This window comes from Micromonospora sp. CNZ286, from assembly GCF_014207755.1.
Map to the genome: position 1 here is coordinate 6,383,927 of NZ_JACHIZ010000001.1, position 219,920 is coordinate 6,603,846.

The 219,920-nt window shown below is 72.7% G+C and carries 226 protein-coding genes, 6 tRNA genes, 1 pseudogene and 1 riboswitch (2 of these 234 running past the window's edge); of the genes and pseudogenes, 110 read left to right on the forward strand and 123 right to left on the reverse strand.

Features of this window, described 5'->3' with window-relative positions:
- Window positions 1-681, reverse strand: the 5' portion of a protein-coding gene (locus FHX31_RS28565; protein WP_486481708.1) for an MFS transporter. Its footprint begins 588 nt before the window's first position; the window shows 681 of its 1,269 coding nt (coding positions 1-681); the start codon lies at window positions 679-681; its stop codon lies beyond the left edge, outside the window.
- 49 nt (window positions 682-730) lie between these two features.
- On the opposite strand from FHX31_RS28565, the gene FHX31_RS28570 reads away from it, so the two are divergent.
- The 5 genes from FHX31_RS28570 (at window position 731) to FHX31_RS28590 (ending at window position 3,450) form a co-directional block, all read left to right on the forward strand.
- A complete protein-coding gene (locus FHX31_RS28570) occupies window positions 731-1,414 on the forward strand; it encodes a FadR/GntR family transcriptional regulator (protein WP_013473501.1) in 684 nt (227 codons plus the stop codon).
- Window positions 1,415-1,454: 40 nt separating this feature from the next.
- Window positions 1,455-1,925 carry a large conductance mechanosensitive channel protein MscL gene (gene mscL / locus FHX31_RS28575; protein WP_047893438.1) on the forward strand — a complete coding sequence of 157 codons (471 nt, stop codon included), beginning with the start codon at window positions 1,455-1,457 and terminating at the stop codon, window positions 1,923-1,925.
- A gap of 77 nt (window positions 1,926-2,002) precedes the next feature.
- Window positions 2,003-2,251, forward strand: coding sequence for a hypothetical protein (locus tag FHX31_RS28580; protein ID WP_013283517.1), 249 nt, complete (start codon window positions 2,003-2,005; stop codon window positions 2,249-2,251).
- Window positions 2,252-2,280: 29 nt separating this feature from the next.
- Entirely contained in the window at window positions 2,281-2,646 is a 366-nt protein-coding gene (locus tag FHX31_RS28585) for a hypothetical protein (protein WP_013283516.1), read from the forward strand.
- A 78-nt stretch (window positions 2,647-2,724) separates the two neighbouring features.
- Window positions 2,725-3,450, forward strand: a complete 726-nt coding sequence (locus FHX31_RS28590; protein WP_030273506.1) for a DUF3800 domain-containing protein — start codon at window positions 2,725-2,727, stop codon at window positions 3,448-3,450.
- A 66-nt stretch (window positions 3,451-3,516) separates the two neighbouring features.
- On the opposite strand, the gene FHX31_RS28595 is transcribed toward FHX31_RS28590, so the two are convergent.
- Window positions 3,517-4,731 carry a benzoate/H(+) symporter BenE family transporter gene (locus FHX31_RS28595; RefSeq protein ID WP_123111670.1) on the reverse strand — a complete coding sequence of 405 codons (1,215 nt, stop codon included), beginning with the start codon at window positions 4,729-4,731 and terminating at the stop codon, window positions 3,517-3,519.
- 58 nt (window positions 4,732-4,789) lie between these two features.
- On the opposite strand from FHX31_RS28595, the gene FHX31_RS28600 reads away from it, so the two are divergent.
- The 5 genes from FHX31_RS28600 to FHX31_RS28620 all read left to right on the forward strand — a co-directional run bounded on the left by FHX31_RS28600 (window position 4,790) and on the right by FHX31_RS28620 (window position 9,576).
- Window positions 4,790-5,353, forward strand: coding sequence for an XRE family transcriptional regulator (locus FHX31_RS28600; RefSeq protein ID WP_184977492.1), 564 nt, complete (start codon window positions 4,790-4,792; stop codon window positions 5,351-5,353).
- Between the two features lie 93 nt (window positions 5,354-5,446).
- Window positions 5,447-6,166: a PP2C family protein-serine/threonine phosphatase gene (locus FHX31_RS28605; RefSeq protein WP_013283512.1), complete on the forward strand. Its 720-nt coding sequence runs from the start codon at window positions 5,447-5,449 to the stop codon at window positions 6,164-6,166.
- 52 nt (window positions 6,167-6,218) lie between these two features.
- Window positions 6,219-7,418 (forward strand): GNAT family N-acetyltransferase, encoded by a 1,200-nt coding sequence (locus tag FHX31_RS28610; protein ID WP_047893436.1) that lies wholly within the window; start codon window positions 6,219-6,221, stop codon window positions 7,416-7,418.
- 39 nt (window positions 7,419-7,457) lie between these two features.
- Entirely contained in the window at window positions 7,458-8,207 is a 750-nt protein-coding gene (locus FHX31_RS28615) for a ZIP family metal transporter (protein ID WP_047893435.1), read from the forward strand.
- A 223-nt stretch (window positions 8,208-8,430) separates the two neighbouring features.
- A complete protein-coding gene (locus tag FHX31_RS28620) occupies window positions 8,431-9,576 on the forward strand; it encodes a hypothetical protein (protein ID WP_184977868.1) in 1,146 nt (381 codons plus the stop codon).
- A 390-nt stretch (window positions 9,577-9,966) separates the two neighbouring features.
- On the opposite strand, the gene FHX31_RS28625 is transcribed toward FHX31_RS28620, so the two are convergent.
- Window positions 9,967-11,049 carry an NAD-dependent epimerase/dehydratase family protein gene (locus FHX31_RS28625; RefSeq protein ID WP_184977493.1) on the reverse strand — a complete coding sequence of 361 codons (1,083 nt, stop codon included), beginning with the start codon at window positions 11,047-11,049 and terminating at the stop codon, window positions 9,967-9,969.
- A gap of 37 nt (window positions 11,050-11,086) precedes the next feature.
- The gene (locus FHX31_RS28630; protein WP_114921176.1) at window positions 11,087-11,386 is read right to left on the reverse strand and encodes a hypothetical protein; all 300 of its coding nucleotides are present in this window, start codon (window positions 11,384-11,386) and stop codon (window positions 11,087-11,089) included.
- A 183-nt stretch (window positions 11,387-11,569) separates the two neighbouring features.
- Between FHX31_RS28630 and FHX31_RS28635 the strand changes: the two genes are divergently transcribed.
- On the forward strand, window positions 11,570-11,953 hold the full coding sequence (locus FHX31_RS28635) for a DUF6223 family protein (RefSeq protein WP_013283506.1): 384 nt from the start codon (window positions 11,570-11,572) through the stop codon (window positions 11,951-11,953).
- A 67-nt stretch (window positions 11,954-12,020) separates the two neighbouring features.
- On the opposite strand, the gene FHX31_RS28640 is transcribed toward FHX31_RS28635, so the two are convergent.
- Both FHX31_RS28640 and FHX31_RS28645 read right to left on the reverse strand, forming a co-directional pair.
- Window positions 12,021-12,683 carry a response regulator gene (locus FHX31_RS28640; protein ID WP_013283505.1) on the reverse strand — a complete coding sequence of 221 codons (663 nt, stop codon included), beginning with the start codon at window positions 12,681-12,683 and terminating at the stop codon, window positions 12,021-12,023.
- Window positions 12,680-13,846, reverse strand: a complete 1,167-nt coding sequence (locus tag FHX31_RS28645; RefSeq protein WP_123111674.1) for a sensor histidine kinase — start codon at window positions 13,844-13,846, stop codon at window positions 12,680-12,682. Before FHX31_RS28645 ends, FHX31_RS28640 begins: the two co-directional genes overlap by 4 nt.
- A gap of 131 nt (window positions 13,847-13,977) precedes the next feature.
- Between FHX31_RS28645 and FHX31_RS28650 the strand changes: the two genes are divergently transcribed.
- Together FHX31_RS28650 and FHX31_RS28655 are read left to right on the forward strand one after the other, a co-directional pair.
- A tRNA-Lys gene (locus tag FHX31_RS28650) sits at window positions 13,978-14,049 on the forward strand.
- Window positions 14,050-14,261: 212 nt separating this feature from the next.
- On the forward strand, window positions 14,262-14,561 hold the full coding sequence (locus FHX31_RS28655; RefSeq protein ID WP_170215176.1) for a hypothetical protein: 300 nt from the start codon (window positions 14,262-14,264) through the stop codon (window positions 14,559-14,561).
- Window positions 14,562-14,995: 434 nt separating this feature from the next.
- Here the strand turns inward: FHX31_RS28655 and FHX31_RS28660 are convergent, their stop codons facing one another.
- The gene (locus FHX31_RS28660; protein WP_030273482.1) at window positions 14,996-15,520 is read right to left on the reverse strand and encodes a pyridoxamine 5'-phosphate oxidase family protein; all 525 of its coding nucleotides are present in this window, start codon (window positions 15,518-15,520) and stop codon (window positions 14,996-14,998) included.
- The gene (locus FHX31_RS28665; RefSeq protein ID WP_013473487.1) at window positions 15,517-16,185 is read right to left on the reverse strand and encodes a DUF899 domain-containing protein; all 669 of its coding nucleotides are present in this window, start codon (window positions 16,183-16,185) and stop codon (window positions 15,517-15,519) included. The genes FHX31_RS28660 and FHX31_RS28665 overlap by 4 nt, the downstream gene beginning before the upstream one ends.
- A gap of 119 nt (window positions 16,186-16,304) precedes the next feature.
- Between FHX31_RS28665 and FHX31_RS28670 the strand changes: the two genes are divergently transcribed.
- Both FHX31_RS28670 and FHX31_RS28675 read left to right on the forward strand, forming a co-directional pair.
- Window positions 16,305-16,808 (forward strand): winged helix-turn-helix transcriptional regulator, encoded by a 504-nt coding sequence (locus tag FHX31_RS28670; RefSeq protein ID WP_184977494.1) that lies wholly within the window; start codon window positions 16,305-16,307, stop codon window positions 16,806-16,808.
- A gap of 135 nt (window positions 16,809-16,943) precedes the next feature.
- Window positions 16,944-17,681: a class I SAM-dependent methyltransferase gene (locus tag FHX31_RS28675; RefSeq protein ID WP_030273478.1), complete on the forward strand. Its 738-nt coding sequence runs from the start codon at window positions 16,944-16,946 to the stop codon at window positions 17,679-17,681.
- Window positions 17,682-17,806: 125 nt separating this feature from the next.
- Here the strand turns inward: FHX31_RS28675 and FHX31_RS28680 are convergent, their stop codons facing one another.
- The 3 genes from FHX31_RS28680 to FHX31_RS28690 form a co-directional block, all read right to left on the reverse strand.
- Window positions 17,807-18,106: a hypothetical protein gene (locus tag FHX31_RS28680; RefSeq protein ID WP_013473484.1), complete on the reverse strand. Its 300-nt coding sequence runs from the start codon at window positions 18,104-18,106 to the stop codon at window positions 17,807-17,809.
- Between the two features lie 163 nt (window positions 18,107-18,269).
- Complete coding sequence (locus FHX31_RS28685) at window positions 18,270-19,748, reverse strand: endo-1,4-beta-xylanase (protein ID WP_091330429.1); 1,479 nt, start codon at window positions 19,746-19,748, stop codon at window positions 18,270-18,272.
- Window positions 19,749-20,026: 278 nt separating this feature from the next.
- On the reverse strand, window positions 20,027-20,455 hold the full coding sequence (locus FHX31_RS28690; protein WP_013283488.1) for a winged helix-turn-helix transcriptional regulator: 429 nt from the start codon (window positions 20,453-20,455) through the stop codon (window positions 20,027-20,029).
- A gap of 118 nt (window positions 20,456-20,573) precedes the next feature.
- Here FHX31_RS28690 and FHX31_RS28695 point away from each other — a divergent pair, with 118 nt between their 5' ends.
- Window positions 20,574-21,488: an NADP-dependent oxidoreductase gene (locus FHX31_RS28695; RefSeq protein ID WP_091330431.1), complete on the forward strand. Its 915-nt coding sequence runs from the start codon at window positions 20,574-20,576 to the stop codon at window positions 21,486-21,488.
- Here the strand turns inward: FHX31_RS28695 and FHX31_RS28700 are convergent.
- From FHX31_RS28700 to FHX31_RS28735, 8 genes are all read right to left on the reverse strand, one after another.
- Window positions 21,470-24,631 (reverse strand): helicase HerA domain-containing protein, encoded by a 3,162-nt coding sequence (locus FHX31_RS28700; protein ID WP_091330432.1) that lies wholly within the window; start codon window positions 24,629-24,631, stop codon window positions 21,470-21,472. The genes FHX31_RS28695 and FHX31_RS28700 overlap by 19 nt on opposite strands.
- Window positions 24,631-25,284, reverse strand: coding sequence for a hypothetical protein (locus FHX31_RS28705; protein ID WP_013473480.1), 654 nt, complete (start codon window positions 25,282-25,284; stop codon window positions 24,631-24,633). Before FHX31_RS28705 ends, FHX31_RS28700 begins: the two co-directional genes overlap by 1 nt.
- The gene (locus FHX31_RS28710) at window positions 25,271-26,263 is read right to left on the reverse strand and encodes an endonuclease domain-containing protein (protein WP_091330433.1); all 993 of its coding nucleotides are present in this window, start codon (window positions 26,261-26,263) and stop codon (window positions 25,271-25,273) included. Before FHX31_RS28710 ends, FHX31_RS28705 begins: the two co-directional genes overlap by 14 nt.
- Window positions 26,264-26,374: 111 nt before the next feature.
- Entirely contained in the window at window positions 26,375-27,169 is a 795-nt protein-coding gene (locus FHX31_RS28715; protein ID WP_047892880.1) for an ABC transporter permease, read from the reverse strand.
- Window positions 27,166-28,071: an ABC transporter ATP-binding protein gene (locus FHX31_RS28720; RefSeq protein ID WP_184977495.1), complete on the reverse strand. Its 906-nt coding sequence runs from the start codon at window positions 28,069-28,071 to the stop codon at window positions 27,166-27,168. Before FHX31_RS28720 ends, FHX31_RS28715 begins: the two co-directional genes overlap by 4 nt.
- Complete coding sequence (locus tag FHX31_RS28725) at window positions 28,068-28,439, reverse strand: hypothetical protein (RefSeq protein WP_013473476.1); 372 nt, start codon at window positions 28,437-28,439, stop codon at window positions 28,068-28,070. Before FHX31_RS28725 ends, FHX31_RS28720 begins: the two co-directional genes overlap by 4 nt.
- A complete protein-coding gene (locus FHX31_RS28730) occupies window positions 28,439-29,035 on the reverse strand; it encodes a helix-turn-helix domain-containing protein (protein WP_047892886.1) in 597 nt (198 codons plus the stop codon). The genes FHX31_RS28725 and FHX31_RS28730 overlap by 1 nt, the downstream gene beginning before the upstream one ends.
- Before the next feature lie 77 nt (window positions 29,036-29,112).
- On the reverse strand, window positions 29,113-29,574 hold the full coding sequence (locus tag FHX31_RS28735; RefSeq protein ID WP_030273458.1) for a MarR family winged helix-turn-helix transcriptional regulator: 462 nt from the start codon (window positions 29,572-29,574) through the stop codon (window positions 29,113-29,115).
- Window positions 29,575-29,668: 94 nt separating this feature from the next.
- On the opposite strand from FHX31_RS28735, the gene FHX31_RS28740 reads away from it, so the two are divergent.
- Entirely contained in the window at window positions 29,669-30,760 is a 1,092-nt protein-coding gene (locus tag FHX31_RS28740; protein ID WP_184977496.1) for an epoxide hydrolase family protein, read from the forward strand.
- Between the two features lie 9 nt (window positions 30,761-30,769).
- On the opposite strand, the gene FHX31_RS28745 is transcribed toward FHX31_RS28740, so the two are convergent.
- Window positions 30,770-31,255: a carboxymuconolactone decarboxylase family protein gene (locus FHX31_RS28745; RefSeq protein ID WP_013283476.1), complete on the reverse strand. Its 486-nt coding sequence runs from the start codon at window positions 31,253-31,255 to the stop codon at window positions 30,770-30,772.
- A gap of 167 nt (window positions 31,256-31,422) precedes the next feature.
- Here FHX31_RS28745 and FHX31_RS28750 point away from each other — a divergent pair, with 167 nt between their 5' ends.
- Together FHX31_RS28750 and FHX31_RS28755 are read left to right on the forward strand one after the other, a co-directional pair.
- Window positions 31,423-32,304, forward strand: a complete 882-nt coding sequence (locus FHX31_RS28750) for an RNA polymerase sigma-70 factor (protein WP_013283475.1) — start codon at window positions 31,423-31,425, stop codon at window positions 32,302-32,304.
- A 56-nt stretch (window positions 32,305-32,360) separates the two neighbouring features.
- The gene (locus FHX31_RS28755) at window positions 32,361-32,654 is read left to right on the forward strand and encodes a hypothetical protein (protein ID WP_047892875.1); all 294 of its coding nucleotides are present in this window, start codon (window positions 32,361-32,363) and stop codon (window positions 32,652-32,654) included.
- 6 nt (window positions 32,655-32,660) lie between these two features.
- On the opposite strand, the gene FHX31_RS28760 is transcribed toward FHX31_RS28755, so the two are convergent.
- Window positions 32,661-33,434 (reverse strand): SAM-dependent methyltransferase, encoded by a 774-nt coding sequence (locus FHX31_RS28760; protein WP_013283473.1) that lies wholly within the window; start codon window positions 33,432-33,434, stop codon window positions 32,661-32,663.
- A gap of 115 nt (window positions 33,435-33,549) precedes the next feature.
- Here FHX31_RS28760 and FHX31_RS28765 point away from each other — a divergent pair, with 115 nt between their 5' ends.
- The gene (locus FHX31_RS28765; protein WP_013283472.1) at window positions 33,550-34,026 is read left to right on the forward strand and encodes a hypothetical protein; all 477 of its coding nucleotides are present in this window, start codon (window positions 33,550-33,552) and stop codon (window positions 34,024-34,026) included.
- Here the strand turns inward: FHX31_RS28765 and FHX31_RS28770 are convergent.
- A complete protein-coding gene (locus tag FHX31_RS28770) occupies window positions 34,005-36,374 on the reverse strand; it encodes a glycoside hydrolase family 65 protein (protein ID WP_091330439.1) in 2,370 nt (789 codons plus the stop codon). The genes FHX31_RS28765 and FHX31_RS28770 overlap by 22 nt on opposite strands.
- Window positions 36,375-36,482: 108 nt before the next feature.
- A complete protein-coding gene (locus FHX31_RS28775; protein ID WP_091330440.1) occupies window positions 36,483-37,259 on the reverse strand; it encodes a prepilin peptidase in 777 nt (258 codons plus the stop codon).
- Between the two features lie 559 nt (window positions 37,260-37,818).
- Between FHX31_RS28775 and FHX31_RS28780 the strand changes: the two genes are divergently transcribed.
- From FHX31_RS28780 to FHX31_RS28835, 12 genes are read left to right on the forward strand one after another with little or no spacing between them, the layout of a single operon-like run.
- A complete protein-coding gene (locus tag FHX31_RS28780; RefSeq protein WP_013283469.1) occupies window positions 37,819-38,385 on the forward strand; it encodes a hypothetical protein in 567 nt (188 codons plus the stop codon).
- A complete protein-coding gene (locus tag FHX31_RS28785; RefSeq protein WP_091330441.1) occupies window positions 38,379-39,332 on the forward strand; it encodes a hypothetical protein in 954 nt (317 codons plus the stop codon). Before FHX31_RS28780 ends, FHX31_RS28785 begins: the two co-directional genes overlap by 7 nt.
- The gene (locus FHX31_RS28790; protein WP_013473469.1) at window positions 39,329-39,997 is read left to right on the forward strand and encodes an SAF domain-containing protein; all 669 of its coding nucleotides are present in this window, start codon (window positions 39,329-39,331) and stop codon (window positions 39,995-39,997) included. The genes FHX31_RS28785 and FHX31_RS28790 overlap by 4 nt, the downstream gene beginning before the upstream one ends.
- Entirely contained in the window at window positions 39,997-40,830 is an 834-nt protein-coding gene (locus FHX31_RS28795) for a CpaE/TadZ family protein (protein ID WP_013283466.1), read from the forward strand. Before FHX31_RS28790 ends, FHX31_RS28795 begins: the two co-directional genes overlap by 1 nt.
- Window positions 40,820-42,361: a TadA family conjugal transfer-associated ATPase gene (locus tag FHX31_RS28800; protein WP_184977497.1), complete on the forward strand. Its 1,542-nt coding sequence runs from the start codon at window positions 40,820-40,822 to the stop codon at window positions 42,359-42,361. Before FHX31_RS28795 ends, FHX31_RS28800 begins: the two co-directional genes overlap by 11 nt.
- The gene (locus FHX31_RS28805; RefSeq protein ID WP_369752094.1) at window positions 42,304-43,257 is read left to right on the forward strand and encodes a type II secretion system F family protein; all 954 of its coding nucleotides are present in this window, start codon (window positions 42,304-42,306) and stop codon (window positions 43,255-43,257) included. The genes FHX31_RS28800 and FHX31_RS28805 overlap by 58 nt, the downstream gene beginning before the upstream one ends.
- A complete protein-coding gene (locus FHX31_RS28810) occupies window positions 43,254-44,117 on the forward strand; it encodes a type II secretion system F family protein (RefSeq protein ID WP_184977498.1) in 864 nt (287 codons plus the stop codon). Before FHX31_RS28805 ends, FHX31_RS28810 begins: the two co-directional genes overlap by 4 nt.
- Window positions 44,118-44,142: 25 nt before the next feature.
- A complete protein-coding gene (locus tag FHX31_RS28815) occupies window positions 44,143-44,352 on the forward strand; it encodes a hypothetical protein (RefSeq protein WP_013283462.1) in 210 nt (69 codons plus the stop codon).
- Window positions 44,352-44,834 (forward strand): TadE family protein, encoded by a 483-nt coding sequence (locus tag FHX31_RS28820; RefSeq protein ID WP_036311379.1) that lies wholly within the window; start codon window positions 44,352-44,354, stop codon window positions 44,832-44,834. The genes FHX31_RS28815 and FHX31_RS28820 overlap by 1 nt, the downstream gene beginning before the upstream one ends.
- Window positions 44,831-45,304, forward strand: coding sequence for a TadE/TadG family type IV pilus assembly protein (locus FHX31_RS28825; protein ID WP_047891867.1), 474 nt, complete (start codon window positions 44,831-44,833; stop codon window positions 45,302-45,304). The genes FHX31_RS28820 and FHX31_RS28825 overlap by 4 nt, the downstream gene beginning before the upstream one ends.
- Window positions 45,301-45,732, forward strand: coding sequence for a pilus assembly protein TadG-related protein (locus FHX31_RS28830; RefSeq protein ID WP_013473465.1), 432 nt, complete (start codon window positions 45,301-45,303; stop codon window positions 45,730-45,732). The genes FHX31_RS28825 and FHX31_RS28830 overlap by 4 nt, the downstream gene beginning before the upstream one ends.
- A gap of 15 nt (window positions 45,733-45,747) precedes the next feature.
- Window positions 45,748-46,764, forward strand: coding sequence for a LysM peptidoglycan-binding domain-containing protein (locus FHX31_RS28835; RefSeq protein ID WP_184977499.1), 1,017 nt, complete (start codon window positions 45,748-45,750; stop codon window positions 46,762-46,764).
- A 1-nt stretch (window position 46,765) separates the two neighbouring features.
- Here the strand turns inward: FHX31_RS28835 and FHX31_RS28840 are convergent, their stop codons facing one another.
- Window positions 46,766-47,617: a Rieske (2Fe-2S) protein gene (locus tag FHX31_RS28840; RefSeq protein WP_013283457.1), complete on the reverse strand. Its 852-nt coding sequence runs from the start codon at window positions 47,615-47,617 to the stop codon at window positions 46,766-46,768.
- Window positions 47,618-47,700: 83 nt separating this feature from the next.
- On the opposite strand from FHX31_RS28840, the gene FHX31_RS28845 reads away from it, so the two are divergent.
- A complete protein-coding gene (locus tag FHX31_RS28845; RefSeq protein ID WP_184977500.1) occupies window positions 47,701-48,465 on the forward strand; it encodes a crotonase/enoyl-CoA hydratase family protein in 765 nt (254 codons plus the stop codon).
- A 4-nt stretch (window positions 48,466-48,469) separates the two neighbouring features.
- On the opposite strand, the gene FHX31_RS28850 is transcribed toward FHX31_RS28845, so the two are convergent.
- Window positions 48,470-49,954, reverse strand: a complete 1,485-nt coding sequence (locus FHX31_RS28850; protein ID WP_184977501.1) for a dihydrolipoyl dehydrogenase family protein — start codon at window positions 49,952-49,954, stop codon at window positions 48,470-48,472.
- 92 nt (window positions 49,955-50,046) lie between these two features.
- Between FHX31_RS28850 and FHX31_RS28855 the strand changes: the two genes are divergently transcribed.
- Entirely contained in the window at window positions 50,047-51,147 is a 1,101-nt protein-coding gene (locus FHX31_RS28855; protein WP_184977502.1) for a serine hydrolase domain-containing protein, read from the forward strand.
- 370 nt (window positions 51,148-51,517) lie between these two features.
- Here the strand turns inward: FHX31_RS28855 and FHX31_RS28860 are convergent, their stop codons facing one another.
- Together FHX31_RS28860 and FHX31_RS28865 are read right to left on the reverse strand one after the other, a co-directional pair.
- Window positions 51,518-52,840, reverse strand: a complete 1,323-nt coding sequence (locus tag FHX31_RS28860; RefSeq protein WP_013473460.1) for a cryptochrome/photolyase family protein — start codon at window positions 52,838-52,840, stop codon at window positions 51,518-51,520.
- Entirely contained in the window at window positions 52,837-53,763 is a 927-nt protein-coding gene (locus FHX31_RS28865; protein ID WP_013283452.1) for a phytoene/squalene synthase family protein, read from the reverse strand. The genes FHX31_RS28860 and FHX31_RS28865 overlap by 4 nt, the downstream gene beginning before the upstream one ends.
- A gap of 64 nt (window positions 53,764-53,827) precedes the next feature.
- Between FHX31_RS28865 and FHX31_RS28870 the strand changes: the two genes are divergently transcribed.
- The 8 genes from FHX31_RS28870 (at window position 53,828) to FHX31_RS28905 (ending at window position 59,358) form a co-directional block, all read left to right on the forward strand.
- The gene (locus tag FHX31_RS28870; RefSeq protein WP_184977503.1) at window positions 53,828-54,982 is read left to right on the forward strand and encodes a polyprenyl synthetase family protein; all 1,155 of its coding nucleotides are present in this window, start codon (window positions 53,828-53,830) and stop codon (window positions 54,980-54,982) included.
- Window positions 54,983-55,011: 29 nt separating this feature from the next.
- Complete coding sequence (gene crtI / locus FHX31_RS28875) at window positions 55,012-56,493, forward strand: phytoene desaturase family protein (protein ID WP_063778306.1); 1,482 nt, start codon at window positions 55,012-55,014, stop codon at window positions 56,491-56,493.
- Window positions 56,490-57,083 (forward strand): isopentenyl-diphosphate Delta-isomerase, encoded by a 594-nt coding sequence (gene idi, locus FHX31_RS28880; RefSeq protein WP_047891876.1) that lies wholly within the window; start codon window positions 56,490-56,492, stop codon window positions 57,081-57,083. Before crtI ends, idi begins: the two co-directional genes overlap by 4 nt.
- A complete protein-coding gene (locus FHX31_RS28885) occupies window positions 57,073-58,020 on the forward strand; it encodes a MerR family transcriptional regulator (protein WP_013283448.1) in 948 nt (315 codons plus the stop codon). The genes idi and FHX31_RS28885 overlap by 11 nt, the downstream gene beginning before the upstream one ends.
- A gap of 76 nt (window positions 58,021-58,096) precedes the next feature.
- Entirely contained in the window at window positions 58,097-58,885 is a 789-nt protein-coding gene (locus tag FHX31_RS28890; protein WP_184977504.1) for a polysaccharide deacetylase family protein, read from the forward strand.
- Window positions 58,886-59,028: 143 nt separating this feature from the next.
- Window positions 59,029-59,101 (forward strand) — tRNA-Glu (locus FHX31_RS28895).
- A 33-nt stretch (window positions 59,102-59,134) separates the two neighbouring features.
- Window positions 59,135-59,208, forward strand: a tRNA-Asp gene (locus tag FHX31_RS28900).
- Window positions 59,209-59,284: 76 nt separating this feature from the next.
- Window positions 59,285-59,358, forward strand: a tRNA-Phe gene (locus FHX31_RS28905).
- Window positions 59,359-59,454: 96 nt separating this feature from the next.
- Here the strand turns inward: FHX31_RS28905 and FHX31_RS28910 are convergent.
- Window positions 59,455-59,988 carry a hypothetical protein gene (locus FHX31_RS28910; protein ID WP_184977505.1) on the reverse strand — a complete coding sequence of 178 codons (534 nt, stop codon included), beginning with the start codon at window positions 59,986-59,988 and terminating at the stop codon, window positions 59,455-59,457.
- Between the two features lie 157 nt (window positions 59,989-60,145).
- Here FHX31_RS28910 and FHX31_RS28915 point away from each other — a divergent pair, with 157 nt between their 5' ends.
- Window positions 60,146-61,111 carry a PD40 domain-containing protein gene (locus FHX31_RS28915; protein WP_184977506.1) on the forward strand — a complete coding sequence of 322 codons (966 nt, stop codon included), beginning with the start codon at window positions 60,146-60,148 and terminating at the stop codon, window positions 61,109-61,111.
- 64 nt (window positions 61,112-61,175) lie between these two features.
- On the opposite strand, the gene FHX31_RS28920 is transcribed toward FHX31_RS28915, so the two are convergent.
- Window positions 61,176-61,613 carry an ArsI/CadI family heavy metal resistance metalloenzyme gene (locus FHX31_RS28920; protein ID WP_013283444.1) on the reverse strand — a complete coding sequence of 146 codons (438 nt, stop codon included), beginning with the start codon at window positions 61,611-61,613 and terminating at the stop codon, window positions 61,176-61,178.
- 182 nt (window positions 61,614-61,795) lie between these two features.
- Here FHX31_RS28920 and FHX31_RS28925 point away from each other — a divergent pair, with 182 nt between their 5' ends.
- Together FHX31_RS28925 and FHX31_RS28930 are read left to right on the forward strand one after the other, a co-directional pair.
- Window positions 61,796-62,548, forward strand: a complete 753-nt coding sequence (locus FHX31_RS28925) for a hypothetical protein (RefSeq protein ID WP_091330451.1) — start codon at window positions 61,796-61,798, stop codon at window positions 62,546-62,548.
- Window positions 62,545-62,925 (forward strand): winged helix-turn-helix domain-containing protein, encoded by a 381-nt coding sequence (locus tag FHX31_RS28930; RefSeq protein ID WP_013283442.1) that lies wholly within the window; start codon window positions 62,545-62,547, stop codon window positions 62,923-62,925. Before FHX31_RS28925 ends, FHX31_RS28930 begins: the two co-directional genes overlap by 4 nt.
- Window positions 62,926-62,982: 57 nt before the next feature.
- Here FHX31_RS28930 and FHX31_RS28935 read toward each other — a convergent pair whose 3' ends face one another.
- The gene (locus FHX31_RS28935; RefSeq protein WP_184977507.1) at window positions 62,983-63,741 is read right to left on the reverse strand and encodes a hypothetical protein; all 759 of its coding nucleotides are present in this window, start codon (window positions 63,739-63,741) and stop codon (window positions 62,983-62,985) included.
- Between the two features lie 258 nt (window positions 63,742-63,999).
- Here FHX31_RS28935 and FHX31_RS28940 point away from each other — a divergent pair, with 258 nt between their 5' ends.
- A complete protein-coding gene (locus FHX31_RS28940; protein ID WP_030273417.1) occupies window positions 64,000-64,515 on the forward strand; it encodes an SRPBCC family protein in 516 nt (171 codons plus the stop codon).
- A 25-nt stretch (window positions 64,516-64,540) separates the two neighbouring features.
- Here FHX31_RS28940 and FHX31_RS28945 read toward each other — a convergent pair whose 3' ends face one another.
- Window positions 64,541-65,245 carry a DUF2786 domain-containing protein gene (locus FHX31_RS28945; RefSeq protein ID WP_013473449.1) on the reverse strand — a complete coding sequence of 235 codons (705 nt, stop codon included), beginning with the start codon at window positions 65,243-65,245 and terminating at the stop codon, window positions 64,541-64,543.
- A 45-nt stretch (window positions 65,246-65,290) separates the two neighbouring features.
- A complete protein-coding gene (locus FHX31_RS28950; protein ID WP_013283438.1) occupies window positions 65,291-65,680 on the reverse strand; it encodes a hypothetical protein in 390 nt (129 codons plus the stop codon).
- A gap of 166 nt (window positions 65,681-65,846) precedes the next feature.
- Here FHX31_RS28950 and FHX31_RS28955 point away from each other — a divergent pair, with 166 nt between their 5' ends.
- Window positions 65,847-67,184: an ABC transporter substrate-binding protein gene (locus FHX31_RS28955; protein ID WP_013283437.1), complete on the forward strand. Its 1,338-nt coding sequence runs from the start codon at window positions 65,847-65,849 to the stop codon at window positions 67,182-67,184.
- Between the two features lie 63 nt (window positions 67,185-67,247).
- Here FHX31_RS28955 and FHX31_RS28960 read toward each other — a convergent pair whose 3' ends face one another.
- Together FHX31_RS28960 and FHX31_RS28965 are read right to left on the reverse strand one after the other, a co-directional pair.
- Window positions 67,248-67,991: an enoyl-CoA hydratase/isomerase family protein gene (locus FHX31_RS28960; RefSeq protein WP_184977508.1), complete on the reverse strand. Its 744-nt coding sequence runs from the start codon at window positions 67,989-67,991 to the stop codon at window positions 67,248-67,250.
- Window positions 67,988-68,845, reverse strand: coding sequence for a 3-hydroxyacyl-CoA dehydrogenase family protein (locus FHX31_RS28965; RefSeq protein ID WP_013473447.1), 858 nt, complete (start codon window positions 68,843-68,845; stop codon window positions 67,988-67,990). Before FHX31_RS28965 ends, FHX31_RS28960 begins: the two co-directional genes overlap by 4 nt.
- Window positions 68,846-69,007: 162 nt before the next feature.
- Here FHX31_RS28965 and FHX31_RS28970 point away from each other — a divergent pair, with 162 nt between their 5' ends.
- Entirely contained in the window at window positions 69,008-69,295 is a 288-nt protein-coding gene (locus FHX31_RS28970) for a hypothetical protein (RefSeq protein WP_013283434.1), read from the forward strand.
- 53 nt (window positions 69,296-69,348) lie between these two features.
- Here the strand turns inward: FHX31_RS28970 and FHX31_RS28975 are convergent, their stop codons facing one another.
- Window positions 69,349-70,128 carry a class I SAM-dependent methyltransferase gene (locus FHX31_RS28975; protein WP_184977509.1) on the reverse strand — a complete coding sequence of 260 codons (780 nt, stop codon included), beginning with the start codon at window positions 70,126-70,128 and terminating at the stop codon, window positions 69,349-69,351.
- Between the two features lie 55 nt (window positions 70,129-70,183).
- Here FHX31_RS28975 and FHX31_RS28980 point away from each other — a divergent pair, with 55 nt between their 5' ends.
- A complete protein-coding gene (locus tag FHX31_RS28980) occupies window positions 70,184-70,576 on the forward strand; it encodes a PPOX class F420-dependent oxidoreductase (RefSeq protein ID WP_123110263.1) in 393 nt (130 codons plus the stop codon).
- 71 nt (window positions 70,577-70,647) lie between these two features.
- On the opposite strand, the gene FHX31_RS28985 is transcribed toward FHX31_RS28980, so the two are convergent.
- Window positions 70,648-70,857 carry a BldC family transcriptional regulator gene (locus FHX31_RS28985; protein ID WP_007073996.1) on the reverse strand — a complete coding sequence of 70 codons (210 nt, stop codon included), beginning with the start codon at window positions 70,855-70,857 and terminating at the stop codon, window positions 70,648-70,650.
- A gap of 256 nt (window positions 70,858-71,113) precedes the next feature.
- On the reverse strand, window positions 71,114-71,953 hold the full coding sequence (locus tag FHX31_RS28990; RefSeq protein WP_013283431.1) for a DUF8083 family protein: 840 nt from the start codon (window positions 71,951-71,953) through the stop codon (window positions 71,114-71,116).
- A gap of 175 nt (window positions 71,954-72,128) precedes the next feature.
- Between FHX31_RS28990 and FHX31_RS28995 the strand changes: the two genes are divergently transcribed.
- Window positions 72,129-73,211: a Glu/Leu/Phe/Val family dehydrogenase gene (locus tag FHX31_RS28995; protein ID WP_047891887.1), complete on the forward strand. Its 1,083-nt coding sequence runs from the start codon at window positions 72,129-72,131 to the stop codon at window positions 73,209-73,211.
- Window positions 73,212-73,502: 291 nt separating this feature from the next.
- Window positions 73,503-73,718 carry a DUF3073 domain-containing protein gene (locus FHX31_RS29000; protein ID WP_013283429.1) on the forward strand — a complete coding sequence of 72 codons (216 nt, stop codon included), beginning with the start codon at window positions 73,503-73,505 and terminating at the stop codon, window positions 73,716-73,718.
- A gap of 150 nt (window positions 73,719-73,868) precedes the next feature.
- Here the strand turns inward: FHX31_RS29000 and amcA are convergent, their stop codons facing one another.
- The 5 genes from amcA to FHX31_RS29025 all read right to left on the reverse strand — a co-directional run bounded on the left by amcA (window position 73,869) and on the right by FHX31_RS29025 (window position 78,532).
- Entirely contained in the window at window positions 73,869-74,081 is a 213-nt protein-coding gene (gene amcA, locus FHX31_RS29005; protein ID WP_013283428.1) for a multiple cyclophane-containing RiPP AmcA, read from the reverse strand.
- Window positions 74,062-75,153 carry a cyclophane-forming radical SAM peptide maturase AmcB gene (gene amcB, locus FHX31_RS29010; protein WP_174361756.1) on the reverse strand — a complete coding sequence of 364 codons (1,092 nt, stop codon included), beginning with the start codon at window positions 75,151-75,153 and terminating at the stop codon, window positions 74,062-74,064. Before amcB ends, amcA begins: the two co-directional genes overlap by 20 nt.
- A 127-nt stretch (window positions 75,154-75,280) precedes the next feature.
- On the reverse strand, window positions 75,281-76,435 hold the full coding sequence (purM, locus tag FHX31_RS29015) for a phosphoribosylformylglycinamidine cyclo-ligase (RefSeq protein WP_184977510.1): 1,155 nt from the start codon (window positions 76,433-76,435) through the stop codon (window positions 75,281-75,283).
- A gap of 57 nt (window positions 76,436-76,492) precedes the next feature.
- Window positions 76,493-78,010 carry an amidophosphoribosyltransferase gene (gene purF, locus FHX31_RS29020; protein WP_013283425.1) on the reverse strand — a complete coding sequence of 506 codons (1,518 nt, stop codon included), beginning with the start codon at window positions 78,008-78,010 and terminating at the stop codon, window positions 76,493-76,495.
- A gap of 168 nt (window positions 78,011-78,178) precedes the next feature.
- Window positions 78,179-78,532: a sterol carrier family protein gene (locus FHX31_RS29025; RefSeq protein ID WP_041798746.1), complete on the reverse strand. Its 354-nt coding sequence runs from the start codon at window positions 78,530-78,532 to the stop codon at window positions 78,179-78,181.
- 160 nt (window positions 78,533-78,692) lie between these two features.
- Here FHX31_RS29025 and FHX31_RS29030 point away from each other — a divergent pair, with 160 nt between their 5' ends.
- On the forward strand, window positions 78,693-80,987 hold the full coding sequence (locus FHX31_RS29030; RefSeq protein ID WP_184977511.1) for a carboxypeptidase-like regulatory domain-containing protein: 2,295 nt from the start codon (window positions 78,693-78,695) through the stop codon (window positions 80,985-80,987).
- 91 nt (window positions 80,988-81,078) lie between these two features.
- On the opposite strand, the gene FHX31_RS29035 is transcribed toward FHX31_RS29030, so the two are convergent.
- The 4 genes from FHX31_RS29035 to purS form a co-directional block, all read right to left on the reverse strand.
- On the reverse strand, window positions 81,079-81,828 hold the full coding sequence (locus tag FHX31_RS29035) for a 2-phosphosulfolactate phosphatase (RefSeq protein ID WP_114921173.1): 750 nt from the start codon (window positions 81,826-81,828) through the stop codon (window positions 81,079-81,081).
- Window positions 81,829-81,838: 10 nt separating this feature from the next.
- The gene (purL, locus tag FHX31_RS29040) at window positions 81,839-84,550 is read right to left on the reverse strand and encodes a phosphoribosylformylglycinamidine synthase subunit PurL (protein WP_030273405.1); all 2,712 of its coding nucleotides are present in this window, start codon (window positions 84,548-84,550) and stop codon (window positions 81,839-81,841) included.
- Between the two features lie 64 nt (window positions 84,551-84,614).
- A complete protein-coding gene (gene purQ, locus FHX31_RS29045) occupies window positions 84,615-85,298 on the reverse strand; it encodes a phosphoribosylformylglycinamidine synthase subunit PurQ (RefSeq protein WP_030273403.1) in 684 nt (227 codons plus the stop codon).
- Window positions 85,295-85,558: a phosphoribosylformylglycinamidine synthase subunit PurS gene (gene purS / locus FHX31_RS29050; protein WP_013473439.1), complete on the reverse strand. Its 264-nt coding sequence runs from the start codon at window positions 85,556-85,558 to the stop codon at window positions 85,295-85,297. Before purS ends, purQ begins: the two co-directional genes overlap by 4 nt.
- A 470-nt stretch (window positions 85,559-86,028) precedes the next feature.
- Here purS and FHX31_RS29055 point away from each other — a divergent pair, with 470 nt between their 5' ends.
- Window positions 86,029-86,712 carry a S1 family peptidase gene (locus FHX31_RS29055; RefSeq protein ID WP_013473438.1) on the forward strand — a complete coding sequence of 228 codons (684 nt, stop codon included), beginning with the start codon at window positions 86,029-86,031 and terminating at the stop codon, window positions 86,710-86,712.
- A gap of 12 nt (window positions 86,713-86,724) precedes the next feature.
- Window positions 86,725-87,300, forward strand: a complete 576-nt coding sequence (locus FHX31_RS29060; protein ID WP_174361687.1) for a YbjQ family protein — start codon at window positions 86,725-86,727, stop codon at window positions 87,298-87,300.
- 94 nt (window positions 87,301-87,394) lie between these two features.
- On the opposite strand, the gene purB is transcribed toward FHX31_RS29060, so the two are convergent.
- The 4 genes from purB to FHX31_RS29080 all read right to left on the reverse strand — a co-directional run bounded on the left by purB (window position 87,395) and on the right by FHX31_RS29080 (window position 91,553).
- Complete coding sequence (gene purB, locus FHX31_RS29065; protein WP_184977512.1) at window positions 87,395-88,819, reverse strand: adenylosuccinate lyase; 1,425 nt, start codon at window positions 88,817-88,819, stop codon at window positions 87,395-87,397.
- Between the two features lie 88 nt (window positions 88,820-88,907).
- A complete protein-coding gene (locus tag FHX31_RS29070) occupies window positions 88,908-89,654 on the reverse strand; it encodes a hypothetical protein (RefSeq protein WP_114919238.1) in 747 nt (248 codons plus the stop codon).
- Complete coding sequence (locus tag FHX31_RS29075) at window positions 89,651-90,166, reverse strand: SigE family RNA polymerase sigma factor (RefSeq protein WP_013283415.1); 516 nt, start codon at window positions 90,164-90,166, stop codon at window positions 89,651-89,653. Before FHX31_RS29075 ends, FHX31_RS29070 begins: the two co-directional genes overlap by 4 nt.
- A 94-nt stretch (window positions 90,167-90,260) precedes the next feature.
- The gene (locus FHX31_RS29080) at window positions 90,261-91,553 is read right to left on the reverse strand and encodes an acetyl-CoA C-acetyltransferase (RefSeq protein WP_184977514.1); all 1,293 of its coding nucleotides are present in this window, start codon (window positions 91,551-91,553) and stop codon (window positions 90,261-90,263) included.
- A gap of 55 nt (window positions 91,554-91,608) precedes the next feature.
- On the opposite strand from FHX31_RS29080, the gene FHX31_RS29085 reads away from it, so the two are divergent.
- From FHX31_RS29085 to FHX31_RS29115, 7 genes are all read left to right on the forward strand, one after another.
- Complete coding sequence (locus FHX31_RS29085; protein ID WP_013473434.1) at window positions 91,609-92,967, forward strand: 3-oxoacyl-ACP reductase; 1,359 nt, start codon at window positions 91,609-91,611, stop codon at window positions 92,965-92,967.
- Window positions 92,967-94,049: a MaoC/PaaZ C-terminal domain-containing protein gene (locus FHX31_RS29090; RefSeq protein ID WP_402882092.1), complete on the forward strand. Its 1,083-nt coding sequence runs from the start codon at window positions 92,967-92,969 to the stop codon at window positions 94,047-94,049. Before FHX31_RS29085 ends, FHX31_RS29090 begins: the two co-directional genes overlap by 1 nt.
- An 80-nt stretch (window positions 94,050-94,129) precedes the next feature.
- Window positions 94,130-94,888, forward strand: coding sequence for an NUDIX hydrolase (locus FHX31_RS29095; protein WP_013283411.1), 759 nt, complete (start codon window positions 94,130-94,132; stop codon window positions 94,886-94,888).
- A complete protein-coding gene (locus tag FHX31_RS29100) occupies window positions 94,885-95,868 on the forward strand; it encodes a BUD32 family EKC/KEOPS complex subunit (protein ID WP_184977516.1) in 984 nt (327 codons plus the stop codon). The genes FHX31_RS29095 and FHX31_RS29100 overlap by 4 nt, the downstream gene beginning before the upstream one ends.
- A 10-nt stretch (window positions 95,869-95,878) precedes the next feature.
- Window positions 95,879-96,838, forward strand: coding sequence for a hypothetical protein (locus FHX31_RS29105; protein WP_013283409.1), 960 nt, complete (start codon window positions 95,879-95,881; stop codon window positions 96,836-96,838).
- Window positions 96,835-98,094: an adenylosuccinate synthetase gene (locus FHX31_RS29110; protein WP_184977517.1), complete on the forward strand. Its 1,260-nt coding sequence runs from the start codon at window positions 96,835-96,837 to the stop codon at window positions 98,092-98,094. Before FHX31_RS29105 ends, FHX31_RS29110 begins: the two co-directional genes overlap by 4 nt.
- Window positions 98,095-98,118: 24 nt before the next feature.
- Window positions 98,119-98,742 carry a DedA family protein gene (locus FHX31_RS29115; RefSeq protein WP_030273382.1) on the forward strand — a complete coding sequence of 208 codons (624 nt, stop codon included), beginning with the start codon at window positions 98,119-98,121 and terminating at the stop codon, window positions 98,740-98,742.
- A 45-nt stretch (window positions 98,743-98,787) separates the two neighbouring features.
- Here FHX31_RS29115 and FHX31_RS29120 read toward each other — a convergent pair whose 3' ends face one another.
- The gene (locus tag FHX31_RS29120) at window positions 98,788-99,429 is read right to left on the reverse strand and encodes a TetR/AcrR family transcriptional regulator (RefSeq protein WP_030273380.1); all 642 of its coding nucleotides are present in this window, start codon (window positions 99,427-99,429) and stop codon (window positions 98,788-98,790) included.
- Between the two features lie 78 nt (window positions 99,430-99,507).
- Here FHX31_RS29120 and FHX31_RS29125 point away from each other — a divergent pair, with 78 nt between their 5' ends.
- The 4 genes from FHX31_RS29125 to FHX31_RS29140 all read left to right on the forward strand — a co-directional run bounded on the left by FHX31_RS29125 (window position 99,508) and on the right by FHX31_RS29140 (window position 104,489).
- Window positions 99,508-99,960: an SCP2 sterol-binding domain-containing protein gene (locus FHX31_RS29125; RefSeq protein WP_013283405.1), complete on the forward strand. Its 453-nt coding sequence runs from the start codon at window positions 99,508-99,510 to the stop codon at window positions 99,958-99,960.
- Between the two features lies 1 nt (window position 99,961).
- On the forward strand, window positions 99,962-101,176 hold the full coding sequence (locus FHX31_RS29130) for an acyl-CoA dehydrogenase family protein (protein ID WP_013283404.1): 1,215 nt from the start codon (window positions 99,962-99,964) through the stop codon (window positions 101,174-101,176).
- Between the two features lie 167 nt (window positions 101,177-101,343).
- Complete coding sequence (locus tag FHX31_RS29135; protein ID WP_091330459.1) at window positions 101,344-102,909, forward strand: AMP-binding protein; 1,566 nt, start codon at window positions 101,344-101,346, stop codon at window positions 102,907-102,909.
- Between the two features lie 77 nt (window positions 102,910-102,986).
- Window positions 102,987-104,489, forward strand: a complete 1,503-nt coding sequence (locus FHX31_RS29140; protein WP_184977518.1) for a N,N-dimethylformamidase beta subunit family domain-containing protein — start codon at window positions 102,987-102,989, stop codon at window positions 104,487-104,489.
- Here FHX31_RS29140 and purD read toward each other — a convergent pair.
- The 3 genes from purD to FHX31_RS29155 all read right to left on the reverse strand — a co-directional run bounded on the left by purD (window position 104,473) and on the right by FHX31_RS29155 (window position 108,261).
- The gene (gene purD, locus FHX31_RS29145) at window positions 104,473-105,720 is read right to left on the reverse strand and encodes a phosphoribosylamine--glycine ligase (protein WP_091332073.1); all 1,248 of its coding nucleotides are present in this window, start codon (window positions 105,718-105,720) and stop codon (window positions 104,473-104,475) included. The genes FHX31_RS29140 and purD overlap by 17 nt on opposite strands.
- 90 nt (window positions 105,721-105,810) lie before the next feature.
- Window positions 105,811-106,734 carry a type IV toxin-antitoxin system AbiEi family antitoxin domain-containing protein gene (locus tag FHX31_RS29150; protein WP_184977519.1) on the reverse strand — a complete coding sequence of 308 codons (924 nt, stop codon included), beginning with the start codon at window positions 106,732-106,734 and terminating at the stop codon, window positions 105,811-105,813.
- A gap of 237 nt (window positions 106,735-106,971) precedes the next feature.
- A complete protein-coding gene (locus FHX31_RS29155; protein WP_013473426.1) occupies window positions 106,972-108,261 on the reverse strand; it encodes an adenylosuccinate synthase in 1,290 nt (429 codons plus the stop codon).
- A 121-nt stretch (window positions 108,262-108,382) separates the two neighbouring features.
- On the opposite strand from FHX31_RS29155, the gene FHX31_RS29160 reads away from it, so the two are divergent.
- Together FHX31_RS29160 and FHX31_RS29165 are read left to right on the forward strand one after the other, a co-directional pair.
- The gene (locus FHX31_RS29160; RefSeq protein WP_091330462.1) at window positions 108,383-109,381 is read left to right on the forward strand and encodes a diacylglycerol kinase family protein; all 999 of its coding nucleotides are present in this window, start codon (window positions 108,383-108,385) and stop codon (window positions 109,379-109,381) included.
- 74 nt (window positions 109,382-109,455) lie between these two features.
- The gene (locus FHX31_RS29165; RefSeq protein ID WP_091330463.1) at window positions 109,456-111,423 is read left to right on the forward strand and encodes a MinD/ParA family ATP-binding protein; all 1,968 of its coding nucleotides are present in this window, start codon (window positions 109,456-109,458) and stop codon (window positions 111,421-111,423) included.
- A 51-nt stretch (window positions 111,424-111,474) separates the two neighbouring features.
- On the opposite strand, the gene FHX31_RS29170 is transcribed toward FHX31_RS29165, so the two are convergent.
- Complete coding sequence (locus tag FHX31_RS29170) at window positions 111,475-111,903, reverse strand: DUF3151 domain-containing protein (protein ID WP_013283396.1); 429 nt, start codon at window positions 111,901-111,903, stop codon at window positions 111,475-111,477.
- 262 nt (window positions 111,904-112,165) lie between these two features.
- Between FHX31_RS29170 and FHX31_RS29175 the strand changes: the two genes are divergently transcribed.
- Window positions 112,166-113,377 (forward strand): LOG family protein, encoded by a 1,212-nt coding sequence (locus tag FHX31_RS29175; RefSeq protein WP_176739750.1) that lies wholly within the window; start codon window positions 112,166-112,168, stop codon window positions 113,375-113,377.
- A gap of 92 nt (window positions 113,378-113,469) precedes the next feature.
- On the opposite strand, the gene fbaA is transcribed toward FHX31_RS29175, so the two are convergent.
- On the reverse strand, window positions 113,470-114,492 hold the full coding sequence (gene fbaA / locus FHX31_RS29180; RefSeq protein ID WP_013283394.1) for a class II fructose-bisphosphate aldolase: 1,023 nt from the start codon (window positions 114,490-114,492) through the stop codon (window positions 113,470-113,472).
- Window positions 114,493-114,687: 195 nt separating this feature from the next.
- Entirely contained in the window at window positions 114,688-115,071 is a 384-nt protein-coding gene (locus FHX31_RS29185) for a phage holin family protein (protein WP_013283393.1), read from the reverse strand.
- Window positions 115,072-115,209: 138 nt separating this feature from the next.
- On the opposite strand from FHX31_RS29185, the gene FHX31_RS29190 reads away from it, so the two are divergent.
- On the forward strand, window positions 115,210-115,419 hold the full coding sequence (locus FHX31_RS29190; RefSeq protein WP_013283392.1) for a hypothetical protein: 210 nt from the start codon (window positions 115,210-115,212) through the stop codon (window positions 115,417-115,419).
- A 12-nt stretch (window positions 115,420-115,431) separates the two neighbouring features.
- Here the strand turns inward: FHX31_RS29190 and FHX31_RS29195 are convergent, their stop codons facing one another.
- Window positions 115,432-116,484 carry an LCP family protein gene (locus FHX31_RS29195; RefSeq protein ID WP_013473422.1) on the reverse strand — a complete coding sequence of 351 codons (1,053 nt, stop codon included), beginning with the start codon at window positions 116,482-116,484 and terminating at the stop codon, window positions 115,432-115,434.
- Complete coding sequence (locus FHX31_RS29200; RefSeq protein WP_013473421.1) at window positions 116,484-116,966, reverse strand: SigE family RNA polymerase sigma factor; 483 nt, start codon at window positions 116,964-116,966, stop codon at window positions 116,484-116,486. Before FHX31_RS29200 ends, FHX31_RS29195 begins: the two co-directional genes overlap by 1 nt.
- A gap of 118 nt (window positions 116,967-117,084) precedes the next feature.
- Between FHX31_RS29200 and FHX31_RS29205 the strand changes: the two genes are divergently transcribed.
- Genes FHX31_RS29205 through FHX31_RS29215 form a run of 3 tightly spaced genes read left to right on the forward strand, consistent with a single transcriptional unit; the run spans window position 117,085 to window position 121,957 of the window.
- Window positions 117,085-118,575: a 3' terminal RNA ribose 2'-O-methyltransferase Hen1 gene (locus FHX31_RS29205; protein WP_030269740.1), complete on the forward strand. Its 1,491-nt coding sequence runs from the start codon at window positions 117,085-117,087 to the stop codon at window positions 118,573-118,575.
- Window positions 118,572-121,088: a polynucleotide kinase-phosphatase gene (locus FHX31_RS29210; RefSeq protein WP_184977520.1), complete on the forward strand. Its 2,517-nt coding sequence runs from the start codon at window positions 118,572-118,574 to the stop codon at window positions 121,086-121,088. Before FHX31_RS29205 ends, FHX31_RS29210 begins: the two co-directional genes overlap by 4 nt.
- Before the next feature lie 23 nt (window positions 121,089-121,111).
- The gene (locus FHX31_RS29215) at window positions 121,112-121,957 is read left to right on the forward strand and encodes a DedA family protein (protein WP_030269737.1); all 846 of its coding nucleotides are present in this window, start codon (window positions 121,112-121,114) and stop codon (window positions 121,955-121,957) included.
- A gap of 172 nt (window positions 121,958-122,129) precedes the next feature.
- Here FHX31_RS29215 and FHX31_RS29220 read toward each other — a convergent pair whose 3' ends face one another.
- From FHX31_RS29220 to FHX31_RS29290, 15 genes are all read right to left on the reverse strand, one after another.
- Entirely contained in the window at window positions 122,130-122,507 is a 378-nt protein-coding gene (locus tag FHX31_RS29220; protein WP_007454255.1) for an ArsR/SmtB family transcription factor, read from the reverse strand.
- A 57-nt stretch (window positions 122,508-122,564) separates the two neighbouring features.
- On the reverse strand, window positions 122,565-123,104 hold the full coding sequence (pyrE, locus tag FHX31_RS29225; protein WP_013283387.1) for an orotate phosphoribosyltransferase: 540 nt from the start codon (window positions 123,102-123,104) through the stop codon (window positions 122,565-122,567).
- Window positions 123,105-123,258: 154 nt separating this feature from the next.
- On the reverse strand, window positions 123,259-124,068 hold the full coding sequence (locus FHX31_RS29230; RefSeq protein WP_184977521.1) for an SDR family NAD(P)-dependent oxidoreductase: 810 nt from the start codon (window positions 124,066-124,068) through the stop codon (window positions 123,259-123,261).
- A complete protein-coding gene (locus FHX31_RS29235) occupies window positions 124,065-124,793 on the reverse strand; it encodes a hypothetical protein (protein ID WP_184977522.1) in 729 nt (242 codons plus the stop codon). The genes FHX31_RS29230 and FHX31_RS29235 overlap by 4 nt, the downstream gene beginning before the upstream one ends.
- Window positions 124,794-124,865: 72 nt before the next feature.
- A complete protein-coding gene (locus tag FHX31_RS29240) occupies window positions 124,866-125,645 on the reverse strand; it encodes a hypothetical protein (RefSeq protein WP_013283384.1) in 780 nt (259 codons plus the stop codon).
- A 69-nt stretch (window positions 125,646-125,714) separates the two neighbouring features.
- Entirely contained in the window at window positions 125,715-126,713 is a 999-nt protein-coding gene (locus FHX31_RS29245) for a hypothetical protein (protein WP_184977869.1), read from the reverse strand.
- Between the two features lie 67 nt (window positions 126,714-126,780).
- Window positions 126,781-128,349, reverse strand: coding sequence for a polyamine aminopropyltransferase (locus tag FHX31_RS29250; protein WP_123110248.1), 1,569 nt, complete (start codon window positions 128,347-128,349; stop codon window positions 126,781-126,783).
- Window positions 128,346-129,119 carry a hypothetical protein gene (locus FHX31_RS29255; protein ID WP_071097235.1) on the reverse strand — a complete coding sequence of 258 codons (774 nt, stop codon included), beginning with the start codon at window positions 129,117-129,119 and terminating at the stop codon, window positions 128,346-128,348. The genes FHX31_RS29250 and FHX31_RS29255 overlap by 4 nt, the downstream gene beginning before the upstream one ends.
- Window positions 129,119-129,541: a DUF350 domain-containing protein gene (locus FHX31_RS29260; RefSeq protein WP_030269725.1), complete on the reverse strand. Its 423-nt coding sequence runs from the start codon at window positions 129,539-129,541 to the stop codon at window positions 129,119-129,121. Before FHX31_RS29260 ends, FHX31_RS29255 begins: the two co-directional genes overlap by 1 nt.
- A 31-nt stretch (window positions 129,542-129,572) precedes the next feature.
- Window positions 129,573-129,998, reverse strand: coding sequence for a DUF4247 domain-containing protein (locus FHX31_RS29265; protein ID WP_145755012.1), 426 nt, complete (start codon window positions 129,996-129,998; stop codon window positions 129,573-129,575).
- Window positions 129,995-130,489: a DUF2617 family protein gene (locus FHX31_RS29270; RefSeq protein WP_013283378.1), complete on the reverse strand. Its 495-nt coding sequence runs from the start codon at window positions 130,487-130,489 to the stop codon at window positions 129,995-129,997. The genes FHX31_RS29265 and FHX31_RS29270 overlap by 4 nt, the downstream gene beginning before the upstream one ends.
- Window position 130,490: 1 nt before the next feature.
- On the reverse strand, window positions 130,491-131,129 hold the full coding sequence (locus FHX31_RS29275) for a DUF4178 domain-containing protein (RefSeq protein WP_047892089.1): 639 nt from the start codon (window positions 131,127-131,129) through the stop codon (window positions 130,491-130,493).
- An 81-nt stretch (window positions 131,130-131,210) separates the two neighbouring features.
- Window positions 131,211-131,591 (reverse strand): hypothetical protein, encoded by a 381-nt coding sequence (locus tag FHX31_RS29280; RefSeq protein WP_114919221.1) that lies wholly within the window; start codon window positions 131,589-131,591, stop codon window positions 131,211-131,213.
- Window positions 131,592-131,824: 233 nt separating this feature from the next.
- A complete protein-coding gene (gene clpB, locus FHX31_RS29285; protein ID WP_184977523.1) occupies window positions 131,825-134,416 on the reverse strand; it encodes an ATP-dependent chaperone ClpB in 2,592 nt (863 codons plus the stop codon).
- A 295-nt stretch (window positions 134,417-134,711) separates the two neighbouring features.
- The gene (locus FHX31_RS29290; protein ID WP_030269721.1) at window positions 134,712-135,029 is read right to left on the reverse strand and encodes a DivIVA domain-containing protein; all 318 of its coding nucleotides are present in this window, start codon (window positions 135,027-135,029) and stop codon (window positions 134,712-134,714) included.
- Between the two features lie 204 nt (window positions 135,030-135,233).
- Here FHX31_RS29290 and FHX31_RS29295 point away from each other — a divergent pair, with 204 nt between their 5' ends.
- The 4 genes from FHX31_RS29295 to FHX31_RS29310 all read left to right on the forward strand — a co-directional run bounded on the left by FHX31_RS29295 (window position 135,234) and on the right by FHX31_RS29310 (window position 137,850).
- Window positions 135,234-135,452, forward strand: a complete 219-nt coding sequence (locus FHX31_RS29295) for a winged helix-turn-helix domain-containing protein (RefSeq protein WP_013283372.1) — start codon at window positions 135,234-135,236, stop codon at window positions 135,450-135,452.
- A gap of 81 nt (window positions 135,453-135,533) precedes the next feature.
- Window positions 135,534-136,034 carry a cation:proton antiporter regulatory subunit gene (locus FHX31_RS29300; protein ID WP_013283371.1) on the forward strand — a complete coding sequence of 167 codons (501 nt, stop codon included), beginning with the start codon at window positions 135,534-135,536 and terminating at the stop codon, window positions 136,032-136,034.
- 5 nt (window positions 136,035-136,039) lie between these two features.
- Window positions 136,040-137,257 (forward strand): cation:proton antiporter, encoded by a 1,218-nt coding sequence (locus tag FHX31_RS29305; RefSeq protein WP_013283370.1) that lies wholly within the window; start codon window positions 136,040-136,042, stop codon window positions 137,255-137,257.
- Between the two features lie 164 nt (window positions 137,258-137,421).
- A complete protein-coding gene (locus FHX31_RS29310; protein ID WP_013473407.1) occupies window positions 137,422-137,850 on the forward strand; it encodes a hypothetical protein in 429 nt (142 codons plus the stop codon).
- A 230-nt stretch (window positions 137,851-138,080) separates the two neighbouring features.
- On the opposite strand, the gene FHX31_RS29315 is transcribed toward FHX31_RS29310, so the two are convergent.
- The 5 genes from FHX31_RS29315 to dnaK form a co-directional block, all read right to left on the reverse strand.
- Window positions 138,081-138,287 (reverse strand): hypothetical protein, encoded by a 207-nt coding sequence (locus FHX31_RS29315; RefSeq protein ID WP_013283368.1) that lies wholly within the window; start codon window positions 138,285-138,287, stop codon window positions 138,081-138,083.
- Between the two features lie 176 nt (window positions 138,288-138,463).
- A complete protein-coding gene (locus tag FHX31_RS29320) occupies window positions 138,464-138,904 on the reverse strand; it encodes a heat shock protein transcriptional repressor HspR (protein ID WP_013283367.1) in 441 nt (146 codons plus the stop codon).
- Window positions 138,905-138,928: 24 nt separating this feature from the next.
- Window positions 138,929-140,116, reverse strand: a complete 1,188-nt coding sequence (gene dnaJ / locus FHX31_RS29325) for a molecular chaperone DnaJ (RefSeq protein ID WP_184977524.1) — start codon at window positions 140,114-140,116, stop codon at window positions 138,929-138,931.
- Between the two features lie 79 nt (window positions 140,117-140,195).
- Window positions 140,196-140,933, reverse strand: coding sequence for a nucleotide exchange factor GrpE (gene grpE, locus FHX31_RS29330; RefSeq protein ID WP_184977525.1), 738 nt, complete (start codon window positions 140,931-140,933; stop codon window positions 140,196-140,198).
- A 48-nt stretch (window positions 140,934-140,981) separates the two neighbouring features.
- Window positions 140,982-142,844 carry a molecular chaperone DnaK gene (dnaK, locus tag FHX31_RS29335; protein ID WP_013473404.1) on the reverse strand — a complete coding sequence of 621 codons (1,863 nt, stop codon included), beginning with the start codon at window positions 142,842-142,844 and terminating at the stop codon, window positions 140,982-140,984.
- Window positions 142,845-143,054: 210 nt separating this feature from the next.
- On the opposite strand from dnaK, the gene FHX31_RS29340 reads away from it, so the two are divergent.
- The 3 genes from FHX31_RS29340 to FHX31_RS29350 are packed head-to-tail and all read left to right on the forward strand — an operon-like array spanning window position 143,055 to window position 147,851.
- Window positions 143,055-144,872, forward strand: coding sequence for an ABC transporter (locus tag FHX31_RS29340; protein ID WP_184977526.1), 1,818 nt, complete (start codon window positions 143,055-143,057; stop codon window positions 144,870-144,872).
- Window positions 144,869-146,572: a GTPase gene (locus FHX31_RS29345; RefSeq protein ID WP_071097243.1), complete on the forward strand. Its 1,704-nt coding sequence runs from the start codon at window positions 144,869-144,871 to the stop codon at window positions 146,570-146,572. The genes FHX31_RS29340 and FHX31_RS29345 overlap by 4 nt, the downstream gene beginning before the upstream one ends.
- A gap of 52 nt (window positions 146,573-146,624) precedes the next feature.
- Window positions 146,625-147,851 (forward strand): hypothetical protein, encoded by a 1,227-nt coding sequence (locus tag FHX31_RS29350; protein WP_013283361.1) that lies wholly within the window; start codon window positions 146,625-146,627, stop codon window positions 147,849-147,851.
- 19 nt (window positions 147,852-147,870) lie between these two features.
- Here the strand turns inward: FHX31_RS29350 and FHX31_RS29355 are convergent, their stop codons facing one another.
- Together FHX31_RS29355 and FHX31_RS32470 are read right to left on the reverse strand one after the other, a co-directional pair.
- Window positions 147,871-148,764, reverse strand: coding sequence for an IS5 family transposase (locus tag FHX31_RS29355; protein ID WP_123110244.1), 894 nt, complete (start codon window positions 148,762-148,764; stop codon window positions 147,871-147,873).
- Window positions 148,765-149,504: 740 nt separating this feature from the next.
- Window positions 149,505-150,308 (reverse strand): hypothetical protein, encoded by an 804-nt coding sequence (locus tag FHX31_RS32470; protein ID WP_221488168.1) that lies wholly within the window; start codon window positions 150,306-150,308, stop codon window positions 149,505-149,507.
- A 485-nt stretch (window positions 150,309-150,793) separates the two neighbouring features.
- On the opposite strand from FHX31_RS32470, the gene pdhA reads away from it, so the two are divergent.
- From pdhA to FHX31_RS29390, 6 genes are all read left to right on the forward strand, one after another.
- Window positions 150,794-151,972 (forward strand): pyruvate dehydrogenase (acetyl-transferring) E1 component subunit alpha, encoded by a 1,179-nt coding sequence (gene pdhA / locus FHX31_RS29365; RefSeq protein WP_184977528.1) that lies wholly within the window; start codon window positions 150,794-150,796, stop codon window positions 151,970-151,972.
- Window positions 151,972-152,961 (forward strand): alpha-ketoacid dehydrogenase subunit beta, encoded by a 990-nt coding sequence (locus tag FHX31_RS29370; protein ID WP_071097248.1) that lies wholly within the window; start codon window positions 151,972-151,974, stop codon window positions 152,959-152,961. Before pdhA ends, FHX31_RS29370 begins: the two co-directional genes overlap by 1 nt.
- A gap of 5 nt (window positions 152,962-152,966) precedes the next feature.
- Window positions 152,967-154,436, forward strand: coding sequence for a dihydrolipoamide acetyltransferase family protein (locus FHX31_RS29375; RefSeq protein ID WP_184977870.1), 1,470 nt, complete (start codon window positions 152,967-152,969; stop codon window positions 154,434-154,436).
- 224 nt (window positions 154,437-154,660) lie between these two features.
- Window positions 154,661-154,798 (forward strand): hypothetical protein, encoded by a 138-nt coding sequence (locus tag FHX31_RS29380; RefSeq protein ID WP_013283356.1) that lies wholly within the window; start codon window positions 154,661-154,663, stop codon window positions 154,796-154,798.
- A gap of 348 nt (window positions 154,799-155,146) precedes the next feature.
- The gene (locus FHX31_RS29385) at window positions 155,147-157,906 is read left to right on the forward strand and encodes an LppU/SCO3897 family protein (RefSeq protein WP_184977529.1); all 2,760 of its coding nucleotides are present in this window, start codon (window positions 155,147-155,149) and stop codon (window positions 157,904-157,906) included.
- Window positions 157,907-158,025: 119 nt separating this feature from the next.
- On the forward strand, window positions 158,026-159,858 hold the full coding sequence (locus FHX31_RS29390; protein ID WP_091330477.1) for an NHL domain-containing thioredoxin family protein: 1,833 nt from the start codon (window positions 158,026-158,028) through the stop codon (window positions 159,856-159,858).
- Between the two features lie 60 nt (window positions 159,859-159,918).
- Here FHX31_RS29390 and FHX31_RS29395 read toward each other — a convergent pair whose 3' ends face one another.
- From FHX31_RS29395 to FHX31_RS29405, 3 genes are read right to left on the reverse strand one after another with little or no spacing between them, the layout of a single operon-like run.
- Window positions 159,919-160,668, reverse strand: a complete 750-nt coding sequence (locus FHX31_RS29395) for a LamB/YcsF family protein (RefSeq protein WP_184977530.1) — start codon at window positions 160,666-160,668, stop codon at window positions 159,919-159,921.
- Window positions 160,652-161,521 carry a 5-oxoprolinase subunit C family protein gene (locus FHX31_RS29400; RefSeq protein WP_184977531.1) on the reverse strand — a complete coding sequence of 290 codons (870 nt, stop codon included), beginning with the start codon at window positions 161,519-161,521 and terminating at the stop codon, window positions 160,652-160,654. The genes FHX31_RS29395 and FHX31_RS29400 overlap by 17 nt, the downstream gene beginning before the upstream one ends.
- Window positions 161,518-162,132, reverse strand: a complete 615-nt coding sequence (locus tag FHX31_RS29405; RefSeq protein WP_047894296.1) for a 5-oxoprolinase subunit B family protein — start codon at window positions 162,130-162,132, stop codon at window positions 161,518-161,520. Before FHX31_RS29405 ends, FHX31_RS29400 begins: the two co-directional genes overlap by 4 nt.
- Window positions 162,133-162,207: 75 nt before the next feature.
- On the opposite strand from FHX31_RS29405, the gene trhA reads away from it, so the two are divergent.
- Window positions 162,208-162,885: a PAQR family membrane homeostasis protein TrhA gene (gene trhA, locus FHX31_RS29410; RefSeq protein WP_047894297.1), complete on the forward strand. Its 678-nt coding sequence runs from the start codon at window positions 162,208-162,210 to the stop codon at window positions 162,883-162,885.
- A gap of 64 nt (window positions 162,886-162,949) precedes the next feature.
- Here the strand turns inward: trhA and FHX31_RS29415 are convergent, their stop codons facing one another.
- Complete coding sequence (locus FHX31_RS29415) at window positions 162,950-163,240, reverse strand: DUF6458 family protein (protein ID WP_013283349.1); 291 nt, start codon at window positions 163,238-163,240, stop codon at window positions 162,950-162,952.
- Between the two features lie 117 nt (window positions 163,241-163,357).
- On the opposite strand from FHX31_RS29415, the gene FHX31_RS29420 reads away from it, so the two are divergent.
- Window positions 163,358-163,894 (forward strand): SixA phosphatase family protein, encoded by a 537-nt coding sequence (locus FHX31_RS29420; protein WP_013283348.1) that lies wholly within the window; start codon window positions 163,358-163,360, stop codon window positions 163,892-163,894.
- A 10-nt stretch (window positions 163,895-163,904) separates the two neighbouring features.
- Here FHX31_RS29420 and FHX31_RS29425 read toward each other — a convergent pair whose 3' ends face one another.
- Window positions 163,905-164,312 (reverse strand): winged helix-turn-helix transcriptional regulator, encoded by a 408-nt coding sequence (locus tag FHX31_RS29425; protein ID WP_013283347.1) that lies wholly within the window; start codon window positions 164,310-164,312, stop codon window positions 163,905-163,907.
- A gap of 150 nt (window positions 164,313-164,462) precedes the next feature.
- On the opposite strand from FHX31_RS29425, the gene FHX31_RS29430 reads away from it, so the two are divergent.
- Window positions 164,463-165,329: an aldo/keto reductase family oxidoreductase gene (locus tag FHX31_RS29430; RefSeq protein WP_184977532.1), complete on the forward strand. Its 867-nt coding sequence runs from the start codon at window positions 164,463-164,465 to the stop codon at window positions 165,327-165,329.
- 9 nt (window positions 165,330-165,338) lie between these two features.
- On the opposite strand, the gene FHX31_RS29435 is transcribed toward FHX31_RS29430, so the two are convergent.
- The 4 genes from FHX31_RS29435 to FHX31_RS29450 all read right to left on the reverse strand — a co-directional run bounded on the left by FHX31_RS29435 (window position 165,339) and on the right by FHX31_RS29450 (window position 169,595).
- Window positions 165,339-165,608, reverse strand: coding sequence for a DUF6458 family protein (locus FHX31_RS29435; RefSeq protein WP_013283345.1), 270 nt, complete (start codon window positions 165,606-165,608; stop codon window positions 165,339-165,341).
- Between the two features lie 184 nt (window positions 165,609-165,792).
- Window positions 165,793-167,649, reverse strand: coding sequence for an acyl-CoA dehydrogenase (locus FHX31_RS29440; protein WP_013473390.1), 1,857 nt, complete (start codon window positions 167,647-167,649; stop codon window positions 165,793-165,795).
- A 120-nt stretch (window positions 167,650-167,769) separates the two neighbouring features.
- Complete coding sequence (locus FHX31_RS29445; RefSeq protein WP_091330479.1) at window positions 167,770-168,894, reverse strand: PP2C family protein-serine/threonine phosphatase; 1,125 nt, start codon at window positions 168,892-168,894, stop codon at window positions 167,770-167,772.
- Between the two features lie 68 nt (window positions 168,895-168,962).
- Entirely contained in the window at window positions 168,963-169,595 is a 633-nt protein-coding gene (locus FHX31_RS29450) for a septal ring lytic transglycosylase RlpA family protein (RefSeq protein ID WP_184977533.1), read from the reverse strand.
- Window positions 169,596-169,755: 160 nt separating this feature from the next.
- Between FHX31_RS29450 and FHX31_RS29455 the strand changes: the two genes are divergently transcribed.
- Window positions 169,756-170,304, forward strand: a complete 549-nt coding sequence (locus FHX31_RS29455) for a phosphoribosyltransferase (protein ID WP_184977534.1) — start codon at window positions 169,756-169,758, stop codon at window positions 170,302-170,304.
- 40 nt (window positions 170,305-170,344) lie between these two features.
- Complete coding sequence (locus FHX31_RS29460; RefSeq protein WP_013473386.1) at window positions 170,345-170,758, forward strand: ASCH domain-containing protein; 414 nt, start codon at window positions 170,345-170,347, stop codon at window positions 170,756-170,758.
- Here the strand turns inward: FHX31_RS29460 and FHX31_RS29465 are convergent.
- The 4 genes and pseudogenes from FHX31_RS29465 to FHX31_RS29480 all read right to left on the reverse strand — a co-directional run bounded on the left by FHX31_RS29465 (window position 170,755) and on the right by FHX31_RS29480 (window position 174,241).
- A complete protein-coding gene (locus tag FHX31_RS29465) occupies window positions 170,755-171,666 on the reverse strand; it encodes an LLM class flavin-dependent oxidoreductase (protein ID WP_013473385.1) in 912 nt (303 codons plus the stop codon). The genes FHX31_RS29460 and FHX31_RS29465 overlap by 4 nt on opposite strands.
- A 21-nt stretch (window positions 171,667-171,687) precedes the next feature.
- Window positions 171,688-172,672, reverse strand: a pseudogene (locus tag FHX31_RS29470) (MerR family transcriptional regulator).
- Between the two features lie 76 nt (window positions 172,673-172,748).
- Complete coding sequence (locus tag FHX31_RS29475; protein WP_184977535.1) at window positions 172,749-173,315, reverse strand: NUDIX hydrolase; 567 nt, start codon at window positions 173,313-173,315, stop codon at window positions 172,749-172,751.
- 32 nt (window positions 173,316-173,347) lie between these two features.
- Window positions 173,348-174,241, reverse strand: coding sequence for a LysR family transcriptional regulator (locus tag FHX31_RS29480; RefSeq protein ID WP_184977536.1), 894 nt, complete (start codon window positions 174,239-174,241; stop codon window positions 173,348-173,350).
- Between the two features lie 88 nt (window positions 174,242-174,329).
- Here FHX31_RS29480 and FHX31_RS29485 point away from each other — a divergent pair, with 88 nt between their 5' ends.
- Both FHX31_RS29485 and FHX31_RS29490 read left to right on the forward strand, forming a co-directional pair.
- The gene (locus FHX31_RS29485) at window positions 174,330-174,725 is read left to right on the forward strand and encodes a VOC family protein (protein WP_030269673.1); all 396 of its coding nucleotides are present in this window, start codon (window positions 174,330-174,332) and stop codon (window positions 174,723-174,725) included.
- A 9-nt stretch (window positions 174,726-174,734) separates the two neighbouring features.
- Window positions 174,735-175,301, forward strand: a complete 567-nt coding sequence (locus FHX31_RS29490) for a GNAT family N-acetyltransferase (protein ID WP_184977537.1) — start codon at window positions 174,735-174,737, stop codon at window positions 175,299-175,301.
- Here FHX31_RS29490 and FHX31_RS29495 read toward each other — a convergent pair.
- On the reverse strand, window positions 175,280-175,891 hold the full coding sequence (locus tag FHX31_RS29495; protein ID WP_013283333.1) for a dihydrofolate reductase family protein: 612 nt from the start codon (window positions 175,889-175,891) through the stop codon (window positions 175,280-175,282). The genes FHX31_RS29490 and FHX31_RS29495 overlap by 22 nt on opposite strands.
- Window positions 175,892-175,968: 77 nt before the next feature.
- Here FHX31_RS29495 and FHX31_RS29500 point away from each other — a divergent pair, with 77 nt between their 5' ends.
- Window positions 175,969-176,271: a hypothetical protein gene (locus tag FHX31_RS29500; protein ID WP_013473379.1), complete on the forward strand. Its 303-nt coding sequence runs from the start codon at window positions 175,969-175,971 to the stop codon at window positions 176,269-176,271.
- Here the strand turns inward: FHX31_RS29500 and FHX31_RS29505 are convergent.
- The gene (locus FHX31_RS29505; protein WP_235437537.1) at window positions 176,249-176,770 is read right to left on the reverse strand and encodes an SMI1/KNR4 family protein; all 522 of its coding nucleotides are present in this window, start codon (window positions 176,768-176,770) and stop codon (window positions 176,249-176,251) included. The genes FHX31_RS29500 and FHX31_RS29505 overlap by 23 nt on opposite strands.
- 139 nt (window positions 176,771-176,909) lie before the next feature.
- Between FHX31_RS29505 and FHX31_RS29510 the strand changes: the two genes are divergently transcribed.
- Window positions 176,910-177,647, forward strand: a complete 738-nt coding sequence (locus tag FHX31_RS29510) for a hypothetical protein (RefSeq protein ID WP_047893231.1) — start codon at window positions 176,910-176,912, stop codon at window positions 177,645-177,647.
- A 12-nt stretch (window positions 177,648-177,659) separates the two neighbouring features.
- On the opposite strand, the gene FHX31_RS29515 is transcribed toward FHX31_RS29510, so the two are convergent.
- From FHX31_RS29515 to FHX31_RS29535, 5 genes are all read right to left on the reverse strand, one after another.
- The gene (locus FHX31_RS29515; protein WP_184977538.1) at window positions 177,660-177,962 is read right to left on the reverse strand and encodes an e9imm peptide; all 303 of its coding nucleotides are present in this window, start codon (window positions 177,960-177,962) and stop codon (window positions 177,660-177,662) included.
- A 183-nt stretch (window positions 177,963-178,145) separates the two neighbouring features.
- Window positions 178,146-178,613, reverse strand: a complete 468-nt coding sequence (locus FHX31_RS29520) for an SRPBCC family protein (protein WP_013473375.1) — start codon at window positions 178,611-178,613, stop codon at window positions 178,146-178,148.
- 87 nt (window positions 178,614-178,700) lie between these two features.
- On the reverse strand, window positions 178,701-179,135 hold the full coding sequence (locus tag FHX31_RS29525) for a hypothetical protein (RefSeq protein ID WP_236619342.1): 435 nt from the start codon (window positions 179,133-179,135) through the stop codon (window positions 178,701-178,703).
- A 187-nt stretch (window positions 179,136-179,322) separates the two neighbouring features.
- Window positions 179,323-179,742 (reverse strand): hypothetical protein, encoded by a 420-nt coding sequence (locus FHX31_RS29530; RefSeq protein ID WP_013473373.1) that lies wholly within the window; start codon window positions 179,740-179,742, stop codon window positions 179,323-179,325.
- A gap of 449 nt (window positions 179,743-180,191) precedes the next feature.
- Window positions 180,192-180,265, reverse strand: a tRNA-Gly gene (locus tag FHX31_RS29535).
- A 244-nt stretch (window positions 180,266-180,509) separates the two neighbouring features.
- Here FHX31_RS29535 and FHX31_RS29540 point away from each other — a divergent pair.
- On the forward strand, window positions 180,510-181,502 hold the full coding sequence (locus tag FHX31_RS29540) for a zinc metalloprotease (protein ID WP_013283326.1): 993 nt from the start codon (window positions 180,510-180,512) through the stop codon (window positions 181,500-181,502).
- A 69-nt stretch (window positions 181,503-181,571) separates the two neighbouring features.
- Here the strand turns inward: FHX31_RS29540 and FHX31_RS29545 are convergent, their stop codons facing one another.
- Window positions 181,572-182,117 (reverse strand): pyridoxamine 5'-phosphate oxidase family protein, encoded by a 546-nt coding sequence (locus tag FHX31_RS29545; RefSeq protein WP_013473371.1) that lies wholly within the window; start codon window positions 182,115-182,117, stop codon window positions 181,572-181,574.
- Window positions 182,118-182,195: 78 nt separating this feature from the next.
- Here FHX31_RS29545 and dcd point away from each other — a divergent pair, with 78 nt between their 5' ends.
- Window positions 182,196-182,774: a dCTP deaminase gene (gene dcd, locus FHX31_RS29550; RefSeq protein ID WP_013283324.1), complete on the forward strand. Its 579-nt coding sequence runs from the start codon at window positions 182,196-182,198 to the stop codon at window positions 182,772-182,774.
- A 64-nt stretch (window positions 182,775-182,838) separates the two neighbouring features.
- Here the strand turns inward: dcd and FHX31_RS29555 are convergent, their stop codons facing one another.
- Entirely contained in the window at window positions 182,839-183,870 is a 1,032-nt protein-coding gene (locus FHX31_RS29555) for a C40 family peptidase (RefSeq protein WP_013473370.1), read from the reverse strand.
- Window positions 183,871-183,883: 13 nt separating this feature from the next.
- A riboswitch (cyclic di-AMP (ydaO/yuaA leader) is annotated at window positions 183,884-184,018 on the reverse strand.
- 238 nt (window positions 184,019-184,256) lie between these two features.
- Here FHX31_RS29555 and FHX31_RS29560 point away from each other — a divergent pair.
- Window positions 184,257-186,290: an N-acetylmuramoyl-L-alanine amidase gene (locus FHX31_RS29560; protein WP_184977539.1), complete on the forward strand. Its 2,034-nt coding sequence runs from the start codon at window positions 184,257-184,259 to the stop codon at window positions 186,288-186,290.
- Between the two features lie 70 nt (window positions 186,291-186,360).
- Here the strand turns inward: FHX31_RS29560 and FHX31_RS29565 are convergent, their stop codons facing one another.
- From FHX31_RS29565 to FHX31_RS29575, 3 genes are all read right to left on the reverse strand, one after another.
- Window positions 186,361-187,371: a C40 family peptidase gene (locus tag FHX31_RS29565; RefSeq protein WP_013283321.1), complete on the reverse strand. Its 1,011-nt coding sequence runs from the start codon at window positions 187,369-187,371 to the stop codon at window positions 186,361-186,363.
- 170 nt (window positions 187,372-187,541) lie between these two features.
- Window positions 187,542-188,546: a hemolysin family protein gene (locus FHX31_RS29570; protein WP_184977540.1), complete on the reverse strand. Its 1,005-nt coding sequence runs from the start codon at window positions 188,544-188,546 to the stop codon at window positions 187,542-187,544.
- On the reverse strand, window positions 188,539-189,846 hold the full coding sequence (locus FHX31_RS29575) for a hemolysin family protein (RefSeq protein ID WP_036310374.1): 1,308 nt from the start codon (window positions 189,844-189,846) through the stop codon (window positions 188,539-188,541). The genes FHX31_RS29570 and FHX31_RS29575 overlap by 8 nt, the downstream gene beginning before the upstream one ends.
- A gap of 82 nt (window positions 189,847-189,928) precedes the next feature.
- Here FHX31_RS29575 and FHX31_RS29580 point away from each other — a divergent pair, with 82 nt between their 5' ends.
- Window positions 189,929-190,606 (forward strand): GOLPH3/VPS74 family protein, encoded by a 678-nt coding sequence (locus tag FHX31_RS29580; protein ID WP_235437536.1) that lies wholly within the window; start codon window positions 189,929-189,931, stop codon window positions 190,604-190,606.
- A 67-nt stretch (window positions 190,607-190,673) separates the two neighbouring features.
- Here the strand turns inward: FHX31_RS29580 and FHX31_RS29585 are convergent, their stop codons facing one another.
- Window positions 190,674-192,872, reverse strand: a complete 2,199-nt coding sequence (locus tag FHX31_RS29585) for a (Fe-S)-binding protein (protein WP_013283317.1) — start codon at window positions 192,870-192,872, stop codon at window positions 190,674-190,676.
- A 180-nt stretch (window positions 192,873-193,052) separates the two neighbouring features.
- Entirely contained in the window at window positions 193,053-193,316 is a 264-nt protein-coding gene (locus FHX31_RS29590; protein WP_013283316.1) for a cell division protein CrgA, read from the reverse strand.
- Window positions 193,317-193,546: 230 nt separating this feature from the next.
- Between FHX31_RS29590 and FHX31_RS29595 the strand changes: the two genes are divergently transcribed.
- From FHX31_RS29595 to FHX31_RS29610, 4 genes are read left to right on the forward strand one after another with little or no spacing between them, the layout of a single operon-like run.
- The gene (locus FHX31_RS29595; RefSeq protein ID WP_013283315.1) at window positions 193,547-194,353 is read left to right on the forward strand and encodes a DUF881 domain-containing protein; all 807 of its coding nucleotides are present in this window, start codon (window positions 193,547-193,549) and stop codon (window positions 194,351-194,353) included.
- Window positions 194,350-196,044: a class E sortase gene (locus FHX31_RS32900; RefSeq protein ID WP_486481709.1), complete on the forward strand. Its 1,695-nt coding sequence runs from the start codon at window positions 194,350-194,352 to the stop codon at window positions 196,042-196,044. The genes FHX31_RS29595 and FHX31_RS32900 overlap by 4 nt, the downstream gene beginning before the upstream one ends.
- Before the next feature lie 3 nt (window positions 196,045-196,047).
- Window positions 196,048-196,320 (forward strand): hypothetical protein, encoded by a 273-nt coding sequence (locus FHX31_RS29605; protein WP_013473364.1) that lies wholly within the window; start codon window positions 196,048-196,050, stop codon window positions 196,318-196,320.
- Between the two features lie 5 nt (window positions 196,321-196,325).
- Window positions 196,326-196,976: an aminodeoxychorismate/anthranilate synthase component II gene (locus FHX31_RS29610; RefSeq protein ID WP_114919202.1), complete on the forward strand. Its 651-nt coding sequence runs from the start codon at window positions 196,326-196,328 to the stop codon at window positions 196,974-196,976.
- A 178-nt stretch (window positions 196,977-197,154) separates the two neighbouring features.
- Here the strand turns inward: FHX31_RS29610 and pknB are convergent, their stop codons facing one another.
- Genes pknB through FHX31_RS29645 form a run of 7 tightly spaced genes read right to left on the reverse strand, consistent with a single transcriptional unit; the run spans window position 197,155 to window position 206,108 of the window.
- Entirely contained in the window at window positions 197,155-198,987 is a 1,833-nt protein-coding gene (gene pknB / locus FHX31_RS29615; RefSeq protein ID WP_013473362.1) for a Stk1 family PASTA domain-containing Ser/Thr kinase, read from the reverse strand.
- A complete protein-coding gene (locus tag FHX31_RS29620) occupies window positions 198,984-200,369 on the reverse strand; it encodes a serine/threonine-protein kinase (protein ID WP_013283309.1) in 1,386 nt (461 codons plus the stop codon). The genes pknB and FHX31_RS29620 overlap by 4 nt, the downstream gene beginning before the upstream one ends.
- Before the next feature lies 1 nt (window position 200,370).
- Window positions 200,371-201,879 (reverse strand): peptidoglycan D,D-transpeptidase FtsI family protein, encoded by a 1,509-nt coding sequence (locus tag FHX31_RS29625; protein ID WP_013283308.1) that lies wholly within the window; start codon window positions 201,877-201,879, stop codon window positions 200,371-200,373.
- Entirely contained in the window at window positions 201,876-203,366 is a 1,491-nt protein-coding gene (locus FHX31_RS29630; protein WP_013283307.1) for an FtsW/RodA/SpoVE family cell cycle protein, read from the reverse strand. Before FHX31_RS29630 ends, FHX31_RS29625 begins: the two co-directional genes overlap by 4 nt.
- 28 nt (window positions 203,367-203,394) lie before the next feature.
- On the reverse strand, window positions 203,395-204,831 hold the full coding sequence (locus FHX31_RS29635; protein ID WP_013283306.1) for a protein phosphatase 2C domain-containing protein: 1,437 nt from the start codon (window positions 204,829-204,831) through the stop codon (window positions 203,395-203,397).
- On the reverse strand, window positions 204,828-205,313 hold the full coding sequence (locus FHX31_RS29640) for an FHA domain-containing protein FhaB/FipA (RefSeq protein WP_013283305.1): 486 nt from the start codon (window positions 205,311-205,313) through the stop codon (window positions 204,828-204,830). The genes FHX31_RS29635 and FHX31_RS29640 overlap by 4 nt, the downstream gene beginning before the upstream one ends.
- 6 nt (window positions 205,314-205,319) lie before the next feature.
- Window positions 205,320-206,108: an FHA domain-containing protein gene (locus FHX31_RS29645; protein WP_026267912.1), complete on the reverse strand. Its 789-nt coding sequence runs from the start codon at window positions 206,106-206,108 to the stop codon at window positions 205,320-205,322.
- 209 nt (window positions 206,109-206,317) lie between these two features.
- On the opposite strand from FHX31_RS29645, the gene FHX31_RS29650 reads away from it, so the two are divergent.
- The 4 genes from FHX31_RS29650 (at window position 206,318) to FHX31_RS29665 (ending at window position 209,076) form a co-directional block, all read left to right on the forward strand.
- Window positions 206,318-206,403, forward strand: a tRNA-Leu gene (locus FHX31_RS29650).
- Window positions 206,404-206,474: 71 nt separating this feature from the next.
- On the forward strand, window positions 206,475-207,584 hold the full coding sequence (locus tag FHX31_RS29655) for an NAD-dependent epimerase/dehydratase family protein (protein ID WP_030269640.1): 1,110 nt from the start codon (window positions 206,475-206,477) through the stop codon (window positions 207,582-207,584).
- Window positions 207,581-208,387 carry a WecB/TagA/CpsF family glycosyltransferase gene (locus tag FHX31_RS29660; protein ID WP_013473360.1) on the forward strand — a complete coding sequence of 269 codons (807 nt, stop codon included), beginning with the start codon at window positions 207,581-207,583 and terminating at the stop codon, window positions 208,385-208,387. The genes FHX31_RS29655 and FHX31_RS29660 overlap by 4 nt, the downstream gene beginning before the upstream one ends.
- Before the next feature lie 86 nt (window positions 208,388-208,473).
- Entirely contained in the window at window positions 208,474-209,076 is a 603-nt protein-coding gene (locus FHX31_RS29665; RefSeq protein WP_013473359.1) for a hypothetical protein, read from the forward strand.
- Here the strand turns inward: FHX31_RS29665 and FHX31_RS29670 are convergent.
- The 3 genes from FHX31_RS29670 to FHX31_RS29680 all read right to left on the reverse strand — a co-directional run bounded on the left by FHX31_RS29670 (window position 209,044) and on the right by FHX31_RS29680 (window position 210,664).
- Window positions 209,044-209,442: a hypothetical protein gene (locus FHX31_RS29670; protein ID WP_013283300.1), complete on the reverse strand. Its 399-nt coding sequence runs from the start codon at window positions 209,440-209,442 to the stop codon at window positions 209,044-209,046. The two genes, FHX31_RS29665 and FHX31_RS29670, sit on opposite strands and share 33 nt — an antisense overlap.
- 149 nt (window positions 209,443-209,591) lie before the next feature.
- Window positions 209,592-209,813: a DUF397 domain-containing protein gene (locus FHX31_RS29675; RefSeq protein WP_013283299.1), complete on the reverse strand. Its 222-nt coding sequence runs from the start codon at window positions 209,811-209,813 to the stop codon at window positions 209,592-209,594.
- Window positions 209,783-210,664, reverse strand: a complete 882-nt coding sequence (locus FHX31_RS29680; RefSeq protein ID WP_013283298.1) for a helix-turn-helix domain-containing protein — start codon at window positions 210,662-210,664, stop codon at window positions 209,783-209,785. The genes FHX31_RS29675 and FHX31_RS29680 overlap by 31 nt, the downstream gene beginning before the upstream one ends.
- A 626-nt stretch (window positions 210,665-211,290) precedes the next feature.
- Between FHX31_RS29680 and FHX31_RS29685 the strand changes: the two genes are divergently transcribed.
- Both FHX31_RS29685 and FHX31_RS29690 read left to right on the forward strand, forming a co-directional pair.
- Complete coding sequence (locus FHX31_RS29685; protein ID WP_013283297.1) at window positions 211,291-211,578, forward strand: hypothetical protein; 288 nt, start codon at window positions 211,291-211,293, stop codon at window positions 211,576-211,578.
- A gap of 98 nt (window positions 211,579-211,676) precedes the next feature.
- A complete protein-coding gene (locus FHX31_RS29690) occupies window positions 211,677-212,144 on the forward strand; it encodes a hypothetical protein (RefSeq protein WP_184977871.1) in 468 nt (155 codons plus the stop codon).
- Between the two features lie 3 nt (window positions 212,145-212,147).
- On the opposite strand, the gene FHX31_RS29695 is transcribed toward FHX31_RS29690, so the two are convergent.
- Window positions 212,148-213,017, reverse strand: a complete 870-nt coding sequence (locus tag FHX31_RS29695) for a PASTA domain-containing protein (RefSeq protein WP_184977542.1) — start codon at window positions 213,015-213,017, stop codon at window positions 212,148-212,150.
- Between the two features lie 97 nt (window positions 213,018-213,114).
- Window positions 213,115-213,786: a PASTA domain-containing protein gene (locus FHX31_RS29700; RefSeq protein ID WP_256092885.1), complete on the reverse strand. Its 672-nt coding sequence runs from the start codon at window positions 213,784-213,786 to the stop codon at window positions 213,115-213,117.
- A 103-nt stretch (window positions 213,787-213,889) separates the two neighbouring features.
- Between FHX31_RS29700 and FHX31_RS29705 the strand changes: the two genes are divergently transcribed.
- Window positions 213,890-215,260, forward strand: a complete 1,371-nt coding sequence (locus FHX31_RS29705; RefSeq protein ID WP_184977543.1) for a hypothetical protein — start codon at window positions 213,890-213,892, stop codon at window positions 215,258-215,260.
- Between the two features lie 204 nt (window positions 215,261-215,464).
- Here the strand turns inward: FHX31_RS29705 and FHX31_RS29710 are convergent, their stop codons facing one another.
- Together FHX31_RS29710 and FHX31_RS29715 are read right to left on the reverse strand one after the other, a co-directional pair.
- A complete protein-coding gene (locus FHX31_RS29710) occupies window positions 215,465-216,943 on the reverse strand; it encodes a glutamate-cysteine ligase family protein (protein ID WP_013283292.1) in 1,479 nt (492 codons plus the stop codon).
- Window positions 216,944-217,196: 253 nt separating this feature from the next.
- A complete protein-coding gene (locus FHX31_RS29715; protein WP_184977544.1) occupies window positions 217,197-217,778 on the reverse strand; it encodes a YceI family protein in 582 nt (193 codons plus the stop codon).
- Window positions 217,779-217,879: 101 nt separating this feature from the next.
- Here FHX31_RS29715 and FHX31_RS29720 point away from each other — a divergent pair, with 101 nt between their 5' ends.
- Window positions 217,880-218,371, forward strand: coding sequence for a MarR family winged helix-turn-helix transcriptional regulator (locus FHX31_RS29720; RefSeq protein WP_013283290.1), 492 nt, complete (start codon window positions 217,880-217,882; stop codon window positions 218,369-218,371).
- 281 nt (window positions 218,372-218,652) lie between these two features.
- Here the strand turns inward: FHX31_RS29720 and FHX31_RS29725 are convergent, their stop codons facing one another.
- A protein-coding gene (locus tag FHX31_RS29725) for an ATP-binding protein (protein ID WP_184977545.1) crosses the window boundary here: on the reverse strand, window positions 218,653-219,920 show its end. It continues 1,270 nt past the right edge of the window; the window shows 1,268 of its 2,538 coding nt (coding positions 1,271-2,538); its start codon lies beyond the right edge, outside the window — the gene reads right to left on this strand; it ends in the stop codon at window positions 218,653-218,655.

Sequence of the window (219,920 nt, forward strand, 5' to 3'; positions counted from 1 at the left end):
GGCGGCGACCGCCACCGCCGGGGGCGCGGCCCGTCGCGCGGCGCGGGCGCGCAGCGCCAGCGGCACCCACGGGAGTACGGCCAGCGCGGCCAGCCCGGCCCAGATGCCGAGTCCGGCCCGCCAGGAGCCGAACGCGTGCGCGACCGGCACGGCGGAGGCGGCGGCCACCGTCGTGCCCACAGTCAGGGCCATCGTGTACGCCCCGGTGACCAGTCCGGTGCGGTGCGGGAAGTGCTGCTTGACGAGCATCGGCAGCAGGATGTTCGCCACCGCGATGCCGGCCAGCGCGAGCGCGCTGGTGAGCACGAAGACCGCCGCCGAGCCGGTGACCGCGCGCAGCACCTGCCCGACGGTGAGCGCCACCATGGCCACCACCAGCACCCGGGGCGCGGCCCAGCGGCGGACCAGCCACGGGGTGAACGCGCCGAGTCCGGCGAACGCGATGGTGGGCAGCGTGGTGACCAGGCCGGCCATCGCGCCGGAGAGCCCCAGACCGACCCGGATCTCGTCGAGCAGGGCGCCGAGGCTGGTCACCGCGGCCCGCAGGTTCAGCGCGACGAGCAGCATCCCGGCGAGCACGAGCAGACCGCCCCGGACCGGGCCGGCCGCCGGGGCGGGGCCCGCCGCGGGTGTGACGCCGGGGGCGGGCACTGTCGCGGCGGGCGCAGGTGGCGGAGTCATGACCTCGAACCTACAATCATGGGATGAATTTCGGCACGAGGTGTAACCGGTGACACCCGCCGTGGATTCCGTCGCCGTGCCTCCGCGCGGTCACCGGGTCCGGCAGACGATCGAGCAGCTCCGGGAGCGGATCCTCGGCGGCGAGTGGGCGGTGGGCGGGCGCATCCCCACCGAGCCGCAACTGGTCGCCGCGCTCGGCGTGGGGCGGAACACGGTCCGCGAGGCGGTCCGCGCGCTCGTGCACGCCGGGGTGCTGGAGTGCCGGCAGGGCTCCGGCACCTACGTGGTGTCGACCGACGAGCTGGCGCCGGTGGTGGCCCGCCGGCTCACCGACGACCGGATGACCGAGGTGATCGAGGTCCGGCGCGCGTTCGAGGTGGAGGCCGCCCGGCTCGCTGCGCTGAGGCGTACCCCCGAGGACCTGGCGGCGCTCGACGGCGCGCTCGCGGCCCGCGAGGCCGCGTGGCGCGGCGGCCGGGTGGACGAGTTCGTGGAGGCGGACGCCGCGCTGCACACGGTCGTGGTGGCGGCCGCGCACAACGCCATGCTCGCCGAGCTGTACGCCTCGGTCGGCGCCGCGCTGCGCAGCACGGTGGCCCAGGCGATGGGTGAGGCGCTCACTCCGGAGCGGTACGTGGACCACAGCCGGCTGGTCGAGGCGATCCGGGCCGGCGACCCGCAGCGGGCGGCGATCGAGGCCGGTGCTTTTCTCGAAGGGCCCGCCGGGGCATAGGTTGTCCCCGACGCAGACTCATCAGGGCACGGGAGTACGGATGCTCAAGGGTTTCAAAGACTTCATCATGCGCGGCAACGTCGTCGACCTGGCGGTCGGTGTTGTCATCGGCGCCGCGTTCACCGGCGTGGTCACCCAGCTCACCAATTCGTTCCTCAAACCGCTGATCGCGCTGGTCACGGTGCTGATCACCGGCAGCGACAAGGGCCTGGAAGGGACTCCCTGGACGGTCCGCAACATCGAGTTCGACTGGATCAGTTTCATCAACGCACTGATCACCTTCCTCCTGACCGCACTCGCGCTGTACTTCCTGGTCATCTACCCGATGAACAAGCTCGCCGAGCGGCGCAAGCGCGGCGAGGAGCCGCCGCCCTCGGCCCCCAGCGAGGAGGTCAAGCTGCTCACCGAGATCCGGGACGCGCTGCTCGCCGGCAACCACGGCACGCCCGGCCAGCGCAGCGCCCTGGACGACGTGCTCGGCCGCCGGCAGGAGCCGCCCGCGCCGCGCTGACGCCATAGCCGATCGGCCCCCGCGACGATCTCGCGGGGGCCGACGTGCATCGAACACATGTTCGATAGAGTCCGGGCATGGAGCAGCGTAGGCACTGGTGGAACGGGAAATGGGGACGCCTCGCCCGGCGTGACGTCTTCCTCCGGGTGGACGGCGACCGCTGGCACGTCGAGCAGCGGGCCGGCGGTGCCGAGGGGATCTCCCGCTTCTACGAGCACGCCAGCGTCGAGGAGGCCGAGGAGACGATCCGGGCGCTGCTGGACGGCACCGACACCTGGCGCGAGCTGTCCCCCCGCCCGCCGGGCGGCTGGGCCCCCTCCGTTTAGCTCCCGCGCGCCCCGGGAACCGCTTCTGCATGAGCCAGCAGCAGGACACCGTCTCCCGGGTCACCACCGGCATGCGGGTGGTCGACTCCGCAGGCGTCGAGGTGGGCACAGTCGATCTCGTGCAGCGCGGCGACCCGGCCGCGGTGACCGTGCAGGCGCCCGCCCCGGTCGACCCGGGCAGCAGTCTGGACGAACTGATCGAGTCGGCGGCGGCCGAGGAGCCGGACGTACCGGCCGACCTGGCCGCCCGGCTGCTCCGCGACGGCTACCTCAAGGTCTCCACCGAGCTGGTCCGCACCGGCGCGGTCTACGTGCTGGCCGACCGGATCGCCGCGGTGGGCGACGGCGCGGTACGCCTCACCGTCCCGGCCGCGGAGCTGCCCGCCGAGGAGTGACACCCGGGGTCGAATGCGCCGATTCGGCGGCCTGCGCGTCGAGGCGGCCACGCCCGGAAAGCGGCCTACGCTCGTCGGGTGCTCCTGACCTATGTGGACGAGTCGTACACCGATCGCTGGTACTGGATCGGCGCACTTCTGGTCCCGGAGGCCGTGGCCATCCCGCTCAGCACCGCACTCGACGAGGTGATGACGGACGCGGCCAAGGCGTACGGCATCGACCGAGCCGCCGAACTCCACGGGTACGACCTGTTCCAGGGGCGGACGGCCTGGGCGAGGGTGCCGCCACGCGCCCGGATCGCCGTCTACAACGCGGCGCTCAAGGCGATCGGCACGTACGACGTCACAGTCATCCTGCGCGGCGTCGACCGGCACGGCCTCACCCGGCGCTACGGGCTCACCCGCCCCGCTCACGAGGTGGTGCTGTCACACCTTCTGGAACGGGTGGACGGATACGCGGCGATGCGGGACGAACTGGCCCTGGTGATCGCGGACGAGGTCGACAACCCCGCAAGCCACCGCTCGGACCTGACCCGTTACCGGGTCGACGGAACCGGGGGCTACCGTTCCCGGCGGCTCAGCCGGATCGTGGACACCCTGCACTTCGCCCCGTCGCACGCCTCCCGGCTGGTGCAGGCCGTCGACCTGGTCACCTTCCTGTTCCGCAGGATGGCGAGCGGGGCGGGCGCGGATCCTCGGGAGGCGACGACGAACACGCGGCTGTGGTCCTGGGTCGAGCCGCGCCGATACCACTCGTGGTGCTGGCATCCGACCGGGCGGCCGACGCACGAAGGGCCCGCCTGAAAGCGGGCCCTAAGGCGGTTGCGGGAACCCTGACGGGCCTCCTGCGCACTCCAGGTTAACAGTTCGTCACCCGGTCCGACCGGAAAGCGACGGGGCGGATTCGGTCCGGGGCGGCTCGACCGGCGGGGATGCGACCGCCCGGCGGCGGAACAGCAGCAGCATCAGCCAGCCCGCGACCAGTCCCCAGAACGCGCCACCCACCCCGAGCAGGCTCACCCCGGAGGCGGTGACCACGAACGTCACCACTGCTGCCTCCCGCGCGTCCGGCTGGGCGACCGCCGCCGTGACGGCCCCGGCGAGCGCGCCGAGCAGGGCGAGCCCGGCGACGGCCTCGACCAGCACCGGCGGGGAGAGCAGCACCAGGGCGGTGGCCACGCCGGCGCCCAGGCCGAGCAGGGCCAGGCCGATCCCGGCGGTGACCGAGGCGATCCAGCGCCGCTCCGGGTCCGGGTGGGCGTCCGGGCCGGCGGCCAGGGCGGCGGTGATCGCGGCCAGGTTCACCGCGTGGCCGCCCGCCGGGGCGCCGAGGGCGGTGGCGAGCCCGGTCACCCGCAACGCCGAGCCCAGCGGGGCCCGGTAGCCGTACCCGGCGAGCACCGCGGTTCCGGGCACGTTCTGGGCGGCCATGGTGACCAGGAACAGCGGCAGCGCGAGCCCGACGACTGCGGGCAGCGTCCAGGACGGCGCGGTGAACGCGACGACCGGTGCGACGTCCAGCCGGGCCGGCCCGGAGGTGGTCAGGGCGATCGCGATCACCGCCACGGCGAGCGCGCCCGGTACCGCCCAGCGGCGGGCGAACCGGTGCAGCAGCAGCCAGACCAGCACCACCGGCCCGGCGAGCCGGGGCACCTCGACCAGGGCGCGTACCGGGGCCGTACACAGCGGCAGCAGCACCCCGGCGAGCATGGCGGAGGCGATCGGGGCGGGGATCGCGGCGACCGCACGGCCGAGCGCGGGGATCAGCCCGGCCGCGATGATCAGCAGCCCGGCGAGCAGGAAGGCGCCGACCGCTGCGGGCCAGCCGCCGGCGACCGGTCCGGTGGCCACGAGCAGCGCCGCACCCGGCGTGGACCAGGCGATCGACAGCGGCAGCCGGTGCCGCAGGCCGAGCCAGACCGCGCAGGCGCCGCTGGCGACGCAGAGCGCGAGCAGGCCGGAAGCGGCCTGGTCCGGATCGGCGCCGACCGCGCGCAGCCCGGCCAGGACGACTGTGAACGAGCTGGCGAAGCCGACCAGAGCGGTCACCACGCCGGCCAGGACGGGCTGGAGCCGACCGCCCATGCTCTCCTCCTCCGACCGTTCCGTTTACGGAACGGCACGGTGTAGCACGATAGCCCCCATGACAGCCGCCGCACCAGCCGATGACCGGGGCACCCGGGAGGTCGGCAGGCGCATCCGCTCGCTCCGCACCGAGCGGGGCATCTCCCTGTCCGAGCTGGCCCGCCTCGCGGGCGTCGGCAAGGCCACGCTCTCCGGCCTGGAGAACGGCGTGCGCAATCCCCGGCTGGAGACCCTGTACGCGATCACCGCGCAGCTCGGCGTACCGCTGACCGCCGTGCTCGCCACGCCCGACCAGGCGCCGACCCTGCGCGGGGCCGCGGTGGGAGGCACGCTGCTGGAGGTCTTCAGCGACCGGGAGGCGACCTACGAGCTGTACCGGATGTGGGTCACCCCGGGTCCGGCGCAGCTCTCCCCCGCCCACTCCAGCGGCGTGACCGAACACGTGACGGTCTTCTCCGGCGTGCTCCGCGCCGGCCCGGCCGACGCCCCGCTGACCGCCGGTCCCGGGGGCTACCTGCGGTGGACCTCCGACGTGCCGCACACCTACGCGGCGGTGGGCGAGGAGGAGGTTCATGCGAGCCTCCTGCTGCGCTATCCTCGTCCGTCCACACCGGACAGTTGACGCATACCCAGGATGCAAGCTGATGACATTTCTTTCAGCAGACCCGCCAGCGCGTGCAGACGCGGACCCGTTCTTCTTGGCAAGCTTGTCGTCATGACGCTCATCCTCCGCTCGGCCATCCTCAACGACGTCGGCCTCGTCCGGACCAACAACGAGGACTCCGCCCTCGCCGGTGACCGCCTCGTGGCGGTGGCCGACGGCATGGGCGGGCTCCCCGCCGGCGAGGTGGCCAGCGAGATCGTCATCCGGATCCTGGACGAGCTGACGCCGCCCACCGGCGCCGACGAGGCCGCCGACGCGCTGCGCGCCGTCGTCAGCACCGCGAACCAGCGCATCCGCGCGGCCATCACGGTGGACCCGGCCCGCGACGGCATGGGTACGACGCTCACCGCCGCCCTGCTCGCCGGGGACACCCTGGTCCTGGCCCAGGTCGGCGACTCCCGCTGCTACCTGCTGCGCGACCACGAGCTGACCCAGCTCACCCGCGACGACACGTTCGTCCAGGCGCTCGTCGACCAGGGCGCGCTCTCCCGCGACCAGGCCCGGCACCACCCGCAGCGCTCGCTCGTCACCCGCGCGGTGCAGGGCTCCGACGCGCCGCCCGCCGTCGGGGCGCTCACCGTCTTCCCCGGCGACCGGCTGCTGCTGTGCAGCGACGGCCTCTCCGACTACGTGGAGGACGCCGCCATCGCGGCGGCACTCGCCACCTACGGGGACCGCCAGCAGTGCGGCGAGCAACTGGTGAAACTGGCCCACCAGGCCGGCGCGCCGGACAACGTGACTGTGGTCATCTCGGACGTCACCGAGGCGTGAGCGGGCGCCCTTTCCGGTTGCGGACCACGACGGGTGCGGTTGGGATGAACGGATGCACATTCGCCGGCTGGCCGCCGATGAACGACTGACCACCAGCTTCCCGCTCCAGGCGTACGCGTTCGAGGCCTCGCCGATGGGCGCCACCCGGACCGACCAGTTCCGCGCGTACCTGCCGTACAACGCCGGGAACACGACGCTGGTGGCCGAGGAGGACGGGGTCACCGCGGCGGCCGTGTCGGCGATACCGATGCGGCAGAACCTTCGCGGCGCGGTGCTGCCGATGGCCGGTGTCGCGGGCGTGGCCACCCATCCGCTGGCCCGCCGGCGCGGGCACGTCCGCACGCTCATGCAGCAGCTCCTCGACGGCGTGCGCGACGAGGGTCACCAGCTCACCGCGCTGCACCCGTTCCGCGCCTCGTTCTACGAGCGCTTCGGCTACATCGGGCTGCCCCGGCGGCGTACCGCGGTCTTCAACCCGGCGGACCTGGCGCCGCTGCTGCGCGCCGACCTGCCGGACGAGCTGGTGTGGGAGCGGATCGGCGCGGGGTATGCGCGGTGGCGCGCGTACACCGAGCGGTGCCTGCGCGAACGCCACGGCTTCGCCGTCTTCCCGGACTTCCGGGCGGTCGGGCTGCGCGACCGCGACGACCGCTGGCTGGTCAGCGTGGTGCGCGGCGGCGAGACGGTCGGCGCTGTCACCTACCGCATCGACGACCACGCCGGCACGCTGTTCGCCGACGACCTGCTGGTCGACGACGCGTACGCCCGCGCGTCGGTGCTCCAGTTCTTCGCCCGGCACGTCGACCAGGTGGCCCGGATCAGCGTCCAGGTGACCCCCGACGAACTGCCCGAGCTGTGGCTCACCGACCTCGACGTGCAGGTGGAGGCGCGGGTGGCCCGGCCCGACCCGACCGCGCCGATGGCCCGCCTGCTCAGCCTGGACGCGCTCGCCGAGCAGCCGGTCGGGGTCGGCCGGGTACTGATCGAGGTGGTAGGCGACCGCTGGCTCGCCGGTCGCCACCTGCTCGACGGCACCACGGGCAAGCTCGCGGTGCTGCCCGCGCAGACCGCCGCCGAGGGCAGCGTGCCGGCCGCGCGGCTCACCGCCGCCGGGCTGTCAGCCCTGGCGTACGGGGTGCTCGACCCGGCCGAGGTGGTCGTACGCGGGCTGGGCGAGGTGCCGGTGGACGCGGCCGGTGAGCTGCGCCGCCTCTTCCCCCGGGAACTGCCGCACCTGTTCGCCGACTTCTGACCCGGTTGGGGGCGCACGCCCCGGGGTAGGGTCCAGCGCGTGCCGGAGTGGCTGGAAGCGGGATTCTGGGGCCTGCTCGCCGGGTCGGCCCTGCTGATCGGGGCGGCCGTCGGGTTCTTCGCGCGCGTACCGCGCCGGGTGACCGCATCGGTGATGGCGTTCGGGGCGGGCGTGCTGCTGTCCGCCGTCTCGTTCGAGTTGATCGACGAGGCGCACGAGCAAGGTGGGCTGCTGCCGGTGGCGATCGGCGCCGCGGCCGGTGCACTGCTGTACACCGCGGCGAACGTGCTGCTGGCCCGGCACGGCGCGCGGCACCGCAAGCGCTCCGGCGACGAGCAGCCCTCCGAGCGGGAACAGCCCGGCTCGGGTACGGCCATAGCGGTCGGCGCGCTGCTCGACGGCGTACCCGAATCGGTGGTGATCGGCGCGAGCCTGCTGGCCGGCGGCCCGGTCAGCCTGGTCACCGTCATCGCGGTGTTCCTCAGCAACGTGCCGGAAGGGCTGTCCAGCGCGGCGGGCATGCGGCAGGCCGGACGCACCCGGCGTTACGTGTTCGGGCTGTGGACGGCCATCGCGTTGATCTCCGGTGCGGCGGCGCTGGCCGGGTACACGCTGCTCGGCGGCGCGCCACCCGAGGTGCTGGCGACGATCACCGCGCTCGCCGCGGGCGCGATCCTCGCGATGATCACCGACACCATGGTCCCGGAGGCGTTCGCGGACGCGCACCTGCTGGTCGGGCTGATCACCGTGCTCGGTTTCCTGGTCGCGTTCGCACTCTCGCACGCCTGACCGTCCCGCTCGGTGCTGCCTGCTGCCGGCTGCCGCGCGGTCGCCGGCTCAGGTGCCGGCTGCGGCTCCGGCTTGGGCTGCGGCTCCCGGTGCCGGCTGCGGCTGCGGCTGCGGCGCTGGCTGCGGCTCCGGCGCTGGCTGCGGCTGCGGCTTAGCGGCGGGTTAAGGATCGGCTGTGGAGTCGTGCCGGGGCGGCCGGTCCTCCTAGCATCGGGCGGTGCGCGTGAAGTCGGCTGTCACTCTGCTCGCCCTCGCCCTGACGACGGCAACGCTGCCCGCCTGCGGCGACGATCCGGCCCCCGCGCCCGACGCCGGCGTCGGCTCGTCGGCCGGTCCGGCAGCCGCCCCGTCGGCCTCCCCGAGTGGGCGGGCCGGTCTCGGCAGCGCCCGGCCGAGCCCCAGCCCTGCCACCGTCACGTTCCGCGCCGGCAACCCGAACGGCCGGGCCGCCGTACCGGCCGAGGCGCGTCCGGTGGACACCTCGCGCCCGACCCGTACCGTCGGCAGCGGCACCCCGGCGAGCTGCACCTCGGAGGCGGTGGTGAAGGCCGTCGCGGCCGGTGGCGTCATCACGTTCGACTGCGGACCCGCGCCGGTGACCATCACCATGAAGGCCACAGCCAAGGTGGTGAACTCGCACGGCCCGCGCGTCGTGCTGGACGGCGGCGGCACTGTCACGCTGAGCGGCGGCGGCAAGCGCCGGATCCTCTACATGAACACGTGCGACGAGGCGCAGGGCTGGACCACCTCGCACTGCCAGAACCAGGACCACCCGCGGCTCACCGTGCAGAACCTGACGTTCGCCGACGGGGACGCCACCGGCGAGCGGACCGAGGGCGGTGGGGGCGGCGCGATCTTCGTGCGCGGCGGGCGGTTCACCGTGATCAACTCACGGTTCGTCGGCAACCGTTGCGACCGCACCGGCCCCGACCTCGGAGGCGCCGCGCTGCGGGTGCTGAGCCAGTTCGAGAACAAACCGGTGTACGTGGTGAGCAGCACCTTCACCGGCGGGGTGTGCGCCAACGGCGGGGCGCTGAGCAGTATCGGCGTCTCCTGGACGGTGTTGAACAGCGTCTTCCGCGACAACCGTGCGGTCGGTACGGGAGCGAACCCGGCCCGGGGCGGCACGCCGGGTGGCGGTAGCGGCGGCGCGATCTACTGCGACGGCAACGAGTTCGCGGTACGGATCGCCGGCACGGTGATCGAGGACAACAGCGCGAACGAGGGCGGCGGCGCGATCTTCTTCGTCAGCAACAACCGCACCGGCACCCTGAAGATCGACAGCAGCACCCTGCGGCGCAACCCCAGCCGAGGCTTCGAGACAAAGGGCCACCCCGGCATCTTCTTCCTGGGCGCCCAGATCTCCTGACCGTCCTGCCCGCTCCTGCCCGACCCCGACCCCATCCCGTTCCGCCCCGCCCCGCCCCGTCGATCATGAAGTTGACGGCCTCCCCCTCGGCGTGTCGCGCCGTCAACCTCATGATCGCCGCCTGACCGACTCGCGGACGCTGCTCTCGCCCCGCCCCGTCGATCATGAAGTTGACGGTTCCGTCATCGGCGTGTCGCCCCGCCAACTTCATGATCACCGGCCAACTCCCGGCCCGACGGCGCCCACCCCGCCCGCCTCACCTCGCGCCTACCCTCTCAGCTCGGTGATCAAGGAGTTTGCGTCCTAGTTGATCTCTGGGAGGGACACAAACTCCTTGATCAACAGGGCGAGGTGGGGCGGGGCGGGCGGGGTCAGGCGGAGACGGCGGGGTCAGTAGGGGTTGGGGTGGCCCGGGAGTTGGCCTCTGGTCAGGGCTGCGGGCCGCCCTGGGAGCGCCGGATCCGGGGACAGCGGCGGGGAGCCGGTCCCGGCACGAGTGGCCATGCCGGCGAACAGCTCCTTCAGCGCGGTCACCGTGTCGATGCTCGGGCTCCACCCGAGTTCGGTCTCGGCGCGGTGGCTGGACATCAGCGGCACGTTCAGCGCCAGGTCGACCCACCCGGTGTCGACGGGTTGCAGCCGCGCCCGCCAGGTCAGCGCCGCCGCGGCCCGCAGCACCGGCGTCGCCACCGGCAGCGTCCAGCCGTGGAAGTGCCGGGCCACCAGCTCCGGCGTCAGCACCGGGTCGGCCGCCACGTTGAAGGCGCCGCTCGCATCACCCACGACCGCCCGGGCGTACGCGTCCGCCACGTCGTCGGCGTGCACCGCCTGCATCCGGAGTCGCCGGTTCGACGGCACCAGCGGAATCCGGCCGTACCGCAGCAGGCGCACCGGCACCAGTGGGCCGAGGAAGTACCGGCTGATCTCCGTACCGGCCTCCCGCTGGAAGATCAGTCCCGGCCGCAGCCGTACGACGCGCAGCTTCGGGTGCTCCCGCTGCACGCCGTCGAGTAGTGCCTCGACCTCCGCCTTGTCCCGGCTGTACGACGACGTCTCCACCCCGGTTGCCGGCCAGTTCTCGCTGACCGGCTGGTTCTTCGGGCCGGGCGCGTAGGTGCCGACAGATGAGGCGTACACCAGGGCCGGAACGCCGACCCGGACGGCGGCCTCGATCACCGCGCGGCTGCCGCCGACGTTGGTCCGGTAGAGCGTGCGGCGGTCGTGGCTGGGCTGGATCTGCCAGGCCAGGTGCACGACCGCCCGCGCCCCGGCGAAGATCCGCACGAGCTGGTCGGCGGCACCCGGTGCGCCGATGTCGCAGGAGTGCCACTCCACGTCGCCGTACGGTTCACCGGCGTCCGGTCCAGGCAACCGGCGGGCCACGCCGACCAGCTCGGTGCCCACCTCCCGCCGCAGCCGGCGCAGCACTGCCGTCCCCACGTTGCCGGTCGCCCCCACGATCACGATGCGCATGACGGGTGCGGTACCCGCTGAACCGGGCAGCAACCGCTCACGGACGGGGGTTCGTCCGCACCCAGCCCCTCTCCCGATCGCGGCGACCCGCGGTGGCGGCCAGGCAGCGCGGGCAGAGCCAGCCCTCCGGGTCGGTCTCGGTGAGCACGTCGGTGCCGGAGTAGTCGAACGGCACGTGCGGGAAGCGGCGCAGCCGGGTCCGGCTCAGCGGCAGCCCGCAGAGCGTCTGGTTCCGGCCCGGCAGCCAGGCGTGCACCTCACCGCCGGGCCGGCGTACGCCGTCGTCGCCCGGCACCTCGCGGGACGCCGCCACGGCGGCGGTGCTCGTGACTCGCATGGTCGCCCAGGTTCCCCGGCCGCCGCCGTTCACGCCTGGCGGCGACAACCCCTGGGGTACGCGGGCGCAGCGCGTACTCCCGTGGTGGTAGCCCGATCGACGACTCCGGGGCGACGACCGGCGGCGATGCGCGTCCATACGCTGCCGCCGTCACCACTTGCCGCGACCCGAGGGAGTCCCAGAATGTCGATCCGTCACCTGCTCGCCACCACTGTCGTCGGAGAGTTCGCCCCGGCCGCGCACACCTCGCTCGCCGCCGGGGGCATCGGCGGCTCCGGGCGGGCCGGCGCCACTGTCATCGCCCTGGTGGGCCTGACCAGCGTGGTCGTCGGCGGGCTGGCACTCAGCCGCTCTCGCCGGGGGCCGGGCGAGGGGCGGGTTCAGGCCCTGGTGGCTGCTGCGTCCGGGCTGGTCAGCATGGTCCTCAGCGCGTGGCATCTGGCGCTGACCACCGAAGGACTCGGCAGCGGTCAGGGGCGTGCCGGTGCGGTCGCCGGTGTGGCGTTGGGCCTGATCGGGGCGGTGCTGGGCGGGCTGGCGCTGGCCCGTTCCCGTCGCACCGCCTGACCGGGTCGCTCGTTCCGTCCCGGCGGCTCGCGTCGGCCCGGTTGCCCGCGTCGGCCCGGCGGCTCGCTCAGGAGGCGGTGAGCCAGCCGGGGACGGTGAGCCCCGACTCGTATGCGAGCACCACCAGCTGGGCCCGGTCCCGTACCCGCGTCTTGGTCATGATCCGGCTGACGTGCGTCTTCGCGGTGGCCGGGCTCAGCACCAGCCGGGCCGCGATCTCGTCGTTGGACAGGCCGGCGGCGACCAGGGCGAGCACCTCCCGCTCCCGCTCGGTGAGCGCGTTCAGCCGGGGGCCCGGGTCCGGATGCCGGGTCCGGGCGGCGAACTCGGCGATCAGCCGGCGCGTGACGGCCGGGGCGATCAACGCGTCGCCCCGCGCCACCACCCGTACGCCGTGGATCAGCTCCGCCGGCTCGGTGTCCTTGACCAGGAAGCCGCTCGCGCCGGCCCGCAACGCGCCGTAGACGTAGTCGTCCAGGTCGAACGTGGTCAGGATGATCACGCGGGCGTCGGTGCCGGCGACGATCTCCCGGGTAGCGGCCAGCCCGTCCAGCAGCGGCATCCGGATGTCCATGAGGACGACGTCCGGCCGTAGTTCCCGCGTCAGCCGTACCGCAGTGGTGCCGTCGGCGGCCTCGCCGACCACCTCGATGCCGTCCTCGCCGTCGAGGATGGAGCGGAAGCCCGCGCGTACCAGAGTCTGGTCGTCGGCCAGCAGCAACCGGATCATGTCGTCTCCCCCTGTGCCGTGCGTGGCGCCGGGACCGGCAGTGGGGCGGGCCGCAGCGGTAGGCGGGCCCGCACCAGGAAGCCGCCGTCCGGGCCTGGCCCGGTGGTGAGCGAGCCGCCCAGCGCCCGGGCCCGCTCGCCCATGCCGAGGATCCCGTTCCCGGGCGGGCCGGCGGGACCGGCGCCGTCGTCCGCCACCTCCACCAGCACCTCGTCGCCGTCCGGCACGACCCGGACCACCGCCGTGGTCGCGCCCGCGTGACGGCTCACGTTGGTGAGCGCCTCCTGGACGATCCGGTACGCGGACAGATCCACCTCCGGCGGGAGCGGCCCGGCCTCCGTCACCTCGGTACGCACAGTCAGCCCGCGCCGCCCGGCCGCCGTGACCAGCTCGTCGAGGCGGTCGAGACCGGGCGCGGGCCGGTTCGGCGTCGTACCCTCCTGCCGGAGCACGCCCAGCGCCGCCCGCAGCTCGCGCAACGTCTCCCGGCTCGTCTGCTTGATCACGGTGAGTGCCTCCGCCGACCGTTCCGGGTCGGGCCGGTGCAACGCGGCGCTCGCCTGCACACTGATCAGCGACAGGTGATGGCCGAGCAGGTCGTGCAGCTCGCGGGCGATCCGTAGCCGCTCCTCGGTGGCCCGGTGGCGGGCCTCCTCCTCCTTGCGCTGCTCCGCGGCGAGCACCCGGGCCTGCACCTCGGCGAGATAGGCCCGCCGGTTACGGGTGACGCCGGCGATGACCGCGACGAGCCACCCGGCGTGCAGCAGCGTCGCGCCGTTCCCGCTGACGCCGGTCCGGGTGTAGCTGTCGGCGACGGCGAAGGAGACGACCGAGGCCAGGCCGAGCCCCACCGCGACGGCGAGGTACCCCTCGTCGACGACCGTGTACAGCGCCACGACGAACACCAGCATGATCGGCCCGGGCCGGTGCAGCAGAGCCCCGTACGCGGCGACTGCGGCCAGCGCCACCAGCCCCACGGCCACCGGGTGTCGCCGGCGCAGGTAGAGCGCTGCGGACGAGGCCAGGACGACAATCAGCGCCAGCAGCTCGGCGGTGGTGTCGATGCCCTCCGACTGCACCACCAGGCCGAGCAGGGCCACCAGGGCGACGGCAGGCACCACTGCGGCTTCCGCTTTGAGGCCGTGCCGGCGCCAGCTCGACATTGCCGAAGCGTAACGGTCCGCAGACACAGCGGAGGGCCCCGAAGCGGCGTCGTGCCGGTGTCGGGGCGTGGTCGGAGGGTCGATGCGCGACGCACGCCGGGCTGATCGGCTTCGGGTAACCTGTGCCGTGCGGGCCGCTAGCTCAATGGCAGAGCTGTGGACTTTTAATCCATAGGTTCAGGGTTCGAGTCCCTGGCGGCCCACCTTGTTGATCTTCCATGCGAACCGGCCGGCCGCGACGCTTCGCGACGGCCTGCGTGGCTGCTCGTTGCGGGCTGCGGCTGGCCACGGATCCGCCTCGGTGTGTACTAGCGTCAGGGGGGTGAGGAACCGCGCTGCGAGGTACGAGCCACTGACGGTGGCGCGCCTGGGTGCTCTGCTCGTTGGATCCGACGAAACGCGACGGTGGCGGCTGGTGGCGGAGTTCCTTGAGGAGCACCGCTGGGAACCGGCCGAGGTGCGCGCCGGTCTGTTGGACCAGGAACCAGCTTCTACCGGTGACGAGCGCTGGGATGTGTTCCTCGCGGCATTGACGGAGCACCTGGCCGCCAAGGACGGGCGTGGTGCGCCGCCGTGGGTCGAGACGCGGTCGCTCCGGCGGTTCTGGTTTCCCTTCAACACCCGTGCCGCCCGGGTCGACGCGGTGGTACACGCGCCAGCAGCATTCCGTCGTCGGGGCGTGTACGTGTCGGCGCAGGAGTTGAACGTCGCGTGAGCCTCGATGATCCACTGTTGGACCGCCCCGCGATCGAAGACGCCTTCCGCCGGCTCGGGGACCGGCTGGCGAGGCGAGGTGTGGTCGCGGACCTCTACATCTTCGGCGGGGCGGCCATGGCTCTGGCCTACGACGCGCGACTCGGGACATCGACGCGGTGTTCCAACCCCATGGCGTCGTGCTCGACGAGGCTCGTGCGGTAGCGGATGAACTCGGGCGTCCTCGCCCGAGCGTGGATCCGCGTGATCTGGCGCTGCTGGCAAGACCGTGTCGCCTACGACCCGGCCCGGCACGGCAACGCAGTACGTCTCAATCAACCCGGACAAAACGATTTGCTCGCTGCCTGAGGTTGACACAGGGGGTGTCATCGGTCGAGCGCGTTGCCGAGCCGCTTGAGAGCGTCAACGCCAAGTGACCGGTCGCGGGTTGGCCCGTCAGTGGTGGAACCGCCAGCGGGTCGCGGTCAGTCCGTCCGAGCCGTAGCCGAAGGCCCGGACCAGAGAGATCTCGTAGAAGGCGTACCGGGGTGATCCGGGCAGACTCTCGTCGTGGGCTCGACCGTCGCGGATGTCGAATGCCCAGCCGTACTTCGTGGCGAAGGCGGCGGCCACCCCGCGCAGCGCGGCATCGCCTGCGACCTGGTGGGCCTTGCCCTCCACCACCAGGTCGAGGTCTTCGCCGCCGACGGTGAGGACGGTGTGCGGGTTGCGGGCCAGGTTCCGGCCCTTGCGGGAGGCCGGGCGGCTCGCGACGCACGGCGCGCCGTCCACCAGTACCAGCATCACCGGGGCGGCATGCGGGCGACCGTCCGGCCGCACCGTCGACAGCCAGCCCCGGTGCGCCGATCGGAGGCATGACAACGCCTGGCTCCAGGGCTTGATGGTTGCCACGTCGGTGTCGAACGGTGTCGCGTCCTTCGGCTGGAAGAGCAGCTCGGCGATCGGCGTACTGACGGTCATGACGGATCCGTGGAGTCGTCGTACTCGTCGTGCAGCCGCCACCACTGGTAGGGCTGGGTCTGCGGCCAGCCCTCGGGTGAGTCTTCCCAGGTCTCCTGCCGGCCGTACGGCGTCAGGTCGAGGAAGGTCCAGTTGCTGCCGAGCCGTTCCACGCCGCGGGCGGTGGTGGAGTAGGTACGAAAGATCCGGTCGTCGGCGCGGAGGAAGACGTTCAGCGCGAACCCGTCGCCGGCTCCCATGTCGGCGTTGAAGCTGTTGTGCAGCGACGAGTACCAGGGCAGGGTCCAGCCCATCCGGTGCCGTAGCGCCATGAGGTCGGCAAGTGGGCCACCGGAGATCAGCGCGAGGGTGACGTCGCGGGCGTTGAGGTGGGCCGGGTGGCCGACGTTGTCGGTGAACATCGAGCAGCCCGAGCAGATGTCATCGGCCCCGTGCCACATGAAGGTGTACACGATGAGCTGGCGGCGGCCCTGGAACAGGTCGGCCAGACCGACCGGCCCGTCCGGGCCCTCGAACACGTACTCCTGCTCGACCAGCGTCATCGGCAGCCGGCGACGCGCCGCGGCAAGCGCGTCGAGCTGGCGGGTGAGCATCTTCTCGCGGCTGCGCAGGGTGTCCAGCGCGGTCTGCCAGTCCTCGGTCGGCACGATCGGTGGATGGTTCATGCGGCCTCTTCCCCGTCTCGTCAGCGGCATCAGGTCAGACCGTTCCCTTAAGGAACGGTGCCAATGTGACGTTAACAGAGTCCGTTCCCTGAAGGAACCATCATGAGTATCGTGGGGCCATGCAGCGAACGCAGTTCGGCGCGATGGCGTGCTCGATCGCCCGCACCCTCGACGTCATCGGTGAACCGTGGTCGCCGCTGATCCTGCGCGACGTCTACGCCGGCACACACCGCTTCGAGCAACTCCAGCAGGGCCTCGGCGTGTCCCGCAAGGTGCTCGCCGAGCGCCTGAACTGGCTGGTCACCCAGGGCGTGCTGACCCGGCGTGAGTACTCCACCCGGCCGGTCCGCCACGAATACCTGCTCACCGACAAGGGCATGGAACTGTGCGATCTGCTCCTGGTCATGGTGCGGTGGGGCGACCGGTGGACGGCGGGCGAAGCCGGCCCGCCGGTGCTCTACCGCCACCACGCCTGCGGCCGGACCAGCCAGGTGGAACTGCGGTGCTCGGCGTGCGGACAACCCATGCACGCCACGGACATCGACCTACTACCCGGCCCCGGCGCAGACTCGCGCGACGAAGATGGACTACCCGACCGAGACGAACGCCGGCAGCCCGGATGAGCGCCTGTCTCCGCGAGGCCACGCCGGAAGCCGGCCGAGCTTCGTCACCCGGTCGACCATCGACCGCCCTCAGCGGTCGTCGCATCGAAAACGGTGCCCCCACATAAACGCTCGTTAGGCCTAAGGTCAGCGGCTATGGCGAATACGAGTCGCAACCTGGGACTGGGGCACGGCAGCGCGTTCGGCGAGCGTGGGGTGGCGAAGAGGCTGGGCACATTGAGCCGGCACACATCGCTGACCGGCCGGCGATTACTGGAGATCGGCTGCGGGGACGGCACGTACACGATGCGGCTGGTCGGCGCGTTCGAGCAGATCGAGGCCGTGGACATCCAGCAGGATCGGCTGGAGCTGTTCCGGGAGCGGCTGGCCGGCGATCCGGCGGCGGCCCAGAAGATCAACGTGCGGGAGTTGTCGGCTACCGAGCTGGACTACCCGGACGAGAGCTTCGACCTGGTCACCGCCATCGAGGTGGTGGAGCACATCGACGACCTCGATGCCGCCCTGCGGCAGGTCCGTCGCGTGCTCGTGCCCGGCGGCTGCTTCGCGCTGACGACGCCCAACCGGTGGTTTCCGTTCGAGACGCACGGGTTCCTGATCCGCGGTAAGCGTTACCGGCCAGCGCGGGGTCCGTTCCTGCCGTGGATCGTGCCGCTGCACCGGCGGCTGGCCGATGCCCGTTGCTTCACCGCCCGTGGCTTGTCCGCGCAGCTCCGGCGGGCCGGGCTGGAGCGGGTAGCGGTGGACTACATCATGCCGCCGTTCGACCGGTCCCACTTCGGGCGTCGTATCCGGCCGGTGACCGACGCGGTCGAGCGATCGCCGTTGAGGTTCTTCGGCATGGCCCTGGCGGTGGTCGCCCGCCGACCGGCATGACGGTCCCACCGAAACCCCAGGGGTACGGCCGGACGCCGCGCACCTGCCCCATCCGTGACGAAGGGCCTCGCGCGCGCTGGCGGCCGAGTACCGCACCGAGTTGCTCGTCCCCTGACAGGTACGGATCAGCCGTGCCGAGCGGCGACATCCAGCAGACCTTCGTAGAACTCGACGAGCTCGGTGTCGCTCGGGTCGATCGTCCGTAGGCAGCGAGCCACACCCTCGGTGAGCGCGGCGGCAATTCGCTCGGCTCGGTCCGGTTCCAGGCGCGGCAGCCTCAGCAGGCTCATCGACCGGGCGGGCCACAGATACATGTCCAGGTCGTCGTCCTGAAGCATCCCGGCGGGCACCGCCCTGACGATGTCCGCGTAGACGCGGCCCTGGATGTACCACTCCCGGTCGGCGTCGAAGATCACGATCATCATTGCCGTCTCCGCTCCCCCCGCGCGCCGGCTGTCCCACACAATTCGATCCAGCCTAGTTCTCATCCTGCGTGGACTCGGGTCGCGATCGCAGAGACGCGACGGACGGGCCCGGTGTTCGCGTCCACACCGGGCCCGCCCGTCGCGCGCCTTCCGTACGAGGAGGTCAGCTCGTCGCGACGAGCTGGAACCGCTGGTTGGCCTGGCCGTTGCAGTCGTAGATCTGCACCTGCTGGCCGTTGCCGGTGCCCCACACGTCGAGGCAGCGGCCGGACTGGACTCCGGTGATGGTGCCGTTGGAGTTGACGTTCCACTGCTGGTTCGTCTGCCCGTTGCAGCTGTAGATCTGGACGGCGGAGCCGTTGCCGGAACCGGCGGCGTCCAGGCACATCGAGCCGTACACGGTCAGCTGCCGGCTGGAGGTGTACGTCCACCGCTGGTTGGTCAGGCCGTGGCAGTCGTAGAGCTGCACCCGAGTGCCGTTGCTCTGCGAGGAGTTGGGTACGTCGATGCACCGGCCGGACTGGTTGCCGACGATCCGGCTCGCGCCGTTGGTCGGCGGCGGCGTGGTCGGCCCGGCGGTCGGGGTCGGTCCGGCGGTCGGCGACGCGGTCCCGGTCGGCGTGGGGTTGGGCGTCGCGGCGTTGAGGGCGTTGAGGACCGAGGTGTACGCGGCCTTCTTGTTGCCTCCGCCGTCGAACAGCAGCGGGTTCTCGCCTGAGCGCCACGAGTCGCTGTCGCGCACGCCCCACACCGTGATGCCGATGCAGCGCGGCACGTTCAGACACGCCTGCGTCAGACCCGCGTACTGGCTGGTCGACGAGTTGGTGACGTCGACCTCGGTCAGCGCCACGTCGACACCGAGCGCGGCGAAGCTCGACAGCGTGGTCTGGAAGTTGCCCGGCAGCGAGCTGCCGCCGGTGAAGTGCGTCTGCAACCCGACGCAGTCGATCGGCACACCGCGGGACTTGAAGTCCCGGATCATGTTGTAGACGCCCTGCGTCTTGCCGTACGACCAGTTCTCGATGTTGTAGTCGTTGTAGCAGAGCTTCACCGACGGATCCGCCGCCCGAGCGGTACGGAACGCCACCTCGATCCAGTCGTTGCCGGTGCCCTGCAGGTTGCTCTGGCGGCGGCTGCCGTCCTCGTTGAACGCCTCGTTCACCACGTCCCACGCGGCGAGCTTGCCCCGGTAGTGGGCCATCACGCCGTTGATGTGGTTGATCATGGCGGTGCGCAGCGAGCTGCCGCTCAGGCGCTGCATCCAGGCCGGCTGCTGGGCGTGCCACGCCAGCGTGTGGCCGCGGACCTGGAGGCCACGCTGAGTCGCCCAGTTGTAGATCTGGTCGCCGGAGGAGAAGTTGAACTGGCCCTGGTTGGGCTGGGTCGCGTCCGGCTTCATCTCGTTCTCGGCCGTGATCATGTTGAACTCACGGGCCGCGATGGTGCTGTAGGTGGAGTCGCCGAGCCGGCTCGCCGCGATGGCGGTGCCGAAGTACCGGCCCGACTGTGCCGCGGCGGCGCCGAGCGTGCTCGCCGCCGCCTGGGCCAGGCTGGGCACCACGAGCGCGGCACCGGCCAGTGCCACCGCGCTGGTGACGGCGGCCAGCACCACCCGGTGACTGCGCCTCGGTAGATGTTTCATGACACTCCTCTGCATATCGGACGATGATGCGCAGGCGATGCCCGGCTGGACGCGGATGAGAGCCGGCGGTGCGCTCACTCCCCGCGTCACTGCCCTGAAACTTTTCGAAGATGTACCGGTAACTTCCCTGGGAAGATATCCGCGACGGCACGATCGGTCAATGTCGATGTCAACGCGAACATGGACTCAACCGGCTGATCAGCGCGGGAGTCCATGCATGGCTATGAGAGCGAAGCGCAACGAGAACCGAAAGTTTCGGAGAATCCCGGCCCGGCCGCTCAGCGATCGGCGGCGTCGTACCGCTCGCGGTTGGCGTGCACCTCGTCCATGTGCGCCTCGGCCCACAGCTTCATGCCGTACATCAGCCGGTGCAGCGACTGACCGAGGTCGGTCAGCTCGTAGGTGACTGTGACCGGCACGCTCGGCGTCACGGTGCGGGTGACCAGGCCGTCGCGTTCCAGGGACCGCAACGTCTGGGTGAGCATCTTCTGGCTGACCCCGGCCAGCCGACGGGACAGCTCGGAGTAGCGCATGACCTGCGGCTCCGCGTTGCGGTCCGGGCCGTCGCGGCCGAGCGCGGCCAGGATCAGCGCCACCCACTTGTCGGAGATCCGGTCCAGGAGTTGCCGGCTCGGGCAGCCGGCGAGGAACGCGTCGTACTCCTCACGCGCCTGCGCCCGCTTCTCCGCCGCCGTCTGCGTCGGCATCGTCCGCACCTCCTCCTACCCGGGGGTACCCAACGCACTCCGAAGTGCGTACTTCCCGAAAGAAAGTTACCCCTCCATCGTGGAGCAGGGCATTCCTCAAGAACAAGGAGACACCATCATGGGTACGCGTACCTTCCGCGCCGCCGTCGTCCGCACTCCGGGCGGACCGGACACGATCGAGATCATCGACGTTCCGGAGCGCGAGCCGGGGCCCGGCGAGGTCCGGGTGGACGTCGCGGCGGCACCGGTCAACCCGGCCGACCTCGGGGTCGTCGGCGGCTTCTTCCACTCGCTGGGGCTCATCCACCAGCCGCACCACACCGGCCTGGGCTGGGACTTCGCCGGTGTCGTCGCCGCGGCCGGGCCGGGCGTCGACCTCGCCGTGGGCACCCGGGTCGCCGGGCTGGTCGGCGGGTTCGACCGCGACTTCGGCACGTACGCCGAGCAGCTCGTCGTAGCCGCGGCCGACGTCGCCGTCGTACCCGATGATCTGGATTTGGTGGCGGCGGCGACGGTGCCGCTCAACGGCCAGACCGGGGCGCAGATCGTCGACCTGCTCGGCGACCCTCCCGCCGACGGTCGGCTGCTCGTCACCGGCGCGGCCGGCGCGGTGGGCGGCTACGTCGTGCCGCTCGCCCGGGACCGGGGATGGCGGGTGACCGGCCTGGCGCGGGCCGGGGACGAGAAGTTCGTCCGCGGACTCGGGGCCGACTTCATCACGGCGGCCGAGCCGGGCTGGGACGCGGTCGCCGACGCCGCCGGATGGCAGGACCAGGGGCTCGCGCTGGTAGGCGACGGCGGCGTGTTCGTCGGCGTACGGCCGAACGCCCACCCGGCCGCCGAACGCGGTGTCACGGTGCGCGCGGTCGACGTGCGCCCCGACGGGGTACGCCTCGCCGACCTGCTCGCCCGCACCGCAGCCGGTGAGCTGCCGGCCCGGGTGCACGCGGTCCTGCCGCTGGACCGGGTGGCGGACGCGCACCGGGCGGTGGCCGAGGGCGGGGTACGCGGACGCTACGTGCTGCGTCCCTGACCGCCGCGCGCCCGGTCCAGCACCTCCTCGACGGTGAGCGGGCTGCGCGGATGGTGGGTGAGCGACAGCGGGGTGCGGATCTTGCGGGGTGCGGCGCCCTCGGCGGCGAGGTAGAACTCGCCCACGGTGAGGCGGGAGATGTCCGGCACGTCGCCGCCCTTGGCCCGGGCCATCTCCCGGGCCGCCTCGATCTGGATCGGGCTGTTCATCAGGCCGTAGAGCTGGGTCGCCGCATTGCCCGGGATGCGGTTGTGCAGGCCCTTCGGCGCCTGGGTGGCGAAGATCAGACCCAGGCCGTACTTGCGGGCCTGAGCGGCCAGCGCCAGTGTGCTCTGGGTACACGCGGTCATCGCGCCGGACGGGGCGAACGTCTGCGCCTCGTCCATGATGAGCAGCCCGAGCAGCGGCCGGTCTCCGGCCGGGTTCTTCTTGATCCAGGCGAACAGGGCCATCTGGAGCTGGTTGACGAAACTCTGCCGTACGTCGTCGGACGGCAGACCCACCAGGCTGACCACCGAGACGCGGGCCCGTTTGCCGGGGGCGGGGGTGAGGAGCACGCCGGGGTCCATCGGTGTGCCCTCGCCGCCGAACAGCGGGTCGTTCACCATGGCTGCGGTCAGGGTCTGCGCCAGGCTGAGGCCGATCTTGTCGGCGTCGTCCAGGTCGATGATTCCGTCCGGCAGGTCGGCGAGCGTGTCGATGAGGCCCTGCAGGCGGGAGCCGCCGCGCCGTCCGTAGTGCTCGACCGCCTTGCGCAGCACGGCCAGCCCCAGATGAGCCCGGGTGGCCCGGCCGGTGAGCATGGCGCGTGGCGCGAGGGACGCGACGGCGGCCTCGACGGCCTCGCCGAACTCGTCCGGGTCGTCGCGTACGCCGGTGAAGTCGGGCAGCGGCTGGAAGCTCAGCGGGCGACCCGAGTTGCGGCGGGGCGTCCAGACGACGACGTCGGTGTGGGTGAGGTAGTCGCGGGCCCGGTCCGCGTCGCCGGGGCGCCACTGTGCGGGCGGCTCGGGCCATCCCTCGCCGAGCCGTGCGAGGTCGTTGTTCGGGTCGAGCACGATGGCGGAGATGCCCGCCAGCGCGCACTCCTCGACGATGCGGCGGATGAGGACGGTCTTACCGGAGCCGGACCCGGCGAAGATCGTGGTGTGCTTGCGCAACGCCTCCAACGCCAGCGGCACGGGCGTCCCGTCGTCGTACCCGTGCCCGACGACGAAGGAGGGATCGGCCGGGCCGGTGACGGCAGCGGCTGGCGGCGGCTCGGCGGGTTCCGGCAACGGCCCGGCGTCGGGGCCCCACCGGTCCACGTCGGCCAGGGCATGCTGGAGGAACTTCAGCTCCCGGGTCGGCCGGCGCTCGGCCAGCCAGCCCTGCAGGTCCATGGTGGCCTCGGCGAGCATGACCCGCAGCGCGGAGAGGACTCGCAGGTCCTCCTCGTCGACGCCGAGCGTCTGGCCGCCCGCCGCGGTGAACGCCCCCACCGCCTTGCTGGTGGCCGCGCTGGTCGACCAGGCGCGGTTGCGCAGCAGGAACAGCTTGCGCCTGCCGGAGCCTGTGTCGAGGGCGGCGGCCACTGACGCCTTGCGGAGCCGGGCCAGCGCGGCGTTGCCGTGGTGGTCGTCGCCGATCGCCCGGAAACACCAGTGCACCTGGTCCTCGGTGCGCTCGTCGAGCGTGAGCCGCAGCCGGGCGTGCAGCGGCGGGTCGGTGCTCGGGGGCGGGTCGACGCTGAACGCCTCGCCCGCGTCGCCCCGCTCCAGGATCCAGGCGGTGAGCCCGGCGGCGAGCAGCGGCGGCATCGCCGCGTCCTCGGATGTGCGGCGCAGCGGGCCGGTGACGTCGGCGGCCTCCCGCAGCTCGGCGAACCGGGCGTCGTAGCGGTCCATCTCCTCGCCGGTGGCGGTCATCGGGGCGGGCCGGGGAGCCCGGGGTTCCGCGATGGGCGGCTCGCCGAGGCTCGTCATCTCCCGGACCTCGTCGTCGGCGAGGCATTCGCGGATGTGCTTGTCGATCTCGATGAGCAGCTGACGCGGGGTGAACGCACCGGCCCCGGCGAAGGCGCGCGGTGATACCGGCCACGACGGGTACGGCGGGACGAACCCCGCCTCCTGGTAGCGGAGGGTGAACCGCTTCTCGATGATCGCCCGGGCCACGTCGGCGTCGTCGATGCGGCGCAGCGGCGGCGTCTCCCGGAACCGGTCTGCGACGGTGTCGGCGGCGGTGGACTTGATGATGGTCCACGAGTTCGGAATGCAGGCCAGGACGGTGAGCGTGCGCCGAGTCGTCTGCCGTAACGCCATCAGGCCGTCCGCCATCCGGGCCAGCATCAGCGCCTGCTCCGGGCTCATCGCAGCGGCACCGGCCAGGGCGGGATCACTCTGGATCGCCAACTGGGCGATGAGCGTGTCGATCTGGTCGATCGCCACCACCGACGGGCCGGTGAGGGCGAGAAGCCAGGACAGGTCCTGCACGATCTGCTGGGCAGGGCGCGGAACGCGGCGCATGCCCCAGGCCGCGCGTTCCCCGGCGGCCACCTCCTCGCCTGAGAGGAAGTAGTTCTCCGCGATGTCGCGGTGGGAGATGTCCTCGGAGGCGCTGAGCGCTAGCGCGCGTGCCGTCTCCTGGCAGGTGCGGGCGGCATGCCTGTCGAAGGCGCCCAGCCCTTCCAGGAATGCATCGAGCGCCGCTCGGGTCAGCTCGGTGTCGCCCATGACGGCCCGGCGCGCCGTCCGGGGTGCCCCGACCAGGGCGGACAGGCGCCGCAGCAGCAGTTTGAGCTGCGTCTCGCGCCTGCCGGGCACCGGCCGGGACAAGCCGTCGAGCATCGCGGCGAGCACGCCGTCCCAGAAGCTACCGGCGTCGAGCAGACCGACCAGGAAGAAGTAGCCGTCACGCTCCTGCACCTGCTGGCGGATCACACCCAGCAGGTGGGTCTTGCCGGAGCCGCGCTGGCCCTGGACGACCAGGCCGAGCGGGCTGCCGTGCGGGTTCGACGCGGCCTCGTCCACCCCGGCGAGCACGTCCCGGAGGACCGGGACGTGCAGTCCCTCGACGTGGAAGGGCAACGGCCGCCACACGTCGTCGGGCACCGGCGCCCAGTCGAACCGCAGGGCGGCCAACGCGTTCCGTTCCGCCTCGTTCATCACACGCCGATCGCCAGCAGATGGTTCTCCTGCCCGCCGAGGCGGAGCGCGGCAGCGGTGTCCGCCTCGGTGAGCGTCTTCTGGTTCGACTCCGGCGCGATAGTGACGCCCTCGGACCGGCTGAGCTGCCGCAGCGCCGCGTCCAGGTCGTCGCGGGGCAGATCGGCGAAGAACGGTCGCAGGCGCCGCAGGCTCACCCAGGCGCCGGGCTCGTCGGCGAGCGCCCGGTACGCGGCGACGACACGTGCCTCCAGCGCCCCGGACGCTTCGGGAGCCGGTGCCGGGGCCGGGCCGCGCACGTCGGTGAGCGCGAAGAGTTCGGCGAGCGTCGCACAGCCGCTGCGGGCCAGGACACGATCGCGCAGGTGCGCCTGCATCGCGGTGAGCGCGGCGCCGAGCGCGCTCGCTCCCCGCAGCGTGAAGTCGAGGTCGCTCTGCATCCGTACCCAGCCCTTGTCGTCCAGTTGCAGGGCGTACGTCGAGCCGCTCTTGCGGCTGGCGACGTAATGCAGGCGGGTGAGCTTGTCGCGCTGCGGCTTGCGTACGTCCAGCCCGTAACGGTCGCGGAGTTCGGTGTTCAGCACCTCCCGCGCCTCGGCCATGAGCACGACGAGGATCGCGCTCTCGGATGCGGTCAGGTCATCGCCGGCCATGATGCCGTCCTTCCGCCAGGTCTCGGCGACGTGCCCGCAGATAAGTGCCGATCTGCTGGACCACGGTGCCGACGTCGTGGATTACTCGGGCGTTCGTGAAGCGCAGGACGGCGTAGCCGTCCAGTTGCAGTTGGACGTCGCGTTGCCGGTCGGCCTCGAAGCGAACCGGGCGGCAGTGCTCCGGACCGTCGATCTCCACCACGCACCGCTCGTCCGGCCACAGTAGATCCAGCCGCACCGGCGCGGCCAGGCGGTGCGACTGGTAGCTCTGGTTCCATCTCCGTCCGGCCGCCCAACTCTGGGCCGCGAGCGCCGCCTCCAGCCTCTTCTCGGCGTCGCTGCCCGGGTGCGGCCGGCCCGCCACCGGCGCCTGGCCGACGGGCGCTGCCGGCGGTGCGACGCGGAAAGCCGGAAGTCCGTCCAGCCCGACCGCACCGGCTCCGGCCAGCCAGACCGCCGGGCCACCGTGCTGCACGAGCCACGCGGCCCCGGCCGCCATCACCGTGCCGTCACCGTGGGCCGGCTCGGCGAGCAGCACCACTTTCCGTCTGCCGAATGCGCCGGCGACGAGACGCGCCAACGCGGCGGCCTGGGCGCGCAGCGGGAGCCTCGTGGCGCCGGACCGTCGCCCGGTCACCGCGAAGACGGCCAGGTCGGACAGGAACGAACCGGGGTAGCGGTCACGGCGCGAGCGTGCGGCGGCCGCGGCTCGCACGGCGGCGAGTCCGGAGGTGTCCGGGCGGACATCGTGCGCGGCCTCGGGCAGCCAGGCCGGCAGCAGCTCGACGGCGACCCGTTCGAGCCGGTCCAGCACGGCGTGCACGAAGTCCACGGGCATGGTGCACGCCGAGACCGGGCGGTGCACGACGGCGGCCAGCTCCGCGTGGTCGCGGGCGATCATCATGGCGACCGCGTCGGCGTCCGCGCCTAGCAGAGCGACGACGCGGTCGGTAGGCAGACCGGCGAGGACCGGGTCCATGCAGCGTCGACCCTCCCCCACCGTCGACCCCGGACGTCGGATGACCAGAGTACGAATCGTCTTCGGCCGGCGCCAGCCCTGATACGCCGGACGGCGACGAATCGGCGACGCTCAGGTGATGTCGCGGCGCATCGGGACGACAACGGCGATCGCGGCGGCGGCGATCGCGTACCCGGTCAGCAGCAGCGCGCCGGCCGCCGGTGGCAGGAGTGCGACGGCGTCGCTGCCGAGCTGCGCGGACATCGCGTCGGCGACGTACGTGAAGTCGGTGAGTGCGGCGGTGGCGCCGCCGGGCAGGAGCGGGTAGAGCGCGTTGACGCCGGGGATCATCATCAGTACGGGCTCGGCCAGGTACAGGTAGCCGACCACGACGCACACGGCCGCGACCTGGTTGCGGAGCAGCGCGCCCACGCCGGTGCCGACGAGCAGGTACACCGCCATCGCGACGCCGATGCGGGCGAGCAGCGCCAGCACTGTGGGAGCGGGCAGGCCCAGCGACACGCCACGCGCGGCGGCGACTGTGAACAGGGCCGCCGCAGCGGAGCCGGCCAGGGCGATCCCGTAGCCGAGGCCGACGATCGCGTGGGTGGCGAGTTTGGCGGCGAGCACCCGCCCTCGGCGCGGCGCGAACATGAACGTGACGGCGGCGGTGCCGTGCCGGTACTCGGACGTGGCCGCGAGGGCCCCGGCGGCGGCCGGCACGAAGGCGGTGAAACCGAGGATGCCGAGGATCGACCGCAGGCCCTCCTCGGTGTGCAGGCCGGGCATCGGCGGGTCGAAGTTCTCCGGTCCGACGAGCGCCATGAGCCCGACCAGGCCGCCGCCGAGCGCGAGGGCGGCGAGCAGCAGCCCGGTACACATGCGGGTGGCCAGCACCCGGCGTAGTTCCGCTCTGACCAGGTTCATCGTGCCTCCGCCGTGTCGGTGGTCAGGTCGAGGAAGAGCTGTTCGAGGCTCGTGGTCTCGGTGACCAGCTCGTGGATCCGCAGCCGGTGGTCCGCGGCCAGGTCGGCGACGCGCGGCGCGTCCAGTCCGCGTACCCGCAGTCGGCCGGGCCCGGCCGGTTCGACGGACCCGGCGTCCGCCGTCAGGGCGGCGGCCAGGTCGGTGGCGTCCGGCGAGGTGACGAGCACCGTGGGTGGGCCGGTGAGCCGGGACCACGGCCCGGCGGCGACGAGTTCACCGCGCCGGATCACCACCACGTCGTCCACCACCTGCTGGACCTCGTGCAGGACGTGGCTGGAGACGAGCACGGTGCGGCCCTCGTCGGCGAGCCGGCGCAGCAGGCCGCGCAGCCACGACATGCCTTCCGGGTCCAGGCCGTTCGACGGTTCGTCGAGCAGCAGGACGCGGGGGTCGCCGAGCAGCGCCGTGGCGAGGCTGAGCCGCTGCCGCATGCCGGTGGAGAACCCCCGGGTACGACGGTCGGCGGCCTGCGCGAGGCCCAGCAGATCCAGCAGTTCCGCGACGCGACTGTCCGGGCAGCCGGCCATCGCGGCGTAGACGCCCAGGTGGTCACGGGCGGTGTGGCCGGGGTGGAACGCGTTGCCGTCGAACACCGCGCCGACGGTCCGCGACGGCTGGGCCAGCCGGCCGTACGGCTGCCCGCCGATCGTGGCGGCGCCGCTGGTCGGCGTCACCAGTCCGGTCAGCATGCGCATCGTGGTGGTCTTGCCGGCGCCGTTCGGGCCGAGAAAGCCGGTGACCGCGCCGGGTCGTACGGTGAACGTCAGGTCGCGGACGGCGGTGACGTCGCCGTAGCGCTTGGTCAGGCCCGACGCCTCGATCGCCAGCCGGTCGCCGGTCATGGCCGGCTCCTCGTCGCACGCCCGATCGTTTCGGCGAGGCGCGACGCGGCCGGGTCGGAGACGACGACCTCGTCGAACTCCCCGCCGGCCGCCGCGCGGTCCAGCACCAGGTGCAGACCGGGCTTACCGCGCCGGGCCGCCACGAGCTGCCGGGGACCGCCGAAGATGCCCCAGACGCCGACCTTGGCGAAGCCGGACACCGCGTACCCGCGCCGGGCGCCACGGGCCAGCCGGATCGGCTCGTCCACCGGGGCGGCGTGCCGCACGGCGGCCAGGCGCAGCGTGAACCGCTCCCGGCCGACCCACATTCGTTCCCATCCGGTGAACCGGATGTCGATCACGTCGCGGTCAAGCGTTACCGATGCCATCAGTCGTCGCCCTTCGTCGTGTCGGAGTCGTGCGCTGACGTGTGCGTGTCGCCGGGGGTCGCCGGGCGGTCGGCGGGCATGAGGACGGTCGCCAGCAGCCGGGGGGTCCGTCCGCCGCCGGGCCCTCTGGCGAGCAACGGGCCGACCAGCGCGTTGAGCCCGGCCGCGAACTCGTGCAGCTCAGCGTCGGTCAGGTGCAGGACGAGCTGCTGGTATCCGACGCCGTCGGCGACGAAGTCGACGGACTCCCGGGCGAGGTAGCGGGAGAACTCCGACAGCAGACTCGACACGAACGCGGTGAAGTAGCGCGCGTGGTCCTCCGGCGTCGCCGTCGCCAGTGCTGCGGGGTCCAGCGCCGCGCCGTGCGCGGGCAGTGCGTACACCCGCTCGACGGCCCCGCGGACCTTGCGCTCCTGCACCACGTCGAGCATCCCGGTCTTCACGAGCGTCGCCAGGTGCCGGTAGAGGGTGGCCTGCGGGACGTCGGGCAGCAGCTCGACCAGGTCGTGCGTGGTCACCCGGGCACCGGCGACCGCGCGCAGGATGCGGATCCGCACCGGGTGCAGCGCGATCTCCGCCCACCGCTCCATCGACATCGTCACGCCGCAGACGTTATCACTATCGAGAACGATAATGGTAGGCGGTGAATGAGGAAGGTGCCCGAGGGCAGCCGTCAGGCGGGCGGGCGGTTGTGGTGGGCGAGCACCCGTGACAGCAGCCGGGTCAGGTCCGCGCGCTCGTCCGGTGACAGCGGCGCGAGCAGCTCGTCCTGCACGGCGGCGAGTCGCTTCTCCAGCCGCCGCAACTGCCGCCGCCCGGCTGCGGTGATGGTGACGACGTTGCGCCGCCGGTCGGCCGGGTCCGGGCTGCGGGTGACGAACTCCCGCTCGGCGAGTTCGTTGAGTGCGGCCACCACGTCACTGACGTGGATGCCGCTGCGCCGGCCGAGCGCCGCCTGGCTGGCCGGCCCGAACTCGTCGAGCGTGGCGAGCAGCCGGAAGTGGTAGCCCCGGGCGTCGACAGCCGCGAGCCCGTCGCTCACCAGCCGTCCGGCGCGTACGGCGGTCCGGGTGATGAGCCAGCTCGGCAGGCCGGCCAGGCGGGTCGGTACGAGATCCGGCTCCGGGTTGTCCACGAACCCAGCCTAACCGAAACCGTTGGCGTCCCCAACGATCTGCGATACCGTTGGTCACACCAACGTTAGTGTGACCAACGATCGGAGAGCGACAGTGATCGAGCCGTTCCGCGTCCACGTCCCCCAGGCCGACCTCGACGACCTGGCCGACCGCCTGGCCCGCACCCGCTGGCCCGACGAGCTACCGGACGCCGGGTGGGACTACGGCATCCCGCTGAGCCGGGTACGCGAGCTGGCCGAGCACTGGCGCACCGCGTACGACTGGCGGGAGGCCGAGGCCGAGCTGAACCGGTATCCGCAGTTCACCACCACAATCGACGGGCAGAACATCCACTTCCTGCACGCACGCTCCGCCGACCCGGACGCGCTGCCGCTGATCCTCACCCACGGCTGGCCCGGCTCGGTCGTGGAGTTCCTCGACGTGATCGGCCCGCTGTCCGAACAGTTCCACCTGGTCGTACCGTCGATCCCCGGGTTCGGCTTCTCCGGCCCGACCCGGGAGCGCGGCTGGAACGTCGACCGCGTCGCCCGCGCCTGGGCCGAGCTGATGCGCCGGCTCGGCTACCGGCGATACGGCGCACAGGGCGGCGACTGGGGCTCGGTCATCTCCACCCGGCTCGGCGGCATCGACCCGGAGCACGTCGTCGGCGTACACCTCAACTACCTGCCCACGCCCCCGCCACCCGGCTGGACCGGGGAAGCCGGACTATCAGGCGAGGACCGGGACCGGCTCGACCGGATCAGGCGGCTCAAGACGCAACGGCACCCTCATCAGGTGCTCTATGCCAGCCGGCCGCAGACCGTGTCGTACGCGCTCAACGACTCACCCGTCGGGCAGCTCGCGTGGATCGCGGAGAAGTTCACCGAGTGGACCGACCCGGGATCGGCCGTCAGCGTGGACCGCGTCCTCACCGACGTCTCGGTCTACTGGTTCACCGGCACTGCCGCCTCGTCCGCGCGGCTGGTGCGGGAGAGCGCGTTCGGTGGCCCGCCCGCGCCCTGCCCGCCCCCGCTCGGGGTCGCCGTGTTCGCGCACGACATCACCCGGTCCGTGCGGCCGATCGCCGAACTGACGTACACGATCCGGCAGTGGAGCGAGTTCGACCGGGGTGGTCACTTCGCCGCGCTGGAGGTGCCGGAGCTGTTCGTCGACGACGTCCGGTCCTTCTTCTGGAACCTGCGGTGACGGCGACGCTCAGCCCATGGCCGCCGCGAACATCCCGGGCTCGTACGAGCCGCCGCGCTGGTGCACGAGCACCGCGAACCGGTTCGCCGCGTTGATCAGCCCGAGCAGGCAGACCAGCGCGGCGATCTGGTCGTCGTCGTAGTGCTTGCGCACCTGCTCCCACGTCTCGTCGGACACGCCCTGGTGGGCGTCGGCGAGCCGGGTGCCCTCCTCGGCGAACGCCAGCGCCGCGCACTCGGCCTCGGTGAACACAGTCGACTCGCGCCAGGCGGCGACCAGGTTCAGCCGGACCGCGCTCTCGCCCCCGGCCACCGCCTCCTTGGTGTGCATGTCGATGCACCAGCCGCAGCCGTTGATCTGGCTGGCCCGCAGCGACACCAGCTCCTGGACGGTGCGGGGCAACGACGACTGGTGGATCATCAGGCCCGCACCGGCGAAGCGCTTCATGAACGTCGCCGAGACCGGGTTCTCGAACAGGTTGAATCGGGTCTGCATGGTTGCGCCCTCTCTGCTGGGGTGGACGTCGGACGAACACGAGATGCCGGGGACCGCCCCGGCGTGACGGCGGCGCCGGGTGAGGACCACCACAGCGACCGGCTGTCACACGACGACAGCGGCCGGCGTCTGGTGGGGAACGCAACCGAGCAGCGAAGGAGCCAGTCATGGCGGACCGCGCCACCGAGGACTTCCTCGCGCACCGGAACCTGCTCTTCACCGTCGCGTACGAGATGCTCGGCTCGGCGGCCGACGCGGAGGACGTGGTGCAGGAGACCTGGCTGCGCTGGGCCGGCGTCGACCTGGAGGCGGTCCGGGACCGGCGCGCCTACCTGGTCCGGATCGCCACCCGGCAGGCGTTGTCCCGGCTGCGCACGCTGGGGCGGCGCAAGGAGTCGTACGTCGGCTCGTGGCTGCCCGAACCGCTGCTCACCGCGCCCGACGTCGCAGACGACGTGACGCTTGCGGAGAGCGTGTCGATGGCGATGCTGCTGGTGCTGGAGACGCTCACGCCGACCGAGCGGGCCGTGTTCGTGCTGCGGGAGGTGTTCGACGTCGGCTACGACGAGATCGCCGAGACGGTCGAGCGGACCCCGGTCGCCGTGCGGCAGATCGCGCACCGGGCGCGGGCCCACGTCGCGGCGCGCCGCCCCCGGCGTACCGTCCCGGCGGCCGAGGCCCGCGACGCGCTCGACGCGTTCCGGCGGGCGGTCGAGACCGGCGACCTGGACGGGCTGCTCCGCGTCCTGGCCGCGGACGCGGTGCTGGTCGGCGACGGCGGCGGGATCAAGCAGGCGATCGCCCGCCCGGTCACCGGCGGCGACAAGGTGGCCCGCCTGCTCGCGGGCGGCTGGCGCCGGATCGCCGCCGTGGCGTCGATGGAACCGGTGCAGGTCAACGGCTACCCGGCGCTGCTGGTACGCCTCGACGGCGAGCTGGACACGGTCGTCGCGGTACGACTCGACGACGGCCGGATCAGCGGCCTCTACGCGGTGCGCAACCCGGAGAAGCTGTCCCACATGACCCGCGAGACGACGCTGCGCCGGTGACCGGCGGAAAGGCACGGCGGGAGGGCACAGCGGGCGGAGCGTGCGACGATCGCCGGATGAGCAGCGCCGCCTCCCCCGACGTCAGCGCCCTCGCCATCAACGTCACGGTGCCGGAGGAGTTGCGCTGGACCGACACCCGGCGCGGCGAGGAGTTCACGCTGACCACGCTCAACATCCGGCTGCTGCCGGACGGGCGCCTCGCCGCGAAGGCGTACGGCCGGCCCACTGCCGGTGGACGCGGCGCGTACGTGTCGTTCCGGGTGCCCGACCGGCCGGAGCTGGCCGCGCTCGTGGCGGCGGCGGCCGACCGCGCCGCCGCGCTCTGGGCCGCGCACGGCGGCCTGGACTGACCGCGCTCAGCGGCGGACGCCCACCCCGCCGTAGCCGTGCGACACCGCCGCCTGCGGCTCGCCGTCGGGCCGCCAGTCCGCCACCTTGACCAGGCCCGGCTCGACCAGTTCGTACCCGTCGAGGAACCGGGCCACCTCGTCGCGGGTGCGGGGCACGAGCGGGGAACTGCTGCGGCGGTAGATCGCTGTGCCCTGCTCGGTGGGCAGCGTCGGCAGGCCGTCCAGGGTGAGGTGGGACAGCGCGAGCACGCTGCCCGGGACTGTCGCGTCGCGCAGCGTCGCCACCGCCGCGTACGGGTCGTCGGCGTCCGGCACGAAGTGCAGCACCGCGAGCAGCAGCACCGCGACCGGCTCGCTCAGGTCGATGGTGTCCCGCAGCGTCGGGTCGGCCAGCAGGTCGCCGGGACGCCGCAGGTCGCCCTGGAGCACGACGGTGCGGCCGTCGGTGGGGAGCAACCGCCGGGCGTACGCGACGGCGACCTCGTCGTGGTCGACGTAGACCACCCGGGCGTCGGGGCGTACCGCGCGGACCACCTCGTGCACGTTGCCCTGGGTGGGCAGGCCGGCGCCGATGTCGAGGAACTGGCGTACGCCCTGCCCGGCCGCCCAGCGCACGACCCGGCGCAGGAACGCGCGGTTGCTCTGCGCGGCGACGCCGGTGTCCGGGAAGATCTTCAGGACCTCCTCGGCGGCGGCGCGGTCGGCCGCGAAGTTGTGGCAGCCGCCGAGGTAGTAGTCGTACATCCGGGCGACATTGGGTCGGTTCTCAGCCTCCGTCACGCCTCGATGTGTAGCACTCTGGGCGACACACCGCTGACCCGTCGTGTCGGTGGTCCGGCCGATCCCGCCGTCCACCTGGTACGACGGTGGGACACGCCGGCGCGAGGAGGTACCGATGACAGGTGGACGGGAGACAGTGGAGGTCGAGCCGGTGGTGTTCCGCGCCGTCTACGACTCGCCCGCGTCGCTGCCCGGGCGGCACCGGTGGACCACCCCGGAGGCGGACGTGCGACGGCTGGAGAAGCTGCTGAACATGCCGGCGCGCAGCATCGGCGCGCCGCTGTGGGTCAGCGGCGACGAGCCGGACTGCCCGAAGTGCGGGCGGCGAGTCACCTGGTACGACATCGTCGCGTCCGCGCTGCACGGCGTACACGACCACACGATGATCGCGCGGGTGATCCTCGGCGAGCGCAAGTACGTGAACACGGAGGTGCCGGACGCGATCCCGGGTGTCCACTGTGCCGACTGCCGCACCCCGATCACCGGGCTGCGCAGCTTCAAGTGCCACAACTGGGCGTACGCGTTCGAGGCGCTGGAGGAGGTCGTCGCCCGGATGTCCGGCCTGCCGGCTCAGTCGCCGCCCGCCTCCTGAGCGCGCCGTTCGGGACGGCGGCCGGGCGGGGCCTGCGGCTCGGGACCGGGGTCGGGCACCGGCGGCATCGGCCGGGTGACCGGCCCGTCGCCGGTGACGCGGAGCTGTTCGCCGTGGTGCCACAGCTCCACCGCGTCACCAGGTCCGGCGTCCGGCAGCTCGTAGCGGGCCTCCCGCCCGGTGAGCGTGACCCGCAGCCGGTGCCCGTGCCGGCGCAGGTGGAACGCGAGCCGGGTGATCGGCCGGGGTAGCCGCGGCTCGAACGCGAGCACGCCCCGGTCGTCGCGCAGCCCGCCGAAGCCCTGCGCCACCACCAGCCAGGCGCCGGCCAGGGACGCCAGGTGCAGCCCGTCGGCGGTCTTGTCGCCCAGGTCGGCGAGGTCCTGGAACGCCGTCTCGGCGAACAGGTCGTACGCCAGGTCGAGGTGCCCGACCTCGGCGGCGAGGATCGCCTGCGCGGACGCCGACAGCGACGAGTCCCGGACGGTCCGCGCCTCGTAGTAGGCGACGTTGCGCGTCTTCTCCTCGGCGGTGAACTCCCCCGGGCAGCGCAGCATGGCCAGCACCAGGTCGGCCTGCTTGACCACCTGCTTGCGGTACAGCTCCTGGTAGGGGAAGTGCAGCAGCAGCGGGTAGTCGTCCTCGCCGGTGCCGGCGAAGTCCCACTCCGGCTGCGCGGTGAATCCGGCCGACTGCTCGTGCACACCGCGCTTGCCGTCGTACGGGACGAACATGGCGTCGGCGGCGGCCCGCCAGCCGGCCACCTCGGCGGCGTCGACGCCGAGCCGCGCGGCCACCTCCGGGCAGTCCTCGGCGGCGTCGGCGGCACCGCGCAGGTTGCGCCGCGCCATCAGGTTGGTGAAGACGTTGTCGTCGACCAGCGCGGAGTACTCGTCCGGGCCGGTGACGCCGGTCAGGTGGAACGCGCCGCCGTCGTCGAAGTGGCCGTAGCCGTGCCACAGCCGGGCGGTCTCGATCAGCACCTCGGCGCCGCACTCGGCGAGGAACGCGGTGTCGCCGGTGGCCGCCACGTACCGCAGCACCGCGTCGGCGATGTCGGCGTTGACGTGCAGGCCCGCGCTGCCGGCCGGCCAGTAGCCGGAGCACTCCCGGCCGCTGAGCGTCCGCCACGGGTAGGTGGCGCCGGTCAGGCGCAGCTCGGCCGCCCGGTCGCGGGCCTCGGGCAGGTGGGCGTGCCGCCAGCGCAGCGCCGAGCGGGCCAGCTCCGGCGCCAGGTACGTCAGCACCGGCAGCACGTAGCCCTCGGTGTCCCAGAGCACGTGCCCGTCGTAGCCGTTGCCGGTCAGCCCCTTGGCCGGGATGGTCCGGTCGCCGTCGGCGCGGCCGGACTGGAGCAGGTGGAACACCGAGAACCGCACCGCGAGCTGCAGCTCCGGGTCGCCCTCCAGCTCGACGTCGGCGGTGTCCCACGCCGCGTCGAGCGCGGCGCGCTGCTCGGTGAGCAGGGCGTCGAACCCGTCGTCCCGGGCCGCGGCCGCCTCCGCGACGACCAGGTCGGCCAGCTCACCGGCCGGGGTGCCGTCGACGTCGGCGCACTCGTACGCGGCGAACCGGGTGACCCGGATGCGCTCGCCGGGGCGTACCGGACCGGACAGCGCCAGCCGGAACCGGTCGGCGGTCAGCTCGGTGTCGGTGGCGATCTCGTCGGGCGCCTCGACCCGGTGCGCGACGGCGACGGCGACCCGCTGGCCGCTGCGCCCGGTCCGGTGCACGAGCACCCCGTCGAGGCCGTCTTCGCGGCGGATCTCGCCGGTGAGCGGGTCGTGGATCACCGAGGCGGCCCGGGGGTCGTCGGCGCGTTCCGGCACCCGCTGGTTGGCGAGCAGGTCGGCGCCGACCCGCAGCCGGACCGGCTCGTCCAGCGGCTCGACCGCCCAGTCGACGGCGGCGACCGGACGGCGGGTCAGCGAGACCAGGCGGGTGCTGCGGATCCGGACACCCCGGCCGCCAGGCGAGACCCACTCGGTCTCCCGGCGGACCACCCCCGCGCGCAGGTCCAGTTCCTGGTGGTGCCGCCGGATCGTGCCGGTGCTCAGGTCCAGCGGCTCGTCGTCGACCCAGAGCCGGATCAGGGCGGCGTTCGGCGCGCTGATCACGGTGTCGCTGCGTTCCGGGAACGCGTACCCGCTCTCCGGGTAGGTCAGCTCGTGCTGCTCGTGGAACCCGTTGAGGTAGCTGCCGGGCATGCCGCAGGGCTCGCCCTCGTCGAGCGTCCCGCGCCAGCCCACCCAGCCGTTGGCGAGCGCGAAGACGGACTCGGTCTCGCCCAGCCGGTCCAGGTCCGCGCTCGTGCGCCGGATCCGCCAACCGTCGTCGCCGTGCGGCACGTGCCCTCCCGAGTCCGAAGCCTGGACCGCCACCGAACCAGACCCGGCTGGGAGGTGGCTGGGACTCCGATACCCGTGGCGAACCCGCCCGCACCTGCGGGTGGCCGATCACACGGTGACGAGCACCAGCGTGGCGGCGGTGCCGAGCACCAGGAACGGACCGAACGGCAGGTGCCCGGACCAGCGGACCCGCCGGGCGGCGAGCAGCGCCACCCCGGCCGACCCGGCGAGGAGGAGCGCGAGCACCAGCCCGGCCACCAGCACCGGCCAGCCGTACCAGCCGAGCAGCGCGCCCGCGCCGAGCGCCAGCTTGGCGTCGCCGAGACCGAAGCCGCGCCGCCCGAACAGCAGCGTGGTCGCGGCGAAGCCGCCGCCGAGCGCCAGGGCGGCCAGGACGGCGCGTACCAGCGGGTCGACGCCCGGACCGGTCAGCGCGGCCACCCCGAGCAACGCCCACACGCCGGCGGCGGCCGGCCAGGTGAGCCGGTCGGGCAGTCGGTGCGCCATCGCGTCCACGATCGTCATCGGCACCGCCCAGACCAGCCACCACGCCAGCGCCAGCCGCGCGGCGGGCGCGCCGCCGGCGAACACCGGCACGGCCACCGCGAGCAGCAACGCCACCTCCACCACCGCGGGCGGCGCGCCGACCCGGGCCCGGCAGGCCGGGCACCGGGCCACGGGGCCGAGCGCCGGCAGCGGCCGGTCCAGCCCGATCGGGGCGCCGCAGGCGTCGCACGCCGTCCGGTCCGGGCACCCCGGCGGTACGGCGTAGCGCGTCACCGCCAGCCGGAGCAGGGGTACGACCGTCAGGGCTGCGGTCAGCCGGGTGCTCGGACGGCGGGCATCGGCCACCGGTCTGGTACGCCGCACCCGTTCAGCCGTCATGCCGGATCCCCCGTCCGGTCGCCGTGCGTTCCATCGTGGAGCACGCAGAGTGATTTATCGCTCGCGCGGATGTGACGGAGGAAGCCCGCAGCGGCGTGCGGCGCGACGCGCGACCGGCCGGGACTAGCCAGGGCGTGAGCCCCGCCGGACCGGTGGGACGGATCGGACGAGCGGCATGCTCCCCACCCATACCGGCGGCCCGTCGCCACCGCCGCGGCGCGTACGGGTGAGCACACACCAGCCGGCCCGGAGCCCTGCCGAAGCCCGCTCGTCATCGTGGTGACACACACCGGCCACCACCTCCCGTCTTCACTCACCGTGTTCACGTGAATTGCCTCTGTTGCATCGGCGGACGTGAGCCTATGCTCGCCCCTTGGGTACGACGCAACCCCCGATCAATTGGCGTCGGAGGCACCAGGGCACAGAATCCGCAGCGATCAGTACAGGTCAATACAAGTGGCGGCGACGGGGGCCCGGAGTGACAGTTCCGGGCGCGCTTCCGCATGCCCGGAGCGGGTCGGCGTGATCGCCCCGGGCCGGCACCGAGGAGGGATCGGCGTTGCGCACACGGCAATCCCGCCGATGGGAAATCTTCCTGCTCAGCATCGTTCTGGTGGTCGGCTCGGCCGGCTGCGGCACCGAGCCGGAGGCGGTCACCCGTCCGCTGACCGGCCGTGCCGCCGCACCCGCCGCCCATTCCAGCGCCGAGGAGAACGCGGCCGGAAAGGCGGCTCTGGCCGCCTATTCCGGCTATCTCGACGCGTCCCGGGCAGCCAGTGCGCGCAGCGATCCGTCCCATCCCGCTCTGACCCGTTTTCTGGCTGATCCGCTGCTGACCCGGGTACGAATGGCGATTCTCGACGCGAAGGAGCACGGCGCGATGCGTACCGGGAAACTGGTCTCCGACCCCGAGGTCGTGTCGGTCGACCTGGCCGCCCGCCCGCCCACAGTCGAGATCCAGGACTGCCTGGACGCGAGCGGCTACCGGCTCGTCTACGCCAAGGACCGCAAGGCCGTGCCCGGCACGCGCGGCGGGCGCTACCTGGCCACCGCCACGGCGGTCCGGTACCCGGACGGCCGGTGGCTGATCAACGGCGGCGCCGCGCACCAGGACCAGCCGTGCTGACCTGGGGAGGAAGGGGTGTCCCGGCCCGGCCGGCCCGGGCCGGGACGCTCCGCCGGCTGCTGCTCGCCGCCGGCCTGGCCGCGCTGCTGACGCTCACCGGCGCACCCGCCCGCGCCGCCGACCCCGGCGGCTCGTGCCCGCCGGAACAGACCGACTGCGACGTCTGGGACGACGACCCCGGCACCCCGGGCGGACCGGGTGGGCCGGGTGGGCCGGGTGGCGGCGGGGACAACGGCGGCGGGGGCGGCAGCACCCCGAAGTGCCAGTGGAACGGCCGGGCCATCCCCTGCTACCACCCGATTCTCGGCTGGTTCAACAACGCCGACGGCTGCTACTACAAGCTCGAAGAGCCGCAGGACGAGGCCTCTCCCGGCAAGCAGTGGTACCAGCTCACCTGCAACGGTGGCGACCTCGGCAGCCTGCGCCGGGCGCTTCTCGACGCGCCGCCGCCCGGCTACGGCGCGCCGCCGGACCCGGAGGAACTGGCCCGCCGCGCGCTGGCCTCGATCTCGCTGCTCCCGCCCCGCGCCGCCGTGGCGCCCCGGCGCAGCCAGGGCCCCGGCCTGGTCGGGCTGCCCGTCTGGATGTGGGCCAGCCCGGGCGCGGCGTACTTCGGGCCGCTGTCCGCGTCCGCCTCCGACCGGGGACTGACCGTGGAGATCACCGCGAAGGTGGACCGGATCGTCTGGCACATGTCCGACGACATCGACGTCACCTGCGACGGGCCGGGCACGCCCTACCGGGCCGACGGGCCGAGGGCCGGCTCCACCTCACCCGACTGCGGCCTCGACCAGGGCTATCCGAAGGCCGGCACCTACCAGGTGAGCGCCACGACGTTCTGGACCGTCGAGTGGTCCGGCGGCGGCGAGAGCGGCGTCATCGCCCAGAGCCGGTCCAGCGGCGTCGTCCTGGTACAGATCAACGAGCTTCAGGTGGTGACCCGATGAGTGTCGTGGCAGCCCGCAACGGAACCCCGGTGGAGGCGCCGGTCGCGCCGCCGAAGGTGGTCCGGCAACGACGCGTCCGCCCCGGCCTGCTCGGTCTGGCGGTCCTGCTGATCGCCCTCGGCGGCCTGGGCGCCGCGTTCGCGGTCACCTCGGTCCGCTCCACCGGCACGTACCTCGCAGTGGCCCGGCCGGTCGACGTGGGACACCAACTGACCGCCGACGACCTGGTGCCGGTACGCGTCTCCGGCGGGCGGGAACTCCAGCCGGTGCCCGCCGACCGGATGGACGAGGTGCTGGGGTTGCGGGCGGCCGTCCGGCTCACCCCGGGCACGCTGCTCACCCCGGCGCAGCTCACCGAGGCCCCGCTGCTCGGCCCCGGTCAGCAGCAGATCGCGCTGGGGCTGGAACCCGAGCAGGTGCCGGCGCGCAAGCTGCACCCCGGCGACAAGGTGCTGCTGGTCAGCACGCCGTCGAACGCCACCGGTGGCGGCTCGGAGGCGTCCCGCGGCGGCGGCACCCGGTTCGAGGGCACCGTGATCGACACCGCCGCGCCGCAGAACGGCGACGTGGTGGTCTACCTGGCGCTGGCCGTACGGGACGTACCAGCTGTCGTGGCGCTCGCCGCCGACGACCGGATCGCGCTCGTGCTCACCGAGGCGGCCTGATGGCGATCATCGCCCTGGTCTCGGCGAAGGGTTCGCCGGGCGTCACCACCGCCGCGCTCGCCGCCGCGCTGAGCTGGCACCGGCGGCTCGTGCTGGCCGAGTGCGACCCGGCGGGCGGCTCGATCCTCGCCGGTTACCTCGGCGGGGCGCTGGACGGCCCGCGCGGCATCGGTGAGCTGGCGGTGGGTGAGCTGCGGGACGGCAGCCTGGAGCACGCGTTCTGGTCCCAGCTGGTCGACCTGGACGCGCCCCGCCGCGAGCGGCTGCTGCTGCCCGGCGTCGTGGACCCGGCCCAGGCCGGCAGCGTGATCCCGCTCTGGCAGCGCTTCGCCGACTACTTCACCGGGCTGGAGCGGGGCGAACCGCCGTACGACGTGCTCGTCGACTGTGGCCGGCTGGCAGTGGGCGGTCCACCGTGGCCGCTGCTGCGGGCCGCCGCGGTGGTACTGCTGGTGACCCGGGCGCACCTGCCCGACCTCTCCGCCACCCGGGCCACCGCCCGCGCGATCGAGCGGGACCTCACCGAGCACCGCGTACCGCCCGGCACGCTGCGCCTCCTCGTCGTCGGGGACGGGCACGGCACCAGCGAGATCAGCAAGGCGCTACGGCTGCCGGTGATCGCCCGCCTGCCGCACGACCCGCGTACCGCCGAGGTGCTCGCCCACGGCGGCACCGTACGGGCCAACCGGCCGCTGATGCGCGCGGCCGGCGCCCTGGAGGTGCCGGTACGGGCGCTGCTGGACCGGCGGCGCGCCCGGCTGGCCTGGCCCGGGGCGACCACACCGCGCGCGGTGACCGCGCCGAGCGTGCCGGGGGTGTCCGGTGCGGTTTGAGCCGGTCTCCCACGACCCACGCGCGCAGCAGCCGGGCGTCGTCTCCACTGTGCCGCCGCTCGCCCCGCCGAACGGGCGGCACCACGTCCCCGGCCCGGCGCCCGCCGCGCCCCCGGCGTCACCGCCACGCCCCCGGGTCGACTTCGCCGTGGTCCGCGAGCTGCGCCGTGAACTGAGCGAACGACTCACCCACTGGCAGCGCGGACGCGAGTTCGACGCCGACGCCGAGGAGGTCGAGCGCGCCCGGCTGGCGGTAGCCGTGGTGTCCGCGTACGCCGACTCGGTACGCCGGGCCGGCACGCCGATGGCCGCGGACTCGGAACGCCTGCTGCTCGACCAGGTCACAGCCGAACTCGTCGGGCTGGGCCGGCTCCAGACGCTGCTCGTCGACGACAGCATCGAGGAGGTGCACATCCTCGGCTGCGACCAGGTACGCATCACCCGGCACGGCGGCGGCGTCGACTGGGCCGAGCCGATCGCCGAGACCGACGACGAGCTGGTGGAGATCCTCCAGGCGGCGGCCCGCCGGGCCGGTGCCACCGAGCGGTCACTGTCCACCTCGAAGCCCACGCTCGACCTGCAACTACCGGACGGCAGCCGGCTCGCCGCCGTGTTCCTGGTCAGCCACCGCCCGTACGCGGTGATCCGCAAGCACAACACGCTCGAAGTGAGCCTGGAGGACATCGCGGGCGGCCGGCCCGACCTGGACGAGATGATCGACCCGCTGCTGCGCGACTTCCTCCGCGCGTCCATGCGGGCCGGGCTGAACATCATGGTCGCCGGGCTCGCCGGTGCCGGGAAGACCACTGTCATCCGCGCGCTGATGGACGAGATCCCGGCCGACGAGCCGTACGTGCTGCTGGAGGAGAGCCGGGAACTGCTGCCGGCCCGGCGCGGGCACAAGCACCGGGCGGTGATGAGCTTCGAGTCCCGGGAGGGCCACGGCGAGCGCGGCGCGGACGGGCGGCCGGCGGGTGAGGTCAGCATCGCCGACCTGATCCCGGTGTCACTGCGCATGGGCGTGCTGCGGATCATCGTCGGCGAGGTGCGGTCCCGGGAGATCGTGCCGATGCTCCAGGCGATGACCACCAGCCGCGGGTCGATGTGCACCATCCACGCGCGTACCCCCTCGGGGGTGAGCGAACGCATCATCGAGCTGGCGCTGTCGCACGGCCGGGAGATGACAGTCGACCAGGCCCGCCGGATGGCCGGCAACGCGCTCGACCTGATCGTCTACGTGACGGTCGAGGACGAGACAGCGATCGGCGGGCGCAAGCACCGGTTCGTGTCGCACGTCGAGGAGGTCATCGGCGTCGGCGAGGGCAACCGGATCACCACCACGACCGTCTTCGGCCCCGGACCGGACGGCCGTGCGGTCCCCCGCCACCTGCCCGAACGCATCCGCGACCAACTGCTGCGCGTCGGCTACGACGCCCGCCTGCTCACCCGGTTCGTCGAGGCCGGCGTGGGCGCGTGGCGGCGGCCCCGGCACACCCGCCTCGGGGCGCGGCCGAGCGGAGGCCCGGCGTGACGCAGATCGAACTGATCGCCCTGGTCTCCGGCGCGGCCTGCGTGGCCGGGCTGGTGCTGACAGTGGTCGCGCTCGTCGGCACCCGCCGCCCGCCGGGTCCGGCGCCCGGTGCCGGGCCGGGCCTGAGCCGGCTCTGGACCGGTTCCGGCGCGAGCCGCGCCGACCAGCGCCGCTACCAGCTCCTGCTCGGCGCCGCTGTGGTCGCCGGGGCGGCGGCGTTCCTGCTCACCGGGCTGCCGGTGGTCGGCCTGCTGGTGGCGCTCGCGGTACCGGGCGTGCCGTGGCTGTTCGCGGTCGGCCGGGCCGAGCAGCGGGCCATCGCCCGGGTCGAAGCCGTAGGCGAGTGGACCCGCCGGCTCAAGGACATCTCGGCCACCGGCCAGGGACTCCAGCAGGCGATCATCGGCACCATCGCCACCGCGCCGGAGGAGATCCAGGAGGAGGTACGCACGCTCGCCGCCCGCCTCCAGGCCGGCTGGCTGGCCCGCTCCGCGCTGCTCGCCTTCGCCGACGAGATCGCCGACCCGGTCGCCGACCAGGTGGTGGCCGCGCTGATCCTGCACCTCACCGACCGGGGCGAGCGCCTCGGCGACGTGCTCGGGTCGATCGCCACCGCCGCCTCGGCCGAGGTGGCGACCCGGCGCGAGGTCGAGGCGAAACGCACGCAGCCCCGGTTCGCGGTCCGCTTCCTCACCGGCATGACGCTGGCGACGCTCGCGTACGGGCTGGTGAACAGCGACTACATCCGCCCCTACGGGACGCTGACCGGTCAGCTCGTGATGGCGGTGCTCGGCGCGGCGTTCGTCGGCCTGCTGGTCTGGGTGCGCTCGATGAGCCAGCCGCCCCGGCCGGCGCGGTTCCTGCCCGCGCCCGACCTGGATGAGGCGATCGCATGATCCTCAACTGGCAGATGGCGATCGCGGTGCTCGGCGGGTGCGCGGTCGGGCTCGGGCTGTTCCTGGTCGTACGCGAGGCGCTGCCGGCCACCCCGGCGCTCGGCCCGGCGCTGCGCCGGCTGCACCAGCCGCCCGGCCAGGCCCCGGCCGCCGGTGCCGGGCCGGACTGGCTCGGCGGGTTCGCCCGCTGGCTGCGCCCGCCGCACCGGCAACTCGCCCTGCTCGACCGCACCCCGGAGCAGTACGCGCTGTCGGTGCTGCTGTCCGCGCTCGTCGGCTTCGCCACCCCGGCGGTCGCCTCGGCGGTGCTCTTCGTCGGCGGGGTGGCGCTGCCGGTGGCCGTACCGGTGGTGGCCAGCCTGGGCCTGGCGCTCGGCGCCGGACTGCTCGCGCACCGCACGGTCCTGGCCAAGGCGGACGCCGCCCGGGACGAGTTCCGGCAGGCGGTCTGCACCTACCTCGACCTGGTGGCGTTGCAGCTGTCCGCCGCGCACGGCCCGGTGCAGTCGCTGGAGCGCGCGGCGGCGGTCTGCGACGGCTGGGTCTTCGACCGGATCCGGGAGGCGCTGCGGCTCGCGCAGCTCCAGATGCACTCGCCCTGGGACGAGTTGCAGGAGCTGGCCGAGCGCATCGGCATCCCGGAGCTGGGTGATGTGGGCGCCATCATGCGCTCCTCCGGCAGTGAGGGCGCCCAGGTGCACGAGACGTTGCGGTCCCGCGCCGACTCGCTGCGCGACCAGATCCGTACCGACAACCTGGCCCGGGCCGAGGGGGTCACCAGCAAGTTGGACATCCCCGGCTCGCTGCTGGTGTTCGTCCTGCTCGGCTTCGCCGTCTATCCGTTCCTCGCCCGTCTGTGAACCCACCTTCGAGAAGGAGACGACCATGCACCTCTACGCCTACCTGTACGTGGCGGTGAGCACCCGCCTCGCCGAGCTGCGCCGGGACTCCGAGCGCGGCGACAGCCCGGTGCCGACCGCGGTGATCATCTTCGGCCTGGTCGCGGTGGCCATGGCGGTCACCGGGCTCGCCCTGGCCAAGGCGAACAACTGGATGAACGCCATCCCGAACAACACGGCGCCGCAGGCCCCGTGATGCCCCGCCCCGCCCGTACGGTCCGGAGCCGGCCGGCGTCTGCCGGCCGGCTCGCCGGCCCGCCCGGTCCGGGGCGGTTCACCGCCGCCCTGCGCGCCCGCCTGGCCGAGGGCGAGCGGGGCGCCAACCCGGTCGAGCTGGCCGTGGTGATGCCGGTGATCCTGGTGATGCTGTTCGGCTCGATCCAGGTCGCCGTCTGGTTCGTGGCCCGTTCCACAGCGCTGAACGCCGCGCAGACCGCTGTGAACGCCCAGCGCACGATCGACGCCGGGCCGGACGCCGGACGGCAGCGGGCGATCAGCTTCCTGCAACAGTCCGGGGACTGGCTGGTCGGCTGGGAGCAGACCGGCCCGACCTGCGTCGAGACAGCCACAGCTGTCACCTGCACGGTGCAGGGACGCTCCCTGTCGGTCATCCCGGGCGTCTCGTTCGAGGTCACGCAGACCGCGCACGGCCCGGCCGAACACTGGACCACCGGATGAGCGCCGGGCCACGGCGGGACCGGGGTTCCGTCTCGATCGAGGTGGCGGTGCTCGCGCCCGCCTTCATCGGGCTGATGGTGCTGGCCGGGGTCGCCGGGCGGACCGCGATCGCGGACGAGGCGGTGGAGTCGGCCGCCCACGACGCCGCCCGGGCCGCCTCGCTCGCCCGCACCGCCGACGACGGCGCGGAGGCCGCCGAGGTGGCGGCCCAGGACCAGCTCGGCTGGGCAGGGCTGAACTGCACCGGCCCACCCCGGATCGATCTCGCGGGCTCGGTGGCCGGGACGACGACGAGCTTCGCCGCCGCGTACCAGAGCGCCGCAGGCGTGCCGGCGACAGTGACCGTCACGGTGACCTGCACCGTCTCCTTCGACGACCTGAGCGCGCCCGGCCTGCCCGGCGTCCCGGGCGGCAAGACCGTCTCGGCGAGCTTCACCTCGCCGCTGGACACCTACCGGAGTCGCGGATGACCGGGCGGCGCGAGGCGGAGAACGGCCGGGTGAGCCTGTTCCTGGCCGTGGCGATGACGGGCGTACTCGCGATCATCGGCCTCGCCTACGACGGCGCCGGTCAACTGCGCACGCTCCAGCGCGCGGACAACCTGGCCGCCGAGGCGGCCCGCGCCGGCGGCCAGATGATCGACCGCGCGCGGGCCATCGAGGGCGGCCCGAAGCGGATCGACCAGGTCGCCGCCCGCGCCGCTGTCGCCGCCTACCTCGACGCCGCGGGCGGCGTCCAGGACCACGACGTCGACTTCCCCGTGGTCGGCACCGAGACCCAGATCCGGGTACGCGTGCAGATCACCTACAGCCGGGACCTGCTGAGTCTGTTCGGCGTGCAAGAGAACGCCACCGTCACCGGTGAGGCCACCGCTCGGGCGCTCACCGGACCACCGTAGGAAGGGAAGGCCGCCATGGGCGCACCCCGACGCTCCCCCGTCCGCCGCGCCGGCCAGGTTCTCACCGGCCTCGGCGCCCTCGTCGTGCTCGTCGGCGTGCTGGCCGGCGGGCCGGTCGCGTTGCTGGCGTTCGCCGGCAACCCGCTGCCGGATCACCTGCCCACGCTGGCCGAGGTCGGTACGGCGTTGACCAGCCGCGACGACGGCCGGCTGTTCCTGCGCGCGCTGGCGGTGGTGGGCTGGTTCGGCTGGGCCACGTTCGCGTTCTCCGTCCTGGTGGAGCTGCTCGCGGCGGCGGTACGCCGGCCGGCGCCGAAGCTGCCCTGCATGCACCGCCAGCAGAAGGCCGCAGCCGCACTCGTCGGTTCGGTCGCGCTGATCCTGGTCGCGAGCCCGGCCGCGGCGAGCGCCGCCGCGCTGACCGCCCCGCAACCGGCGGTCGCCGCCGTCACCTCACCGGCCGTGGCCGCGAGCCAGGTCACCCCGTCGACCCCGGTCGCGTCGAAGGCGGACGACCCGGCCGTGTACCGGGTGGCGAAGGGCGACTACCTGGGCGAGGTGGCGGATCGCTACCTGGACGACTTCGACAGGTACAAGGAGCTGGCTCGGCTGAACCGGCTCGCCGACCCGGACCGGATCCGCCCGGGTCAGCTCATCACGCTGCCGGAGGGCGCGACGGATTCGGGTGCCCGGCGGCACGCCACCGGACGGATCGTGGTCACCAAGCCGGCCGAGACGGCGCCGGTCAAGCCGGGTGGCGGCGGCGCCTCGTCGACCACCCCGAAGGCGAAGCCCAAGCCCACGCCGCGGGACGCGACGCCCACCGTGGAGGCGCCTGTCGGTCAGCCGCCGGCCATGTCGGCGGGCGCGTCCCGCGCCACCGCCGAGGAGGGCATCAACCGTCCGCTCGCCATCTCGGCGGTGCTGGCCGTGGCGAGCATCGTGGGTGCGCAGATCGGCGCGCTGCTCGGGTTGCGCAAGCGGCCGGTACCCGCCCGCGCGTTGTCCAGCGGACGGCACCGGCGGGACTGAGTCAGGGCAGCCGGGCCTCGACCCGGCCGGACACGACGCGGCTGGGCAGCACGACCTGGTCGTTCGCGGCCGGGCCGTGCACCACCTCGCCGCCGTCGAGCCGGAATGCGCTGCCGTGCCAGGGGCAGACCACGCAGGCGTGGCCGTCGATCTGCTCCACCGTGCCCTCGCCGAGCGGGCCGCTCTGGTGCGGGCAGCGCTCCAGCATCACGCTGACGTCGTCGCCGTCCCGGTAGAGGATCACCGGGACGTCGTCGATCTTCTTGGTGACCAGCTCGTGCCGGGGCAGGCTGCTCAGGTCACCGACCCGGTGCCAGCCGTCGCTGATCAGGTGCAGCTCGGACACGCTCTGGCTGGCCTGGGCGCCCTGCTTGTACGCGAGGTGCCCACCCAGGTACGCCCCACCGCTCGCGGCGGACAGCCCCAGATAGGACAGCGTCCGGCCGAGTCCGTGCCGCCCGTTGAGCCGCGCCGCCAGCGAGCCGGCGAACAACGCCAGGCCGACGGTGTTGGCGGCGGCGTGCACCAGCCCGACCCGGCGCTGGTCGCGGGTGAGCGTGGCCCAGTCGTTGAGCCCGGCGACCGCCGCGGGCACCGCGCTGACCGTACCGAGACCCACCAGGGCGGTGGCGGCGCGGCGCTGGCCGGGCAGCAGGTCCACCACGGCGGCGGAGATCCATGCGCCGACCGGCACCTGCACCATCGCGGGGTGCAGCGGATGGCCGAGCCACACGCCGTGCAGCGCGTCGCGTACCCGCTGGGAACGCAGAGTGCCCTGGACGGCGCGCTGCAGCCGGTCACCCACCCGGTCGAGACCGGTGGCCTGTTCGAGTTTCGTCAGTAGTTCGCGCACCCGTTCCGACTTCCCGGCAGGAGAGCCCCCAAACCGGACGCCCCGGAATTCCCTCCCAGGTGCGTCGCGGGCATGCTGAGCCCATGGGGGTACGCGTCGAGCACGCCGGTGCCGTGACCACTGTGATCCTGGACCGGCCCGAGGCTCGTAACGCCGTGGACGGGCCCACCGCACGAGCGCTGGCCGACGCGTTCCGCGCGTTCGACGCCGACCCGGACGCGGCGGTCGCCGTGCTCTGGGGCGCGGGCGGCACGTTCTGCTCCGGCGCCGACCTCAAGGCCGTCGGCACGCCGCGCGGCAACCGCGTCGAGCCCGGCGGCGACGGGCCGATGGGCCCCACCCGGATGCGGCTGTCCAAGCCGGTGATCGCCGCGATCTCCGGGTACGCGGTGGCCGGCGGCCTGGAGCTGGCGCTCTGGTGCGACCTGCGGGTCGCCGAGGCGGACGCCACGCTCGGCGTGTTCTGCCGCCGGTGGGGCGTACCGCTGATCGACGGCGGGACGGTCCGGCTGCCCCGGCTGATCGGGGAGAGCCGCGCGATGGACCTGATCCTCACCGGCCGTGCGGTGGGCGCCGACGAGGCGTACGCGATGGGTCTGGTCAACCGGCTGGTCGCGCCGGGTGAGGCCCGCACGGCGGCGGAGGAGCTGGCCGCCGCTATCGCCCGGTCGCCGCAGACGTGCCTGCGCAACGACCGGGCGGCGGTGCTGGACGGCGCGGGGCAGCCGGAGCCGGAGGCGATGGCGACCGAGCTGGCCTACGGCCTGGAGTCGCTGGCTGTGGACGGGGTACGCGGCGCCGGCCGGTTCGCCGACGGGGCCGGCCGGCACGGTGCGCCGGCCGGCTGAGGCGTCACTTCAGCGCGCGTAGCGCGTCCTCGATGGCCCTGTGGAACGTCGGGTACGCGTAGATCATGTGCCGGAGCTGGCTGATCGGCACCGCCGCGTGCACCGCCACGACGAGCGCGGAGAGCACCTCGCCGCCGGCCGGTCCGGCCGAGGTGGCGCCGACGAGGACGCCCTGGTCGGCGTCGGCGATCAGCTTGATGAACCCGGCGTTGCCGGTCTTGTGGATCCAGCCCCGGGCCGACGAGGTGAGGTCGGCGTACCCGACCTGGACGTTGACGCCGCGCTCGCGGGCCTGCTGCTCGGTGAGGCCGACCGCGCCGACCTCGGGATCGGTGAACGTGACCCGGGACAGCGCCCGGTAGTCGGCCACCGGGACGCTGCCGGGCGCTGCTGTCGAGCCGCCCGCGCTCATCGCGCCGCCGACCGCGCTGACCACCCCGGCCGCGCCGCCGACGACACTAGCGGTGCCGCTGGCGTCCGGGCCGCCCTTGGTACGCCGCATGTGGTCGAGCACGTCGGCCACCACGATGCCGGCCTGGTACATGGCGATGTGGGTGAACGCGCCCTCGCCGGTGAGGTCGCCGACCGCCCAGATCCCGTCGGTGACGTGCATCCGGTCGTTCACCGGCAGGTACCGCTGCCCGGCGTCCACCCCGACCGTGTCCAGCCCGAGCTCCTCCAGGTGCGCCTTGCGGCCGGTCACCACGAGCAGCTTCTCGCCGGTGAACTCGGCGCCGTCGGCGTGCACGGTGAACGTGGTGCCGTCGTGGCTCACCCGGCCGGCCTTGACCCCGGTGTGGATCTCCACCCCGTCGGCGCGCAGCGCGTCGGCGGCGAGCGCCGACGCCTCCGGCTCCTCGACCGCGAGCACCCGGTCGGCCGCCTCGATGACAGTCACCCGCACGCCGAACCGGGCGAAGACCTGGGCGAGTTCCAGCCCGATCGCGCCGCCGCCGAGCACCAGCAGCGACGCGGGCAGTTCCTCGACCTCGATGGCCTGGTGATTCGTCCAGTACGGCGTGTCGGCCAGCCCGTCGATCGGCGGGACCGAGGGCCGGGTACCGGTGCCGAGGACCACGCCGTAGCGGGCCTGGAAAACCTGGTCGCCGACGCGTACCCGGTTCGGGCCGTCGAGCCGCCCACTGCCCCGGACGAACCGGCCGCCCTTGCCGGTGAACCGGTCCACCGCCACCTTGTCGTCCCAGGTGTCGGTGGCCTCGGCGCGGATGCGCTTCGCCACCGGCGCCCAGTCGGGCCGCACCTGGGCGGACCCGGCCAGCTCGTTGACCCGGTGCGCCTCGGCCAGCGCGTTCGCCGCCCGGATCATCATCTTGCTCGGCACGCACCCCCAGTAGGGGCACTCGCCACCGACCAGGTCCCGTTCGATGCCGACCACGGTGAGGCCGGCCTCGGCGAGCCGCCCGGCCACCTCCTCGCCGCCGACGCCGAGCCCGACCACTACTACGTCCACCAGTTCCGGCTCCGCCATTCCGCAAGCATTCCGCACCTTCGGGACACCGACCACCGCACCGGGCCGGAATTCCCGCGCCGGTAACGAACGCGACCGCCTACCGTGGCCGCATGCACGCGCGCTTCACCCCGGTCCGGGACTGCTTCCACGACCTGTTCACGACCGGCCGGGAGACCGGTGCATCGCTGTCGGTGTGGCACGACGGCGTACCGGTGGTGAAGTTGGTGGGCGGCACCACCGCGGCGGTCCCGCCCGGCACTGTCGTACCGGCCGCCGGGGCGGACCGGCCGTGGCGACCGGACACGCTCGTCGACGTCTACTCGGCCGGCAAGCCGGTGGTCGCGCTGTGCCTGCTGCTGCTCGTCGACCGGGGCCGGGTCGACCTGGACGCGCCGGTGTCCGCGTACTGGCCGGGTTTCCGCGCCGCGGCCACCGTGCGGCAGGTGCTCACCCACACCGCCGGGCTGCCCGCCTTCCCGGTGCCCCGGCCCGCCGCCGCCATCGCCGACTGGGACCTGCTCTGCGCCGATCTGGCGGCGGCCGAGCCCGAGTGGGCGCCGGGCGCCGTCGCGGCCGAGCACGCCTGGACGTACGGGCACCTGGTGGGCGAGCTGGTCCGCCGGGTGGACGGACGCCCGGTGGGCCGGTTCCTGGCCGAGGAGATCGCCGGACCGTGGCGCCTGGATCTGGCCTTCGGGCTCGGTGAGGCCGACCGGCGGCGGTGCGCCGATCTGTCGTACGCCGATCCGGCCTGGCCGGACGCGATGCGCGGCGAGCCGGGCTCGTTGCGGGCGCGGGCGCTGGACAACCCGCCGGGCGGGCGCGACGTCGCGATGGTGAACAGCGACCTGTGGCGGGCCGCCGAGATCCCGGCGGTGAACCTGCACGCCACCGCCGCCGGGCTCGCCCGGCTCTACGCGGGCCTCCTCGCCGGCGGCACCCTGGACGGGGTACGCCTGTTCAGCCCGGAACTGGTCACCGAGGCGACGCGGGTGCAGTACAGCGGACCGGACCTGCTGCTGGACCGTCCGGTGGACTGGACGCTCGGCATGCAGTGGGAGCCGGACGGCAGCTGGGGCATGGGCGGGATCGGCGGCAGCAGCGCCTGGGCCGACCCGGAGCGCGGCTACACCTTCGCGTACGCGACAGCCCGGCTGGCCGACCACGACCGGGTGGAGGAGCTGGTCGAGGCGTTGCACTCCTGCCTCTGACAGTCGGTCACCCTCGGTGATCCCGAGCCATCGTCACGCAGCGCATTCGACCGGCCGGGCGGCCCCGTGTTCCCTTTTTCGACTTTGCTCTGCAGCCATCGGCGCAGCACCGCGCTGAACAGGGATTTCCTCGCAGGTCCGAAAACCGCGCGAGGCCCAGGTGGTGACGTTCCGCAACCGATGCGGATATGGCTGCAGAGCAAAGGGGACGAGAGGCACACGGTCCCGGCGGGCGAGAGGTCACTTGGAGTGACCGATTCTGCCGAGCCCACACTGCCACGGGAGCGGTGCGCCGGCGTGTCCGGACACGTTCGTGCGCCGGTGATGCGCGGTGCCGGCGGGACGCACGAGCCGACGTCAGCGGGCGGCGTCAGCGCAGCCAGACCGGGTCGGCGCCGGGCACCTCCAGCGGCGGCGGGTAGTCGAGTGTGTGGCGTACCTCGTCGGGCAGCCGCCACGGCTGGTGCACCGCCTTGCCCGCCACCGACGCCAGCTCGGGCACCCAGCGCCGCACGTACGCGCCGTCGGGGTCGTAGCGTTCGGCCTGCCGTACCGGATTGAAGCCGCGGTACGGCCGGGTGTCGTTGCCGGTGCCGGCCACCCACTGCCAGTTGCCCGAGTTGTTGACCCGGTCGCCGTCGAGCAGCCACCGGAAGAAGATTTCCAGGCCGGGCCGCCAGTCCAGCCCGAGGTGCTTGGTCAGGTAGCCGGCGGTGATCAGCCGGGCCCGGTTGTGCATCCAGCCCTCGGCGCGCAACTGACGCATGCCCGCGTCCACGATCGGCATGCCGGTCCGCCCCTCGGCCCAGGCGTCGAACGCGTGCGGGTCGTCGCGCCAGTCCTCCCGCGCGCCGCGCCGGTAGGCAACAGTGGACAGGTCGGGGAAACCGGCCACCACCTGGTGGTAGAAGTCGCGCCAGCAGAGCTGCCTGACGAACGGCCCGTCCCAGCCGCCGGCCCGGGTCGCCACCGCCAGCGGCGAGACACAACCGAACCGCAGGTACGGGCTGAGCCGCGAGGTCTCGTCGCCGGCCATGTCGTCGTGGATGTCGTCGTACCGGTCGAGGGTGGGCAGCCAGGCGGTGAGCCGGCGCCTGGCGACGGCCTCGCCACCGACGGCGGCATCCGGGCTGTCGCCCTTCGGCGGGTCCGGCAGCCGGCCCGGGTCGACGCCGTCGGGCAGCCGGACCCGCTTCGGCGCGGCCAACTCGTCCCGCCACCGCACGCCCTGCCAGGCCCGGAAGTAGGGGCTGAAGACCCGGTAGTGGTCGCCGCCGCCCGGACGCAGCGCGCCCGGCTCGACGATCGTCAGGCCGGGGAACAGGCGCAGGAACATCCGGTGCCTGTCGCACTCGGCGCGCAGCCGGCGTTCCCGGCGGTGGGCGTAGCGGCTCACGTCGGCGGAGAGCCCGACGCCCTCGGCGCCCACCTTCCGGGCCAGTTTCACCGTCTCGGCCACCGGGTCGCCACGCCTGATCACCAGGTCGCCGCCGCGCTTGCGCAGCGCCTCACGCAGGTCGGCCAGGCTCTGGTGCAGGAAGCGGGTGCGGTTCGGCGAGAGCTTCTGCAGCGCCGGGTCGAGCACGTAGAGCGGCACCACCCGGTCGAACGCGGAGCAGGCGGCGGCGAGCGCCGGGTGATCGTGCACCCGCAGGTCACGGGTGAACAGCACGACCGCCGTACGGCCGGTCATCCGGCCAGGGCCGGTTCCAGTGCCGGGCCGGGCACCCGCACCGGCGTACCGGGCGGGGTGAGCAGCGCCCGCGCGGCCACCGCCATCCGGCGCCGCTGCGGCACCAGGGCACGGCGCACGAAGACGTCGTAGTCCTGCGCGGCCACCTCGTCGAGGATGCCGCCGTAGAGCGCGTACGCGGTGCGCATGCACGCCTGCGAGGCCGGGTCGAGCAGCGGGATGCCCGGTGCGGCCGCGACGTAGTGGGCCTGGGCGCGGGTCACCTCGTACTCGATCAGCTCGCGGATGCGCGGCGTGGTGCGGCCGGCGGCCTTCGCCGCGAGCAGGTCGTCGCGGGTGAGGTCGAACTTGGCCATGTCCTCGTCGGGCAGGTAGGTCCGGCCCCGGTCGAGGTCCTCGGCGACGTCCCGGATGAAGTTGGTGAGCTGGAACGCGAAGCCGAGCTGACGGGCGGGCTCGCGGGCGGCGGCCGGGTCGGAACTGCCCAGGATCGGCAGCATCATGGTGCCGATGACAGCGGCCGAGCCCTCCATGTAGTCGAGCAGGTCGTCGTAGGTCGGGTACGACATGACAGTCAGATCCATCGCCATGCTGCGCAGGAACGACGCGAAGTCGTCGCGGTCCAGGTCGAACACGGCGATGGTGTGCAGCACCGCGGGGAGCAGCGGGTCGTCGACCGACGCACCGTGCAGCCCGGCGACGAATCGATCCGACCACTCGCGCAGCCGCGCGGCGCGCTCGGCCGGCGGCAGGTCCTCGGTGCGGTCGACGATCTCGTCCGCGTACCGGGTGAAGCCGTACAAGGCGTGCACATGTCGCCGTTTCCAGGCGGGAAGCAGCCGGGTGGCGAGATAGTAGGTACGGCCGTGACGGCGGTGCAGCTCGCGGCAACGGTCATAGGCAGCGGTCAGATCCGTGTCCATCGGCCCTCCTCAGTTTCGACGCAGCAATCGACGCAACTCGTAACCCTAGGGTACGCTCGCCCGCATGGCCAACGACGCAGTTGCGGGTAATGCGCTCCGCGTCGCGCCGGCTCAGCCCGGGGCGACGGACGATCCGGTCCGCGGCGTACTGGCCGCGTTCACGAAAGACCTGATCAAAGGGGTCGATGAGACGCTCGCGGCGTTCCTGGCCGCGGAAGTCGAATCGCTCACCGAGATCGACGCAGCGATGGGTGGTTTCGCGGCCACGGCACGCGACAGCGTGCTGGCCGGCGGCAAGCGGGTCCGCCCCACGTTCGCGTACTGGGGATGGCGGGGTGTGGTCGGCGGGGAGGAACCGCTGTGCTCGGTGCTCCCGGCCCTGTCCGCGCTGGAGTTGCTGCACACGTTCGCGCTGGTGCACGACGACGTGATGGACGCGTCCGACACCAGGCGAGGGCTGCCCACCGCGCACCGGGCCGCCGCCGCCCGGCACCGGGCCGCCGGACACACCGGCGACCCCGACCGGTACGGCGAAGCCGTCGCCGTCCTCATCGGTGACCTCTGCATGGTCTGGGCCGACCGGCTGATGGCGCACGCGGCGGTCCCGGCGGAGCGGCTGCTCGACGTGCGCCGCTGCTACGACCAGATGCGGGTGGAGACGGTCGCCGGGCAGTTCCTGGACGTGCTCGGCGAGAACGACTCGGCGAGCTGGACCGTCGACCGGGCGCTGCGGGTGGCCCGGTACAAGACCGCCAGCTACACCGTCCAGCGTCCGCTGCTGTTCGGCGCCTGCCTGGCGGGCGCCGACGCGGACGACCCGCTCATCGCCGCGTACACCCGGTACGGGCTGGCCGTCGGCGAGGCGTTCCAGCTCCGCGACGACCTGCTGGGCGTCTACGGCGACCCGGAGACCACCGGCAAGCCGGCCGGGGACGACCTGCGTACCGGCAAGCCGACCGCCCTGCTGATGCTGGCCCGGCAGCTCGCCGACCCGGCGCAGCGCCGGGTCCTGGAGCGGGCCGGCTCGGTCACCTCGGCAACTGAGGTGGACCGGCTGGCCGACGTGGTCCGGGACACCGGGGCCACGGCCCGGGTGGAGCGGATGATCTCCGACCGGGTGACCGAGGCGCTCGTCGCGCTGGGCACCGCACCGATCGACGAGACCGCGCGCACCGCGCTGACCGGCCTCGCCACCGCCGCCACGGCGCGGCGGGCATGATGAGCAACTTCGTGAGCAAGGGGGCCGGAATGCGTACCGTCAAGGGACGGACCGACCGGGTGGTCGTGGTCGGCGCCGGGCTGGGTGGGCTGGCCTGCGCGCTGCACCTGGCCGGCAGCGGCCGGCAGGTGACAGTGCTGGAACGCGAGCCGGTGCCGGGCGGGCGCGCCGGGCGGCTCAGCGTCGACGGGTACGAGTTCGACACCGGCCCGACAGTCCTCACCATGCCCGACCTGATCGCCGAGGCGCTCGGCGCGGTGGGCGAGGAGCTGACCGACTGGCTCGACCTGACCCCGCTCGACCCGGCGTACCGCGCCTACTACCCGGACGGGTCGACGCTCGACGTCATCACCGACACCACCCGGATGGCCGCCGAGATCGCCCGCGTCTGCGGCCCCCGGGAGGCCGACGGCTACCTGCGTTTCGTCGAGTACGCCCGCAACCTGTGGCAGTGGGAACGGGCCGACTTCATCGAGCGCAACCTGGACGCGCCGACGGACCTGCTCACCGGCAACCTGCTGAAGCTGTTCGCCGGCGGCGCCTTCCGGCGGCTCCAGACGAAGATCAACCAGTTCTTCCGCGACCCGCGTACCCAGCGGATCTTCTCCTTCCAGGCCATGTACGCGGGCCTGTCGCCGCACGACGCGCTGGCGATCTACGCGGTCATCGCGTACCTCGACTCGGTGGCCGGCGTGTGCTTCCCCCGCGGCGGCATCCACGCGGTCTCGCGTGGGATGGCCGGCGCGGCCGAGAAGCACGGCGTGCAGATCCGCTACGGCACCACGGTGACCCGGGTGGAGACCGCCAACGGCCGCGCCACCGGCGTCGTCACCGCCGACGGCGACTTCATCCCCGCCGACACGGTCGTGCTCAACCCCGACCTGCCGGTCGCCTACCAGGACCTGCTGCCGCCCAGCCGGCAGCGCAAGCTCACCTACTCGCCGTCCTGCGTGGTGCTGCACATCGGTTCGACGCAGGGCTATGGCAAGATCGCCCACCACAACATCCACTTCGGGCGGTCCTGGAAGGGCACGTTCGACGAGGTGATCCGCCGAGGCGAGCTGATGACCGACCCGTCGCTGCTGGTGACGAACCCGAGCCGCACCGACCCGTCGGTGGCGCCGGCCGGCAGGCACACCTACTACGTGCTGGCCCCGGTGCCGAACCTGGAACGGGCGCCGTTCGACTGGACGGGCGACCTCACGCAGCGGTACGCCGACCAGCTCGTCACCACTCTTGAGGAGCGCGGCTACGTCGGCTTCGGCGACGGCATCGAGGTGATGCGGGCCGTCACCCCGGCCGACTGGGCGGCGCAGGGCATGGCCGCCGGCACCCCGTTCGCCGCCTCGCACAGCCTCTTCCAGACCGGCCCGTTCCGCCCCTCCAACCTGCACCGGACGCTGGAGAACGTGGTGTTCGTCGGCTCCGGCACGCAGCCCGGTGTCGGCGTGCCGATGGTGCTGATCAGCGGCAAGATCGCCGCGGCCCGGATCACCGGGGCGATGTCGTGAGCGAGCGGGAGACCCACCTGGTCGAGCTGGTCGACGACGACGGGCTGGTGATCGGCGAGACCACGGTGGCGACCGCCCACCAGCCACCCGGGCGGCTGCACCGCGCCTTCTCGGTGCTCCTCGTCGATCCCGACGGGCGGGTGCTGTTGCAGCAGCGGGCCGCGGTCAAGACGCGGTTCCCGCTGCGCTGGGCGAACTCCTGCTGCGGGCACCCGCTGCCCGGTCAGTCGCTGACCGAGGCCGCCAACCGGCGGCTCGCCGAGGAACTCGGCGTCGACCCGGTCGACCTCACCGAGGTGGGCGTCTACCTCTACTACGCCGAGGACCCGGCGACCGGACGGGTCGAGTTCGAGTACGACCACGTGCTGCGCGCCGACGTACCCGCCGACCTGGTCACGCGGCCCGACCCGGACGAGGTGGCCGACCTGCGCTGGGTCGACCCCGGCGCGGTGGTGGCCGACCTGGACGCCCACCCCCGCGAGTACGCGCCGTGGCTCGGCGGCGTGGTCAACCGGCTGCTGCACCCCACCGACGCGTCCCGGCCGGGCGTACCGGCCACCGAGGCACCGGAGCGGTCGGGTGGCCGATGAGGCGCTGAGCGCGGGGGCCGTCGCACGCCGACTGGGCGTGGCGGTCACCACGCTGCGTACCTGGCACCAGCGCTACGGTCTCGGCCCCAGCGAGCACGTACCGGGCCACCACCGGCGGTACACGCCGGCCGACCTCGCCCGCCTGGAGATCATGCGCCGGCTGACCACCGAGGGGGTCGCGCCCGCCGAGGCCGCCCGCTGGGCCCGGCAGGCGCCGGCCGTGCTGCCTCCGGAGCGGCTCGGCCTCAAGGCACGGGCCTCGACGGTACGCGACGGCGGCGGCACCACCATCCCGGTCGGCCGGGCCGGGCCGGCCGCGCGCGGGCTGGCCCGTGCCGCAATGCGACTGGACTCGGTGACCATCGGCCGGACCATCGCCGACGCACTGGCCGCCGACGGGGTGGTGGCGACCTGGGAGGGGCTGCTGCGGCCGGTGCTCGCCGGCATCGGGGAGCGGCACGCCGCCACCTCCGCGCTGATCGAGGTGGAACACCTCATGTCCCGGTGCGTCTCCGAGGCGTTCGCCACAGTGGCGCGGACGTACCCGATGACCGGTCCGCCCCGGATCCTGCTCTCCTGCGCCGACGAGGAGCAGCACTCGCTGCCGCTGGAGGCACTCGCCGCCGCGCTGGCCGAGGTCGGTGTGAGTTACCGCATGCTCGGTGCCCGCGTACCGGTGCCGGCCCTGGTCGAGGCCGTCAACCGGACCGGTCCGGCGGCCGTGGTGCTCTGGTCGCACATCCGCGCCACAGCCGACCCGTGCCAGCTCACCGCGCTGCTGGCGGTGCCACGCCGGCCGCTGCTGGTGCTCGCCGCCGGGCCCGGCTGGCGGGCCGACTCGCTGCCGGCCGGGGTGGTCCGGCCGGTGGACCTGGCCGAGGCGTTGTCGCTGGCCGTGGCGGTACGGGACTCGCTGGACCAGTCCACGACAAGCTGAGCCCCTCTCCCGTTCCGGGTCGGCGTCCACTACGGTCGGAAAGTCCGTCTGACCCCGACCCCTCCGGGAGCGACGAATGCGTCCACGCGCCCTGTCGGCGCTCGCCCTGGGCCTGGTGCTGCTCGTCACCGGCTGCGGCGAAGCCGGCAAGTCACCCGAGAAGGCCGCCGCGCCGCCGTCGGCCTCGGCGTCCCCGTCACCGACGCCGGTGACGAAGCCCTCACCGACCCCCACCACCCCCGCGAAGCCCAAGCTGCGCCCGCTGCCGAAGAAACTGCCGGCGGGCCTGCACCGGGCCAGCGGGAGCAACGGGGTGGCGCTCACCTTCGACGACGGGCCGGATCCCCGCTACACCCCGCAGATCCTGGCCCAGCTCCGGGCGGCCCACGTGAAGGCCACCTTCTGCGTCGTCGGCAAGCAGGCCAAGCGCTACCCCGAACTGGTGGCCCGGATCGTCCGGGAGGGGCACCAGCTCTGCAATCACAGCTGGCACCACGACGTGAACCTGGGCCGGCGCTCCGTCGCCGAGATCCGATCCGACCTGGAACGGACGAACGAGGCCATCCACGCCGCCGCGCCCAAGGCGCCGATCACCTGGTTCCGCCAGCCCGGTGGCCGCTGGACGGCCGAGGAGGTCACGATCGCCAAACAGATGGGCCTGCGCCCGCTGCACTGGAGCGTGGACCCGCAGGACTGGGACCACCCACCGGCGAAGACGATCATCAAGCGGGTGAAGGGCGCCACCCGGCACGGCTCGGTCGTGCTGATGCACGACGCGGGCGGCGACCGGGCCCAGACGATGGCCGCCTGCCGGCACCTGATCCCGGACCTGAAGCGGCGGTACGGCATCGCCCTGCCGCGCTGACCTGCGTTTTTGCCCGGCTCCACGACCATGCCCATACCGGTTTTGTCGTCCGCGCAGGCATGACATATGCTTCTCCTGCCTCCGGCGGGGCCGGATGGGAGCAAGTCCGCTTGAAGTTGCGAGTGTGCAATGATGGCGGGGCCGCCCTCATCGTCTAGCGGCCCAGGACGCCGCCCTTTCAAGGCGGTAGCACGGGTTCGAATCCCGTTGGGGGCACGGTCCGGCTCGCGCCGGATGCAACACCAGCCAGGTCCTGTGGAGCAGTTGGAGTGCTCGCCGCCCTGTCAAGGCGGAGGTCGCGGGTTCAAGTCCCGTCAGGACCGCAAGCGCTGACGCCGCGCAGCTCGATGCGCGGCGTTCTGCGTATCGGCCCGTGCGGTAGCATGTGCCGAGCACCACGGCCAGGTAGCTCAGTTGGTACGAGCGTCCGACTGAAAATCGGAAGGTCGGCGGTTCGACCCCGCCCCTGGCCACATAGCCTTTCGCCGGGCTACAGGAGCGCCGACCAGCGGGAACGCAGGTCGGCGTTCTGCTTTGTGCGCTAGAAGCCTGCCTGTCCGGTCTGCCCGTTACCTTTTCGCTTCGATCCGGCGCCGTCGCATGGACACAGCGACCAGTCCGGCGGCGAGAACTGTCAGCACGGCACCGCCCACGAGCCACAGACGGCCCGGCACCTGCGCAGGTGCCGGTAAGGCCGTGACGAGCGTCGGGGCGGCTGCGGGCGCGGACGGTGTGGTCGGCACCTGCGCAGGTGCAGGTGCGGCGGTGATTCCCGCGCACAGCCCGGTGACGCCGTCGCGGGAGTTCACGCGGTACCGGGTGCCGGTGCGGAAGTCGTAGCCGCAGCTCTCCTCCTGGCGGCCCACCCTCAGCCGGAGCGTGGCCCCTGCCCGGAGGCTGCCCTTCTCGACCGACTCCACCGCGAGCTGGACCCCGGTGTCGGTCACCTCGGTGATCGTCCCGACGACGATGAGGTCGGCACGCTCGTCCGCGCCGGTGCGCGCGCAACTGCACGCCCAGGCCGGCTCCGCCGGTGAGGCGACCACGACGAGGCCGAGGCTGAGGGCGGTCAGGGCGAGCAGAATCGCGGCGCGCAGCTTCACACCGATACCGACGCTCGGACGGCCCCGGTGGTTCCATCTGCCGGGTGCGTCGCGACGGAGGCACCGCGGCGTGGAGCGGGTACTCGCGCGACGCGTCCCGCGTCTACGGTGAGCGGGCCCGCCGAGTGGCGGACAGGATGCCACCGGAAGGCCACGTGTGCGTGCGCTGCGTACGGCTCTGACGCCGGTCCTCGTACTGGCCGTGATCCTGCTCGGCGGGTGTGGCCGGGTCTCGGGGCTCCTGGACCGAGTCTCCCTGTTCCATCCGGTCTGGGCCGCCGACGGCTGGGTCTACTACCTGCGGGAGGTGACCTCGACCTCGGGCTCGGGAGTAGCCGAGGTGTGGCGGCAGCGACCCGATGGGAGCGCCGAGAAACCCGTTCTCAGGCGCGCGCCAGCGGTATCCACCTGCGAAGCGGGCTTGTTCAGCTTCCTCTTCGCCGGCCCCGGCGGCGACCTCGGGGTGGCCCTCGAATGCGGCTGGGACGAAACCGAGCTGCTCAGCTACTCGCCCGCCGACAAGACGTTCGAGCCTCTGGCGTCGACGCGTTTCCTCACCGAAGCCGCACTCGTGAACCGTGGCGGCGGGGGATATGTGGAGGCGCCCCGGGAGTGCGGTCCGGGGGGAGTCCAGTTGCTCGCCGACGGGAAGGCGTACGAGTTCGGCTCTCCGGTGACGGTGGGCGGAGTGACCTTCAACCTGAGCGGCGGTGACACGGATTGCGAGTCGACGGTGCTGGCGCGGTCGCCTGCGGCGCTGGGTGAACGGCTGTTCTTCATCACCGCACCCGACTCCCTCGGCAGGTTGCCGCTGCCGCCCGAGGTGAGTCCGGACGATCTCACCTGGCACCTGACGGAGTGGGCCGTCGGATCGGCCACAGCCAGGTTCATCACGGAGCTTCCCGGCCTCGCCGACCTGGCGGTGTCGCCGGACGGCCGGTCGGTGATCGCCGCCGTCGCGTCGGACCACGTGGGCGGGGTCTGGTCGGTCGACGTCCGCACCGGGAAGAAGACGAGGATCGCCGGCGGCGCCCGCGCCTACCACCCGAGCTTCTCGCCGGACGGGAAGCGGTTCGTCTACGTCGAAAAGCTCGAACGGCTGAAATTCGCCGAGGCACGGTAGCCGCCGGCGCACGAAAGAGGTCCCCACCGGCGTGCAGGCCGGTGGGGACCTCGTGGCATCCGGCTCAGACAGCGGCGGGCTGCTCCGCCGCGTCCGAGGCGCAACAGGCGCTCTCGGTCGCCTTCGCCAGCTGCGGCGAGTCGGCCTTGACCGTGTAGACCTCCCACGGCTCGTCGCCGGGGCCGCGTACCCAGACCTTGTCCTGGAGCGCGTAGCAGCACTCGGTGTCGTTCTCCTCCAGGGTGATCAGGCCGGACTCGGTGAGGCGGTTGGTCGCGGCGTTGACCTCCTCGGTGGTGGACACCTCGACCCCGAGGTGGTCCATCACCGTCGGCAGGCCGGGCTCACCTTCGAGGAGTACGAGCTTCAGCGGCGGGTTCTCCACCGCGAAGTTGGCGTAGCCGGGGCGGCGCTTGGCCGGCTCGACGCCGAACAACTTGCTGTAGAAGGCCACGGAGCCTTCGAGGTCGGACACGCGCAGGGCGAGCTGGACGCGGGACATGGAAACCCCCTGTCTAGATGTTCATCAAAGCAGTCTCCACCCTGCCTCTTGATTTGAAGTCTGTCAACCTAGAGGAATGTCGAAACAGGCGTCGATTGTTCGCGACCCCTCGACCTCTTGCGCGAAAAGGTTTGCGATGCAAACCTGTTTGGGTCACAGCGCTACGGCTGCCGGGAGGAACCATGCCGTCCGAGTCACCCCGCGAGGACGATGCCCAGGAACTGCTCGCCTCGATGACCACCCTCCGCCGGCAGGCGCGGGCGGCCCGTCAGGCGTACTGGCTTCCGCTCCTGCTCTTCGGGGTGCTCATCGCGGCGGCCGCGCCGCTGTATGTGGAGTCGGCGGAGCCACCCGCGCTGCGCGCCGGGTCCGACGGTCCTGTCCTGACCGGTCTCGGCGGCGGCTTCCTGGAGAAGTCGACCGCTCTGGGCTGGTACTGGCTGGCCGCGCTCGTCGGCGGCTACCTGGCCGGCCTGGCCTGGTACCGCTGGCACGGCCGGCGAGCGGGCGTTCAGACCCCGACCCGTGCGTACGTCATCGCCGGCATCGCGGGCACACTCGTCGGCCTCGCCCTTCCGGTCGTCCTGGAGTTCCTGCTGTTCAACACCAGCGCACCCGTGTCGGGCGGCACCAGTTGGCTGACCGGTCCGCTGCTCGGCCTCGCCAACCGGGGCATGCTGCCGCACCTCGTGATCGCCGTGGGCCTGGCGGTCCTCGCCCACCTCGAACGCAGCCGTAGCCTGTGGGTCGTGGTCGGGCTCTACACCGTCGTGCTCGTCGCCGTGAACGCCTGGTTCCAGGTCTCCGACCTGCAACCGGGTGATCTGACCCGGTTCAGCTTCATGCTTGCGGCAATGCTCCCGGCACCGGTCCTGCTGATCGGCGGGGGTCTGACGCTCGCCGCCGCGAAGAAGCAGCACAATGGGTACGCGTGAGCACCGTGGACGACCCTCGCGCGGGCGGGCCATTCCCGACGAACGGTCTCGACGACACGGTCCACCAGCGGCACCGGCTCGGCATCCTGACCATCGCCGCCGAAGGCGAGCGGGTGGAGGTGGCCTATCTCCGGGAGGCCCTCGAACTCACCGCGGGCAACCTGTCCCGGCACCTCACCGTGCTGGAGGAGGCACGCCTGATCCAGGTGGAGAAGGGCTACCACGGCCGTCGTCCGCGGACGTGGATCCGGATCACCAGGGAGGGACGTCAGGCCCTGCAGTCCGAGATCGCCGCCCTCCAGGAACTCCTCCGCCGCCACCAGCAGGCCGCACAGCCCTCCACCTCGGCCGGTCCGGACGACTTCCCACCCGCGTGACGCCCTCCCCGGTCACCCGATCCCGGACGGACGGGCGGCGGGACCGGCGGCGGGCGGTCAGGTCTCTGGGGGGCGGCGGTTCTGGGTGGGGCTGCCCTGGATCGCCTCCCAGACGCTCCGGCCGGCCTGCCGGAGTGCCTGTCCGGCCTGTCCCGCCAACTGTGCCGCCTCGGCGGCGGCGCTCGCCGGCTGGCCGGTCCCGCCCGGGCGCTCCGAACCGCGCTTCTTCTCGGTGGGACGTTCCGCCGACGGGCCCGCACCGGCGCCCTGCCCCGATCCGGCGGCACGCTCGGACTCCGTCCGCGCCGGGCGCCGGGGCGGCTCGGGTGCCTCGATCGGGCCGGGCACCGCCGGAGCGGTGCGCTCGACCACCTCGCCGGCCGCGGCCACCGTACGACCGGTCTGGTCCACCACCGGAGCGGCGAGCCGGTGCACGTCGTCCAGGGTGACACCGGCCGAGCGGGCCAGCGCGTCGATCAGCTGCGGGTTCCGGTCGATCGTGGTCAGCGCCCGGTCCAGGATCTGCACCAGCTTCTCCAGCCGTACCTTGAGCAGCGCCTCGGCGCTCACTCCGGTGATGTCCAGTTCGACGCCCTCCAGGTGCACCCGGACTCCGGCGTCGAGCTGGAGCAGGTTGGCCAGCCGGGCGCGCAGCGACAGGTCGGCGTCGAGCCCGTCCACCGCGAGCCGGATCTCGTCGACTGTCAGCTCAGGCACGTCGAGCAGGACGTCCGGCTCCGACTCGGGACCGGCCGGCGAGCCGGTCAGTTCGTCACCGGGGTCCGGCACTGGTTCGGTGGCTCGGCTGTCGGTCATGCTTCCCGCTCTCCCATCGGTCCGATCGGCCGCGGTTACCCGCTTTCCGGTACGGCATCCGTCGCCCACCCCCACCTCGCGGACGCCCGCCCTGACCTCCCGGAAGCCCCGCCGGGGCACCTCCCGGAAGCGCCGCCGCGCCTTGCGCAGAGCGCCTGTCCCACCACGCAGCGCTGTCGGGAACCGGTGTTCCCGGTGTCCGGAAGCGGGCGGAACGGAAGCTGCACACCGAGACATGAGCCGGTATGGTCCGGACCTATGGGACAGGAGATGGCCGATCCGGATGAGGTCCGGCAGGAATCCGACCGCTTCTCCCTCCGCAGCAGCCTGCTCGTTCCGGCGTCCGCCGAGCGGGCGTACGCCGTCTTCACCGGCGCGCTCGCCGACTGGTGGGTGCGCGAATACACCTGGTCCGGCCCGGAGGCGCTCGCCGCGATCGGCATCGAGCCGCGGGCCGGCGGCATGCTCTACGAGATCGGCCCGTACGGCTTCCGCAACGACTGGGGCCGCGTGCTGACCTGGGATCCGCCCCGGCGCCTGGTGTTCACCTGGCAGATCGGCCCGGACCGGGTGCCGGTGCCGGATCCGGCGCGGGCCAGCGAGGTGGAGGTCCTGTTCCACGCCGACGGTCCGGAGCGGACCCGGGTGGACGTCGAGCACCGCTACTTCGACAGGCACGGCACGGCGGCCGAGGGCTACCGCGAGGCGCTCACCGCGGGCTGGCACGAACTGCTCTGCCGCTACCTGGCGACCGTCGCCCGCACCAGCGCCTGACCCGCACCGACCGGACAGCAGCCCGTCAGCCGGCGATACCGGGCGCCGCGCCGGTCCCGGCCACGCCGGTGCCACCGAGGTCGGCCCGGCGGCCGGCGTCCGCGCCGGAACCGAAGCCACCGCCCGCCAGCCGCCGTCGCGGGGCGGTGCGCAACCGGGGGTACGCCTCGGCGACCCGGCGCTGGACCCGATCGGAGCGGTCGGCGAGCACCAGAGCCGTGGAGGTTCCACCCGACTCCGCCACTGCCTTGCTCTCGGCCGCGCGCAGTCGTTCCGCGACGACGTACGCGAACCCGGCCAGCCAGGTACGCCGGAACGCCGCCGGGTGCTCCCCGGCCGGTACGGCAGCACCGGCGAGCCCGTGCGCGGCCTGCACCAGCAGCGAGGTGAACAGCAGCTCGACCCGTTCCAGGTCGCTGGCGAAGCCGAACAGGTGCATGACGAAGCCGTTGCCCTGCCGGCGGCGTACGCATCGGCACCGCAGCGGTTCGGCGACCGCCGCGAGCAGGCCGGCCTTGTCCCGGGCGTACGGCGCGATCACGTCGACGGTCCGGTCACCGACCGGGTCGGCGGCCGGGTCGCGGGCGGCGAGCAGCGCCCGGTCGACGCCGTAGCGGGCGATCAGCTCGGTGGCCTTGGCCATGAAGGCGGCCGACTCGGCGGGCGTGCAGGCCGGGTCCTCGGCCTGGGCGAGCAGCTTGCGCACCTTGCTGAGCATCGCCTCGGACATGCACCCAGAGCTACCACAGCCGGGGGGCCGGGCCGCGCGCCGGGCTCAGTCCGACCGGCTGCGCAGCGTGGCGATGGTCGACCCGGCGAGCGTGAGCAGGCAGTCGGGCAGCAGCCCGTCGGCGGCCGCCGCCCCGAACAGCGCCTCGCCGGTGTCCGCGTCGTCGTTGGCGCACGCGCTGACGAAGCGGGCCACCCAGCGGGTGTCGTAGTCGGCCTGGTCGATGCCGGGGAAGTCGAGGGCGGCGCCGCCGCCCGGGGTGTCGTCGCCGAGCATGGTGGCGGCGAGGCACCACGCCACTCCGTACGCCCCGGCGAGGCCGGAGCGGTCCACCACCGCGTCGAACGTGCCCACCACGCCGGCGCCGTCACCGGCGAGGGCGGAACGGAGCACGGCGGTCGCGTCGTCGAGCGTCTGCTGTGCTTCGTCGTTCACCCGCGGAACAGTATCGCCGGGGGTCAAGCCGTGACCCGGAAACGGCTCGTCGACCACGCAGAGTGATACCCGCAGTCGGGGTGCCGACGGAGCCGACTCCACAGTCCCGCATGCCGCGCGAGCACGCTAAGGTGCGCAGCGGACCTTCGCCGGAGGAAGGACGACCATGCTGAGAACACGCACGTCGCGCGCGGCCCTGTCCATGGCCTGCGCGGCGCTTCTGCTCGCCACGAGCGCCTGCGGGAGCGACGAGCCGGAGGAAACGCCTGCCACCCAGGTACGCCTCTACGGCACCGACGGCAACATGCTCAATTCGTACGCCGCGGAACTCAAGGACCGCGCGGACCTGGTGAACGGGATGAAGGGCACCACGCCCCTCACTCCGCTTGCCGAGAGCTTCAAGGAGCGACTACTCGCCGTAGACCCGAAGCTGGGTGACTTCCTCTACTCCGCCGAGTCGTACGACGCGGTGGTGATCAGCGCGCTGGCCGCCCAGCTCGCCGGCACCACCGCTCCGGCCGAGATCGCCAAGCAGATCGTCGGGGTGACCACCGGCGGTGAACGCTGCGACGACGTGACGGCCTGCCTCCAGCTCGCCCGCGCGGGCCGGGACATCGAGTACCGGGGCGTGTCGCTGACCCGCGCCGGGTTCACCGACACCGGCGAGCCGGCCACCGCGAGCTACGGCACCATGCACTTCGACAACCAGAAGATCGACGACAGCAAGACCGAGTTCGTCGGCGCCGGTGAGGAGTCGGGGGCGAGCACGAAGGCCCCGCCGCGCGGGCGCAAGCCGCGCGACGGCAAGGCGAAGGACGCCCCGCTGGTCCTCGGCGGGCTGCTGCCGAAGACCGGTGACCTGGCGCTGGCGAACCCGCCGCTGGCGGCCGGCGCGGCGCTCGCGATCCGTGAGGTCAACGCCGCAGGTGGTGTGCTCGGCGAGCCGGTGAAGTGGATCGAGGGCGACGACGGCACCAACCCGGAGGTCGCCAAGGCCACCGTCGCCTCGCACGTCAGCAAGGGCGTCCAGGTCATCATCGGCGCGGGCGGCTCCGGCATCTCCCGGGCCGTACTGCCGGACGTGGTGGCCGCCGGCCGGATCCTGTTCTCCCCGTCGAACACCGACGCGGGGCTGAGCGCTGTGGACGACAAGGGCCTCTACTTCCGTACCGCGCCGCCGGACAGCCTCCAGGGCCGCGCGCTGGCCGACGTGATGCTCCGGGACGGGCCGCGCAAGATCGCGATCCTGGCCCGTAAGGACTCGTACGGCGAGGGCCTCCAGGAGAACGTCCGCTCGGAGCTGGAGAAGGCCGGGATCGGCGCGGACCGGATCAAGCTGCTGACCTACGAGCCGCCGGCCGACCCGAAGACGCCTGTCGACTTCAGCGGCACCGCCAAGGAGATCAAGGCGTTCGGCCCGGAGGCGCTGCTGCTCATCGGCTTCGCCGAGTCCGCGCCGGCGATCACCGCGCTGGACGACGCGGGAGTCGACATCAAGCACTGACGCGTACCGACGCGAAGGGCCGCACCGGGGACACCGGTGCGGCCCTCGTCGTCTCTCCCGGGCTCAGCGGGGCCGGCACCGGTCCAGGAACTCCGTCATCCGCCGGTGCTTCTCCTCGTCCTCGAAGAGCACCGCCTGGCTCAGCAGGTCCAGCTGCGGGTGCGCGGCCGCCGGGGCGTCCACCGCCATCTTGGTCAGCCGCAGCGCCAGCGCGGAGCCCTTCGCCATCTCGTCGAGCAGGCCGTGCGCGGTGGGCAGCAGCTCCGCCGGGTCGGCCACCACCCGGTTCACCAGCCCGATCCGCAGCGCCTCCTCGGCGTCCACCCGCCTGCCGGTGAACAGCAGTTCCTTGGCCCGGGCCTCACCGATCAACGCCGGCAGCCGGTAGGTCGCGCCCGCGCCGGCCAGGATGCCCAGCCGCACCTCGGGCTGGCCGAACACCGCTCGGTCCGTGCACACCCGGAGATCGCAGGCGTACGCCAGCTCGGCGCCGCCGCCCAGCGCCGGCCCGTCGACTGCGGCCACGGTGGGCATCGGCAGCGCCCGGATGCGGGCGAAGACGCCCTGGTTGATGGCGGCCAGCGCGTCCAGCCGGCCACGCTCCCGGAGCTGGGCGATGTCGGCGCCCCCGGCGAAGATGCCCGCCGTCCCGCCGGTGAGCAGCAGCAGCCGGGGACGCGCCTCCAGGTCGGCGCAGACCGCGTGCAGCTCACCCACCAGGTCGGCGTCGATGGCGTTGCGCTTCTCCGGCCGGTCCAGCGTGACCACGAGCCGGTCCGGCAGCTCCTCGATCCGCAGCCCGCTCATTGCTTCACGCCGTCCTTCCACGTGTAGAAGCCCTGCCCCGACTTCTTGCCCAGCTTCCCGGCGGCCACCATCTCGACGAGCAGCGGCGGCGGCGCGAAGCGGTCCCCGTACGCGGCCTGGAGCGTGCGCGCGATGTCGAGCCGCACGTCCAGGCCGACCAGGTCGGTCAGCTCCAGCGGGCCGATCGGGTGCCGGTAGCCGAGCACCATCGCCTTGTCGATGTCGGCCGGGCTCGCCACCTCGTCGGCCACCATCCGGATCGCCTCCAGGCCGAGCGTGACGCCCAGCCGGGAGGTGGCGAAGCCGGGCATGTCGCGTACGACGACGGGGTCCTTGCCGAGCCGGGCGGCGAGCGCGACGGCCGCCTCGGTCGTCTCCGGCGCGGTGGCCGGGCCGACCACGACCTCGAGCAGCGCCATCGCCCACACCGGATTGAAGAAGTGCAACCCGACGAAGTCGGCGGGGCGGTCCAGCCCGGCGGCCAGTTCGGCGATCGGGATGCTGGAGGTGTTGCTGCCCAGCAGCGCCGGCCGGCGGCTCTCCGCCTCGCGCAGGACGGCACGCTTGAGGTCGAGCCGCTCGGGCACCGCCTCCACGATCACGTCGGCGCCCTCGGCCACCTCGGCGAGCCCGGCCCGGAGCGTGACGCGCTCACGGTTGGCGGTGGCGGCCTCCTCGGTCAGCTTGCCGCGCTGCACGCCCCGGTCCCACAGCTCGCCGAGCCGGCGCAGGGCCTCGGCGCCCCGGGCGGGGTCGACCTCGACCAGTTCGACCGCGTACCCGGCGCCGGCCGCCACGTACGCGATGCCGAGGCCCATGGTGCCGGCCCCGACGACCACAAAACGACCACTCATCGACGTCCCCTCGCCGCGGCGGGGGCGCGCGGGGTCTCCGCCGCCGGGCCCGTCCGCTCGCTCGTTCCTGCATGCGACCCTATGCATGGCCGGGCCGCCGGGATGCGTGGGGGCGGAGCGGACGGGGTAAGGACGGCCCTCAACGCCGAAGGAAGGAACGAGATGAGCCAGGCACCGGAGAGCGCGGAGAGCACCGAGACGGTCGAGACCCGCGGCGACGAGCGGGTGGACCTGCTCCGTGCGGACACCAACAACGACGGCAAGACCGACGTCTGGGTGGTGGACACCGACGGCGACGGCAAGGCCGACCTGTTCCAGTTCGACACCGACGGTGACGGCAAGGTGGACATCACCATGGTGGACATCGACGAGGACGGCACGCCGGACGAGGTGGTCGACGGCGACGGCGGGCTGCCCCCGGAGCAGACCACCCCCACCGTCCAGGTCTGAGCACGTAAGGAAGGGCCCCTTCTTAACGCCTAGGCGCTTGAAAGGGGCCCTTCCTAACGCCGCAGCTCCAAGGTGGCGAGGTAGTAGGGGTGGTCGGTGTCGTCCACGTCGGTCAGTCGCCACTGTGAGCCGTGGACCAGCTCGGCGAACTCCTCGGGCGAGCAGACCAGGTAGTCGAACCAGTCGGTGCCGAGCAGCCGGTAGCGCAGCCGCAGCCGTAGTTGCCCGCCGATCCGGCCCCGCCGGCGGTTGCGCTCGTGGTAGGCGGTGTGCACCGGGTCGGTGGTCCCGTACGGGTCGGTGCCGTGGGCGATCACCCGGGCGCCGGGACGGGCCAGCGCGGCGAGCGCCGCGAGCATCGCCGGGGCGCGTTCCCGCCCCTCGAACAGTCCCAGGTTGTTGCCGAGCAGCAGGAACGTGTCGTACCGGCGGCCGTCGGCGGCGTGCTCGTCGACTGTGCCGTGCACCAGGTCGCGTACGCCCCGGTGGCGGCTGACCCGCAGCGCCCCGAGCGAGGTGTCCAGTCCGGTGACCGGTACGCCCCGGTCCTGGAGGTGCAGCGCGATCCGGCCGGCGCCGACGCCGACGTCGAGCACGTGCCCGCGTACCCGGTCCACGGCCCGATGGTCGTGCGGCTGCCACCGCTGCGGCGGGTTCAGGTAGTGCTCGGCGGGCGCGCCGTTGACCAGCCCGTCGTCGCGCTCGATGATCTCGATGACCGGGCGGGGCAGGCGACCGCCGGCCATCGGGCGCGGTCCGATCCCGGTGGCGACCGCGTACGCGTCGCGGATCATCTCGCCGAACACGTCGCCGATCTCGGGTTCCCCGGTCATGCCCGCAACGCTATCCGGGGGTCGGCGGCTCCGTCGCCGCCGTATCCTTGGCGGCGTGACCGACCTGGACCGCCTGGCGGCGGAGAAGTACGTCCTGCTCACCACGTTCCGCAAGGACGGCCGGGCGGTGCCGACTCCGGTGTGGGCGGTACGCGACGGCGACGGGCTGGCGGTGTGGACGGTGGCCGACTCCGGCAAGGTGAAGCGCATCAGGCGCGACGGCCGGGTGACGGTGGCCCCGTGCGACGTGCGCGGCCGGCCGCACGGCGAGGCGGTGCCGGGTCACGCGACGATCGCCGACCCGGAGAGCACGAACCGGGTCCGAGGGCTGCTCAAGCAGAAGTACCGGCTGATCGGGCGGCTGAGCCTGCTGGGCAGCCGACTGCGCCGGGGTGAGCGCGGCACTGTGGGGCTGCGGATCGTGCTGGACGGTCCGGGGCGCGACTGAGCCCGGACACGATCAAGGGCGGCGCCGCGACGGCACCGCCCTTGATCGGAACGCCGGAGAACGCCGGTTCGTCAGTCTCCCTGGCGCTGCTGGGGGATCTGCCCCTGCAGCAGGGCCCGAACCTCCGACTCGCGGTAGCGGCGATGGCCGCCCAGGGTCCGGATGGCACTGAGCTTGCCAGCCTTGGCCCACCGGGTCACCGTCTTCGGGTCGACACGGAACATCGACGCCACCTCGGCCGGTGTGAGTAGCGGCTCAGGTTCGTGCGTTCGCGATGCCATCGGGGTCACTCCTCCACATGTATAGACATCGGCCGGGGTCCCGCCGGCCGACGCGTCTCCCATGGTCCGGCTAGTCCCCGATGTCCGACATGGGCCGAACGGCTGAAGGTCCCTAGACGGACGGATGAAGCATGCCCGATTTTTACGACTTTTATGCCGCAGAAACTACCTTATTCGGACTCATGATCACGGTTCGTGACGCATCAACTACGAGACACTCTCGTGTCCAAGGCCACTTAGCAGGGCAAACCGGGCGTCAGTTGCACCGTTCGAGCAGCTGCACCGCGCGCCAGCGGGCGACCAGCTTGTCGTACGCGGCGGACGCCTCCTCGGCCTCGCCCCGACCCAGTCCGGACAGTCCGGTGGCCACCAGCTCGGTCGAGTCGTCGGCTTCGAGCGTCTCGTCCGGCAGCAGTTGCACCAGGCCGCCGTAGTCCAGCTCGACCACCGAGCGCGGGTGGAACTCCTCCAGCCACCGGGCCGCCTCCTCGACCGCCTCGGTGATGGGCGCCTCGCCGATCGACTTGCGCAGCACCGACAGCGCCCGGGACGCCCGGCGGCGCGCCTTGGAGATCTCGGTGCGGTAGCGCAGCGCCCGCCGCTCCGGCTCGGTGACCAGGTGCCGCTCGCCGGCCTCGAACAGCACGAACCAGCGCAGGGGCACGCCCCAGGTGGCGATCTGCTCGTGCACCCGGGGCACCCCGTGCTCCAGCACCCGGGCGCCGCTGCGCCAGTCCTCCACCACGGCCTTGGCCTGCCCGGCGAGCACCGGCGGCACGAACGCGTCGGCCAGCACCGAGGGCACGCCGTCGCGGGCGCTCAGCGCCGCCTCGGCGACCCGGATACGCAGGTTCCAGGGGCAGACCAGCAGCGCGTCGTCGGACTCCAGGACGTACGCCTCGTCGGGCAGGTCGGGCAGCCGGGTCCAGCCGGCGCCGAGCGCCTCGATCACCGCCGTCCGCTGCCGTACCGGTCCCTCCAGCGGGGCGATCGCGCGGCCCTCGCTGACGTACCGGCGCCAGTACGACTGCCGGTCCCGGTCGAAGGCGGTCAGCGGCTCGTACACGCGCAGGTATGAAGCGAAGAGCGACGGCACGGCGCGATCCTCCCACGAGACGGGACCGCCCGTCGCCGCCCTCGGGCCCGTGGCGTGACATGCGCGACAGTACGGTTCGGGCCGATATTAGGCTCAACGACACCGGCAGCATCCCGCCGGCGTGCCACCCGGGTTCCGCGCCCCACAAGGGCGCACACCGACACAGGAGTCAGCCATGGGCGTATTCGCCAGTACCGACGACCCCGTCTCCACGGGGCATGAGCAGGTCGTGTTCTGCCAGGACAAGCAGTCCGGCCTGAAGGCGATCATCGGGATCTACTCGACCGCGCTGGGCCCCGCGCTCGGCGGCACCCGGTTCTACCCGTACGCCAGCGAGGCCGAGGCCCTCGCCGACGTGCTCGACCTCTCCCGCGGCATGGCCTACAAGAACGCCCTGGCGAACCTCGACCTCGGTGGCGGCAAGGCGGTCATCTGGGGTGACCCCGAGCAGATCAAGAGCGAGGCGCTGCTGCGCGCGTACGGCCGCTTCGTCGAGTCGCTGAACGGCCGCTACTACACCGCCTGCGACGTGGGCACCTACGTGGCGGACATGGACGTGATCGCCCGGGAGACCCGCTACGTGACCGGCCGCAGCGTGGAGCACGGCGGCGCGGGCGACTCCTCGATCCTCACCGCCTGGGGCGTGTTCCAGGGCATGCGGGCCGCCGCCGAGCACGTCTGGGGCAGCCCGACGCTGGCCGGGCGCCGGGTCGGCGTGGCCGGGCTGGGCAAGGTCGGCAAGTACCTGACCGCCCACCTGCTCGACGACGGCGCCGAGGTCGTGGCGACCGACGTCAGCCCGCGCGCCCTGGAGTGGGCACGCACCACCCACCCGCAGGTCACCCTGGTCGACGACACCGAGGCGCTGGTCACCTCCGACATCGACGTGTACGCCCCGTGCGCGCTCGGCGGCGCGCTGAACGACGACACCGTGCCGGTGCTGCGGGCGAAGGTGGTCACCGGGGCGGCGAACAACCAGCTCGCCCACCCGGGCATCGAGAAGGTGCTCGCGGATCGGGGCATCCTCTACACGCCGGACTACGTGGTGAACGCCGGTGGCGTGATCCAGGTGGCCGACGAGATCGAGGGCTTCAACTTCGACCGGGCCAAGCTGCGCGCGACCCGGATCTTCGACACCACCCGGCAGATCCTCCAGCTCGCCGACGACGAGGGCGTGCCGCCGGCGGTCGCCGCGGACCGGCTCGCCGAGCGGCGGATGGCCGAGGTCGGCCGGCTGCGCACGATCCATCTGCGGTGAAGCTCACCTCCGGGGGCGGGGCGGCGCTCCACCCCCGGAGGCGGCGCGCGTTAAGCTGATTCTCGGGCTCGTTAGTACCGGTATGTCCGGTGTCATGGCCAGCCCCGGGGCTTACCCCTTACCCGGTACACTTTGTGACGGCTGGACCACTGCGACGCGCAGGTCCGGTCGACGGTGACCCGAGGTGCCGAACGATGGCATCCCCATGTACCGTAAGAGCCACGAGAGATGCCTGACGTCATCGGGGCCCGCCTTCGGGCTGCCCCGCATTCTGTGCGAGGGGGTCGAGCCATGGGGCGCGGCCGTGCTAAGGCCAAGCAGACGAAGGTGGCCCGGGAGTTGAAGTACCACTCCCCGAACACCGACCTAACCGCCTTGCAGCGCGAACTGGCGGGTAGTGGAAAGTCTGAGCACAACTTCGACGACGACTACAAAGAGTATGTCGACGACGATGACGAGGACCACGCGGACGACGACCCGGACACCTGGGCTCGTCCGACCCGCTGACCTCCGGTCACATCTGAGCACGCGGTAACCCCCGCGTGCTCACGCATGTGCTCTGCTGAGCCGGCGTACGACCGACGATCAGGGACCTGCCGGCGCTCCGGGGCGCCCGCTCCGACGCGCCGGCAGGTCCTTGATCGCGGAACCGTTCCCTCAGCGTGGCCGGTTGTTCCAGTTGTAGAACGTCGGGATGTTCTCGAAATGGTTCCACGCGCACACCGCGTCGGCGCCGTCGCCGCCCGACACCTCCGCCCGCAGCAGCCGCGCCGCCTCCGCCTCCCGAAGCAGAGCGGTAAGCCCCGCAGCGGCGTCCCGCACCCGGTCGGCGACCGCCTCCCGGTCGGTGTCACTGATGGTCTCGGGCATGCTCCAACACTCCCTCCAGTAGGCGGATCTTGCTGTTACGGCAGTGCTCGGTCTCCGTACCGTCGAAACGCCCCAGCTCGAAGTAGCGGTTGGCGGCGTGCCCGCCGCCACAGAACCCGAAGTACGCGCAGGACGCCCGGCACGCCTCCACGCCGGTGAGGAACTCGCCCACCCACGGCGTACCGGCCGCGCCCGCGAGGATGTCGCCCAGCGGCGTGGTCAGCACGTTCCCGCTGGCGAAGTCGCCGTACCGGGGGTCGGTGAAGCCGGCCAGCTCCGGCGAGAGCACCACCACCGAGCCGTCGTGCCCGACCGTCGGGATCGGGTCGAGGCTCCGGGGTAGCAGGTCGTCGGCGGTGCCGGCCAGGACCGCGCCCGCGTACCGCAGCGACCACTCCACCTCACGCAGGTGGATCCGGGGATCCCGGCGCCAGGCCGCCACCAGTTCGGCCCAGAACCCGGTGACCGCGCCCTCGTCGCGCGCGTTCGTCCGGGTGTTGACGCCCTCGGTCTCCTCGATGTTGACGCCGAGCACGTCGCAGCCCAGGTCGAGGAAGTAGTCGTACAGCTCGGTCGCCAGGCCCGGTTCCGGCCGCGAGACCACCGCGAGCGCCGAGAACGGCAGGCCGTGGCGGCGCAGCGCCGCCACACCCGCCACGATCCGGTCGTACGCGGGCCGCCCGCCCCGGGTGACCCGCTCGCCGTTGCGCGCCCGCGGCCCGTCCACGCTGATGCTGACCCGCACCCGGTGCTCGGCGAAGAACGCGCACCAGGCGTCGTCGATCAGGGTGGCGTTCGTCTGCACGTGGTGCTCGACGTCGGGCCCGAACGGCGCCAGCAGCGCGGCCAGGTGCTCCCGGCCCGCAGCGAGCGGCTCCCCGCCGTGCCAGACCACGGAGAATCGACCGCCCGCCGCCCACGGGTTCACCGACGCCGCCACCGCCTCGGCGACGGCCACCGGCATCCGCCTGTCGACCGCCCGGAAGGGGAGGTAGCAGTAGGCGCAGTCGAGGTTGCACAGCGTCGTCGGCTGCATCACCACGTACGACGGGACGGCAGAGATGCCCCGCATCCCTCCGGGCGTGCGCGCAGCCATCAGCACCTCCCCCGCCTGCCTGAAAACCGAACCTCCAGGCTAGGCCGCGGCGACCGCTCGGGTGAACCCCCGATCACGTGCCCGGCCGATCGGCGCAGGGTGATCAGCCTCGGGTGTGCTGCCCGACCATCTGCACGTTGCCGGACCCCTCGATGATCTCGCCGGCCTGCCAGGCGTCCACACCCCGGCCGGTCAGGGTGGCCAGCGCGCGGTCGGCGTCCTCGGCGGAGACGATCGCGAACATGCCGACGCCCATGTTGAAGGTCGCCTCCATCTCCGGGTCCTCGATCCGGCCCTTGGACTGGATCAGGTCGAAGATCGGCTGCGGCTTCCAGGTGGAGCGGTTCACCACGGCGTCGACGTGCTCGGGCAGCACCCGGACCAGATTGCCGGGGATGCCGCCGCCGGTGACGTGGGCCAGCGCCCGCACCTCGGCCTCGGCGATCAGCTTGAGGCAGTCCTGTGCGTAGACCTTGGTCGGGGTGAGCAGCTCCTCGCCGAGCGTCCGCTGACGGCCGAAGTCGTCGATCACCACGTCCAGCCGCATCCGGCCGGCGCCGAGCAGCACGTGCCGGACCAGGGAGTAGCCGTTCGAGTGCAGGCCGGACGAGCGCATGGCGATCACCACGTCGCCCACCTCGACCCGCTCCGGGCTGAGGATCTCGCTCTCCTCCACCACGCCGACGCCGGTGGCCGAGATGTCGTACTCGTCGGGGCGCAGCACGCCCGGGTGCTCGGCGGTCTCGCCACCCAGCAGCGCGCAGCCGGCGTACCGGCAGCCGTCCGCGATGCCCGCGCCGATCTCGGCGACCTTGTCCGGCACGACCTCGCCGGTGGCGATGTAGTCGAGCAGGAACAGCGGCTCGGCGCCGCAGGCCACCAGGTCGTCGACGACCATGGCGACCAGGTCGATGCCGACCGTGTCGTGGATGTCGAGCTGCTGGGCGATCACCAGCTTGGTGCCCACGCCGTCGGTCGAGGAGGCCAGGATCGGGTTCTTGTACTTCTTCGTGTCCAGCCGGAACAGGCCGGCGAAGCCGCCCAGGTCACCCATGACCTCGGGGCGCCGGGTCTCCTTGACCTTCGACTTGAGCAGCTCGACCGCGCGGTCGCCCGCCTCGATCGACACCCCGGCGTCGGCGTACGAGACCGAGCGTTTGCGCTGCGTCCGGCCGGAACCCGCCGACCAGGGCTGGCGGTCGCCGCCGGCGCCCGTCGGGCTGGATCCTGCGCCGCTGCGCTCGGACACGTGCGTCACGGTTCTCCCCTTTGTGGTTCCCGCGGGCCCGGAGCGGCCGGACCCGCGTCGGTGGTGCTACGGGTGGTGGGTCGGTGTGGCGACGAGCGGACCGGTCGGCCCGGCCGCCTCGGCGGCGACCCGGCGTCCCACTCCTTCGAGCACGTGCTTGCCGATCAGGTTCCCGGCCGGCAGTTCGATCGGGTACTCCCCATCGAAGCACGCCCGGCAGAGCCGGCTCTTCGGCTGCTCGGTCGCGGCGATGAGACCGGGCAGCGATACGTAACCGAGCGAGTCGGCGCCGATGGACCGCCGGATGCCGTCGTTGTCGAGCCCGTTCGCGAGCAGCTCGGCGCGGGTGGCGAAGTCGATGCCGTAGAAGCAGGGCCAGCTCACCGGCGGCGAGGAGATCCGGACGTGGACCTCCAGCGCGCCCGCCTCGCGCAGCAGCCGGACGATCGCCCGCTGGGTGGTGCCCCGCACGATCGAGTCGTCCACCACCACCAGGCGCTTGCCGCGTACGTTCTGCCGCAGCGGGTTCAGCTTCAGCCGGACGCCGAGCGCGCGCAGCGTCTGCGAGGGCTGGATGAACGTGCGACCGACGTACGGGTTCTTCATCAGGCCCTGGCCGTACGTGATGCCTGATTCCTCGGCGTAGCCGATCGCGGCCGGCGTGCCGGACTCCGGCACCGGGATCACCAGGTCGGCCTCGACCGGATGCTCCTTGGCGAGCTGGCGGCCGATCTGCACCCGCGCGGCGTGCACGTTGCGGCCGGCGATGGTGGCGTCCGGCCGGGCGATGTACACGTACTCGAAGAGACAGCCCTTGGGCTCGGGCGAGGCGAACCGGCTGGAACGCAGCCCGTTCTCGTCGATGGCGATCAGCTCGCCCGGCTCGACCTCGCGCACCACGCTCGCGCCGACGATGTCCAGCGCGGCGGTCTCGCTCGCCACCACCCAGCCGCGTTCGAGCCGGCCGAGCACCAGCGGGCGTACGCCGTGCGCGTCGCGCGCCGCGTAGAGCGTCGACTCGTCCATGAAGACGAAGCTGAACGCGCCGCGCAGCTGCGGCAGCACCTCCAGCGCGGCCGCCTCGACCGACAGGTCGGGCCGGCTCGCCAGCAGCATGGTGACCAGCGAGGTGTCGTTCGTCGAGCCGTCCGAGTCGAGCCCTCGCACGGCGGCCTCGCGCTGCAACTCGGCGGTGTTGACCAGGTTGCCGTTGTGCGCCAGCGCGATCGTGGTGCCGGCGGTCGTGGCACGGATGGTCGGCTGGGCGTTCTCCCAGGTCGAGCCGCCGGTGGTGGAGTAGCGCGCGTGCCCGATCGCGACGTGCCCGCGCAGGCTCGCCAGCGTCGGCTCGTCGAACACCTGGGCGACCAGGCCGAGATCCTTGTAGACCACGACACCGGAGCCGTCACTCACCGCGATGCCCGCGGCCTCCTGACCGCGGTGCTGGAGGGCGTAGAGCCCGAAGTAGGTGAGGTTGGCGACCTCTTCACCCGGCGCCCAGACGCCGAAGACGCCGCACGCGTCCTGTGGGCCGGGTCGCTGGGGGTCAAGGTCGTGGCTCAGCCGGCCATCGCCTCGGGGCACCTGCCGCTCCCTCGCAGTGGGGTCTGGACTGGCCTGGCGGAGTCAGGGGGGCAGCTCCGCACGCATGGGCCGGGACCGTCGTCGGCTCTCAGTGTACGCGACCAGCAGTCGACACCGACAGTCACGAAGCGTCTGCTCAGCGTGAGCAGAGTTTGCCCTGCTCGACGCCTAAATCGGGAGGTACGGGGAGAGGTCAGCCCGGTTCCCGGAAACCCGGATGCGACCCTCGGTGACCGTTTCCGCCCATCCCTGGCGCCCGGTGGCGACCGCCAGCCAGGTCGGCGGGTCCATCTCCACCACGTTCGGCGGCGTACCACGGGTGTGTCGTGGACCACTCACGCACTGGACCGCACCGTAGGGTGGGACGCGCACCTCCACCGATCGGCCGGGGGCGCGATCCGCGAGGGCAGCCAAGAGCGTCCGGACCGCCTCCCGGAGCACCGGCCGTTCGGGCGTACGCCCCTCGTCCAGCGCCACCAGTGCGGCGCGTACCGCTTCGGAATAAGCGTGCGGAGAGGACACGACGGGACGATACGACCCGGCAGAAGGCCGCCCGACGGCGGCCCTGGGTAGAGATGATCCGGTCAGACAAGGCATAGTTGCCGACGGCGTTATTCGTACCGTGAGTGATCAACCTCGGCCGAGCGGCCGACGGGGGGATCAGACCCGGAAGGCGGTGGACGTGTCAACACACCGACGTGCCTGGAAGCAGCGGGCCGGTGTGGTCGTAGCGCTGGTCTTCGGCGCCCTGCTCACCGTCCCCGCAGCTCCCGCCTTCGCAGCACAGATCGTCACCGCCACCAACTCCGTGACGGTGAATGCCGGTCAAGGCAGTCCGGTCACGGTCAAGGTGCGTTTGGGCAACGGTGAGACGTCTGCCGACATTGACGTAGTCAACCTTCCCGACGGCGTCAATTGCGGCGGCTGCGGTCCAATCGCCTTCAATGGCGAGCAGGAAAAGGATGTCCAGCTCACTCTGTCGGCAACCCCTGACGCACCTGCGGGTAACGGGCAGGCGACGATCAAGGTGGGCGGCAGCGAGCGTCCGCTCCGGGTAACCGTGAGGGCTGCCGCCCCGCCCACGCCGCAGCAGCCGCAGACCGTCAAGACGGTCTCGGGCAAGGTGGTCAACGCCGACGGCGATCCGATCGAGGGCGCCCTCGTCATGCTCCGCGACAGCGCGGGCAAGGAACGCCGCACCAACACCAGTGGTAACGGCAACTTCAGCTTCAGCGGCTCCGAGTCCAACCCGATCGCGCCCGGCCGGATCGACCTCGGCGCCTCCACCGACGGCGCCTCGCCGGTCGCCCGGTCGATCAACGCGAACGCCGGCCAGTCGGTCACCGGCGTCCGGCTCAGCATCCAGGTGAAGGCGTCGGCGAGCCCGAGCGCCACCCCGTCGGCGAGTGAGTCCGCCCCGCCGTCCGAGGAGCCGCTCGACGAGGAGGCGACCGACACCCCGTCGGCCGAGGCGCCCGCCGCGCAGCAGCCGGCCGCGAACGAGGACTCCGGCGGCTTCGGCTCCTGGCTGCTCATCCTGCTCGGCGGCCTGTTCGTCGCCGTCGGCGTGGGCACCATCGTGCTGCTCTACATGCGCCGCAAGAACGAGGGCGACGACGGTGACGGCGACGGTCCGGGTGGGCCGGCCGGTCCGGGTGGTCCCGGCGCGGCCGGTGCGATCCCGGCGGCCCGGGGCGCGTACCACGGCACCGACGACCAGACCCGCGTGGTGAACGGCATGGGCGCCCCGGCCGCGACGATGGTCGGCGGCCCCTCGATCAGCGACGCCCCCACCATGCTCCAGCGGCCGGTCGTGGACGACGTCCCGCCGGACCCGTACGGCGCGCCGCCCGGCCCGGCGTACGGCGCGGGCGGCGGCCAGGGCGGCTACGGCTACGGCGACGACGCAGCGGGCCAGGGCGGTTACGGCGGCGCGGGCGGCTACGGCAACGCGCCCTCCTCGGGCGGCGGCTACGGCAACGGACCCTCCTCCGGTGCCGGCTACGGCAACCCGGACTACGCCGCAGGTGCCGCTGCTGGGGCGGCCGGCTACGCGGCCCAGGGCGGCGGCTACGGCAACGAGCGCTTCGACGAGCCCACCGGCCGCTACACCGGTGACAGCACGCAGTACGCGCCGGCGGCCGACCCGTACCCGACCAGCACCTACCAGCCGGAGCAGGACCGCGGCGGCTACGACCAGGCCGGCTCGGCCCCGTACGGCCGTGGCCCGGAGCAGGGCGACGGTTACGGCGCGGCCGGTGGCTACGGCGCCGCGTCGGGCGGCTACGACAACGGCGCGACCGGCGGCTACGACAGCACCCGCCAGCAGGGCGGATACGGCGAGCCCACCGGCGCCTACGGCAACGCCGCGGGCGGTGGCTACGGCGACAACCCGACCGGCGGGTACGGCGACGCCCCGGCCTACGGCGGCGGTCGCGCGGCGGGCGGCGGCTACGGCGACGCACCGGCCGGTGGGTACGACAACGCCCCCGCCGGTGGCTACGGCGACGCCCCGGCCGGCGGCTACGACAGCACCCGCCAGCAGGGCGGATACGGCGACGCGCCCGCGGGCGGCTACGACAACCCCGCCGGCGGCTACGACAGCCGGTCCCAGGGTGGCTACGACAAGGGCGCCGGGGGTTACGACAGCGGCGCGACAGGTGGCTACGACAGCACTCGTCAGCAGGGCGGATACGGCGACGCGCCGGCCGGCGGCTACGGCAACGCCGGTGGCGGCTACGACGGCGGTCACCAGGCGGGCGGCTACGGCCAGCAGGGCGGCGGATACGGCGAGGGCTACGGTCAGAACCCGCAGGGCGGTTACGGCCAGCAGGGCGGTTACGGCCAGGAGCCGCCGCAGCAGCGCGGGGGCGGCTACGACAACGGCTACTCCAACGACCCGGCGCAGGCGGGTCGCGCCCGCCCGGATGGGCAGGCGGACCGGAGCGGACGACGCCTCGACTGGCTGGACGACTGACAGACACCAGACGTGAGAACTGTGGCCGCCCGCCAACAGCGGGCGGCCACAGTCGTCAGCGGGCCCCGCAGGACGGGAGCAGAAGCGGTGCTCAGGCGGGGGCGAAGTAGCCCTGGCGGAGCACCGGCACCACGTCGGAGACGCCCACCTCGGTCGCGACCGTGACGTCCTCGGCGAAGCCGCCCTCGGCGAGTTCCCGCCCGGAGACGCATCCCCGGACCGCTGCCGGCACGTCCGGCGTGCTCGCCAGCGCGGCGAGCGCCATCGCGGCCTCCACCGAGAGCCCGCCTGGCACATCGGCGAGCGCGTCGAGCACGCAGGCCGCACCGAGCTGGTCCTCCACGCACGGCCGGAGCGACCCGTCGGGCCAGCGCTCCCCGGCCGCCACCACGCCCACGGGTGCGTCCTTCGAGCCGTACCCCTCGGCGCGCAGCCAGCGCCCGACGGCGGGTGCGTTACGCAGGCACGCCGCGACCACCGGCACTCCGGTGGCGCTCGCAGCGGCGCTGATCGCCGAACCGTTGGGTGACGGCAGCACCAGGTCGGCGACGACCGGCGCGGCCCGCAGCGCCGCCGGGGACAGCGACCACTGGTGCTCCGCAGTCGTCTTCCGGCGGCCCACAGCGGCCACGGCCCCCACCCGGCGGGCGTAGTCGGCGGCCTGCTCGCCCCACGGGAACGGGTGCACCCGCATGCCGCGGCTCACCGCCACCTCCACGGCGGTGGTGAACGACAGCACGTCCACCACCACCAGGGCGGCACAGACCCGGCCGAGTTCCGCCGCCCCGGTCAGTCCCCAGTCGAACCGGACACCGGCGCCGGGTTGGGCGAAGACGGCCAAGGCCAGCGCCTCAGCGCTGACCCGGCGCCGGCTCACCGGGAGCCGGACCGTCGGACCCGTCGGCGGGCGCCGACTCGTCCTGGGCCGGGGTTCCGTCGACTGCCGGCGTCGCCGTACCCTCGGCCGGCTCGGCCTCGTCGGACGCCGCAGCGGACGCCTCGGGCTCCGCCGCGGCGGCGGGTGCGGACGCCTCGGCGTCGGCCGCCGGAGTGTCCCGGCCGGCCTTGGCGATCGGCTCGGCGTCGACAGCGGCCGGGTCCACGCCGACCGGCTGCTCCGCGGTGGCCGGAAGCACAGTGGTCGTGCCGGTACGGGTCGCCTCCACCTCCACCCGGGCCGCCTCGGCGGCACCGAACAGGCGCGGGAGCGTACCGGTGTGCGCCTCGCGCAGCTCGTCCAGGCCGATCCGGAACTGGCCGTGCACCTCCAGCCCGCCGGAGGCCGGGTCGGTGACGCCGATGAACTCCCACGGCACGCCGCGCTCGGCGCAGAGGGCGGTGAACGCCTTCTCGTGGCCGCGCGGCACCGACACCAGCACGCGGCCGGCGGACTCGCTGAACAGGAACACGAACGGCATCGAGCCACCGGCGAAGTGCTCCGGCACCACGACCCGGGCGCCCACGCCGCGGCGCAGAGCCGACTCGACCAGGCTCTGCGCCAGGCCGCCGTCGGACAGGTCGTGCGCGGAGCTGAGGTGCCCGACCCGGGCCGCCTCGGCCAGCAGTTCGGCGAGCTGCCGCTCGCGGGCCAGGTCGACCTGCGGCGGGATGCCGCCCAGGTGCTCGTGCGTCACCCAGGCCCACTCCGAACCGGACAGCTCGACGTGCGTCTCGCCCAGCAGGAAGAGCTGGTCGTGGTCGCCGGCCGGGCGCGGCACGAAGCCCATCGGCACCCGGTCGGCGACGTCGTCGAGCACGCCGAGCACGCCGACCACCGGGGTCGGGTGGATGGCGGCGGCGCCGGTCTGGTTGTAGAAGCTGACGTTGCCGCCGGTCACCGGGATGCCCAGCTCCAGGCAGCCGTCCGCCAGGCCGCGCACGGCCTCGGCGAACTGCCACATCACGCCCGGGTCCTCCGGCGAGCCGAAGTTCAGGCAGTTGGTCACAGCGATCGGCTTCGCGCCGGTCACCGCCACGTTCCGGTACGCCTCGGCCAGCGCCAGCTTCGTCCCGTGGTACGGGTCGAGGCGGGCGTACCGGCCGTTGCCGTCGACGGAGAGCGCGACACCCAGGCCGCTGCGCTCGTCGATCCGGATCACGCCGGAGTCCTCCGGCTGGGCGAGCACGGTGTTGCCGAGCACGTACCTGTCGTACTGCTCGGTCACCCAGGTCTTGTCGGCCAGGTTCGGCGACGCGATCATGCGCAGCACGGTCTCCCGGAGCGCCTCCGGGGTGCTCGGCCGGGGCAGCGTCTCGGCGCGGTCGGCCTGGAGCAGGATCAGGTCGGCCGGCTCGCGCATCGGCCGGGCGTACACCGGGCCGTCGTCGACGAGCGAGCCCGGCGGCACGTCCACCACGAGCTGGTCGCGCCAGGTGACGACCAGGCGGCCCGGCTGGCCGTCCGCCGACGGCGCGGTGACCTCGCCGATGGCGGTGGCCCAGACGCCCCACTTCTCGGCGGTCTTCAGCACGGCGTCGAGCTTGTCCGGCGAGACGACGAGCAGCATCCGCTCCTGGGACTCGCTGGCCAGGATCTCGTGCGGCTCCATCGACGGCTCGCGCAGCGGCACGCGCTCCAGCCAGACCCGCATGCCGGTGCCGGCGGAGGCGGCGGTCTCGGTGAGGGCGCAGGTCAGGCCGGCGCCGCCGAGGTCCTGGATGCCGACGACCAGTTCGGCGTCGTACAGCTCCAGGCACGCCTCGATGAGCAGCTTCTCCATGAAGGGGTCGCCCACCTGCACGGACGGGCGGCGCTGCTCGCTGCCCTCGTCGAAGGTGGCGCTGGCGAGCACGGACACTCCGCCGATGCCGTCGCGGCCGGTCTTGGCGCCCATCAGCACCACGATGTTGCCGGGGCCGGTTGCGTCCTTCTTCTGCAGCCGGTCGACCGGCAGCACGCCCAGGCAGAGCGCGTTGACCAGCGGGTTGCCCTGGTAGCAGGGGTCGAAGACGACCTCGCCGCCGATGTTGGGCAGGCCCAGGCAGTTGCCGTAGCCGCCGACGCCGGCGACCACGCCGGGCAGTACCCGGGCGGTGTCCGGGTGGTCGGCCGCGCCGAAGCGCAGCGGGTCCATCACGGCGACCGGGCGGGCGCCCATGGCGAGGATGTCGCGGACGATGCCGCCGACGCCGGTCGCCGCGCCCTGGTACGGCTCGACGAAGCTCGGGTGGTTGTGCGACTCGACCTTGAAGGTCACCGCCAGCTCGTCGGAGACCCGGACCACGCCGGCGTTCTCCCCGATGCCGGCGAGCAGCCGGTCACTCGGCGGCGCCTTCTCGCCGAACTGGCGCAGGTGCACCTTGCTCGACTTGTAGGAGCAGTGCTCGCTCCACATGATCGAGTACATGGCCAGCTCGGCCTGGGTGGGCCGGCGGCCGAGGATGTGCCGGATCCGGTCGTACTCGTCGTCGCGGAGGCCCAGCTCGGCGTACGGCTGAAGCTCCTCCGGCGAGTCGGCGGCCCGGGGAACGGTGTCCACGCCCAGCGCCCAGTCGTCGGTCGGGCCGGCCTGCGGCACCACGCCCTGCGGCTCGCGCAGGGCCGGGTCCGGATGGGTGGTCATGACGTCTCCTTGCTGCGCTCGCCGCCGGTGCGGCGGGTGGGCCGACCGATGTTCCCGGCCACCATCACGCCGGCGCTCCCACCAGATGCTTGAGCACCGAGGTGAAGAAGCCGAGGCCGTCCAGGGAGGGGCCGGTGAGCGCCTCCACCGCGTGCTCGGGGTGCGGCATGATGCCGACGACGTTGCCGGCCTCGTTGGTGATCGCGGCGATGTCGCGCTGCGATCCGTTGGGGTTGCCGCCGACGTAGCGGGCGACGACGCGGCCCTCGCCCTCCAGCCGATCGAGCGTCGCGGGGTCGGCGACGTAGCAGCCCTCGCCGTTCTTGACCGGGACGAGCACCTCCTGGCCCGGCTGGAACGTGTTCGTCCAGGCGGTGCCGGTGCTCTCGATCCGCAGGACCTGGTCCCGGTTGCGGAAGTGCAGGTGCTGGTTGCGGGTGAGCGCCCCGGGCAGCAGATGGGCCTCGCAGAGGATCTGGAAGCCGTTGCAGATGCCGAGCACCGGCAGGCCACCGCGCGCGGCCTGGACGATCGTCTCCATCACCGGTGCGAACCGGGCGATGGCGCCGCAGCGCAGGTAGTCGCCGTAGGAGAAGCCGCCGGGCAGGACGACAGCGTCCACCCCGTGCAGGTCCGGGTCGCCGTGCCAGAGCCGGACCGCCTCGGCGCCGGCGATCCGTACGGCCCGGGCCGCGTCCCCGTCGTCGAGCGAGCCGGGGAAGGTGACCACACCGACCCGGGCGGTCACGACTGCGCGCCCGCGGTCTCGTCGGCGGTGACCACGCGGACTGTGAAGTCCTCGATGACCGGGTTGGCCAGCAGCTTGTCGGCGATCTCCCGGGCCCGGTCCAGGTCCGGTTCGCCGGTGAACTCGATCTCGATCCGCCTGCCGATCCGAACCGAGGCGACGTCACTGACGCCGAGGCGGGGCAGCGCGTTTGCGACGGCCTGGCCCTGCGGATCGAGGATCTCGGGCTTGAGCATGACGTCGACTACGACGCGAGGCACTGGGCACTCCTGACTGTGTACGCAGTTGGGTGCCGGCCCAACAATCGGGCGAGCGGAGCCAGCCTACCTGGCAGATACCGCCCGGCCCGCACCGGCCGGGGGCAGTTCCGGCACTGATCGGCCCCACCGGCGGCACCGGACGGGCACCGTTGCCCGTTCGTTGCGGCGCCGATGCGAATTCGTTGCGCTCCGTGCTTGTGGACGCCCCCTGGCACCACCTCCTACCAGGCATTCTGCCGCGAAACACCCCACCTTCGACCGGTATCCGACAGCGCGCCCGCGCGGCACGCGGCGCGCGTCACGCCATCGGCGCGATTCGATCCGCACCTTGTGACAGAGGGTGTCACGGCCGTAGCATGCATCGTCAGATGTCGATGAGTTAGATCGACGTCCCTCGCCGGCCCACCCCATCCGGCGGGTGTCACCCCCTGCCCGGCAACCCCGGGCGTCCGCGCAGAAGGAGCCCCGACATGCGCCTCCGTCCCCTGCTCGCCGTGCTGACCACCGCGCTGGCCGGCGTCCTGGCCACCGCCTCCGGCGCCACCGCCGCGCCGGCCGGCCCCCAGCCGATCATCGGCGGCGGCACCGTCTCGTCGGCGCCGTGGGCCGCCGCCGTCTTCAGCAACGGCTCGTTCACCTGCTCCGGCAGCGTCATCGCGCCCCAGTGGGTGCTCACCGCCCGGCACTGCGTCAGCGGCACCATGTCCGTCCGGGTTGGCAGCGTCTACTACGCCTCGGGCGGCGTCACCCGCACCGTGAGCGCCTCCTACACCCGCTACGACCTGGCCCTGCTGCGCCTGTCCAGCACGGTCAGCACCTCCGCCGTCTCGCTGGCCAGCAGCAACCCGCCGGTCGGCTCGACCAACACCATCTACGGCTGGGGCATGACCTGCTACAGCGGCTGCGGCGCGTCGCCCCAGCTCAAGACCGCCAGCGTCCGGGTGACCAGCACCAGCGTCACCGACGCGTACGGCGGCCAGGCGATCCGGAGCACCCGGGTCAACGGCAACGCGTGGCGGGGCGACTCGGGCGGCCCGCAGTTCTACAACGGCCGACAGGTCGGCGTCGCCTCCACCGCCGACGGCCAGAGCATCCAGAACTACGGCAGTGTTGCGTACAACCGGGCCTGGATCACCTCGACGGCCGGTGTCTGACGGTTGATGCCGATGCGGCGCGGATCGGTCGGGTGCGGCCCGGCCGTCCGCGCCGCGCCGTTTTTCAGCATCCGATCAGCTGAACACGGCTCGCGAACCACCCGGCCGGGGACTGACAGCATCGGAAGCGTGCTGGTCGTGACGACGGATCAACTGCCCGGCTACGAGATCCGCCAGATCCTCGGCGAAGTGGTCTCCTCGATGGCGAGGACCCGCAACCCGTATCGCGAGGGGGTCAAGAACCTGCGCGGTGGCGCCTACGACCCGATGGCGCCGGACAACCTGACCCGGTGGCGTACCGACTCGGTGGCCCGCCTCGGCGAGGAGGCGCGCCGCCTGGGCGCGAACGCGGTGATCGGCATGCGCTTCGACAGCCGCGACTGCGGCGAGATGTGGATGGAGATCTGCGCGTACGGCACGGCGGTGATCGTCGCGCCGAAGATGCCGGACGTCATGCCGCCGGACCAGCCGGCGATCGCGGCCGAGACCGCTCACGAGCCGGAGATCGCCTCCGCGCCCGGCGGCATCGCCGAGCCCGCGAGCGCCCCCAACCTGAGTTCCGCGGCCGAAACCCCCACCGGCCCCTGACCGCCTGGTCCTGCCGCGTCGATCATGAAGTTGACGGCAGGAATGATCTCCTTGAGTGCCGCCAACTTCATGATCGACCAGAAGAACAGGGCCGTCAGAGGATGGGGGGCGGGGAGTAGGCCGCCGCCTGGGGGTGGGACTCCACGACCCTGGTGATTCTTGCGGTCACGCGGGCGACCTGGTCGGTGGCGGCGCCTACGAAGGCGTTGCGGTCGGCCACCAGCGTGTCGATCTCGGCCCGGGTCAGGCCCAGCCGGCCGTCGGCGGCCAGGCGGTCGAACAGGTCGTTCTCGGCCGCGCCCTTCTCCCGCATCGCCAGCGCCACGGCGACCGCGTGCTCCTTGATCACCTCGTGCGCGACCTCCCGGCCCACACCCCGGCGCACGGCCGCCACCAGGATCTTCGTGGTGGCGAGGAACGGCAGGAAGCGCTCCAACTCCCGGTTGATCACCGCCGGGTACGGGCCGAACTCGTCCAGCACGGTGAGGAACGTCTGGAACAGCCCGTCGGCGGCGAAGAACGCATCAGGCAGCGCTACCCGGCGCACCACCGAGCAGGAGACGTCACCCTCGTTCCACTGGTCACCGGCCAGCTCGCCGACCATCGACAGGTAGCCCCGGATGATCACCGCGAAGCCGTTCACCCGCTCCGACGAGCGCGTGTTCATCTTGTGCGGCATCGCGCTGGAGCCGACCTGGCCCGGCTTGAAGCCCTCAGTGACCAGCTCCTGCCCGACCATCAGCCGGATCGTGGTCGCCAGCGACGACGGCGCGGCGGCCACCTGGGCCAGCGCGGCGACGACCGCCATGTCGATCGAACGCGGGTAGACCTGGCCGACGCTGTCCAGCACCCGGCTGAACCCCAGGTGCTCGGCCACCCGGCGCTCCAGCTCGGCCACCTTGCCGGCGTCGCCGTCGAACAGGTCGAGCTGGTCGGCGGCGGTGCCCACCGGCCCCTTGATCCCCCGCAGCGGGAACCAGCCGATCAGATCCTCCAGCCGCTCGTACGCGATCAGCAGCTCCTCGGCGGCCGACGCGAAGCGCTTGCCGAGCGTGGTGGCCTGCGCGGCGACGTTGTGCGACCGGCCGGTCATCACCAGGGCCGAGTACTCCCCCGCGTGCCAGCCCAGCCGGGCCAGCGTGGCGACCACCCGGTCCCGGATCAGCTCCAGCGAGGCGCGGATCTGGAGCTGCTCGACGTTCTCGGTGAGGTCGCGGGAGGTCATCCCCTTGTGCACGTGCTCGTGCCCGGCGAGCGCGCTGAACTCCTCGATCCGGGCCTTCACGTCGTGCCGGGTGACCCGCTCCCGCGCCGCGATCGAGGCCAGGTCGACCTGGTCGACCACCCGCTCGTACGCCTCGACCACCCCGTCCGGCACCGGCACGCCGAGATCACGCTGGGCCTTGAGCACCGCCAGCCAGAGCCGGCGCTCCATCCGGACCTTCTCCTCCGGTGACCAGAGGGCGACCAGTTCGGGCGAGGCGTACCGGTTGGCGAGCACGTTCGGGATCGTCGTCACGTACCTCAGTCTTTCATGAGGCCCGGGCCGGTCCCGGCGACGCCGGTACCCGGTCCGGCCTGTGGGCGGGCCGGACCGGGACACACCGTCAGCCCAGCCGGATCTCCGGGTCCAGCGCGACCGCTGCCATCTCCTCGACTGTCATCAGGTGCCGGTCGGTGGACGAGACCGTCTGCACCGACACGAACGCGCCGTCGGCCCGCTTGACGGTCACGGTACGCAGGACCGTGCGCTTGGTCACCGGCCCCGCCACGTTCCTGCCCTCCGCGTCGTGCGCCACCACCAGCTCGCCCCCGGGGCCGGTGAAGGACCGGCACGTGACCTCGCCGGGGCGGCACCGGTCCGGGCCCGACGTGTGGCCGGGGCGTACCCGGCCCACGTTGATGTTCAGGTACGACCGGACCTCGCCCCGAGCGGCGACACCCACAGCCAACCAGCCGGTCGCGGACTCCCACTGCAACCGCTGCACCGACCACGGCGGCTCGTCGGTGACCGGGCCGTCCCAGGTCTCGCGGTCCCCGGTCGACGCGCCCTGCACCCACCGCAGGTCCGGCGCCTCCCGGTGGAACGCGGCGAGCATCGCCGCGCGCAGGCGCTCCGGCTCGGTCCGTGCGGCGGCGGACGCGGCCGAGTGGGTGGGCGCCGGACCACCGGACGCCCCCGGCTGCACGACCACGCCGACGCCGAGCGCCAGTGCCAGCACCGCGGTCGCCGAGGCGTACGCCCCCACCGTTCGCCGCCGACGCCGGCCCTCCCGCGCCACCAGGGCGTCCACGTCCACCGTCGTCGGCGGCGCATCGCCGATCGCCTCGTCGAAGATCTGCCGGTACGTCATCTCTGCCTCCCGCTCTCCGCTGCCGAATGGTGCGAGGCGAGCAGCCGCAGCGTCTCCAGCGCACGGGCGGCCTGACTCTTCACGGTTCCGGTGCTGACACCCAGGATCTGCGCGGTCTCCTCGACCGACAGGTCGCAGTAGAAGCGGAGCACCACCACCGCCCGTCGGCGCGGCGCGAGCCGGCCCAGCAGCTCCAGCAGCATCTCCCGCTCACCGACCGACGGCTCCCCGGCTGCCAGGTCGGCCCGGTCCGGCACCTCGTCGGTGCTGCGCTCCCGCCGCCACGGCCGGCGCCGCTCGTCCAGCCACGCGTTGGTGAGCATCCCTCGGACGTACGCGTCGAGGTTGTCCGCGCCGAGCGCCCGCCGCCAGTTGCGGTAGAGCTTGCTCAACGTGATCGACACCAGGTCGTCCGCCGTGTGCCAGTCCCGGCAGAGCAGGTACGCCGTCCGGCGCAGCGGCTCCAGCCGGGCGGTCACGTAGTCGCGGAACTCCTCGTCGCGCCCGGTCACGAAGTGCCACCCCTCGCTCGCCCTCATGCCCAGGGGACGGAACGAGCCGGCACGCGGGTTGCCCGCCCGGCGCAGAACCGGGCGGGCGTCCTCGTCAGCGCTCCAGGATCGCTGTCACGCCCTGCCCGCCGGCCGCGCAGATGGAGATCAGGCCGCGCCCGCTCCCCTTCTGATTCAGCAGCTTGGCCAGCGTGGCGACGATCCGGCCGCCGGTGGCGGCGAACGGGTGCCCGGCCGCCAGCGACGAGCCGTTGACGTTGAGCTTGTCCCGATCGATCGAGCCGAGCGGGGCGTCCAGGCCGAGGCGCTCCTTGCAGAACTCCGGCGACTCCCAGGCGGCGAGGGTGGCCAGCACCTGGGAGGCGAACGCCTCGTGGATCTCGTAGAAGTCGAAGTCCTGGAGGCTCAGCCCGGCGCGGGCCAGCATCCGGGGCACCGCGTACGCGGGGGCCATCAGCAGGCCCTCGTCGCCGTGCACGAAGTCGACGGCGGCGGCCTCCGACCAGGAGGACCAGGCGAGCACCGGCAGGTTGTGCGCCTTGGCCCACTCCTCGGAGGCGAGCAGCACAGTGGACGCGCCGTCGGTGAGCGGCGAGGAGTTGCCGGCGGTCATGGTGGCCCGCTCGGCGTCCGCGCCGGAGGCGCCGAAGACCGGCTTGAGCGAGCCGAGCTTCTCCAGGCTGGTGTCCGGGCGCAGGCTCTGGTCGCGGGTCAGCCCGAGGTAGGGGGTCATCAGGTCGTCGAAGAACCCCTTGTCGTACGCGGCCGCGAGCCGCTGGTGCGAGCGCAGCGCGAGTTCGTCCTGCGCGGTCCGGTCGACGTTCCAGCGCAGCGCGGTCCGGGCCGCGTGCTCACCCATTGACAGCCCGGTACGCGGCTCGGCGTTGCGCGGGATCTCCGGCTTGAACGGCTGGTGCGGGCGCAGCTTCGCCGCGATCTTGAGCCGTTCGCCGAGCGTACGGGCCGAGTTGAGCTGGATCAGGGTGCGCCGCATGTCCTCGTTGACGGCGAGCGGCGCGTCCGAGGTGGTGTCGACGCCGCCGGCGATGCCGACCTCGATCTGCCCGAGGGCGATCTTGTTGGCGACCAGGATGGCCGCTTCCAGCCCGGTGCCGCAGGCCTGCTGGATGTCGTACGCGGGGGTGTGCGGGTCGAGCCGGGAGCCGAGCACCACCTCACGGGTGAGGTTGAAGTCGCGGGAGTGCTTGAGCACCGCGCCGGCCACCATCTCGCCGACCCGCTCGCCGGCCAGCCCGAACCGGGCGATCAGCCCGTCGAGCGCCGCACCGAGCATGTCCGCGTTCGACGCGTGCGCGTAGCGCGAGTTGGACCGGGCGAAGGGGATGCGGTTGCCCCCGATGACCGCGACCCGCCGGACACTCTGCACGATCGGCCTCCCTCGAAACTGTTGCCCGAACCCTACTCGCCAGTAGGCTACGCCTATGACCGACAGGTACGCGAGCTTCGTCCAGACGGGGGCCGGTCGCGCGCTGGTCAAGCGCCTCGGGCTGCCCGACCCGCCCCGACTGCGCCGGCACACGCCGGGCGACCCGCTCGTTCCCGGGCCGGTCCTGCTCGGCTCCTCGGCCGGCGGCCGGATCGCCGAGCCGGCCGGCAAGATCCTGACCGCCGCCGGGGTCGAGCTGGCCGACCCGGTCGCCGCCCACGACGCCGACCGCCGCTTCGCGGCCCTGGTGTACGACGCCAGCGGCATCACCGACTCCGCCGGGCTGCGCCAGCTCTACGACTTCTTCCACCCGCAGGCCCGCTCGCTGCTGCCCAGCGGCCGAGTGATCGTGCTGGGCACCCCGCCGGCCGAGTGCGGCTCCCCCCGGGAGGCTACCGCCCAGCGTGCGCTGGAGGGCCTGACCCGCAGCATCGGCAAGGAGTTCGGCCGGGGCGTGACCGCCCAGCTCGTCTACGTGACACGCGAGGGTGACGCCGGCACCCCGGTGAGCCTGGAGTCCACGCTCCGGTTCCTGCTCTCCGGCCGGTCCGCGTACGTCTCGGGCCAGGTCGTCCGCGTCGGCACCGGCACCGCCGTCGCGCCGGCCGACTGGGACCGGCCGCTTTCCGGGCAGGTGGTGCTGGTGACCGGCGCGGCCCGGGGCATCGGCGCGGCGCTGGCGAAGGTGCTGGCCCGCGACGGCGCCCAGGTGGTGGCGCTCGACATCCCGGCGGCCGGGGACGAGCTGGCCGCTGTCGCGAACGACATCGGCGGCAGCGCGGTGCAGCTCGACCTGACCGCGCCTGATGCGCCGACGCGGCTGGCGGAGCATCTGGCGTCCCGGCACGGCCGGGTCGACGTGGTGGTGCACAACGCGGGCATCACCCGGGACAAGACGCTGGGCCGGATGGACGCCGACCGGTGGGACTCGGTGATCGACGTGAACCTGTCCAGCCAGGAGCGGATCAACGACGTACTGCTGGAACGCGACCTGATGCCGGCCGGCGGCCGGATCGTGTCGGTCTCGTCGATCGCCGGGATCGCCGGCAACCGGGGGCAGACCAACTACGCGACGAGCAAGGCCGGCGTGATCGGCCTGGTCGACTCGCTGTCGCCGGTGCTGCGCGGGCGCGGGATCAGCCTGAACGCCGTGGCGCCGGGCTTCATCGAGACCCGGCTGACCGCGCGCATCCCGCTGACGATCCGCGAGGCGGGACGGCGGATGAACAGCATGGCCCAGGGCGGCCTGCCGGTGGACGTGGCCGAGACGATCGGCTGGCTCTCCTGGCCGGCGACCGGCGCGGTGAGCGGCAACGTGGTCCGGGTCTGCGGCCAGAGCCTGCTGGGGGCGTGATGGCGAAGGACCACGAGGACGACCTGAGCCTGCACGACCTGATCGAGGGCCCCACCCGGGACCTGACCGCAGCCCGAGCCGCCGCCCAGGCCCAGTCCCACCCCACCCAGGCCCACCCCTCCTCCGACGATCATGAAGTTGACGGCACTTCTGGAGATCCACAAGGCAGCCAACCTCATGATCGACGGGGTGAAGGGGAGAGGGAAGAGGCGGGGTCGGAGGGGCGGCGACGCGTGGCACTGTCGCGGCTGCCTGCGAGTGGGGCACTCTACCGGCGGGCGCTGCTGGGAGTGGTGCCGGGGGTCGGGGGGCGTCGCGGGGCGGACGTGCCGGGACTTGAACTGGGCGTCTCGGGGGTCGCTGTGGATCAGCGGCACCTGGCGGACTACGACCGGGTGTGCGGGTTCCGGCTGACCGACCGGCTGCCGGCGACGTATCTGCACGTGCTCGGATTCCCGCTGTCGCTGCGGCTGATGACGGGTCCGGGCTTCCCCATCCCGCTCACCGGCGTGGTGCACGTGGCCAACCGGATCACCGTGCACCGCCCGGTCGAGGTCGGCGAGAGCGTCGACTTCCACACGTACGCGGAGAACCTGCGCCCGCACGAGCGGGGCCGCCAGCTCGACGTGGTGCTGGTCGGCTCGATCGGCGGCGAGGAGGTGTGGCGCGGCGTGTCCACGTACCTCGGGAAGGAGCGCGCCGCAGGCGGCGGCCCGCGGCGCGACCGGGGTGACCGCCCGGCGCCGCCGGCCGCCTCGGCGCGGTGGCGGGTGACGCCCCGGGTGGGTACGGACTACGCGCGCGTCTCCGGCGACCACAACCCGATCCACACCTCGAAGCTGGGCGCGCGGCTGTTCGGCTTCCCGCGCCCGATCGCGCACGGCATGTGGAGCAAGGCCCGCTGCCTGGCCGCGCTGGAACCCCGGCTGCCCGAGGCGTACACGGTGGACGTGTCGTTCAAGCTGCCGGCGCCGTTGCCGTCCACTGTCGCGTTCAGTGCCTCGGCGACCGGCGAGGGCTGGGACTTCGCGCTGCACAGCGCCCGGGACGGAAGGCCGCATCTGGTCGGTTCGGTGCGCTGAGCGAAAGAGGGGACTTGCCGTCCCCTCTTTTCGGCGCTAAGTTGTTCTCAGATTGAGTTGTTCTCAACCTGAGAGAGTGAGTGGCCGTGAACGAGCAGGAGTTCCTCGCCGGGTACGACCCCCGGGACTACCCGGCGGTCGCGGTCACCGTCGACGTGGTCGCCCTGACCATCCGCGAGGGCGCGCTGCACCTGCTGCTGATCCGCCGCGGCGCGCCGCCCTACGAGGGGCACTGGGCGCTGCCCGGCGGCTTCGTCCAGCCGGACGAGGACCTCGCCGCGGGCGCCCGGCGCGAGCTGGCCGAGGAGACCGGCCTGGGCGGTGAGCGGCTGCGCCGGGTGCACCTGGAACAGCTCGGCAGCTACGGCGCCCCGGACCGCGACCCCCGCATGCGCGTGGTCTCGGTCGCGCACCTGGCGTTCGCCCCCGACCTGCCCGACCCGGTCGCCGACACCGACGCCGACGAGGCGATCTGGCTGCCGGTCACCGCGCTGACCAGCCGGCAGCTCGCCTTCGACCACGGCCGGATCATCGACGACGGTCTGGAGCGCGCCCGCTCCAAGCTGGAGTACACGCCGCTCGCCACCCGGTTCCTCGCCCCCGAGTTCACAGTCACCGAGCTGCGGGAGGTCTACGAGACGGTCTGGGGCCACCCGCTGCACGCCGGCAACTTCCACCGCAAGGTGCTCTCGGTGCCCGGCTTCGTGGAGAGCACCGGCGCCAGCACCGAACGCGGCGGCGCACGCGGCGGCCCCCGGGCCAAGCTCTACCGCGCCGGAGACGCCCGGCTGCTGCACCCGGCGCTGCTGCGCCCCGCCCGGGAGGAGACGGTTCGGTGAGGACCGAGGAGGCGATCCGGCTGGTCACGGCCGCGCGCACCGACGCCGACCTGTTCGGTACGCAGGAGCCGGCCCGCCGCTACCGCGAGCTGGTCGGCGCGCTGCACCCCGACCGGCTGGGCGCGGCCGACCCGGGGGTACGCGCCGCCGCGGCCGACGCGCTCGTCACAGTCACCACCCGGTGGCGTACTCCCGCCCCCACGTACACCGGCGACGTCGCCACCCTGCACGAACGGAAGGAAGGGCCCCCTGTTAACGCCTCCGGTAGAGGAGGGGCCCCTTCTTATCACCTGGCCAAGGTGTGCCGGCACCCCGGCGACAACGACCTGATGGCCCGCGAGGCACGCGCGTTGCGGCGGATCGCCGAGCGCGGCGACGCCAAGCACCTCGCGTACGTGCCCCGGCTCGTCGACTCCTACCCGGCGCGTGACCCGTCGACCGGCGTGCAACGGCAGGTCAACGAGCTGGTGACAGTACCCGGGCTGCGAAGCCTGGACGACGTGCGCCGCGCGTACCCGGACGGGCTGGACCCGCGCGACGCGGCCTGGATGTGGCGGCGGCTGCTCGTGGCGCTCGGCCTGGCCCACCGGGCCGGCGTCGTGCACGGCGCGGTGCTGCCCCGGCACGTGCTGATCGAGCCGGACGCACACGGCCTGGTCCTCGTCGACTGGTGCTTCTCGGCCGAGCCGGGCGGGCTCGTGCCGGCGCTCGTGCCCGGCCACGAGGACTGGTATCCGCCGGAGGTCGCCGCGAAGCGGCAGTGCGGGCCGGGCACCGACATCGCGCTCGCCGCCCGCTGCATGACCTGGCTGATGGGCGACCGCGCGCCGCGCGAGCTGCGCGCCTTCGCCGACGGCTGCCAGGGCACCGCGCTCGCCACCCGGCCGGACGACGCCTGGCGGCTGCTGCGCGAACTGGACGAGGTGCTGCACCGGCTGTACGGGCCGCGCACCTTCCGACCCTTCACCCTCAACCCGTAGGGAGGCTGCCATGGGCAGTGGAATCTGGTCCACCGACGTGTACGACGCCGCCGACCGTTACCGGCGCCGCACCGGCAAGAGCGCGTTCTCCTACAGCGACAGCGGCGCCCGCAAGGTGCACCCGGCGCTCGACCCGCGCGACGCGCTGCGGGAGAGCCGCGACTCCGCCGAGCACCCCCAGTCGACGCCGATCGCCGTGCTGTTCGACGTCACCGGCTCGATGGGCCACGTGCCCCGGGTGCTGCAGAGCAAGCTGCCGCAGCTGCTCGGCCTGCTGCTGCGCCAGGGGTACGCGAAGGACCCACAGGTCATGTTCGGCGCGATCGGCGACGCCACCTGCGACCGGGTGCCGTTGCAGGTCGGGCAGTTCGAGTCCGACAACCGGATGGACGACGACCTCGGCCGGATCGTGCTGGAGGGCGGCGGAGGCGGCCAGATGATGGAGTCGTACGAGCTGGCGCTCTACTTCATGGCCCGGCACACGGCCACCGACAGCTGGGACAAGCGTGGCCGGCGCGGCTACCTGTTCATCATCGGCGACGAGCTGGCGTACCCGGCGGTGAAGACCGCTGAGGTGAGCCGGCTGATCGGGGACGGGCTGGGCGAGGACATGCCGGTCCGGCAGATGGTGGACGAGGTGACCGCGCGCTGGGACACCTACTACCTGCTGCCCGCCGGCAGCCACTACGCAGGCAACCGCAAGGTGCTGGACTTCTGGCGCGGCCTGCTCGGGCAGAACGCGGTCGAGCTGGACGACCTGGACGCGGTCTGCGAGACGATCGCGCTCACCGTCGGCCTCGGCGAGCAGGCCATCGACCTCGACGCCGGGCTGCGCGACCTGGACCGGGCCGGCTCGACGGCCACCCGGACCGTCTCGAAGGCCCTCGCCCAGGTCGGCTCGGGCCGGCGCGCGGTGGCGACGCTGCCGTTCAGCCCGGCCGACGGCGGAAGCGGGGTCACCCGGCTGTGAACCACGTGATGGTGGTCGACCTCGGCTACGGCGACGCCGGCAAGGGCACAGTGGTGGACCTGCTCTGCGCCACCCGGCAGGTCCACACGGTGGTCCGGTTCAACGGGGGCGCGCAGGCGGCGCACAACGTCGTCCTGCGCGACGGGAGGCACCACACGTTCGCGCAGTTCGGCGCCGGGACGTTCCGTCCCGGGGTACGCACGCACCTGGCGCGGCACGTGGTGGTGGACCCGCTGGCGCTGGCCGCCGAGGCCGACCACCTCGCGTCGGTCGGCGTGCCCGACGCGCTCGACCGTCTGACTGTGGACGGGGAGGCGCTGCTCGCCACCCCGTACCACCGGGCCGCGAATCGCGCCCGGGAGATCGCCCGGGGAGCCGACCGGCACGGCTCCTGCGGGCTCGGGGTGGGCGAGGCGGTCGCGTACGGCCTCGCCCACCCCGACGAGGCACCCCGGGTGGCTGACTGCCGCCGCCCGGCGGTGCTGCGCCGGCGGCTGACCGCGCTGCGGGACCGGCTCACCGCCGAGCTGGGCCCGCTCGACGCGCCACCGGTGGACGACTGCCTGCCCGCGTACGCGGCCTTCGCGCGCCGGGCGGCAATCGTCGACCGGACCTGGCTGGCAGGTGCCCTGCGCGAGGGCACCTGCGTGTTCGAGGGCGCGCAGGGGGTGCTGCTGGACGAGTGGCACGGCTTCCACCCGTACACGACGTGGAGCACCACGACGTTCGCCAACGCCGAGACGCTGCTCGCCGAGGCGGGCATGGCCGGGACCGCGCAGCGGCTCGGCGTGCTGCGCACGACCACCACCCGGCACGGTCCCGGGCCGCTGGTCACCGAGGACGCGGCGCTGCCGTTCACCGACCGGCACAACGGGACGAACCCCTGGCAGGGGCGGTTCCGGTTCGGGCACTTCGACGCGGTCGCCCACAGGTACGCGCTGGAGGTGGCAGGTGGCGTGGACGGGCTGGCGCTCACCCACCTCGACCTGGCCCGGCCCGAGCTGCGGATCTGCCGCCGGTACGAGGGCCTGGACCGGCTCGTCCCCGGCCCGGCCGGTGACCTGGACCGGCAGGCGGCGCTCACCGAGCGGCTGATGCGGGCTCGGCCGGTGCTGGACGAGTCGCCTGCCGACTGGCCGGCTGCGGTCTCGGAGGCGCTGGGCGCGCCGGTGGTGCTCACGTCGCGCGGGCCGACGGCCGAGGAGAAGGAAGGGCCCCTTGTTAACGCCTTTTGTATGGGAAGGGCCCCTGCTTAACACCGCACCCCCGAGCATGGGTGCATGGGGGACGTGCTCGACCTGCTGCACCACACGGTGACGTCGCCGTGGGTGTACCTGGTGATCATCGCGGTCACCGCCGTCGACGCGTTCTTCCCGGCGGTACCGGGCGAGACAGTGGTGATCACCGCCGGGGTCTTCGCGGCCGGCGGCGAACCGAACCTGGTGCTGGTGATCGTGACCGCCGCGTTCGGCGCGCTCGCCGGCGACCACATCTCGTACGCGATCGGGCGCGGCGGCGGCGCGCACCGGCTGGCCCGCTTCCCAGCGGACAGCAGGCGGCGGGCCAGCTCGGAGTGGGCCCGCCGGGCGGTCGACAGGCGCGGCGGGATGATCCTGACCACCGCCCGGTACGTCCCCGGCGGCCGGACCGCCGTCACGCTGACCATGGGCGCGGTCCGCTATCCCGCGCGCACGTTCCTGCTGTACGACGGCCTGGCGTGCACCACCTGGGGGATCTACTGCGGGCTGCTCGGCTACTTCGGCGGCCTGGCGTTCGAGCACAACCCGCTGTCCGGGCTGCTCGCCGGCGTGGCCATCTCGCTGGCCGTCACCGGCCTGTTCGAGGCCGTCCGCTGGGGCCGGCGGCGGGCGCACCGGCGGGCTGCCGCCCGGCGCGACTGTTAACAAGGGGCCCTTGTACTACCGCAGGCGTTAAGAAGGGGCCCTTCCTTACCCCGCGGCGGGCGGGTGCCAGGTGACGCCGCGCAGGAGCTGGTCGGCGCCGAGCCAGGCCACGTTCATCATCCGGGTCGCTGTCTTCCCGGCGTCGGCCTCAGGGTGGTCGGCCAGCCAGTCGGCGAGCGACTCGCTGGCGCCGACCAGCCCGTACGCGACCACCTCCAGGTCGGTGGCGCCGACCTCGCGGCCGGAGGCGCGCAACGCGTGGTCGAGCATGCCGGCGACCACCTCGACCAGCCGGCCGCGCATGGCGGCGAGTTCGGCGGCGAACGGCTGGGAGCCGCGGGCCTGCCGGTAGAGGACCGCCCAGCCGTCCCGGTGCGCGCCGACGAAGCCGAAGAACGCGCGCAGTCCGCGCCAGAGCCGCTCGTCGGCGGGCAGGTCGGGGGCGGCGGCACCGGCGATCGCCTCCATCATCCGGGTGCTCTCCCGGTGCAGGCAGGCGATGAAGAGTTCCTCCTTGGTGCCGAGGTAGGCGTACACCATCGGCTTGGAGATGCCGGCGTCGTCGGCGATCTCGTCCATGCTGGCGGCGTGGAAGCCGCGGCGGGAGAACACCTTCACCGCCGCGTCGAGCATCTGCTGCTCGCGTACGGCGCGGGGGAGGCGCTTGAAGGTCGGCGTGCTGGACACCCTTGCGAGCATACCTACCCGTGCGTAAGGTTACGCCAGAGTAACCAAAGTGGCCCCGCCCGAGAGGTGCAATCCCCCATGACTGACTTCGACCCGGCCAACTTCGCGAACGTCGGCCCGAAGGAGTTCGCGCAGCTGGTCAAGTCCACGCCGGACGCCAAGATCAACGAGATCATGTCCGGCGAGGCGCGCGGCAAGATCCTCAGCGAGGTCTTCAACCGGATGCCCACGCTGTTCCGCGCGGACCGCGCCGGTGCCACCAACGCGGTCATCCACTGGAACATCACCGGCCGTCCGGACGGTGGCACCGACACCTACGAGATCGTCATCGAGAACGGCACCTGCACCGTCTCGGAGACCGCGACCCGCGACCCGAAGCTGAGCCTCACCATGGGCCCGGTCGAGTTCCTGAAGATCGTCTCCGGTGGCGCCAACCCGGTGATGATGTTCATGACCGGCAAGCTGAAGGCCAAGGGCGACCTGGGCCTGGCCGCCAACATCGCCAACCTGTTCGACATCCCCAAGGCCTGACATGGCCGAGTTCTCGCTCGACCTGAACGAGGAACAGCGGGACCTTCGCGACTGGGTGCACGGCTTCGCCGCCGAGGTCGTGCGCCCGGCCGCGGCCGAGTGGGACGCCCGGGAGGAGACTCCCTGGCCGATCATCCAGGAGGCCGCGAAGGTCGGCCTGTACGGGTTCGAGTTCCTCGCCACCTGCTGGGCCGACCCCACCGGCCTCTCCCTGCCGATCGCCAGCGAGGAACTCTTCTGGGGTGACGCCGGCATCGGCCTGAGCATCTTCGGCACCTCCCTCGCGGTCGCCGCGATCTACGGCGCCGGCACCCCCGAGCAGCTCGTCGAATGGGTGCCGCAGTGCTTCGGCGACGTCGACTCCCCGGCCGTCGCCGCGTTCTGCACGAGCGAGCCGGAGGCCGGATCCGACGTGGGCTCGATGCGTACCCGCGCCGTCTACGACGAGGCCACCGACGAGTGGGTGCTCAACGGGCAGAAGGCGTACGCCACCAACGGCGGCATCGCCGGGGTGCACGTGGTCACCGCCTCGATCGAGCCCGAGCTGGGCTCGCGCGGCCAGGCCGCGTTCGTCGTACCCCCCGGCACTCCCGGTCTGACCGCCACCCGCAAGCTGCGCAAGCTCGGGCTGCGCGCCTCGCACACCGCGGACGTCTTCCTCGACGACGTCCGGGTGCCAGGCCGCTGCCTGCTCGGCGGCAAGGACGCGCTCGACGAGCGTCTGGCCCGCGCCCGGTCCGGGCAGCGCGCCTCCGGCCAGGCGGCGATGCGGACGTTCGAGCTGTCCCGCCCGACAGTCGGCGCGCAGGCGCTCGGCGTGGCCCGCGCCGCCTACGAGTACGCCCTGGACTACGCCAAGGAGCGGGTCCAGTTCGGACGGCCGATCATCTCCAACCAGGCGGTCGCGTTCGCGCTCGCCGACATGAAGATGGAGATCGACGCGGCCCGGCTGCTGGTCTGGCGCGCCTCCTGGATGGGCCGCAACAACCGGCCGTTCACCGCGGGCGAGGGCTCGATGTCCAAGCTCAAGGCCGGTGAGGTGGCCGTCTCGGTGACCGACAAGGCGGTCCAGCTCCTCGGCGGCGCCGGCTTCCTGCGCGACCACCCGGTCGAGCGGTGGTACCGCGACGCCAAGATCTACACCATCTTCGAGGGCACCTCCGAGATCCAGCGGCTGGTCATCTCCCGGGCCATCTCCGGGATGCAGATCCGCTGACCGCCGGCGGGCCGCGGCCCGGCCCGTGACGACGTCTCACGCCGTCGCGGGCCGGGTCGCCGCTCCCGGGCCGACCCGAACCGCGATCGGGCGCAGGATCATGCCGAACCGGACGGCCGACCGTCCGGAGCCTGGTCGACGAACCACGAACGCGAAGGAGTTGCGCCGTGGACCTGCCGTTCATCGCCGCCACGCTGACCCGACGTGGACTGCTCGCCCCGGGCGGACCGATCCGCGTGGTCTCCCAGCTCAACGCGCTGCGCCGGTGGGGCTGGAGCCTCGCCGGGGAGCTGCGCCAGGCCGCCGCCCGCGACCCCGGCCGTGTCGCCGTGGTCGACGAGCAGGGCGCCACCATGACGTACCAGGAACTGCTCGACCGCTCCGAGCGGCTGGCCCGGTCGCTGCGCTCCCACCTCGGCGTGCAGACCGGCGACCGGGTCGGTGTGCTCTGCCGCAACCACCACGGCCTGATCGAGGCGATAGTGGCAGCGATGCTGCTCGGCGCGGACGCCGTCCTGGTCAACACCGGGCTGTCCGCCGCTCAACTGGTGACTGTGGCCGAGGAACAGGGCCTGCGCGTCCTTGTGCACGACGGCGAGTTCACCGAGCGCGTCCTCGGCCTCCCGGCCGAGCTGCACCGGGTCGACGAGCGGCGGCAGGAGGAGCTGATCGCCGCCGCCGTACCCGGCGAGAAGCTCCAGCCGCCGGAGCGCGACGGCCGCACCATCGTGCTGACCTCCGGCACCACCGGCGCGCCCAAGGGCGCCCGCCGGCCCACCCCGCACGGCTTCGGCCCGCTGGTGTCCATCATCGACCGCATACCGCTGCACGCGCGGGACACGGTGATGATCGCCGCGCCGATCTTCCACACCTGGGGGTACGCCGCACTTCAGGTGTCGTTCGCGCTGCGCGCCACAGTCGTACTGCACCGCCGCTTCGACCCGACCGCCACGCTCGCCGCGCTCGCCGCTCAACCGTGCGACGCGATGTTCGCCGTACCGGTGATGCTGCAACGGCTGATGGAGATCGCGCCGCCGCAGCCCCGGCCGCCGCTCAAGGTGGTCGCGGTCAGCGGATCCGCGCTGCCCGGCAACCTGGCCACCGCATTCATGGACCGGTACGGTGACGTGCTCTACAACCTCTACGGCTCGACCGAGGTCTCCTGGGCCTCCATTGCCGGCCCGGCCGAACTGCGCGCCGCGCCCACCACCGCGGGCCGGCCGCCGCACGGCACCCGGCTGGCCATCCTGGACCAGACCGGCCGGCCGGTCCGCGACGGCGAGGTCGGGCGGATCTTCGTGGGCAACGAGATGCTGTTCGAGGGCTACACCTCGGGCGCCGGCCGGGAGAGCCGCGACGGCCTGCTCGACACCGGCGACCTGGGCCGGCTGAACGCCGACGGTCTGCTCTTCGTCGACGGCCGGGCCGACGACATGATCGTCTCGGGCGGCGAGAACGTCTTCCCGTCCGAGGTGGAGGATCTGATCGCCCGGTTGCCGCAGGTCCGCGAGGTCGCCGTGATCGGCGTACCGGACCCCGACTACGGCCAGCGACTGGCCGCGTTCCTGGCGCTGCGCACCGGCGAGACGCTCGACCCGGAGGCGGTCCGCGAGTACGTCCGGCGCTACCTGGCCCGCTTCTCCGTGCCCCGCGACGTGGTGTTCGTCAAGTACCTGCCGCGCAACGCCACCGGCAAGGTGCTCACCCGGGAGCTGCGCCGCTACTTCGACTGATCCACATCGGTCACACGGCTGCCGTCTTCCGGTGCTACGGTCTCCCCCGATCGAACGGGGAAACGGGGAGCACCACAATGGACAGGCTTCGGCGGCGTACCGCACTCGGCCTCCTCGTCGGCGGCGCGTCCGCCGCCGCGCTCGGCCCGTTCGACCCGGTCCTCGGCGGCCGGCCCGACGACTCACCCACCCGGTGGCCGGTCCCGCCCGTCGAGCGGGAGAACCGCGCCGCCGGTGAGCCGTGGTGGCCCGAGCACGGCGGCCGGGCCGCCGACGACCGGCGGCGCCAGATCCAGGGGTACGCCTCGACGACGAGCGTCGCCCCCGGCGAGGAGATCGACTTCCACGTCGCGGTCAACCCGGGCGGCCGGTTCCGGATCAGCGTGCACCGCCTCGGCTGGTACGACGGCGCGGGCGCCCGCACGATGCTGACCAGCCCCGAACTGCGCGGCGTACCGCAGCCGGTGCCGGTGGCCGACCCGGACACCGGTGTGCTCGACTGCCGGTGGCCGGTGTCCTGGCGCCTGTCCGTCCCGCACGGCTGGACCTCCGGCCTCTACCAGGCGGTCTTCACCTCGGCCGACGGCTGGCGGGCCTGCACGCCGTTCGTGGTACGCGACGACCGGCGCCCGGCCGCGCTCTGCGTGGTGCTGCCGGCGACCACCTGGCAGGCGTACAACCAGTGGCCGCGCGACCGGCGGAGCGGCAAGAGCCTCTACAACGGCTACCGGGCCGACGGGCGGCGCGACCCGGCGCTGCGGGCACGCGCTGTCACGTTCGACCGCCCGTACTCCGGCGCCGGCCTGCCCACCCACTTCGACCGCGACGAGGCCGCGATCCGGTGGCTGGAACGCAACCTCTACGACGTCAGCTACGCCACCAGCTTCGACCTGCACTCCGGGCGCCTCGACCCGGCCCGGTACCGGGGTCTGGTGTTCTGCGGGCACGACGAGTACTGGTCGGCCGAGATGCGCCGCGCCACCGAGGTCGGCCTGGACGGGGGCACCAGCCTCGCGTTCCTCGGCGCGAACAGCGTCTACTGGCACGCCCGCGTACGCGCCGCCGCCGACGGCCGCCCCGAACGGCTTGTCGAGTGCGCCAAGACGCTTCCCGACCCGGGCGCGGGCACCGGCGACCCGACCGTGACCTGGCGCAACCTCGACCGGCCGGAACAGGCGCTGCTCGGCGTGCAGTACAACGGCATCGTGCTGACCCCGCAGCCGCTCGTGGTGCGCGCCGCAGACAACTGGGTGTGGGCCGGCACCGGCGTGGCCGACGGCGACCGCATCCCGGGCGTGGTCGCGGGCGAGGCGGACGGGCTGCACGCGGCCCTCCCGCGGCCCGCCGGGACCACGCTCAGCTCCTCGCCGTACCCGGCCCAGCAGGGCGGCCGACGGCTCCAGAGCAGCTACGTCCACGAGACGGCACGCGGAGCTGTCGTCTTCGCCAGCGGCACGCTCGGCTGGACCCTGGCACTGGACCGGCAGGGGCACCGCGACCCGCGCATCGAGCGGGCCACGGCGAACGTGCTCAACCGGATGGCCGGCCGGCGCCCCGGGCCGGTCAGCCCGGAATCGTGACCCGGCCGTCCACGGCTGCCGCCGCGATGTCGGTGCGGTGGTGGGAGCCGGCCAGCTCGACGTCGCGTACCAGGGCGTAGGCGGCGTCGCGCGCGGCGGCCAGGTCCGGCCCGGTCGCCGTACCGCAGAGGACCCGGCCCCCCGCGGAGCGCAACGTGCCGTCGGCGTCCCGGCGGGTGCCGGCGTGGATGATTCCGGCGCGGTCCGCGCCGGTGATCACGTCACCGGTACGCGGGCCCGCCGGATAGCCGTCGGCCGCCACCACGACCGTCACGGCCGCGCCGTCGCGCCAGCGCAGCGGCGGGTGCGCGCCGAGCGTGCCGGTGGCGGCGGCGTGCAGCAGCCCGGCCAGCGGCGTCTCCAGCAGGGCGAGTACGACCTGCGTCTCCGGGTCGCCGAAGCGCGCGTTGAACTCGATCACCCGCGGGCCGGACGGGGTGATCGCCAGGCCCACGTAGAGCAGGCCGGCGAACGGGGTGCCCCGGCGGCGCAGCTCCGCCAGCGTCGGGTGCACCACGTCGCGCATCACGTCGTCGACCAGATTCGGCGGGGCCCACGGCAGCGGCGCGTACGCGCCCATGCCGCCCGTGTTCGGCCCGGTGTCGCCGTCGCCGACCCGCTTGAAGTCCTGCGCCGGCAGCAGCGGCACCGCCGCCTCGCCGTCGGTGACCACGAACAGGGAGACCTCGGGACCGGACAGGTACTCCTCGATCACCACCCGGCCGCACTCCGCGGCGTGCCGCTCGGCGACCGCCCGGTCGTCGGTGACCACCACACCCTTGCCGGCGGCGAGTCCGTCGTCCTTCACCACGTACGGCGCGCCGAACTCGTCCAGCGCGCGCCCCACCGCCGCCGCGTCCTCGCAGGTGTACGCACGGGCGGTCGGCACCGCCGCGGCGGTCATCACGTCCTTCGCGAACGTCTTCGAGCCCTCCAGCCGGGCCGCCTCCGCGCTCGGGCCGAACACCGCGATGCCCTTGGCGCGTACCGCGTCGGCGACGCCCGCCACCAGCGGCGCCTCCGGCCCGATGACCACCAGGTCGGCAGCGACCTCGACGGCGAGGGCCGCCACTGCTGCCGGGTCGGTGGGTGTCACCTCCCGAAGTTCGGCCACCGCAGCGATCCCCGGATTCCCCGGAGCCGCGACGAGCGCCTCGACAGCCGGGTCACCGGCGAGTCCGAGCGCGAGAGCGTGCTCCCGCCCACCACCACCCACAAGAAGTACGCGCACGACCGGCATCCTACTGACCACCCCACCGCTTCCCGTCGATCAAGGAGTTTGCGTCTCAGATTGAGCGGTGCGGGTCCGCAAACTCCTTGATCACCGGCGCTTCAGGGCGTGCTTGACCGTCTGGGGGATGTAGTCGGGGCGCAGGGTGTCGGACCAGGTGAAGCGGAGGATCCGCCAGCCGGCGTTGACCAGGCGGTTCTGCCGGAACCGGTCCGCGTAGACGGCCTGCGGCGTCAGGTGCGGGCCTCGGCCGTCCGCCTCCGCGATCAGACGCGCCCCGCGCCATGCCAGGTCCCCGACGCCGAGCAGGTAACCGTCCTCGTCCCGCACCGGCAGTTGCAGGACGTCCGGCGGCACGCCACCGTCGACGCACCGGAGCCTGGCGCGGGTCTCCAGCGGTGACTGTGCCCGGCCGTCCGCCTCGGCCAGGTATCCCCGAGCGGCGGCCGCGCCACGGCGTCCGGTGAGGTGCGTGAGCACCAGGGACAGGTCGTTCTCGGCCAGGATCCGCTGATTGAGCGCGGAGTCGAGGACGCACACCGCCGGATAGCGCCGCGCCCGCAGCAACACGTCGGCGACGGTGCGCGCCGGTGTGGTGACCGGTACGCCGCCGGCCCGGCACACGTCCGCTTCGGCGAGCGTCAACTGGTGCACCGTCAGGCCCGGCTCCGCCCGGCGCTGCACGTGCGGCCGATCCGGCGGCACCGAGACGTGGATCGCCGCCGTCGGCGGGAGACCGGCGATGCCGTGCAGCTCGGCGGCGGTACCCAACACGGCGACCGCGCCCCGCCCGAGGCTGGCGACCGTGGCGCGAATCATGGCACGTCGTAGTGCCACAGGCGTCAGCACGGCGGGAGACGGCAGGTAGCAGCCGCGCGAGACCCGGGTCCATCGCCCGGACCGGACGAGGTACCGGATCTGCTCCCGGCCGAGGCCCAGGCGCAACGCCTGCCCCGCCGTCACGAACCCGCCCTGCGTCGCGGCCAGCCGCGTCAGTTCGCCGAATTCACCCACACGCGCAGGCTCCCCCGCGCCACCCCACAGCCGACACCCCTGTGGACAACCCTGTGGAAAACCGCCCTCCACAGCCCGCCCCGCCTCCACCCCGTGCCCGCCTTCACCCGCCCCGGCGCCCGCCCCGGTGATCAAGGAGTTTGTGTCCGGATCCGACGCCGAACTGGACACAAACTCCTTGATCACCGGAGTGCGAGCCGGAGGGCGGGGGCCGGGGGGTCCGGCGCGGGGGCGGGGTTAGGGGAGGAGGGGGTGGCGGAGGACGTTTTCCTCTCGGCCTGGGCCCACGCCCACCACGCTCACCCGGGTGCCGGTCAGCTCCTCGATACGGGCGATGTAGCGGCGGGCGTTCTCCGGGAGCTCGTCCTCGGTCCGCGCCTTCGTGATGTCCTCCCACCAGCCGTCGAGCTCTTCGTAGATCGGCGTGGCGTGGTGGAAGTCGGTCTGCGTCATCGGCATGTCGTCGAAGCGCTCGCCGTTGATCTCGTACCCGACGCAGATCGGCACCTTGGCCAGGCCGGTCAGCACGTCCAGCTTGGTGACCACCAGGTCGGTGACGCCGTTGAGGCGGCACGCGTACCGGGCCACCACGGCGTCGAACCAGCCGCAGCGGCGCTCCCGGCCGGTGGTGGTGCCGTACTCGTGGCCGACCTTGCGCAGGTGCTGCCCGTTGTCGTCGAACAGCTCGGTCGGGAACGGGCCCGAGCCCACCCGCGTCGTGTACGCCTTGCTCACCGCGATGACCTTGGTGATCGCGGTCGGCGGGATGCCCGCGCCCACGCACGCCCCGCCGGCCGTCGGGTTCGACGAGGTGACGAACGGGTAGGTGCCGTGGTCCATGTCGAGCATGGTGGCCTGGGCGCCCTCCAGCAGCACGGTCTCGCCGCGGTCGAGCGCGTCCCAGAGCATGACCCGGGTCTCGGCGATGTACGGGCGCAGCCGCTCGGCGTACTGGAGGTACTCCTCGACGGTCTCCTCGACGTCGATCGCCTTGCGGTTGTAGACCTTGAACAGCAGCTGGTTCTTCTCGCGGAGCGCCAGCTCCAGCTTCTTGCGCAGGATGCCCGGGTCGAGCAGGTCCTGGAGCCGGATGCCCATCCGGGCGACCTTGTCGCCGTACGCGGGACCGATGCCCCGGCCGGTGGTGCCGATACGGGAGCTGCCCAGGTAGCGCTCGACCACCCGGTCCAGCGCGCGGTGGTGCGGCATGATCAGGTGCGCGTCGCCGGAGATACGCAGGCGGGACACGTCCACGCCGCGCTCGGCGAGCCCGTCGATCTCCTGGAGCAGCACCTTCGGGTCGACCACCACGCCGTTGCCGATCACGATCATCGCGCTCGGTGACAGCGCCCCGGACGGCATGAGGTGCAGCGCATACTTCTGGCCATCCGGCGTGATCACCGTGTGACCTGCGTTGTTGCCGCCGGAGTAGCGCACGACGTAGTCGACCCGCTCACCCAGCAGGTCGGTAACCTTGCCCTTGCCCTCGTCGCCCCACTGGGCGCCGAGCAGCACGATCGCTGGCATCTTCTCGCCTCCAGAAGGCTCGGGTGCCAGGTGGCGACCGGTCAGCGAGCCCGGGGTGTCAGGCTAACAAGTAGTGACGGCGGGACCAGCAGGGGTTGGTCGAGAAGCAGGAGGCTCCTTCGTGTACGACGTGGTGCTGCTCACCCTCGGCTCGGAGCGGGACGCTCCCGGTGGTGGCTGCGGCAGCGGCGGCGCCTGCTGCGGCGGCGCGGACGACACCGCCGCGGAGAGCGGCGAGGAGCGCTGCGAGACGCCGCGCGTACCGGTGCTGGCCTGTGCGGACGAGCTGACCGCCCGGGGTGCCCGGGTGACCACCGTGACCGCCCGGTCGGACTCCGAGATCGACGAGGTGCTGGCCCGCCTCGACGGCCCGCCGCGCGCCGACGGCCTCACCTGGCCGGACTCCGACGGCAAGACCCGGCTCATCGTCGCCACGGCCAGTGACGGTCAGTTGCGCGCCGTCCTGCGCCGGCTGGTCCGGCGGTACGCTCCGCCGCCGAGTCGCCGCCCCACGGACCTGGCCGCCAACCGTACGGTGCCCGACCTGCCGCCTGTGGGCGTACTCCCGCTCGATCCGGCCCGGTCCGGGACGGCGCGGGACCTGGCCGCGCAGCTCGGGCTGCCCCGGGATCCGGCGGGTGTGGCCGCCGCGGTGCTGGACGGCACAGCCCGGCGGCTTGACCTGCTGCGCAACGACGGCGGCTCGGTGACGCTGGACGGGGCGCTGCTCGGCGCCGCCGACGACGCGGGCCGTCCGCTGCACTGGCGGGCCCGGGTCGAGGTCGACGGCACGGTGCTGAGCGACGGTTCGGAGCCGATCACCGCGTGCGCGATCGGCAACGCGGGCGGGTACGCGCGCCTGGGCGAGGTGGACCTGCTGGGCGGCCCGGATCCGGCCGACGGGCGGGTGACGGTGGGCGTCGCCGTACCAGTGGTGACCCGGTCGGCGTTGGGCCGGAAGAAGGTCCGGCTGGAGGTACGCCGGGCGCGGGGACGTGCGGTGGCGGTGGTGCCCCGCGACGAGAAGGTGCCCTTCCTCGACGACGGCGTCGAGGGCGAGCTGAGCCGCAAGCGCTCCTGGTGGACCGAGCCGGGCGCCTGGGCGGTCTGGACTGGCTGACCTCGGTCGATCCCCACCCGGCTCGCGGCGCTGGCCGGACCGCCTATCCTCGGCGGAAGGAATGGGGAGGAACCGTGGTGCACGAGAACGACGACCGGGCCCACGTACCGGGCCGACCGCAGGTGCCGCAGCGGGACGTCGAGCCGCTGTGGCCGCCGGAGGAGACCGACGCGGCGGCGGCCACGATTCCGCCGTGGGCGTCGGTGCCCTGGCCGCTCCCGCCCGCCGACGCTCCCACGCCGGTGGCCGCGGACGTTCCGGCGCCCCAGGCACCGGTGGCGGCGGACGTTCCGGCGCCCCAGGCACCGGTGGCGGCGGACGTTCCGGCGCCCCCGGCACCCGCTGTCGACCTGGACCTGCCGTTCACGCTCGACCGGGCGACCTCCGCCCCGTCACCGGCCCAGCCGGAACCGGCGGCATCCGGCTCACCGGCGGCGCCCGGTACGCCGACGGCACCCGTCCCGGCGACCACGCCCGCCACCGGGACGACCGGCCCGGGTACCACCGGCGAGGGCGCCGGGAACGGACGGCCCGGCTCGCCGTGGGCACAGCCGCCACAGCGGGCCGGGTCGGACTCCGCCACCACGCCGGACCCCGCCGACGCCACGGCGCCGCCGTCCGAGGCGGCGGAGGCCGACGGCACCGCGTCCGGCCGCGCCACCGTGGCACCGCCCCCGCCCGAGGCACTCTCCACCGACGGCACCGCCTCCGGCCGGGCCACCGTGGCACCGCCCCCGCCGCCTGACGCCCTCCCCGGGGACGGCACGGTGTCCGGCCGCGCCACCGTCGCCGGGACGCAGCCGTCGCCGGAATCCGGTACGGGACCGGCAGGGACGGGCGCGCCCGAGCAGGCGCCCCGCCTCGGGCCGTTCCCGCCGTCGCCGGGCGTACCGGCACAGCCGTCCCCGTACGGCAACGGCTACCCGTCGCCCGGGTATCAGCCACAACCGGGTCAGCCCGGCTGGTACCCGCCGCCCGGCTGGACGCCCCAGACCGGTGTGCCGCAGCCGGGCGGCCCGCTGCCTCCGCAGGCGCCGGTGTCCGGCCCGGTGGTGCCGCCACCACCTCAGCCCGGAGCGCCCCACCCGGAGCAGGGCTGGACGCCGCAGCAGGCGGTGCCCCCGACCGCCGAGGACTTCGCCCGCCGCCGCCAGGCCCGGCCGGTCGACCCGGTGGCCACCATGGGCGTACGCGCGGTGGTCAACAAGATCGGGCTGGTCCGGCTCGCGCCCGGGCGGCACGAGCAGGAGATGAAGCGCGACATCGAGATGGTCCGCCGCAACTTCGGCGGCCTGCGCCAGGTGACGGTGGTCAACCCGAAGGGCGGCGCCGGCAAGACGGTGGCGATCCTGCTGCTCGCCATGACGTTCGGCCAGAAGCGCGGCGGATACGTGCTGGCCTGGGACAACAACGAGACCCAGGGCACCCTCGGCATGCGGGCGCAGCAGGACTTCCACGCCCGTACGGTGCGGGACATGCTGCGGGACCTGGCCCAGTTCCAGGGACCGCACGGCCGGGTGGGCGACCTGTCGCAGTACGTCCGCTCGCAGGGCGAGGGCATGTTCGACGTGCTGGCCTCGGACGAGTCCGCGACCGGCGGCGAGATGCTCACCGCCGCCGCGTTCGCGGAGATCCGTGAGGTGGTCAGCCGGTTCTACAAGCTGATCTTCGTGGACACCGGGAACAACGTCCGGGCGCAGAACTGGCAGGCCGCGATGGACGCCACTGACCAGCTCGTGGTGACCATGTCGGCCCGTAACGACTCGGCCGAGACCGCCGCGCGGATGCTCGACCACCTGGAGCAGAGCGGCCGGCAGCGGCTGGTCCGGCAGGCGGTCACAGTGGTCTCGATGCCGCCGTCGCGCAAGGAGATCGACCTGCCCGCGATCCAGGCCCACTTCGCGGCACGGACCCGGGCGGTGCTGCTGGCGCCGTACGAGCGGCTCATCGACACCGGCGAGCCGCTGCGGTACGGGCAGCTCTCCTCCGCCACCCGGGACGCCTGGCTGAAGATCGCCGCGTCGGTGGCGGAAGGGCTGTAGGACGGGCGCGACGGCCGGCGCCCGGGTCGGGACCGGCCGTCGCGGCAGTGGTCAGTCGCCGGAGAGCGCGTCTCCGGCGGCCGGGTCGCAGTCGCGGAGGAACTGGGCGCACCGGGCCGCCTCGTCCGCCTCGCCGATCTCCCCCGCTGCGCGGGACAGCACGTAGAGGCAGCGGAGGAAGCCGCGGTTGGGCTTGTGCGACCAGGGCACCGGACCGTGGCCCTTCCAGCCGCTGCGGCGCAGCTGGTCGAGGCCCCGGTGGTAGCCGGTGCGGGCGTACGCGTACGCCGTGACGACCTGACCCGCGGTGAGCGCGCGGCCGGCCAGCGCGGCCCAGGCCGCACTGTAGGTCGGGAATCGGGCCGCGACCTCGGCGTACGCCTCGTCGGTGCCCTGCTCGGCCGCCGCCGCCAGCGCGGCGTCGGCCTCCTCGTGGACCGGGAGCAGGGTGGCCGGTGGCTCAGGCAACAGGTTCTGCATCGCCCCATTCAACCCGCTTCGCCCTCGGGTACGCGAGGGGCCTCGCCCGTACGGTTGGCTGAACGGCTGAGGGTTTCGTCACGCCTGCGGCGGGAGCACACGTACCCGCGGCCCATGCCGCCGCCGTGGTTCTTGCACTACAAATACAGATCCGGAGCCTCCCCAGGACCCGGTTACGCAGGAGCCCGGCGGCGTGCCCGCCGGGCTCCTGTCGTTCTCGCCCCCGGTTTCGGCACTTGCCGCGCGGGGGCAGGATGGCCTGGTGCCGACCCCACCACCCGCGGACGTCATCGAGCCGCACGCGCCCCACGTCAACGAGATCGAGACCCGCACCGCGTTCGAGCAGCGGCTGGCCGGGGGAACCCTGGCCGGTCTGACCGTGCAGGGCCTGCGCCTCGACCTCGACCCGGTTCCCGACCTGCGCGACGTCGACGTCACCGGCACGCTCTTCGTGGGCTGCCGCTTCGCCGGCCGCGAGGTGGGCGCGGACCTGGTCCGCCGGGGCGCCAACGTGGTCCCTCCGTTCTCCGGGCTGCCCTACCCGACCCAGCCGTCGCACCTCTACACCGCCGACGAGCTGGCCGCCGGGTTCGCCGAGGGCGGGTTCGCCGGGATGTACGACACCCGGGTGTACGCGCACTTCCGGGCGCACGGCGGCGCGCTGCCGGACGTACGCGAGGCGCTCGGTCAGCGACTGCACGACCACGGCGTGGACAACGCGCTGGCCGACGCCACCCGGTCGTGGCTGGCCGCGCACGGGCCGCAGTCGGTGGTGGGTGTGATGGGCGGGCACGCGGTGCCACGCGGCAGCGTCGCGTACCGGATGGCCGCCGTGCTGGGCTGGGAGCTGGCGCGGGCCGACCGCCTGGTGGTCACAGGCGGCGGTCCGGGTGTGATGGAGGCGGCGAACCTCGGCGCGTTCCTCGCGGCCTGGCCGGCCGAGGAGCTGTCCGCCGCGATCGACGTGCTCGCCGTCGCGCCGGACTTCACCGACCACGACCGGTACACGGCGGCGGCGCTGGCGGTGCGCAAGCGGTACGCGGACGGCCCGTCGCTGCCCTCGCCCCGACCGTCGGCGCCAGGAACCGGGTGGGCCCGTTCCGGCGGGCTGGCCATCCCCACCTGGCTGTACGGCCACGAGCCGGCGAACCTGTTCGCGGGCCGGATCGCCAAGTACTTCTCCAACGCCATCCGGGAGGACACGATCCTGCGGCTGGCCCGGGGCGGGATCGTGTTCGCGCCCGGCAAGGCCGGCACCGTGCAGGAGGTGTTCCAGGCGGCCACCAAGACGTTCTACGGCACCGACGGGGCGAGCGGGGCGTACGTCTTCCTGGACCGCACGTACTGGACCACCGAGCTGCCGGTGGAGTCGCTGCTGCGGCCGCTGTTCGCCGCGTCCCCGTTCGGCGACCTGTCGCACACGATCCACCTGACCGACGACGTGCGCGACGCCGTCCGGGTGCTGGTGCAGTGAAAGGAAGGGCCCCCTTTTAACGCCTCCGGTAGAGGAAGGGCCCCTTGTTAACGCCGAGCGTTAACAAGGGGCCCTTCCTTACACGCGGGGTGTCACTTCATGGTGGTGCCGGTGGAGCGCAGGTGCTCGCAGGCCTCGACCACGCGGGCGGCCATGCCGGCCTCGGCGGCCTTGCCCCAGACACGCGGGTCGTACATCTTCTTGTTGCCGACCTCGCCGTCGACCTTGAGCACGCCGTCGTAGTTGCGGAACATGTGGTCCGCGACCGGGCGGGTGAAGGTGTACTGGGTGTCGGTGTCGATGTTCATCTTCACCACGCCGTAGTCCAGCGCCTCCCGGATCTCCGACAGCAGCGAGCCGGAGCCGCCGTGGAAGACCAGGCTGAGCGGCTTGTCCTTGCCGTACTTGGCGCCGACCGCGTCCTGGATCTGCTTGAGCACCTCGGGACGGAGCTTGACGTTGCCCGGCTTGTAGACGCCGTGCACGTTGCCGAAGGTCAGCGCCGCCATGTAGCGGCCCTTCTCGCCCAGGCCGAGCGCGTCGACCATGGCCAGGCCGTCGTCGACGGTGGTGTAGAGCTTGTCGTTGATGGCGTTCTCGACGCCGTCCTCCTCGCCGCCGACGACGCCCACCTCGATCTCCAGGACGATCTTGCCCTTGGCGGCCTCGGCGAGGAGCTGCTCGGCGATCTCCAGGTTCTCCGCCACCGGCACGGCCGAGCCGTCCCACATGTGCGACTGGAACAGCGGCTCCTGGCCGCCCTTGACGCGCTCCTGCGAGATGGCCATCAGCGGCCGGACGAACTTGTCCAGCTTGTCCTTCGGGCAGTGGTCGGTGTGCAGCGCGATGTTCACCGGGTACTTCTTGGCGACCTCGTGCGCGTACGCGGCGAACGCCACAGCGCCGGTCACCATGTCCTTCACGGACGGGCCGGACAGGTATTCCGCGCCGCCGGTGGAGACCTGGATGATGCCGTCGCTCTCCGCATCGGCGAAGCCCTTGAGCGCCGCGTTCAGCGTCTGCGAGGAGGTCACGTTGATCGCGGGGTACGCGTACCGGCCGGCCTTGGCCCGGTCCAGCATCTCCGCGTAAGCCTCGGGGGAAGCGATGGGCATGTCGAACGCTCCTTACTTACCGCTCTCGGCCGTGCAGGCCGCTGTCTTCCATGGAGGGCGGCCGTTCCGGCCCCGGGTCTTCCCCGGAGCCGGCCGTTCCGGTCGCTGACGTCCACGGCTGCGCCGGACCGCGCTGTCCACCGCGGGCAGTATCCCGTAGGAGCGTGAGCGGGGCACAACCGGCCCGGACGCCGCTCACCGATTCTCCAGCCGGTCCGGCACGATGACGCTGATCAGCCAGCTCACCACCGCGACCACGATGGCGCCCCAGAAGGCGGCCCAGAAGCCGTCCACGTGGAACGGGAGCTTCAGCACCCCGGCGATCCAGTCGGTGAGCAGGAACAGCAGCGCGTTCACCACGAGCGCGAACAGGCCGAGCGTGAGCAGATAGAACACGCAGCCGAACACCTTGATGAGCGGCTTGAGCACCGCGTTGACCACACCGAAGACCAGTGCCACCACGATCAGGGTGAGCACGTTGCTGCCGGTGTTACGGCCGCTCACCTCCACTCCGGGCACGATCAGCGTCGCGATCCACAACGCGACCGCGGTGATCGCCAGTCGGATCAGGAAGCCCATGCCTCCCATCCTGGCACCGGCCGCGCGCCGGGAGCGGGACAATCGCCGACTCCGCCGTTCCGCCCGCCACCCAGCGGCGGCCCGGAGCAGCCCGTACGGTGGTGGGGACGATGCCCGCACGGAGAACAGGGAGGGACGATGGGTCAGCCCGACGAGGACTTCGCCCCCAGTGACCACCTCGCCCCGGAGGAGCGGGATCTGGAGGCCGAGCCGGCCGACGCGGTGGAGCAGGCCACCACTGTGACCGACGAGACAGACGGCGAGCCGCACCGGGGCATGGAGGTCGACGACTGGGACGCCATGGAGCAGGCCCGCGTCGTCGCCGCCGACGAGGACGACTACCGCTGACCCGGCGCCCGGTCACCGCAGGGCGGTGACCTGACCCGGGTGTTCTGCGGCCCACTGCGCCAGCCGGTCCGCGCGCAACGCCTCCAGGAACCCGGGGGCGAGTTCCGGGTCCGGCTCGTACCCGCGACCGTTCCACTCGTCGCGTACCGGGAAGGCGAGCGCGACCGGCTCGGCCGCGGAGGTTCGGCCGGCCGCGGCCACCAGCGCCGGCAGCGACAGGTCGCCGGTGTCGGCCGTGACGGCCGGTCCGATCCGCAGGAGCAGCCGGCCGAGTTGCGCCGGATCGGTCGCCGTGCCCTGCTCCCGAAGCTGGCGGAGCAGACCGGCGGCGTAGCGGGCAGCGTTGCGGTCCCGGTCCAGCCCGCCGTCGCGCAGGCCGTACCGCTGCCGCAGCAGATCCACCGCCGCCGCGCCGTCGAGCCGCTGACATCCGGCCGGGAAACGCCGCTCGGTGTGCACCGAACGCACCGGCGCCGGCAGGCAGACCGGCACGCCGCCGACCGCGTCGGTCAGCTCACGCGCCCCCGGGTACGTGAGCACCGCGCCGGCGTCGACGCGTACCCCGGTCAGCCGGGCGACCGCCTGGCGGGTCGCCCGGTAGCCGGCGGCCAGGTCGGTGCCCGAACCGGCGGCGCGGGAGAACGTCGCATTGAGCTTCTCCGTCCCGCCCTGCGGCGGTACCGGCACCAGCAGGTCACGCGGGAACGACACGAGGTGGAGCCGGCTCCGGTCGGCCGGCAGGTGCACCAGCAGCACCGAGTCGGCGCGCCGGCTGCCGACCGACTGGTCGACGCCGAGCAGCAGCAGGTTCAGCGCTCCGCCGGGCTCCGGCACCGGCGTGGGGGGCGCGGGCGCCGCCGTCGGCGCCGGCGGCCGGGGCGCCATAGCTGTGAAACCGACAAGCGCGACGGCGGCGACCGCCAGGGCCGTCCCGGCCAGGCGTACGCGCCGACGGCGCCGACGGCGACTGATCACCGCCCGGTCGACGGCGGCCCGGACCGGGCCGACGGGCGGGGTCGACTCCTCGAGGCGGGCGAACGCGGCCCGCAGCTCGTCCTCGATCATCAGCAGACCTCCACGAGTTCGGCTCGGAGGGTGGCCAGCGCGCGCGAGATGCTGGACCGGACCGTGCCGACGGCGCAGCCGAGGATCTCGGCGATCTCCCCGTCCGGCAGGTCCTCGTAGTAGCGCAGCACCAGCGCGGCCCGCTGCCGCCGGGGCAACCGGGACAGCCAGGACCGGACCTGGTCCCGGTCCACGGCGGACTGGGCGTGGTCGGTCGGCGCGGGCACCGACTCGTCCGCCTCGCCGCGCAGCAGCACCCGCCGCGCCCACGATCCGCGCCGCCAGTCGATGAACTGGTTGGTGAGCATCCGGCGCACGTACCGCTCCGGGGCGTCGGTGCGGGCCACCCGCCGCCAGTTGAGCTGGACCCGGACCATGGTCTCCTGCACGAGGTCCTGGGCCTGGTGCGGATCCCCGGTCAGCATGACCGCGTACCGCAGCAGGGCGCCCAACCGCGCGTCGGCGAACTCCTCGTACGTCACTGCACCTCCCGGTGTCCCGTTTCATGGACGGTCCCGGGCAGCCGGAACATTGCGGCGGGATTCGGCCTCCCCGGAAACCCCCACGACAGGAACCGGGCGATCACGAGATCATCGATGGGTGCTGCTGACCCTGACCACGACCCACCGCCCGGCGACCGACCTCGGACACCTCCTGGTGAAGCATCCGGACCGCGTGCAGAGCTTCGACCTGCCCGCCGGTGCCGCGCATGTGTTCTACCCGGAGGCGGACGAGGCGCGCTGCACCGCGGCGCTGCTGGTCGAGGTCGATCCGCTCAAGCTGGGCGGCGGCCGCCGGAACCGGGCGCCGGAGGGCTTCGCGCTCGGGCAGTACGTCAACGACCGTCCGTACGCCGCCTCCAGCCTGCTCTCGTCGGCGCTGTCGAAGGTGTTCCGCTCCGCCCTGCGGGGCGAGTCGCGCGACCGTCCCGAGCTGGCGGCGAGCGCGATCCCGCTGACCGTACGGGTGCCGGTGCTGCGCTGCCGTGGCGGTGCCGAGCTGGCGGTACGGATCTTCGCCCCGCTGGGCTGGACCGTGACTGCCACCCCGATCCCGCTCGACGAGACGTACCCGGAGTGGGGTGACAGCCGCTACGTCGACCTGACGCTGACCGGCACGCTGCGGCTCGCGGACGCCCTCAACCACCTGTACGTGCTGCTGCCGGTGCTCGACGACGCCAAGCACTACTGGGTGGCGCCGGACGAGGTGGACAAGCTGCTGCGGGCCGGCGCCGGCTGGCTGGCCGGTCATCCGGAGCGGGGCCTGATCACGCGCCGCTATCTGGCGCACCGCCGGGCGCTCGCGGGTGAGGCGATGGCCCGGCTGACCGAGCTGCGGCTCGCCGACGAGCCGCCCGCCGACGACAGCATCGAGCCGTCGACCGGAGAGCCGGCCGGGTCGTCGGGCGGCGGGGCCGGGACGGCGGAGGACGTCCGCCGGGCCTCCCTGGCGGTACGGCGACGGGAGGCGGTGCTCGCCGCGCTGCGGGACAGCGGCGCGAGCCGGGTGCTGGACCTGGGCTGTGGTGGCGGCGCGCTGCTCACCGCGCTCGTCGCCGACCGGCGGTTCACCGAGGTGGTGGGCGTCGACGTGTCGGACCGGTCGCTCGGCATGGCGGCCCGGCGGCTGCGCCTGGACCGGCTTCCGGAGCGGCAGCGGGACCGGATCCGGCTGTGGCAGTCCGCGCTCACCTACCGGGACGACCGGCTCCGGGGGTACGACGCGGCGGTGCTGATGGAGGTGGTCGAGCACCTCGACCCGCCGCGCCTGCCGGCGCTGGAGGACGCGGTGTTCGGTCACGCCCGGCCGGGCACGGTGGTGGTGACCACCCCGAACGTCGAGTACAACGTGCGCTACGAGGGGCTCGCGCCGGGCCGGTTCCGGCACGCGGACCACAGGTTCGAGTGGACCCGGGCCGAGTTCGCCGCCTGGGTGGACCGGGTGGCGGCGGCGCACGGCTACACGGCGGTGCTCGGCGGCGTCGGCGACGAGGACCCGGAGGTGGGCACGCCGACCCAGATCGCGGTGCTGACGCGGGATGACCGCAATGAGAACACCAGCAACGACCGGAAGGAGGCGACGAACCGATGACCGTCCTGGACATCCCCGAGCTGGCACTGGTGGCGCTCGTCGGCGTCTCCGGCTCCGGCAAGTCGACGTTCGCCCGGCGGCACTTCGCGCCCAGCCAGGTGCTCTCCTCGGACACGTTCCGCGGCCTGGTGGCCGACGACGAGAACGACCAGTCCGCGTCCGCCGACGCGTTCGACGCGCTGCACCACGTCGCCGCCATCCGGCTGCGGCGGGGACTGCTGACTGTGGTCGACGCGACGAACCTCCAGCCGCACGCCCGCGCCGGGCTGATCCGGGTGGCCCGGGAGCACGACGTGCTGCCGGTGGCGATCGTGCTGGACGTGCCGGAGGCGGTGGCCTGGGAGCGTACGGAGGCGCGCGCCGACCGGACGCACGGCCGCCAGGTGCTCAACCGGATGCGCCGCGACCTGCGGCAGTCGTACGGGCGGCTGGCCCGCGAGGGCTTCCGCAAGGTGCACGTGCTGCGCGGGGTGGAGGAGATCGACGCCGCGGAGGTCCGCTACGAGAAGCTGTTCAACGACCGGCGGGAGCTGACCGGCCCGTTCGACGTGGTCGGGGACGTGCATGGCTGCCGGACCGAGCTGGAGGCGCTGCTGTCCCGGCTCGGCTACGTGCTGCGGCACGACGACGCGGGCCGCCCGGTGGACGCGGCGCACCCGTCGGGGCGTACCGCGGTGTTCGTGGGTGACCTGGTGGACCGCGGCCCGGACTCGCCCGGCGTGCTCCGCCTGGTGATGGGCATGGTGGCGGCCGGGCACGCGATCTGCGTGCCGGGCAACCACGAGCAGAAGCTGCTGCGCAAGCTGCGCGGCCGGGACGTCCGGCTGACCCACGGCCTGGCCGAGACGATGGAGCAGCTCGCCGCCGAGCCGCCGGAGTTCGTCGCCGGGGTGGAGACGTTCATCGACGGCCTGGTCAGCCACTACGTGCTCGACGGCGGCCGGCTCGTGGTGGCGCACGCCGGGCTGAAGGAGGCGTACCACGGGCGGGCGTCCGGCCGGGTGCGGTCGTTCGCGCTCTACGGCGAGACCACAGGCGAGACCGACGAGTACGGCCTGCCGGTGCGCTACCCGTGGGCGCGGGACTACCGGGGTTCGGCGATGGTCGTGTACGGGCACACGCCGACGCCCGAGCCGGAGTGGGTGAACAACACCATCTGCCTGGACACCGGTTGCGTGTTCGGCGGGCAGCTCACCGCGCTGCGCTACCCGGAGAAGGAGCTGGTGGCGGTCCCGGCGGTGAAGGAGTGGTACGCCCCGGCACGTCCGCTGGTCCCGGTCACGCCGTCGCGGCCGGACACCGTGCTGGACCTGGCCGACGTGACCGGGCGACGGCACCTCACCCACGCGTACGGGTCGCTGACCGTGCCGGCCGAGAACGCCGCCGCCGCGTTGGAGGTGATGAGCCGGTTCGCGGTCGACCCGGGCCGGCTGGTGTGGCTGCCGCCGACGATGGCGCCCTGCTCCACGTCGGCAGTGGACGGGTTCCTGGAGCACCCGGCCGAGGCGTTCGCCGACTATCGCGCGGCGGGCGTCGAGCGGGTGGTCTGCGAGGAGAAGCACATGGGCTCGCGAGCGGTGGTGCTCGTGGAGCGGGAGCCGGGCCGTTTCGGCGGCGGGGTGGTGCACACCCGTACCGGCAGGCCGTTCTTCGATCCGCCGCTCGACGGTGAGCTGCTGACCCGGGTGCGCGCCGCGGTCACCAGCGCCGGTCTCTGGGCCGAGCTGGACACCGACTGGCTGCTGCTCGACGCCGAGCTGCTGCCCTGGTCGGCGAAGGCGAGCGGGCTGATCCGCGAGCAGTACGCCGGGGTCGGCGCGGCCGGGCGGGCCGCGTTGCCGGCGGTGCTCGCCGCGCTGGACACCGCCGCCGGGCGCGGGATGCCGGTGGCGGGGCTGCGCGACCGGATGGCCGGGCGGGCCGCCGAGATCACCGCCTACTCGGCTGCCTACCGGGCGTACGTCCGGCCGACCGACGGGCTGCGCGGGGTGACGCTGGCGCCGTTCGCGGTGCTGGCCGGGGCCGGGGTGAGCTACGCCGACCGCGACCACGGCTGGCACCTGGCGCTGGCCGACCGGCTCTGCGCCGCCGACCCGGAGTTCTTCACGCCGACCCGGCGGCGGGTGGTGGACCTGGCCGACGAGTCGGCGGTGGCCGACGCCACCGAGTGGTGGCTGGCGCTCACCGCGGCCGGTGGCGAGGGCATGGTGGTCAAGCCGTACGCGGGCCTGGCCGCCCGTTCGCCGAAGGGCTCGTTGCTCCAGCCGGGGATCAAGTGCCGGGGGCGGGAGTACCTGCGGATCATCTACGGTCCCGGGTACACCGAGGCAGGGCAGCTCGCCGCGTTGCGCCGCCGTTCGCTGGGTCGCAAGCGCGGGCTCGCCCTGCGCGAGCACGGACTGGGCCTGGCCGCCCTGGACGCGCTGGCCGAGGACGCCCCGCTCTGGCGCCGCCACGAGCTGGTGTTCGCGATCCTCGCCTGCGAGTCCGAGCCGGTCGACCCCCGCCTCTGACGAGGACGCCCGGTCCGGCCGAAATGCCGGACCGGGCCGGGGTACCCTGTGTGGCCGTGGACACAGCAGAGAAGACCCGGATGTTCTCCGAGAGCGTGGCGCTGAACCCGCTCGATCCGAAGGACCTCATCCACACCTTCGGCATGATCGGCGTCTGGGTGATCCTCTTCGCCGAGACCGGGCTGCTCGTCGGCTTCTTCTTCCCGGGCGACTCGCTGCTGTTCCTGGCCGGGGTGGCCGCCTCTCCGGTGGCCGACGCCATCTTCGGCGACGGCACCCGCCTGTCCCTGGCCGGGCTGATGATCGGCGGTCCGCTCTGCGCCATCGTCGGCGCCCAGCTCGGGCACTGGCTCGGCGCCCGGTACGGCCGGCGCATGTTCGAGAAGCCCAACTCCCGTCTGTTCAAGCGGGAGTACGTGGAGAAGGCGGAGTACTACTTCCAGAAGTTCGGCCCGGCGAAGGCCGTGGTGCTGGCCCGGTTCATCCCGATCGTGCGGACGTTCCTCAACCCGGTGGCCGGGGTGCTCGGCATGCCGGCCCGCCAGTTCTTCGTGTGGAACGTGGTGGGCGCGGTCCTCTGGGTGGACGGCATCCTGCTGATCGGCTACCTGCTGGCCCGGCAGATCTACGACGCCATCGGCGACAAGATCGACAGGTACATCCTGCCGGTGGTCGCGCTGATCATCGTGATCTCGGTGCTGCCGATCTTCTTCGAGTTCCTCCGCGACCGGCGGGCACGCAAGCGCGGCGAGGCGGTCGCCGTCATCACCGCGGCGACTGTGGCCGGCACTGTGGAGGCGGCCCGGGAGGGCATCGAGGAGCACCGTCCCGGGCACGGCGACGGGCACGGCGGTCAGCACCGCCGCTGAGCACGTACGGACGCCGAAGGCCGGCCCTCGGACGAGGACCGGCCTTCGACAGCACTGCTCCAGCCGGGTCACACGGACGACGACAGCCGTCACCGTGCGCTGATGGCGCCACCCCTCGCACGCCACCGGTCACCCGGTCGGGACGACCCTCGGTCGGGTCGGCCCGAAGGTTTCAGCGAGCCTTCTTGGTGGCCCGCTTCCGCGGCGGGGTGAGCAGATCCGCGATCGTGGCGATCGCGGACGGCACCAGCCGGTAGTACGCCCAGACCCCGCGCTTCTCCCGCTCCAGCAAGCCGGCCTCGGTGAGGATTCGCAGGTGGTGGCTGACCGTCGGCTGCGAGAGGCCGAGCGGCGCGGTGAGGTCACACACGCACGCCTCCCCCTCGGGAGCCGACTGGATCAGGCTGAGCAGCCGCAGCCGGGCGGGGTCAGCGAGGGCCTTGAGGACCCCCGCAAGCCGCTCGGCGTCGGCGCGTTCGATCGGCTCGCCGGCAAGCGGCGAGATCTGAGGCATGGTCATTTCAGCCAACGCAGTTCCCACGTATTCCATCCTTCCACCAGCAGCATCGATCCGCCTGCATATCAGCAGATCCGAATCGGCAAACTTTTACGCCACAAGGCCGAGGTCAGCCAACGTATAGGCCGCCCGATAGGGCAATCCGGCGGCTCGCACCGTGTCGCCGGCACCTCGATCAACAATAACCGCCACACCCACCACCTCGGCCCCTGCCTCACGCAATGCGTCGACAGCCGTCAACACACTTCCACCGGTGGTGGAGGTGTCCTCGACCGCGAGCACCCGTCGCCCGGAGACGTCCGGCCCCTCGATCCGGCGCTGGAGACCGTGGGCCTTGCCCTCCTTGCGGACCACGAAGGCGTCGACCGCGTGGCCGGTGCCCGCCGAGGCGTGCAGCATGGCGGCGGCCACCGGATCGGCGCCCAGGGTCAGCCCACCGACCGCGTCGTAGGCCCAGTCGGCGGTGAGGTCACGCATGACCCGGCCGATCAACGGAGCCGCCTCGTGATGGAGCGTGACGCGACGCAGATCCACGTACCAGTCCGCCTCGCGGCCCGACGAGAGCACCACCCGGCCGTGCACCACAGCGAGGTCAGTGATGAATTTGCGCAGGTCGTCGTGGTCGCCCATGGCCCAAGAGCGTACTTCGCAAGTCTGAGCGCCATGTTTCGGGCCTGCCCTGGTCAACCCTGCGGGCGACCGACGGGTGGCGATGAGCGGCTACGCTGTGCGACCGTCCATCCCGGTCGGCCGCCGGGCCGGTGCGCGTACGGGCTGCCGCCGGTCAGCCGCGCTGCCGGCCGACCGCACCCCGGGTGTCCCGCCGGAAGCCGCGCAGCAGCCGCTTCGGCGCGTGCCGCAGCCCGGCCACCGCCACCTTGTACTTCCAGTCCGGCACGCTCACCGACTTGCCTTTGCGCAGGTCATGGAGCCCTTCGGCGACCACATCGTCGGCTCGCAGCCAGGCCCAGGCGGGCAGGCGCGACATGTCGATGCCCGCGCGTTCGTGAACTCCGGTTCGCGTGTAGCCGGGACAGAGCGCCATCACGCGCACACCCAGCGGTGCGACGGACTGGCCGATCGATTCACTGAAATTCGTCACCCACGCCTTGCTGGCCGAGTACGTGGATCCCGGCATGGGGACACCGAAGCCGGCAACGGAAGAGACATTTATCACTGCCCCGTGGCCCCTCTCGATCATCGGACCGAGGGCGGCGTGGGTCAGACGCAGCACGGCGAGCACGTTGAGCCGGACCAGCCGCGCCTCGTCCGCCACCGACGAGCGGACGAACGACGTGCTCAGACTGATGCCGGCGTTGTTGACGAGCAGCTCGATCGGCGTACCGGCGGTCAGCCGCTGCTCGACCGCCGCGCAGCCGTCCTCGGTGGACAGATCGGCCGCGATCGTCTCGGCGTCACCGCCGTGCCGGCCGGTCAGCTCGGCCGCCAGCGCGTCGAGCCGGGCGGCGTCCCGGGCCACCAGGACGAGGTCCCAGCCGTCCGCGGCCAGCCGGCGGGCGAACGCCTCGCCGATGCCGAGGCTGGCGCCGGTCACCAGGGCGCGGCGCCGGGAGGGGTGGGTGTCACCGGTCATCGGCTGTCCTCGGGAGGTGGCGGGAACCCACCCGGCGGCGTCGCGGGCGGGACGGACGGGGGCGGGTTCAGGCCGGGTGGCGGCCCCCAGGGCGTCGGCCCAGGGGCGGCCGCGCCGGACACTGTCGAGCCGTAGCCGGACAGCCGCAGCGGTGCGGTACGGCGGCGCAGGAACGCGCCGGACGACGGCAGCGTGAGCAGCGCGGCGACCACCAGATAGCCGAGGATCTGCGCCACCGACAGCGTCGCGTTCACCGGGATCCACCACGACGGGTACGCGTCGCCGACGAGCCCCAGCAGGTCGGCGGTGATCCGGTCGTCCGCGCCGAGCCGCAGCGGGGCGGCCCGTTGGCCGACCAGCACCGCCAGCCCGCAGCAACCGCAGAGCAGGCCCGTGCCGGCGACCACCCAGGTCGCCGTGCGGGCACCGGACCGGCCGGCGAGCAGACCGAGCGCGAGCCCGACGAGCAGCAGCGCGGCGAGCACGCCGAGCACGGCGGCCAGCACTGTGGAGCCGCGCAGCAGACCGGCCACCTGGTCGACGTCGCCGCCGCTGGCGCCGGTCCGCTCGGCTGCCGCGTCCCGGAACCGGTCCACCGTGCCGCCGCCGACGGCCAGGTTGACCACCGCGTACGCCACGGCGCCCACCGCCATCACCAGCAGCAGCGCCGCCGCGGCGAGGACCGTGCCCGGCCGGCGGGGTGCGGCCCGATCGGGGTACGACACGACTGATCCCTCCGGTAGGCGTCGGCTTGCAACCTACTCGGAGGGATCGTCGGCGTCGCTGCAATCCGGACGTCAACTTCCGGATGGCGGCTCCGGGTCGCGGCGCTCACCCGGCTGACCACCGGGCGCGGACGGCGGCTGACCACCCGGCGCGGACGGCGGCTGACCGCCGGGCGTCGACGGCGGGGTGCCGGGAGCCGGCGGGTACGACGGGTATGCCGGATCCCCGGACTGGCCCGGGTGCGACGGGTACGCCGGGTAGGCGCCACCGGGCACCGGCGGCTCCCAGCCGGCCTTGGGCTTGCGGAAGAACTCGTTCGCCTTCGGCAGCGCCAGCAGGATCAGCGCGGCCAGCAGGGCGAGCAGCGCGACCAGACCCAGCAGCAGGTTGACCGGGGTGTACCAGGACGGCAGCGCGTCCTCCAGCCGGCGCTGGATCTCCTCCGAGCTGGGCACGTCACCGGTGGTGTTGCCGCCGCCCGTCATGCCGCCGGTGAGACCGGTCAGCAGCCCGCCGCCGGTGCAGCAGAACAGGATGCCGCCCAGCACCCAGGTGGTGATCCGGGAGCCGTTCTTGCCCCGGTTGTTCAGCAGCGCGAGGACGACGAGCCCGGCCGCGATCAGCAGCGACACGACCGCCGTGATGATGCTGAACGCGTACGCGATGTCGCCGGCCCCTTCGGCCGAGGTGCCCGCGTACGCGTCGGTGAGAACGTCGCGGATCTTGCCGACGACGGTCAGCGCCACGATCAGGTTCAGCACCTGGATCGCGGCGACGAGGATGAGCAGCCAACTGGAGAGCGTCACCACGCCGGGACGCGTGCGGGGCGGGGTGCCCGGAGCATCGACCATGATTCTCCCTTCCTGGATCAGATGCCCACCGTAGCGATCTTCCACCAGCTCAGCACGCCGGAAACGGCTCTACCTCTCGGCGGCGCGCCGCAACCGGCGGTGCTCGGCGGTGACCACGCCGAGCAACGCGAGATCGAGCGCGACGGCGGAGACCGCGCCGAACTGGTTCACAGTGAAGTTGAAGACCTGCCCGAACAGCAGGTCGACGAGCAGCGCCAGCTTGAACAGGCGGAACGCCTCGGCCCGGTTGCGGCGCAGCAGCCAGGCGGCCCACAGACCGAGCACGGCGGTGATCAACGCGGTGGCGCTGACGCCGAGCACCGCGCCCCACTCCCGTTCCTGGTCCAGTTTCCCGGTCACCCCGTCGAGGAACACCGCCACCACCGTGAGCACCGGCTCCACCACCAGGTAGACCACCACCGGCCAGACCAGCCAGCGGCGTCCGGCCGCCCAGACGGCGAGGCGCCGGGCCCGGTCCGCCGCCCGCTGCCAGAGCGGCACCGGCGGCGGTTCCCGGTGGGGCACCGCTTCGAGCAGGTGCGCCACCGCCGTCTCGGTGGCCGGTCCGGTGCCCTGGACGAGCCGCAGCACGGCGATCCGGCGGCGGTCGGTCAGCCCGCCCGGCAGGCCGCTGAGCACCATGTCCAGTGCGTTCGCGGTGCGCTCGGCCGGGGTCAGCCGGGACCGGCCGGTGCGCCCGCGTACCGCCTGGATGAGCAGGACCAGCAGCGCGAACGCGACATAGATGATGGCGGCGGCGGGGGCGTAGAAGTAGTCGGTGCCGGTGGTGACGAACTTGCCCACCTCGTCGATGAACAACCCGAACCCGACGCCGCCGATCACCGCCCCGCCGCTGCGGGCGCCACCGCCGAGGAAGACGAGCGGGATGCCCAGGCCGACGGCGAGCAGCAGGCCGCCCCAGAGGACGTGCGCGATGTGCAGCCCGCCGCCGCCGAGCTGTGGATAGTCGGTGGCCTTCAGGTACGCCCGCACGGCCAGCACGGTGACCACGCCGGAGAGCACGAACGCCTGGAGGTAGGACGCCGCCTCGACCGCCCGGGTCGGCAGCCGGCGGACCAGCCAGCCGATCCCCGGTCGGTGACGCGACGACGATTCGGGTGGCATGTCCCGAAACCTAGTAGCCGCGCCACTCCTCGCGGGCGTAGTCCAGCACCCTCGGGCGCAACAGGGTGGAGGCCGGTACGTCGATCCGGGCCCGGTCGGCGGGGAACGTGCCGGCGGCGGCCAGCACCGCCGGGGTGAGGAAACGCAGCGGCGGCGGATCGTCCGGCAGCGCCAGTTCCGGCGCGACGTCACCCGGCGCGGCGAGCACGAACCCCCAGTCGCCGAAGCTCGGCACGTCGACGTGGTACGGCACTGTGGCGAAGCCCGCCTCGCGCACCGACCGCTCGATCGACCAGTACGACCGGGGTGCGAAGTAGGGCGACCCGGACTGCACGACGAGCCGCCCGCCGGGGGCCAGCACCGGCCGGATCAGCGTGTAGAACTCGATCGTGTAGAGCTTCGCGGTGGCCGTCTCGTCGGGATCGGGCAGGTCGGCGATCACCACGTCGAAGCGGTCCGTGGCGGTACGCAGCCAGGCGAACGCGTCCAGGTTGAGCACCCGTACCCGGGGGTCGGTGAGCGACTCCCGGTTCAGCTCGCGCAGCTGCGGCTCCCGGCGGGCCAGCTCGACCACTGCCGGGTCGAGGTCGACGAGCGTCACCGAGCGCACGTCCGGGTACTTGAGGATCTCCCGTGCGGCCAGCCCGTCCCCGGCGCCGAGCACCAGCACGTCACCGTGCGCCCCCCGCATCGCCGGATGCACGAGCGCCTCGTGGTAGCGGTACTCGTCGATCGAGCTGAACTGGAGGTCGCCGTTGAGGAACAGCCGCAGGTCGGTGTCGGAGTGGCCGGGCTCGCGCACCGATCGGGTCAGCACGATCTCCTGGTAGCGGCTGCGCTCGGCGTGCACCACCGGGTCGCGGTAGAGCTGCTGGCGGGTGGTCACCTCGAAGTCGTGGGCGGTCACCCAGGCGTACCCGAGAAGCAGGCCGACCACGACGGTGGCCGCGCCCAGCGCGGCCCGCGCCCGGCGGCCGAGTTCGGCGCGGAACACGGTGAAGACGAGCACCACACCGGCGACCGCGTTCACCGCGCCCACCACGAGCGCGCCCTTGAGCTGGCCGAAGACCGGGATCAGCAGGAACGGGAAGGCCAGCCCGCCGAGCAGCGCGCCCACGTAGTCGGCGGCGAACAGGTCGGCCACCGCGCTGCCCGCCGACTGCTCCCGGATGCGTTGCAGCATCACCATGAGCAGCGGGATCTCCGCGCCGATCAGCAGTCCGAGCACGAACGCGGTGCCGACGAGCGCCGGACCGTACAGGTCGAGCCAGGCGAACGCGGCGTAGAGGCCGAGCACCGACAGGCCCCCGAGCAGCGCCAGCGTCAGCTCGATCACCGCGAACGAGACCACCGCCCGGGACTGCAACGGCTTCGCCACCAGCGCGCCGACGCCCATCGCGAAGACCATCACGCCGAGCACGATCGACGCCTGGCCGACCGTGTCGCCGATCAGGTAGCTGCCGAGCGCGACCAGCGCCAGCTCGTACACCAGGCCGCAGGCCGCGCACACGAAGACCGCGAGCAGGACCGCCGCGCGGGCCAGGCGCCACCGCGGCCGTGCGGCCACGTCGGCTGTCACCGTCTGCTCCGGGTACGTCCGGCGGCTCCCGCCCCGGCGCGCTGCGCGGGCACCCGTCCCCGGTGGTTGCGGCGCTGGCGCACGCCCACGACGAGGAACAGCGCGGCGAGCAGGAACAGACCGAGCGAGCTGAGGACGTAGATCCAGCGGTCCCGCCAGAAGTCGTTGCCGGCGTCCGGCAGCGGTGCGGCCGCGGTCGACGGCCCGGCGGTGGGGGTGGCGGCCGGCTCGGCGAGCCCGCGCTCGGCGGCGAGCAGCGGCAGGATCGTGGCGGCCCGGGTGACGGCCCAGCCCGGGTCGTCGACGAATGCCTCCTCGTCCAGCCCGAAGCGGCTCAGGCGGGTCTCGATCGCGGCGAGGTCGGCGAACTCGATGTCGTCCGAGCCCTTGATCCGGATCGTGGCGGAGTCCTCCGACTCGCTGCTCGACGAGGTGTACCTGACGTTCGCGGAGACCGCGATCCAGCGCGTGCAGCCGGGAGCGTCGACGACTGTGGTGCCGTCGCCGAGGTTGGAGCCGACGCTCACCTCGTCGTACACGTCGAGCAGTTCCCAGCCGTAGCAGATGCCCTGGCTGTCGGCGGCGGCCCGGAGGATCGGCACGGTGCCGGACCGCTCGTCGGCCGCCGGCGCGGGGACGGAGGTGTCCGAGTCGCCGCTGAACGCGCCGATGGCGCAGACGACGACCACGATCCCCACGACCACGGACCAGATCACCGTCTGGGTGCGCTTGTCCTTCCCCGCCGAATGCTGTGCGGGCTTTCCGCTCATCAGATGATCGCGGCCGCGATGATCGCACCGGTGGCGAGGTGCACGGTGGCGGAGACCCACACCGCCGGGTGCGGCTCCGGGTCGACGAGCAGCTCACCGAGCTTGCCCGGAGTGGCCACGTCGAGCAGCACGAACGCCGCCGCCATGATCACCAGACCGAGGATGCCGTACGCGGCGGCCCCGACCAGCCCCAGCGTGAAGTCGTCGTCGCTGGCCACGATCGCGGCGACCACGATCGTGCCGACCCCGAGCAGGTTGGACGAGAGCAGCAGAGCCGCGTTGCGGTTGCGCTCGGTCCAGATCAGCTCGTGGAGCTTGCCGGGGGTGGCCAGGTCGACCAGGACGTAGCCGATCGCCATCAGGACGACGCCGACCGCGCCGTAGGCGAGGGTGACCAGCAGGTCGGTGACGAGATGCTGCACAGGAGACTCCAGGGTGAGGGGGTCGGAGGGGCTACTTGCCGGAACCGGGGCCGCCGCCCCGGACCGTGCTGCCTCGGCCCCAGCCCCAGCTGTTGCCGACGACGCTGTGGTACCGGGGGTAGGCGGTGGTCATCTTCTCCAGCAGGATCACCGAGCCGACGGCGAGCGGGAGGATCACCACCGAGTCGTCGTCGTAGCGCAGGTACACGCCGCTGCCGTCGACGTACTGGTCGGCCGGCTTCCAGGTGTCGGTGATCTGCTTGGACACGTCGCTCGGCGCCTTGTTCGAGGTGTAAGCGATCGCGTTCGAGCCGATGTCCCGCCCGGAGGCGCGGGAGAAGGTGTCCTCCACGTAGCCGCGCGGCGAGAAGTTGCCGTAGAAGATCGTGAAGGCGGCGATGAGCGCGCCGATGACGGCGACCGCCACGCCCACCACGAACCACCGTCGGTACGTCACAGCTCCTCCACCACCGTCTCGGTCAGGACCAGCTCGTTGGTCTGCGGGTAGGCGTGCCAGGTGCGCCAGGCGAGCACGCCGTCCGGCGGGGCGGGCCGCACGGAGAGCGCGGTGACCGCGTCCTCGTCGCCGGGGAAGACGCCGATCAGCGCGTACGGGTCCTCGGCCAGCTCGGCGCGCAGCGCCGCGACCCGGGTACGCAGGCCGTCGCCCTCCGGCCGGAGCACTGTGGCGAGGAACCGGTAGCCGGCCGTCTCGTCGTGCAGCGTGCCCGGCAGGTGCGGCGGGCGGCCGGGCAGGCAGGCGACCGTCTCGGTGAGCGTGCCGAGCACGACCTGGTGGGAGGCGCCCAGCAGGCGCAGCCGCAGCCGGGGCAGGCCGGGCAGGTCGATGTCGCGCACGGCGAGCGCCGGCAGCTCCGGGCCGCCCAGGGCCAGGCTCAGATCGGCGGCGCTGGTGTCGACGTACGGCGCGTCCAGACAGACGAGCACGTCAGCGCACCGTGTCCGGGCCACCCTGCGGGTAGATCATCACCTCGGCGCGGCGCAGCTCCTCGCCGAGGTTGACCTCCCAGCCGGCCTCGCCGTACGCCTCGAACGACAGCCGTGCGCCGCCGGGCGCCTGGTAGTCGTAGTAGCGCATGGTGCCGTTCGGGTCGAGGCCGGTGCCCTCGGTGGCCGTGTACCGGGCCTGGCCCGACTCGTCCCAGTTGTAGCGACGGCCGGCGATCTCCAGCGTCGGGGCGCCGGGCGTCACGGTGGCCCCCGGCTCGCTGGTCCAGAGCACCATCTCCAGGTCCGGGTCGGCCTCGACGGAGAGCCAGCGCTTCACGCCGCCCGCATCGTCGAGCAGGTGCTCCGCCCAGCTCCAGCCGCCCTCGACCAGGTGCACCGAGCCACGGACCGTGTACGGCACCGTGCGGATCTCGACGATGTCGCCGGGCTTGAGCGCGCGCGGGTCGCCGCGCAGGGCGTCCGCGTCCCGGTCCCGGAACGGGTCACCCGGCGCCGCCTTCGTCTTCGGGCGGGACGCGGACTGGGACTTCCGCCACGCGATCACCGCGATCACCACTCCGGCCACCCCGACCAGACATCCCAGCGTGGCCAGCACCCACGCCAACGAACCGTTCACGACCGCCTCCCCCAACGTGCTCGGCGGGAACGGTAACAACCGCACGCACGCCTGCTGAAGTCCTGTTCGCTGAGTGTGTGCTCAGCTACTGTCGGCGGCGGCGAGCCGGTCGGCGGCGTATTCGCCCAGCGTGGCGCGGCCCATGAGGCAGCCGGAGAACGTGGTGAACTCGCCGTCGTCGCCGCGCAGCCCGGCCCAGGCGTCCCGCCCGGCGGCCGGGTCGACCGCCTCCAGCAGCGTCGCCGCGTACGCCCGGCCGGCCGGCGAACCCTTGCGGAGCAACCTGTCGACCCGCTTGCGGGCCGCCTCCGGGTGCTCCCGCAGCCCCTGTTCCAGCGTCCGGTACGCCTCGGTCGCGGGCAGGATCTGCCCCGCCAGTCCCACCCCGCCGAACGCGAGGGTGTCCGCGCGGTCGAGTTCCCGCGCGGCCGCGTCCAGTTCCCGTTCCCAGCTCCCGCTCATGCCCCACTATGTGCCCACCCCACCAACCCCTCACGCTCACTCCGTTCGCATGAAAGGAAGGGCCCCCTTTTAACGCCTCCGGTAGAGGAAGGGCCCCTTGTTAACACCACGGCGCACAGCACCCACGACGCACAGCACCCACGGCACGCAGCACCCACGGCACGCGGGCCGGCACGGCCGGGGACGGCGAAGGCCCGGCCGGGACGGCCGGGCCTTCGCGGGGGTGGTGCGGGTCAGGCGGCGGTCACCGCCAGGGACTCCTTGGAGTCGGACAGGTCGACGCGGACCGTGTCGCCGTCGCGGATGTCACCGGCCAGCAGCGCCTTCGCGAGCTGGTCGCCGATCGCCGACTGCACCAGCCGGCGCAGTGGGCGGGCACCGTAGATCGGGTCGTACCCGTGCTCGGCCAGCCACGTGCGGGCCGCGTCGGTGATCTCCAGGCCCAGCCGGCGGTCGGCCAGCCGGCGGCGCATTCGGTCGAGCTGGATGTCCACGATCGACCGCAGGTCCTCGCCCTGGAGCGCGGCGAACACCACGATGTCGTCGAGCCGGTTGAGGAACTCCGGCTTGAAGTGCGACCGGACCACCGCGAGCACACCCTCCCGGCGCTCGTTCTCGGTGAGCGTCAGGTCGCTGATCACCGACGAACCGAGGTTCGAGGTGAGGATCAGGATCGCGTTGCGGAAGTCCACGGTACGGCCCTGACCGTCGGTGAGCCGGCCGTCGTCGAGCACCTGGAGCAGCACGTCGAAGACGTCCGGGTGGGCCTTCTCCACCTCGTCCAGCAGGATCACCGAGTACGGCCGGCGGCGTACCGCCTCGGTGAGCTGGCCGCCCTCCTCGTAGCCGACGTACCCGGGCGGGGCGCCGACCAGGCGGGCCACCGAGTGCTTCTCGCCGTACTCGCTCATGTCGATGCGGACCATGGCCCGCTCGTCGTCGAAGAGGAACTCGGCGAGCGCCTTTGCGAGCTCGGTCTTGCCGACGCCGGTCGGGCCGAGGAACAGGAAGCTGCCGGTCGGCCGGTCCGGGTCGGCGACGCCGGCCCGGGCGCGGCGTACCGCGTCGGAGACTGCGCCCACCGCCTCGGCCTGGCCGACCACGCGGCCGCGCAGCGTTTCCTCCATCCGGAGCAGCTTGGCGGTCTCGCCTTCGAGCAGCCGCCCGGCGGGGATGCCGGTCCAGGAGGCGACCACTGCGGCGATGTCGTCCGCGCCGACCTCCTCCTTGAGCATCGCGCCGTCGGCCTGGAGCCGGGCCAGCTCCACCTCGGCCTGCTTCAGCTCGGTCCGCAGCGCGGGGATCCGGCCGTACCGCAGTTCGGCGGCGCGTTCCAGCTCGCCGTCGCGCTCGGCCCGCTCGGCCTCGCCACCGAGGCGCTCCAGCTCCTCCTTGGCGGTGGAGAGCTTGGTGATGTGGCTCTTCTCGGTCTGCCAGCGCTCGGAGAGCGCGGTGAGCTGCTCGCGCTTGTCGGCCAGCTCCTTGCGCAGCCGCTCCAGACGCTCGGCGGACGCGGCGTCCGGCTCCTTTGCGAGCGCCATCTCCTCGATCTCCAGGCGGCGTACCGCCCGCTCGATCTCGTCCACCTCGACCGGGCGCGAGTCGATCTCCATGCGCAGCCGGGACGCTGACTCGTCCACCAGGTCGATCGCCTTGTCCGGCAGGAACCGGTCGGTGATGTACCGGTCGGAGAGCGAGGCGGCGGCCACGAGTGCGGCGTCGGTGATCCGTACGCCGTGGTGCACCTCGTAGCGCTCCTTGAGCCCGCGCAGGATGCCGATGGTGTCCTCGATGGTCGGCTCGCCGACCAGCACCGGCTGGAAGCGGCGCTCCAGGGCCGGGTCCTTCTCGATGTGCTCGCGGTACTCGTCGAGCGTGGTCGCGCCGACCATCCGCAGCTCGCCGCGCGCCAGCATCGGCTTGAGCATGTTGCCGGCGTCCATCGAGCCCTCGCCCTTGCCGGCGCCGACCACGGTGTGCAGCTCGTCCAGGAACGTGATGACCTGGCCGTCGGAGTTCTTGATCTCCTCCAGCACGGACTTCAGCCGCTCCTCGAACTGACCGCGGTAGGACGCACCGGCGACCATCGCGCCGAGGTCGAGCGAGACGAGCTTCTTGTCCCGCAGCGACTCCGGCACGTCGCCGGCCACGATCCGCTGGGCCAGGCCCTCCACGATCGCGGTCTTGCCGACGCCCGGCTCGCCGATCAGCACCGGGTTGTTCTTGGTACGCCGGGACAGCACCTGGATCACCCGGCGGATCTCCGAGTCCCGGCCGATCACCGGGTCGATCTTGCCGTCGCGGGCGCTGGCGGTGAGGTCCACGCCGTACTTGGCCAGGGCCTGGTAGGTCTGCTCCGGGTCGGCGGTGGTGACCCGGCGGTCGCCGCCCCGAACGGTCGGGAACGCGGCGACCAGGTTCTCCTCGGTGGCGCCGGAGTTCTTCAGCGCGACCGAGACCGCGCCGCCGACCCGGGCCAGCCCGGCCAGCAGGTGCTCGGTGGAGGTGTACTCGTCGCCCAGCGGCCGCGCGATCTGCTCGGCGGCGCCGATGGCGTTGACGAACTCGCGGGCGAGGGTCGGCTCGGCGATGCTCGACCCGCGGGCGGCGGGCAGCGCGTCGACCGAGCGCTGGGCGACGCGGCGCAGCTCGGCGGGGTCGGCCCCGACGGCGCGCAGCAGGCCCGCGGCGGTCGAGCCTTCGGTGTCCAGCAGTGACAGCAGCAGGTGCCAGGGCTCCACGGTGGCGTGACCGCGCTGGTTCGCCAGCGCGACGGCACCGGTGATGGCTTCGCGGCTCTTGGTGGTGAGACGTTCCGTGTTCATGGGCTCCCCCGGATCGGCGTGTCCACTGGACATGACACAACCAGAGTTGAGTCTATTCCGCTCAACTCCACCCCTGTGACCTGAGTCACCGTCCTCCGGTCCGGCCGGAGAGATCTTGGTACGAAACGGCCCCTGCAGGGGCCGTTTCGTACCAAGATCTCAGCGACGCGGGAGACGCGCGAGGCAGGGAGTCTCGTGGTCGGCGCGCAGCACGCAACGCCGGCCGTGCGACCGAGCATCTTCGCCCGGGCCAGGTCCGCCGCGCGCACCGGCAGATGGATCACGTACCGCCCGGTCACGGCCGCCCGGCCAGATCGCGCATCGAGGGAGCCTGACGGGACTGCCACTCGCGCAACGCGCCCTTGATCCGCGCCGTCTCGTCACGGCTACGTGCGACTTCGGCGTACGCGGCGGCGAGGTCCCCGGCGACGCGGTCGAGGAACGCGGCGACCTCGGCGGGGTCCAGCCCTCGCCGGCACGTCCTGAAACTGTGGCCCCGCACCTGCCAGGGCCGGAGCGGAAGGTACGACGCGGAGCGGTAGGCGCCGCCCGGCGCGGAGTCGGGCGGACGCGCGTTCCGCCGCTTCGGACGTATTCGCAGGATGTTGCGCACGACACTGTCCCTTCTCGCCGAGGACGGGGGTCGGGACGAGCCACGGGGGATGCCCGCCCCGACCCTGGAAGCTCCAGGTGCCATCCGGGAGCGTTCGTCAGCAACCTACAATCGGTACCAGTCGTAGGTCAACGATCGACCCACAATTGCTTGAGGTTGGAGGTGGGTGCATGGTCGAATGGGCATGCCATCCGGGGAGTGTGTATGCCCAAGCAGCAGTACCAAGTGCTCGCAGACGAACTGAAGAGCAAGATCGATTCGGGAGAGTGGCCACCCGGCACCAAGCTGCCGAGCCGCGCCCAACTGTGCAAGGAATACGGCGTCTCCGACACGGTCGTCGGCAAGGCGATGATGATCCTGCGCGCGACCGGCCTCACCGAGACGCTCGAAGGTGTCGGCGTGTTCGTGGCCGAACGGACCTAGACGAGCCGCCCGAGCCGCATTGTGCAGTCTGCAGTTCGGCCCCGGACGCGGTGCGTGCGTGGCAGCGGTAGCCTCACCGACGTGCGAGTACGTGTCGAACAGACCGCCCTGCCCGGGATCGGCGTACGTCATGATCTGATGACGGAGTCCGGCCGCCGGCTCGGCGTGGTCTCCCACCGCAATGGCCGCCGCGACCTGGTCCTATACGACCCGGACGATCCCGACTCCTGCCAACATGACATACCCCTGACCGACGACGAGGCGGAGGCGCTCGCCGACATCCTCGGCGCGTCGCTGATGCTGGGTCAGCTCTCCGGGCTGCGCGAGCAGGCCGCCGGGCTGCTGACCGAGCAGATCGCCATGCCGGCGGGGTCGAAGTACGTCGGCAGGCGGCTCGCGGACACCAAGGCACGCACCCGGACCAGCGCGTCGATCGTGGCCGTGCTGCGTCAGGGCGCCGTGAACGTCTCGCCCGATCCCACCTTCCGGTTCGAAGCCGGCGATGTGGTCGTCGTGGTCGGTACCCGTCAGGGGCTCGACGGCGTGACCGCGATCCTCGCCGAGACCGATCCGGACGGCTGACGCGTATGCACGAAACCACAATCCTGCTCATCGAGGTCGGTGCGCTGCTGCTCCTGCTCGGCCTGCTCGGCCGGCTGAGCCGTCGCTTCGGCGTGTCGCCCATCCCCCTGTACCTGCTCGCCGGCCTGGCGTTCGGGCACGGTGGTCTGCTGCCGCTCAACGCCAGCGAGGAGTTCTTCGCGGTCGGCGCCGAGATCGGCGTGATCCTGCTGCTGGTCATGCTCGGCCTGGAGTACAGCGCGAACGAGCTGGTGGGCAACCTCCGGTCCGCCGCGCCGGCCGGCCTGATCGACGCGGTGTTCAACGCGCTGCCCGGGTTCGCCTTCGCGCTCCTGCTCGGCTGGGGCTGGGTGGCGGCGGTGGTGCTCGCGGGCGTGACCTGGGTGTCGTCGTCCGGCGTGATCGCGAAGGTGCTCGGCGACCTGGGCCGGGTGGGTAACCGGGAGACCCCGGTGATCCTCTCCGTCCTGGTGATCGAGGACCTGGCGATGGCCCTCTACCTGCCGCTGGTCACCGCGCTGCTCGCCGGGGTCGGCCTGATGAAGGGCGGCATCGCGCTCGCCGTCGCGGTGTTCACCGTGGTCGTGGTGCTGGCCGTGGCGATCCGGTACGGCCACCTGATCTCCGCCGCGCTCTCCGCCAAGGATCCGGAGGCGCTGCTGCTCGGGGTGCTCGGCCTGACCCTGCTGGTCGCCGGTGTCGCGGCCAAGCTCCAGGTGTCGGCGGCGGTCGGCGCGTTCCTGGTGGGCATCGCGCTGTCCGGGCCGGTGGCGCACCACGCCACCGAGCTGCTCTCCCCGCTGCGTGATCTGTTCGCCGCGGTCTTCTTCGTGTTCTTCGGGCTGGTCACCAACCCGTTGGACATGCCGCCGGTGCTGCTGCCCGCGCTGCTGCTCGCAGTGGTGACCATGGCGACGAAGGTGGCCACCGGCTACCTGGCCGCCCGCCGGGCCGGGATCGCCGAGCCCGGACGCTGGCGGGCCGGCCTGGCGCTGACCCCGCGCGGCGAGTTCTCCATCGTCATCGCCGGGCTGGCCGTCGCGGCCGTCTACCCGGTGGAGCCGAAGCTCGCCGCGCTCGCCACCGCGTACGTGTTGATCACGGTGGTGACCGGGCCGCTGCTCGCCCGCCTGCCGGACAGCCCGTGGTTCAAGCAGTGGCTGCGCACCCGCGCCGCCGCCGCACGGCCGCCCGCGCCGCTGCCCCTGGGCACCGGCGACTGACCGGGCCGGGCCGGATCAGCCGCAGGGCAGATCCGGCCCGGCGTTGTCAAATTGATCCCGGGAAGGTCTACCCCTGCTCCGTCCAACCGCGTTAACGTTTCGGCCCAGCAGCCAGGGTCCGCGGGTGGCCTGCGCCCCCGCCAGCGCAAGCGGAAGGTCGGCCGGTGAGCGTGCAGGAAGAGACGTTCCGCGGCTTCGCCAACCCGGTCGATCCCTCGCCCGCCGAGCTTCGGGCGTGGGCCTATCAACCGGATTCGGTGCCGCTGACCTCGATGCCGCCCGACTGGGATCTGCTGGTCGCCGGTGACCATCTGGTGCAGACGCTGTTCGATCTGGCCATGGATCAGGGCTGCCCGGCGCGGCGGTTCACGCTGCACTGCCTCTACATCTACGCCGCCGACGGCATCCGGACGAACTTCCGCGCCCACCCCAAGCGCCGGTTCCGCAAGCTGGTCGAGCAGGCCGAGAAGTCCGGCGACGACCTGATGCGCAACTGGGCGCACAACAGCCGGGTGCTGCTCGCCCGGCCGGATCTCTTCGTCTACCGCGACTGGTGCGAGGGCGGCCTGGTCCGCGAGAACCGCCGCCTCTGACCACCTCGACCCGCCCACGTCGACCTCACTGGCCACGTCGACCCGACCGGCCTGGTCGATCATGAACTTGGCGGTGTTTGGTGTCCGGTTTGTCGCCGCCAACTTCATGATCGACCGCGAGGGCGGGTGCGTGGTGCCCGCCCGGAGCAACCCGACGTCCCGGCCCGCCTTGCAGAACACGAACGGGCCGGGATCCCCCGTGGATCCCGGCCCGCACGTCGGCGGATCGTCTAGGTCGACCCGCCCTGCTTCTTGCGCCGCTCGTCGTCCCGCGCCCGGTCCACGCCGTGGTCCGTCTGGTCGGCGAAGCGCCCTTCCTTGACCTTGTCGCTGAAGCGTCCCTCGGTGACCCGGTCAAACCGCTCGCGCACGTTCTCGGCCACCTTCTCCAGCCGTTCCTCCGCGCGCTCGGCCACCTTCTTCGCCGGTTCCGTCATGACTCCCCCCGCCAGCCCGGAATCCGCTTTGGGGCTTTTGCCCCTACGGAAAAGCCTAGTTGACCCCGCTCTGCCGTACCCCGCTTTCCCCTGACCCGGCCCGCGAACCGCCCGGGGAACGACGAAGGCCGGCGCGGCCCCGGGGGAGCGGGGCGCGCCGGCCTTCAGGTACGGAATCAGCGGTCGGGAGCGCGGCGCGGACGCCAGACGACGAGCGCGGTGGATGTGCGGTTGGTGGGCACGAGGTCGCCGCGGGGGAAGCCGCCGAGCGACTCCAGCTCGGCGATCCGCCGGTACGCGGCGTCCAGTTCCGCCTCCAGCCGGGCCACCCGCTGCTGCGCCTCTTCGAGCAGCCGCTCCAACCCGATGATCCGCTTGACCCCGGCCAGGTTGATCCCGTCGTCCTGGCTGAGCCGCTGCACCTCGCGGAGCAGCACCACGTCCCGGACGCTGTACCGGCGACCGCCGCCGGACGCCCGGCCGGCCTGCACCAGGCCCAGCCGGTCGTACTGGCGCAGCGTCTGGGGGTGCATCCCCGCCATCCGCGCGGCCACCGAGATCATCAAGACCTTGGCCTCGTATGCCTGGTCACCCGAGCCGACGTACTCCTCCGACATGCCCGCTCACCTCCGGTGCCGCCGTCAACTGAATCGACGTACCCGCGCGTCGAGATGTTCCCGCGCGGCGGGCGGAGTCTGCGCCGCGAAGGTCTCCAGCGCCGCCCGCGCCTCGTCCGAGACCTTCGCCGGAACCACCACGTCGAGCGTGACCAGCAGGTCACCGGCGCGGCCGTCCTTGCGTACGACGCCCTTGCCGCGGGCGCGCAGCACCCGCCCGCTGGGCGTACCCGGTGGCACCCGCAGGGTCACCGTCCCGTCCAGGGTCGGCACGCGCAGGTCCGTGCCGAGAACCGCCTCGGCGTACGTGATCGGGACGTTCAGGGTCAGGTCGTCCCCGGTGCGCCCGAACAGCTCGTCCGGGCGGACCTTCACCTGCACGAACAGGTCGCCCGCCGGACCGCCCCGCTCGCCGGGCTCACCTCGGCCGGCCAGGCGGATCCGCTGCCCGTCCGACACCCCGGCGGGGAAGCGGACGTGCAGCGTGCGGGTCTTGGTGACCCCGCCGGTGCCGTGGCACTCCGGGCACTTCTCCTCGACGATCGTGCCGACACCCTGGCAGTTGCGGCACGGCTCGGAGAAACTGAACGACCCCTGGTTGCGGGTGGTCACGCCGGCGCCGTGGCAGACCGGGCAGGCCACCGGCTGGGTGCCGGGCTTCGCGCCGTTGCCGTGGCAGGTGTCGCAGACGCCGGGCGCGCGCAGCGTCAGCGGCAGCGTGACGCCGCGTACCGCGTCTTCGAAGTCGAGCGCCACCTCGGTCTCGACGTCCCGGCCGCGGGCCGGGCCGCGCGGACGTGCCGGACCGCCGCCACCTGCACCGCCGGAGAAGATCGAGCTGAACAGGTCGGTGAAGCCGCCGCCGCTGAACCGGCTGTCCCCACCCCCGGCGCCGCCGCCGAACAGGTCGGAGACGTCGAACGGCATGCCGCCCGGCTGGCCCGCGCCGCGGGCGCTGCGCCGGAAGGCGCCGGAGCCGAACAGCGAGCGCATCTCGTCGTACTCACGGCGCTTCTTCTCGTCACCGAGCACCGCGTACGCCTCGGAGACGGTCTTGAACCGCTCCTCGGCGCCGGTGTCGCCGGGGTTGTGGTCCGGGTGCGACTCCCGGGCCAACTTGCGGTACGCCTTCTTGATCTCGTCCGAGGAGGCGGACTTGTCCACGCCCAACGCGGCGTAGTAGTCCTTCTCGATCCAGTCCTTGGAACTCACCGGTCCACCCCCTTCCACGGGTCGAACCCCGGTCGTCCCGCCCGCCCGGTGCGGGCGGGCGGGACGTCACGGGTCGGCACTACTCCGGGTCCGCGACCGCGACCATGGCGGGCCGCAGCAGCCGCTCGCCGAGCTGGTAACCACGGCGCATGACCTGGACGCAGGTCGGCTCCGTCACGTCGGCGGAGGTCTGGTGCGCCACCGCCTCGTGCCGGGTCGGGTCGAACGGGTCACCCTGCTCGCCGAACGCGGTCAGGCCGAACTTCGCGAGCGCGCCGGTGAGCTGCTCGGCCACGCTGCCGAACGGTCCCACCAGGTCGCCGTGCTCACGGGCCCGGTCCAGGTCGTCGAGGATCGGCAGCAGCGCGGTGAGCACCGCCCCGGTGGCCTGCTCCTGAACCAGGTTGCGGTCCCGGTCGACCCGCTTGCGGTAGTTGGCGTACTCCGCGGTCACCCGCTGGAGGTCGCGGGTGCGCTCCTCCAGGTCGGTGCGGAGCGACTCCAGCTCGGCGCCGAGCGGCGCGCCCGTGCCGGTCCCGCCGTTCGGCTCGGCGGGCGAGTCGACCACGGTCGGACCGCTGACCTCGGCCTCGCCGCCGATCTCGTCGACCACGACCTCGGCCTCCTCGACCAGCCCTTCGGCGGGTGCGTCGGCGGCCGCGTCGGCCGCCGAGGCGTCGTTCGCCGGCTGCTCGGTCACCTTGCCGAGCTTGCGCTTGTCGCGGATGACGACCCGGGGTTCGTCGCCGGTGTCCTTGCCGGCGCCCGGCGCCGACCCGGTGGCACCCGGGTCGGCCGCTCGTGGCTTGTCCGTCATGCGGTTACCTCATCCCTCTGCCGTGCGAATCGTGTCCGGGACCGGATGTCACTTCTTGTCCTCGTCCACGATCTCCGCGTCGACCACGTCGTCGTCGCCACCGGCCTTCGGGCCACCGGCCGCGCCCGCGCCGGCACCCGGCCCGGCCGCGCCCGGTGCGGTCTGCTCGCCCTCCTGCTGCTGGGCGTAGAGCAGCGAGCCCGCCTGCTGGGAGACCTGCGCCAGCTTCTCGTGCGCGGACTTGATCTTCTCGATGTCCTGCCCGCCGAGGGCGCTGCGCAGCTCGCCGAGCGCCTCGTTGAGCTGGTCACGGTTCTCGCCGGGCAGCTTGTCGCCGCTCTCGGCGAGGAACTTCTCGGTCTGCCACTGGAGCGCCTCGGCCACGTTGCGGGTCTCGGCCTCCTCACGGCGGCGCTTGTCCTCGTCGGCGTGCTCCTCGGCGTCCCGGCGCATCCGCTCGATGTCGTCCTTCGGCAGCGAGGAGCCGCCGGTGATCGTCATCTTCTGCTCCTTGCCGGTGCCCAGGTCCTTGGCGTGCACGTTCACGATGCCGTTGGCGTCGATGTCGAACGTGACCTCGATCTGCGGCACGCCGCGCGGGGCCGGCGGGAGACCGGTCAGCTCGAAGGTGCCGAGCTTCTTGTTGTAGGCGGCGATGTCCCGCTCGCCCTGGAACACCTGGATCAGCACCGACGGCTGGTTGTCGTCGGCCGTGGTGAACACCTCGGAGCGCTTGGTCGGGATGGTGGTGTTGCGCTCGATCAGCTTGGTGAAGATGCCGCCCTTGGTCTCGATGCCCAGGCTCAGCGGGGTCACGTCGAGCAGCAGGACGTCCTTGACCTCGCCCTTGAGCACACCGGCCTGGAGAGCGGCGCCGACGGCGACGACCTCGTCCGGGTTGACGCCCTTGTTCGGGTCGCGGCCGGTGAGCTGCTTGACCAGGTCGGTCACGGCCGGCATGCGGGTCGAGCCGCCGACCAGGATGACGTGGTCGACGTCGGAGATCTTGATGCCGGCGTCCTTGACGGCCTGCTCGAACGGGCCCTTGCAGCGGTCCAGCAGGTCCTGCGTCATGCGCTGGAACTCGGCGCGGCTGAGCGTCACGTCCAGGTGCAGCGGGCCGGCCGAACCGGCCGTGATGTACGGCAGGTTGATGTTGCTGGTGGTCGCGGCGGACAGCTCGATCTTGGCCTTCTCGGCGGCCTCCTTGAGCCGCTGCATGGCCATCTTGTCCTGCGAGAGGTCGATGCCGTGCTCGCCGCGGAACGTCTTCACCAGGTGGTCGATGATGCGCTGGTCCCAGTCGTCACCACCGAGCTGGTTGTCACCGCTGGTGGACTTGACCTCCACCACGCCCTCGGCCAGCTCCAGCAGGGACACGTCGAAGGTGCCGCCACCGAGGTCGAAGACCAGGACGGTCTGCTCCTTGGAGCCCTTGTCCAGGCCGTACGCCAGGGCCGCCGCGGTCGGCTCGTTCACGATCCGCAGCACGTTGAAGCCGGCGATCTCACCGGCCTCCTTGGTGGCCTGGCGCTGCCCGTCGTTGAAGTAGGCCGGGACGGTGATCACCGCGTCGGTGATCTGCTCGCCCAGGTACGCCTCGGCGTCCCGCTTGAGCTTCATCAGCGTGCGCGCCGAGATCTCCTGCGGGGTGTACTTCTTGCCGTCGATGTCGACGGTCCAGTTGGTGCCGATCTCACGCTTGACCGACCGGATGGTCCGGTCGGGGTTGGTCACCGCCTGGCGCTTGGCGACCTCACCGACGAGCACCTCGCCGTTGCGGGCGAACGCGACGATCGAGGGAGTCGTACGCGAGCCCTCGGCGTTGGCGATGACGGTGGGCTCACCGCCCTCGAGAACGCTGACGCAGGAGTTCGTCGTGCCGAGGTCGATGCCGACCGCACGTGCCATGTTCGCTTCCTCGCTTCATAACGGGTGAGCAGGTCAGACGGCCTGCCCGGCGGGTCGCCCAGAAGCGACCGCACCACAAGTTGAGTGAACTTGACTCAATAGTGCCACGCGATCGCCAATCCGCAAGTCGGGGTTGAGCCGACCCGGCGCAACCCGACCGTTACTACTGTCCGGTTGTCTTACCTTGCGTCGGTCGGGCACGCTTTAGCGGTGACGACGCATGGCGATTCCGCCACCCGTGCCGGCGCGCCCGCCGTCGCAGCCCGCACCGGAGCCACCACGGGCGACGACCAGCCTGCTCACGCCGCCGACGGCCTGCCCGCCGCGCTCACCGGCCTGCGCGCGGCGATCGGTGCGGCCCGCTTCCCGCTCGCCCTGCCCTCGGCCGAGCCGGCCCGGCACGCCGCAACGAGCCTCACCGACCAGCTCGACGACTACCTGCTGCCCCGGCTGGCCCGGCTCGACGCCCCGCTCCTGGTGGTCGTCGGCGGTTCCACCGGCGCCGGCAAGTCGACGCTCGTCAACAGCCTGGTCCAGGCGCGGGTCAGCGCGGCGGGTGTGCTCCGCCCCACCACCCGCTCCCCGGTGCTGGTGTGCAGCCCGACCGACGCGGCCTGGTTCCGGCAGGGTGAGCTGCTGCCCGGTCTGACCCGGACCACCGAGCCCAGCGAGCAGCCGGGCACCCTGCACCTGGTCACCGCGCCGGCGCTGCCGCCCGGCCTGGCCTTCCTCGACGCGCCCGACATCGACTCGGTGGTCGACGCCAACCGGGCGCTCGCCGGTCAGCTGCTCGCCGCCGCCGACCTCTGGCTGTTCGTCACCACCGCCGCCCGGTACGCCGACGCCGTCCCCTGGGAACTGCTCCGCAGCGCCCGCGCCCGGGGCACCGCCGTGGCGATGGTGCTCGACCGGGTGCCCCCGGAGGCAGCCGACGAGGTCGCCGCCCACCTGTCCGAGATGCTCGCCGAGCAGGAGCTGGGCGCCTCGCCGCTGTTCGTGCTGCCGGAGACCTGGGTGGACGGGCAGGGGCTGCTGCCGGACCGGATCACCGCGCCGCTGAGCGACTGGTTCGCCCGGCTCGCCGCCGACGCCGAGGCCCGCGCCGCGGTGGTCCGGCAGACACTCGACGGCGCGCTGGCCGCGGTGCACCCGGTCGTCGAAGGGCTGGCCGAGGCCGCCGACGAGCAGGTCACCGCCGCCGACGCGCTGGACGAGCGGGTCCAGGCCGCGTACCGGAGCGCGGAGCGGAGCGTCGACCAGGGGCTCAGGGACGGCCGGCTGCTGCGCGGCGAGGTGCTGGCCCGCTGGCAGGAGTTCATCGGCACCGGCGACTTCTTCCGCGGGCTGGAGGCCCGCATCGGGCGCCTGCGCGACCGGGTGGTCGCGGCGGTCACCGGGCGGCCCGCTCCCGCCGCGGAACTGCGTACCGCGATCGAGTCCCAGCTCGTCACGCTGCTGCGCGGGGTGGCCGCCGAGGCGGCGGAGAACGCGTACACCGGCTGGAAGGCGCACCCGGCGGGCGCGGCGCTGCTGGAGCCGGACCTGGCCCACCCCTCGGCCGACCTGCCGGAGCGGGCCGAGCAGCTGGTCCGCGACTGGCAGCGCGGCGTGCTGGAGCTGGTCCGGGTCGAGGGCGGCGACCGGCGGTTCGTGGCCCGCACGGCCGCGTACGCGGTGAACGCCACCGGCCTCGCCGTCATGATCGGCGTGTTCGCCTCCACCGCGTTCATCCCGACCGGGCTGGAGGTCGCCGCGGGCACCGGCACGGCGGTCGCCGGGCAGACCGTGCTCCAGGCGATCTTCGGGGACCAGGCGGTGCGCAACCTGGCCCGCAAGGCCCGCGTCGACCTGCTCGACCGGGTCGGCAAGCTGCTGGCCGAGGAGGCCGAGCGCTACCTGCGCCGCACCGAGGCCGAGCGCCCCGCAGCCAACGCCGGTGCGGCGCTGCGCTGGGCCGCCGTCGAGGTCGAGCGGGCCCGGCACCGCAGCGGCCTGTTCCCGGCCCCCGAGCAGGACGGTCGCCCGTGAGCGCGAGCAAGGACGGCACCGTGGGCAACATCGTGGGACGGATGCGCGAGGCGATGCGGGGCGAGCAGCGGGTCGACCCGGACACCCTGATCGAACGGCTGACAGCGATCCAGCGGTTCCTCGGCGCGGTGGACGGCCACGTGCCCGACGCCCAGCTCGTCGCCGCGCACACGGTGGTCGAGCGCGCCGGTGACCGGCTCGCGCTCTCCGGCCGGCACACGGTGGTCGCGCTCGCCGGCGCGACCGGCAGCGGCAAGTCGAGCCTGTTCAACTCGCTGGCGCGGCTCGACCTGTCGCCGGTGGGCGTACGCCGGCCGACCACCGGTGTGGCGCACGCCTGCGTGTGGGGCCCGCTCGACGGCGCGGTCCGGCTGCTCGACTGGGTCGGGGTGCTGCCCCGGCACCGGTTCGTCCGGGAGAGCCCGCTGGACGCCGACGACGAGTCGAACCTGCACGGCCTCGTCCTGCTCGACCTGCCCGACTTCGACTCGGTGCAGCACGGCCACCGGCTGGAGGTCGACCGCCTGCTCGGCCTCGTCGACCTCGTGGTCTGGGTGGTCGACCCGCAGAAGTACGCCGACCGTGTGATCCACACCAGCTATCTGCGCGAGTTCCACAGGCACAAGGACGTCACGGTCGTGGTGCTCAACCAGGCCGACCGGCTGCACCCGACCGAGCTGCCGAAGGTCCTCGACGACCTGCGCCGGCTGCTCGACGCCGACGGGCTCGGCGGGGTGCCGCTGCTACCCACCGTCGCGGTGGACCCGAACGGGCTGGAGGGGCTGCGGACCGAGCTGGAGCGTACGGTCGCCGAACGGCAGGCCGCCTTGCGCCGGCTCTCCGGCGACGTGGACGCCGTGGTGGCCGATCTCGAACCGCTCGTGGGGCCGGAGCCGCCGCGCACCCGGCCCGGTGACGCCTCGGCGCAGGAGCTGACCCGGGCACTGGCCGGGGCGGCCGGGGTGCCGACCGTGGCGGCGGCGGTCGAGGGCGCGTACCGGCATCGGGCGGTGAGCAACACCGGCTGGCCGCTGCTGCGGAGCTGGCGCAAGCTGCGGCCGGATCCGCTGCGCCGGCTGCACCTGCCCGGGCGGGATCCGGACGCGCCCGCGGAGAGCCTGGTCGCGGCCACCTCCGTACCCGATCCGACAGCCGCGCAGCGCTCGGCGCTGACGCTGGCGATCCGCGCGGTGGCCGAGCGGTCCGGTAGCGGTCTGCCGGCGCCGTGGCCGACCGCGGTGACCGCCGCGGCCCGGGCCCGGCAGGCCGACCTGCCGGGCGCGCTCGACCACGCGGTCGCCGCGACCGACCTGGGCATGGACCGGCGGCCCGGCTGGTGGCGGGTGGTGGGCGTGCTCCAGTGGGTGGTCACCCTCGCCGCGCTGGCCGGCCTGGTCTGGCTGCTCCTCGGGTACGCGGTGCGCCTGCTCGGCCTGCCGCCGCTCGAACACCCGACGCTCGGTGTGGTGCCCTGGCCCACGGTCCTGCTGCTCGGCGGCCTGCTGGCCGGGCTGCTCGTCGCGACGGTCACCCGGCCGGTGGTGGGGTGGGCCGCCCGGCGGGCCCGGCGGCGGGCGGAGGAGCGCCTGCTCACCTCGGTGGGCAGCGTCGGGGAGAAGTACGTGCTGGACCCGGTCTGGGCGGTGCTGGCGCGCTACGGCACGGCCCGGGACGCGCTGCGCGAGGCGGGACGGCGCTGAACCCGGCGTGCTGACCGGTGTGGGGGCGGCCGGTGCGGCGTAGGGTCGATGCATGGCCACGCCACAGACCCCCTACGACGCGGTGCTGCACGCCGCGCGCGACGTGACGAGGCTCGACTCGGCCCTGGACGCGGAGATGCTCGGCGCGGCGTTGCTGGGCAGCGTCTACGCCGTCGCGGAGCACGACCGGGAGCGGGCCGTCCGCGAGTTCGTCAGCGGCTTCCTCGCCGCCACGTCCCGGCGCCGCAGCGCCGCCGCGACCACCCTGCGGGCCGTCTTCGCCGCCCTGGTGCCCGACGCCGAGGGCGCCGCCCGGGTCCGGCCCGGCGCGTACGCCCCGTCGTGGGCCGGCCAGCTCGGCCGGGTGCGCGTCACCGGCGCCTGGGCCTACGGCGACGTGTACGGCGACCAGACCTCCTACCTCGCCACGTTCGCGTACGACGACGAGGAGGAAGGCGGCCCGGAGCACGCCCTGGTGGCGCTCGTCGACCACAACATCGGCATCACCAAGGACGTCTTCGTCGGCGGCCCGGCCGGACGGATCGTCGAGCAGGCCCGGGAGATCTGCACCGAGGACGAGTTCACCTGGTTCCGCACCGAGGACCCGGCCCGGATGCACGCCGAGGTGAGCCGCCACCTGGCGGTCACCGACGACCTCACCGAGCTGCCCGCGCAGGGCTCGCTCGCCACCGACCGGGCGCTCGTGGGCGCCCGGCTGGCCGTACTCCCGGGGCCGACCCCGCCGGCCGGTCCGGCGGTCGTGCCGCCGCCCACCGACGAGGAGCGCACCCGCCTGGTGCGCGCGTTCCTCGACTCACCCGAGGCGGCCCGGTTCGGGCTGCCCGAGGTGGCCGACGGCGAGCTGGCCTCGCTGCACTTCTGCCTCGGCCTGCTGCTCGACCACGCGGCCAGCTTCCCGGATGCCGACCCGATGCGGTGGAGCCCGATGGTCGCGGAGCTGTTCCTGCTCGACTGGGTGCACCGCCGGGCCGTGCTGGACATGGACGACGCCGCGATGCTGCCCCGGGTGCTGCGCGCCTGGGCGGCGTACGCGGCCCGGCAGCGTGGACTGTCACAGTCGGCCGCCGCCCGGACAGACGAGGCGATCACCGAGATGGTCCCGGAGTTCGCGCGGCTCTACAGCACCGGCGAGCGGCGCAGCCCGGCCACCGCGGCGGTGGCCCAGCTCATGGCGGACGGGGTGGACCCGGACGACCCGGAGGCGCTGAACGCCTGGATCGAGGCGAACCGCCACCGCCTCACCGACGACCCGGCCTAGGGCGCGTTTCATAATGCCGTCAGAGCCACTCGTTGATGATGGCGATGGTCAGGACAGCCTGGAAGCGGACGGCCAACTTGTCGTATCGGGTAGCGACGCCGCGCTGGCGTTTGAGGCGGTTGATGCCGCACTCGACGGCGTGGCGTTGGCGGTAGGCGGCCGGGTCGAACCCGGGCGGGCGGCCGCCCTTTGATCCTCGGGCTTTGCGGTGGGCGTCCTGGTCGGTTTTGCTCGGGATGCAGGCTTTGATGCCGCGGGAGCGTAGGTGGCCCCGGTTACCTTTCGAGGTGTAGGCCTTGTCGGCCAGGACCAGGTCCGGGCGGGTGCGGGGATGCCCACCGTTGATCCGGGCGATGCGGATCTTGCGCAGGACGGGGATGAACTGTGGGCTGTCCCCGCGTTGGCCTGTAGTCAGGGTCAGGGCCAGGACTTTCTGGCCTTGCTCGCAGGCGAGGTGGGTCTTGGTGGTCAGCCCGCCGCGGGAGCGGCCCAAGGCGTGGTCGGTGGGTTCGTCGTGCACGCCGCCGGGTGGTTCTTTCTGCAGGTCCCCGTCGCGGCGGGCGCCAGCGGCGTGCTGATGGGCGCGGCTGGTCGTCGAGTCGATGCTGACGTCCCAGTCGATGCGACCGGCCGCGTCCGCCACGGCCTGCAACTCGGCCAGGATCCTGTCCCAGGTTCCGTCACGTTGCCAGCGGCGGAACAGGCCGTAGATGGTGGGCCAGGGCGCGTACTCGGCCGGGACGTCCCGCCATGGCGATCCGATCCGAATCCGCCAACGGATCCCGTCGATGAGCTGCCGTCTTGTCCATTTCGGCGGACGTCCCCTGGTCGAGCGCGCAGGCAGCAGCGGGGCGAGAGCCGCCCATTGAGCGTCGGTCAGGTCGTGCCGCCTCGTCACCGCTAGGGTGGCCACGAGGTCTCCGGTGCATGGTGCTTCTTGGTCGTTGTACCAAGTACCGGAGACCTCTTCAGTTATCGATCACCGCCACGCCGTGACCTCGCCCCGGCGCACCCGACTTATGAAACGCGCCCTAGGCACTCGCGCCCCGCATTGATTCGGCACCACCTCGTCGAGGTGGCGGCATCCGACCGGCCAGAACCACACCACCACGCCGAGCTGGTGCCGATCATGCGAGACCGACCCCGATCACCTCGCCCCCCCTCGGTGATCCACACCATCTCGGCGAGGTGGCTGCATCGCGCCGGCCGGAACCACACCACCACGCCGTAATGGTGTCGATCATGTGGCCTGCACCCTCCAGACCACCCCGCCCAACACCAGGGGAATGAACCCGGGATCTCGTTGATCCACACCACCTCGGCGAAGTGGCGGCATTGGGCTGGCCGGAACCACACCACCACGCCGTAGTGGTATCGATCATGCGCCTGCCATGTCCTGACCACCCCGGCCCGACACGAGTGGGGCATGGCACGGACCTCCTTGATCCACACCACCTCGGCGAGGTGGCTGCATCGCGCCGACCGGAACCACACCACCACGCCGTAATGGTGTCGATCATGTGGCCAGACGTCCCCCGACCGCACCGCTCGACACGAGGGGCATGAACCCGGACACCGTTGATCCACACCAGCTCGGCGAAATGGCGGCATCAAGCCGGTCGGGACTGCACCACCACGCCGGAGTGGTGTGGATCATGAGGTGTGGGAGACCGACGGGCTGGCCGGGCCGGACGGCCCGGCGGAACCCGACGGCCCGGCGGAACCCGACGGATCGGCGGGACCGGACGGGTCGGCGGGACCGGACGGGTCGGCGGGACCGGACGGGTCGGCGGGACCGGACGGGTCGGCGGGACTGGACGGATCCGATGGGCTGGACGGGTCGGACGAACCTGCCGAGGGTGTCGGCTCGGCGGTCGTGACCGACGGCTCGGGGCTCGGGCTCGGCTCGGGCGTCGGCGTGGCCGGGTCCGACGGCGAGTGCGACGGCGACGGTGAGGGCACCGGCGACGGGCGCGGCGGGCGGACCGGGGTGGGCCGGACCGGCGCGGCCGGCGGCGGGGGCGCGGCGACCGGGCGGGACCGGTGCCGGGAGCCGAGGTCGCTGTCGTCGGGCAGGGCCGGTGCCGCCGGGAGCACCGGCCGCGCCGGGGGCACCGATGTCACGTCGACGGCGGGCGTGGGCGTGGACGGCGCCGGGGCCTGCGTGCCCTGGGGCATCGGGATGACCACCGGGCCGACCGAGGGGGTCGGCAGGAACGGCGTGCTGGTGTCGGGGAGGGCGCTGTTGCCGACGGTGGCCGACCCGGTGCTGATCGCGGCGAGGATCGGCATCGACGCGGTGCCGGCGAGCAACGCCACGGTGAGCAGGTAGCCGCGGCTGGGACCGCCCGTTCCGGGGGCGCGGTGCGCGCCCACGACCCGGCGGTACGGGGAGGCGGGCAGGGCCCGGTGCCGGCCGAGGAAGGGCGTACCGGGCGGACCCTCTGGTTCGGACACCGGCACACTCCTCACGCACGGACGGACGAAGAGCACGCGCGGATATTCGGACAAATGCCGCGCAACAGCTCACCGCAAGCTTGACCCAGTGACGCTCAGTTCACCAGCCGCAACCGCGTGTCGACACACATTTTGTACGTCGGCCGCACCCGCCACTGCGGACAAAAGCGCCTATCCGTCGTGAACCCGATCGAACCTCCCTGGCGAGGGAGGCCATACTGTGGGCCCGCTCACCTCCTCTGCAATCATTCAGACACGACGGCAACGCAGCCGCCACCTCCGCGTACCCCGCGGCTGGTGCGGAACGGCGCCGGCGCTCCCGGGCCTGGGTCTGTCCCCGACCGACTCCGGCTCACGCCGCGCGGCAACCCCTACCGGGGTCAGGCGCGGTCGCCAGGGACCGACCCGGCACCAGCCGGGCGGGCGCACGAGGTGCTCGGCTCGGGTAACCCCCGGCGCCGGCGCAGACAGACAGGGAGAGACGGATGGCAAAGGGCGACCCCGGGGCCGCCACCCGCAGCAAGCGGGCCGCACCCCGCACCAGGCGCGCCGCCGCGACCGGTGAACCGGAACTCGTACAACTGCTCACCCCCGAGGGTGAGCGGATCGAGAGCGCGCTCGGCCCGGACGGGACCGAGTACCGCGTCGACTTCGCCGACGAGGAGTACCGCGGGCTGTACCGCGACCTCGTGCTGGTCCGCAAGCTGGACGCCGAGGCCACCGCTCTGCAGCGCCAGGGCGAGCTGGGACTGTGGGCCAGTCTGCTGGGCCAGGAGGCCGCGCAGGTCGGCTCCGGCCGGGCGCTGCGTACGCAGGACATGGCCTTCCCGACCTACCGCGAGCACGGCGTGCTCTACTGCCGCGGCATCGACCCGATCATGCCGCTGGGCCTGTTCCGCGGCGTCGACCAGGGCGGCTGGGATCCGAACGAGTTCAAGTTCAACATGTACACGATCGTGATCGGGGCGCAGACCCTGCACGCGACCGGGTACGCCATGGGTGTCGCCATGGACGGCAAGACCGGCGGCGAGGACGGCGAGGCGGTCATCGCCTACTTCGGCGACGGCGCCACCAGCCAGGGCGACGTCAACGAGTCGTTCGTCTGGGCCAGCGTCTTCAACGCCCCGCTGGTGTTCTTCTGCCAGAACAACCAGTACGCCATCTCCGAGCCGCTGGAGCGGCAGACCCGCGTGCCGCTGTACCGGCGGGCCGGCGGGTTCGGCTTCCCCGGCGTCCGGGTGGACGGCAACGACGTGCTCGCGTCGTACGCGGTGACCCGGCACGCGCTGGACAACGCGCGCAACGGCCAGGGCCCGAGCCTGATCGAGGCGTACACCTACCGGATGGGCGCGCACACCACCTCCGACGACCCGACCCGCTACCGCATCGCCAGCGAGGTCGAGGCGTGGCAGGCGAAGGACCCGATCGCCCGGATGAAGGCGTTCCTGACGAAGCAGAAGATCGCCGACGAGTCGTTCTTCACCGAGGTCGACGAGCAGGCCCGCACCGAGTCGGTGCACCTGCGCGAGCGCGTGCTCGCCATGCCCGACCCGCAGCCGGTGACCATGTTCGACCACGTCTACCCCAACGGCTCTCCCGAACTGGACGAGCAGCGGGCCCGGTTCACGCAGTACATGGAGTCCTTCGAGGGGAGCGCGCACTGATGGCCACGGAGACGCTCACCCTCGGCAAGGCGCTCAACACCGGCCTGCGGCGGGCCTTGGAGAACGACCCGAAGGTCGTCGTCATGGGCGAGGACGTCGGCAAGCTCGGCGGCGTGTTCCGGATCACCGACGGCCTCCAGAAGGACTTCGGCGACCAGCGCGTGATCGACACCCCGCTGGCCGAGTCCGGCATCATCGGCACCGCCGTCGGCCTGGCCATCCGCGGCTTCCGGCCGGTCTGCGAGATCCAGTTCGACGGCTTCGTCTACCCCGCGTACGACCAGATCGTGTCGCAGGTGGCGAAGATGCACTACCGCTCGCAGGGCAAGGTGCGGATCCCGATGGTCATCCGCATCCCGTTCGGCGGCGGCATCGGCGCTGTCGAGCACCACTCCGAGTCGCCCGAGGCGTACTTCGCGCACACCGCCGGTCTCAAGGTGGTGAGCTGCGCGAACCCGCAGGACGCGTACGTGATGATCCAGCAGGCGATCGCGTCGGACGACCCGATCGTGTTCCTGGAGCCGAAGCGGCGCTACTGGGAGAAGGGCCCGGTGGACCTGGACGCGCCGATCGCCGACGCGTACCCGCTGCACTCGGCCCGGGTCGCGCGGCCCGGCACCGACGCGACGGTCCTGGCGTACGGCCCGATGGTCCGCACCGCGCTCGACGCGGCCACCGCCGCCGCCGAGGACGGCCGCGAGCTGGAGGTCATCGACCTGCGGACGATCTCGCCGCTGGACCTGACCGCCGCGTACGAGTCGGTGCGGCGCACCGGCCGCTGCGTGGTGGTGCACGAGGCCCCGGGCAACCTGGGTCTCGGGTCGGAGATCGCGGCCCGGATCACCGAGGAGTGCTTCTACTCCCTGGAGTCCCCGGTGCTGCGGGTGACCGGCTTCGACACCCCCTACCCGGCCGCCCGGGTGGAGGAGGAGTACCTGCCCGACCTGGACCGGGTGCTCGACGCCGTCGACCGCACGTTCGGCTGGTGAGCGGCATGTCCCGGATCAAGGAGTTCAACCTTCCCGACCTGGGCGAGGGCCTGACCGAGGGCGAGATCCTCGCCTGGCTGGTCAAGGTCGGCGACGACATCGAGCTGAACCAGCCGATCGTCGAGGTGGAGACCGCCAAGGCGGCGGTCGAGATCCCGGCGAAGTGGGCCGGCCGGGTGCAGGCGATCTTCCACCCGGAGGGGTCGACGGTCGAGGTCGGCGTACCGATCATCGCGATCGACACCGACCCGAACGCCGGGCCGATCGAGGAGTCGACGACCGCGACCCCGGCGTCGGAGCTGCCCGCCCCGTCGGCCGCGTCGCTCGCAGCGGTCCAGGTCGCGCCGGCCGAGGGCATGGTCGAGCCGGGCCTGATCGGTGGTGTGGCCCCGGGTGGGCGTACCGCCGTGCTGGTCGGCTACGGCCCGCGCAACGCCCCGGCCAAGCGCCGCCCCCGCAAGGGCGACGCGCCGGCCGCGGCACCGGTTCAGGCCGCCGCCCCGGTGGCACCCGCGCCTGTCGCTCCCGCGCCGGTGGCGCCCGCTCCGGCGCAGGCGGTCAACGGCAACGGCCGGGTCAGCGGTCCGGTGCTGGCCAAGCCGCCGGTCCGCAAGCTGGCGAAGGATCTCGGCATCGACCTGGCCACGCTCACCGGCTCGGGTCCGCTCGGCTCGATCACCCGTGAGGACGTACAGCGGGCGGCGAGCGCGACCCCGGCGGCGGCCGAGCCGCTGACGGTCGCGGCGCCTGCCGCGTCGGCCGCGAGCTTCGGCGCGGACCGCGAGCAGCGCATCCCGGTCAAGGGGGTACGCAAGCTCACCGCGGAGAACATGGCCCGCTCGGCGTTCACCGCCCCGCACGTGACGGAGTTCCTGACCGTCGACGTGACCCGGGCGATGAAGGCGCTGGACCGGCTGCGTGAGCGGCGCGAGTGGCGGGACGTGCGCGTCTCGCCGCTGCTGCTGGTCGCCAAGGCGGTGCTCCTGGCCGTCAAGCGGCACCCGATGGTCAACTCGACCTGGGCCGGCGACGAGATCGTGGTGAAGGAGTACGTCAACCTCGGCATCGCGGCGGCCACCGAGCGCGGCCTGATCGTGCCGAACATCAAGGACGCCGGGCGGCTCTCGCTGCGCGAGCTGGCGGACGCGATGACGGAACTGGTGCAGACCGCGAAGTCGGGCAAGACGTCCCCGGCGGACATGTCCGGCGGCACGCTCACCATCACCAACGTCGGCGTCTTCGGCGTCGACACCGGTACGCCCATCCTGCCCCCGGGTGAGTCGGCGATCCTCGCCTTCGGCGCGGTACGGGAGCAGCCGTGGGTGCACAAGGGCAAGGTGAAGCCGCGCCTGGTGACCACGCTGGGCCTGTCCTTCGACCACCGGATCATCGACGGTGAGCTGGGTTCGAAGTTCCTCCGCGACATCGGGGACTTCCTGGCCGACCCGGAGGCGGCGCTGCTCGCCTGGACCTGACGCACCACCGCTCCGGTCACGGCCGGTGTGCCACGGGTGAACGCCCGGCACACCGGCCGTGACTTTTTTGGGAACGGATTCGTCGGATCTGAGGGTGTGAACACCTACGATCCGTAGGTACGTGGTTCAGCTCACCTAATAATCGATGGCGATGGGCGTCCCGGTGCGCTTAAATAGAGACATCAAGGGGCTGACAACCGAATAGCCAGGAGGAGAGACCCGAGATGAGCATGATCGAGCGAATCCGCACCCGCCGCGACGCCAACCGCCGCGCCCGCGCCATCGAGCACGCGCTGCGCTCCGCCAACTCGCCCGCGGTCCGCGAGGAGCTTCTCGCCATCGCCCAGCGTCACATGAGCTGACGCCATCGACCTTTCTCACCTCCTCCAGTCCGAAGACCCGCCCGGCACCGGGCGGGTCTTCGGCGTATCGGTGTCGGTCGGCACCGGGATTCCACCTCGCTCCACCGCCCGGTACGGTTGGCACGGTCGCCAACCGGCTGACTCCGGACGGACGCGGGACAACGAAACCCATCGACGTCGTCCGGTGACTTTCGGTGACCGCTGATGCTCCCCCGGGCGGCCTCGGGCGACCACCGGATACGGTGCGGGGAGCCCGCACGGCCGGTACCCGCCGGCGACGCCGGCAGCCGTGCCGACGGTTCCCCCGACCGGCATCGGCGGCCGACCTGTGATGGAGGAGGCGCACCCATGACGTCCGAGGCTCCGCACCGCCCCGGCCAGGAGCCGGGCGAGGTGTCGCCGGGCACCGGCGGACCGGTGCCGTACGGCGATCAGCCGGCGCAGCAGGACAACGGGTACAACGGCGCACCCGACCTCGGCTGGGCACCGCCCCCGCCGGCCGGTCGGCCCGCGCAGCCGGCCCCGGCCTGGGCCGCGAACGACGACCAGCCACCCGCGTGGGCCCCGCCCGCCGGGCAGCCGGTGACCGGGCGGGCGACCGCCCAGGTCCCGCAGCCCGCCTGGGGCGGCAACGACCAGGGCAACCCCGCCTGGGCCGGTTCCGGTGGCCCCTCCTGGGGCAACCAGGAGCAGTCCGGCCCTGATCGCGGCGCCGAGCAGGCGCCGCCCGCCTGGGCCGCCACGCCGCCGGGCAGCCCGGCCGAGCCGTCGCAGGCCCCCTGGGCCGCCGAGCAGAACCGACCCGGGTGGGGCTCCGGCGAGCAGCCGGGCTGGTCGCCGTCCGGTGACCCGGCCGCCCGCGGCACCGGTTACGTGCCCGCCCCGGCCACCGTGCCGAACGAGACCTGGGTCACGCCCGCCCCCGCTGACGACCCGCACCGCTCCGGCGGCTTCGCGCCCACCGGCGGGCAGCACGAGGACGCCTCCGGTCGCGCCGGTGGCTGGGCCGCCGCACAGCAGCAGCACGACCCGAACCGCTCCGGCGGCTGGAATCCGCGCGACGAGCAGCCCGCCGCGTCCGACGACCCGAACCGCTCGGGCGGCTGGAACCCGCGGGAGAGCCAGCCGGCCTGGGCGCCGGGTCAGCAGACCGGTGCCACCTGGCCGCCGGCCGACCCGCCCGCCCGTGCCGCCGCCGCGGTCTCCGTGCCGGGCGCCGCCCGGCCGGACAACGCGTGGTCCACTCCGGAGCAGTCCGATCAGGACAACCGCTCCGTCGAGGACAGCGGCGGCTGGCGCGCGACCGGTGGGCCGCAGCACGACGAGGGACAGCGTTCCGGCGGCTGGCCCGCCCCGCAGGCCGAGAACCGGTCCGGCGGCTGGGACGAGCCGGCCCGCACCGAGGACCCGGACCGCTCGGGCGGCTGGGCCGCCGGGCGCGCCGCGAGCCCCGCCGAGGCGGCACAGCCGGGCGGCTGGGAGCCGAACCAGAGCCGGCAGGCCGGCGGCTGGGGCGACGGCACCGCCGTACCGCAGCAGCGCGAGCCCGCGCGGCCGTCGGACGAGCAGGCGCAGCCCGCCTGGGGTGCCGCCGCGCCGGTCGAGGCCCGCGCGAGCGTGTCCGTGCCGTCGTCCGACGCGCCCGCCGGCTGGGGCGGCAACCAGGACGAGCGTCCGGCCGCACCGTCACCCGAGCCGTGGCCGCAGGCCGAGGCGTGGGGCCGGTCCGAGGACTCCGCCCCGGCCTACCAGCCCGCGCCCGCGCCGGGCATCTCCCCCGGCAACGCGGTACCGCTGCCGGCACAGCAGCAGCGGGTGCCGGGCGCCGCGCTGGCCGCGTCGTCGCCCGCCGACCACCCGGGCCCCGAACCCCAGGGGTACGAGCCGGAGCGCGGCGACGGCGGCTGGAACGCGTCGCGCCCGGAGGAGCCGCAGTCGCCAGCCGTTCCCGGACCGCGTACCTCCCCGGAGGGCGGCCCGGTCTCGGCGAGCGCGTCTGTGCCGGTGGCCAGCCGCGTCACCCCGCCGTCCGACCAGCCGCTGCCGACCGGCGGCCCCACGCCGCAGCCCCGGGTGTACGGGCGGCCCGCCCGCCCGGAGCCCGAGGACGCCCCCGAGCAGGACGAGCCCGGGTTCCCCGGCCAGGACGGGCCGCACGGCAACGGCTTCCCCGGCCCGCAGCCGCGGTCCGAGGACGCCGACGGACCGCACGGGTACACCGGAGCGCCCTCCTCGCCCGCCGCGCCGCCGTCGTTCCCGGTCGGTGTGCCGTCCTTCGTGGACCCGCCCGGCAACACCCGCCCCGCAAACGGCGTGCACCCGGGCGGCGAGCAGCCCGACGCCTCCCGTGACCCGTTCGGCGGCCCGCAGAGCCCGTACGGCGCTCCCGGCGGCCAGGACGCGTTCGGCGGCCCGGGTGGCCGGCCGGACCCGTTCGGCCCCGGCGGTCAGCAGGAGTCGTTCGGCGGTCCCGGCGGTCACCAGGATCCGTTCGGCAACCAGGGCGGCCAGCCCGACCCATTCGGCGGTCCGGGTGGGCAGCAGGCGGCGTTCGGCAGCCCGGCCGGCCGGCCCGAGCCGTTCGGGGAGCCGGACCGGTTCGGCCCGTCCGCCGGGGGACGCGCCTCGGTCGCGGTGCCCGGCCAGGGTCCGGCGGATTCGAACGCCTTCCCGCCGCCCCAGCAGGCTCCGCCGGCGTGGGCGCAGGACGGGCCCGGCACCGAGCCGGAGCAGGGCCGCTTCGACGCGTTCAAGCCGGACGCCGCCGAGTCGCAGACCGAGGCGCCCCCGCCGAAGGTGCGCAACGGCCGGGTGCTCGCCGCCGTGCTGATCGCGGCGGTACTCATCCTCGCCGTACCGCTGGGTCTGCTCACGCTGCTCGGCAAGGTCGGCGACGACAAGTCGGCCGGCTTCGACCCGGCGGTCGGCTCCTGCGTGAAGCAGTCCGGCACGAGCGCCGTGGCCGCCGACTGCGGTGAGCCGGGAGCGTTCAGCGTGGTGTCGAAGGTGGACAACAAGGACAAGTGCGCCGATCTGGCGCAGCCGTCGGTCTCGGTCGAGAGCGGCGGGACCACCCGGGTGCTCTGCCTGAAGCCCGCCGGCCAGTAACCGCACGTACGCGGAGCGTCCATCCCTCACGGGGGTGGGCGCTCCGCGTCGTTCCGGTGTGCGTCTGTTCACCCCGGGATCGCCGGGAGCGGGCCCGGCCGGTGCGGCACGATGGGGGCATGAGCGCACGCGTACGGGCACCGGAACTGCGGGGTCGGGCCTGGCTGAACACCGGCGGCATGGCCGTCACGCTGGCCGACCTGCGCGGCAAGATCGTCCTGCTCGATTTCTGGACGTTCTGCTGCATCAACTGCCTGCACGTGCTCGACGAGCTGCGTCCGCTCGAAGACAAGTACGGCGACGTCCTGGTCGTGATCGGCGTGCACTCGCCGAAGTTCGAGCACGAGAAGGACCCGGCGGCGCTGGCCGCGGCCGTCGAGCGCTACGGCGTGCACCACCCGGTGCTCGACGACGCCGAGATGGACATGTGGCAGCAGTACGCGGCCAAGGCGTGGCCGACGCTCGCCGTGGTCGACCCCGAGGGGTACGTGGTCGCCACCATGGCTGGCGAGGGGCATGCCGAAGGGCTGGCCCGGCTGATCGACGAACTGATCGCCGGCCACGAGGCGAAGGGCACCCTGCACCGGGGCGAGGGCCCGTACGTGCCGCCGGCCGAGCCGGACACCGTCCTGCGGTTCCCCGGCAAGGCGCTGCCGCTCGACGGCGGGAACCTGCTGGTCAGCGACTCGGCCCGGCACTCCCTGGTCGAGCTGGCCGCCGACGGCGAGACGGTGGTCCGCCGCATCGGCGCCGGCTCCCGGGGCCGCACCGACGGCCCGGCCTCCGCCGCCACGTTCGCCGAGCCGCAGGGGCTCTGCCTGCTACCGCCGCACGTGGCCGAGGTGGCCGGCTACGACGTGGTCGTCGCGGACACGGTCAACCACCTGCTGCGCGGCGTACGGCTGTCCTCCGGCGAGGTGGTCACGGTGGCCGGCACCGGACGGCAGTGGCGCTCGACTGTCGACGACCACGCGCACGACGCCCGCGCGGTCGACCTCTCCTCCCCCTGGGACGTGGCCTGGTACGACGACCGGGTGGTCGTGGCGATGGCCGGTATCCACCAGCTCTGGTGGTTCGACCCGATCAAGCGGACCGCCGGCATGTACGCCGGGACCACTGTCGAGGCGCTGCGCGACGGCCCGCTGCCGGACGTGTGGATGGCCCAGCCGTCCGGGTTGTCGGTCTCGGCCGACGGTGCCCGCCTCTGGGTGGCCGACAGCGAGACCAGCGCGATCCGCTGGGTCTCCGACGGCGTGATGCACACCGCAGTCGGTCAGGGCCTGTTCGACTTCGGGCACGTCGACGGCCCGGCCGACCAGGCGTTGCTCCAGCACCCGCTGGGCGTGTGCGCGCTGCCCGACGGCTCGGTGCTGATCGCCGACACGTACAACGGGGCGGTGCGCCGCTTCGACCCGGAGACCGGCCAGGTGGGCACCGTGGCGGACGGGCTGGCCGAGCCGAGCGACCTGGTGCTCACCGGCGAGGGCGACGTGCTGGTGGTCGAGTCGGCCGCGCACCGGCTGACCCGGCTGGCGCCGGGCGCGCTGACGTCGGCCGGGGCCAACACGGTGGACGGCCCCCGGCACCGGCTGGAACGCAAGCCCACAGACGTGGCGGCCGGGGAGCTGACCCTGGACGTGATCTTCACGCCGGCGCCGGGGCAGAAGCTCGACGAGACGTACGGGCCGTCCACCCGGCTCGTGATCTCGGCGTCCCCGCCGGAGCTGCTGGTCGAGGGTGCCGGCACGACCACCGACCTGTCCCGCAAGCTGGTGGTCAGCGGCGACGTGGCGCAGGGCGTGCTCCAGGTGACCGCCCAGGCGGCGACCTGCGACGCCGACGTCGAGCACGCGGCATGCCACCTGACCCGGCAGGACTGGGGCGTGCCGGTGCGGGTGGTCACCGGCGGCGCGACCCGCGTGCCGCTGGTCCTGCGCGGGATGGACGCCTGACGGTGCGTGTTAAGAAGGGCCCCTTCCTCTACCGGAGGCGTTAAGAGGGGGCCCTTCCTTTCACGCGAACGGAGTGAGCGTGACCCCCGCGTCGATGAGCGCGGCCCGTACCAGCTCCGCGCACCGCACCGCGCCCGGCGTGTCCCCGTGCAGGCAGATCGACTCGACCGGGGCGGGGATCACCGTCCCGTCCACGGCGACCAGCGTGCGCTCGACGGCCATCCGTACCGCCCGGACGGCCACCTGCTCCGGGTCGGTCACCAGCGCGTCCGGTGAGCTGCGCGGCACCAGCGTGCCGTTCGGGAGGTAGTTGCGGTCGGCGAAGCCCTCGGCCACCACCCGCAGCCCGGCGCCCGCAGCGAGCTGGGCCAGCACGGTGCCGGGCTGGCAGAGCACCGGCAGCTCGTGGTCGTACCCGCTGATCGCCGCCACCAGCGCGGCGGCCTGGCCCTCGTCGCGGGCGGCCGCGTGGTAGAGCGCGCCGTGCGGTTTGAGGTAGCGGACCCGGGTGCGGTACATCCGGCAGAAGGCGTCGAGCGCCCCGAGCTGGTAGATCGTCTCGTCGCGCAGCTCGGCGAAGTCGTACGCGATGTGCCGCCGGCCGAAGCCGGCGAGGTCCCGGTAGCCGACCTGCGCGCCCACCGCGACGCCGCGTTCGGCGGCGCCGCCGCAGACCCGGTGCATGGTGGCCGCGTCGCCGGCGTGGAAGCCGCAGGCGACGTTCGCGGAGCTGATCAGGTCGAGGAGCGCGTGGTCGTCGCCCAGCCGCCAGCTTCCGAATCCCTCGCCCAGGTCAGCGTTGAGGTCCATGGAACGTCACCGTAGTGCCTGGCCGGGCCTGGGCGAGCGGGGTCACGTCGTCCACCACCCCGATGACGGGGTACCCGCCTGTGGTGGGGTGGTCGGCAAGGAAGACGAGCGGCCGGCCGTCCGGCGGGACCTGCACCGCGCCGAGCACCAGGCCCTCGCTGAGCAGTTCGCCGGCGACCGCGCGGGTCACTGCCGCGCCGGCGAGCCGGGCGCCGACCCGGTTGCTGTCCGGGCTCACCGTGTACGGGGTGCGGCACAGCACGTCCAGCGCCTCCGGGGTGAACCAGTCCTGCCGGGGGCCGGGGCGCACCGTGAGCCGCAGCTCGTCCGGGACCGGCCGGATGACGGCGAGGTCGACCGGTGCGGGTGGGCCGGCCGGGGTGCCGATCGGCAGCCGGTCCCCGTCGCGCAGCGGCGGCGGTCCGAGGCCGGAGAGCGTGTCGGTGGCGCGGCTGCCGAGCACCGGTTCGACAGCGATCCCGCCGCTGACCGCGAGCCAGGTCCGCACCCCGGCGCGGGCCGGTCCGACGCGCAGCACCGCACCGGCGGGCAGCGCGAGCGGCCGTCCGACGTCCCCCGGGCGCCGCCGTGCGGATCCGGCCCGCCACTCGACGACCACGTCGGCCGGCGCGCCGGTGAGGGCGACCGCCACGGCCCGGGTGAAGCGCAGCGTGCAGCCGGTCACGGTGATCTCCAGCCCGGCCGCATGCTCGTCGTTGCCGACGAGCCGGTTGGCCAGGCGCAGGGCGGCCGGGTCGAGCGCGCCGGAGCGGGGTACGCCGAGGTGCGCCCAGCCGGGCCGGCCCTGGTCCTGGACCGTGGTGAGCGCCCCGGCCCGCAGCACCTCGATCACGACGCGTCGACCAGGCGGACGCGGGTGCCGGGGGTGAGCCGGGCCGGTGGGTCGGCGTGCACGTCGAACAGCGGCAGATCGGTGCGGCCGACGAGCAGCCAGCCACCGGGTGACGCGGCGGGGTAGATGCCCGCGTACGGGCCGGCCAGCGCGACCGAGCCGGCCGGCACGCGGGTACGCGGCGTGGCGAGCCGGGGCACCGCCAGCTCGGGCGGCAGCCCGGTCAGGTACGCGAACCCGGGTGCGAACCCGCAGAACGCGACCCGGAACTCGGTACGCCGCAGCCGGTCGACGACTGCGGGCACGTCGACGTTCCAGTGGCCCGCGACGAGCGGAATGTCCTCGCCGTCGTACACGACCGGTACCCGGACCTCGGTGGTGGCCGCGCCGGAGGCGGCGGTGCGGGGGTGCCAGGCGGCGATCCGCGCGGCGGCTGCCTGCGGGTCCGGTACGCCGTCGAGCAGCACGGTGACCGCGCCGGGGACGATCTCGGCGGCGGTCAGCTCGCCCGCTTCACGCCGGTGCCACAGTTCGGCCCGCCACGCCTGCGCCTGCTCCGCGTCGTCACAGTCGAGGAGCAGGGCGTACGCCCCGACCGGCCGGATCCGCATCCGGTCATCCTCCCGTCGAGTGAGGTGACGGTCCACACTACTTGCAAGTAACCTACGCCGTCGTAACCTATTGCTGTGACGACCTCCGCACCGTTCCGGCTCCGGCCGGCCGACATCGGGAAGCCGCGTATGCGCGGCTGGCTGCACGCGTACGCGTTCTTCGCCGCTCTCGTCTGCGGCATCGTGCTGTGTTCGATCGCCGCCGGCCGTCCCGGCTGGGCGCCGCTGGTGAGCTGCCTGATCTACAGCTTCACCGTGTGCGGGCTGTTCGGCACCAGCGCGCTCTACCACCGGCGGGTCTGGACCGAACGCGGCTACCAGATCATGCGCCGGATGGACCACTCGATGATTTTCGTGTTCATCGCCGGCACCTACACACCGTTCTGCGCCCTGCTGCTGGACACCCGGCAGGCCACGATCATGCTGAGCCTGGTCTGGGGCGGCGCGATCGCGGGCGTGGCGGTGAAGCTGATCTGGCCGCACGCGCCGCGCTGGGTCTCCGCCCCGCTCTACCTGGCGCTCGGCTGGGTCGCGGTGGCCATGCTGCCGCAGATCCTGCACTCCGGTGGCGTCACCGCGCTGGTGCTGCTGAGCGTGGGCGGCGCGATCTACAGCGTGGGCGCGGTGTTCTACGCGCTGCGTCGGCCGAATCCGTGGCCCACAGTCTTCGGGCACCACGAGTTCTTCCACGCCTGCACGCTCGTCGCGGCGATCTGCCACCACATCGCGATCTACTTCGCACTGTTCGCCTGACCGAGCGGACCCCGGACATGCGCGAGGGCCCCGCACCGTTGCGGGGCCCTCGGGTTCTCGGGGGTCAGGCCGGGTAGCCCGAGCCCGGGCGGCGCACCTCGCGGTACTCCTCGCGCACCACGCGGTCGTCGCGCACCGGCACCACCGGCTCGGCGACCACCTGCTCGCGGACCGGGGCGGCCACGACCCGGCGGCGGCTGTTCCAGAAGTAGAGCGTGGTGAGCAGGCCGGCGACGCCGGCGAGCATGAGCACCCAGCCCACCACGTTGAGGTTCAGCCATCCCAGATCGGCGTCGATGGCGAACGCGAAGATCGCGCCGAGCGCGATGAGGAAGATGCTGGCACCGATGCCCATGACGTCGCCTCCTTGGCGTCCTGCTGGCGTTTCCTGCCCGCCGCGGCCATGGATGAGGTAGCGGCACACATCGACATACCCAGGCGCTTCGATCGTCAATCAGGCAAGCTGGGCGGTATGACGGACGGCAGGAACGGGCAGCGGACGCTGGTTCTGCTGCGGCACGCCAAAGCCGAGCAGTCCGCGGACGGCCCGGACGCGGAGCGGTCGCTCACCGCGCGGGGCCACGCCGACGCGGCGGCGGCCGGCGCCTGGCTGGCCCGGCAAGGGCTGCTTCCCGACGTGGTGCTCTGCTCGCCGGCCCGGCGCACCCGGCAGACCTGGCACGACGTGGCGATGGGCATGACCGGCTCGCCACCGGAGGGCGGCCCGGCGGGTTCGCGCCCGGCGGTGCGGTACGAGGCGGCCGCGTACGACGCGCACCCGGACCAGTTGCTGGCCCTCGTCCGGACGGTCGAGCCGACGGCCGGCACGGTGCTGCTCGTGGCGCACAACCCTGGTGTCTCGCTGCTCTCGGCGCTGCTCGACCCGCAGCGGGCCGACCCGGACGGGCTGCGTACCACCGATCTCGTGGTGCACCGGCCGACGACCCGGTGGGCCGAGCTGGCCCCCGGCGGCGCGCCGCTCACCGCCCGCCACACCGCCCGCGCCTGACCGGTACGACTCAGACCCGGCTGTCGTAGGCCTCCCGGTTGGCGAACACGTCGTCCATGTGCGCCTCCGCCCAGACCTTCAGGCCCTGGATGGTCTTGAGCAGCGAGAGCCCGAGCGCTGTGAGCTCGTAGGTGACTGTGACCGGCACCGTGGGCTCCACGGTGCGGGTGACCAGGCCGTCGCGTTCCAGGGCGCGCAGCGTCTGGGTGAGCATCTTCTGGCTGACGCCGGCGAGCGTGCGGGACAGCTCCGAGTAGCGCATCGGGCGAGGGACACCTGCGCAGTCGGCACCGAACCGGTGCGAGCCGTCGCTGCGCAGCGCGGCCAGCACCAGCGTGACCCACTTGTCGGCGATCCGGTCCAGTAGTTGCCGGCTGGGGCACTGGGCCAGGAACGCGTCGTACTCCGCCTTGCTCATCTCTGCTCCTGCCGCCCTCTCCTGCCGTCCGGTGAGCTACGCACTTTTAGGTGCCTACTTCCCAGCAGAAAGTTACACCCCGATAGTGGAGGTCGGCGCCGCGACCCGGCGGCGTCGCGTAACGGACGACGAGAGCCAAGAGGTACACGCATGGCCCGCACCACCCTTCCCGGCGGCACCTGGACGCTGGGCGACCTGACCGTCACCCGGTTCGGCTACGGCGCGATGCAACTCGCCGGCCCCTGGGTCATGGGACCACCGGCCGACCATGACGGCGCCCTGGCGGTGCTGCGCGAGGCGGTCGCACTCGGCATCACCCACATCGACACCAGCGCGGCGTACGGGCCGTACGTCACCAACCGGCTGATCCGGGAGGCGCTGCACCCGTACCCGGAGTCGCTGCACGTCGTCACGAAGGTCGGCGCGGACCGGGACGAGCAGGGCGGCTGGCCCACGGCCCGGGATCCGCAGAGCCTGCGCCGGCAGGTCCGGGAGAACCTGGAGACGCTAGGCGTGGACGCGCTCGGCCTGGTCAACCTGCGACTCGGCGACGCCACGGGGCCGCAGCCCGGGTCTCTCGCCGAGGCGCTGGAGACGCTCGTCGCGCTCCGGCAGGAGGGCCTGATCCGCCACCTCGGCCTGAGCAACGTGACGCCCGAGCAGGTCGCCGAGGCGCAGACGATCGCGCCGATCGTCTGCGTGCAGAACCGGTACAACCTGGCCCACCGCGGCGACGACGACCTGATCGACGAGTTGGCCCGGCAGGGCGTCGCCTACGTGCCGTTCTTCCCGCTCGGCGGGTTCACGCCGTTGCAGTCCTCGGCGTTGTCGGCGGTGGCGAAACGCCTGGGGGCGACGCCGATGGGCGTCGCCCTGGCCTGGCTGCTGCGGCGCTCGCCGAACATCCTGCTGATCCCCGGCACCAAGTCCGTCGCGCACCTGCGCGAGAACGTCGCCGGTGCCGGGCTGGCCCTCTCCGGCGACGACCTCGCCGAACTGGACCGGATCGGCCGCTGAGACGCGGCGTCAGGACGGCGGCGCGGTCGGCGGCGGCGGGTCGGGCGGCGGCGGCATCATCGCTGTCGGATGCGAGAGCCGGTTCTCCTCCACGATGAGCGTGCGGGCCCGCTTGCGGCGGTCCTGCCAGAACCACAGCGTGGTCAGCAGAACGCCCAGCCCGGCCAGGATGAACACCCAGCCGACCGCGCGCAGGTCGATCCACCAGACGTTGGCCCGGATGGCGAAGGTCATGATCGCGCCGAGCGCGATGAGAAAGATGGCGCTACCAATGCCCATGTGCGCTGCACTCCCCCGTGCGATGGCCTTGGGCGTACTCCGGTCGTGGTCCGCGACGGTTACCCGCCACCGGGCCGCCTATCCGCCCGGGCGCACGCACGACGACGGCCGGCGGGCTGGTGCCCGCCGGCCGTCGTCATGAGGGGGAGAGTGACGTGTCAGGGGTGAAAGCCCCCGGACGGGCTCAGAAAGCCTCCTCCGGGAGGTCCATGATCTCCAGGTCGGTGCCCTCGATGATCCGGCGGTCGGCGCCGATGCGGGGCAGCACCTCGCGGGCGAAGAACCGGGCCGCGGCGACCTTGCCGGTGTAGAAGGACTTGTCGGCCGCGGAGACCTCGCCGGCCAGCGCCTTCAGAGCCACGTCCGCCTGCTTCTGGAGCAGCCAGCCGACCACCAGGTCGCCGATCGCCAGCAGGAACCGGCGGCTGCTCAGGCCGACCTTGTAGAGCGCGCGGGTGTCGCCGCCCTGGGCCTCGCCCAGCCAGCCGGTCATCACGCCGAGGATGTTCTGGATCTCGGCGAGCGCCTTGCCGAGCGCCTGACGCTCCTCCTTGAGCTGGCCGTTGCCGGCCTCGGAGGCGATGTGCTCCTGGATCTCGGCGGCGACCGCCATCAGGGCCTTGCCGTTGTCCCGGACGATCTTCCGGAAGATCAGGTCGAGGCTCTGGATCGCGGTGGTGCCCTCGTACAGGGTGTCGATCTTGGCGTCCCGGACGTACTGCTCCAGCGGGTAGTCCTGGAGGAAGCCGGAACCGCCGTAGGTCTGGAGCGACTCGTGGCCGAGCAGCTCGTACGCCCGCTCCGAACCGACGCCCTTGACCAGCGGCAGGAGCAGGTCGTTGACGCGCTTCGCCAGCTTGGTGGCCTTCTCGTCACCGGCCGCCTCGGCGATCGCGACCTTGTCCTGCCAGCTCGCGGTGTAGCAGACCAGCGCGCGCAGGCCCTCGGCGTACGACTTCTGCAGCAGCAGCGAGCGGCGCACGTCCGGGTGGTGGGTGATGGTCACCCGCGGGGCGGTCTTGTCGGTCATCTGGACGAGGTCGGCACCCTGCACCCGGTTCTTGGCGTACTCCAGGGCGTTGAGGTAGCCGGTGGAGAGCGTGGCGATCGCCTTGGTGCCGACCATCATCCGGGCGTACTCGATGATCATGAACATCTGGCGGATGCCGTCGTGCTTCTCGCCCAGCAGCCAGCCCTTGGCCGGTACGCCGTGCTCGCCGAAGGTCACCTCGCAGGTGTTCGAGACCTTCAGGCCCATCTTGTGCTCGACGTTCGTCGCGTAGACGCCGTTGCGCTCGCCCAGCTCGCCGGTCTCGGCGTCGAAGTGGTACTTCGGCACGACGAACAGCGACAGGCCCTTGGTGCCCGGACCGCCGACGCCCTCGACGCCGACCGGACGGGCCAGCACGTAGTGGACGATGTTGTCGCTCAGGTCGTGCTCACCGGAGGTGATGAAGCGCTTCACGCCCTCGATGTGCCACGAGCCGTCCGGCTGCTGGATCGCCCGGGTACGGCCGGCGCCCACGTCGGAGCCGGCGTCCGGCTCGGTGAGGACCATGGTCGAGCCCCACTGCTTCTCGATGAACAGCCGGGCCCACTTCTTCTGCTCCTCGGTGCCCTCGACGTGCAGCACGTGCGCGAAGGACGGGCCGGAGGCGTACATCCAGATCGGGGCGTTGGCGCCGAGCACCAGCTCGGCGAGCGACCACCAGAGGGCGCGCGGGGCGTTGGTGCCGCCCAGGGTCTCCGGCAGGTCCAGGCGCCAGAACTCGGAGTCCATGAACGCCTTGTACGACTTCTTGAACGACTCCGGCAGCGGCGCCGTGAACGTCGCCGGGTCGAAGACCGGCGGGTTGCGGTCGCTGTCCGAGTAGCTGGCGGCCAGGTCCTCGCGGGCGAGGCGGTCGACCTCGGAGAGGAAGCTACGGGCGGTGTCGACGTCCAGGTCCGTGTACGGCGCCTGGCCGAACGTCCGGTCCGCCCCGAAGACCTCGAACAGGTTGAACTCGAGGTCCCGCACGTTGCTCTTGTAGTGGGTCATGCTCGCTGGCCCCGCTTCCCGGACAGGTGTTACCGATCAGTAACTCCAGACTGTATTACTCACCGGTAGGCAACGACAAGCCGATCTCGGAAGTGACAGCGATTACACACTTCCCGTTCATCAGTCGGCGGCGCCGACCTCCCAGCTCGGAACCGGGGTGGCGGTGGTGCTGCGCGGCCCGACGTACTCCATCAGGACCAGCGCGATGTCGTCGTCGAGCCGGCCGTGCACCCACTCGACCAGGGCGGTCTCCAGCGAGGCCAGCCCGTCCGCGACGGTGCCGTGGCCGAGCAGCCGCCAGGCCCGGTCGGCGGTGGGGAAGAACTCGCCGTCCCGGCGCGCCTCGCCCAGCCCGTCGGTGAACAGCAGCAGCCGGTCGCCCGGTTCCAGCCGCTCCACCCGGGGCCGGACCACGGGCATGAAGCCGAGCGGGGGCGCGGGCGCGGGCGGCTCCAGCGGGATCACCGCACCCCGGCGCAGCAGCAACGGCGAGGGGTGCCCGCAGTTGACGATGGTGAGCGTGCCGCCGCGCTCCTCGATCAGTGCGGCGGTGACGAAGTCCTCGTCGCCGACGTTGCGGGCCACCGCGCGATCCAGGTCGGTCACCACGGCGCGCAGGTCGGCCCGCTCGTACGCGACGTGCCGGTAGGAGCCGAGCACGATGCTGGCCAGGCGGACCGCGTCCAGTCCCTTGCCCCGTACGTCACCGATGATCATGCGGACGCCGTACGGGGTGTCCATCACCTCGTACAGGTCGCCGCCGATCTCGGCCGTCGCGGTGGAGGAGATGTACCGGGCGGCCACCGCGAGCGTGCCGACCTGCGGGCCGAGCGGTCGCAGCACCGCCTGCTGGGCGACCGAGGCGAGCCGGGACAACTCCGCGATCCGGTCCGCCTGGCGCTGGCGTATCGCCGCCGTGGCAGCAGCGATAGCGGTGGCCACCCCGACGGCTGTCACGTTGACCACTGTCACCAGCGGGCTACCCCGTTCGGCGACCGCGAAGCCGATCCCGATGGCGGTGGCCAGGCCGCCGACCGCGAGCACCACCCGCCAGGACGCCAGTGCCGCCGCGAGGAGCGGCGCGACGACCATCAGCGCGAGGTAGTGCGCCGGGCGGCCGTCGGCCATCTCCACGGCGGCCACGATCGCGAGCAGCGCGAGGGCCGCGCCGAGACCGGCGCGGGATCCGGGACTCAGCGGGCCTCGGCCCGGCTGGAAGGGTTGCGTGCGTACATCGGACAGCATGCCTGATGGACGTGAACGGGAGAATGAACCTGGCCCGTCGGTCATGGAAGTTCTGCCCGAGTGGCCGGTCAGCCGAGCACCTCGTACCGGACGTTGACGTGGCCGAGGCTGGTGGCGGCGATGGTCGCGAACGCGGCGCGGGACAGGTCCAGGCACCGGCCGTCGATGAACGGGCCACGGTCGTTGATCCGCACCACCACCGACTTGCCGTTTGCCGGGTTGGTCACCCGGACCCTGGTGTTGAACGGCAGCGTCTTGTGCGCGGCGGTGAGCGCGTCCGGGTTGAACGTCTCGCCGTTCGCCGTCATCTGGCCCTCGGCGTAGAAGGACGCGCCGCAGGAGCCACTGTCCACGACCTTCGGGCTGCTCGTCTTCTTCGCCGTCGGCGACGGGGAGGCGGTCCGGGCCTTGCTGCGGGAGGCCGCCTGGGTGCGGCTCGCCTTCGGACTCGGGGTGGCCTTCGGCGACGGGCTGAGGCTCGCGCTCGGCGAGGCGGACACGCTCGGCGAGGGGGCGGCCGACGTGGGGGCGGGCGTGCTGGGCAGCGTCTCGACCACGGCCGGCTCGGCGGGCGGCTCGGCGGAGGTGAGCCGCACGGCGCCGACGGTACCGCCGACCGCGAGCGCCACGCCGACCGCCGCGGTCGCGGCGATGGCGGCGGGCGAGGAGAACTTGCGGGTACGAAGGTGCCTAGCAGCCACCGGCCCGGTCCTTTCGTCAACTGAACAAACCGGCCCGGACCGTAACGAGAGAAGCACTTCCGAAGTCAACGTGATCATGGTGCTATGCCCGCATTTACCCTGGTACGTGTAGCCGATCACGCCACTGTCGATCGGCCGAACGGCCCACCGATCCGCCAGGATGGAAACCGTGCTGAGTCGTCGCCTGGTCGAGCTGTTCGAGTGGATCGACCCCGGCCCGGGCAGCACCCACCTGGTCAGCGACATCTCCGGCTGGTGGCGTGACCCCGACGTGCTCGCCCAGGTCGGGCCGGCCCTGGCCGGGCTGTTCCCCGAGGACCGCCCGACCGTCGTGATCGCCCCCGAGGTGACCGGGCTGCTGCTCGGCCCACTGGTGGCGGTCGCCGCCGGAGCCGGTTTCCTGCCCGCGTACAAGGACGGCGGCGAGCGACGCCGGGCCGGGCCGACGCGCTGGGCCGAGACGCCTCCCGACTACCGGGGACGGCGGCTGCGGGTCGGCGTGGACGGCCGGCGGCTGAACCCCGGCGACCGGGTGCTGCTCGTCGACGACTGGGTCGACACCGGCGCGCAACTGGACGCGCTGCGCCGGGTCGTCCGGGACGCCGGGGCCGGCCTGATCGGGGCCGCCGCACTGGTCGCGACCTGCCCGCCCGAGGTCGCCGCACGGCTCAGGCTGCGCGCCCTGCTCACCGGCGCCGACCTGCCGTGAGCCCGTCGGCGGTGGCGGAGCATGCCGTAGCGTCGGCGGCATGTGGCCCCGCATCGGTGGATTGCGCGCACTCGCCCTCGGCACGCCCGGCGAGCTGCGTACCCGGCTCAACACCCTCGTCCTCTCCGGCGCGAAGACCGCCACCGCCGGGCTGGTCCAGGAGTACGACGACGAGAACGAGGAACTGGAGTACGTCGGCGAGCGACTGGTCCTGGTCGACGACAACGACGCGCTCGTCGGCGTCGTGGAGGTCACCGGCGTCGAGGTGGTGCGCTTCGCCGACGTGCCATGGGACTTCGCCCGCGCCGAGGGCGAGGGCGACCGGTCGATCGAGGAGTGGCGCGAGGGCCACGGCGCCTACTGGGCCCGGCAGCGCACCCCGGTCACCGACGACACCCGGATCGTCTGCCTCCGGTTCCGGCTGGTCTCCACCGAGGGCAGCGTCGGCACCTAGCCGGCCCGGCGCAGCTCCGGCAGCAGCGCCGCCGCCTCCACCAGCACGGCCTCGTCGCCCGCGTACCAGCTGCTGGCCCGGGGCCAGTGCGTCACCACGTCGGTGAAGCCCAGCCGGGCCGCCCGGGCCACCTGCTCGGCGAGGAAGTCGGCGCTGGTGAGCGAGAACACCGGCGCGGAGTCGAGCGACAGGTAGCGGTCGAGCGTCGCCGGGTCACGGCCGGCCTGCTCCAGCGTCCGGGTCATCCGGTCCGACAACTCCGCCACCGTGCCCCACCACGCCTCGATGTCGTCGCCGCCGAGCCCGGTGGTGACCCAGCCCTGCCCGAACCGGGCGACCAGCCGCATCGAGCGGGGACCGTTCGCGGCCATCACGAACGGCACCCGGGGCTGCTGGACGCAACCCGGGTTGTTGCGCGCGTCCACGGCGGTGAACCATTCCCCGCGCCAGGTCGTGCCGTCCTCCCGCAGAATCAGGTCGAGCAGCTCGGTGAACTCGGCGAACCGGTCCACGCGCTGCCGGGGCGGCAGCGTCTCGCCGCCGAGCACCGCCGAGTCGAAGCCGATGCCGCCCGCGCCGAGGCCGAGCAGCACCCGGCCGTCCGACACGTCGTCGAGCGCGGTCACCTGCCTGGCGAACGCCGCCGGGTGCCGGAAGTTCGGCGACGCCACGAGCGTCCCGAGCTTCACCCGGGACGTCACGCCGGCCGCCGCGGTGAGCGTCGTCCACGAGTCGAACCACGGTCCGTCGACCAGGTCACGCCAGCCCAGGTGGTCGTAGGTCCAGGCGTGGTCGAAGCCCCACTCGTCCACTTGGGCCCACCGCCGACGCGCTTCCGACCAACGCTGGTCGGGCAGGATCACGATGCCGATTCGCATGATCGCCAGGGTACGACCCGGGCCGGACATCCCGGCCCGGGTCGCGGGGGATCACGCCGCCAGGTCGGCCACCACGCAGGCGATGTTGTCCGGCGCGCCGGCCGCGTACGCCTGCTCGACCAGGCGCTCGACAGCGGCCGCCGGATCGTCCGCCTCGGCCAGCGCGGCGTGCAGCGCGCCCGGGTCCACCACCGCGGAGAGGCCGTCGGAGCAGAGCAGGTAGCGGTCGCCGGGCAGCGCGGTACGCAGCGCCAGGTCCGCCTCCACCTCCGCGCCCGCGCCGAGCGCCCGGGCCAGCAACGCCCGCTGCGGATGCGCCAGGGCCTCGGCCGGCGTGAGCCGCCCCTGGTCGACGAGCGTCTGCACGTACGTGTGGTCCTGGGTGAGCCGGGACAGCTCGCCGCCGCGCAGCAGGTACGCCCGGCTGTCCCCGACGTGCACCAGCGCGAGCCGGGTGCCACGTCGCACGAGCGCGGTGAGCGTGGTGGCGGGCTGGTCGGCGTCGGTGGCGTGCGCGCGTACCGCCCGGTCGGCCCGGTTCACCGCGTCGGCAAGCGCGGCGAGCAGATCGGCCCCCGGCGCGTCCGCCTGCTCCAACGGCCGCAGCGCGTACGCGGTGTCCTCGTTGGAGTCGCGGACCGTGCCGGTCTCGCAGCGCGTCGCGTACCGGAAGGTGGTCTCGGACATGGTGGTGCCCCTCTCGCTGAGCCTGTCGACGAGGAGCGCGACGGCCCGGCCGCGCGCCGCGGTGTCCGCGCTGACCCGCCGCCACCAGGCGTCGAGCGCCTCGGCGGCGGCAGCGGGCGGCAGCGGGCGGCAGGCCGCAGACGGTACGGATCTCGGCCAGCGGCATCCCGGCCCGGCGCAGCCCGGCGATCAGCCGTGCGCGGTCCGCCTGCTCCGGCGCGTAGTAGCGGTAGCCCGAGTGCGGGTCCACAGCAGCAGGGGGCAGCAGCCCGCAGTCGTCGTAGATGCGCAGCGCCTTGGCGCTCAGGCCGGTCGCGCGGGCGAACGCGCCGATGGTCAGCAGTTGCACCGTGCCTCCCTCGCGCTCCTCGTGCCGGTCACCGCGACCGGCACCGGTCACGCTGGGCCTTGCCGCAGGGGACGGGTCAAGGCGTCGTTGTCGCCAGTTTGGTCAGCATCCGGCCCAGATGCGGCTCGATCGTGCCGGTCGGCGCCTCGTTCACCTCGGCCGGCGTCCACCAGCGGATGCCCGCGAACTCCACCGGATCGGGCGTGAACCGCTGGTCACGGTCGGCGGACAGCACGTACCAGAGGCTCACGTCGGTGTGCCGGTGCTCGGGCGGGCCGACCGTCTCAGTGACGGTGAGGAACGCCGGGCGCTCGCCGAACGGCGGCGCGAAGACCGCCGCCACGCCCAGTTCCTCCCGCAGTTCGCGGCGCACCGTGTCGGCCGGGTGCTCACCGGGCTCGACGTGCCCGCCGCTGGGCAGCCACATCCCCGCCAGGCGGTGGTCGACAAGCAGCACCGCGCCGTCGGCCGGGTCGCGGAGCAGGAAGTACGCGACCAGGTGCGGCGACGGCGTACGCGGCTTGACCCGGCGGAAAATGTCATCCGTGGCGGCCAGCCAGGCCAGCGCCGCCTCCCGGTGCCGCGCCTCCAGCTCGTCACCCGGTGGCAGTTCCTCGACCAGTGCCCGGATCTCGTCCCGCATCCCGCCGATGGTGCCAGCCGGGTACGACGAGGTCAGTCCGGCGGCAGCGGGTTGGCGTCAGCAGCCGCGCGGACGAACTCACGTACCCGGGACGTGGTGTTCCCGGCCGGCCACACCGGACCGCGACAGATCGGCGGCGCGTCGTGGATCGGCACGTAGGCCACGTCCGGGCGGGCGTAGAACTGCCGGGCCTGCTCGCCCACCGGCAGCACCCCGCGCCCCATCGCGACGAGCGCCAGCATCTCCGAGAAGCTGCCGCCCACCGGGCCCTTCGGCACCGGGCGGCCGGACGGGGTGCGGTCCGGCGTGCGGTCCTGCTTGAACGCGGCCGAGGTCACCGCCGGGTACTGCACCACCGGATGGTCGCCCAGCACCTCCAGCGACACCGACTCCTCGGCCGCCAGCGGATGATCAGCGGCCACCGCGAGCACCCGGCGCTCGCGCAGCAGCACCGGGCCGGTCGCCATGCCGTCGAAGGGGTACGAGGCGATCAGCACGTCGATCGTGCCGTCCAGCAGGCTCGACCGGGTGCTGGCCAGCGGCGCCTCGTGCACGTGCACCTCGCAGTCCGGGTGGCGCTCGGTGAACAGGGCCACCGCGCGCAGCAGCACCGGAGCTGTCGACTCACCCACGTACGCCACCCGCAGCTCGCCGGTAAGCCCGCGCCCGGCGTCGACGGCCCGCTGCACAGCCGCCTCGATGCCGGCCACCAACGGGCGCATCTCCTCGGCCAGGCGGGCGCCGATCGGGGTGAGCCGGACGACCCGGCTGGTCCGCTCGAACAGCGGTGCGCCGATGCGGCGTTCCAGCTTGCGCACCACGTGGCTGACCCGGCCGGTACTCACCCGCAGCCGCTCGGCGGTCCGCCCGAAATGCAGTTCCTCGGCCAGGGTCAGGAACGTCTCGACCTCGTACCGCTCCAGCACCGGAGCACCTCCGTCGTTGCCTGCCGGTCAACGATCGTAGTCCGGATCGGGGTTGGTCCGGACGGCGCGCCGGACCAGGGTTGACGGCATGCACAACCATCTCGTGACGGTGACCGGTTTCGACCACCTCGTCCTCTCGGTGAGCGACGTCGAGCGTTCCCTCGACTTCTACTGCGGCACGCTCGGCCTGGCCCCGGTGCGGGTCGACAGGTGGCGGGCCGGTGAGGTGCCGTTCCCCTCCGTACGCGTCGACGCCGGCACCATCATCGACCTGATCGAGGGCGACCCGACCGGGTCCAACGTGGACCACTTCTGCCTCGTGGTGGAGCCGGTCGACTGGCAGCGGGTGGTCGACTCCGGCGTCTTCACCGTGCTGACCGGCCCGGTCCCGCGCTTCGGTGCGCGCGGCACCGCCACCTCGATCTACGTCAGCGACCCGGACGGCAACACAATCGAACTGCGCTGCTACCCGGCCGACGCCTAACCTGTTCCGATGCCGGAGCTGGAACGACTCGCCGCCCACCACGCACCCGCCGTGCTGCGGTTCGAGCGGGAGAACCGGGCCTACTTCGCCCGGTACGTCCCCGACCGGGGCGACGACTTCTTCACCGGGTACGCCGCCCGGCACGCGGCCCTGCTGGACGAGCAGGAACGCGGCACCTGCCACTTCCACGTGCTGGTCGGCGACCACGGCGCCGTGCTCGGGCGGTTCAACCTGGTCGACGTCGCAGGCGGCAGCGCCGAACTGGGCTACCGGGTGGCCGAGCGCGCCGCCGGGCGCGGGCTCGCGGGTGAAGGCGTACGGCGCGTCTGCGAACTGGCCCGCACCGAGTACGGGCTGCGCCGACTGGTCGCCTCGGCGGCCCTGGCGAACCCGGCCTCGCTGGCGGTGCTCAAGCGCGCCGGTTTCGTGCTCGACGGCTCGGAGCGCGGCGATTCGGTGCACGACGGTTCGGTGCGCAGCGGTTCGGTGTCCGGCTGCGAGGTGGATCTGGACGGGGAGCCCGGCCTGCGGCACGTGCTCGACCTCCGCGCGCCCTACGCCGCCGCGTCCCCGTAGGTGGGCGCTCCGGCCGGCTCGTACGTCAGTTGCAGCGTGCCGTGGGCGTGGGTGACCGACTCGGTGAGCCGCAACGCGCTCGGCACCGTCCCCTCGCCGAACAGGCGCTTGCCGGTGCCGAGCACCACCGGGTACACCCACAGGTTGAGCCGGTCGACCAGGCCGAGGCGCAGCAGCGACTGCACCAGGTCCAGGCTGCCGATCACGTGGACCTCGCCGTGGCGGCCGTTCATCTCGGTGACGCGCTCGGCGAGGTCACCTTTTACCAGCGACGAGTTCGTCCAGGTGAGCGGCTCGGCGAGTGTGCGGCTGGCCACGTACTTCGGCACACCGTTCAGCAGGCCGGTGAAGGGGATGTCCGCAGGCGCCTTCGGCCAGTAGCCGGCGAAGATGTCGTACGTCTTGCGGCCCAGCAGCAGCGCGTCCATGCTGCTCGCCTGCTGGAACATCACCGCGCCGGACTTCTCGTCGAGCAGCGGCATCTGCCAGCCGCCGTGGCTGAAGCCGCCCTCGCGGTCCTCGTCGGGCTCACCGGGCGCCTGCGCCACGCCGTCGAGGGTCAGGAACTCTGTCACGATCAGCTTGCCCATGGGTCCGCTCCTCCGGTTTCCGCTCGTCCCCCGTCAGACCCGTCAACGACCCGCAACTCATCGCCGAGGTGTACGTGATGGATTTCGTGGAACTGGTCATCGACGGGCAGATCGACATCGATCGCGACGACCTCGAAGACGCCCTCAACGAGGCTCTCGTCGGGCGCGGCGAGGTGACCGGTGCCGGAACAAGCGAGCACGGCTCCCACCTCGACGTCGACGTCCTTGTGACGGCGGACCGACGAGCCGTCCTGGACGCCGTCTTCGGGGTGCTCGCCGCCTTGGACCTGGGCGACTCCGTGCGGGTCCGGCCCGGCGATGGGCAGACCTGGATCCGTCCGGGCCAGTGGACCCGCTCTACTCGTGCCGGACGAGCCTGAAGGGCACCCCGTCGATCTCCGTGACGTACCCGATCACCGGCACCGGGTTCCTCAGTTCCGCGATCTCGACAAGCAATGCGGTGGCAGTGCCGGCGTAGGGCTCGGGCGGGTCGATCAGGGCGGTATCGCAGACCACCGTCGGCCACTGCTCGGGAGGACCGTCGTCGAGGTGCCAGCAGAGCAGATAGTCGAAGTTCACGGCTCCCCAGACCCGGAGGTCTCCCGGTGAGGTGCCGAAGTGGTACGGGAACCCTCCTGTGCACTCCGCCCTCTTGTTCATCACGTGATGCCAGTTCCGCGCGTACCGGAGGAATTCCGGTACGCCCCAGTCGGAAGGATGAAGCACTTCCAGGAAGCCGATGCTGCCGTGTGGGAAGCGCTCGACGAAGCGTCGGTAGTCCTCGGGAAAGGGATGGCCTGCCGCCTCGGTGAGAGCCGTCCAGTCGATCTCCGTCTCCGTCGCCCCGTCCCAGTCGAACAGGCCGGCGAGTCGATCCACGGTCGGAGAAGCATTCGGTGTCATTCGGCTTCCTCCGGCAGATGATCGTTGGTCGGGTGCACGTCCCACCTCGCCTTCACCGTAAGATCACTCTCTTCGGCAGGCGTACGCCTCCGGAGTCCTCGAAGGCGGATTCGCCATGATCCCCGATCGGACTGAGGTAAGCGACCTCCTGGAGAAGGCGCTGGCGGGTGCGGCCGCCACGTTCCAGGGCATGACGGCGCACCGGCAGGAGTCCAACTGCGAGTGCCACTGGGGCAGCGCGGAGGAACTGGCACTGCTGAAGACGCCGGACGTGCCGCTCGACGAGGACCTGCTCCGTCGCACGTACTGGACCACGGACTGGCGCTATCCCGGCCCGCTGCTGCGCCGGATCCTGCCCCAACTGACCCGGAGCCTCGTGGCCGGCCGAGTGATGCCCATGGCCGGGATGGACAGCCTCGGGTACTTGTTCACCACCGCCCGCTGGCAGGAATGGCCCAAGGGGCAGCGGGACGCTCTGCGGGAGTTCCTGGACGCCTGGTGGCTGCACATCCTGGTCGAGCCCGACGCGAAGGTGCCCGCCCATGAGGCGCTGGCGTTCGTTGCCGAGACCACCACCACGCTCAGCCCGTGGTTGGCCGTCTGGACGGAGTCGTTGGTCGACGCGGTGGCCCGACGACGGCTGGTCACGGCCGTGGAGGAGTGGGTGGACGACCTGGTGGTCGACAGGCTCCCCTGGTCGAGTTGGCACAAGGAGGACACGTGGGGTGCCGCGCTGTCGCTGTGGGTGATACGACATGCGCCGATCCCACTACGGGAACACAACGCGTCGAGCGACGTGCTTGATCACATTGGCCTGCTCGCCCTGCCCTACGCCGATCGGTGGGACAAATAGCCCTCGCGACGGCTACGTCCATGGCGTGGACCGCATCTGGATCGGCTGGTAGGCCAAGGCTCGGTCAACCACCTCGGCAGCCGTCAACTCGGGGTCGCTCCAGTAGATCAGGTTGGAGACGTAGCCGCCTGGGCAGACGAGGTCTCGCTCAAGTTGGTCCAGCCAGCCGCCCAGCTCACCCTCGTCCGCGTAGTTGGGGTTTCGATCAGCGCGCCCCGGTGTCCGGTGGCCGAGCTGCTTCGCGGTGCGGCGTTCGACACTCATGATCCGCTCGACGAGGGCGATGGCCTCGTCCCGCGTCAGCTCTGCTGCCAAGTCGACGCACCTCACGTCCTTCGTCGACCACGCCGGTCAGCTCTCGAACGGCGATCAGCCCAAGTAGCGCTGCTTTCAATCAGCAGCCTTACCGCGCGAAGGTCCGGCACCACTAGGTGCCACAGGAGTTCTTCGACTCCAGCCAGCTCCGGCCACGCTCGCGCCTGAGAGCAATGGCTGCACCTACCGGCACCGGGGCGCGTGAGCAGCCCAGGCGGTGAGCCGCCGCATCAGCTCCGCGAGCCACGTCCGGTACTCGTGGCGCAACTGCGCATCAACCCCCACCAGTACGCCTGCCGGAAGCTCCGCCCAGATCTCCTGGGTGAGACGGCACGAGTCGGGCCCGAGCGGCACAACGGTGAGCACGCCGCCGCTGGAGTATCCGGAAGTCAACGTACGGGTGACGGCACGACGCCCCGGTTCGACCTCGACGACCTCGTGCATGATCCCCAGTCGACCGTCGGGGCTCCGATGCACGAACGCCTGGATCTCGCCGGCTCCCTTCGGTCCGGGCAGGGTGACGCCGATCTCAATCGAGTCGTCCAGCACCACCAACGAGGCCGGATCCTCCATGAAGCCGAAGGCCGCCTCCGCGCTCGTCGGCAGGTCGACGGTGGCCGTCTCCCGTACCTGGACCCCAGTCGTCGTCACCCTGATCAACCGTAGACGCGAGCGCACGCCGCATTGTGTCAGTCGATCCGTCGACGGTGGGGGCGAGATCAGCGCTACGCGCCCTCGCTAGCGGGCGCCGCCCGGTGCGAACACGGCATAGAAGTACCGAAGGCTGTCCTCCGGACCGTTCTCCAGGCGCTTGAAGGCCTTCGCGATCGGATTGCACCAGCCCTGCCCGGCGAGCTCGACCACCATGGGCCATCCGACGACGGCCAGTTCGTCTGCCGTCGTTGCGCGCCACCGTCCACCCGCATGCCGGGTCAGCACCTCGCCGACATAGCAACCGAACCCGAAGAGAGTCTCTGCCACCTGTCCAGCGGTGAGGCCCTCGGCCCGAAAGCCGTCGAGGATGGCGTCCACGGACGTCAGGCTGTCCGGCGTGTAGTCCAGGTGCACAGCGCTGACCTGGGCCGCTGACACCACGATGTCGCCCGCGAACCGGGCTGCGTTCTCCGGTACGGGCGCGTACTTCAGGCGCAGTTGCATGGTTCCCTCCAGCATGATCAACAGATCGAGATCGCGCGATCGTACCGACGACGGCCGTCGAGCGGCGGCCTCTCACGCGGCTCCCGGAAGATCCACGTGGGTCAGATGCGACAGAGGCGCTCCGCTACCTGCTCGACTGCGAGGCCGCCGGTGACTTCGACAACTTCTCCATAGCCGAGCAAGCCCGATGGAGAGCCGCCTACTACCTGAGCTGACGTTGCTGCGCAGCAGGATCTTGAAGAACTGAGCCGTCGAACCCGAAGTCGGACGGAGCCTGAGAAACCTTCCTCCGAAAAGCGTCGTCGACCAGCGCGCCGACGAGCAGGCCGTCCAGGATCTCTTCCTTCCGGACGTCATAATCAGAACTTCCGTAACTGTCGACCAGTTCCGCGAGGAGGTTCGCGACCTCGCCGAGGTCGAGGTATCGAAAGCCTTCCACAGCACGCCGGAAATCGTCCGGCTCGAGAACTTCCACCGCGAAACCCAGGCCACCACCCATGACAGCATTGAAGACACGGTGTACGTGCGAGAGCTTTTCCACCCCGACGGGCGTGCCGACCGGCACAACGCCCTCGGCCCCGTAGTCCACTGCCTCGTTGAACACGTCATTCATCGACTTCATCAACACTCCCCGATCCCGGAGCACCCTGCCGCGTCTGAGGTGTCCGCCCCAACAAACTGCGCTTCATGGCTCAACCGGAGCAGCCAGCAGCCCCCGCGGAGCCGGAGGTTCTGAGATAAGGCGGCGCTGAAGCACCTGTCAGCTTCACGGGTAGCAGTGCCCTCACAAAGACGCCCACCTCGGGCACCTGCATCATCACCGGAGCGTCAGGCGTCGCGTGGCTCGGCCACGCCCCGGATACCCGGTGTCGCTCGGGGTTGTCGGGAACTGGATCAGGCAGCCGGAACCGCGCCTGGCGGTCACGGTCACGCCGTTCGTGAGGCTGATCAGATCGGCCCACGACGTCCCCTCCATCGCTAGTGGGGCCGCGGCCTACCAACCACGGGACAGGTGGTCCGTGGAACATCGAAGGCCCTGACCGGACTCGCGTCCCGGTCAGGGCCTTCGGTTGGAGCGGGTGACGGGAATCGAACCCGCACTGTCAGCTTGGGAAGCTGATGTTCTGCCATTGAACTACACCCGCAGGCGGCACCACTCTACCTGAAGGTCACCACCCCTGTGCATCCAGGTGCCCGCGCGCCACTTCGGCGAGGTGGCGGTATCGACGAGCGGTTGACCCCGCCACCTCCCCGAGCTGGAGTGGATCAAGCACCAAGGTCGGCAACGTATGGGCGTTCTCAAATGCGTCGATGGGATGTAACGTCTGCCCCACGTTTCCGAACCGGCGTGACACACCCCCTGGCACGCCGTCAGAAAGAGGTGGGCCCATGGGACTCCGTCCCAACCTGCTGACCCGGCGTACCGCCGGTGTCGCGACGTCGACCCTCGCGCTGCTGCTCAGCACCGCCGCCGTCGGCGTCGTCCCCGCTGCTTCGGCCTTCTCGGCCGCCCCGGCCGGCGTCTGCGCCGAGCCGGCCGACGCCCACGCCGACGAACACGCGAACGCGCGCGTCGCGAAGGGCGGCAACGCCAAGCTCGACCCCAACCACCTGACCGCCAAGCAGGTCCGTGACCGTGAGGCCGACCTCGCCGCCGCGCAGCGCGAGCGGGCAAGCTTCCGGACCGGCGCCGTCGCCCCGCTGGCCACCGTGACCATCCCGGTCGTCGTGCACGTCATCCAGGAGAACAGCACCCGGGCCGGCGGCAACATCACCGACTCGATGATCAACCAGCAGATCACCGTGCTGAACCAGTCGTACGCGGGCTCGACCGGCGGCGCCGCCACCGCTTTCGGGTTCCAGCTCACGAAGATCAACCGGGTGACGAACCCGTCGTGGTACCCGATCGTGCAGGGCTCCTCCGCCGAGCGCTCGATGAAGACCTCGCTGCGTGAGGGCGGCAAGAACACGCTGAACATCTACCTCGGCGAGCTGAGCAACGGCCTGCTGGGCTGGGCGACGTTCCCGAAGAGGACGCTGGACAAGATGGACGGCGTGGTCGTGCTGAACGAGTCGCTGCCCGGCGGCACCGCGACCAACTACAACCAGGGTGACACCGGCACCCACGAGGTCGGCCACTGGCTGAACCTCTACCACACCTTCCAGGGCGGCTGCTCCGGCTCGGGCGACAGCGTCTCCGACACCCCGGCCGAGGCGTCCCCGGCGTACCAGTGCCCGACCGGCCGCGACACCTGCTCGACCGCCGGCAAGGACCCGATCACCAACTTCATGGACTACACGTACGACTCCTGCATGTACCAGTTCACCGCCGGCCAGGCGAGCCGCATGCTCACCGCGTGGAACGCCTACCGCGCAGCCTGACCGTCGTACCGCGTACCGGTGCCGGCCCTGTCCTCGGACGGGGCCGGCACCGTTTCGTCGTGGGCCGGGTCAGGCGGCCGGGCGGCGGGTGTCGAAGCCGTGCCGGCCACGCCGCCCCTCGGCGGCGAGCGGGTCACGCCGGGCGGGTTCGGCCCCGCGCGGATCGAGCCAGACCCGCACCTGCGGCGGGGCGGCGCCGGGCTGGGCCACCGGATCACGGCGGGTCAGCATCGCCGCCTCGACGGTGAACTCGAACAGCCGCCAGTCGCCCTGCGGTGACGCGCGGCCGATCCGGGCCAGGCGGGCCACCGTGGCGGGGTCGGTCACCGGCCGGGCGCGGCCTGCGACGTACGCCTCGTCGTCGCTCTCCTCCGGCGGGAACGAGTGCAGCGCGTAGCGGCCGTCGCGTTCGAGGTCGCGGCGCTTCGGCGAGTCGATGACGAAGCACCAGAGGCCGTCGGCGGTGAACACCGGGGAGACCGGGTGGACCCGGGGGCCACCGTCGGCGCGGACCGTGGCGAGGTAGCCGAAGCCCGGCCCGTACTGCTGCATCAGGAGGCGGATCTCGTCGGCGAGGCGGGGCTCGTCGGCGGCGAATTCGGACCAGGAAGCCATGTGGACACTCTATCGAACACGTGTACGAAGATGTAGTGCGACACGCAGGTCACCGGCACCTGTCGCTATGGTGTTCCGATGCTGCTCTCCGACCGCGACCTGGTCTCCGAGATCAAGGCCGGCACGCTCGCGCTGGAGCCCTTCGAGCCCACGCTGGTGCAGCCGTCGAGCATCGACGTACGCCTGGACCGGCTGTTCCGGGTCTTCAACAACCACCTCTACACGCACATCGACCCGTCGATCCAGCAGGACGACCTGACCTCGATGGTGGAGGTGCCGGAGGGGCAGCCGTTCGTGCTGCACCCGGGCGAGTTCGTGCTCGCCTCCACCCTTGAGGTGATCTCGCTGGGTGACCAGCTCGCCGGCCGGCTGGAGGGCAAGTCGAGCCTCGGGCGGCTGGGGCTGCTGACCCACTCGACCGCCGGCTTCATCGACCCGGGTTTCTCCGGTCACGTCACGCTGGAGCTGTCGAACGTGGCGAACCTGCCGATCACGCTCTGGCCGGGCATGAAGATCGGCCAGCTCTGCATCTTCCGGCTCTCCTCGCCGGCCGAGCACCCGTACGGCTCGGCCGTCTACGGGTCGCGTTACCAGGGGCAGCGCGGACCGACGCCGAGCCGGTCCTGGCAGAGCTGGCGCACCTGGCCGACCCGCTGACGGCGCCCACAGTTGTTAATAGGGGCCCCCTCCTCTACCGGAGGCGTTAAGAGGGGGCCCTTCCTTACACCCGGCCGTAGCTGTTGATGTCGCCGTCGTCGACCCGCTTCATGGTGATGGGCTTGCCGGACTGGGAGGCGTGCACCACCCAGCCGTCGCCCACGTACATCGCCACGTGGTGCAGGTCGCTGTAGTAGAAGACGAGGTCACCGGCGCGCAGCTCGGCCCGGCTCACCCGCTTCGTCATGCCGTGCTGCTGGCGCGCGTTGTGCGGCAGCGAGACACCGCCCTTGGCCCAGGCCGCCATGGTCAGGCCCGAGCAGTCGAAGTGATCCGGCCCGGCCGCGCCCCACACGTAGATCTTGCCGATCTGGGCGCAGGCGAACTTGACCGCCGCTCCGGCCGCGCCACCGGGGTAACCGGCGGGGCAGGGCGCCGGGCGCAGCGGGCCGCCGCCACCGTTGCCGTACACCTTGAGCCGCAGCTTCTGCAGCCGGGCGATCTCGGCGTCGATCTGCTTCTTCTTCGCCGCGAGCTGGGCCTCGGTACGCGCCAGTCCGGCGATCATCTCGTCCAGCGGCTTCTTCTTCGCCGCCAGTTCGTCGCGCAGCGCGGCGACGGAGCGCACCTGCTCGTGCTGGCGGTGGGCGAAGCGGTCGAGCAGTTCCAGGCCGTTGACCAGGTCACCGGGTGAGCGGCTGCCCAGCAGCGCGTTGACGGTGGAGAGGTTGTCACCCTTGTAGGCGTCGGCGGCGAGTCCGCCGACCTGGCCGAGCGCGGCGTCCACCCGGGCCTGGAGGGGTGCGATCTGCCGGCCGAGCGCGTCAGCCTGCTTGCGCCGCGCGGCGAGCTGCTCACGTACGGCGTTGACCTGTTCGATGACCGGTTCGAGTTTGTTCCAGTCGCGGTCGATCTGCGCCTCGATCTCGGCGACCGAGGGTTCGGCGTGTGCCGCCGTGGCGCCGCCGGTCAGGACGACTGCGGTGCCGACGAGGGCGGCGAGGGCTGTGGTGAAGCGGGACCAGCGGGTACGCGGCACAGCCGTGGAGCGGTCGACCGACCGGCTCGACGACGGCCGCGGGGCATGGAGTGCCACCGGGCGTCCGTACTCCTTCTTCCGTACCGCCTACCGGGTTAGCTGACGGATTCGGGCGGGAAGGGAGCCGCCCTACCGCATCGCTGCGGATTCACCCCAGGTACCTGGTTCCCCGGCTCGCCCGGAGGCGACTCGGCGGTGTCGGACCGTCACCGACCGGGTTGGACGGTGAGACGTGCGGCCGACGATTCACCAGAGTAGGGACCACCGTTATCGATCCGCAACTTCCAGCGCCGTGACACTCCGTACGCGATGAGGCGCCGCACCCCGGTCGGAGGTGAAATTTTCTTTCAAGGCTGATTACTCACTGGAAAGGTATTGACCCTCGCGGGTGTGCGGAGTGAGGGTGGAAACGCAGTGACCCCCATCCCTGTCCAGGAGGTTCGATGCACCTCTCCGCCCCGCCGTCGGGCAGACGGATACTGCTCGCCGCCGCAGTGGCGACAGCCACCGCGCTGGCGACGACCGGCCCGGTGACCGCCGCGCCGGACACGTCCGCGCCCGCGAGCGACCGGCAACAACAATACGCCGCCGCCGCGGCCGAGTACGGCGTACCGCAGAACGTGCTGCTCGGTGTCTCCTATCTGGAGTCCCGCTGGGACACCCACACCGGGCAGCCGAGCACCAGCGGCGGCTACGGCCCGATGCACCTGACCGACGCCGCGCACATCCTCGCCATGCCGGGCAGCGCCCACGTCGACGAGGACGAGGACCCGCGCGGCGACGACTCCCGCCCGCTGAAGCTCGATCCGGCCACCGCGGCCGCACCGGAGCGGGAGACCCCGCTGCCGCCCGCCTCGCTCCAGACGCTCGACGCCGCCGCCGCGCTCACCGGGCTCGACGCGGGCACGCTGCGCACCGACCCGGCCGCGAACATCCGCGGTGGCGCCGCGCTGCTGGCGTCGTACCAGAAGGCTCTGGGTGGGCCGGTCGGCGCCGGCACCGACCCGGCGGCCTGGTACGGCGCGGTGGCCCGGTACTCCGGCGCGGACACCTCCGACGCCGCGGCGGCCTTCGCCGACGAGGTCTACGACCAGCTCGGCCAGGGCGCCAGCCGCACCACCGACGACGGCCAGCGGGTCACGCTCGCCGCCACCGCCGCGAAGCCGGACCGTTCCCGCCTGGCCCGACTCGGCCTGCGCAACGCCGAGCGGCCGGACGGGCTGGAGTGCCCGGTACGGCTGGCCTGCGAGTGGATCCCCGCGCCCTACGAGCAGCTCAGCGACGACCCGGGCGACTACGGCAACCACGACCTGGGCGACCGGCCGAAGCAGCAGAAGATCGAGTACATCGTCATCCACGACACCGAGGGCTACTTCGGCCCGAGCGTCGACCTGGTGAAGCGGGCCGACTACCTGGGCTGGCACTACACGCTGCGCTCGGTGGACGGCTACATCGCCCAGCACATCAAGACCAAGGACGTCGGCTGGCACGCCGGCAACTGGTACGTCAACGCCAAGTCCATCGGCCTGGAGCACGAGGGCTTCGCCGGTCAGGGCACCTGGTACACCGAGGCGATGTACCGCACCTCCGCCAAGCTGGTGCGTCACCTGGCGCTGAAGCTCGGCATCCCGATGGACCGGCAGCACATCATCGGCCACGACAACGTGCCCGGCATCACCGCCGCCAACGTGGGCGGCATGCACTGGGATCCGGGACCGTACTGGGACTGGTCGCACTACTTCGACCTCATGAAGGCGCCGTTCCGCAGCACCGGCACGCCCCGTACCGGCCTGGTCACCATCGACCCGGACTTCGCCACCAACCGGCCGGCGTTCTTCGGCTGCAACCAGCAGCCGCCGGGCGTCCCGACGCCCCGGCCGCCGGCGCAGCCGTGCCCGTCGCGCGGCTCCTCGTCGGTGATCCTGCGGACCGCGCCGAGCCCGGACGCCCCGCTCGTCAACGACCTCGGGCTGCGCCCGGACGGCGCGCCGGACACCATGTACATCTCCGACCACGGCGCCCGCGCCTCCGCCGGTCAGACGTACGCGCTCGCCGGCCGCCAGGGCGACTGGACGGCGATCTGGTACCTCGGTCAGAAGGCGTGGTTCCTCAACCCGGCCTCCGCGCCGACGGCCAAGTGGGCCACCGGCTTCGTCGTGACGCCGCGGCCCGGCAAGGCCACCATCCCGGTGTACGGGCGGGCCTACCCGGAGCAGGCCGCCTACCCGGACACCATCCCGTACCAGACCATCTCGCCGCTTCAGTACACGTTCGCCGCCGGCCAGCGGTACGCGGTGGGCGGGGTGCTGCCCGGCGAGTACTACCGGGCGGTCTCGTTCGACGGTTCGGCACCGGGTGACCGGACCGTGGTCCGCGGCGAGAACCGCTACGTGCAGGTCCAGTTCGGTCACCGGATCATGTTCGTGAACCTGGACGACGTGCTGATCCTGCCGTCCCCGGTCGGCGCGCCGCGCTGACCCGGCACCGCACACGGGAAGGCCCCCGGTCCGCGTGGACCGGGGGCCTTCTCGCTGCCCGGGTTCCGGGTCAGGCGACCCGGACGAAGCCGGCGATCGGCATCGTGCTGATGCTCGACACCTGGACCGGTTTGCCGGTACGTGGCGCGTGCACCATCACCCCGTTGCCGAGATAGAGCCCGACGTGGTGCAGGTCGGAGCCGAAGAACACCAGGTCACCGGGGCGGGCCTCGGAGCGGGAGATCCTGCGGCCCTCGTTCCACTGCGCGCCGGTGAAGTGGGTCAGCGAGATGCCCGCCGCCTTGTACGCGTACTGGGTGAGACCGGAGCAGTCGAACGAGTTCGGGCCGGTGGCGCCCCACACGTACGGGTCACCGACCTGGGCGCACGCCGTCTTGATGGCGGTCCGCGCGGCGCTGCTCACCACGCCGTCGACGGCGGGGCAGCCTGCCGGGCGGATCGAGGTCACCGGCAGCATGGCGGTCAGCCGCTTGATCTCCGAGTCGATCTGCTTCTTCTTCGCCGCGAGATCGTTCTGCTGCTTGATCTCCAGCGCGATCAGCGCGTCGAGCTTCTCCTTCTGCTTGTTGTACTCGTCGCGCACCTTGAGCACACCGGCGATCTGGCGACGCTGGTCCTCGGCGATCCGGTCCAGCATGACCAGTTGCTCGGCCAGCGCGCCCGGCTTGGAGTTCACCAGCAGCGCGCCCAGCTCCTGCGACGGGCCCTGGATGTAGTAGCGGGCCGCGATGTCGCCGACCTTGTTCATGGCGAGCGTGGAGGCCAGCTCCAGCGGCACCATCTTGTCCTTCAGCGCCTTGGACTTCTTCTGGTTGGCGCGAAGCTGCGAGCGGACCTTGTTGAACTGCTCGATGGTGGGTTCGAGCTGCTGCCACTGCTTGTCGATCTGCGCGTCGATCTCGTCCACCGACGGCGCCGCGTGCGCCGGGGCGGTCAGCATTCCGGCGCCGACCGCGGCGGCCGCGACCAGGGTGACCAGACCGTGTACCACCCGTCGGAACCCGGCCCGCCGGCCGGGTGGAGCGCTCGGGGCGTGACGTTGAGGGGGCGTGGTTGCCACCGGCACGGACTCCTTTGCAACCGACCGCCGGGCGCCTCGCGAGAGGGAAGGTCGAGGCAGACGACCCACAGCGGTCGGTGCCTCACATTAGGGAAGGCGTCCGATGGAATCAAGGCGACCCTTTGTTCAATCACGTATCCGCAATCGGTTGCACACCAAGGGTATTCAATTCATCTTCCGACGATGGCTGTCAATACGTCGTCGAGCGTCACCACACCCATCGGCCTGCGTCCGTCGCTGACCAGCACCATGTGGCGGCGTTCGCGGCGCATCGCCAGCAGCAGATCGGCGAGCGTACGGTCCGGCGGCACCACAGCCAGCGGCCGGTAGATCTCGGCCGGCACGGGCGCGCGGCGGCTCGCCCCGGCGTACCCGAGCACGTCCTTGACGTGCACGAAACCGAGCACCCGGCGGGTGGCCCGCTGCACCACCGGGAAGCGGGACCGGCCGGTACGGGTCGCCAGCACCTCCAGCGACGCCGGTGAGACGTCCTCGGCCACCGTGGTCACCGTGGACCAGGGTTGCAGCGCGTCCGCCGCGGTACGGCTGTGCAGGGCCAGCGCGCCGGTGATCCGGGCGTGCTCCTCGGCGTCCAGCAACCCCTCGGTACGCGCCTGGGACACCAGCCCGGCCAGTTCCTCGGCGGTGAACACGGTCTTCACCGCATCGGTCGCCTCCACCCGCCACCACCGCAGCACCTGCCGGGACGCCCACTTCATCGCCAGCAGCAGCGGCTTGGTGGCCAGGCAGAACGCCAGCATGGCCGGACCGAGCCAGAGCGCCGACGGCTCCGGCCCGGCGAGCGTGATGTTCTTCGGCACCATCTCGCCGACCACCGTGTGCATGAACACCACCACCGCGAGCGCGATGACGAACGACACCGGGTGCACCGCCGAGGCGGGCAGCCCCAGCGCGGCGAACGCCGGCTCCAGCAGGTGCGCCAGCGCCGGCTCGGCGATCGCCCCGAGGCCGAGCGAGCAGACGGTGATGCCGAGCTGCGCCCCGGCGATCATCAGCGGGATCTGGTTCATGGCCGCCAGCGCCAGCCGGGCCCGCTTCGACGTCGCCGCCAGCGGTTCGATGACCGTACGGCGGGAGGCGATCAGCGCGAACTCGCTGCCCACGAAGAACGCGTTGCCGAGCAGCAACCCCACCGCGACGAGTAGTTCAGGCACCGCCGTCGAGCTCCTCGGGGCGTACCACCCGCACCTGTTCGATCCGGTGCCGGTCGACCTCCACCACAGTGAACTCGTACCCGGCCTCGTCGACCGCCTCACCCGGCACCGGAATGTGGCCGAGCCGTGCCATGAGGAACCCGCCGAGCGTCTCGTACGGCCCGTCGGGCAGCCGGAACCCGGTCTGCTCGACCAGCTCGTCGGCGCGCAGCACGCCGTCGGTCAGGACTGTGCGCTCGCCACCGGGCACCGTCAGCTCCACCGGCCCGAAGCCGTCCACCGCGTCCGGGTCGAACTCGTCGGCGATCTCGCCCACCAGTTCCTCGACGAGATCCTCCACCGTCACCACGCCGTCGGTGCCGCCGTACTCGTCCACCACGATCGCCAGGTCCGCCCCGGCGGCCTTGAGCGCGGCCAGCACCCCGTTCAGGTTCAGGCTCTCCGGGACGTACACCGGTTCCCGGGCGACGGCGGCGACAGTGGTGGCCGCGCGGCGGGCCAGCGGCACACCCAGCGCGTCGGGCACCCCGGCGACGCCGGTGACCAGGTCGAGCGTCTCCTCGTAGACCGGGAACCGGGTCCGGCCGGTCCGCCGGGACGCCTCCAGCAACTCCGCCACAGTCGTGGTGGCGCGCAACGCGGTCACGTCCACCCGGGGCGTCATCGCCTCGGCGGCCCGCTTGTCGCCGAAGCGGATGGTGCGGCGCAGCAGCATCGCGGTGTCCGGCGGCAGCGCGCCGGCCCGGGCCGAGATGGCGGCGAGCAGGCCCAGCTCCTCCGGGGACCGGGCGCTCGCCAGCTCCTCCTGCGGCTCCACGCCGAGGCGGCGCACCAGCCGGTTCGCTGATTCGTTCAGCAGCCGGATCAGCCAGCCGAAGGTGCGGGAGAAGGCCCGCATCGGCGCGGCGGTGGCGAGCGCCGCGGGCATCGGGCGGGCCAGCGCCAGGTTCTTCGGCACCAGCTCGCCGAACAGCATCGAGATGAGCGTGGCCAGCGCCAGCGCGAGCAGGCCGGAGAAGCGTTCCGCGCCGCCGAGCGGGTGCAGCAGCGGCGCGAAGAGCCGGGCCAGGGCGGGCTCGGCCAGGTAGCCGGTGAGCAACGCGGTGAGCGTGATGCCGAGCTGCGCGCCGGAGAGCTGGAAGGACAGCTCACGCAGCGCGCGGCGGACCGTGGCGGCCCGGCCGTCGCCCTCGTCGGCCCGCCTGTCGATCTCCGCCCGGTCGACGGTGACCAGGGCGAACTCGGCCGCGACGAAGAAGGCGTTGCCGGCGGTCAGCAGCACGAAACCGACCAGGGGCAACAGCGTCAGAAGCAGAAGGCCGTCGATGCGCGTGATTGTGGCACGCGCGCGCCGATGGCGGACCCCCCGTAGCGTGGTGCGCATGGACGGTCTGCTGCTCACCGACGAACTGGTCCTGCTCGCGTACGACGACGGCGGCACGAACCGGCTCGGCAGTCCGCACCTCGGCTACGGCCTCGCCGGGGCGGTGCTGCTGGAACTGGCACTAACCGGCCGGGTGGAGGTGGCGGACAAGCGGCTCGTCGTCACCGATCCCACCCCGACCGGCGTGCCGCTGCTCGACGAGGCTCTGGCGACTGTCGGATCGGGCCGCCCCCGCAAGCCGAAGGACTGGATCGGCAAGCTCGCCAAGGGCCTGCCGGAGCGGGTGCTCGGCGGGCTCGTCGACGCCGGGGTCCTGCGTCGGGAGTCCGACCGGGTGCTGCTGGTCTTCCCGCGTACCCGCTATCCCTCGCCGACCGGCGCGGAGCCGGCGGTGGAGACGGCGGCCCGGGAGCGGATGGCTGCGGCGCTCACCGGCGACGGCCCGGTCGACGCCCGGACCGCCGCGCTGCTCACGCTGACCCGCGCGGTCGGCCTGGACCGCAAGATCTTCCGCGAGCTGCCGAAGGAGCGGGTCAAGGCGCGCATCGACGAGATCGCCGCCGGTGACTGGGCATCGGCCGCCGTCAAGAAGGCGATCGAGGAGATGCAGGCCGCGCTTATGGTCGCGATGACGGCCGGGACGAGCGCCGCCATCATGACCACCACGACCAGCTGAAGGCGACGGCGGCGGCACCGCTCGGGTGCCGCCGCCGTCGTGGTCCGGCTTCCTGCCGGGGTACGCCTCAGCTCGCGGTCGGCGCGACCTCCGGCTCACCGGCCGGGGCCTCCGGCTTGACCGAGCGCAGCAGCACGCTCGCCACGTCGACCACCTCGACCTGCTCGCCCGCGCCCTTGCCGTTCACGCCGTCGTTCAGCATCGTCGAGCAGAACGGGCAGCCGACCGCGATGGTCTTCGCCCCGGTGGACATGGCCTCCTCGACCCGGTCCACGTTGATCCGCTTACCGATCTTCTCCTCCATCCACATCCGGGCGCCGCCGGCGCCGCAGCAGAAGGAGCGCTCGCTGTTACGCGGCATCTCGGTCAGCTCGCCCTGGATCGAGTCGCCGAGCACCTCGCGCGGGGCGGCGAAGATCCGGTTGTGGCGGCCCAGGTAGCACGGGTCGTGGTAGGTCACGCCGCCGTCGACCGGCTGCACCGGGGTGAGCTTGCCGGCGCTGACCAGGTGGGCCAGCAGCTGGGTGTGGTGCACCACCTCGAACTCGCCGCCGAGCTGGCCGTACTCGTTGCCCAGGGTGTTGAAGCAGTGCGGGCAGGTGGCGACGATCTTGCGCTTGCTCTTCTCCCGGCCCTCGAACGCCTCGTTCAGCGTCTCGACGTTCTGCTGGGCCAGCATCTGGAAGACGAACTCGTTGCCGATGCGGCGCGCCGGGTCGCCGGAGCAGGTCTCGCCCTCACCGAGGATGGCGAACTTGACGCCCGCCTCGTTCAGCAGCGTGGCGACCGCGCGGGTGGTCTTCTTGGCCCGGTCCTCGAACGCGCCGGCACAGCCGACCCAGAAGAGGTACTCGAAGTCGTCGACCTCGCCGACGCGCGGCACCTCGAACCCGAGGCCCTTGGTCCAGTCCTCGCGGGTGTTCTGCGGGGCGCCCCACGGGTTGCCCTTGTTCTCCAGGTTGCGGAGCATGACGCCGGCCTCGGACGGGAAGCTCGACTCGATCAGCACCTGGTAGCGGCGCATGTCGACGATGTGGTCCACGTGCTCGATGTCGACCGGGCACTGCTCGACGCAGGCGCCGCAGGTGGTGCAGGACCAGAGCACGTCCGGGTCGATGACACCGCCCTCCTCGGCGGTGCCGATCAGCGGCCGGTCCGCCTCGGCCATGGCCAGCACGTCCACGCCGGCCAGCTGCTCCTGCGTGGCCTTCTCCTCGCCGGTGAGGTCCTTGCCGCCACCGGCCAGCAGGTACGGCGCCTTGGCGTACGCGTGGTCACGCAGGCTCAGCACCAGCAGCTTCGGCGACAGCGGCTTGCCGGTGTTCCAGGCGGGGCACTGCGACTGGCAGCGACCGCACTCGGTGCAGGTGCTGAAGTCGAGCAGGCCCTTCCAGGTGAACTGCTCGACCTGGGCGACACCGAACTGGTCCTTCTCCGGGTCGGCCTCCTCGAAGTCCAGCGGCTTGCCCTCGCTGGTCATCGGGCGCAGCGGGCCCAGGCCGGAACCGGCCGGCTTCTCCGGGTCGCGCTTGAAGAAGATGTTCGGGAAGGCCAGGAAGCGGTGCCAGGCCACGCCCATGGTGACGTTCAGCGAGATCACGATGAGCCAGGTCATCGAAATGGCGATCTTGATGAGCGCGGCGACGCTGACGCCCGCCTCCCAGTCCGGGAGGACCGAGCCGACCGCGTGGCTGAGCGGGGCGGCCCAGACCGGGTACTCGAAGTGGTCGGTGGCGACCTTGAAGCCCCGGATCACGAACCCGAAGATCAGGACCAGCAGGACGACCCACTCGACGAAGTAGCCCTGCCACATGGTCGAGCCGGTGAACCGGGAGCGGTTCTCCGCGCGGCCGGGCCGGTTGCGCAGCCGGATCGCCATCAGCACCAGGATGCCGACCAGGCCGAGGATGCCGATCCACTCGGTGACCAGACCGAAGATCGTCCAGTGCCCGATGATCGGCAGCCCACCGCCGGTGGAGACGACCTCGAAGTAGGCCTCCAGCACCAGCAGCGACAGCACGATGAAGCCGACCATCACGAACCAGTGGGCGGCGCCGACCACGCTCCACTTGAGCATGCGGGTGTGACCGGCGGTCTCCACCAGCATCTTCTTCGTACGCGCGCCCTTGTCGCCGAACCGCTCCGGCGCGGGCTGGCCGAGCCGGATGACGGCGGTCATCTTCATGACCGCGCGCACCGCAAGCCACACCGCAACGGCGGTGATGGCGGCCGCGAGGATCGTGGTGACGATCTGGACGCTGCCCATCGAGTTGGCCTCCCGGTCTGCTGCTTTGTCCGTGCAGCCTACGCGCAAGGTTACCCAGCAGTAACGTGAGTCTTCTCGCACCAGGCCACGCCGCCCTGCGCACACCTTAGGTGGACCGGCGCCGAAGCGCCGGGCAGGGGCGGCGTGGCGTGACCTACGCCGGGGTGGGGCAGCGCCTGATCAGCGCCAGCGGGAGAGCAGGATCAGCGACGAGACCATCGCGCCGAAGCCCACGGCGAGGTTCCAGTAACCCCAGCTGGCGACCGGGTACGCCTGCTCGGACAGGTAGTAGAGCACCAGCCAGCCGATGCCCGCCACGATCAGCGTGACCGCCGTGACCGGCAGCCAGATCGGGCTAGGCTTGCGCGTCGACGCCGTCGCCGTCGGACGTACGTCCGTCGGCGGGGTGTACACCTTCTTCTTGCGGACCTGAGACTTGGGCACGACGCTCTCCAGAGGGGGGTACGACCTCGTCCGGCCTGACAACCGGGCGCGAGGGCGACGGTCCATGGCCAATAATGTTCGACAGCTAGCGTAGTCCGGACGGACCGTCCAGGCCACGAATGGGGCCAGGCCGGTGCACTCAGTAACCGGAAAGAGCGGACTTTCCGGGTCGAGCAGGTCGGCTCGCACCGGCGCGGGCCGGAACGAGACGACTGGAAAGGGAACGCCCGGTGGAGTACACGTCCGGCGCCGCCTCCTGGCAGAAGGTCCTCCGCCGCGCGGCAGCCGCCCTGCTGCCCCGGCGCGCACGCCAGCGCCGCCCCGGCTGGTCCGTCGGCGTACCCCTGATCGCCGCCGCGGCCGGTCTGCTGTTCACCACCACCGCCACCACCGCGGGCGGCACCTCCCTGCGTGAGGACCGCCGGCCTCAGCTGACCCAGCTGATCGAGGACCGCCGCGAGGAGGTCGCCGCCAGCGAGGCGAAGGCCGCCCGGCTCCGGGCCGAGGTGGAGGAGCAGACCGAAGCGCTCGCCGGCGCCGACGGGCCGATCAAGACCGAGCGGGACCGGGCCGCCGCCAGCCGGCAGGGCGCCGGGTTCACAGCGCTCACCGGCAGCGGCGTGACCGTCGAGCTGAACGACGCCGACCGCCGGCCCGACCAGCCGCTGCCGAAGGGCGCCAGCAACGACGACCTGGTGGTGCACCAGGGCGACGTCCAGGCGGTCGTCAACGCGCTCTGGGCCGGCGGCGCGGAAGCCATGTCAATCATGAACGTCCGCGTGCTGAGCACCAGCGCGGTACGCTGCGTCGGTAACACCCTGCTGCTGCACGGCCGGGTGTACTCCCCTCCTTTCAAGATCGTGGCAATCGGCGATCCCGCGGAACTCCAGCGGGCGCTCGCCGCCTCTGAGGGAGTGCGGGTGTTCAAGGAAGTGGCCGACCACTACCAACTCGGGTACGTCGAGCGCGTCTCCACCGTCACCGTGCCGGCATTCGAGGACTCCACCGCGTTGCAATCGGCGACGGTGCCCCGGTGACCGGCGGCGACCCCCGGGAACGCACCGGCCACGACCGCCAGGAGGAGCCGACAGCGTTCCTCCCCCGGGTCGAGCGTCCGGCCCCGGCGTCGCCACCCCCGCTCCACCTGCCCTGGCCCGACGCCGGCCCGGCCCACACCGCCCCGGCCCGACACGGCCCGGACACCCGCCAGCCCGCGCCGTCACGGACCGGCCAACCGCCGTCCGCCCCGCCACGGACCGCCCCGCCGGTCGCTCCGCCGCCGCCGTGGCCGGGCAGTCAGGCGCATCAACCGGCGAGCGCCTCCCGCCCCGAGGCCGACCCCCGGTTCCGCCCCCCGGCGAGCGAGCTTCCCCCCAGGGGTACGCCCCACCCGGCCGGCCCGGCGCACCAGGGCGCCGGACACCACGGGCCGGCGCAGAACGGCCCCGCGCCCCACGGGCCGGCGCAGAACGGCCCCGCGCCCCACGGAGCGGCGCCCCGGGGTGGTCCCGCTCCCGGGATGCGCCCGGCCGCACCCGGCGACGTCGCACACCGGCCGGGCGAGCGCCAGTCGCGACCGGAGGGGTACGGACCGGCGGGGCAGCAGTACGCCGTCCGCCATTCCACAGGTGCGGCGATCCCGCCCGAGCGTGGTGGCCGCGGTGGACAGCCACCGCAGAACGGCACCCGCCCGTGGGAGGCCGGCGGACGCCCGCCGGAGGACGGTCGCCGACCGGCGGGGGGTGAGGGACGGCCGCCCGGCGTACCCCCTCTCGGCGGGCCGGCCGGCGCGGACCGGAACCCTCCGGCCGACCCCGGAGCCACGACGGTGCTGCCCGCCGTCACCCGCCCACCCGCGGACCCCCACCTGGACGCCACCGGGCTGATGGGCGCGGTGCCCCCGGCGCCTGACACCGGCGACGGCGACGGCGGCGCGGAGCCGCCCGCCGAGCCGCCCCGCCCTCGGCGCGGCGAGCGGGTGGTGCAGCTGCGGCCCGAGCAGACCGGCGACGGGTACCGCAGCGTCTACTCCGAGCTGACCCGCCCCACCGTCGGCTCCCGGCTGCGCACCGTCGTGCGGGGCACCGGCGAGCTGCTGATCACCTTCGGGCTGGTGGTGCTTCTCTTCGCCGGGTACGAGATCTGGGGCAAGGCGGTCATCGTCGAGGCCCACCAGAGCGACCTGAACAGCCAGCTCGCCCAGGAGTGGGACGCGGCGGCGGACCCGACCGTCGGCCCGACCACCGGGCCGACGGTGAAGCCGAAGCCACCGGCGGAGGGCAGGCCGGTCGCCGGCCTCTACATCCCCAAGTTCGACAAGCACTGGGTGGTGGTCGAGGGGGTCAGCCCGGAGGACATCCGGTACGCGCCGGGCCGCTACCCGGACAGTGCCATGCCCGGCGAGGTGGGCAACTTCTCCGTCGCCGGCCACCGGATCCGCTCCACGTTCTGGCGGCTGGACGAGATGAAGACCGGCGACGCGATAGTGGTCGAGACCAAGACGGAGTGGCTCGTCTACCGGGTATACCAGCAGCGGATCGTCAAGCCGTCCCAGGTGGAGGTGGTCGCGCCGGTGCCCGGCAAGCCGGGTCAGAAGCCCACCGAGAAGCTGCTGACGCTCACCACCTGCAACCCGAAGTTCGACAACTACCAGCGGTTGATCATCCACGCCCGGCTGGACCACACGCAGGCCAAGTCGGCGGGCCGCCCGGCCGAGTTGGAGGCGTGAGCCGTGTACTCGTGGATCTGGCGCAAACTCCCGTTCGGGCTGCCCGGCAAGCTGTTCGGCTCGCTGGTGCTGGCCACCGCCACCGTCGCGCTGCTCTGGTTCGTGGTCTTCCCGTGGGCCGAGCCGCTGCTGCCCTTCGACGACGTGCAGGTCACCCAGGACTCCGGCGTACCGGGCGACGGTGGGATCACCGAGCCGACCGGGCTGCCCGGCGAGGAGGAACTGCCGTACAGCACCGAGACGAACAACGCCCCACCCTCCACCCCGAACAGGTGACAGCGATGCGCGTACTGGTGATCGACAACTACGACTCGTTCGTCTTCAACCTCGTGCAGTACCTCGGCCAGCTCGGCGCCGACTGCGAGGTGCGGCGCAACGACGAGATCGACGTCGCCGAGGTGGGCCGCGCCGGCGCCGCCGGTGTCCTGCTGTCACCCGGGCCGGGCAGCCCGGACCGGGCCGGCATCTGCCTGGACGTGATCCGCGAGTACGCGGGCAAGCTCCCGATCTTCGGCGTCTGCCTCGGTCACCAGGCAATCGGCGAGGCGTTCGGCGCGACTGTGGCCCGCGCGCCGGAACTGCTGCACGGCAAGACCTCGGAGGTACGCCACGACGGCGTGGGCGTGCTCGCCGGTCTGCCCGACCCGTTCACCGCCACCCGCTACCACTCGCTCGCCGTACTGCCCGAGACGCTCCCCGACGAGCTGGAGGTCACCGGCCGGACCGCCTCCGGTGTGGTGATGGCGATGCGGCACCGCACGCTGCCGATCGAGGGCGTGCAGTTCCACCCCGAGTCGGTGCTGACCGAGGGCGGTCACCTGATGCTGGCGAACTGGCTTGCCGCCTGCGGCTTCCCGGCGGCGCTGGAGCGCGCCCCGGAACTGGCCGCCGAGGTCGACGCCCGCCGCCGGGCCGCCTTCTCCCCAGCCTGACCCCCGCGCTTCCCGCCCTCACCCCCGCGGCGGTCCCGCCCGCCCTTTCTCCGTCGATCATGAAGTTGGCGGGGATAAATCGGACGCCTTGCGCCGCCAACTTCATGATCGTCGCGAGAATGGGCGCGGCGGCGGCCCCGGGGGTCGGGGACGCCGCCGCGTCGTGGTCAGGTCTGGCTCAGCGGTCGGTACGCGTCGGGGCCACCGGCGGGAACGGGAAGCCACTGCCGCCGCCGTTGCCGCCGCCGTTGCCCGGCGTGCTCGGGGACGTGCTGGGCGAGCCGCTCGGCGTCGGGCTGGTCGGCTCCTCCTCGCGCGGCACGTCGACCCGGATGGTCACCCGCTCGCCCTTGGCCAGGCTGGTCCCCGCGCGGGGTGACTGGCTGCTGACCTTGCCCGCCTCGGCCGGGTCGACCTCGTCGCCCTCCTGGACCCGGACCTCGTAGCCGGCCTCCTTGAGCCGCTGCGTCGCCTGGTCCTCGGTGTAGCCGCGGACGTTCGGCACCTCGCTCACGTTGCCCCGGGAGACCTTGAGCGTCACCTTGCTGCCCTCGGCGACCGGGCTGCCCTCATTGGGGGAAACGTCGACGACCTGGTCCTTCGGCGCGCTGTTGTTCACTTCCTCCACGACGGGAACGAGCTTCTGCTCGCGCAGACGCGTCTGCGCGGCATCCTTGGTGCTGCCCTTCAGGCCAGTGGGGATGGTGACCTGGCCCGGGCCGGTGCAGACGTTGACGGTGACCTCGGTGTCCTTCTCCACCCGCTGGCCGAACGACGGGCTCTGGTCGACCACCGAGCCCTTCTCGCACGTGGTGTTCTGCACCGGGTCACCTGCGGTGAAACGCAGCCCGGCCTGGTTGAGCGCCGCCTGCGCCTCGGCCTGCGAACGGCCCACCAACTGCGGCACCGACACCTTCTCGTTGCCGGCCTGGTTGAGCCAGAGCGCCGTGCCGAGCGCGATCACCGCGAGCACGCCGAGGGTGGCGAACGCGGCGATGACCCAGGACGAGCTCTTGCGCTTGCCCGGGTCGCCGACCCGCGCCGCCGGCTGCTGGCGGGTCTGCGGGCCCATCATCTGGGTCTGCTGCGCCTGGTGGTAGCCGCCCGCGGCGGCGCCCATCGGCATGGTCTCCTCGGCCGGCATCACCGGGGTGGCGAGCACCGGCCGGCCGGCGGCGGCGCGGAGCAGGTCCGCCCGCATCTCGCCGGCGCTCTGGTAGCGGTTGAGCGGGTTCTTCGACAGCGCCTTGAGCACGATGGCGTCGACAGCGGGGTTGACGTCCGGGTTGATCGTGCTCGGCGTCGGCGGCTGCTCCCGCACGTGCTGGTACGCGACGCTGACCGGGCTGTCCCCGACGAACGGCGGGTGGCCGCAGAGCAGCTCGAACAGCACGCAGCCGGCCGCGTAGACGTCGGAGCGGGCGTCGACCGCCTCGCCGCGCGCCTGCTCGGGGGAGAGGTATTGTGCGGTGCCGATGACCGCGCTGGTCTGCGTCATCGTGGTGGCGCCGCTGGCGAGCGCCCGGGCGATGCCGAAGTCCATCACCTTGACCTGGCCGGTCTGGGTGAGCATCACGTTTCCGGGCTTGATGTCCCGGTGGATGATCCCGTGCCGGTGGCTGAACTCCAGCGCGGCGCACATGTCGGCGCAGATCTCCAGCGCCCGGCGCGGCTGGAGCCGCCCCTCGACGCCGAGGACCTCCTTGAGGGTCCGGCCGTTGACGAACTCCATCACGATGAACGGCAGGGTCTCGCCCGTGGGGGCGGTCTCCTCACCGGTGTCGTAGACGGCGACGATGGCCGGGTGGTTGAGCGAGGCGGCGTTCTGCGCCTCACGGCGGAACCGCATCTGGAACGTGGCATCCCGGGCCAGATCGGCACGGAGCATCTTGATCGCGACATCCCGCCCGAGCCGGAGGTCACGGCCGCGGTGCACCTCGGCCATGCCGCCGTAGCCCAGCAGCTCGCCGACCTGGTACCTGCCACCGAGCAGGCGGGCCTGCGCTGTCATCGCGTCTCTCGTCCTTCGCTCGTCGTCGTACCGCCGCCGGCCGGCAGGAGGCGTACCTCACGACGGTACGACGTGCGGACCGGATAGTCGCCTCCGTACGGCTGCACCGCGCCGGAGGTCACGCTCACACTCGCCGAAGCGGATGCGGTAGCACCGTATTTCCGGTACAGGAACGAAATCACGCCCGAGCAGAGGATGACCAGTACGGCCACCACGATCGCCGTCGTCCACAGCCCGGACCGGGAGCGCCGGGGCGGAGCGGCGGCGGGCGGTCGCGCGTACCCCAGGGGGTTGTGCTGGGGCACGGGGCGTGGCTGCGGGACGGGGGCCGCGCCGCGCGGCGCCACCGGCGGACGGGGCTGCGGGGCGGGGTGCGCGATCACGGCCGGGCGCGGCGCGGCGACCGGCGGGCGGGCCGGTGACACGGGCGGCCGGGGCTGGGGGCGCGGGGCGGCGGCCGGCGGCTGCGGACGCGGAGCGGCGGTGGGCACCTGCGCCCGCGCGACGGGCGCGGCAGGCGAGGCGGGTACGCCGGAGATCGGGTGCCCGGAGCGGGCCGCCTGGGAGAGTGCGAGCTTGGCCTGCCGGGCGATGCTCGCCAGCGCGGCGGCGCTCGGCCAGCGCGCGGCCGGATCCTTCGCCATGGCCCGCTCGACGATCGCCCGGACCTGGGGCGGGATGTCGGCCGGAAGCGCCCGCGGAGTGTCCCGTACGTGTTTCATGGCGATCTCGAGGGGGTTGTCCCCCTCGAACGGGCGGCGGCCGGCCAGGCACTGGTACGCGACCACGCCCAGCGCGTAGACGTCCGAGGCGGGGGTGGCGACAGCGCCGGTGGCCTGCTCCGGCGAGATGTACGAGGCGGTGCCGAGCACCGAGCCGGCGGCGGTGAGCTGGCCGACCAGGTCCGAGCGGGCGATGCCGAAGTCGGTGAGCACGAGCGTGCCGTTCGGCCGGACCAGCAGGTTGCCGGGCTTCACGTCGCGGTGCACGATGCCCTTCTCGTGCGCCGCGTGCAACGCGTCGGCGGCCTGCGCCAGCAGTGCCATCGTGCGGGCCGGGGTCAGCCGGCCGACGCGGCTGAGCGTGGCGGAGAGCGCGTCGCCCTCGACGTACTCCATCACCAGGAAGGCGATGTGCTGGTCGCTGCCGAAGTCGTAGACGTCGACCACGCCGGGGTGGTTGATGGTGGCCATGGTCCGGGCCTCGCCGCGGAACCGCTCGGCGAAGCCCGGTTCGTCCAGCAGCGCCGGGAGCAGGCTCTTCACCGCGACGGTACGGCCCAGCACCTGGTCGGTGCCGCGCCACACGTCGCCCATGCCACCGCTGGCGATCCGCTCGTCGAGGCGGTAGCGGTTGCCGAGCTTCACTCCCGGACCGAGCACGTCAGCGCCTCCCGGAGTCGGCGATCGCCGCCGCCATGATCCGGCCGGCGATGCGGGCCGCCTCGGCGCTGCCGCCGCTGCCCGCCTGCTCCAGCTCGACGCAGACCGCGGAGAGCGGCGTGCCGTCCTTGTCCAGGGCGAAGCCGATGAACCAGCCGTGGTCCGGGGTGTTCGGGCCGGACTGGGCGGTACCGGTCTTGCCGCCGACCAGGAAGCCGTCGATGGCGGCCCGGCGGCCGGTGCCCTCCTTCACCACGTTCTGCATCATGTCGCGCAGGTCGGCGGCGACCTGGCCGCTGATCGGGCGGCGCAGCTCGCGCGGCTGGGCGGCGTCGTAGACGGTGGTGCGGTCCGGCCCGAGCAGCTGCTTGACCAGGTACGGACGCATCTGCTTGCCGTCCTTGTTGGCCACCGCGGCGGCGATCATCGCGCCCTGCAACGGGGTCATCCGCACGTTGTTCTGGCCGATCGACGACTGCGCCAGAGCGGCCTGGTCGGTGCTGCCGTCCGGGTTCTGCATGTCGCCGGTGCGGCTGGCCGCCACCGGCAGGCCGCCCTCACCGAGCTGGCCGACGGTGAGGTCCTCCTGCTCGAAGCCGAACTGCTTGGCCTTCTCCTTGACCTTGTCCGAGCCGAGGCGTACGCCGAGCTGGGCGAAGCCGGTGTTGCAGGACTCGGTCACCGCCTCGCGCAGCGTCACCTGCGACTCGGGGCAGATCGACGGCGCGGCGTTGCGGATCGGCTGACCGGCACCGGGCGCGGTGTAGCTGGAACCGGCCGGGATGCGGGTCTGCTGCCCGACGCCGTTCTCCAGCGCAGCCGCCGCCATGATGATCTTGAAGGTGGAGCCCGGCGGCAGCGTCTCGGACAGCGCCCGGTTCGCCAGCGGCCGGTCCTTGTCCTTCTCCAGCGTGTTGTACGCCCGGTCCGCCTCGGTGCTGTTGTGACTCGCCAGCGGGTTCGGGTCGAAGCTCGGCATGGACACCAGCGCCTGCACCGCGCCGGTACGCGGGTCGATCGCGATGGCCGCGCCCTTGGTCGCGCCGACCTGGTTGTCGTTGAGCTGCTTGTACGCCGTCTCCTGGGCCCGCTTGGAGAGCGTCAGCAGCACGTTCCCGCCACCGGTCTCGTCACCGGTGAACATGTCCTTGATCCGGCTGGCGATGAGCGCGTCGCTGGTGCCGGCGAGGAAGTCGTTCTCCACCCGCTCGATGCCGCTCGCGCTGCCGTTGACCGGCTTCCAGCCGAGCACGTGCGCGTACATCGCCCCTCCCGGGTAGGTGCGCTGGTACTTCAGCTCACCGCCGGTCTCCTTGCTGACCGCGTACGCGGTGCCGCCCACCTCGATGTTCCCGCGCTTGCGGTCGTACTCGGCGACCTGGACCCGGCCGTTGTAGTCGCTGTTGCGGTACTCGTCGGCCTTGTAGGCCTGGATCCAGTTCAGGTTCGCGAACAGGAGCCCGAACAGGACCATCACGACCACGCCGACGCGGCGCAGAGGGGCATTCACGGCCGGATCACCTCCGTCGGGGCGCCGTGCAACTGCTCGGGCGGGCCGCCTGCCGGCCGGGCGGCCGGGCCACCGCCGCCGGTCACCGGGCGGCGGGCGCCGTCCGAGACCCGCAGCAGCAGGGCGATCAGCAGCCAGTTCGCCATCAGCGAGGAGCCACCGGCGGACAGGAACGGGGTGGTCTGACCGGTCAGCGGGATGAGCTTGCTGATGCCGCCGACGATGACGAAGACCTGGAGGCCCAGCGTGAACGCCAGACCACCGGCGAGCAGCTTGCCGAACGAGTCCCGTACCGCCAGCGCGGCACGCAGGCCACGCTCGACGATCAGCAGGTAGATCACCAGCAGCGCGGAGAGACCGAACAGGCCGATCTCCTCACCGATGCCGGCGAAGATGAAGTCGGTCTGCACCTCGGGCAGCAGCGCCGGCTGGCCGCCGCCCGGCCCGGCCCCGAACAGGCCGCCGGTGCCGAGCGTGAGCAGACCCTGCACCAGCTGGTAGCCCCTGTCGTACGGCTCGGCGAACGGGTCCAGCCAGATCTGCGCCCGGTCGTAGAAGTTCGCGAACGGGCCGCCCACGGTGCTGCCCAGCACGTACGCCAGGTAGGCGCCGCCGAAGAACAGGATCAGGCCGATGAGCAGCCAGCTGACCCGCTCGGTGGCGATGTAGAGCGTCACCACGAACATGCCGAAGTAGAGCAGCGAGGTGCCGAGGTCCTTCTCGAAGATCAGGACCAGGAGGCTGACCAGCCAGACCACGAGCACCGGGCCGAGGTCTCGCCCGCGCGGGAAGTCGATGCCCAGCACCCGCCGGCTGGCGAGCGAGAGCACCTCGCGCTTGCGCACCAGGTAGTAGGCGAAGAACGTGAGCAGGGCCAGCTTGGCGAACTCACCCGGCTGGATGGAGAACCCGCCGAACTTGATCCACAGCTTCGCGCCGTTGATCTCGGAGAACCGGCTGGGCAACACCGCCGGGATCATCACCAGCACGATGCCGGCCAGGCCCAGCGTGTACGCGTACCGGGACAGCGAACGGTGGTCGCGCAGGATCGCCAGCAGAGCGGCGGCGAGCACCACCGCGGCGAGCGTCCAGGCGAGCTGCCGGCCGCCGGTGCCGGCGAAGACGGCCAGGTCCTCCCGCTCGGCGGGCGTGGCCTTGGCCAGGTCGTAGCGGCGCAGGAAGCCGACCCCGATGCCGTTGAGCAGTGCCACCGCCGGCAGCAGCGCCGGATCGGCGTACGGCGCCAGCCAGCGGATCACCAGGTGCAGACCGAGGAAGACCAGCCCCAGCGCGGCGGCCGGAATCCAGAAGTCGGGCGTGATCGTGTCCAGCGCCTTCGCCTCGATCATCGCCGCGTACGCCGCGACGAGCACCATGGCGAGCAGGAGCAGGGACAGCTCGGCGTTGCGCCGGGACCGGGCCAGGCGTACGCCGGACTCCTCGCCCGTCGAAGCGGGCGAGGCGGCCGGTACGGCGGCTGCGGTCACGGATACGTCCTCGGGATCGAGCCGGCACTCACTCCGGCGACCGGCAACCCGCCGGGTCGGCCGGCGGAACGGTGTCGGAGGGTACGGCGTCGGGCGTGATGGTCGTCAGCGGCGTCGACGCGCCGGGGCTCGGTGAGCCGGCCGGCGGAACGGACGGTGCGGGACTGCCGCTGACCTGCGGGTTCAGCCCGCCCGCTGCCGGGCTCGGACTGGTCGCACCGGGCGACGGGTCGGGCGGGCAGAGCGGCTTGAGGTTCGGGTTCGCCGGATCCTCACTCGTCAGCTCCGCCAGCCGGCGCTCCGCGTCCGGCTCGTTGCGGGCCTGGATGCCCTGCTTCACCCGCTCCTGGGCGGCGAGGGTGAGGTCGTCGAGCCGGGCCTCGCTGCGCTCGTGCACGTTCGACAGGTCCAGTCCGGCGACCTGGCCGGGCACCCCGCGGAAGACCGCGAGCTGGCCGTCGTCGGTGGCGCCGACGTAGAACTGCCGCTGGGTGTACGTCCACCCGCCGAACGCGCCACCGCCGACGATCACCGCGAGCGCCAGCACCATGGCGACGGTGCGCAGCGGCCGGCGGCGACGCCGTTCCGGCTCGTCGTCGCGGTTGTCCGCCGGCTCCTCCGGCGCGGGTGGCCGGGGGGCGGACAGCGCCGAGGCGCGGGCCGCCGGGGTGGAGTCGTCGGCCGAGGTCGCCATGCCCCGGTCGCGGGCGGCGGCGCCGCCGACGATCGGGGACGCCTCGACGATGTCCTGGTCGGTGGCGTCGGCGATGATCACCGTGATGTTGTCCGGGCCGCCGCCGCGCAGCGCGAGCTGCACCAGGCGTTCCACGCACCGCTGCGGGTCGGGGTACTCCCGCATGGTGTCCGCGATGGTCTCCGCGCTGACCACGCCGGAGAGCCCGTCGGAGCAGATCAGGTAGCGGTCGCCGGGCAGCACCTGGCGGACGCTGTACTCCGGGTCGATGTCGCGGCCGTCGAGCGCCCGGGTGAGCAGCGAGCGCTGGGGGTGACTGCTCGCCTCCTCCGCGCTGATCCGGCCCTCGTCGACGAGCATCTGGACGTACGTGTCGTCCTTGGTGATCTGCGCGAACTCGCCGTTGCGCAGGAGATAGGCCCGGGAGTCACCGATGTGGACCATGCCGAGCTTGCTGCCGGAGAAGAGGGTCGCGGTGAGCGTCGTGCCCATCCCCTCCAGCTGCGGGTTGGCGTCCACGGTGTCGCGGAGCTGCTGGTTGGCGGTGCCCACGGCGGAGCGGAGCGCGTCGACCAGGGCGTCACCGGGGACGTCCTCGTCGAGGGGCGCCATGGCACCGATGACGATGTTGCTGGCGACGTCACCGGCGGCCATGCCGCCCATGCCGTCGGCCACGGCGAGCAGCCGCGGTCCGGCGTAGACGGAATCTTGATTACCGTCTCGGATCAGACCGCGGTCGCTGTGGGCCGCGTAGCGCAGGGTCAGAGTCATGGCCGTAATTCGAGGGAAGTGCGGCCGATCCGGATCGGCACGCCGAGGGGGACGGGGGTTGGTCCGGTGACCTTAGCGCGATCGAGATAGGTGCCGTTAGTCGATCCGAGGTCCTCGACGTACCACTGCCCGTCGCGGGGCACCAGCCGGGCGTGTCGCGCCGAGGCGTAGTCGTCGGTGATCACCAGGGTCGAGTCCTCCGCGCGGCCGATGGTGATCTGGGCCTCCCCGAGCGTGATCCGGGTGCCGGCGAGCTGACCGGCGGTGACCACCAGCTGGTGGGCGGCCCGGCCGCGCTTGGCCTTCGCCGGCTTCCCCGGCTGCCCGGTCGACGCGCCGATCCCCCGCGGCGCGGCCACGAGCCGGCCCGACCGGGCACCGGCGAAGAGGTCCCGGCGGATCACGCCGACCACCGTGAACACGAAGATCCACAGCAGGATCAGGAACCCGAACCGGGCGACGGTGATGACGAGTTCCGGCAACGCGGATCAGCCGTCCACGCGGAAGGTCAGCGTCGTGGTGCCGAGCTGGATCATGTCGCCGGGGTTGAGGGCGACCGCCGAGACCCGCTGGCCGTTGACCATCGTGCCGTTGGTGGAACCCAGGTCGGTCAGCACCACCTGGCCGCCGTCGAAGTCCAGCCGGGCGTGGCGCCGGGAGATGCCGACGTCGGGCAGGCGCAGGTTGGCCTGGTCGCCTCGGCCGATCACGGTCGAGCCCATCTGGAGGGGGTAGGTGCGGCCGTCGCCGGAGACCAGGCGGACGTTGCGGCCGCCGCCGTGACCGGGCGGAGGGCCGTAGCCGCCACCCTGGTCGTACGCCGGGTACGCCGGGCCGGCGTCGTAGCCGCCGGGCGCGGAGACCGGGGCGACGTCCCCGCCGGTGTAGACCTCGGCGGTGACCCGGAACATGCCGGTGTCCAGGCCCTCACCGCGTTCGACCTCGACGATCACGTCGCCGTAGACCGTCCACGCCTGCTCGCCGATGAACTCCGCCTGCGACTGGGCCAGCTCCTGGGCCAGCGCGGCAGCGTACGGCGCCAGCCGACTGTGGTCGTAGGGCGAGAGATCGATCACGTAGCGGTTGGGCACAAGGGTGCGCCCACCGGCCAGGATCGCCTTGTGCGCCTCGGCCTCCCGCTGCATGGCGTTGAGGATCTCCACGGGGTGGACCACCCCTTTGAAGACCTTGGCGAAGGCCCCCTCGACCAGGCCTTCCAGACGCTTCTCGAAGCGTTGCAGCACGCTCACCGGCTCCTCCTCGGGTCCCGAGGCAATGATGGTATCCGGACACCGCCTCCGCAGCTCACACGCCGCTCGGCCGGCTGCCGTCGGCCCGTTCGTGACCAGGCCCGCGAGCGTGCTAGAGTTTCGCCCGCCACGAGCGGTGATCGTTCGTGGCGTGACCAGTGGACAGCGTAATATGTCCCGGCACCCGCCGCAGATGGCGGGCGCGGGATGCGATATGGTGTTCCAGGTCGTGCCACGGGGATGTGGCGGAATGGCAGACGCGCACGGTTCAGGTCCGTGTGTCCGAAAGGACGTGGGGGTTCAACTCCCCCCATCCCCACCAGGACAAGGGCTCCGCACACAGCGGGGCCCTTGCTTCGTATCGGGGCGTTCCGGACGTCACGCTATGCTCCGATGGTTTCCCTGCCTCCCATGGACCAGGAGTGGCGTGTGACTGTCGCGTTGGTGACCGGTTCCGGCGGTCTGATCGGCTCCGAGGCGGCCCGGCACTTCGCCGGACTCGGTCTCGACGTGGTCGGCATCGACAACGACATGCGGCGGTACTTCTTCGGCGAGGACGGCTCGACCGCCTGGAGCCTCGACCGGCTCGCCGCCGACCTCGGCTCCGCGTACACCCACCACGCCGTCGACATCCGCGACCGCGACGGGCTGGAGCAGGTCTTCAAGCGGTACGGCAAGGACATCGCCGTGGTGATCCACAGCGCCGCCCAGCCGAGCCACGACTGGGCCGCCAAGGAGCCGTTCACCGACTTCGACGTGAACGCCGGCGGCACGCTCAACGTGCTGGAGAACACCCGGCGGCACGCCGTCGACGCGCCGTTCATCCACTGCTCCACCAACAAGGTGTACGGCGACCGGCCGAACTCGCTCCCGCTGATCGAGCTGGAGACCCGGTACGAGCTGCCCGAGGACCACCGCTGGTACGACGGCATCACCGAGGACATGTCGATCGACGAGTCGCTGCACTCGATCTTCGGCGCTTCGAAGGTCGCCTCCGACGTGATGGTCCAGGAGTACGGCCGCTACTTCGACATGAGGACCGCCTGCTTCCGGGGCGGCACGCTGACCGGCCCGGCGCACTCCGCCGCCGAGCTGCACGGCTTCCTGGCGTACCTGATGCGCTGCGTGATGGAGGGCCGGACGTACAACCTCTTCGGCTACAAGGGGAAGATGGTCCGGGACGCCATCCACTCGCACGACGTCCTCACCGCGTTCGAGGCGTTCTTCCGCGAGCCGCGCTCGGCCCAGGTCTACAACCTCGGCGGCGGCCGGCACTCCAACACCTCGCACATCGAGGCGTTCCGGGTCGCCCAGGAGATCACCGGCCGCGAGGCCCGGATCAACTACGTCGAGCAGGCCCGCACCGGCGACCACCAGTGGTACGTCAGCAGCATGGCCCGCTTCGAGGAGCACTACCCGTCCTGGAAGATCACGTACGACGTGCCGATGATCCTCCGCGAGATCTACGAGGCGAACGCCGACAAGTGGGTGCCGAAGGCATGACCGCCGGGACCAAGCGCAACGTGCTCGGCGTCGGGGTCGACGCCACCGACTACGCCCGGGCCACCGAGGCCGTGGTGGCGGCCGCGCACGAGCGCCGCCCGCTGGCGCTCACCGCGCTGGCGGTGCACGGCGTGATGACCGGCGTGCTCGACCCGGCGCACAACGCCCGGCTCAACTCGTTCGACGTGGTCACCCCGGACGGGCAGCCGGTGCGCTGGGCGCTCAACCTGCTGCACGGCGCCGGGCTCACCGACCGCGTCTACGGCCCGGAGCTGACCCTGCGGGTGCTCGCCCGGTTCGCCGAGGAAGGGCTGCCCGTCTACCTCTACGGCTCCACCGAGGAGACGCTGTCCCGGCTGGTCCCGGCGCTGGAGCGCAAGTTTCCCGCGCTGAAGGTCGCCGGGGTCGAGCCGTCCAAGTTCCGCGCCGTCGCGCCGGGCGAGGACGCCGAGATCGCCGACCGGATCCGGGCCAGCGGCGCCCGCCTCGTCCTGGTCGGGCTGGGCTGTCCGCGCCAGGAGGTCTTCGCGTACGCGATGCGCCCGCTGCTGGACATGCCGCTGATGGCAGTCGGCGCGGCCTTCGACTACCACGCCGGCCTGCTGCGCAACCCGCCACCGTGGATGCAGCGCGCCGGGCTGGAGTGGTTCTGGCGGCTCGGCCTGGAGCCCAAGCGCCTGTGGCGCAGGTACGTCATCCTCAACCCGGCCTACCTGGCCCGGCTCGCGGCCCAGAAGACCGGCCTGTGGAAGGCCACCCCGCCGGCGCCGGCCACCGGGCGACCGGCCACGTTCGACGTCTGAGCCGTACCCCTACGGGCACGGGTACGGGACGAACCGGGGTGCCGTCCCGGATTCGGCGGACGTCGAAACGGGCAAGGCTAGGGGCCATGGATGACCGTCTCGCCCTGCTGCTTCCCGTCGCCGCCGTCTGGCTCGCCGCCGGACTGGTCGCGGAGGGCCTGCCCGGGCTGGACCGCGCCCGCGCGCTGCGTCGGCGTACCGGATGGTTGTCCGTCCTGGTGCTGACCGGCCTCGCGCTCACCGCGGCGGTCCTCGCCGCGGGCCTGCAGAGCGCCGGTGACACCACTGTGGACCGGGCCGCCGCCGCGCTCGGCGTCGCCGCGGTGCCGGCGGCCGTCGTGGCGGTCTGCACGGTACGGCGGGTCCGGCGGCTGCGGTCCGGCGCGGGCGCGTTCGCGGCGGCGCCGGAGACGCCCGCCCCGCACGGGCTGCGCGCGGCGGCAGCGCACCCGCTGATCGCGCTGCCGCTCCAGGCGACGGCGATCGCGGTGCTGGTGGCGGTGCTGCCGGCGATCGGCGTCGACCTGTTCACCGCGCCGGGCGTCGCCGGACCGGTGATCACCGTCGGGGTGCTCGGCGTGTGCGCGATCGGAGTACGCCACGCGCTCCGGCACAACCGGCTCGCCGAGCGGGCGATGCCGGCCGCCGAGGCGGTGTCAGCGCGACCGGCTCGCGCCCTGCACGTATAGCAGTTCCAGGATCGCCCGGGTCGCCTCGAACCAGCGGTCCAGCCAGCCGGGCGGGGGCACACTGCCCTTCGGGGGCAGCTCCATCAGCAGGCCGCGCAGCAGCGGGTGGTCCACCAGGGACTCCTGCTGCTCGACCGGCCAGCCGCTCGGCGGGAAGGACGGCTCGGTCAGCGGGTTGGGGTCCAGCGACGGCAGGGACAGCGGCGCCGTGGCCTGCTCGGGGACGCCACTCTCGCGGGCGTCCTCGCCGTCACCGGAGACCACCTCGGTGAGGACGGTGTCCCGGCGGGCACCCCGGTACTTGCCACCGAACCGCTCGGGCTTGCCCGGGCCGCTGGTGAGGTTCTCTGAACCGATCGTCGTCATCCGTCTCGCCTGCCTTGTTCGGTTGCCGATCCGTGCGGTTCAACGAGGCGGATCGGAACTGGCGACGGGTGCCCGCCGCCGCACGGGCACGCGGACGCGAATGGTCCCGCCCGGCGGCGCTGCCGGGCGGGACCACATCTCGGTGCCGGTCAGCTCCGGCCGAACACGCCGTTCCGGGCGCGGGCGACGAAGGCGTGCCAGTCGCCCGGTGCGAAGACCAGAGCCGGGCCGGTCTTGTCCTTCGAGTCCCGCACCCCGACCGCCCCGGTCACGTACGCGACCTCGACGCAGTTGTCGCAGTTCGGCCCGCTCTTCGAGCTCTTGAACCACGTCGCCTGCGTCAGGTCCACGGGGAACTCCTTGGTCGCCATTTCCACAGTGGCTCCTCTGCCAGTTTCGCGATGTGTGCGATGGACTCCTCCGGGCGCATGGCCGCTGCTCGAATGTGATCGAAGATGAAGCTGTACTTCTGCAGTTCGTCACTCTTCTCCAGGAAGAGCCCACCCGTGGCGTTCTCCGCGTACACGACATCGGGATCACTCGGCTCGGGGAAGCTGAGGATCGTGAAGGTCCCGTCCATGCCGGCGTGCGCTCCCACCTCGAAGGGCAGGACCTGCACTGTCACGTTCGGCAGTTCGGCCACCTCCACCAACCGCTTGAGCTGGCCACGCATCACCACGTCGCCGCCAACCGGCCGGCTCAGCACCGCCTCATCGAGCACCACCCACAGATCGACCGGATCGTCCTGCGTCAACAACGACTGACGGCCCAGACGGACACGCACCCGTTGGTCGACCTGTTCGTCGGTGAAGTCCGGCCGGGCCGCCCGGATCATCGCACCGGCGTACTCCTCGGTCTCCAGCAGACCCGGCACCACCTGCTGCTCGTACGCGCGGATGGAGCTGGCCGCCGCCTCCAGGCCGACGTACGCGCCGACGAGCACCGTGCTGTACGGATGCCACCAGCCCTTCTGCCGAGCCTCCCGGGCGATCTGCACCAGCTCGTCGCTCTCCGCGCCGACCACCCCGTAGATGCGGAGCATGTCGCGTACGTCGCGCGGGGTCGCCGTGGTGTGGCCGGTCTCGATCCGGGAGATCTTGGAGGCCGAGCACTCCAGCTGCTCGGCGACGACTTCGATGGTGATGCCCGCCGCCTCCCGCTGCCGGCGGAGTTCCGCCCCCAGCCGGCGCCGCCGGATGGTCGGGCTGCGCCGTTCGCTCACGGAGTCACCTCGGTGCCGTCCATCGGCTTGCGGGACCACGCTTCACAGTCACCCGGCTACCTCCGGTCGGTCGCGCCCCGGTTCGGCTCCCACCGCGGGCGCGACCGGCGGGCGGCGGGTGTGCGTTCGCGGCAGGGGTGGTGCCGGTCGTCGACCGGCCGCGACGGGCGAAACCGGCGTCCAGTGTGCCGCTCCGATACCTGACGCTTCAAGTTTCGCCGTTTGCGTGTCCGACTCACCTATCAGCAAAACTCCACGTGCAACTTGCATGTCGCACGTCCCTGATGCAGTCTGTCTGTATGGCACGGGTTACTCACCGTCTTCGCTTGATCTCCGGGCGTGGTGGCACCACGGTCCGTGGGACGGCCGGAGGGGAGCCGTCCCGCGCCCTGCGACCTGCCCCGGAATGAAGACCCCGTCGCTGTACGCCAGCTTGGCTGCGGCGACGGGAGCGGTAACCGGGAGCAGCCGGGTGATGGTCGGGTGGCGGTCCGCCACCGCGGGTACGGCCCGACCAGCACCGACCCACCGACCGCCGGTCCACGAGGCAGACCCCCCGTCACCGGACCGCACCTGACCCCCGTTCAGCCTCGCCGGTCCCGCCGGCCGACTTCCCAGGAGCCCATGTGCTTCCCCGCTCCGGTGACGTACTGCACGTGACTCGCGCGGCGAGTGTCCAGTTCCTCCGACCGATCATGTTCCGGGTGATCCGGGTGCTCGACTGGCCGACCTACGACGGTTGGCTCTGGCTCGACGGCTACGAGTTGAACGCGGCGGGGGACGCGGTCAACCGGAGGTCGATCTTCGTACTCCAGGAGGGGTTGCGGCAGCTCCAAGCCGCGCCGGCTCCGCGTCAGCACACCGTGCGGACGGCTCGCCGCCCGGCGGTCCGGACCCCGGTCCGGGTCGGCTGACCTCACGATTCCCGGTCGGGAGGGCGTGCCGTCGCCATAGAATCGGTACGCCCACCCCGGCACGTTCCACCCCGCGCGCCATGGACCCTGAACCTGGGATGGTCATGGTCAACTTGCCCGCCGCGCGGCGGCACCACCGGTCCCGTATCGGCTATGCCCTCGGGCTCTTCCTCTTCCTCGTCACCGCGACCGCGCTCGCGCTCGCGGTACGTCATCCCGCCTTCTCCGCCACCCAGCAGCTCGCCGAGCCCGTACCGGCCCCGGAGATCACCGTTGCGGGTGAGAACGGCCGGACGGAGTCCGGCACGACCGACTCCGATGCCGCCGAGTCCGATGCCGCCCACTCCGACGGGTCGGACGACGAGGACGGCTGGGCCGCCGCCGACCCGGCGGAGGACGAGGACGAACCGGCCGCGGGTGCCGGTGGCGGCGAGGGCGCGCTCGCCGAGCGGCCGACCGGCGCCACCGACGACCTCAGCCGGTCGCTGTTCTACTCCGGGCTGCTCGGACTCGCCATCTCGCTGGCCGGGCTGGGCCTGGTCGGCACCCGCAGACGCCAGTGGTGATCGTCAGGGCGTCGTGGTCGTCGCCGGGGCGGAGCCCGGAGTGCTCGGCCCGCTCGTCGGCGGCGCGGGTACGGCCACCACGATCGTGACCCGGTCGTCCTCGCCCACCGGGTAACCGGCCTCGGGATCGGTGGAGATCACCGTGCCGGCCGGGCGGTCCGACGCCCGCCGTTGCACCCGGTAGTCCAGGTCCAGCCGGTCGAGCGCCGCCCGGGCAGCCGCCTCCGGCAGCCCCACCAGCGGCGGCATCGGCACCTCCAGCGGGGCGGTCGTGGCCGGCGTACTCGGCGGTGAACTGCTCGGCGCGGCACTGGTCGGTGCGGCGGTCGTCGGGGCGGCGCTCGTCTGTGCCGAGACGCTCGGCACCGGCGGGCCCGGATCGGAGTTCCGGTCGGCGGCACGCAGCGCCAGCCACACCCCCGCCCCGATCAACCCCAGCAGGAGCAGCGCCAGGATGCCGAGCAGGATCGGCATCCACCAGCGGCGCCCGGCCTGCTCGTCGCCGTACCACTCGCTGCCGGGCTCGGGATAGCCCGCCGGACGTGGTGGCGGCACCCCGGCCCGGCCGGACCAGGCGCCCACCGGTTCCTGCGGGGTGGTCGCGTCGAGGGGACGGCGCGACCCGCCCTGTCCTGCCGGTCCGCCGGGCAACGGCCGGGTGGCGTCGCCCGCGTTCCGCGGCATGGCGCGGGTCGCCTCCACGTCCTCCTCGGCGGCGTTCCTCGGCATCGCACGGGTGGCGTCGGCGTCGTGCCCGGCCGCGTCGCGCGGCATCGCGCCGGTCGCGTCGGCGTCGTGCCCGGACGCGTCGCGCGGCATCGCGCGGGTCGCGTCCGCGTCACCGGCGGGTGGTTCCTGACGGTCGTCGCTCATGGCACGTCCTTTCCCCACCGGGACGGGGCGCACGGCCCTCGATCGTCCACCGTAGCGGTCCCCGGCGACACCGGCTGGGATCAGCGCGCCGCGCTCGTCACGGAGTCGGCGGCGGGGAGACCGTCGGCGGCGTGGACGCCTTGTCGCCGCAGGTGAGCGTCACCTGGTCGTTCCATCGGGCGGTACCGCCGGCCACCGGCTCCTGTGCCGTGACCGGGCCCTGGCGCCCGGTGGCGTACCGGGGATAGAGCCCCGCCTCCACCAGGTCGTCGGCCGCGTCGGAGCAGGACAGCGTGCCCACGTCGGGCACGGTGACGGCCGGCGCCGGCCCGGAGACCCACACGGTGACGGTGGTGCCGCGCTTCACCGGGGTGCCGGGAGCCGGTGAGGTGCGCTCCACGGTGCGTCCGGTGCCCGTACCGAAGACCAGTCGCCAGCCGAGGCGGCGCTCGCGCAGGTCCCGGCGGGCCTGCTCGAAGTCGGCGCCCACCACCTCGGGCACGGTGAGCCCGGCCGGGGCGCTGGTGCGCGTACCGGATGGTTGGGCGGCGGTGGCCGGCGGCGCCGTGGTCGCGGAGGCCGATGTGGACGCGGCGGCGGGCGGTGCGGAGTCGCCGGGCGCGGCCGAGCGCTCCGGCTCACCGGCAAGGATCCACCCGACGCTGGCGCCGATCACGGCCAGCAGGGCCACTGCCACACCACCGCCGAGGAGCAGCCTGCCTCGCCCCGGTCCGCCGCCGTCGCCTGCCGGTTGCCGCTCGTCCGTCATGCTCCCCGCCCCGATCATCGACAACCGTATCCGTTGCTCACTGACGGTCACGGCCCGTCGTTACGACTCGCCGCGCCGACCACGGGACGTTACGCTCCCCGGCATGGTCAGACGGGGCTGGGGAGGATCGACAGCCGCCGCGCTCGGCGTCGCCGCCGGCGCGGGTGCCGCGCAGCTCGGTTTCGGGTACGGGCTGGGCATCATCAACTGGGTGCCGGACGGCGCGGTACGGGCCGAGGCGGCCTGGGTGGCGAGCCTCGCCTGGGCGACCTGGATCGCGGCGACATCGGTCATCGTCGGTGCGGTCTGCGCCCAGCGCCTGCGTGGTGGCGACGACGAGTCGCCGGGCACGCTGCCCCGGCTCGGCCTGGCGCTCGCCGCGGGTGTCGGCGCGATCGTCACCGTCCTGCTGGTGGCGGTACCCGCGCGGGCGGCCCGGGTGCCGGACGTCTCCTCGCCGCAGGCGGTCGCCGCCGCGTACGCGGGCGCGGGGCTGGTGCTCGGCGTACTGCTCGCCGTCTGGGCGCTGCACACCCGCGCCGCCGCCACCAACCTGATCGCCACCACCGGCTGGCTCTGGCTGCTCGCCGTGGTGTCGGTGGTCGACGGGGTGATCGCCGGCCGTGGCCTGACCACCGCCCAGCTCGGCATCTGGCAGATCAGCGCGGACCGTGGCGCGTTCTGGATCCGCGACTACTTCTACTGGCCCGGTGCGCTGCTGTCGGTGCTCTCCGCCCTGGTGATCGGCCTGGTGGCGGCCCGCCGAGCCGCCCGCACACCGGAGATCCGGGTCGGCGCGGCGGCCTCCGGGGCGGCCGGACCGCTGCTCGTCGCGCTGGCGTACCTGCTTGCCGTGCCGCGCCTGGCCGGGATCGCGGCGGAACAGTTGTCGGCCCACCTGATCGCCCCGTACGCGGTGATCGCCGGCGTCGGCGGCTCGATGGTGATGGCCGCGCTGGCTCAGCGCGCCGAGCGCCGGAGCGCCGAGCGGGTGACAGTGCCCCGCCAGCGCACCGGCGAGCCAGCCCCCGTCGACGGGGAGCCCGCGATCGGCGAGGACACGGCCGAGCCGGACGGAGGATCGACGTCGGGACGGTCCGCGTCGGATCTCTCCGGCCGGACGGCTCTGCCGGAGACGGAGCCGAACGCGTCGGCCGGTTCGCTCCGGGATGCGGCAGTGGACGACGGGCCGGGCGTGACGTCCGGCCGGACGGAGACGGATCGGGGACGTGCCACCCGGTCCACCACCGGCCGTCGAGGTCGGGCCGTGCCACCGCAGCGGCAACCCGAGTCACCCACGCAGGCCGGCTCGCACGACAAGGGTTCAACCGCCGACGAGCCGAACCCGCGAAGCACGACGGCCTCGCCGCAGGACGACTCCTCATCCCCGACCGCCTCGCCGGGCCAGGCCGGTTCGTCAGGCCAGGCCGATCCGCCGCCGCCCACCGACACCACCCGCCGCCGGGGTCGCTGAGCCCCACCCGCCCAGCCCGCGCGTCACCTCGGCCGCTGACCCACCGCCCACTCGCGTCGATCTTGGAGTTGTGGCACCTCACAAAACTCCCATTCGGAAGATTCGAGGCACCATAACTCCAAGATCGACGAGGCGCGGGCCAGCGCCCGCGCGTTCGCGGCCGGCCGGGCCGCAGGCGAGCCGGGGCGAGGGCGGCAGCGGGAGTCAGTCGACGGGCCAGGTGTGGACGGGTTCGTTGCCGCGCTGGAGCTCGGCGTACCGCTGGACCATGTGGTGCAGCGCGGCCTCCCGGTCCAGGCCCCGGCTCCGCTCGGCCGCCCACACCGTCTCGGTCTGCCAGACCGCACCGTTGCGGCCGGTACGGCAGCGGCCCTCGATCACGCCGAGCAGGCGGTCCCGTTCGGCCGGGGCGACACCGAACCGGTCCAGCCCCTGCGCGGCCACCGGCAGCAGCGTGTCGAGTACGAGCGTGGTGACCGGCACGTCCCCGAGCCGGGGCCAGTGCAGGACCGCCTCGATGCCGCGCCGGGCGGCGGCGTGGAAGTTCTCCTCCGCCGAGCTGAACGTCAACTGGCTCCAGATCGGACGGTCCGACTCGGCGAGGCCGCGGGCCAGCCCGAAGTAGAACGCCGCGTTGGCGAGCATGTCCACCACTGTCGGGCCGGCGGGCAGCACCCGGTTCTCCACCCGCAGGTGCGGGCGGTCGTTCATGATGTCGTAGACCGGCCGGTTCCAGCGGTAGACGGTGCCGTTGTGCAGCCGCAGCTCACCGAGCGTGGGCACGCCACCGGCGTGCAGCACCTCGACCGGGTCCTCCTCCTCGCAGATGGGCAGCAGCGGCGGGAAGTAGCGGACGTTCTCCTCGAACAGGTCGAAGATCGAGGTGATCCAGCGTTCGCCGAACCACACCCGGGGCCGTACCCCCTGGGCCTTCAGCTCGTCCGGGCGGGTGTCGGTGGCCTGCTGGAACAGCGCGATCCGGGTCTCCGCCCAGAGCTGCCGGCCGTAGAGGAACGGCGAGTTGGCACCGACGGCGACCTGCACGCCCGCGATGGCCTGGGAGGCGTTCCAGTAGTCGGCGAAGCTGTCCGGCGCGACCTGGAGGTGGAACTGGAGGCTGGTGCAGGCGGCCTCCGGCGCGATCGAGTCGGTGTGCGTACGCAGCCGCTCGACGCCGTTGATGTCCAGCTCGATGTCCTCGCCGCGGGCGCCGACGATCTGGTCGTTGAGGACGCGGTACCGCTCGTTGGTGGAGAGGTTGTCGGCGACCAGGTGGCGTTCGGTGAGCGTGGGCAGGATGCCGACCATCATGATCGTCGCGTCGGACTTGGCGGCCCGCTCATCGGCGCGGCTGAGACTGCTGCGCAGATCCTGCTCGTAGTCGGCGAAGCCGCTGCCCTCGATCAGCCGGGGCGAGGCGTTCAGTTCGAGGTTGAACTGCCCCAGCTCGGTCTGGAACAGCGGGTCGGCGATGTCGGCGAGGATCTGGTCGTTGCGCATGGCCGGTTCGGCGGCCGCGTCGATCAGGTTCAGCTCGATCTCCAGCCCGGTCATCGGGCGGTCGGCGTCGAAGCCGAAGTCGTCGAGCATCAGCGCGAACACGTCCAGGCACCGCCGGACCTTCTGCCGGTAGCGGACCCGATCCTCGCGGGAGAAGGCGCCCTGCTCGACGTCTCTGCCCATGTGTCCTCCCGGCGCCGGTGCGACGGAACCGTACCGTTCCGCAACGCATTGTGAACCATTCACGTGGTGGGCGTAAGTGCGCCCGCCCCGCCACCCGGCTGGACGGGCGACAGGTCTGCACCTGTACCCCGTCACCGCCGTCACCAGCGCGTCAGTGCGGAGAACTTCACGTGACGATTCGCACCGCCGGGGCGTACGCGGGAAGGGCCCGCACCGTCGGGGACGGTGCGGGCCCTGCGGGCCTGTGCCGGGCTCAGCCCTGGCGGATGGCCTCACCCTCGATCTCGATCTTGACCTTGCGGCCGACCAGGACGCCACCGGTCTCCAGCGCCACGTTCCAGGTCAGACCGAAGTCCTCCCGGTCGATCTCGGTGGAGGCGGAGAAGCCGAAGATGTCCTGCCCGAACGGGCTGCGGCCGACGCCCTCGAACTCCACCTCGAGCTCGACCTGACGGGTCACGCCCTTGATGGTCAGCTCGCCGACGAGCACGAACTCGTTGCCCTCGCGGGACTTCACCTCGGTGCTGCGGAACTCCAGCGTCGGGAACTGCTCCGCGTCGAGGAACTCCGGGCTGCGCAGGTGCGCGTCGCGGTCCGCCTGGGCGGTGTTGATGCTGGCCGCCTGGATGCTGGCGGTGACCGAGGACTGCATCGGGTCGTCGGTGACGGTGATGGTGGCGGTGGCCTCAGCGAACTCACCGCGTACCTTGCTGACCATCATGTGCCGTGCGACGAAGCCGACACGCTTGTGCGCGGCGTCCAGCACGTAGGTGCCGGGGGTGGGGATGGTGAGACCCTCCCAGTCGCGGGTAGTCGCCTCGGTGCTGCTGGTCATGATGCTCTCCTCCGGAGAAGAATGTTTAGAAGCCCAACGACTGACTGAGCAACTATAGTTGAGACAATATTCCCCGTGTCAAGTGTTGCTAGGATGGTGGCGTGGACCAGAACGTGTTCGACGACCCCCGGATCACCGCCGTCGGCCTGCTCGTCGAGGCGCACGCCGGGCTCGCCGCCCGGTTCGCCGCCCAGTTCGAGGAGCACGGCCTCTCCCCGGTCGAGTTCGAGGTGCTGACCCGGCTCGCCCGCTCACCCAACAACCAGCTGCGGATGACCGACCTGGCCGCGCAGACCTCGCTCTCCACCAGCGGCGTGACCCGCGTGGTCGACCGGATGGAGCGGGACGGGCTGATCTGCCGGCGTGCCTGCCCGTCCGATCGGCGCAGTTCCTTCGCGGTGGTGACCACCGCCGGGCTCAGCCGGCTGGACGACGTCCTTCCCGGCCATCTGCGGATCATCGAGCAGTGGTTCACCAGCCAGCTCGACCCGGCGCAGCTCGACGGGCTGCTGGACGGGCTGCGCCGGGTACGCGACGCGGTCCATCCGGGCGCCACCGCCGGCAGCACCGAGCCGGTCGAGGACGCCGCCTGACGGTCCGCGACCTGCCGGGCACTACCTGCCGGTCACCGGCAGAATAACCGGCAGAACCGCCCGAACGGCCGGACAAAGCGGTCCACATATTCGCGAATCGGTCGTCCGACCTCGGTAGTCTTCCGGCAGCGGGGGGCACCGGGGGGTGCTGGCGCGAGCGTGGAGCGAGGGGCAGTACCAGGGGGCTACTTCGCTCGCGCCACCCCCGCGCCCTCCGCCCCTCCCGTGCCGGCCGACGCGCAGTGCGGCCACCGCGATCGACCGGGGTGACGACAAGACGCTCATCGCCCCCGTCGGGCCGTCAGGGAGAACAGCAACTCCTCCTCCTGCGGCAGCAGGCTGACGCCGGTGACCTGTCGTGCCGCGTCCAGCCGATCCAGCACGGCCGGATCAGCGGTGCTGACCGCCAGCCCCACCAGCGCCTCGACCAGATCCCGCCGATCGGCGACACCCTCGGCCGCGTCGGCAGCCGCGGCGAACCACTCCGCCGCCAGCTCCCGGTCTCCCCGGTGCAGCGCCACGTGCCCCTCGATCAACCCGCGCAGCGCGTCCTCGGTGCGCGCGTCCCCACCCGGGCCCGGCGGATCGAGCATCTCCACGGCCGGTGGACGGCGCCGGCCCGGCACCACTCCCGACGGCCACAGCTCGGCGATCGTGGCCAGCGCCTCGTCGGTGCGCCCCGCGTGGGCGAGCGCCAGCCCGACTGCGCCGACCGTCCGGCGCCGCCGCCCGGGATCACCCAGCTCCGCGAGCGCGGCCGCCACCCGGCGACCCTGCTCGACCGCCTCGGCGTATCGGCCCTCCAGGCGGGTCAGCTCGGCCTGATCGGCACGCGCCAGCACACGCAGGCGCTGGTCACCACACTGTGCCGCCAGGCGGTCGACAGTCGCCAGCCGCCGCCGGGCACCGGCCAGCCGACCTTCGCGTACGTCGTGCCAGGTCAGGTGCGCCTGGGCGACGGCCATCTCGCGTACCCGGTGGTGCCGGGTGGCCGAGGCCAGTGCGGCCTCGGCCTGCTCGCGGGCCTCGTCGTGCGCGCCGAGCCCGAGCAGCAGCGCGCAGAGCACGGACCGGGCGGACAGTTCGCCGGTCACGTCGCCCGCCTCGGCGAAGACGACCAGGGCGGCCCGGGCCGCCGGGAGTTCCTCCGCGCCCGCGCCGTGCTCGGCGGCGAGCCGGGCCGCGCCGAGCATGGCCCAGGCCCGCAGCGTGGGCCGGGCACCAGCGGTACGCGGATCGGCGAGCAGCCGCCGCAGCCGGCGCCGGCCGGACACGTCCCGCCCGCGCAGCCGCCACCATCGGGGCAGTGAGGCGGCGAGCAGGAGCGCGGTCTCCGGCGCGTGCTCGGCGGCGTACGCCAGCGCGGCGGTGATGTCGCTCGTCGCCTCGTCGAGCACGTGCACCGCGCCGGACATCTGTGCGCCCACCAGCCCCGGCGCGGTGCGGTGGACCAGACCGGCGATCACCACGGCGTGCCGCATCCGGATCCGGGCGGTCTCGCCCTCCAGGTCGGCCTGTTCCGCGGCGAAGTCACGGACCGCGTCCAGCA

What these genes read in the sequence shown, in the direction of transcription:
- FHX31_RS29700 (WP_256092885.1), bottom strand. Translation starts at nt 213,786, where the DNA reads ATGACGGACGAGCGGCAACCGGCAGGCGACGGCGGCGGACCGGGGCGA.
- FHX31_RS28985 (WP_007073996.1), bottom strand. Translation starts at nt 70,857, where the DNA reads ATGGCATCGCGAACGCACGAACCTGAGCCGCTACTCACACCGGCCGAG.
- FHX31_RS29375 (WP_184977870.1), top strand. Translation starts at nt 152,967, where the DNA reads ATGTCCCGGATCAAGGAGTTCAACCTTCCCGACCTGGGCGAGGGCCTG.
- FHX31_RS28595 (WP_123111670.1), bottom strand. Translation starts at nt 4,731, where the DNA reads ATGGGCGGTCGGCTCCAGCCCGTCCTGGCCGGCGTGGTGACCGCTCTG.
- FHX31_RS28955 (WP_013283437.1), top strand. Translation starts at nt 65,847, where the DNA reads ATGCTGAGAACACGCACGTCGCGCGCGGCCCTGTCCATGGCCTGCGCG.
- FHX31_RS28745 (WP_013283476.1), bottom strand. Translation starts at nt 31,255, where the DNA reads ATGCAGACCCGATTCAACCTGTTCGAGAACCCGGTCTCGGCGACGTTC.
- FHX31_RS29435 (WP_013283345.1), bottom strand. Translation starts at nt 165,608, where the DNA reads ATGGGCATTGGTAGCGCCATCTTTCTCATCGCGCTCGGCGCGATCATG.
- FHX31_RS28640 (WP_013283505.1), bottom strand. Translation starts at nt 12,683, where the DNA reads ATGATCCGGTTGCTGCTGGCCGACGACCAGACTCTGGTACGCGCGGGC.
- FHX31_RS29525 (WP_236619342.1), bottom strand. Translation starts at nt 179,135, where the DNA reads ATGCTGGAGGGAACCATGCAACTGCGCCTGAAGTACGCGCCCGTACCG.
- FHX31_RS28725 (WP_013473476.1), bottom strand. Translation starts at nt 28,439, where the DNA reads ATGGCATCGGTAACGCTTGACCGCGACGTGATCGACATCCGGTTCACC.
- FHX31_RS28680 (WP_013473484.1), bottom strand. Translation starts at nt 18,106, where the DNA reads ATGATGATCGTGATCTTCGACGCCGACCGGGAGTGGTACATCCAGGGC.
- FHX31_RS29125 (WP_013283405.1), top strand. Translation starts at nt 99,508, where the DNA reads ATGACTGACTTCGACCCGGCCAACTTCGCGAACGTCGGCCCGAAGGAG.
- FHX31_RS29430 (WP_184977532.1), top strand. Translation starts at nt 164,463, where the DNA reads ATGGCCCGCACCACCCTTCCCGGCGGCACCTGGACGCTGGGCGACCTG.
- FHX31_RS28730 (WP_047892886.1), bottom strand. Translation starts at nt 29,035, where the DNA reads ATGTCGATGGAGCGGTGGGCGGAGATCGCGCTGCACCCGGTGCGGATC.
- FHX31_RS29060 (WP_174361687.1), top strand. Translation starts at nt 86,725, where the DNA reads ATGCGGCGCGGATCGGTCGGGTGCGGCCCGGCCGTCCGCGCCGCGCCG.
- FHX31_RS29350 (WP_013283361.1), top strand. Translation starts at nt 146,625, where the DNA reads ATGGCCACGCCACAGACCCCCTACGACGCGGTGCTGCACGCCGCGCGC.
- FHX31_RS28975 (WP_184977509.1), bottom strand. Translation starts at nt 70,128, where the DNA reads ATGACCGGGGAACCCGAGATCGGCGACGTGTTCGGCGAGATGATCCGC.
- FHX31_RS29000 (WP_013283429.1), top strand. Translation starts at nt 73,503, where the DNA reads ATGGGGCGCGGCCGTGCTAAGGCCAAGCAGACGAAGGTGGCCCGGGAG.
- pyrE (WP_013283387.1), bottom strand. Translation starts at nt 123,104, where the DNA reads ATGGGCGACCACGACGACCTGCGCAAATTCATCACTGACCTCGCTGTG.
- FHX31_RS29305 (WP_013283370.1), top strand. Translation starts at nt 136,040, where the DNA reads ATGCACGAAACCACAATCCTGCTCATCGAGGTCGGTGCGCTGCTGCTC.
- FHX31_RS28850 (WP_184977501.1), bottom strand. Translation starts at nt 49,954, where the DNA reads ATGGCGGAGCCGGAACTGGTGGACGTAGTAGTGGTCGGGCTCGGCGTC.
- FHX31_RS29090 (WP_402882092.1), top strand. Translation starts at nt 92,967, where the DNA reads ATGGCGAAGGACCACGAGGACGACCTGAGCCTGCACGACCTGATCGAG.
- FHX31_RS28635 (WP_013283506.1), top strand. Translation starts at nt 11,570, where the DNA reads ATGTCGATCCGTCACCTGCTCGCCACCACTGTCGTCGGAGAGTTCGCC.
- crtI (WP_063778306.1), top strand. Translation starts at nt 55,012, where the DNA reads ATGCGTACCGTCAAGGGACGGACCGACCGGGTGGTCGTGGTCGGCGCC.
- FHX31_RS28865 (WP_013283452.1), bottom strand. Translation starts at nt 53,763, where the DNA reads ATGGACACGGATCTGACCGCTGCCTATGACCGTTGCCGCGAGCTGCAC.
- FHX31_RS28815 (WP_013283462.1), top strand. Translation starts at nt 44,143, where the DNA reads ATGCACCTCTACGCCTACCTGTACGTGGCGGTGAGCACCCGCCTCGCC.
- FHX31_RS28810 (WP_184977498.1), top strand. Translation starts at nt 43,254, where the DNA reads ATGATCCTCAACTGGCAGATGGCGATCGCGGTGCTCGGCGGGTGCGCG.
- FHX31_RS28580 (WP_013283517.1), top strand. Translation starts at nt 2,003, where the DNA reads ATGGAGCAGCGTAGGCACTGGTGGAACGGGAAATGGGGACGCCTCGCC.
- pdhA (WP_184977528.1), top strand. Translation starts at nt 150,794, where the DNA reads ATGGCAAAGGGCGACCCCGGGGCCGCCACCCGCAGCAAGCGGGCCGCA.
- FHX31_RS29190 (WP_013283392.1), top strand. Translation starts at nt 115,210, where the DNA reads ATGGGTCAGCCCGACGAGGACTTCGCCCCCAGTGACCACCTCGCCCCG.
- FHX31_RS28710 (WP_091330433.1), bottom strand. Translation starts at nt 26,263, where the DNA reads ATGGACCCGGTCCTCGCCGGTCTGCCTACCGACCGCGTCGTCGCTCTG.
- FHX31_RS29705 (WP_184977543.1), top strand. Translation starts at nt 213,890, where the DNA reads ATGGTCAGACGGGGCTGGGGAGGATCGACAGCCGCCGCGCTCGGCGTC.
- FHX31_RS28925 (WP_091330451.1), top strand. Translation starts at nt 61,796, where the DNA reads ATGCCGTCCGAGTCACCCCGCGAGGACGATGCCCAGGAACTGCTCGCC.
- FHX31_RS29155 (WP_013473426.1), bottom strand. Translation starts at nt 108,261, where the DNA reads ATGCCAGCGATCGTGCTGCTCGGCGCCCAGTGGGGCGACGAGGGCAAG.
- FHX31_RS29660 (WP_013473360.1), top strand. Translation starts at nt 207,581, where the DNA reads ATGACCGCCGGGACCAAGCGCAACGTGCTCGGCGTCGGGGTCGACGCC.
- FHX31_RS29420 (WP_013283348.1), top strand. Translation starts at nt 163,358, where the DNA reads ATGACGGACGGCAGGAACGGGCAGCGGACGCTGGTTCTGCTGCGGCAC.
- FHX31_RS28690 (WP_013283488.1), bottom strand. Translation starts at nt 20,455, where the DNA reads ATGCCGACGCAGACGGCGGCGGAGAAGCGGGCGCAGGCGCGTGAGGAG.
- FHX31_RS28935 (WP_184977507.1), bottom strand. Translation starts at nt 63,741, where the DNA reads ATGACCGACAGCCGAGCCACCGAACCAGTGCCGGACCCCGGTGACGAA.
- FHX31_RS29170 (WP_013283396.1), bottom strand. Translation starts at nt 111,903, where the DNA reads ATGCAGAACCTGTTGCCTGAGCCACCGGCCACCCTGCTCCCGGTCCAC.
- FHX31_RS28720 (WP_184977495.1), bottom strand. Translation starts at nt 28,071, where the DNA reads ATGACCGGCGACCGGCTGGCGATCGAGGCGTCGGGCCTGACCAAGCGC.
- FHX31_RS29220 (WP_007454255.1), bottom strand. Translation starts at nt 122,507, where the DNA reads ATGGAATACGTGGGAACTGCGTTGGCTGAAATGACCATGCCTCAGATC.
- FHX31_RS28625 (WP_184977493.1), bottom strand. Translation starts at nt 11,049, where the DNA reads ATGCGCATCGTGATCGTGGGGGCGACCGGCAACGTGGGGACGGCAGTG.
- FHX31_RS28920 (WP_013283444.1), bottom strand. Translation starts at nt 61,613, where the DNA reads ATGTCCCGCGTCCAGCTCGCCCTGCGCGTGTCCGACCTCGAAGGCTCC.
- FHX31_RS29295 (WP_013283372.1), top strand. Translation starts at nt 135,234, where the DNA reads ATGCCCAAGCAGCAGTACCAAGTGCTCGCAGACGAACTGAAGAGCAAG.
- FHX31_RS29425 (WP_013283347.1), bottom strand. Translation starts at nt 164,312, where the DNA reads ATGAGCAAGGCGGAGTACGACGCGTTCCTGGCCCAGTGCCCCAGCCGG.
- FHX31_RS29185 (WP_013283393.1), bottom strand. Translation starts at nt 115,071, where the DNA reads ATGGGCTTCCTGATCCGACTGGCGATCACCGCGGTCGCGTTGTGGATC.
- FHX31_RS29055 (WP_013473438.1), top strand. Translation starts at nt 86,029, where the DNA reads ATGCGCCTCCGTCCCCTGCTCGCCGTGCTGACCACCGCGCTGGCCGGC.
- FHX31_RS28755 (WP_047892875.1), top strand. Translation starts at nt 32,361, where the DNA reads ATGAGCAGCGCCGCCTCCCCCGACGTCAGCGCCCTCGCCATCAACGTC.
- FHX31_RS29240 (WP_013283384.1), bottom strand. Translation starts at nt 125,645, where the DNA reads ATGGTCGATGCTCCGGGCACCCCGCCCCGCACGCGTCCCGGCGTGGTG.
- fbaA (WP_013283394.1), bottom strand. Translation starts at nt 114,492, where the DNA reads ATGCCCATCGCTTCCCCCGAGGCTTACGCGGAGATGCTGGACCGGGCC.
- dcd (WP_013283324.1), top strand. Translation starts at nt 182,196, where the DNA reads ATGCTGCTCTCCGACCGCGACCTGGTCTCCGAGATCAAGGCCGGCACG.
- FHX31_RS29665 (WP_013473359.1), top strand. Translation starts at nt 208,474, where the DNA reads ATGGATGACCGTCTCGCCCTGCTGCTTCCCGTCGCCGCCGTCTGGCTC.
- FHX31_RS28825 (WP_047891867.1), top strand. Translation starts at nt 44,831, where the DNA reads ATGAGCGCCGGGCCACGGCGGGACCGGGGTTCCGTCTCGATCGAGGTG.
- FHX31_RS28605 (WP_013283512.1), top strand. Translation starts at nt 5,447, where the DNA reads ATGACGCTCATCCTCCGCTCGGCCATCCTCAACGACGTCGGCCTCGTC.
- FHX31_RS29635 (WP_013283306.1), bottom strand. Translation starts at nt 204,831, where the DNA reads ATGACTCTGACCCTGCGCTACGCGGCCCACAGCGACCGCGGTCTGATC.
- FHX31_RS29130 (WP_013283404.1), top strand. Translation starts at nt 99,962, where the DNA reads ATGGCCGAGTTCTCGCTCGACCTGAACGAGGAACAGCGGGACCTTCGC.
- FHX31_RS29465 (WP_013473385.1), bottom strand. Translation starts at nt 171,666, where the DNA reads ATGTCCGGCCCGGGTCGTACCCTGGCGATCATGCGAATCGGCATCGTG.
- FHX31_RS29370 (WP_071097248.1), top strand. Translation starts at nt 151,972, where the DNA reads ATGGCCACGGAGACGCTCACCCTCGGCAAGGCGCTCAACACCGGCCTG.
- FHX31_RS29495 (WP_013283333.1), bottom strand. Translation starts at nt 175,891, where the DNA reads ATGGGCAAGCTGATCGTGACAGAGTTCCTGACCCTCGACGGCGTGGCG.
- FHX31_RS29195 (WP_013473422.1), bottom strand. Translation starts at nt 116,484, where the DNA reads ATGATCGAGGACGAGCTGCGGGCCGCGTTCGCCCGCCTCGAGGAGTCG.
- dnaK (WP_013473404.1), bottom strand. Translation starts at nt 142,844, where the DNA reads ATGGCACGTGCGGTCGGCATCGACCTCGGCACGACGAACTCCTGCGTC.
- FHX31_RS28600 (WP_184977492.1), top strand. Translation starts at nt 4,790, where the DNA reads ATGACAGCCGCCGCACCAGCCGATGACCGGGGCACCCGGGAGGTCGGC.
- FHX31_RS28670 (WP_184977494.1), top strand. Translation starts at nt 16,305, where the DNA reads ATGCAGCGAACGCAGTTCGGCGCGATGGCGTGCTCGATCGCCCGCACC.
- FHX31_RS29315 (WP_013283368.1), bottom strand. Translation starts at nt 138,287, where the DNA reads ATGACGGAACCGGCGAAGAAGGTGGCCGAGCGCGCGGAGGAACGGCTG.
- FHX31_RS28855 (WP_184977502.1), top strand. Translation starts at nt 50,047, where the DNA reads ATGCACGCGCGCTTCACCCCGGTCCGGGACTGCTTCCACGACCTGTTC.
- FHX31_RS29405 (WP_047894296.1), bottom strand. Translation starts at nt 162,132, where the DNA reads ATGCGGATCCGGCCGGTCGGGGCGTACGCCCTGCTCCTCGACTGTGAC.
- FHX31_RS29140 (WP_184977518.1), top strand. Translation starts at nt 102,987, where the DNA reads ATGGACAGGCTTCGGCGGCGTACCGCACTCGGCCTCCTCGTCGGCGGC.
- FHX31_RS28765 (WP_013283472.1), top strand. Translation starts at nt 33,550, where the DNA reads ATGACAGGTGGACGGGAGACAGTGGAGGTCGAGCCGGTGGTGTTCCGC.
- FHX31_RS29580 (WP_235437536.1), top strand. Translation starts at nt 189,929, where the DNA reads ATGGACGGTCTGCTGCTCACCGACGAACTGGTCCTGCTCGCGTACGAC.
- FHX31_RS28750 (WP_013283475.1), top strand. Translation starts at nt 31,423, where the DNA reads ATGGCGGACCGCGCCACCGAGGACTTCCTCGCGCACCGGAACCTGCTC.
- FHX31_RS29070 (WP_114919238.1), bottom strand. Translation starts at nt 89,654, where the DNA reads ATGACGTACCGGCAGATCTTCGACGAGGCGATCGGCGATGCGCCGCCG.
- FHX31_RS28845 (WP_184977500.1), top strand. Translation starts at nt 47,701, where the DNA reads ATGGGGGTACGCGTCGAGCACGCCGGTGCCGTGACCACTGTGATCCTG.
- FHX31_RS28835 (WP_184977499.1), top strand. Translation starts at nt 45,748, where the DNA reads ATGGGCGCACCCCGACGCTCCCCCGTCCGCCGCGCCGGCCAGGTTCTC.
- grpE (WP_184977525.1), bottom strand. Translation starts at nt 140,933, where the DNA reads ATGACGGACAAGCCACGAGCGGCCGACCCGGGTGCCACCGGGTCGGCG.
- FHX31_RS28675 (WP_030273478.1), top strand. Translation starts at nt 16,944, where the DNA reads ATGGCGAATACGAGTCGCAACCTGGGACTGGGGCACGGCAGCGCGTTC.
- FHX31_RS29670 (WP_013283300.1), bottom strand. Translation starts at nt 209,442, where the DNA reads ATGACGACGATCGGTTCAGAGAACCTCACCAGCGGCCCGGGCAAGCCC.
- FHX31_RS28795 (WP_013283466.1), top strand. Translation starts at nt 39,997, where the DNA reads ATGGCGATCATCGCCCTGGTCTCGGCGAAGGGTTCGCCGGGCGTCACC.
- FHX31_RS29215 (WP_030269737.1), top strand. Translation starts at nt 121,112, where the DNA reads ATGCCGGACCGGGCCGGGGTACCCTGTGTGGCCGTGGACACAGCAGAG.
- FHX31_RS28700 (WP_091330432.1), bottom strand. Translation starts at nt 24,631, where the DNA reads ATGAACGAGGCGGAACGGAACGCGTTGGCCGCCCTGCGGTTCGACTGG.
- purL (WP_030273405.1), bottom strand. Translation starts at nt 84,550, where the DNA reads ATGACCACCCATCCGGACCCGGCCCTGCGCGAGCCGCAGGGCGTGGTG.
- FHX31_RS29115 (WP_030273382.1), top strand. Translation starts at nt 98,119, where the DNA reads ATGGGGGACGTGCTCGACCTGCTGCACCACACGGTGACGTCGCCGTGG.
- FHX31_RS28775 (WP_091330440.1), bottom strand. Translation starts at nt 37,259, where the DNA reads ATGACGGCTGAACGGGTGCGGCGTACCAGACCGGTGGCCGATGCCCGC.
- FHX31_RS29395 (WP_184977530.1), bottom strand. Translation starts at nt 160,668, where the DNA reads ATGGACCTCAACGCTGACCTGGGCGAGGGATTCGGAAGCTGGCGGCTG.
- amcB (WP_174361756.1), bottom strand. Translation starts at nt 75,153, where the DNA reads ATGCGGGGCATCTCTGCCGTCCCGTCGTACGTGGTGATGCAGCCGACG.
- FHX31_RS29675 (WP_013283299.1), bottom strand. Translation starts at nt 209,813, where the DNA reads ATGGCGACCAAGGAGTTCCCCGTGGACCTGACGCAGGCGACGTGGTTC.
- FHX31_RS29715 (WP_184977544.1), bottom strand. Translation starts at nt 217,778, where the DNA reads ATGACCAGCAGCACCGAGGCGACTACCCGCGACTGGGAGGGTCTCACC.
- FHX31_RS29510 (WP_047893231.1), top strand. Translation starts at nt 176,910, where the DNA reads ATGATCCCCGATCGGACTGAGGTAAGCGACCTCCTGGAGAAGGCGCTG.
- FHX31_RS28610 (WP_047893436.1), top strand. Translation starts at nt 6,219, where the DNA reads ATGCACATTCGCCGGCTGGCCGCCGATGAACGACTGACCACCAGCTTC.
- FHX31_RS29695 (WP_184977542.1), bottom strand. Translation starts at nt 213,017, where the DNA reads ATGAGCGACGACCGTCAGGAACCACCCGCCGGTGACGCGGACGCGACC.
- FHX31_RS29610 (WP_114919202.1), top strand. Translation starts at nt 196,326, where the DNA reads ATGCGCGTACTGGTGATCGACAACTACGACTCGTTCGTCTTCAACCTC.
- FHX31_RS28830 (WP_013473465.1), top strand. Translation starts at nt 45,301, where the DNA reads ATGACCGGGCGGCGCGAGGCGGAGAACGGCCGGGTGAGCCTGTTCCTG.
- FHX31_RS29460 (WP_013473386.1), top strand. Translation starts at nt 170,345, where the DNA reads ATGTGGCCCCGCATCGGTGGATTGCGCGCACTCGCCCTCGGCACGCCC.
- FHX31_RS28945 (WP_013473449.1), bottom strand. Translation starts at nt 65,245, where the DNA reads ATGTCCGAGGCGATGCTCAGCAAGGTGCGCAAGCTGCTCGCCCAGGCC.
- FHX31_RS29500 (WP_013473379.1), top strand. Translation starts at nt 175,969, where the DNA reads ATGGATTTCGTGGAACTGGTCATCGACGGGCAGATCGACATCGATCGC.
- FHX31_RS29585 (WP_013283317.1), bottom strand. Translation starts at nt 192,872, where the DNA reads ATGGGCAGCGTCCAGATCGTCACCACGATCCTCGCGGCCGCCATCACC.
- mscL (WP_047893438.1), top strand. Translation starts at nt 1,455, where the DNA reads ATGCTCAAGGGTTTCAAAGACTTCATCATGCGCGGCAACGTCGTCGAC.
- FHX31_RS28685 (WP_091330429.1), bottom strand. Translation starts at nt 19,748, where the DNA reads ATGAAACATCTACCGAGGCGCAGTCACCGGGTGGTGCTGGCCGCCGTC.
- FHX31_RS28970 (WP_013283434.1), top strand. Translation starts at nt 69,008, where the DNA reads ATGAGCCAGGCACCGGAGAGCGCGGAGAGCACCGAGACGGTCGAGACC.
- FHX31_RS28860 (WP_013473460.1), bottom strand. Translation starts at nt 52,840, where the DNA reads ATGACCGGCCGTACGGCGGTCGTGCTGTTCACCCGTGACCTGCGGGTG.
- FHX31_RS28660 (WP_030273482.1), bottom strand. Translation starts at nt 15,520, where the DNA reads ATGACCGTCAGTACGCCGATCGCCGAGCTGCTCTTCCAGCCGAAGGAC.
- FHX31_RS29540 (WP_013283326.1), top strand. Translation starts at nt 180,510, where the DNA reads ATGGGACTCCGTCCCAACCTGCTGACCCGGCGTACCGCCGGTGTCGCG.
- FHX31_RS28790 (WP_013473469.1), top strand. Translation starts at nt 39,329, where the DNA reads ATGAGTGTCGTGGCAGCCCGCAACGGAACCCCGGTGGAGGCGCCGGTC.
- FHX31_RS28585 (WP_013283516.1), top strand. Translation starts at nt 2,281, where the DNA reads ATGAGCCAGCAGCAGGACACCGTCTCCCGGGTCACCACCGGCATGCGG.
- FHX31_RS29485 (WP_030269673.1), top strand. Translation starts at nt 174,330, where the DNA reads ATGCACAACCATCTCGTGACGGTGACCGGTTTCGACCACCTCGTCCTC.
- FHX31_RS29230 (WP_184977521.1), bottom strand. Translation starts at nt 124,068, where the DNA reads ATGACCGGTGACACCCACCCCTCCCGGCGCCGCGCCCTGGTGACCGGC.
- FHX31_RS29415 (WP_013283349.1), bottom strand. Translation starts at nt 163,240, where the DNA reads ATGGGCATCGGTGCCAGCATCTTCCTCATCGCGCTCGGCGCGATCTTC.
- amcA (WP_013283428.1), bottom strand. Translation starts at nt 74,081, where the DNA reads ATGCCCGAGACCATCAGTGACACCGACCGGGAGGCGGTCGCCGACCGG.
- FHX31_RS29105 (WP_013283409.1), top strand. Translation starts at nt 95,879, where the DNA reads ATGGGCAGTGGAATCTGGTCCACCGACGTGTACGACGCCGCCGACCGT.
- FHX31_RS29380 (WP_013283356.1), top strand. Translation starts at nt 154,661, where the DNA reads ATGAGCATGATCGAGCGAATCCGCACCCGCCGCGACGCCAACCGCCGC.
- FHX31_RS29210 (WP_184977520.1), top strand. Translation starts at nt 118,572, where the DNA reads ATGACCGTCCTGGACATCCCCGAGCTGGCACTGGTGGCGCTCGTCGGC.
- FHX31_RS28870 (WP_184977503.1), top strand. Translation starts at nt 53,828, where the DNA reads ATGGCCAACGACGCAGTTGCGGGTAATGCGCTCCGCGTCGCGCCGGCT.
- FHX31_RS28665 (WP_013473487.1), bottom strand. Translation starts at nt 16,185, where the DNA reads ATGAACCATCCACCGATCGTGCCGACCGAGGACTGGCAGACCGCGCTG.
- FHX31_RS29320 (WP_013283367.1), bottom strand. Translation starts at nt 138,904, where the DNA reads ATGTCGGAGGAGTACGTCGGCTCGGGTGACCAGGCATACGAGGCCAAG.
- FHX31_RS28965 (WP_013473447.1), bottom strand. Translation starts at nt 68,845, where the DNA reads ATGAGTGGTCGTTTTGTGGTCGTCGGGGCCGGCACCATGGGCCTCGGC.
- FHX31_RS28645 (WP_123111674.1), bottom strand. Translation starts at nt 13,846, where the DNA reads ATGTCGAGCTGGCGCCGGCACGGCCTCAAAGCGGAAGCCGCAGTGGTG.
- FHX31_RS28715 (WP_047892880.1), bottom strand. Translation starts at nt 27,169, where the DNA reads ATGAACCTGGTCAGAGCGGAACTACGCCGGGTGCTGGCCACCCGCATG.
- FHX31_RS28695 (WP_091330431.1), top strand. Translation starts at nt 20,574, where the DNA reads ATGGGTACGCGTACCTTCCGCGCCGCCGTCGTCCGCACTCCGGGCGGA.
- FHX31_RS29385 (WP_184977529.1), top strand. Translation starts at nt 155,147, where the DNA reads ATGACGTCCGAGGCTCCGCACCGCCCCGGCCAGGAGCCGGGCGAGGTG.
- FHX31_RS29280 (WP_114919221.1), bottom strand. Translation starts at nt 131,591, where the DNA reads ATGAGCGGGAGCTGGGAACGGGAACTGGACGCGGCCGCGCGGGAACTC.
- FHX31_RS29455 (WP_184977534.1), top strand. Translation starts at nt 169,756, where the DNA reads ATGGAAACCGTGCTGAGTCGTCGCCTGGTCGAGCTGTTCGAGTGGATC.
- FHX31_RS28960 (WP_184977508.1), bottom strand. Translation starts at nt 67,991, where the DNA reads ATGAGCGGGCTGCGGATCGAGGAGCTGCCGGACCGGCTCGTGGTCACG.
- FHX31_RS29440 (WP_013473390.1), bottom strand. Translation starts at nt 167,649, where the DNA reads ATGACCCACTACAAGAGCAACGTGCGGGACCTCGAGTTCAACCTGTTC.
- FHX31_RS29690 (WP_184977871.1), top strand. Translation starts at nt 211,677, where the DNA reads ATGGTCATGGTCAACTTGCCCGCCGCGCGGCGGCACCACCGGTCCCGT.
- FHX31_RS29545 (WP_013473371.1), bottom strand. Translation starts at nt 182,117, where the DNA reads ATGGCTTCCTGGTCCGAATTCGCCGCCGACGAGCCCCGCCTCGCCGAC.
- FHX31_RS28995 (WP_047891887.1), top strand. Translation starts at nt 72,129, where the DNA reads ATGGGCGTATTCGCCAGTACCGACGACCCCGTCTCCACGGGGCATGAG.
- FHX31_RS28940 (WP_030273417.1), top strand. Translation starts at nt 64,000, where the DNA reads ATGGGACAGGAGATGGCCGATCCGGATGAGGTCCGGCAGGAATCCGAC.
- FHX31_RS29530 (WP_013473373.1), bottom strand. Translation starts at nt 179,742, where the DNA reads ATGAAGTCGATGAATGACGTGTTCAACGAGGCAGTGGACTACGGGGCC.
- FHX31_RS29490 (WP_184977537.1), top strand. Translation starts at nt 174,735, where the DNA reads ATGCCGGAGCTGGAACGACTCGCCGCCCACCACGCACCCGCCGTGCTG.
- FHX31_RS29475 (WP_184977535.1), bottom strand. Translation starts at nt 173,315, where the DNA reads ATGCGGGACGAGATCCGGGCACTGGTCGAGGAACTGCCACCGGGTGAC.
- clpB (WP_184977523.1), bottom strand. Translation starts at nt 134,416, where the DNA reads ATGAACACGGAACGTCTCACCACCAAGAGCCGCGAAGCCATCACCGGT.
- FHX31_RS29085 (WP_013473434.1), top strand. Translation starts at nt 91,609, where the DNA reads ATGACCGACAGGTACGCGAGCTTCGTCCAGACGGGGGCCGGTCGCGCG.
- FHX31_RS29255 (WP_071097235.1), bottom strand. Translation starts at nt 129,119, where the DNA reads ATGAGCGGAAAGCCCGCACAGCATTCGGCGGGGAAGGACAAGCGCACC.
- FHX31_RS29445 (WP_091330479.1), bottom strand. Translation starts at nt 168,894, where the DNA reads ATGCTGTCCGATGTACGCACGCAACCCTTCCAGCCGGGCCGAGGCCCG.
- FHX31_RS28890 (WP_184977504.1), top strand. Translation starts at nt 58,097, where the DNA reads ATGCGTCCACGCGCCCTGTCGGCGCTCGCCCTGGGCCTGGTGCTGCTC.
- FHX31_RS29710 (WP_013283292.1), bottom strand. Translation starts at nt 216,943, where the DNA reads ATGGGCAGAGACGTCGAGCAGGGCGCCTTCTCCCGCGAGGATCGGGTC.
- FHX31_RS29655 (WP_030269640.1), top strand. Translation starts at nt 206,475, where the DNA reads ATGGTTTCCCTGCCTCCCATGGACCAGGAGTGGCGTGTGACTGTCGCG.
- FHX31_RS29390 (WP_091330477.1), top strand. Translation starts at nt 158,026, where the DNA reads ATGAGCGCACGCGTACGGGCACCGGAACTGCGGGGTCGGGCCTGGCTG.
- FHX31_RS28705 (WP_013473480.1), bottom strand. Translation starts at nt 25,284, where the DNA reads ATGGCCGGCGATGACCTGACCGCATCCGAGAGCGCGATCCTCGTCGTG.
- pknB (WP_013473362.1), bottom strand. Translation starts at nt 198,987, where the DNA reads ATGACAGCGCAGGCCCGCCTGCTCGGTGGCAGGTACCAGGTCGGCGAG.
- FHX31_RS29560 (WP_184977539.1), top strand. Translation starts at nt 184,257, where the DNA reads ATGCACCTCTCCGCCCCGCCGTCGGGCAGACGGATACTGCTCGCCGCC.
- FHX31_RS28820 (WP_036311379.1), top strand. Translation starts at nt 44,352, where the DNA reads ATGCCCCGCCCCGCCCGTACGGTCCGGAGCCGGCCGGCGTCTGCCGGC.
- FHX31_RS28630 (WP_114921176.1), bottom strand. Translation starts at nt 11,386, where the DNA reads ATGCGAGTCACGAGCACCGCCGCCGTGGCGGCGTCCCGCGAGGTGCCG.